Annotated in this window: 142 protein-coding genes, 3 tRNA genes and 1 pseudogene (1 of these 146 only partly in view); 38 read left to right on the forward strand and 108 right to left on the reverse strand. The window is 45.0% G+C overall.

Features of this window, described 5'->3' with window-relative positions; translation table 11 throughout:
• From JC525_RS01110 to JC525_RS01130, 5 genes are all read right to left on the reverse strand, one after another.
• Positions 1–23: transfer RNA gene (locus JC525_RS01110), tRNA-Arg, on the reverse strand (it extends 154 nt beyond the left edge of the window).
• A gap of 41 nt (positions 24–64) precedes the next feature.
• Positions 65–155, reverse strand: a tRNA-Ser gene (locus tag JC525_RS01115).
• Positions 156–493: 338 nt separating this feature from the next.
• On the reverse strand, positions 494–685 hold the full coding sequence (gene csrA, locus JC525_RS01120; protein WP_012517705.1) for a carbon storage regulator CsrA: 192 nt from the start codon (positions 683–685) through the stop codon (positions 494–496).
• 133 nt (positions 686–818) lie between these two features.
• The gene (alaS, locus tag JC525_RS01125; protein WP_198813480.1) at positions 819–3,416 is read right to left on the reverse strand and encodes an alanine--tRNA ligase; all 2,598 of its coding nucleotides are present in this window, start codon (positions 3,414–3,416) and stop codon (positions 819–821) included.
• A gap of 281 nt (positions 3,417–3,697) precedes the next feature.
• On the reverse strand, positions 3,698–4,156 hold the full coding sequence (locus tag JC525_RS01130; protein WP_198813494.1) for a regulatory protein RecX: 459 nt from the start codon (positions 4,154–4,156) through the stop codon (positions 3,698–3,700).
• Positions 4,157–4,273: 117 nt separating this feature from the next.
• Here JC525_RS01130 and JC525_RS01135 point away from each other — a divergent pair, with 117 nt between their 5' ends.
• Positions 4,274–5,539, forward strand: a complete 1,266-nt coding sequence (locus JC525_RS01135; RefSeq protein ID WP_198813497.1) for a GNAT family N-acetyltransferase — start codon at positions 4,274–4,276, stop codon at positions 5,537–5,539.
• On the forward strand, positions 5,529–7,604 hold the full coding sequence (locus tag JC525_RS01140; protein WP_198813500.1) for a M13 family metallopeptidase: 2,076 nt from the start codon (positions 5,529–5,531) through the stop codon (positions 7,602–7,604). The genes JC525_RS01135 and JC525_RS01140 overlap by 11 nt, the downstream gene beginning before the upstream one ends.
• A 213-nt stretch (positions 7,605–7,817) precedes the next feature.
• Here the strand turns inward: JC525_RS01140 and betI are convergent, their stop codons facing one another.
• The 4 genes from betI to JC525_RS01160 form a co-directional block, all read right to left on the reverse strand.
• Entirely contained in the window at positions 7,818–8,393 is a 576-nt protein-coding gene (gene betI / locus JC525_RS01145) for a transcriptional regulator BetI (protein WP_269822320.1), read from the reverse strand.
• A gap of 73 nt (positions 8,394–8,466) precedes the next feature.
• The gene (locus JC525_RS01150) at positions 8,467–10,899 is read right to left on the reverse strand and encodes a TonB-dependent receptor domain-containing protein (protein ID WP_198813513.1); all 2,433 of its coding nucleotides are present in this window, start codon (positions 10,897–10,899) and stop codon (positions 8,467–8,469) included.
• Between the two features lie 362 nt (positions 10,900–11,261).
• Positions 11,262–12,899 carry a SulP family inorganic anion transporter gene (locus JC525_RS01155; RefSeq protein ID WP_198813515.1) on the reverse strand — a complete coding sequence of 546 codons (1,638 nt, stop codon included), beginning with the start codon at positions 12,897–12,899 and terminating at the stop codon, positions 11,262–11,264.
• Between the two features lie 11 nt (positions 12,900–12,910).
• Positions 12,911–13,564 (reverse strand): carbonic anhydrase, encoded by a 654-nt coding sequence (locus JC525_RS01160; RefSeq protein ID WP_198813518.1) that lies wholly within the window; start codon positions 13,562–13,564, stop codon positions 12,911–12,913.
• A 158-nt stretch (positions 13,565–13,722) separates the two neighbouring features.
• On the opposite strand from JC525_RS01160, the gene JC525_RS01165 reads away from it, so the two are divergent.
• Both JC525_RS01165 and JC525_RS01170 read left to right on the forward strand, forming a co-directional pair.
• Positions 13,723–14,691, forward strand: coding sequence for a hydrogen peroxide-inducible genes activator (locus JC525_RS01165; protein WP_198813520.1), 969 nt, complete (start codon positions 13,723–13,725; stop codon positions 14,689–14,691).
• A gap of 16 nt (positions 14,692–14,707) precedes the next feature.
• A complete protein-coding gene (locus tag JC525_RS01170) occupies positions 14,708–15,598 on the forward strand; it encodes a LysR family transcriptional regulator (RefSeq protein WP_198813523.1) in 891 nt (296 codons plus the stop codon).
• Between the two features lie 158 nt (positions 15,599–15,756).
• Here JC525_RS01170 and ppnP read toward each other — a convergent pair whose 3' ends face one another.
• From ppnP to JC525_RS01350, 36 genes are all read right to left on the reverse strand, one after another.
• Positions 15,757–16,041: a pyrimidine/purine nucleoside phosphorylase gene (gene ppnP / locus JC525_RS01175; protein WP_198813527.1), complete on the reverse strand. Its 285-nt coding sequence runs from the start codon at positions 16,039–16,041 to the stop codon at positions 15,757–15,759.
• Between the two features lie 77 nt (positions 16,042–16,118).
• Positions 16,119–16,709 (reverse strand): DUF938 domain-containing protein, encoded by a 591-nt coding sequence (locus JC525_RS01180; RefSeq protein ID WP_198813530.1) that lies wholly within the window; start codon positions 16,707–16,709, stop codon positions 16,119–16,121.
• A gap of 26 nt (positions 16,710–16,735) precedes the next feature.
• Positions 16,736–19,360, reverse strand: a complete 2,625-nt coding sequence (gene metH / locus JC525_RS01185) for a methionine synthase (protein ID WP_198813538.1) — start codon at positions 19,358–19,360, stop codon at positions 16,736–16,738.
• Between the two features lie 9 nt (positions 19,361–19,369).
• A complete protein-coding gene (locus JC525_RS01190; protein ID WP_198813546.1) occupies positions 19,370–20,437 on the reverse strand; it encodes a homocysteine S-methyltransferase family protein in 1,068 nt (355 codons plus the stop codon).
• Between the two features lie 3 nt (positions 20,438–20,440).
• Entirely contained in the window at positions 20,441–21,379 is a 939-nt protein-coding gene (metA, locus tag JC525_RS01195; RefSeq protein ID WP_198813548.1) for a homoserine O-acetyltransferase MetA, read from the reverse strand.
• 114 nt (positions 21,380–21,493) lie between these two features.
• Positions 21,494–21,928: a DUF2802 domain-containing protein gene (locus JC525_RS01200; protein WP_198813550.1), complete on the reverse strand. Its 435-nt coding sequence runs from the start codon at positions 21,926–21,928 to the stop codon at positions 21,494–21,496.
• A gap of 57 nt (positions 21,929–21,985) precedes the next feature.
• Positions 21,986–22,477, reverse strand: coding sequence for a chemotaxis protein CheW (locus tag JC525_RS01205; protein WP_105930182.1), 492 nt, complete (start codon positions 22,475–22,477; stop codon positions 21,986–21,988).
• 17 nt (positions 22,478–22,494) lie between these two features.
• Positions 22,495–23,292, reverse strand: coding sequence for a chemotaxis protein CheW (locus JC525_RS01210; protein WP_198813552.1), 798 nt, complete (start codon positions 23,290–23,292; stop codon positions 22,495–22,497).
• Between the two features lie 6 nt (positions 23,293–23,298).
• Positions 23,299–24,063 (reverse strand): ParA family protein, encoded by a 765-nt coding sequence (locus JC525_RS01215; RefSeq protein WP_198813554.1) that lies wholly within the window; start codon positions 24,061–24,063, stop codon positions 23,299–23,301.
• Positions 24,064–24,090: 27 nt separating this feature from the next.
• Complete coding sequence (locus tag JC525_RS01220; protein ID WP_198813556.1) at positions 24,091–25,221, reverse strand: protein-glutamate methylesterase/protein-glutamine glutaminase; 1,131 nt, start codon at positions 25,219–25,221, stop codon at positions 24,091–24,093.
• Between the two features lie 28 nt (positions 25,222–25,249).
• Positions 25,250–27,484 (reverse strand): chemotaxis protein CheA, encoded by a 2,235-nt coding sequence (locus JC525_RS01225; RefSeq protein WP_198813559.1) that lies wholly within the window; start codon positions 27,482–27,484, stop codon positions 25,250–25,252.
• A gap of 12 nt (positions 27,485–27,496) precedes the next feature.
• On the reverse strand, positions 27,497–28,252 hold the full coding sequence (locus JC525_RS01230) for a protein phosphatase CheZ (protein ID WP_198813561.1): 756 nt from the start codon (positions 28,250–28,252) through the stop codon (positions 27,497–27,499).
• A 34-nt stretch (positions 28,253–28,286) separates the two neighbouring features.
• Positions 28,287–28,670 (reverse strand): chemotaxis response regulator CheY, encoded by a 384-nt coding sequence (gene cheY, locus JC525_RS01235; protein ID WP_025254383.1) that lies wholly within the window; start codon positions 28,668–28,670, stop codon positions 28,287–28,289.
• 36 nt (positions 28,671–28,706) lie between these two features.
• On the reverse strand, positions 28,707–29,438 hold the full coding sequence (locus tag JC525_RS01240) for an RNA polymerase sigma factor FliA (RefSeq protein WP_198813563.1): 732 nt from the start codon (positions 29,436–29,438) through the stop codon (positions 28,707–28,709).
• Entirely contained in the window at positions 29,435–30,301 is an 867-nt protein-coding gene (locus JC525_RS01245; RefSeq protein ID WP_198813565.1) for a MinD/ParA family protein, read from the reverse strand. The genes JC525_RS01240 and JC525_RS01245 overlap by 4 nt, the downstream gene beginning before the upstream one ends.
• A gap of 5 nt (positions 30,302–30,306) precedes the next feature.
• Positions 30,307–31,737, reverse strand: a complete 1,431-nt coding sequence (flhF, locus tag JC525_RS01250) for a flagellar biosynthesis protein FlhF (RefSeq protein ID WP_198813567.1) — start codon at positions 31,735–31,737, stop codon at positions 30,307–30,309.
• Between the two features lie 29 nt (positions 31,738–31,766).
• On the reverse strand, positions 31,767–33,866 hold the full coding sequence (flhA, locus tag JC525_RS01255) for a flagellar biosynthesis protein FlhA (protein WP_198813569.1): 2,100 nt from the start codon (positions 33,864–33,866) through the stop codon (positions 31,767–31,769).
• A gap of 163 nt (positions 33,867–34,029) precedes the next feature.
• Positions 34,030–35,154, reverse strand: a complete 1,125-nt coding sequence (gene flhB / locus JC525_RS01260) for a flagellar biosynthesis protein FlhB (protein ID WP_198813571.1) — start codon at positions 35,152–35,154, stop codon at positions 34,030–34,032.
• Positions 35,155–35,160: 6 nt separating this feature from the next.
• Entirely contained in the window at positions 35,161–35,940 is a 780-nt protein-coding gene (gene fliR, locus JC525_RS01265) for a flagellar biosynthetic protein FliR (protein WP_198813573.1), read from the reverse strand.
• A gap of 12 nt (positions 35,941–35,952) precedes the next feature.
• Positions 35,953–36,222 carry a flagellar biosynthesis protein FliQ gene (gene fliQ / locus JC525_RS01270; protein ID WP_198813575.1) on the reverse strand — a complete coding sequence of 90 codons (270 nt, stop codon included), beginning with the start codon at positions 36,220–36,222 and terminating at the stop codon, positions 35,953–35,955.
• Positions 36,223–36,230: 8 nt separating this feature from the next.
• A complete protein-coding gene (gene fliP / locus JC525_RS01275) occupies positions 36,231–36,986 on the reverse strand; it encodes a flagellar type III secretion system pore protein FliP (RefSeq protein WP_198813584.1) in 756 nt (251 codons plus the stop codon).
• A complete protein-coding gene (gene fliO / locus JC525_RS01280; protein ID WP_198813586.1) occupies positions 36,979–37,431 on the reverse strand; it encodes a flagellar biosynthetic protein FliO in 453 nt (150 codons plus the stop codon). Before fliO ends, fliP begins: the two co-directional genes overlap by 8 nt.
• Before the next feature lie 28 nt (positions 37,432–37,459).
• Positions 37,460–37,867 (reverse strand): flagellar motor switch protein FliN, encoded by a 408-nt coding sequence (gene fliN, locus JC525_RS01285; protein ID WP_014948639.1) that lies wholly within the window; start codon positions 37,865–37,867, stop codon positions 37,460–37,462.
• A 17-nt stretch (positions 37,868–37,884) separates the two neighbouring features.
• A complete protein-coding gene (gene fliM / locus JC525_RS01290) occupies positions 37,885–38,943 on the reverse strand; it encodes a flagellar motor switch protein FliM (protein ID WP_105930197.1) in 1,059 nt (352 codons plus the stop codon).
• Between the two features lie 27 nt (positions 38,944–38,970).
• Positions 38,971–39,507 carry a flagellar basal body-associated protein FliL gene (fliL, locus tag JC525_RS01295; RefSeq protein ID WP_198813588.1) on the reverse strand — a complete coding sequence of 179 codons (537 nt, stop codon included), beginning with the start codon at positions 39,505–39,507 and terminating at the stop codon, positions 38,971–38,973.
• A 287-nt stretch (positions 39,508–39,794) separates the two neighbouring features.
• The gene (locus JC525_RS01300; protein WP_198813590.1) at positions 39,795–42,152 is read right to left on the reverse strand and encodes a flagellar hook-length control protein FliK; all 2,358 of its coding nucleotides are present in this window, start codon (positions 42,150–42,152) and stop codon (positions 39,795–39,797) included.
• 348 nt (positions 42,153–42,500) lie between these two features.
• Entirely contained in the window at positions 42,501–42,947 is a 447-nt protein-coding gene (gene fliJ / locus JC525_RS01305) for a flagellar export protein FliJ (RefSeq protein ID WP_198813592.1), read from the reverse strand.
• Positions 42,948–43,019: 72 nt separating this feature from the next.
• A complete protein-coding gene (fliI, locus tag JC525_RS01310) occupies positions 43,020–44,354 on the reverse strand; it encodes a flagellar protein export ATPase FliI (RefSeq protein ID WP_198813594.1) in 1,335 nt (444 codons plus the stop codon).
• Positions 44,347–45,129 (reverse strand): flagellar assembly protein FliH, encoded by a 783-nt coding sequence (gene fliH, locus JC525_RS01315; protein ID WP_198813596.1) that lies wholly within the window; start codon positions 45,127–45,129, stop codon positions 44,347–44,349. Before fliH ends, fliI begins: the two co-directional genes overlap by 8 nt.
• 53 nt (positions 45,130–45,182) lie before the next feature.
• On the reverse strand, positions 45,183–46,223 hold the full coding sequence (gene fliG, locus JC525_RS01320; protein ID WP_105930202.1) for a flagellar motor switch protein FliG: 1,041 nt from the start codon (positions 46,221–46,223) through the stop codon (positions 45,183–45,185).
• 12 nt (positions 46,224–46,235) lie between these two features.
• Complete coding sequence (gene fliF / locus JC525_RS01325) at positions 46,236–47,930, reverse strand: flagellar basal-body MS-ring/collar protein FliF (protein ID WP_198813598.1); 1,695 nt, start codon at positions 47,928–47,930, stop codon at positions 46,236–46,238.
• 12 nt (positions 47,931–47,942) lie between these two features.
• A complete protein-coding gene (gene fliE, locus JC525_RS01330) occupies positions 47,943–48,281 on the reverse strand; it encodes a flagellar hook-basal body complex protein FliE (RefSeq protein ID WP_105930204.1) in 339 nt (112 codons plus the stop codon).
• A 241-nt stretch (positions 48,282–48,522) separates the two neighbouring features.
• On the reverse strand, positions 48,523–49,860 hold the full coding sequence (locus JC525_RS01335) for a sigma-54-dependent transcriptional regulator (RefSeq protein ID WP_198813600.1): 1,338 nt from the start codon (positions 49,858–49,860) through the stop codon (positions 48,523–48,525).
• A gap of 16 nt (positions 49,861–49,876) precedes the next feature.
• Positions 49,877–51,019 (reverse strand): sensor histidine kinase, encoded by a 1,143-nt coding sequence (locus tag JC525_RS01340; RefSeq protein WP_198813602.1) that lies wholly within the window; start codon positions 51,017–51,019, stop codon positions 49,877–49,879.
• A gap of 134 nt (positions 51,020–51,153) precedes the next feature.
• Entirely contained in the window at positions 51,154–52,617 is a 1,464-nt protein-coding gene (locus JC525_RS01345) for a sigma-54 dependent transcriptional regulator (RefSeq protein ID WP_198813604.1), read from the reverse strand.
• Between the two features lie 163 nt (positions 52,618–52,780).
• Positions 52,781–53,575 carry a flagellin gene (locus tag JC525_RS01350; protein WP_198813606.1) on the reverse strand — a complete coding sequence of 265 codons (795 nt, stop codon included), beginning with the start codon at positions 53,573–53,575 and terminating at the stop codon, positions 52,781–52,783.
• 174 nt (positions 53,576–53,749) lie between these two features.
• On the opposite strand from JC525_RS01350, the gene JC525_RS01355 reads away from it, so the two are divergent.
• The 9 genes from JC525_RS01355 (at position 53,750) to pseC (ending at position 61,996) form a co-directional block, all read left to right on the forward strand.
• Positions 53,750–54,205 carry an adenylyltransferase/cytidyltransferase family protein gene (locus tag JC525_RS01355; protein WP_198813608.1) on the forward strand — a complete coding sequence of 152 codons (456 nt, stop codon included), beginning with the start codon at positions 53,750–53,752 and terminating at the stop codon, positions 54,203–54,205.
• Between the two features lie 46 nt (positions 54,206–54,251).
• Positions 54,252–54,956 (forward strand): pseudaminic acid cytidylyltransferase, encoded by a 705-nt coding sequence (pseF, locus tag JC525_RS01360; RefSeq protein ID WP_198813610.1) that lies wholly within the window; start codon positions 54,252–54,254, stop codon positions 54,954–54,956.
• On the forward strand, positions 54,953–56,035 hold the full coding sequence (pseG, locus tag JC525_RS01365; protein WP_332874065.1) for a UDP-2,4-diacetamido-2,4,6-trideoxy-beta-L-altropyranose hydrolase: 1,083 nt from the start codon (positions 54,953–54,955) through the stop codon (positions 56,033–56,035). The genes pseF and pseG overlap by 4 nt, the downstream gene beginning before the upstream one ends.
• Positions 56,036–56,037: 2 nt before the next feature.
• Positions 56,038–57,087 (forward strand): pseudaminic acid synthase, encoded by a 1,050-nt coding sequence (gene pseI, locus JC525_RS01370; protein ID WP_198813612.1) that lies wholly within the window; start codon positions 56,038–56,040, stop codon positions 57,085–57,087.
• Between the two features lies 1 nt (position 57,088).
• Positions 57,089–57,997 carry a LicD family protein gene (locus JC525_RS01375; RefSeq protein WP_198813621.1) on the forward strand — a complete coding sequence of 303 codons (909 nt, stop codon included), beginning with the start codon at positions 57,089–57,091 and terminating at the stop codon, positions 57,995–57,997.
• Between the two features lie 27 nt (positions 57,998–58,024).
• Positions 58,025–58,975, forward strand: a complete 951-nt coding sequence (locus tag JC525_RS01380) for an ATP-grasp domain-containing protein (protein WP_198813624.1) — start codon at positions 58,025–58,027, stop codon at positions 58,973–58,975.
• Positions 58,972–59,628, forward strand: coding sequence for an HAD family hydrolase (locus tag JC525_RS01385; protein WP_198813626.1), 657 nt, complete (start codon positions 58,972–58,974; stop codon positions 59,626–59,628). The genes JC525_RS01380 and JC525_RS01385 overlap by 4 nt, the downstream gene beginning before the upstream one ends.
• Positions 59,629–59,837: 209 nt before the next feature.
• Complete coding sequence (gene pseB / locus JC525_RS01390; protein ID WP_198813640.1) at positions 59,838–60,836, forward strand: UDP-N-acetylglucosamine 4,6-dehydratase (inverting); 999 nt, start codon at positions 59,838–59,840, stop codon at positions 60,834–60,836.
• Entirely contained in the window at positions 60,836–61,996 is a 1,161-nt protein-coding gene (gene pseC / locus JC525_RS01395; RefSeq protein WP_198813649.1) for a UDP-4-amino-4,6-dideoxy-N-acetyl-beta-L-altrosamine transaminase, read from the forward strand. Before pseB ends, pseC begins: the two co-directional genes overlap by 1 nt.
• Before the next feature lie 68 nt (positions 61,997–62,064).
• On the opposite strand, the gene JC525_RS01400 is transcribed toward pseC, so the two are convergent.
• Together JC525_RS01400 and JC525_RS01405 are read right to left on the reverse strand one after the other, a co-directional pair.
• The gene (locus tag JC525_RS01400) at positions 62,065–63,009 is read right to left on the reverse strand and encodes a class I SAM-dependent methyltransferase (RefSeq protein ID WP_198813651.1); all 945 of its coding nucleotides are present in this window, start codon (positions 63,007–63,009) and stop codon (positions 62,065–62,067) included.
• A gap of 8 nt (positions 63,010–63,017) precedes the next feature.
• Positions 63,018–64,103, reverse strand: coding sequence for a glycosyltransferase family 8 protein (locus JC525_RS01405; RefSeq protein ID WP_198813653.1), 1,086 nt, complete (start codon positions 64,101–64,103; stop codon positions 63,018–63,020).
• A 310-nt stretch (positions 64,104–64,413) separates the two neighbouring features.
• On the opposite strand from JC525_RS01405, the gene JC525_RS01410 reads away from it, so the two are divergent.
• From JC525_RS01410 to JC525_RS01435, 6 genes are read left to right on the forward strand one after another with little or no spacing between them, the layout of a single operon-like run.
• Positions 64,414–64,896 (forward strand): hypothetical protein, encoded by a 483-nt coding sequence (locus JC525_RS01410; protein WP_198813654.1) that lies wholly within the window; start codon positions 64,414–64,416, stop codon positions 64,894–64,896.
• On the forward strand, positions 64,886–65,653 hold the full coding sequence (locus tag JC525_RS01415) for a hypothetical protein (RefSeq protein ID WP_198813656.1): 768 nt from the start codon (positions 64,886–64,888) through the stop codon (positions 65,651–65,653). The genes JC525_RS01410 and JC525_RS01415 overlap by 11 nt, the downstream gene beginning before the upstream one ends.
• Positions 65,646–66,185 carry an adenylyl-sulfate kinase gene (locus JC525_RS01420; RefSeq protein ID WP_198813657.1) on the forward strand — a complete coding sequence of 180 codons (540 nt, stop codon included), beginning with the start codon at positions 65,646–65,648 and terminating at the stop codon, positions 66,183–66,185. Before JC525_RS01415 ends, JC525_RS01420 begins: the two co-directional genes overlap by 8 nt.
• On the forward strand, positions 66,182–68,539 hold the full coding sequence (locus JC525_RS01425) for a PEP/pyruvate-binding domain-containing protein (protein ID WP_198813659.1): 2,358 nt from the start codon (positions 66,182–66,184) through the stop codon (positions 68,537–68,539). Before JC525_RS01420 ends, JC525_RS01425 begins: the two co-directional genes overlap by 4 nt.
• Positions 68,536–69,135 (forward strand): gamma-glutamyl-gamma-aminobutyrate hydrolase family protein, encoded by a 600-nt coding sequence (locus tag JC525_RS01430; protein WP_198813668.1) that lies wholly within the window; start codon positions 68,536–68,538, stop codon positions 69,133–69,135. The genes JC525_RS01425 and JC525_RS01430 overlap by 4 nt, the downstream gene beginning before the upstream one ends.
• The gene (locus JC525_RS01435) at positions 69,132–69,896 is read left to right on the forward strand and encodes a phosphocholine cytidylyltransferase family protein (RefSeq protein ID WP_198813670.1); all 765 of its coding nucleotides are present in this window, start codon (positions 69,132–69,134) and stop codon (positions 69,894–69,896) included. Before JC525_RS01430 ends, JC525_RS01435 begins: the two co-directional genes overlap by 4 nt.
• 134 nt (positions 69,897–70,030) lie before the next feature.
• Here the strand turns inward: JC525_RS01435 and JC525_RS01440 are convergent, their stop codons facing one another.
• The 18 genes from JC525_RS01440 to JC525_RS01525 form a co-directional block, all read right to left on the reverse strand.
• Positions 70,031–70,798, reverse strand: coding sequence for a cephalosporin hydroxylase family protein (locus tag JC525_RS01440; protein WP_198813679.1), 768 nt, complete (start codon positions 70,796–70,798; stop codon positions 70,031–70,033).
• Position 70,799: 1 nt separating this feature from the next.
• Positions 70,800–71,705 carry an NAD-dependent epimerase/dehydratase family protein gene (locus JC525_RS01445; RefSeq protein ID WP_198813681.1) on the reverse strand — a complete coding sequence of 302 codons (906 nt, stop codon included), beginning with the start codon at positions 71,703–71,705 and terminating at the stop codon, positions 70,800–70,802.
• Complete coding sequence (locus tag JC525_RS01450) at positions 71,702–72,925, reverse strand: methyltransferase domain-containing protein (RefSeq protein WP_198813683.1); 1,224 nt, start codon at positions 72,923–72,925, stop codon at positions 71,702–71,704. The genes JC525_RS01445 and JC525_RS01450 overlap by 4 nt, the downstream gene beginning before the upstream one ends.
• Positions 72,922–73,479: a dTDP-4-dehydrorhamnose 3,5-epimerase family protein gene (locus tag JC525_RS01455; protein WP_198813685.1), complete on the reverse strand. Its 558-nt coding sequence runs from the start codon at positions 73,477–73,479 to the stop codon at positions 72,922–72,924. Before JC525_RS01455 ends, JC525_RS01450 begins: the two co-directional genes overlap by 4 nt.
• Complete coding sequence (rfbG, locus tag JC525_RS01460; protein ID WP_233094806.1) at positions 73,470–74,561, reverse strand: CDP-glucose 4,6-dehydratase; 1,092 nt, start codon at positions 74,559–74,561, stop codon at positions 73,470–73,472. Before rfbG ends, JC525_RS01455 begins: the two co-directional genes overlap by 10 nt.
• Positions 74,546–75,313 (reverse strand): glucose-1-phosphate cytidylyltransferase, encoded by a 768-nt coding sequence (rfbF, locus tag JC525_RS01465; protein ID WP_198813696.1) that lies wholly within the window; start codon positions 75,311–75,313, stop codon positions 74,546–74,548. Before rfbF ends, rfbG begins: the two co-directional genes overlap by 16 nt.
• A 98-nt stretch (positions 75,314–75,411) precedes the next feature.
• Entirely contained in the window at positions 75,412–77,355 is a 1,944-nt protein-coding gene (locus tag JC525_RS01470; RefSeq protein ID WP_198813698.1) for a nucleoside-diphosphate sugar epimerase/dehydratase, read from the reverse strand.
• On the reverse strand, positions 77,355–78,641 hold the full coding sequence (locus JC525_RS01475) for a glycosyltransferase family A protein (RefSeq protein ID WP_198813700.1): 1,287 nt from the start codon (positions 78,639–78,641) through the stop codon (positions 77,355–77,357). The genes JC525_RS01470 and JC525_RS01475 overlap by 1 nt, the downstream gene beginning before the upstream one ends.
• 8 nt (positions 78,642–78,649) lie before the next feature.
• Positions 78,650–80,128 carry a glycosyltransferase family 2 protein gene (locus JC525_RS01480; protein WP_198813702.1) on the reverse strand — a complete coding sequence of 493 codons (1,479 nt, stop codon included), beginning with the start codon at positions 80,126–80,128 and terminating at the stop codon, positions 78,650–78,652.
• A gap of 99 nt (positions 80,129–80,227) precedes the next feature.
• Positions 80,228–81,412, reverse strand: coding sequence for a glycosyltransferase family 2 protein (locus JC525_RS01485; protein WP_198813704.1), 1,185 nt, complete (start codon positions 81,410–81,412; stop codon positions 80,228–80,230).
• Positions 81,409–84,942 carry a motility associated factor glycosyltransferase family protein gene (locus JC525_RS01490; protein WP_198813706.1) on the reverse strand — a complete coding sequence of 1,178 codons (3,534 nt, stop codon included), beginning with the start codon at positions 84,940–84,942 and terminating at the stop codon, positions 81,409–81,411. Before JC525_RS01490 ends, JC525_RS01485 begins: the two co-directional genes overlap by 4 nt.
• Positions 84,943–85,116: 174 nt before the next feature.
• The gene (locus JC525_RS01495; protein ID WP_159119407.1) at positions 85,117–85,434 is read right to left on the reverse strand and encodes a hypothetical protein; all 318 of its coding nucleotides are present in this window, start codon (positions 85,432–85,434) and stop codon (positions 85,117–85,119) included.
• Positions 85,431–85,859 carry a flagellar export chaperone FliS gene (fliS, locus tag JC525_RS01500; RefSeq protein ID WP_105930236.1) on the reverse strand — a complete coding sequence of 143 codons (429 nt, stop codon included), beginning with the start codon at positions 85,857–85,859 and terminating at the stop codon, positions 85,431–85,433. Before fliS ends, JC525_RS01495 begins: the two co-directional genes overlap by 4 nt.
• Before the next feature lie 22 nt (positions 85,860–85,881).
• Positions 85,882–87,312, reverse strand: coding sequence for a flagellar filament capping protein FliD (gene fliD, locus JC525_RS01505; protein ID WP_198813713.1), 1,431 nt, complete (start codon positions 87,310–87,312; stop codon positions 85,882–85,884).
• A gap of 13 nt (positions 87,313–87,325) precedes the next feature.
• On the reverse strand, positions 87,326–87,814 hold the full coding sequence (locus JC525_RS01510; RefSeq protein ID WP_198813715.1) for a flagellar protein FlaG: 489 nt from the start codon (positions 87,812–87,814) through the stop codon (positions 87,326–87,328).
• 95 nt (positions 87,815–87,909) lie between these two features.
• Positions 87,910–88,749: a flagellin N-terminal helical domain-containing protein gene (locus tag JC525_RS01515; RefSeq protein WP_105930239.1), complete on the reverse strand. Its 840-nt coding sequence runs from the start codon at positions 88,747–88,749 to the stop codon at positions 87,910–87,912.
• A 720-nt stretch (positions 88,750–89,469) separates the two neighbouring features.
• On the reverse strand, positions 89,470–90,315 hold the full coding sequence (locus JC525_RS01520) for a flagellin N-terminal helical domain-containing protein (RefSeq protein ID WP_198813717.1): 846 nt from the start codon (positions 90,313–90,315) through the stop codon (positions 89,470–89,472).
• Positions 90,316–91,103: 788 nt separating this feature from the next.
• Positions 91,104–91,955, reverse strand: coding sequence for a flagellin N-terminal helical domain-containing protein (locus JC525_RS01525; protein ID WP_105930241.1), 852 nt, complete (start codon positions 91,953–91,955; stop codon positions 91,104–91,106).
• A gap of 250 nt (positions 91,956–92,205) precedes the next feature.
• On the opposite strand from JC525_RS01525, the gene JC525_RS01530 reads away from it, so the two are divergent.
• Positions 92,206–93,171 carry a hypothetical protein gene (locus JC525_RS01530; RefSeq protein WP_233094807.1) on the forward strand — a complete coding sequence of 322 codons (966 nt, stop codon included), beginning with the start codon at positions 92,206–92,208 and terminating at the stop codon, positions 93,169–93,171.
• Positions 93,172–93,176: 5 nt separating this feature from the next.
• Here the strand turns inward: JC525_RS01530 and flgL are convergent, their stop codons facing one another.
• The 13 genes from flgL to JC525_RS01595 form a co-directional block, all read right to left on the reverse strand.
• On the reverse strand, positions 93,177–94,400 hold the full coding sequence (gene flgL / locus JC525_RS01535) for a flagellar hook-associated protein FlgL (RefSeq protein WP_159119403.1): 1,224 nt from the start codon (positions 94,398–94,400) through the stop codon (positions 93,177–93,179).
• A gap of 7 nt (positions 94,401–94,407) precedes the next feature.
• Entirely contained in the window at positions 94,408–96,450 is a 2,043-nt protein-coding gene (locus tag JC525_RS01540) for a FlgK family flagellar hook-associated protein (protein WP_198813719.1), read from the reverse strand.
• Between the two features lie 15 nt (positions 96,451–96,465).
• Positions 96,466–97,416 (reverse strand): flagellar assembly peptidoglycan hydrolase FlgJ, encoded by a 951-nt coding sequence (gene flgJ, locus JC525_RS01545; protein ID WP_198813727.1) that lies wholly within the window; start codon positions 97,414–97,416, stop codon positions 96,466–96,468.
• 23 nt (positions 97,417–97,439) lie between these two features.
• Positions 97,440–98,552, reverse strand: coding sequence for a flagellar basal body P-ring protein FlgI (locus JC525_RS01550; RefSeq protein WP_198813729.1), 1,113 nt, complete (start codon positions 98,550–98,552; stop codon positions 97,440–97,442).
• 21 nt (positions 98,553–98,573) lie between these two features.
• Positions 98,574–99,254, reverse strand: a complete 681-nt coding sequence (gene flgH / locus JC525_RS01555; protein WP_159119489.1) for a flagellar basal body L-ring protein FlgH — start codon at positions 99,252–99,254, stop codon at positions 98,574–98,576.
• Between the two features lie 11 nt (positions 99,255–99,265).
• On the reverse strand, positions 99,266–100,054 hold the full coding sequence (flgG, locus tag JC525_RS01560; RefSeq protein ID WP_105930247.1) for a flagellar basal-body rod protein FlgG: 789 nt from the start codon (positions 100,052–100,054) through the stop codon (positions 99,266–99,268).
• Positions 100,055–100,100: 46 nt separating this feature from the next.
• Positions 100,101–100,844, reverse strand: coding sequence for a flagellar basal body rod protein FlgF (locus JC525_RS01565; RefSeq protein WP_198813731.1), 744 nt, complete (start codon positions 100,842–100,844; stop codon positions 100,101–100,103).
• Between the two features lie 226 nt (positions 100,845–101,070).
• Entirely contained in the window at positions 101,071–102,402 is a 1,332-nt protein-coding gene (gene flgE / locus JC525_RS01570) for a flagellar hook protein FlgE (protein WP_198813733.1), read from the reverse strand.
• 13 nt (positions 102,403–102,415) lie between these two features.
• A complete protein-coding gene (locus JC525_RS01575) occupies positions 102,416–103,102 on the reverse strand; it encodes a flagellar hook assembly protein FlgD (protein ID WP_198813735.1) in 687 nt (228 codons plus the stop codon).
• 31 nt (positions 103,103–103,133) lie between these two features.
• Positions 103,134–103,556, reverse strand: coding sequence for a flagellar basal body rod protein FlgC (gene flgC, locus JC525_RS01580; protein ID WP_198813743.1), 423 nt, complete (start codon positions 103,554–103,556; stop codon positions 103,134–103,136).
• Positions 103,557–103,558: 2 nt separating this feature from the next.
• The gene (flgB, locus tag JC525_RS01585) at positions 103,559–103,993 is read right to left on the reverse strand and encodes a flagellar basal body rod protein FlgB (protein ID WP_198813745.1); all 435 of its coding nucleotides are present in this window, start codon (positions 103,991–103,993) and stop codon (positions 103,559–103,561) included.
• A 199-nt stretch (positions 103,994–104,192) separates the two neighbouring features.
• Positions 104,193–105,023 carry a CheR family methyltransferase gene (locus JC525_RS01590; RefSeq protein ID WP_198813747.1) on the reverse strand — a complete coding sequence of 277 codons (831 nt, stop codon included), beginning with the start codon at positions 105,021–105,023 and terminating at the stop codon, positions 104,193–104,195.
• A 15-nt stretch (positions 105,024–105,038) separates the two neighbouring features.
• Entirely contained in the window at positions 105,039–105,968 is a 930-nt protein-coding gene (locus JC525_RS01595) for a chemotaxis protein CheV (protein ID WP_198813761.1), read from the reverse strand.
• A 270-nt stretch (positions 105,969–106,238) separates the two neighbouring features.
• Here JC525_RS01595 and flgA point away from each other — a divergent pair, with 270 nt between their 5' ends.
• From flgA to flgN, 3 genes are all read left to right on the forward strand, one after another.
• Entirely contained in the window at positions 106,239–106,958 is a 720-nt protein-coding gene (flgA, locus tag JC525_RS01600) for a flagellar basal body P-ring formation chaperone FlgA (protein WP_233094808.1), read from the forward strand.
• A 102-nt stretch (positions 106,959–107,060) separates the two neighbouring features.
• Positions 107,061–107,390, forward strand: a complete 330-nt coding sequence (gene flgM / locus JC525_RS01605) for a flagellar biosynthesis anti-sigma factor FlgM (protein ID WP_198813770.1) — start codon at positions 107,061–107,063, stop codon at positions 107,388–107,390.
• Positions 107,391–107,419: 29 nt separating this feature from the next.
• The gene (gene flgN, locus JC525_RS01610; RefSeq protein ID WP_198813772.1) at positions 107,420–107,851 is read left to right on the forward strand and encodes a flagellar export chaperone FlgN; all 432 of its coding nucleotides are present in this window, start codon (positions 107,420–107,422) and stop codon (positions 107,849–107,851) included.
• Positions 107,852–107,983: 132 nt separating this feature from the next.
• Here the strand turns inward: flgN and JC525_RS01615 are convergent, their stop codons facing one another.
• Entirely contained in the window at positions 107,984–108,469 is a 486-nt protein-coding gene (locus JC525_RS01615; protein ID WP_198813774.1) for an LPP20 family lipoprotein, read from the reverse strand.
• 394 nt (positions 108,470–108,863) lie between these two features.
• Here JC525_RS01615 and JC525_RS01620 point away from each other — a divergent pair, with 394 nt between their 5' ends.
• The 3 genes from JC525_RS01620 to JC525_RS01630 all read left to right on the forward strand — a co-directional run bounded on the left by JC525_RS01620 (position 108,864) and on the right by JC525_RS01630 (position 112,821).
• Positions 108,864–110,045: a flagellar assembly protein T N-terminal domain-containing protein gene (locus tag JC525_RS01620; protein WP_198813776.1), complete on the forward strand. Its 1,182-nt coding sequence runs from the start codon at positions 108,864–108,866 to the stop codon at positions 110,043–110,045.
• Positions 110,046–110,229: 184 nt separating this feature from the next.
• Positions 110,230–110,880 (forward strand): transglutaminase-like cysteine peptidase, encoded by a 651-nt coding sequence (locus JC525_RS01625; RefSeq protein WP_233094809.1) that lies wholly within the window; start codon positions 110,230–110,232, stop codon positions 110,878–110,880.
• Positions 110,881–110,886: 6 nt separating this feature from the next.
• Positions 110,887–112,821, forward strand: coding sequence for a LapD/MoxY N-terminal periplasmic domain-containing protein (locus tag JC525_RS01630; protein WP_198813779.1), 1,935 nt, complete (start codon positions 110,887–110,889; stop codon positions 112,819–112,821).
• On the opposite strand, the gene JC525_RS01635 is transcribed toward JC525_RS01630, so the two are convergent.
• The 4 genes from JC525_RS01635 to JC525_RS01650 all read right to left on the reverse strand — a co-directional run bounded on the left by JC525_RS01635 (position 112,796) and on the right by JC525_RS01650 (position 118,879).
• Positions 112,796–113,392 (reverse strand): helix-turn-helix transcriptional regulator, encoded by a 597-nt coding sequence (locus JC525_RS01635; RefSeq protein ID WP_198813781.1) that lies wholly within the window; start codon positions 113,390–113,392, stop codon positions 112,796–112,798. The genes JC525_RS01630 and JC525_RS01635 overlap by 26 nt on opposite strands.
• Positions 113,393–114,760 (reverse strand): HlyD family type I secretion periplasmic adaptor subunit, encoded by a 1,368-nt coding sequence (locus tag JC525_RS01640; RefSeq protein ID WP_198813783.1) that lies wholly within the window; start codon positions 114,758–114,760, stop codon positions 113,393–113,395.
• On the reverse strand, positions 114,757–116,856 hold the full coding sequence (locus JC525_RS01645; RefSeq protein WP_198813909.1) for a type I secretion system permease/ATPase: 2,100 nt from the start codon (positions 116,854–116,856) through the stop codon (positions 114,757–114,759). The genes JC525_RS01640 and JC525_RS01645 overlap by 4 nt, the downstream gene beginning before the upstream one ends.
• A gap of 76 nt (positions 116,857–116,932) precedes the next feature.
• Positions 116,933–118,879, reverse strand: coding sequence for a TolC family outer membrane protein (locus JC525_RS01650; protein ID WP_198813785.1), 1,947 nt, complete (start codon positions 118,877–118,879; stop codon positions 116,933–116,935).
• 245 nt (positions 118,880–119,124) lie between these two features.
• Between JC525_RS01650 and JC525_RS01655 the strand changes: the two genes are divergently transcribed.
• The 4 genes from JC525_RS01655 to smrA all read left to right on the forward strand — a co-directional run bounded on the left by JC525_RS01655 (position 119,125) and on the right by smrA (position 137,464).
• Entirely contained in the window at positions 119,125–136,212 is a 17,088-nt protein-coding gene (locus JC525_RS01655; protein WP_198813793.1) for a BapA/Bap/LapF family large adhesin, read from the forward strand.
• Between the two features lie 172 nt (positions 136,213–136,384).
• A tRNA-Arg gene (locus JC525_RS01660) sits at positions 136,385–136,459 on the forward strand.
• A gap of 132 nt (positions 136,460–136,591) precedes the next feature.
• Positions 136,592–136,717: a hypothetical protein gene (locus tag JC525_RS20070; protein ID WP_269822321.1), complete on the forward strand. Its 126-nt coding sequence runs from the start codon at positions 136,592–136,594 to the stop codon at positions 136,715–136,717.
• A gap of 159 nt (positions 136,718–136,876) precedes the next feature.
• Positions 136,877–137,464 carry a DNA endonuclease SmrA gene (smrA, locus tag JC525_RS01665; protein WP_198813795.1) on the forward strand — a complete coding sequence of 196 codons (588 nt, stop codon included), beginning with the start codon at positions 136,877–136,879 and terminating at the stop codon, positions 137,462–137,464.
• A 185-nt stretch (positions 137,465–137,649) separates the two neighbouring features.
• Here the strand turns inward: smrA and JC525_RS01670 are convergent, their stop codons facing one another.
• Entirely contained in the window at positions 137,650–137,790 is a 141-nt protein-coding gene (locus JC525_RS01670) for a hypothetical protein (RefSeq protein WP_012517588.1), read from the reverse strand.
• A 256-nt stretch (positions 137,791–138,046) separates the two neighbouring features.
• Positions 138,047–141,934 (reverse strand): phosphoribosylformylglycinamidine synthase, encoded by a 3,888-nt coding sequence (gene purL, locus JC525_RS01675; RefSeq protein WP_198813797.1) that lies wholly within the window; start codon positions 141,932–141,934, stop codon positions 138,047–138,049.
• A gap of 176 nt (positions 141,935–142,110) precedes the next feature.
• On the opposite strand from purL, the gene mltF reads away from it, so the two are divergent.
• Positions 142,111–143,499, forward strand: coding sequence for a membrane-bound lytic murein transglycosylase MltF (gene mltF / locus JC525_RS01680; RefSeq protein WP_198813799.1), 1,389 nt, complete (start codon positions 142,111–142,113; stop codon positions 143,497–143,499).
• A 398-nt stretch (positions 143,500–143,897) separates the two neighbouring features.
• Here mltF and tadA read toward each other — a convergent pair whose 3' ends face one another.
• On the reverse strand, positions 143,898–144,443 hold the full coding sequence (gene tadA, locus JC525_RS01685; protein ID WP_442859510.1) for a tRNA adenosine(34) deaminase TadA: 546 nt from the start codon (positions 144,441–144,443) through the stop codon (positions 143,898–143,900).
• Between the two features lie 524 nt (positions 144,444–144,967).
• On the opposite strand from tadA, the gene JC525_RS01690 reads away from it, so the two are divergent.
• Positions 144,968–145,195, forward strand: coding sequence for a hypothetical protein (locus JC525_RS01690; protein WP_198813912.1), 228 nt, complete (start codon positions 144,968–144,970; stop codon positions 145,193–145,195).
• 48 nt (positions 145,196–145,243) lie between these two features.
• On the opposite strand, the gene JC525_RS01695 is transcribed toward JC525_RS01690, so the two are convergent.
• Positions 145,244–147,211, reverse strand: a complete 1,968-nt coding sequence (locus JC525_RS01695) for a cation:proton antiporter domain-containing protein (RefSeq protein WP_198813807.1) — start codon at positions 147,209–147,211, stop codon at positions 145,244–145,246.
• A gap of 354 nt (positions 147,212–147,565) precedes the next feature.
• On the opposite strand from JC525_RS01695, the gene JC525_RS01700 reads away from it, so the two are divergent.
• A complete protein-coding gene (locus JC525_RS01700) occupies positions 147,566–148,465 on the forward strand; it encodes a GGDEF domain-containing protein (RefSeq protein ID WP_198813809.1) in 900 nt (299 codons plus the stop codon).
• A gap of 210 nt (positions 148,466–148,675) precedes the next feature.
• Here the strand turns inward: JC525_RS01700 and tilS are convergent, their stop codons facing one another.
• The 17 genes from tilS to rpsB all read right to left on the reverse strand — a co-directional run bounded on the left by tilS (position 148,676) and on the right by rpsB (position 168,393).
• Positions 148,676–149,929 (reverse strand): tRNA lysidine(34) synthetase TilS, encoded by a 1,254-nt coding sequence (gene tilS, locus JC525_RS01705; protein WP_198813818.1) that lies wholly within the window; start codon positions 149,927–149,929, stop codon positions 148,676–148,678.
• A gap of 200 nt (positions 149,930–150,129) precedes the next feature.
• Positions 150,130–151,086 (reverse strand): acetyl-CoA carboxylase carboxyl transferase subunit alpha, encoded by a 957-nt coding sequence (gene accA, locus JC525_RS01710; RefSeq protein ID WP_198813820.1) that lies wholly within the window; start codon positions 151,084–151,086, stop codon positions 150,130–150,132.
• A gap of 68 nt (positions 151,087–151,154) precedes the next feature.
• Positions 151,155–154,619 (reverse strand): DNA polymerase III subunit alpha, encoded by a 3,465-nt coding sequence (gene dnaE, locus JC525_RS01715; protein WP_198813822.1) that lies wholly within the window; start codon positions 154,617–154,619, stop codon positions 151,155–151,157.
• Between the two features lie 4 nt (positions 154,620–154,623).
• Positions 154,624–155,196, reverse strand: coding sequence for a ribonuclease HII (gene rnhB, locus JC525_RS01720; protein ID WP_198813824.1), 573 nt, complete (start codon positions 155,194–155,196; stop codon positions 154,624–154,626).
• A complete protein-coding gene (gene lpxB / locus JC525_RS01725; protein WP_198813826.1) occupies positions 155,189–156,337 on the reverse strand; it encodes a lipid-A-disaccharide synthase in 1,149 nt (382 codons plus the stop codon). Before lpxB ends, rnhB begins: the two co-directional genes overlap by 8 nt.
• A 2-nt stretch (positions 156,338–156,339) precedes the next feature.
• Positions 156,340–157,110, reverse strand: a complete 771-nt coding sequence (lpxA, locus tag JC525_RS01730) for an acyl-ACP--UDP-N-acetylglucosamine O-acyltransferase (RefSeq protein WP_198813828.1) — start codon at positions 157,108–157,110, stop codon at positions 156,340–156,342.
• Between the two features lies 1 nt (position 157,111).
• Positions 157,112–157,561 (reverse strand): 3-hydroxyacyl-ACP dehydratase FabZ, encoded by a 450-nt coding sequence (gene fabZ / locus JC525_RS01735; RefSeq protein WP_105932351.1) that lies wholly within the window; start codon positions 157,559–157,561, stop codon positions 157,112–157,114.
• A gap of 192 nt (positions 157,562–157,753) precedes the next feature.
• A complete protein-coding gene (locus JC525_RS01740; protein ID WP_012517573.1) occupies positions 157,754–158,269 on the reverse strand; it encodes an OmpH family outer membrane protein in 516 nt (171 codons plus the stop codon).
• A 61-nt stretch (positions 158,270–158,330) separates the two neighbouring features.
• A complete protein-coding gene (bamA, locus tag JC525_RS01745; protein WP_198813830.1) occupies positions 158,331–160,808 on the reverse strand; it encodes an outer membrane protein assembly factor BamA in 2,478 nt (825 codons plus the stop codon).
• A gap of 58 nt (positions 160,809–160,866) precedes the next feature.
• Entirely contained in the window at positions 160,867–162,219 is a 1,353-nt protein-coding gene (gene rseP / locus JC525_RS01750; RefSeq protein ID WP_198813832.1) for a sigma E protease regulator RseP, read from the reverse strand.
• Positions 162,213–163,400 carry a 1-deoxy-D-xylulose-5-phosphate reductoisomerase gene (gene ispC, locus JC525_RS01755; protein WP_014975851.1) on the reverse strand — a complete coding sequence of 396 codons (1,188 nt, stop codon included), beginning with the start codon at positions 163,398–163,400 and terminating at the stop codon, positions 162,213–162,215. The genes rseP and ispC overlap by 7 nt, the downstream gene beginning before the upstream one ends.
• Positions 163,400–164,263 (reverse strand): phosphatidate cytidylyltransferase, encoded by an 864-nt coding sequence (locus tag JC525_RS01760; RefSeq protein WP_014948557.1) that lies wholly within the window; start codon positions 164,261–164,263, stop codon positions 163,400–163,402. The genes ispC and JC525_RS01760 overlap by 1 nt, the downstream gene beginning before the upstream one ends.
• Positions 164,264–164,317: 54 nt before the next feature.
• Positions 164,318–165,106: a polyprenyl diphosphate synthase gene (gene uppS, locus JC525_RS01765; protein ID WP_198813834.1), complete on the reverse strand. Its 789-nt coding sequence runs from the start codon at positions 165,104–165,106 to the stop codon at positions 164,318–164,320.
• 8 nt (positions 165,107–165,114) lie between these two features.
• On the reverse strand, positions 165,115–165,672 hold the full coding sequence (gene frr / locus JC525_RS01770; RefSeq protein WP_198813836.1) for a ribosome recycling factor: 558 nt from the start codon (positions 165,670–165,672) through the stop codon (positions 165,115–165,117).
• A gap of 23 nt (positions 165,673–165,695) precedes the next feature.
• Positions 165,696–166,433, reverse strand: a complete 738-nt coding sequence (pyrH, locus tag JC525_RS01775; RefSeq protein ID WP_014948554.1) for a UMP kinase — start codon at positions 166,431–166,433, stop codon at positions 165,696–165,698.
• Positions 166,434–166,667: 234 nt separating this feature from the next.
• Complete coding sequence (gene tsf / locus JC525_RS01780; protein WP_198813838.1) at positions 166,668–167,540, reverse strand: translation elongation factor Ts; 873 nt, start codon at positions 167,538–167,540, stop codon at positions 166,668–166,670.
• Between the two features lie 121 nt (positions 167,541–167,661).
• Positions 167,662–168,393, reverse strand: a complete 732-nt coding sequence (gene rpsB, locus JC525_RS01785) for a 30S ribosomal protein S2 (RefSeq protein WP_198813840.1) — start codon at positions 168,391–168,393, stop codon at positions 167,662–167,664.
• Positions 168,394–168,804: 411 nt separating this feature from the next.
• Between rpsB and map the strand changes: the two genes are divergently transcribed.
• The 3 genes from map (at position 168,805) to dapD (ending at position 173,325) form a co-directional block, all read left to right on the forward strand.
• Complete coding sequence (map, locus tag JC525_RS01790; protein ID WP_198813842.1) at positions 168,805–169,599, forward strand: type I methionyl aminopeptidase; 795 nt, start codon at positions 168,805–168,807, stop codon at positions 169,597–169,599.
• A gap of 253 nt (positions 169,600–169,852) precedes the next feature.
• On the forward strand, positions 169,853–172,504 hold the full coding sequence (gene glnD, locus JC525_RS01795; protein WP_198813844.1) for a [protein-PII] uridylyltransferase: 2,652 nt from the start codon (positions 169,853–169,855) through the stop codon (positions 172,502–172,504).
• Positions 172,501–173,325, forward strand: coding sequence for a 2,3,4,5-tetrahydropyridine-2,6-dicarboxylate N-succinyltransferase (gene dapD / locus JC525_RS01800; RefSeq protein WP_198813846.1), 825 nt, complete (start codon positions 172,501–172,503; stop codon positions 173,323–173,325). Before glnD ends, dapD begins: the two co-directional genes overlap by 4 nt.
• A 130-nt stretch (positions 173,326–173,455) precedes the next feature.
• Here the strand turns inward: dapD and JC525_RS01805 are convergent, their stop codons facing one another.
• The 3 genes from JC525_RS01805 to JC525_RS01815 form a co-directional block, all read right to left on the reverse strand.
• Positions 173,456–173,905 carry a flavodoxin gene (locus tag JC525_RS01805; RefSeq protein WP_198813848.1) on the reverse strand — a complete coding sequence of 150 codons (450 nt, stop codon included), beginning with the start codon at positions 173,903–173,905 and terminating at the stop codon, positions 173,456–173,458.
• A gap of 66 nt (positions 173,906–173,971) precedes the next feature.
• Complete coding sequence (gene truC / locus JC525_RS01810; protein ID WP_198813850.1) at positions 173,972–174,811, reverse strand: tRNA pseudouridine(65) synthase TruC; 840 nt, start codon at positions 174,809–174,811, stop codon at positions 173,972–173,974.
• Positions 174,804–175,148, reverse strand: a complete 345-nt coding sequence (locus JC525_RS01815) for a YqcC family protein (RefSeq protein WP_232362808.1) — start codon at positions 175,146–175,148, stop codon at positions 174,804–174,806. Before JC525_RS01815 ends, truC begins: the two co-directional genes overlap by 8 nt.
• Positions 175,149–175,353: 205 nt before the next feature.
• Here JC525_RS01815 and JC525_RS01820 point away from each other — a divergent pair, with 205 nt between their 5' ends.
• Together JC525_RS01820 and JC525_RS01825 are read left to right on the forward strand one after the other, a co-directional pair.
• On the forward strand, positions 175,354–176,403 hold the full coding sequence (locus JC525_RS01820; RefSeq protein WP_198813852.1) for a DUF3549 family protein: 1,050 nt from the start codon (positions 175,354–175,356) through the stop codon (positions 176,401–176,403).
• A complete protein-coding gene (locus JC525_RS01825; protein WP_198813854.1) occupies positions 176,404–176,706 on the forward strand; it encodes a DUF3301 domain-containing protein in 303 nt (100 codons plus the stop codon). It begins immediately after the preceding gene.
• 107 nt (positions 176,707–176,813) lie between these two features.
• Here the strand turns inward: JC525_RS01825 and JC525_RS01830 are convergent.
• Positions 176,814–176,990: pseudogene (locus tag JC525_RS01830) on the reverse strand (IS3 family transposase); the annotation flags it as partial.
• Positions 176,991–177,043: the final 53 nt, after the last annotated feature.

Raw genomic sequence — 177,043 nt, forward strand, 5'->3', positions numbered from 1 at the left:
CTATCCAGCTGAGCTACACACGCGCAAAAAATTGTTGTCGACCGTCACTACCAACGAATGATAATGGCGGAGAGGGAGGGATTCGAACCCTCGATACGCGTAATGCGTATGGTTCCTTAGCAGGGAACTGGTTTCAGCCACTCACCCACCTCTCCTTGACTGCGGGGTGCATTTTACGGATTCGTTGGCGTGAGTCAAACCTTTTTTATAAAGAAAGTGTTTGCTCGCTGTCATTTTAAACGATTCGAGCAAAAAACCAGTAATCTGTTCACAATACAAGCAATTAAATAAAATGCGCGTCGTTTTTTCTTCGGCCCTTCCCAAGCTTTGATGCTACAGGTCTTTAATATAGAATAGATTTATAGCCAAGAATAAGCGCCTGATACCCTTATTTGTAGTTTTTTACTCATGAAAAACTATCAACGCAATGATAGTTGAAAACAAAAAAGGCCAGCGTAATAGCTGACCTTTTCCGATGAAGCGTATAATGCAATTATTCGGCTGAACCTGGCTGACCGCCCTTTTCTGCTTGAATGCGCATGTATATTTCTTCACGGTGCACAGAAACTTCCTTTGGTGCGTTAACACCGATACGTACCTGATTCCCTTTTACGCCTAAAACAGTGACAGTTACATCATCACCAACCATAAGCGTTTCACCAACTCGACGAGTCAAAATAAGCATTCTCTTGCTCCTGTTCCTTAATACTGAACGTCATCCCTAAGATTTGCCAACCCATCAGCACGACCCGATGGAAGCGACAGTGATTCCATGTTTTCGCGTCACTTCAAAAACTCACCGTTATATACAGAAATAATTATAGCTTATCTTGTAACCAAGCGTTAACCGAATCTAATGCTTGCCCCAAGTTTTCAGGGTTGTCACCGCCAGCTTGTGCCATGTCAGGACGACCACCGCCTTTGCCACCGACCTGAGATGCAACAAAGTTAACCAATTCACCGGCCTTCACTTTATTGATTAGGTTCTTTGTAACGCCCGCAATCAAATTCACCTTTGATTCATTCGCTACACCTAATACTACGATCCCCTCACCGATTCGGTTCTTAATGTCGTCCATCATCGAGCGTAGTGACTTTGCCTCAACGCCTTCCAAATTCGCTATAAGCACTTTCACGCCATTTATTTCTACTGCATTACTAAGCATATCAGCACCTTGCTGACTCGCCAGTTTTTGTTTCGCAGAATTGAGCGCTTTTTCTAGTTCTTTAGTCTGATTTTGTAGAGAAACTACGCGATCGACTACATTTTGGCTATCCGTCTTGAGTAAAGAAGACAAAGAAGACAAGGTTGCTTGCTGAGCTTGAACTACCTCGAGAGCTTGCTCACCAGTAACCGCTTCGATGCGTCGAACGCCTGACGCGATACCTGCTTCACTGGTAATTTTAAACAGACCAATATCACCAGTACGTGAAACGTGAGTCCCGCCACAAAGCTCTACAGAGAAGGGCCCCATTGTGACAACGCGAACTTTTTCGTCGTACTTTTCTCCAAACAGCGCCATTGCACCTGAAGCTTTGGCTTCTTCTAAGTCCATAAGTTCAGTGGCTAGCGTGTGGTTTGCTCGTATTTCTTGGTTAACTCGTCGCTCAATCTCCACAAGCTGCTGTGCCGTTACCGCTTCAAAATGAGAGAAATCAAAACGCATTCGTGGTGCTTCAACCAATGAACCTTTCTGCGTTACGTGCTCACCTAGAATTTCACGCAATGCTGCATGAAGTAAGTGCGTGGCACTGTGGTTCTTTTTGATGGCCTCGCGGTTAGCGAGGTCTATAGCAGCTGTTGCCGTGTCGCCTTTAGTAACTTTTCCTTTCACCACGCCTTTATGTGCAAACGCATTGCCCATTTTCTGAGTGTCGGTTACAACAAACTCCCCGTTAGCTACGCGAAGTACGCCTTTATCGCCGGCTTGACCACCACTTTCTGCGTAGAACGGCGTGCTGTCTAATACCACTACACCTTCTTGACCATCTTCTAGCGTATCAACAAATGCATTGTCGGCAATAAGCTCAACAACATTTGCCTGACCTTCTACATCGGTGTACCCAGTAAATGACGTCATGTGATCGATAGCGAGTTTGCTATTGTAGTCTGCGCCAAAGTTGCTTGCCTGCTGTGCGCGTGCACGCTGGGCCTGCATGGCAGCTTCAAAGCCTTCTTCATCAATTTTGAGGTCGTGCTCGCGCGCCACATCATTTGTTAAGTCAGTAGGGAAGCCGTAGGTGTCGTAAAGCTTAAACACCACATCACCTGGCACAGTATCGCCCTCTAAGGTCTCTAGCGTATCGTTTAGAATAGCCATTCCGCGGGCTAGCGTTTTGCTAAACTGCTCTTCTTCAACGCGCAGCACTTTTTCAATAACAGGCAGCTGGTCAACAAGTTCTGGATACGCATCCCCCATTTCTTTAGCCAGTGACGAAACCAGCTTATAGAAGAAAATATCGTCTGCGCCAAGCTGATAACCATGACGAACCGCACGACGAATGATTCGGCGTAATACGTATCCGCGACCTTCATTAGATGGCATAACACCATCGCAAATTAAGAAGCTGCATGAACGAATATGGTCAGCGATAACACGAAGAGATTTGTTTTCAAGATCTTCAGTACCAACAATCGACGCTGCCGATTTGATTAGGTTTTGAAACAAATCAATCTCGTAGTTGCTGTGCACGTTCTGCAAAATAGCAGAAATACGCTCAAGGCCCATGCCCGTATCGATAGAAGGTTTGGGAAGCGGCTCCATGGTACCGTCAGTTTGCTTGTTGAACTGCATGAATACCAAGTTCCAAATTTCAATAAAACGATCGCCGTCTTCTTCAGGTGTTCCCGGAGGGCCGCCCCAAATGTGCGCGCCGTGGTCATAAAAAATTTCAGAGCAAGGACCGCATGGGCCAGTATCGCCCATAGACCAAAAGTTATCTGATGTGCTGATGCGAATAATCTTTTCTTTTGGCACGCCAATATGGTTTTCCCATAGATCGAAAGCTTCGTCATCTTCAGAGTAAACGGTAACTAGCAACTTCTCTTTTGGCAGGCCAATCTCTTTTGTTAAGAAATTCCATGCGAACTCAATCGCCTCTTTTTTGAAGTAATCGCCAAAGCTAAAGTTGCCTAACATTTCAAAAAATGTATGGTGACGAGCAGTGTAGCCTACGTTTTCAAGATCATTATGTTTACCACCAGCACGAACACAGCGCTGAGACGATACAGCACGGGTATAACTGCGCTTTTCTGCGCCTAAGAAGCAGTCTTTAAACTGGTTCATGCCCGCGTTGGTAAAAAGAAGTGTGGGATCATCTGCCGGTACCAGTGACGAGCTTGCCACCGCTTGGTGACCATGGCTTTTAAAATAATCGATAAACTTGTTACGTAAGTCAGCAGTTGATAATGTCATTGAAAACCTAACTTCCTTTATTCTATTAACGACGAGTGCGATTTGCCTGTTTTACTGAGCGTTATAATCAGGGCGTTTGCCATTACGCAATGTGCAATGCCGCATTACAATTCTCTGAATAAATTAAAATGCACACAAATTTGCGCAACAATACCACGGAAAGCGCGTTTTTGTTAAGTGGAACAAGAACAAGATAGGAACAAAACTCACTTATTCTCGACATACAAAATAGACATTATTCTGTTAAATGGCGAAAGGCTGGTATCTGGAAAGGTTGAGCGCTAGTCGTGGTCGTTTGCGCTTACAGCGTAGTCTATATGCTCTTGATAAAAACCTCGGTATTGCAGGAATTGTTTTTGCTTTTGTCTTAACACAAATTCAGCTTCGTAAAACCCGCCAAACTTCTTTTCTTTGACCTTTTTCGCGCTTTCAAACCAATCAGCGTCAATCTCTTGCATTGCTTCATAAGCGGTACTTTCATCTATGCAGTACTGCTGTAAATCTAGCTTGATAGCCCGTGGCCCTTTTCCTTTTAGATAGAGCGCGCGAGCCCGACTTTCAGCGAAGCGCACGTCACTCTGGATATCCGCACTTCTAAACTCTTCTAAAATCGGGATAAATGCATCGCTCTCTATGCCTTTTTGCTTAAGCTTCCGTACTATCTCACTAAAGCTATGCTCTCGTCGTGCTAGCATGCGAGTAATCGCTTCGGTAATGATCTTTCGGTCAAATTCTGACATTTTTGTAAACTAACTATCCTGTATAAAACGTAGAAATCACGTTATTTTAACGCTAAGTATTCGTTATTATCGACTATTGCAGCATCAACATATCAATTTCTACAAAATGTAAATTGCATGACAGCACAAAACTATCGCATAAGAATAATAAATTCAGTTGAAAAGCTTCCTAAAGCGCGCTGGCAGCAACTTGCGCGGGGTGCAGGCCCGTTTCTTTCCTATGAATTCTTACACGCGCTAGAAAACAGCGAGTCTTGTACTAACGAGTCCGGCTGGCAGCCATGCCATATTGTTCTATCCGAAGGCCAACACGAAAACGTTGATGCCATCATACCTGGGTATTTGAAAACGCACAGCTACGGCGAATACGTATTTGATCATGCGTGGGCTAATGCTTATGTGCAACATGGTTTGGACTACTATCCTAAATGGATATCCGCCATACCATTTACTCCGGTGACGGGCCCCCGCTTGTTAAGCGATGGTCAATTTAGCTTAACCCCTGCGCTTATAAACGAGTTCGAGCAAGCCCTCGCTGACCATGCCAAGAGAGAGTTCGATGAAAATCTGTCTTCATTTCACTGGCTTTTCCCAGACAATGCAACGTCTACACAACTAACACAGTCTTCTGAAATGCTGCCACATTACCTCACGCGATACACAGTGCAATTTCAGTGGCATAACTATGGATATGATGATTTTGATGCATTTCTTAGCGCGCTTACGTCGCGTAAAAGAAAGGATATCAAGAAAAGTCGACGAAGGCTCAGCGAACAAGGGGTTCGCTTTACGCATCACACCGGCGATGAGATTACCCCTGAAACCCTTCAGTTTTTTACAAAGTGTTACAAAGCAACCTATTTAAAACGAAGCGGTCACGTGGGATATTTAAACGACGCCTTCTTTGAGCAGCTTGTCGAAAATATAAGCGATAAAATGCTTATTGTTACTGCAATTGAAAATGATGTCGCTGTAGCCAGTGCCCTCTTCTTTTATGATGAAACGGGATTGTATGGCAGATATTGGGGAGCGCTGAAAGAGATAGACGGCCTTCACTTTGCCTGCTGCTATTTTGAAGGCATTGAAATTGCCATTACAAAAAAGCTACCGCTTTTTAATCCCGGTACCCAGGGTGAACACAAAATACTAAGAGGCTTCGAGCCTATGTACTGCCGTTCGCATCACAAATTACGTCATGCGTCGTTTCACAGTGCTGTAGCAGACTTTTTACAGCGAGAAACACCGCATATAGCAAACTATTTTAATCAGGCACGGAATGCTTTACCGTTTAACAAGGAGTTTGTGCCTACTTTAAAAACAACGAGTGTCAATTTACCTAACGACGACACCTACAATCAAAACGAGAAAAACGATGAAATATAAACTTTTAGCCGTAGCAATTGCTGCATCATTAGGCCTTGCAGGCTGTGGACAGCCTGAACAGGCGCAAGAACAAACTAGTAGCGTTGAAGCGCCTGAAATGAAAGGTGAAGCAGAGCTTGGTTCCTTTGGCGTCGATTTAACGGCACGCAATGAAGCAGTAAAACCTGGCGACGACTTCTTTATGTACGCAAGTGGTACATGGTACGACAATTATGAGTTACCAGCCGATAAAACGCGTTATGGTGCTTTTACCGGTCTTGCCGAGCGTAGTGAAGAGCAAGTTAAAAACATCATTGATGGGCTTATGGAAAAATCTTCGCTGAACGCAGAAGAAAAACTTGTTCACGACTTTTTCGTTGCTTATATGGATACTGATTCCATTAACGAAAAAGGGATCGAGCCAATTAAAGACGTACTTACGTCCATCGACAGCATCGAAAACAAAACAGACCTAACCAAAGCATTCGGTAACAGCTGGTTAGTAGGTTCAAACACGCCAATTGGTGGCGGTATGTGGTACAACCGCCTTGACCCGAACGAATACCAATTAAGTGTTGGTGTAGGTGGTTTAGGTCTTCCAGATCGCGACTACTACCTCAGCGATAGCGAACGTTTCGTTAAAATCCGTGAAGCCTATGTAGCGCACATCGAACAGATGCTTAATTTTGCAGGTGAAGAAAACGCAGCAGAAAAGGCAGCAAATATTCTGGCCCTTGAAACACAAATTGCAGAAATTCAGTGGCCGCGGGAAAAACGCCGTGACCGCGATTTAACCCTAAATCAGATTGAGCGCAGCAAATTGTCTGACGAGTACCCGGGTTTTGATTGGGATACCTATTTTGCACAAACTGGTTATAAGGTGCCTGAACTAAATATTACACAGCCTGAGCCAGTAAAAGACGTTATTAAGATTATTAACGAAGCTGACTTAGCCGATTGGAAGTCGTACTTGAAGTATCACACGATTTCAAACAATGCGGACTTCCTCTCTGAGGACATCTACTTAGCTAACTTTGACTTCTTTGGTCGTACATTGAGCGGTCAGCAAGAACCTCGTCCTCGCTGGAAGCGTGCAGTTAGTCAAATGTCAGGTACTGAGTCACTCGGTTTTGCCATTGGTAAGATTTACGTAAATGAATACTTCCCAGAAAGTTCTAAAGAACAAATGGCAGAATTGGTTGAGAACTTGCGTACAGCGCTGGGTGAGCGTATAGAAAACCTAGATTGGATGAGCGAAGAAACCAAGGTAAATGCAAAAGAAAAGCTAATGGCATTCAACCCTAAAATTGGTTACCCAGACGAATGGCAGTCTTTCGATGGCGTCACAATTAGTGATAAAGACCTTGTGAGCAATGTTCGTAACTTACGCACATTCTTCCAAGACCAGTCGGTAGAACGCGAGCTAGAGAAGACCGACCGCAACCGCTGGGGCATGACGCCACAACGTGTTAATGCGTACTACAATAGCTCGTTCAATGAAATTGTATTCCCAGCAGCTATCTTGCAACCGCCATTCTTTGACCCGAATGCCGACGCTGCTGTTAACTATGGTGCAATCGGCGCGGTAATTGGACACGAGATGGGCCATGGTTTTGACGACCAAGGTTCGAAATCTGATGCGAATGGCATTCAGCGCAACTGGTGGACAGACGCTGACCGTGCCGCATTTGAAGAAAAAGCAGATATGCTTGCCGAGCAATACAGTCAGTATGAGCCTATCGAAGGTAACTTCGTTAACGGTCGTAACAGCCTAGGTGAAAATATTGGTGACGTTGGTGGTCTAGCAATGGCTTACCATGCCTACAAACTTAGCCTTAACGGCAAGGAGGCACCAGTAATTGATGGTCTAACCGGCGATCAACGCTTCTTCCTAGCGTGGGCCCAAGTATGGAAAGAAAAACGCACTGAAGAAAGCATGCTCAACCAGCTACGCGCAGGTACACACGCGCCTGGTCGTTACCGTGCTCAGGCGCCAAGAAACCACGATGCGTGGTATGAAGCGTTTGACGTGAAACCAGGTGATGCGCTGTATCTTGCGCCAGAAGAGCGCGTAAGAATTTGGTAATGGATTAACTTATCCATTTTGGGGACCGTAGCGCCGGATAGCGACACACATCCGGCGTTTACCCAGCGGCGTTTACTGGTCCGGACACAAATGCTCGGCAGGAAATGCTAAGCATGTAAAAAGGGCGGTACGAAAGATTTCGTACCGCCCTTTTTTAAATTTATTATCAGCGTTGACTCGCCCTTTGAACGCCTTGCCTCAACGCATGCCGATCTACTTCCCATATTGCGCTATAACGTCACGGACATATTGCTTACAGCGCGTTACAGCCTCTGAGAAATCGCCATTACCTACGCTTCCCATAGAATAACGTAGCCAGTAGCCGTCTATGAGTGCCGCGGTAGAAGCGGCTATATCCTTAACCTGCTCTGAGCGGATCAGTTCGCGATAGCTATAAGCAAGATTTCGCTCTAGACGCTTATGATTTATGCACTGCAAACGATGCAGTCCTTCATTGTGTAGTGACAGCGCCCAAAAGTTGAACCATGTATTAGTTGCTGAACTTGCGCCTTGCGTTTGCGAGAAGTTATTTTCTATGATGAAGTCAATGCGTTTAAGCGGGTCGTCGATACGTTTAGTAATTTTTAACGCGTCGAGCAGATGGCGCATAGTCGCTTCAATTAACCCTTGTTTATCACCAAAGTAGTGACTAATAATTCCTGATGAAAGCCCTGCTCTTTTGCTAATTAAGCTTATGGTGGTGCCGTGATAACCGACTTCAGCCATTACTTCCAATGTTGCTTCAATTAACTGCTTCTTTCGAACTGGCTCCATTCCCACTTTGGGCATGCTACAACTCCAAACCTAAAATCAAATAAACACTCTGCGGCAGTACTTAGCTGCCGCAGATATGATATCACGATTAAAAGGTTAAGCGTGCGTTCACTGCTACAGCGCGAGGCGCACCAATCCAAAAAGCACCAGGGGCAATAGTAGATGCGTAATCTTCATCAAACAAGTTGTTTACTGTAAGGCGAACTTCAAGTTCTTCTATACCTGGGCCAATGTTTTCTATAAATCCACCTACATAGAAGTCACTCACTATGTAGTCGTCAACTTCTGCAGCATTATAGATATCAAGATAACGGCCATCCACGTACTTAGTTGATAGGCCAGCAAAATAATTGTCACGGGCCCAGTCGAAGCTCACTACTGCCATGGTATCCGGCGTGCCGATAACCGTATTACCCTCAATCGCCACCAACGACATTTCAGGGTTATTGGGGTCAGCGATGGCGGCTTGAGCATCAGCTAGCGTATCGTACTGCGTACCCGAACTTCCTACCGTCGCCACATATTCAGACTCGCTTAGCGTAATCGAGGTAAACAAAGAAAGTTCTTCGGTGAGCGTTATATCTGCTGAAATCTCAACACCACTTGATTCAATACCACCTACGTTTTTGTATCCACCGGCAGCCGCTTCAAGAAAGTCTATTCCCTCTGACGTTTCGTTACTGGTAAATTGAATACGGTCGTTAAACTCAATATTGTAGTAAGTCACGCTGGCATTGAAGCCCGGTGATGCGTAGCGGAAACCAACATCGATGTTATCGGCCGTCTCTGGTTTGATAAAACGAAGATCAGTGTCATTTCGCTCAAGTTGAGCATCTTTGATAGCCGCAAAGTTTTCGCCATAGCCAGCAAAGACTTCTAAGCCCTCAATAGGTAACGGTGCAACAATACCGGCTGAAAACAGCGTATCTGAATCAGTATTCACGGCTAAGTCATTGGCTGAGTCGAAGTTGTCAGTTTTCTCAATATCGACGTTAAACTTCTTAGCACCCGCGCGAATTCGGGCAAAGCCTAAATCAAGTTCATCTTCCACGTAGTACATTAAGGTATCAACTGGGAAAGTTCTGTCGTACTGCACCCAGTAAGGCACGTTGTCATAATCGACACTAATGGAAGAGTTCGTAACTTTATGCCAGTCACGAGACTCATCACGATCATAGTCTTCCCACCAAACACCAAAGCGTAACGTATTGTCAAAATTGCCGACCTTAGTGTACCAAACGGCATCAGCGTTTAGGCCTATACGCTGTTTGGCATAATGTGTATGGCGGTATGACCCCACAGGAATTGCACCTTGTTCATGACAACCCGGGTCATACTCTGGCCCAGCCCCTCCGTAAGGGAAAGTTAACGAGCTTTGACAACCTTCGATTGGGCTAAGCTGGTTGCCTTGTCTATCGACAAAGTAAATTTGTCCTAGCTCTTGACCACCGAATACCGTATTGCCTACAACAAGTTCTGAATGTCCTTGCGCGCCATCATCGGTAATATCAACAATGTATGGTGGAACCCATTCGCCGCGTCCTTCATTGTCGTGATAGTAAGCGTTTGTCATAAAATCTACTTGGCCAATTGTGAATTCAGCTTGTAGGTAGGCGAAAAGATTTTCGCGTAATGTAGACCAGCCTCGACGATAAGCCTGATCCTGATAAGGTACGCCAGTCCACTCATCTGTTAACTGGTCCCAATCCGGGTTTTGCGCATACTGTGCTAACCCATAAATACGCTGGTAATTGTCTTCATGAGTATCGTCGTAAGAGAGATAACCGGTAAGAGACACATCGTTAATGGTAGAGATAAACTTCATTGCCAAATGGTCACGTGTATTCTCTGCCGCCTGCTGCATAAAGTCAGAGCTTTCTTGGCTTGAAAGGCTTATCCACGCATAGGTATCTTTAAAGATTTCGCCTGTTTCATAGCGGACATAATATTTTGATGCATCAAACTCACCCGCAGTCACACTCGCTACAAAACCTTGCTCCATAGACGGGTCAATGGTAGTAAAATTAAGCGTGCCGCCTAAGGCCTCATGTGAACGTGAGGCAATATCTGCGGTACCTTGGGATACTTCAACGCCTTTGACGTTTTCAGTATCAATATAGCGGTTTGCTTTCGCACCACCGCCGTAATTTGAATTACCATTGGCAATTCCATCTACCGTCATACCAATTTGTTGTTCATTGAGGTTTACCTGAAAACCACGAATAACGATAGATGTAGACCAATCATCAGCACCAAAGGTGTCGCCTTCGTTAATCAGAACACCAGGTAGATTATCCACCGCGGCTAGCACGCTACTAAGATTAGCTTGCTGCTTAAACATATCTTCGCTTGTTGCGTTATTTGCGTATGAAACGCTTCGTCCAACAACGGTAATTTCTTCTATGCGTTCTTCTTCTGCGCGTTCAGCTTCTTCTGCCATGGCAGAAGACGGTGCACTTAGGGCAGCCATTGATGAAAGTGCAGCAAGCACGGCTAAAGAGAGTTTATTGTGTGATTTCATGTGTTTCCCAAAGTAGTGTGTATTATTTGTGCACTACTTTAGGTAGGGATTGTTACAGTTGCGTTAAGTTTAATTGAACAATCAATTAATAAAATAAGAATGAATTAGTCCGGCCGGAAAATAAGATTATGCTAAAACATACCTATAAAAATAAGCTAGCGTTGGAGTGTGATTATATCAGTTAACTTTCTTAGTCCGTTTCTAGTTTTCTAGCACCGGCATATGAGAGTGGACAATTATCTGTGCGGACTAATAGTATTAGAAGAAGTGTTTAAAAGTTGGAGTGGCCTCAATTTTGGCATAAAAAAGCCCTCACGAAAGAGGGCTAAAAAGGGAAAAACGTGTACTTCTCTTGTCTTACTTTACGACTGCGATGCGGCTTGAAAACTGGTGTTTTTGCTTTCAGTCCCGGCTACTTGCTTTTTTGCGTAAAGCAGAGCGTCGTGTAAAGTTTCGAAATTAGGGATACCGGGATGCGCTTCGTTAACGCCTTCAAGTACCTTGTTCACTGCTGCATTTGCACCGCAAATTACCAGCTGGCGTCCTGCTGCGAGGGCGTCAGACGTTACTGTGTCTACGGCCATTGCAGCGGATACGTCCATAAGCGGCACTCGAGAGAAGTCTAGAATGGTTACCTTAGAACCTGCCTTAACGCGCTCTCTCACATGGTGACCTAAATCTGCGGCGGCACCGAAGCTTAGTGGACCGCCAAAGCTAAAGATTGAAACCTTGTCTTTGAGTGACTCCAGCAGTTCATTCTCTTTAGGGTCGTTAAGCGACTCAGGAATTTTCTTAAGCTCTTCAATTTGTAGCTGAGCAATTTGCTTAACGTAGGCAAGAGCAGCAAATACCACGCCTACACCAACCGCGGTGATAAGGTCTACAAACACCGTTAGCGCAAGAACCATGATCATTAAGCCGAAGTCCCAACGCGGTCCTTTGTGTGCGCGTTTCAGGTAGCTCCAATCAATAATATCAAGACCAACTTTAACCAGAATACCTGCAAGAACAGCGTGAGGTATTTGCGCCGCTAGCGGGCTAAGGCCGAGCACTATTGCAAGCAGCACTAGCGCGTGAACCATACCGGAAACATTGTATTTACCGCCGCTGCGGATGTTTACAACCGTACGCATAGTTGCACCTGCACCTGCGATACCGCCGATAAGGCCTGCGAAGGTATTACCAATACCCTGACCGATGAGCTCTTTGTTACTGTCGTGACGAGTCCGCGTCATGTTGTCAGCGACAAGTGAGGTTAGCAGGCTATCAATTGCACCGAGCACCGCAAGGATAAAGGCTGCTTCTAAAATAAGTAGCGCTTTACTTTGTTCAAAAACCGGAAGATGCAGGCTTGGTAAACCAGTAGGGATATCGCCTAGCACGGGTACTGAAAGTGCCAGGCTTACTAGCGTACCAATAATTAGCGCGGCAAGTGCGCCAGGTACAAACTTACCTAATTGTGGAGGCCACTTATAGGCAATAACGAGAGTACCAAGTCCAAGTGCCAAGGTAGCAAAGTTGATATCTGCAAGCGCAGTCGGTAGATACGACAGCGCACCAATTGTACCGCCAGGAGGCTCGTGGCCTAACAAGCGACCAATTTGCAAAATAATAATAATTGCCCCAATGCCCGACATAAAGCCTGATATTACCGGATAAGGCACCAACCTAATGTACTGGCCGACCCCTAAAAAACCAAAAATAATTTGGAATATACCGGCTAAAATGACGGCCGTGAATATAAGGCTAGCGTCGCCAGAAAGGCTTGCAAACAAACCAGCAAGAACAACCACCATAGGCCCGGTAGGGCCTGAAATTTGAGCTGGTGTACCGCCGAAAAGCGCCGCAAAGAAACCGACAGCGATAGCACCGTAAAGACCCGCCATTGGGCCTAAACCTGACGCTACACCTAAGGCAAGCGCCAGTGGTAAAGCAACAATACCGGCAGTCAAACCGCCGGTAAAATCACCTCGTAAATTAGAAAAATTAATTTTTACCATACTAAAGAGCCTTATTCCGCGCGCGCTAGTTGCGCTTCTGCTGTAGACTCGTCCATTACATCAAACTCACCAGATTCAGTGTTGTAGTAGAGCACTTCACCTGAGCCAATGTTATAAACCCAGCCGTGCAGCTTAACCTGACCTGTGGCAATTTTGGCAGCAACAGCAGGGTGTGTACGAAGGTGCTGAATTTGCTGAACCACATTCTCTTTAGTCACGGCTTCAAGGTCGTCAATAGAAAGCTCTGAGTGCCCACAGCGCTCTTTGACTACTTCAGTCGCCACACGGCAATGGCCTAGCCATTCTTTAACATGAGGCAGAGAATCGAGGCCTGCAGGATTAATTGCACCTTTCATTGCACCGCAATCAGTGTGACCGCAAACGACAATATGAGAAACGCCCAACGCCGCAACGGCAAATTCGATAGAGGCAGTCATGCCGCCCGTCTGATTACTGTGAGGAGGCACGATATTGCCCGCATTACGACAGATAAAGAGTTCACCTGGGTCAGTCTGGGTAACAAGGTTAGGGTCAATGCGAGAATCTGAGCACGTAATAAAAAGAACTTCAGGATTTTGGCCGTTTGCAAGTTTTTGAAACTTTGCTTTTTTGTTCGGATAAACTTCCTTCTGGAATTTAGCAACACCTGAGATAACGTGATCCATATATAGCTCCCAATTTTTTAATAATTGTAATGATTATGTAATTACGTCAGTTTCACTTGATAGATTAATAGTTTAATATACCAACTCGCGATAGCTAATTACTATCACCACATGTTAAGTGGTACCTATAAGCTTACTAAAAGAAGATACTTCCCACCATGCAATTTAACGGAAAGACACCGTCAATAAATCAAATCCGCTACTTTGTGGCAGTGGCTAAATACCTAAGTTTCAGGCAGGCCGCCGGGATACTCGGAATAAGTCAGCCTACTTTGACTAGTCAGATCAGTGCGCTAGAAAGCCTGTTAGGCTTAACATTATTTGAGCGCTCACGCACGGGGACACTTTTATCGCCCCAAGGTAAAGCGCTGCTCGATGCCGCAGAGGAAGTCTTACAATCGTCTCAGCGTTTCAGTGAAATCGCCCGAGATCTCTCTGAGGGAGAAGTCGTGACATATCGTTTAGGCATCCCTCCCACTCTCGGGCCCTACTTACTCCCCTTCGTACTTCCTGATTTACATAAGAGAAAGCCAGGTCTACGTTTTTATGTGCGAGAAGGCGCCCCTAACGCGCTTCAACATGGTTTATTACGTGGTGAGTATGATCTCATTCTCTCTCCACTTTCGGGTGAAAACTCACAGTTAATTACCCAGCCACTTTTTAATGAGCCCTTGAAGTTTGTTACGCCTTCTGATCACAAGTTGGCGGGAAAAGCCTTTGTGAAGCCAGAAGATATAGCCGGGGAAAAAGTACTGACGCTTGAGGATAGGCATCATTTTCATCATCAAGTGCAGCGCATATGCGATGAAATTGGCGCAGACTTACAACGCGACTATGAGGGCACCAGTCTGGATACGCTGCGTCAGATGGTGGTGATGGGCATGGGAGTGGCATTCCTGCCTGGACTCTATATCCACTCTGAGTTGCACAAACCCGAAGCACTGCATGTATGTGAGATTGCGAATATGCCAATTGAACGTCAGCATTCTCTGGCGTGGAGAAACACGGCGCCAGGTAGAAAAACCTTCAGAGAAATTTCAATTCTTATCAAGGAAATAATAGAAACGCGTCTCTCTGATGCGGTAGCTATCGTCAGTACGGCGTCAGGTTCTGTTCAAAAACCCTAAACCACATGTGAGCGTTATGATTGATAGGCAACATTTGCGAATAGTACGAGCGATTGATGCAGAAGGTTCGATGACTGAGGCGGCGAAGTCGCTTTTTCTCACGCAGTCTGCATTAAGTCATGCAATGAAAAAGCTGGAAGCGCACTTCGATGTTCCTCTGTGGAAAAAAGAGGGAAGAAGACTTACGCTAACCCAAGCAGGGCAAAGCGTATTGGGCTTGGCCCATCGCGTGTTACCCCAGTTTGAGCACACCGAAGCCCAACTGCGGAGATTTGCCGACGGGAAACAGGGTATATTGCGCATTGGCATGGAGTGCTACCCTTGCTTTGAGTGGCTATTAAAAGTCGTCGCTCCTTTTTTAAAGGCTTTCCCTGATGTGGACGTCGATGTTCGCAGAGCGTTCTCTTTCGGTGGACTTCAAGCATTACACGGTTACGATATAGATATTCTGCTTACCCCAGATCCACTCTCACTTGAAACGATCACTTACACCCCTGTGTTTGAATATGAACAAGTATTAGTAATGGATAAGCACCACCCTTTGATAGAGAGACCCTTTATAACACCGAAAGATTTAAGCAACGAAACCCTAATAACCTACCCTGTAGAGCTAAGTCGACTTGACGTGTTTACTCATTTTCTTACGCCTGCCAACTGTACAGTGAAGCAGCATAAAACCATTGAAACCACTGAGATCATCTTACAAATGGTAGCTGCCGGGCGCGGTGTTACTGCGCTACCTAAATGGTTGATTGATGAATCAAAAGAAAGCGAACTTCTGGCTTGTCGCTCGCTTGGCGAGCAAGGTGTATATAAAACGCTGTATTTAGGCCATAGAAAAGCCCAAGATGTTTTAGGTTTTGTCGATGATTTCATTGCCCTATCGCAAACCCACAAACCCATATAAATAGTTTGCTCATCGACTAGACGGTAGAGTAAGAATAAAGAAGGCCTCTTTGCTTTTGATTTGCTTTTGATTTGCTTTTGATCATTAACAACTAAGTCACGATAGCGAAATCAATTTTTGAAAAAGCCTTCAAAACTCTTGTTATTTAATAATAAGGCCTAGCTGTAAAAGCAAAGATAAGCAGTAGGCGTTGATACTTTTACATCGAAAGATTCATCAGCGGGTACATTGAAGCTGGTGCCAGCAGCAAACGCCTGCCACTCATCGCTACCCGGTAGCTTAACAACTAACTCACCTTCTACGACTTTCATTAGCTCTTTTTGAGACGTAGAAAAGGTATACTCTCCTGGTGCCATCACCCCTGACGTGCACGGGCCGTTTGCAGACTCAAATCCAATCGAGCTTACTTTGTTATCGAAATAATGGTTTACTTTAAAGCTCATAGTTACTCCTTTGATTTGGAGGCGGTTAATGGTTACTGACGTAGTTTTCGCAACCTGTAACAACCCCTTTTAGTTACTTAGCGTTTGTGCCAAATAAGCATGTGGTTATTGGCGGGCATATTGATAACATCTTTTAAGCTTAATTCACCTGCCCAAGCGGTAAGCTCATTGATATCACGGTAACCGCCACAGCCTCTTTCTAAAAGCGAGGTATGGAATGCTTGATTACTTTCAGATGTGAATTCACCACCATGAGTAAAAGGGCCATACTGGCAGAAAACGCCCCCTTCGGGTAAGTGCGCTGCCACTGACTCCATTAGCAATTTTGCCTCTTCTTTTTGCATGATATGGGCTGTATTGGCTGTGAACACGCCATCTACGTCAAGATTAGGGAAGCTGTCTTGCCCAACCGTGAAGGAAATCGGTGACCTAACATTGTCAATGTTCACATCACTTAACCACGCAGAGATACCGTCATGATATTGAGGTTGATCGCTTGTATGCCAAATTAGATGTGGCAAGTGCTCGGCCAAAAACACCGCGTGTTGGCCCGTACCACTACCAATCTCCAGTACCTGCTTGCAGTTTGCAAATGCCCGCTCAAGCACGCTTAAAATAGCGCGCTTGTTATTCTCACAGGCCTGACTGAATGGCTTTTCGTATTGCATATTGTCTATCTGCCTTTTAGATACCATTAGTCACTTAGGTTAGGGCCCAACCATTTCTCGGCTTCTTCCAACGTCCAGCCCTTACGCTTAGCGTAATCTTCTACTTGGTCAGCCTGAATTTTAGCTACGGCGAAATATTTAGCCTCAGGGTGTGCAAAATACCACCCCGATACCGATGCGCCCGGCCACATAGCGTAGCTCTCGGTCAGCTTCATCCCAGTGTGCTGCTCTGCAGATAACAAATCCCAAATCAGCTGCTTTTCGGTATGCTCAGGGCAAGCCGCATAGCCTGGCGCCGGTCGAATACCCTGATACTTTTCGCGAATAAGCTCTTCATTACTTAATGATTCATCAGCAGCATAGCCCCAGTAATGCTTGCGCACTTGTTCATGGAGATATTCGGCAAAGGCTTCTGCGAGTCTGTCGGCCACAGCTTTAACCATAATGCCGTTGTAGTCGTCGCCGGCTTTGATGAAGCTATCTGCCAGCTCATCTTCGCCAATACCGCCTGTTACCGCGAATGCGCCTATGTAATCCTCGATACCGCTAAATTTATCGGCGACAAAATCAGCCAAACAATAGTTAGCAAATTTGTCTTTTAATGTTTGTTGGCGAAGGTGATGGGCTATACCTTGAACTTCACTTCTCGACTCATCGCTGTAAATTTCAATATCGTCATTAACGCGGTTAGCAGGAAATAAACCGATAACGCCTTTCGCCATAAGGGTGTTGTCAGCAATAATCTTATCTAACATGGCGTTAGCGTCATTGTATAGCGACTTAGCCTCATCCCCCACCACTTCATCTTCAAGGATCCGTGGGTATTTCCCAGCCAAAGACCAGGTTAGAAAGAAAGGGGTCCAGTCGATATACTTGCGAAGCGTAGCTAAATCAGCAGTGACCGGAGTAACCCCTAAGTTCGCGGGCTTAACTGGTAAGGTAGTAAAGTCAGGCTTAAAGGCGTTTTCTCTGGCCTGTGCTAGCGTCACTGGCTTACTACGAGGCTTTTTACGTGCATGTTGTTCGCGCACGGTATCGTACTCTTTAGCAAGTTCTTGCGCGTAGATATCACGAGACGCTTTGTTAAGTAAGCGCTGACATACGCCAACAGCCCTGCTTGCATTAGGCACATACGCAACAGGTGAATGGTAGTTCTGTTCAATTTTTACCGCTGTGTGCGCTTTCGATGTGGTAGCACCGCCAATAAGTAATGGAATTTCGAAACCTTGACGCTCCATTTCTTTAGCAACGTGAACCATCTCGTCAAGAGAAGGTGTGATAAGCCCAGATAAACCAATCATGTCTACGTTTTCATCTTTGGCCGTTTGCAAAATTGTTGCCGCTGGCACCATGACGCCCAAGTCAATCACTTCGAAGTTGTTACACTGAAGTACCACCCCCACAATGTTCTTACCAATATCGTGAACGTCGCCTTTTACCGTGGCTAAAAGAATTTTACCGTTACTCTTCGAATCGTCAGACTTTTCTTCTTCAATAAACGGCTGTAAGTGTGCCACCGCCTTTTTCATTACGCGGGCCGACTTCACCACCTGAGGGAGAAACATTTTTCCTTCACCGAACAAATCACCCACCACGTTCATGCCGTCCATTAACGGCCCTTCAATAACGTGTAGCGGGCGTTCGGCCTGCTGACGAGCTTCTTCTGTGTCTTCGATGATGTAGTCGGTGATGCCCTTCACAAGGGCATGTTCTAAGCGCTTATTCACGTCTTGTTCGCGCCAGCTTAAATCTTCTTTTGCTGCCGCTTTACCGTCACCTTGATAGTTAGGAGCAATGTCTAACAAACGCTCGGTAGCATCGCTTCTGCGATTCAGGATAACGTCTTCAACGGCTTCGCGAAGTTCAGCTGGAATTTCGTCATACACCTCTAGCTGACCAGCATTTACGATAGCCATGTCCATACCCGCACGAATGGCGTGATACAAAAATACTGAGTGCATCGCCTCTCGGACGGGGTTGTTTCCCCTGAACGAGAAAGAGATATTAGAGAGCCCGCCAGAAATATGGGAGTGCGGGCAGGTCTTACGTATTTCCCGGGTTGCTTCGATAAAGTCAACTGCGTAGTTATCGTGCTCTTCGATGCCCGTCGCTACAGCAAAAATGTTGGGGTCGAAAATAATATCTTCTGGTGGAAAGCCTATTTCTTCTGTTAGCAGTTTGTAGCTGCGCTGACATATTTCTACTTTGCGAGCTTGTGTGTCCGCCTGCCCTTTCTCATCAAACGCCATAACCACGGTTGCGGCGCCGTAGCGTTTGATCAACTTTGCTTGATTTAAGAAAAGCGCTTCACCTTCTTTTAAGCTAATTGAATTAACAATCGCTTTACCCTGTACGCACTTAAGACCGGCTTCTATTACTTCCCATTTAGACGAATCAATCATAATGGGCACGCGACTGATATCCGGCTCTGAGGCAATAAGATTCATGAAGGTAATCATGGCTTGCTTGGAATCAAGCATGGCCTCATCCATGTTGATATCGATGATTTGCGCGCCGTTTTCTACTTGTTGTCTTGCGACATCAAGCGCGGCTTCATAATCACCATCAAGGATAAGACGTTTGAAGCGAGCCGAACCCGTTACATTGGTTCGCTCACCTATATTAATAAATGTGGAAAATTCTGCGCTCATAATGCCCTCCTAGTGTACAAACGGCTCTAGGCCTGACAAACGCATTTTAGGTTCAAACTGAGGCACTTTTCGCGGTGCAATGCCTTCAACAGCATTGGCAATATCGCGAATATGTTCAGGCGTGCTACCGCAGCAGCCCCCCACAATATTGACAAGTCCCGATTGGGCCCACTCTTTGATATGTTCCGCCATTTCTGGACCTTCCATATCGTATTCTCCAAATTCATTGGGCAAACCCGCATTGGGGTGGGCAGAAATAAGGCACTCGCTAATCGCGGCGACTTCATCGACATATTGTCGCAAAAGGTCTGGACCTAAAGCGCAGTTTAAACCGAAAGAGAAAGGGCTGATGTGCCGCATTGAGTAATAAAACGCCTCAGCGGTTTGCCCTGAAAGCGTGCGCCCTGAGGCATCGGTAATTGTACCCGATACCATAACAGGCAGAGACCTACCCAGTTTTTCGAATACAGACTCCACGGCAAACGCCGCCGCCTTAGCATTTAGCGTGTCGAAAATAGTCTCTAGCATGATCAAATCTACACCACCTTCGATAAGTGCTTCGGTCGACTCGCTATAGGCTTCAACTAACTCGTCAAAGGTCACGTTTCGTTTACCGGGATCGTTCACATCTGGCGATATTGACGCAGTGCGGTTTGTTGGCCCTAGCACTCCCGCTACAAATCGCGGTTTATTCGGCGTTTTTGCCGTGAACTCGTCGGCTGCTTTACGCGCTAACTTTGCCGCGGCCAGATTAATATCACGAGAATGCGCCTGCATGTCGTAATCAGCCATAGCAATGGTAGTAGCGTTAAACGTGTTGGTTTCGATAATGTCTGCGCCGGCGTCAAAGTAATCGCAGTGAATCTGGTAGATAATATCAGGCTGGGTAATCACCAGCATATCGTTATTACCTTTTACGTCGCAGTGCCAATCTGCGAACTGAGTTCCGCGATAATCGGCTTCTTCTAATTTGTGGCGCTGAATCATGGTACCCATTGCACCATCAAGTATAAGGATACGTTGTTTGGCGGCTTCTGTAAGCGTTGCCTGCGCGCTTGAATTTGTTCTTTGGCTCACGTGCTACCTCTTTGGCTGTGACTTTTCAGCAAGCTGACTTAAATCGTAAGGAGTGGTCTGATAGACATAGTAATTCAGCCAGTTTGTAAACAACAGGCTACCGTGTGAGCGCCACTGTACAATAGGAGACTTGGCTGGATCATCTCCTTCAAAATAATTTTTTGGAATTGCAGGGGTTTGCCCTGCTGATAGATCTCTAAAGTATTCGTCTTTTAGTGTATCAGGATCATACTCTGGATGACCGGTTACGAATACCATTCGCTTATCATCAGAAGCGACAATATACGCACCAACATCATCTGACTCTGCCACTACGTTTAGACCGTCTACACTGTTGTACTGCGACGTATGAATATGCCCATAGCGAGAATGAGGGGCGTAGAATGTTGAATCAAAGCCTCTTAATAACTCGTTATTAGGATCATTAACGTTATGCTTAAACACGCCAGAAAATTTCTCATCCCGTATTTCTCGGGTAACGCCATAAAAGTGATACATCGCAGCGTGAGCAGCCCAACAAAGGTATAGTGTTGAGTTAACATGACGTTGTGCCCACTCCAATATTGTGGTCATGGTGTCCCAATACTTCACTTCTTCATAATCAATGAGCGCAAGGGGCGCTCCGGTAACAATAAGACCATCGTATTTTTTGTTCGCTACGTCAGAGAAGTCGTGATAAAACGCGTCCATGTGCGACTGCGGTGTGTTTTTTGGTGCTTGATTGTCTATACGAATAAGATCCACATTGATTTGAAGCGGTGTGTTTGAGAGCAAACGAAGTAGCTGTACTTCTGTTTCAATCTTATTCGGCATTAAATTGAGGATACCCACCTCAAGTGGGCGAATATCCTGATTAGCCGCCCGGTCCATGTCCATGGTAAAAATGTTTTCACCTAATAGTACATTCTGTGCGGGTAACTGCTCAGGAATACGAATTGGCATAGGGGGCTCCAGTGATAAATTACAATACCCGTATTGTGTCTATAACTGGGAATATGTCAACATCTTTACGTCTAGACGTCTAAACGTTCTATGCGAGGGTATCTATCGTTATTATTAATTACTTTGTTTATGCACCATGACCAACATTTCCGCTTCTGCTCTTGGTATGTCACAGGCTTCAATAATTTCGTCAATGCTCGCCCCCTGTTTTACAAGCTCTGCCGCCCGCTGGTAAAGGCGCAAGGAAGGGTCTTGTAATTTAAGCTCGCGAAGCTCATTTTCTATACTCACCTGCTTTTCATCTAATTCTTTAAGATGTCGAGTGATGACTAACGTTCTTGCCTGCGCTTCAGCTTGCTGATTATTAGCGTTGTTTGCCAACGCTTCTACTCGGGCGAGCGCTTCAATATGTTCAGCTTGGCTAGTTTCTATAGAAGTACGAAGCTTACGAATGTGCGAGTACAACAAACCCACCGTCACGGCAAGTACAACCATTAACACAATTAAGACTAGTTCTAACAAGGTAGGTGCAGCAAGCTGCCAATCCATGGACGTAACCCTTGGGGAAATGCAGGCAGTATTAAATAATACTGCCCAGTCATTTATTTAGATATTGCTAAGCTCATCCCACTCTTCATCGCTTAGCAATTTATTAAGGTCAACAAGAATAAGCAACTCGCCATCGCGGTTACTAACGCCCTGAATAAACTTGGCGCTTTCCTCTGTGCCCACGTTAGGTGCACTGTCAATCTCTGAAGACTTCAAGTAAACCACCTCGGCCACGCTATCAACCAAAATTCCAACGACTTGCTCGTCAGACTCAATAATTACAATACGTGTGTTGTCTGTTATCTCTGTTGGCGGCAAACCAAATCGTGCACGGGTATCAATCACAGTTACCACGTTACCACGCAGGTTGATAATACCTAGTACATAATCAGGCGCACCGGGAACCGGGGCTATTTCGGTATAACGCAATACCTCTTGGACTTGCATTACGTTGATACCGTATGTTTCATCACCTAGGCGATACGTAACCCATTGAAGGACTTCGTCATTGCTGTCGGTGGCATTACTACTTGTTCTTTCGTCGGTCATGAACCTGGCTCCCAATACTATGGCGTCTGGTCGTTACTGCTTAAGCCTTTGTTAAGCATAGATATTAATTCTTCAACGTCAATTAACGCGCACATTTTTTCTTTAACCATCCCCGCTAACCAGGGACGCTTACCTGTGGACTCGCGCCATTTAACATCATCTGTAGTCAAATTGACCGTATTAACAAGCTTTTCACTTGCCAACCCCCACAAACTTTCTCCTAACATTATAAGATATCGGTAGTTGAGCGATTGTGCGAGGTTTTCATCATATTTTTCTGGCATTACCCACTTTGCTGAATCAACTACATTAAGTTTAGACTCTCTGTGTAGCATTACACCCATAAACCAATCAGGTTTTCCGAAAAGTGGCCCTATTTTTTCTATTTGGTGAATTCCACCCAGGGTAGTCAACGGAACCGCTAGCGTTAAACCCGCCACTTCAAAGAATAGCGCTTGAAAACGAAAACCGAGAGTATCCTTTAGTGGTACTTTTGATTTAACGGCTGCATCTAAGGCTCTTTCTTCCAAAGTCTCAGTATGAGTTACCGTCTCTCGATTTTTATCTTCAACATTCTCAAGCGTCGACGTCTCTAAAATCGACGTGACTTTTTCCGCGATAGCTTCTTCGGCATGTTGCGCTATATCCTGCTTTTCAACACTTATCAGCGTTGATTCGGTGATTTGTTGAGACGCTTGCTCAAGCAACTTAGCCGTGCGCGCAGTAACATCTTCCGGTGTTTCTGGCTCTTTGAGAAGGCTATCTAAGTAGGCCTCCATCACTTCTTCACGGGCAAAGGGTGATTGCTTGCTCATTTTTTATTACTTCTCCAACACGGTTAACAGCTTCGCATAAGCGGACACACCACGGGTTTTAGGATAGGCAGATGAAATAGGCAATTGCACTAAACTGGCGTCTCTGAAGTGAGTATCTACGGGTATTACACCTTCCCACACGCGCTCACCATAGTCGCTTAATAACTTTTTGCGAGATGCTAATGCAGCGTTCGTACGCTTATCAAACATAGTTGGAATGATCACTGTATCAAAGGTTTTATTTAATGAACGCCCCATGATCTCCATGGTGCGGATCATTCTATCTAGGCCCTTAAGTGCTAAATATTCCGTTTGCGTGGGCACTATTACTTTATTGCACGCTGCCAGCGCATTAACCATGAGTACCCCAAGAACGGGCGGGCAATCTATAATTGCCACATCAAATTCATCAGCGATTTTGGCAAGGGCTTTTTTTAACACTAGCCCCATTCCCTGTTCGCTGCCCATCGTTCTATCAAGGGTGGCTAACGCCATTGTGGCAGGCAGCACATACAGGTTGTCTAACTTCGTTGGACTTAGACAATCCATAACCTTATCGGCAGTAAGTGAATTAGACTGAATAAAAATATCGTAAACTGAATGACTAGTCGCTTCAGCGTCAATACCGAAATAATAACTTAGAGAGGCATGAGGGTCGGTATCGATCATAAGCACACGTTTACCCTGCTCTGCAAGCAAACCACCAAGGCTCACTGTCGTGGTCGTTTTTCCCACTCCGCCTTTTTGATTTGCTACAGTCCACACTTTCATGATTTTTTTCCGTTGGTGTCTAAAACGCTAGCGCATCTCGGTTAGAACGCAACTACCTATATCGTCAATGTTAATATTTTTGCTCGATATATTAGCAACAGCCACTGCCTGCGGCATGCCATACACAACACAAGAGTCTTGATCCTGCGCCCAAATGGTCGCCCCCTTGTCTTTCAACAAACGACACCCTTCCCGACCGTCAGCCCCCATACCTGTCAAGATAATGCCCAAAACGTCGCCACCAAACGTTTTCGCCAGCGAGCCGAACGTGAGGTCGACGCTAGGTTTATAATTTACCTTTTCGTTCGCACCGGCATCGGTTATCACGATGCTTTTATTCAGGCCGATGTTTTCTATCAGCATCTGCTTGCCACCTGGCGCAAGATAAGCATGACCAGGTTTTAATATGTCGCCATGCTCAGCTTCTTTTACGCTTATGTTACAGTTAGAATTCAACCGTTGCGCGAACGCTGTAGTAAACGTACCTGGCATGTGTTGAACAAGCAAAATAGGGTAAGCAAAATCTGCCGGTAAAGGCGCAAGCACTTTTTGAAGTGCAACTGGCCCGCCAGTCGAAGCGCCAATGGCTAAACACTTGTAGCGTTTACCCGATGCTCTGACCGACGATACGGTTGGTTGCTTTGCTGCATCTTTATGCCCGGACAATAATCCAGAGGTTTTAAAGAAAGCCTGCTTAGGTGCATTATCCGGAAGCTGTCTCGTTTCTGTTGCTCTAAATAACGGACGTCTAAGACCAACGCCTCGCCGCGCTATCAACCTAACTTTAGTGCATAATAAATGAGAAGCTTCTTTTCTATCTTGCGCAATGTCTTCGAATTTCTTAGGCAAGAAATCGAGCGCACCTGCTTCAAGAGCATCAAGCGTAGCTTGAGCGCCATGGTAGGTTAAGGACGAGAACATGAGAATGGGCGTAGGCTTTTTATCCATAATAGCCTTCACAGCAGAAATACCATCCATTACCGGCATCTCGACATCCATTGTTATTACGTCCGGCTTAAGCGCTTCTGCTTTTTCCAGTGCATCGCGCCCATTTCGCGCTTCCCCAACAACTTCAAGCTCTCTATCGCTGTCGAGTATTTCTCTTACCCGACGACGATAAAATGTCGAGTCGTCCACCACAAGGACTTTAAAGACCATGGATTACTATTCCTATTAATTCATCGCCTTACTTAATGGGTTTACGCGCATACCGTTTTAGAAGGCTCGGAACATCTAAAATAAGTGCAATTCCACCGTCTGAAGTAATGGTTGCTCCCGCCATGCCAGGTGTACCCTGTAACAAAGCGTCAAGCGGTTTTATTACCACCTCTTCTTGACCTATTAGCGCGTCTACTACGAATCCGACTTGCTGTGTACCTATTTGTACAACAACCACGTGACCTTTGTCTCTTTCAATATTTTTAGGGCCACGAATCAACCATTCGCCGAGGAAGAACAACGGAATTGCTTTCGAACGAACTATCATTGTTAGTTGGCCATCGACCGTGTTGGTCTTCTTGATGTCCATGTTTATTATTTCGTTCACCGCACCTAATGGTAACGCAAAGGTTTGTTTTCCTACAACAATCATTAGTGTAGGAAGAATGGCTAATGTCAAAGGTACTTTGATATCAAGCCGCGTGCCTTTACCTAGCTGCGAATCGATATTTACCGTACCGTTAAGCTGATTAATTTTTGTCTTAACCACATCCATGCCCACACCGCGACCAGAAATATCACTGATTTCTGTCTTAGTAGAGAAACCTGGAGCAAAAATTAGGTTAAATGCTTCAACATCAGACATTCGTGCCGCTGCGTCCGCATCTAACACGCCACGACTTATCGCTATCTCCTTAAGCTTCTCGGGGTCCATGCCCTTACCGTCGTCTTCAATCGTAAGAAGAATGTGGTCACCTTCTTGAGACGCTGCCAGTTGAACAGTTCCCATTCTTGGCTTGCCAGCTGCGGCGCGATCATCCGGCATTTCAATGCCGTGGTCTACCGAGTTTCTCACCAAATGCACCAGCGGATCGGCCAGCGCTTCAACCAAGTTTTTATCTAAATCAGTTTCTTCACCTACAAGCTCAAGCGTTATTTCTTTCTTTAAGCTTCTTGCAAGGTCTCGCACAACGCGAGGGAAGCGGCCAAATACCTTTTTGATTGGCTGCATGCGCGTTTTCATCACCGCACCCTGCAAGTCGCCAGTGACGACGTCTAGGTTAGCGATCGCTTTCGACATGCTTTCATCGTTGCTATTAATACCTAGGCTTAGCAAGCGGTTTCGAACCAGAACAAGCTCCCCTACCATATTCATGATCTGGTCAAGGCGTTTGGTATCAACCCGCACCGTTGTTTCAGCTTGAGGCCCAGAAGCAGCCGCCTTCTTATCATCCTTTTTAGGCGGAGCACTGGCCGCTTTTGTTGACGCGCTTGGGGCAGAGGGTGCTGGTGTACTTGGCGCAGGATTTGGTTTTGGTGCTGACTGTTTCGCTTTTTGAACAGCTTCCGTCGCTGCTTTGTCGACAGGCGGCTCTACCGGCTTAGGCGCTTCACCTAACTTAGTAGGGCCTTGACCTGACCCGTGTAACTGATCAAGAAGTGCTTCAAATTCGTCGTCAGTAATTTCTTCATCACTGCTTGCGCTTGTCGGTGCTGATGCAACCTGCGCTTTTGGCTCAGCAGCTGGCGCTTCGCTGGCGCTGAATTGGCCTTTGCCATGTAAATCGTCTAACAGCGCTTCAAATTCTTCATCGGTAATATCGTCGCTATCGCTTGCTGACGTCGCTGGCTTTGATGCTGACGTCGGAGGCGTTGCAGCCGTTGCTGATGGCGACCGGCCCGGTGCTGAAGAACCGTGCAGTTCATCGAGAAGCGCTTCAAATTCATCTTCGGTGATTTCGTCAATTCCACCACCACTGTCGCTACTGCTAGGCGCTTGTGCTGTAGGTTCTTCTATTACTAGCTCTAACTCATCTGCAACGGTTTCTTGTACAGGGGCGCTTGAAGAGTCAAATATGTTTTCGTCTGGCGTTTCAGGGCGACTCAGTTTATGAAGTGTATCAACTAACTGCGCGTCTGCAGGTTGCAGGGGCTCCTGAGCCTTTACTCGTTCGAACATTTCTACAACCACATCGGTGGCCTGCAGAATGATATCCATAAGTTCAGGGGTTAAGGTTCTTTGCCCGTTTCGCATCACATCGAATACGTTCTCTGCACCGTGACAAATTTCAACGAGTTCTGTGAGAGAAAGGAAACCTGCGCCTCCTTTTACTGTATGGTACCCTCGGAAAATTGCGTTTAGTAAATCCGCATCTTCCGGGTTGTTTTCAAGATCAACGAGCTGTTCTTGTAATTGTTCAAGAATCTCTCCAGCTTCAACCAGAAAGTCCTGTAATATATCCTCGTCAACATCAAACGACATGCGCCCGCTCCCCTAAAAACCTAAGCTAGACAAAAGATCATCTACGTCATCTTGGCCTGAAACGACATCATCTCGTTTTTCGGCGTCAATAATTGGGCCTTCTGCCTCTACACCATCTATCTTATCGGCCTTAACACGAGATGGTTTAGTATGTTCTTCTCCATCGCGCTCGCCAAACATGGTAAGCATGTTGACTAAGCTGTCTTCCACCTCTTTTACAAGGTCAATGACGCGACGGATAACCTGCCCCGTTAAGTCCTGATATCCTTGCGCCATCAGTACTTCGGTAAGCAGTTTTGTAAGTTTAGCTGACTGGAGCGAACCGTCTTCTAATAATTCGTCTAAGTCGGCACATAATGCTTTGAATTCACCCAACTCAATTTGGCGATTCATTAACTTCTTCCATTCTGGCATTACTTTATCAATACGCATTGAAAGCATTTCTGCTATTGGCATGCTCGCTTCAACGGCATCCATAGTAGTATTAGCTGCTTTCTCAGTTTCTTCAATAACGTAAGTCAGGCGGGACTGAGCATCCGGAATATCGTCGGTTGCTAAGTTTTTAATGCGATCGTCAATTTGAAAGTTGTTTAACGCGTCATGAAGTTGACGCGTCAGTTTTCCCACTTCAGCAAACAGCTCAACGTTTTCTTTCATTGATGCTGCTTCAAGTAGGGCATTGGCTGAAGCGTTATCACCTTCTTCAAGATAAGTAACGAGTTGCTTGGCTTCTTCCAACGAAATTGGAACGTTTACATTCGTTGTCATCCAGTAAACCTCATTTATCTGGTGAGCGTCTGGATCAACCTAAACGTTCGAAAATTTTGTCTAATTTTTCTTTAAGTGTTGCAGCTGTGAACGGTTTAACTACGTACCCGTTCACACCGGCCTGTGCTGCGGCAACGATTTGTTCTTTTTTGGCTTCAGCAGTTACCATTAGAACAGGCAAATGTTTGAGCTTGTCGTCTGCTCGAATTGCGCGAAGCAAGTCGATACCTTGCATGCCGGGCATGTTCCAGTCAGTAACAACGAAATCAAAATCACCTTGTTGCAACATAGGCAGTGCTGTGCTTCCGTCATCCGCTTCTTGGATGTTGGCAAAACCTAAGTCTTTAAGAAGGTTTTTGATGATACGTCTCATGGTAGAAAAATCATCAACCACAAGAATTTTCATACTTTTGTCCAAAATAGCCTCCAATGAGGGGTTAATTGTTATTAATTTCTATTCTTCGTCAGCCTGCCACGACTTCATTCGTGATTTGAGTTTTAACATGGCCTGACTGTGAATTTGACTGACTCTTGACTCACTTACGTCAAGAACCTCACCAATTTCTCGTAAATTCAATTCTTCATCATAGTATAAAGAAAGCACAATCGCTTCCCGTTCAGGTAGCGTTGTAATTGCTTGAGCAAGTGCTTTTTGAAAAGCGCCCTGCATCAAGTCTTCCAGCGGCGCATCACTGCCTCTGCTTTGCTCAGTAGTGATTACGTCCTCCGACACGCCCAAGTCTTCTATACCAACGAGCTTTCCGGCATTCACTTCATTGAGCATTTGATGATAATCCTGCAAGCTTACATTAAGCTTTTCAGCAATATCAGCATCTCTTGCATCTCTTCCGGTCTCACCTTCTACTTGAGATATGGCTTCCGAAATTGCGCGTCCGTTACGGTGGACTGAACGAGGGGTCCAGTCTCCTTTGCGTATTTCATCGAGCATTGCACCGCGAATACGAATCCCCGCAAAGGTTTCAAAACTCGCCCCCTTAGAGCCGTCGAAGTTCCGTGCAGCTTCTAACAGGCCAATCATGCCTGATTGGATAAGGTCATCAACAAGAACACTTGCAGGCAATCTTGCCATCAAGTGATGCGCTATACGCTTAACCAATGGCGCATGTCTTTCGACTAACTGCGACTTATCGGTTTGTTGTTGATAAGCGGCTGCCTTGCTATTCAACGCTGATTTCCTACTGCTTTTTCTGCAACAAGTTGTTCAATAAAAAATTCTAAGTGTCCGCCTGGTTGAGCGGGAATGGGCCATGACATTGCTCTACTTGCCAGCTGTGTTATCGCCACTGCGGCTGGAGAGCCTGGAAAGGCATCCACGATAGCCGTTTGTTTTCTTACGGCTTTGCGAATATTTTCGTCAAATGGAACCGTTGCCACTAATTCTAGTGCAACATCCAAAAAACGCCCTGTGACTTTACTTAATTTACTAAATAATTCTTGGCCTTCACGCACATCGCGAACCATATTAGCCACCACCTTGAAGCGAAAAACACCGTGCTCACGATTCAATATCTTTATTAAGGCGTAGGCATCCGTTAGGGATGTAGGCTCATCGCACACCACCACCACGATGTCTTGAGAAGCTTTTGAGAAGCTCAACACCATGTCTGAAATTCCCGCTGCCGTGTCGACAATTAACACATCTATAGGCGTTCTTAACTCGCTAAAAGCGCGAATCAAACCTGCGTGTTGAGTTGGCGATAACTCTGCCATCGACTGCGTGCCAGAGGTAGCTGGAGCGATTTTTATACCGTGCGGCCCAGTTACAAGAACATCGTCAAGGGTACATTCACCTGAAAGCACATGAGATAAGTTTTTCTCTACGCGAAGTCCTAGCATAACATCAACGTTTGCCAGACCGAGGTCCGCGTCAAGTACCATGACTCGCTTACCCTGCTTCGCCATAGCGATAGCGGTATTGAGAGTAATATTTGTTTTACCTACGCCACCTTTGCCTCCGGTGACGGCGATAACCTTGATTAACCGTGATTGCTTCATTTTTCTTAAGCTACTCGCTTGATCGTCAATCATACTGCTTATGCTGTTTTAATTGCGTTGTTAACACTAGTATGATTCAAACCGTACTTTTTATAAAGCTTTGCAGCAGCGGAAACTAAAGATTTCGCTTCTGCAATCTTAATGTCTTCAGGCACTTTCTGACCATCGGTGACATAACTAACCGGTAGTTGGTACTCAACCGCAGCGCTCAATACCTCTCCCAAAGAGTAGCATTCATCTAACTTCGTGAAAATACAGCCACTTAATTCAATATCATCATACGCTTGGATAATTCTTTGAAGCGCCGGATATTGAGTATTGGCTTGCGCAACCAAATATTTTTTCACTTTAGGCATTTGACCATTGTCAAATTGCTTAATCTGTTTAATTAATCGACTGTCTCGCTGACTAAACCCTGCCGTATCGATTAATACTAGTCGCTTATGGCGAAGTTGGAATAATAAATCAGCTAACTCTTCACTAGTCTGCGCCTTTCTCACTGTACAGCCAATGATTTTTCCGTATGTCGCTAGCTGCTCATAGGCAGCAATTCTATACGTATCTATGGTGATCATAGCGACGGACTCTGCACCATACTTCTGCGCATAACGGGCAGCTAATTTGGCAACCGTTGTTGTTTTACCGGTTCCAGTAGGACCAACCAATGCAACCGCGCCCTGTGAGCTAAGTATATCGTTCCCCGTCACATTTATGCGATTAGCCAATAGGTTAAGAAGATATACCCACGCGTCACGCTCATTATAGTGTGCGGGTGTGTAATTAATTAACTGGTTAGCAAGTGCACTGCTCAGCCCCATGTCAACTAAACGCGTGGTCAGGTATTGATGAACCGGTTTTTGACGCTTGTTTTTGGCTTCCATAAGGTCAGCAACTTGGTATTGCAGGACGTCGCGTAGTGACGCAAGTTCTTCTTTTATCTGCGCAAGTTCTGCCGATTGTGTCAACGGCGCTTCGCCAATGCTTGACGCTTGATGATCAGGAAAGGGTAAGTCGTGAGTACGGTGACTAGCGGTGTGTTGGCTCTCCACATCATCGATAAATGCATCTGAAAAATCCAAATGTGACGCTATCTCGTTGGCGTGCTTAGCATTAGCTGACATAGGTTGAGGACGTCGCTGGGTGTGGTTTTCAGCAGCGCTAGATGAAGGCCCTTGATTGGCTGTCGCAGCTGCAGCCCCATGCTGCTTTTCTAATAACGCTTTTAAGCTGTCAGGGCCGTCATCGCCAATAATTTCACTTAAGCTAGGCATGGCTTTTTGACCTGGCGCTTTTGACGCTGATTTCGACGCTGTGAGTTTCGCTTCCGGCTCTTTATCGTAAGCTGCAACAAGCTCGATACCATCAGCCACTTTGCGGTTTGACATGATAACTGCATCACTGCCCAACTCTGCTTTAACTTGGCTTAACGCCTCACGCATATCTTTGCCGAAGAAACGTCTTATTTTCATTGCAACCTCTCCAATCACCCAGCGTCAGATTATTGACCGACCGAACTGACTATTTTTATTTGTTTGTCATCAGGAACTTCTTGATACGACAGCACATGAAGCCCAACAACCGAATATTTTAAGAAGCGAGAGAGCACCGGTCTCAGCATACCAGATGTTAGAAGCACAGCAGGCTCACCTTCTAACTCTTGTTGCTGACTGGCTTGTTGCAATGATTTTTGCAACTTATCTGCCAGACCTGGTTCAATACCAGCGCCATCTTCGCCACCTGCTTGAAGTGACTGGTGCAACATCTGTTCCAACTCTGGCGCCAAGGTTATGACAGGTATTTCTTTCGCCCCTTGAGTGATCTCTTGGACAATAAGTCGTTTCAGCGCAATACGCACCGCAGATACCAATACATCAGGGTCTTGGCTACGCGTACCATACTCACTCAGCGTTTGAACAATAGTTCGCATATCGCGAATAGGTACTCCCTCAAATAACAAAGTTTGGAGCACTTTCACCACTGTACTTAGCGGCAGGATATCCGGCACTAAACCTTCAACTAATTTAGGATGATGTTTGGCCAGCATATCGAGAAGCTGCTGTGCTTCCTCGTGACCAAGTAATTGATAAGCATTATTGGTCAGTAGCTGACTTAAATGGGTCGCTACCACGGTAGCGGCATCTACAACCGTATAACCTAATGTTTGCGCATGCTCTCGTTTATTCGGTTTGATCCATACTGCGTCTAGACCGAATGCAGGGTCCTTCGTTGCTCGCCCTTCTAATTTACCAAATACCTGCCCTGGGTTAATGGCAAGCTCTTCGTCGTGACTAATAACCGAATCACCAATAGTGACGCCTAACATGGCAATGGTGTATGTATTGGGCTCTAAATCTAAGTTATCGCGAATATGGACAGGAGGAATAAGAAAACCAAGCTCTTGAGACAGCTTTTTACGTACACCCTTAATACGCGTCAATAACTCACCACCTTGCGATTTATCAACAAGTGGAATAAGACGATAACCTACCTCTAATCCAATGGTATCGACTTGTTGCACATCGTCCCAGCCCAGTTCTTTGACTTCGGGGGTAAGCGTTTCGTTCTTTGCTACATTATCCGGTACTGAAGGTGCAGCAGCCTTTTTCCGAGCTTGAACGGTTTGAAAATAAGCAAAGCCCGCAATTAGGAAAGAAAAACCAAGAAACGCAATGTGAGGCATTCCTGGGATGATCCCCATGACAAATAGCACGCCTGAAGCTATATATAACGCCTGATTATTCCCTAACTGACCGCGTATTTCTTTACCCATCTCCTGAGACTCATTTTCGCGAGTAACGATAATTGCGGTGGCCACAGAAAGGAGTAATGATGGGATTTGAGCAACGAGCCCGTCACCAATGGTTAAAATAGTGTAGATTTCTATGGCATCTCCAAAAGAAAGGCCGTGTTGGATCATGCCTATAAAGAGCCCGCCAACAATGTTGATAAGCATTATAAAAAGCCCGGCAACCGCGTCGCCTTTCACAAACTTTGACGCACCGTCCATCGACCCGTAGAAATCCGCCTCTGCAGTAATTTCTTCACGGCGCTGGCGAGCCTGGTCTTGGTCTATATATCCTGCATTTAGGTCCGCATCGATAGCCATCTGCTTACCCGGCATAGCATCTAAGGTAAAGCGCGCACTTACTTCTGAAATGCGCCCTGCTCCCGCAGTGACTACTTTGAAGTTGATGATAAGTAAAATAGCGAAGACAACAATACCGACAGCGTAGTTGCCGCCGATAACCACAGCACCAAAGGCTTCAATTACCTTACCCGCAGCATCTCCACCTTCATGACCATAAAGCAATACAACCCGAGTTGATGCAACGTTCAAAGCAAGGCGAAGTACTGTTGCAATCAGCAAAACAAGAGGAAAAATCCCAAAATCTACAGGTTTTTTTGTGAGTACCGCTACCAGTATGATGACCAGAGACAGCGCAATATTAAAACTAAAAAGCACGTCTAATAAAAACGGCGGCATGGGTAAAATAACCATTCCCATGATTGCCAAAAGGACGATGGGCGCGCCTAGACCACTGGTAAAATTTTGCAGCTGATTTTTATCGAATCGCTGAAGATAACCGGATAACTGCATGGTTTGGTGTCTCTCTATCAGAAAATTGACGCTTTATGTAAATCTGAAAGGGAGTTTTCAACTAACGTGCCAGCTTTGTTAGTAAGGCAGTAAAGGTGCCACTCAACGGCTAAAAATAGCGCTGTCGCTATTATGGGTGAAGTAGTTCGGACAATAACGGTGACTATCGACGATATTCAGGCGGAATGGGTAAATCTCGCTTGAGCGGTTTGGGCCGTTTGCCTTTTCCTGCACTGTGCGCCCTCAATTGATACACATGAGCTAGTACCTGCGCTACCGCCATAAATAAGGCGTTGGGAATTTCATCATCCACTTCTGTTGAATAGAATATCGCGCGGGCTAACATAGGCGAAGGAATTAACGGTACATTGTTAGCGGTTGCGATTTTTCTAATATGCATCGCTAGTTCATCCGCACCTTTAGCCACAACCACAGGCGCTCTTAAACCCTTTTCATCATATTTTATGGCGACAGAGAAATGGGTGGGGTTAGTAACAACCACGTCAGCGTGCGGCACTTCCTGCATCATTCGCTTAGTTGCCGCTTGATATTGTAATCGACGAATACGCCCCTTCACCATAGGGTCACCTTCTGCGTTCTTTCTTTCGTCTTTGACCTCTTGTTTAGTCATCTTCATTTCTTTGTTGTGCTTATACATCTGATAAGGCACATCAATAAGCGCAATGGGGATCATGCCGCAAACTAAGATAAGAAATGCCCATTTGAGCATGTCAAGAGCATGAAAGATGTTGCCAGGATAGAGTTCCATATCTAGGTGCAGTGCTTCATCTTCGAAGAACAATAGCGCGCCAATGGCCATGCCGATGATAACCACAACCTTGGCAATAGATTTCAATAGTTCTACCAAGCCATTGGTGCCAAACATGCGCTTAAACCCTTGAATAGGGCTCATTTTTGAACCTTTAGGCGCTGCGCCCTCCCACGTGAAATTATAGCCACCCAGGGCAATAGAGCCGTAAATGCCTGCAATCATCGCAACAACCATGTAAAGCAATACCGCAGGGCCTACCGCAGAAAACGCCTCACCCCAAGCGCCAAACATATGAGTGACATCATAGGTTTCGTCGCGAGAAAGAATAAACATGCGCTGGGTAAGCTTAAAAACAGATTCGGCAATCCAGCCTCCAACGAATAGAAACATGACGGCGCTGGCTATCAGCACCAGCGTGGTGGATAACTCACGGGAACGAGCCAGTTGCCCTTTTTTTCGGGCATCTTCGAGTTTTTTCCCCGTGGGGTCTTCTGTTTTTTCGCTTGAATCTGCCATTTTTACCTACGGACAAATATTCAATAGTTCACACATAAACTGTTCGGCTCTAAACCATTGAGTTTCAAAGTGTGCAGTAAAGTTGTCTAGCGTTATCCAGATAATTAGCAGTCCCATTACCTGAGCAATGGAAAAACCAATGCTGAAAATGTTTAGCTGCGGTGCAGCTTTTGTCATTACACCAAAGGCCAAATTTACAATTAGCAGTGACACGATAGGCGCTAATGAGAGTGTAACAGCCGATATAAACATCCAGCCTCCCCAGTGCGCGATATCGCGGAACTGTTCACCTGTCCACCACGCCTCGCCGATAGGGAATGCCTGAAAGCTCATTACGATCATTTGGATCATAGACAGGTGGCCGTCTAGCGTCCAAAACAAGAGCGTAGCAAGTATCAGATAAAATTGCCCCACCGCAGGTACGTTAATACCGTTGACTGGGTCGACAATGGACGCAAAGCCCAATCCCGTCTGCATGGCAATGATCTGCCCTGCCAGCACGAAGGTGTTGAGCACCATCATAGATATAAAACCGATAGCGATGCCTATCAACAATTGCTGAATAACAATTAAAAAAGTGCCCACATCAACCAGGTTTTCTATCGGTGACGGGGGAACCACAGGCATGATAATCAGTGTGAGCATAATGCCTAACAAGGCTCTCACTTGGGGCGGAATAGACTTAGCACTCAATCCAATCATAGCCACGAATAACCCGCTAATGCGCATAAAGGGCAGCAGCATGTCAGCCAAAAATTGATTGATGGTGGCGAGTTCGACTTCCACTGTATTGACCTTCTATCCCACAACTTGCGGTATCATATCGGCCATTCTAAAAGTAAAGTCCATAAGCTGCTGTACCAGCCAATTGCCTCCCCAACTAAGCGCTAAAAGTGTAACAAGCAAACGAGGTAAGAAGCTCATGGTTTGTTCATTGATACTGGTTGCAGCCTGAAACACTGCTACCACTAGGCCAACAATCAAGCTTGGAACAATAACGGCGCATACCAAAACGATAACCATAAACATGGCTTCTCGCAGTATTTCTACAAAGACTTCTGGTGACATAAGCCCTCCTAGACGCCCATACCGAAACTGGTTGCCAACGTACCGAAAATAAGATTCCAGCCGTCCACAAGCACGAAGAGCATGAGTTTAAATGGCAGGGAAACAATCATTGGCGACAGCATCATCATACCCATCGCCATCAGGATAGAAGCCACAACCAAGTCGATGATGAGAAACGGAATAAACAACATAAAACCAATCTGAAAGGCGGTTTTAAGTTCGCTGGTCACAAACGCTGGAATAAGGATAGTGAGCGGTACTTCGTCGGTGTCGGCATACTTCCCTTCATCGCCTGCAATGCGCACAAAGGTCTCTAAATCTTTCACTCGTGTTTGCGAGAGCATGAAAGCACGCATAGGCCCTTTAGCTTGCTCGAGTGCGTCTAAACTAGTGAGCTGTTCGCTGAGGTAAGGCTGTAGCGCCCGTTCATTAACCTCTTCAAATACTGGCGCCATGATAAACATGGAAAGAAACAAACTCACGCCGATTAAAATTTGGTTTGACGGCGACTGTTGTAATCCAATCGCTTGGCGCAATATCGATAAAACGACGATGATACGCGTGAATGATGTCATCATCATTATGAACGCTGGAATTAAACTTAACGCTGTCATGATAAACAGCGCTTGGAGTGTCATTGAATAATCTTGCGTACCGTCTTGATTGGTTGTGACGGTAACCGCTGAAATACCTTGTTGCGCGAACACCGGCTCTGCAAACATAAGCAGTGGTAGCGCAAAGACAAGCCAAGTAAGCTTACGCATCTTTCGCCCCTTCCTTCGCATCATTCTTTTCTATATTAGGGTTAAGTTTTCCCGCCATCGCCTCAACTAACTTTTGTTTGAAAGCATCTGCGCCGTTTTGCTTTTCGCCACTTGTTCTGCCCAAGCCTTTAACAGATATGTCTAGGTTTTTATCAAGCTTGCTCAAGTGGGAAATGTTATGGCTGGTTATGCCGATAAGGTGCTGCTCATCACCCACCTGTATCACCATTATTTTTTCTTTTGTACCTACAACCATACTAGCTGCCACTTTCATTTGATTGCTACCCATGGCAGTGACATTAAACCGACGCATAACATAAGCCAGCGCGAAAATGACACCAACAACAACTAACAAAGAAAGAAAAATTGACAGTACTGATGTGGGGTTGGTAATGGATTGTGTCGACTGCGCGAAAGCTAGCTGACTAAATAGAAGGGGCAGCATTGCGCAACCCCTTATTTTATAAGAAGTTTTATCTAAGCTTCTTGATTCTCTCAATTTGACTAATAACATCCGTTAATCGAATACCGAATTTGTCGTTGACCACTACTACTTCACCATGAGCAATCAACGTGCCATTAACTAATACATCTAGTGGCTCACCGGCAACACGATCCAGCTCCACCACAGAACCCTGGTTCAACTGTAGCAGATTTCGGATACTTATTTGACTACGACCGACTTCCATCGAAATAGTCACAGGAATATCGAGAATGGTATCTAACTTTTTCTTTTCTTCTTGCGTGATTGGCGCGTCGTCAGTTAGCTCGTCAAGCTCGGCCACCTGCACATCTTCATTATCGCCAGCTTCTTGTTCCGCTTCAGATTCGGCTTGCTCGGCCATCGCCGCAGCCCAATCGTCCATACCGTCTTCACTCATGGGAACTCCCCTTTACCTTACAGGTCTTCTTCGAGTACTTGCAGTTCTGCGTCATTATCAATAATGCGCCCACCGCGGGTTAATAACTGTAGCTCAGACTTCACTGAAGTCGGTCTTGCAATCTTTTCTACGATTTTCAGCGCTAAATTATCTCTGCTTCGACCTAACTTAGCTCTGAATGTGGGTAGATCTTCAATTAATACTGTGATGGTTTCTGGCATTTCCACAGGGATAATATCCCCAGGTTTAAACTCCATCACGTCGCGAAGGGGCACATCAACATCCAGCATATGGGTAGTGAGCGCCACCTTAACATCCATAATTTCGTCGCGAAGGGCTTTACTCCATCGCAAGTCCGTATCTTCCTTGTCGCTTTGAACACCCGCATCAAGCAGTTCGCGAATGGGCTCTAACATTGAGTATGGCAACGATACATGGAAGTCTCCACCACCGCCGTCTAACTCAATGTGGAATGAGCTGATCACTACCACCTCAGTTGGACTCACAATGTTTGCCATCGCAGGGTTCACTTCTGAGTCTAGGTACTCAAACGACACGTCCATAACCGGCGCCCATGCCTCTTTATAATCTTCGAAGATTATTTTCAGCAGCATCTGAATAATTCGACGCTCTGTAGGCGTAAACTCTCGACCTTCAATTTTTGCATGGTATCGACCATCGCCGCCAAAGAAGTTGTCCACCAAAATGAAAACCAAACGGGCTTCCATAGTGATAAGCCCTGTGCCTTTGAGAGGGCGGAAACGCACCATATTCAAGCTGGTCGGAACAAATAACGTATGAATGTATTCGCCGAACTTAATCATTTGAATACCGTTAATCGATACTTCGGCGGAACGACGCATCATATTAAACAGGCTTACCCGCATGTGGCGCGCAAAGCGTTCATTCACAATTTCAAGCGTAGGCATGCGCCCACGCACAATTCTGTCTTGTGAGGAGAAGTCGTACTCGAGCGTAGACGCATCAGAGTCGCTATCGCCGACCTCATCCTCATCTACATCATCTACCCCGTGTAACAGGGCATCGATTTCATCTTGAGATAATAAATCACTCACCGTCTTCTACCTTACAAAGTCATTGCATTACTGCATGACAAAACCAGTAAACAATACGCGTTCGACAACATCGTTACCCGTAATGTCTTTCATTGCTTTTTGCACTTCACTTACTGCCTGCTCGCGAAGCTCAATTTTCCCTGCTTCTGTTACCAGGTCATCCGCATTCGAAGTGCTAAAAGCCTGCAACAACGTACCCTCTATGAGAGGAATGTGCGTTTTTGCCAGTTCCTCATTGTCAGAACCGCGCACTAAAAGCTGTACTTTTATTTGAACCAATCTGTCTCTGCCAGAACCGGGTACGTTAAAAACGAAAGGTCGCGGCATGGCCACGTACAATGCGGTTCCCATTTCGGCATTTCCTGCTGCTGGCGCACTCGCTGCTTGTGCGGCAGCAGCATCAGCTTCGGCTAATTGCTCTGCGGCTGGCTCATCACCACCTGCAAACAATAAGAAATAGGCAGCAGCCCCACCTCCAACAAGAACGACGGCTATGATGATAATCAGCATCATCTTGCCTTTCTTTTTACCGCCTTCTTCTACTTGTAACTCTTCATCAGCCATGTGCAACTCATCAGTAATTCTAGGAAAAAACGTATTATCAAGGTTCCGCCAAAAATGGCAATGCCATTATGAGTGAATGCCTTCGTCTATCAAACTCTGCCCGCAATACTTGGCGTACAACATTGAGTCAACGGCCCTTTTATCTTTAAACAAGAATGCTTGGCAACGAAATCCTTTTATCTCGATAGATTCAAATAAATGCATCCACCGGCGGTACGGTCAAACATAGCAGCACTGGTATATTCCCACCATTCAACCTATTGCTAAAAATGCCTAGGTTTAGCTACTTAGGCATAAAAATCGATACCGCCTTTTGCTGCCCGAGTAACTGACTGCTCAATCACGCGTCCATTCTCGATCTCATCTAACTCGTCATTACCGTTACGATTTCCGTCGCTACGTCTATCATTCCGGTTATCTGCAAGTTGCTGGCCATTTTCGTTACCAGACGAATTATCTTTTCTCACCTGGGCGTCACCCAACTCTATGCCCTGCTCAGAGAGCATATCCCGGAGCTTAGGCATCGCCTCAGCTAATGCCTCCTTTGCCTGCTGTGACTGAACGATAAAACTGACGCTCGCCGCGTCACCCGACACATTTACACGAACCTGCATACTGCCAAGCTCAGGTGGGTCTAAACGGATTTCAGCCATGGTATTTCTGGCGTTAACCATCCAGCGGATTTTTTCATTAAGCTGCTGCTGACCTTCAGGCTTATGAATATTGACGGCTTTATCAAAACCCTCAAACTGCTGCTGAGATTTTGACGCTTCAGCTCTAAGCTGGTTGTTCTCATGCATAACAGTGTCAGTTTGCCCAAGCATGCTGGCAAAAGCCTGTTGAGCGCTTGCTTGGGTTTGGTTCATTAGATTAAGAAATTGAGTGGCTTGGCTATCCACTCGAGCCGTCATTGAAGCGATTACATCGTTACTTACTGCAGCCTCTTTCGCTGCATCGGCTATGATAGCTGACAAATCAATGCCAGGCTCTCTGCCTTGCTGCACTTGCTGCTGAAATTCGTTAATGCCAGCGATAATGTTTGCCTTCACACTCTGTTGTTGTGAACCACTTGGCATGCCCGCCACTACGCGTTCAGCAAATGCTTCCGTTGCTTTCTGGGCGCTTTGTGGCGATAGTTCACTGATAGCGGTTAGCAGGTCTTTTGGCATTGCCTCAAAAAGTTCGCCATTGGCTAATTGCCCTTGAGCACCAATCCCGTTAGCGTTGAGACCCACGTCAGATGACCTTGCATTATTGGCGTTCGTCGCGTTAGCACTAACTCCTTCAGTTTTTACTGACACCGTTGCCGCTGTCAATTCAGCGAGCAGAGCTTCCGCTTGTGAAGAGGCCTCCTCTGAAGACATTTCCTGCATTTCTTTAAGTTCATCAGAAAGCAGGCTTAACACGAGGGATTCGTCGGCCAACGCTTTGCCGTCAGCGATCATACTGCTAGCGTTTTCCGACTGTCCATTAGGTCCATTAGGTCCATTAGGTCCATTAGGTCCATTAGGTCCATTAGGTCCATTAGCGACTTTAGCCTCTTCACTACGGTTTTGTTCAACAACTTCAGTGCTTTCGTTTTGCATTAGCTTTGCAATAAGCGATGAAAGTTCGTTTTCACTCTCAGCAGTCGCTTCTGATTTAGCATTAATTTCTGAGAGAACGTTCGCAAGCTCAGCGTTAGCTTCAGTATCTCCCCCTCTATGTTTACTTTCAGCATCAGCATCAAGCAAAAGCGACGTTAAAGCGCTAAGCGTTTGTTTTGCTTCAGTCGTAAGAGATTCAATAGAGATTTCACCATCACTGCTGCCGTTGTTAAGCTGAGATAGTAAATGTGCCATTATTGAAGGGGCATCGCTGATATTAACATCATCAGGAAGTTTCCAAAGTTTGCCGCTTTCTTTCACAGAAAGGACATTCACTGCCTCATCAACTGCTGCAGAGATTTCATTGTTGGATTTAGTATTCGATGCATTTTCGGATTGCTCGCTATTGCCAAAACGGTTGGCTACTGTCTCTACATAGGCAACCCAGTCTGGCTCTCCTTCTTCTTTGTTAGGTTTCCCATCTGGTGTGCCAGGAGTAGTGATAACACCCGCTTCGGCGTCTTTTTTACCACCTTCCCCAACAATAAACTGCGCATCGATTACGCTTATTTGCTCTACGCTACCTTGAGTGCCATCAACTGCTAGATATCCATTTTCTTCATCATCGGTGGTGCGCTGCGCTTTTGCTGACTCTGTGTCTACTGCAATCTCACTTGAACCTACTGGAGCGTTTACTTGTTTTGTCACTGCCTCTGAGTCGGCAGGTATGTCCGTAACATTCTTTTCAACGGGAAGGTCGGTGTGACCTGCATCACGATCTTTACCATTTTTCATCATTTCAATAGATGCTTGAGAGGCCGCGGAGGTGCCGCCTGAACGGCTTGCCACCCGAGATTGGGAGCCCATGGACTCTTTCTCATTTAGAACAAAGTCTGGTTTGCTCGATTTTGCATCTTGATAGAGTCGATTGAACGCCTCGTTATTACTGCTATTGGCGTCTTGTTGCATACCAATCTCAGTTCTCACCGCCTTTGCGGTGTCAGAAGCAGCAAAAGGCAATGCGGCAATGTCTGTTTTTTGTGCGGCAACTTGTTGCATAATGTCCTACCGTCCTACACTTAATTCGACTTCATCAAAGAAGGCATTAATTTCATGTGATTTCATCGTATCAATTGTTATAGTCTCTACAACAAACCAGAATCACAAAACTCCCAACACTCATCTATTTTACAAACACTTAATTTGCTAATAGCGACACATCAACCCTTCCATAGCGCATTATTTATCATAATAATTTCTAGGCACATTGTTCGTTCGCGGTACATGTCACATTTTTCTACTACAAAAAAATCAGAGGCCTAAGACGCTTCGTATATGAGCTCGTTGGATCATTCTTAAAGGGTTCTGCAAGGGGCGAGCCAAACTTACTTAAAGGGAGACTATTTTTTAGAAAGGAGACCGTTTGGCACGAAAAAAGCGCTGAGCGGCAAACTCATCCATCATGGCCTGTTCGGCTTTGGCTTCTTTTTTCTGTTCAGCAATTTTTTTCTTATCTAATAATAGCGTGACAGCTTTAACCTTTTGCTGCTGCTTTAACCACATTTGCTTACGCTGGTCTGCGGCCATTTGCGCACGAGCAATCACTTGCATTTGCTGCTCACACGCTTTATCCAATTTCCCAACAAAAGATAAATGCTGCTGATAATACGTGGCGGTAACACCTGCCTGACCGGTTTGTTGAATACCTTTGACATAGTCGATGCGGTATTGCTCAAGACTGGTTAACTTTTGCTTTTGCAGATTAACGTTTTGCTGAGCCTGTTTAAAATAACGGGCTTCTCTCTGTTCTTTCTCTCGTTCAAATTCAGCTAAACGCTCTAATTGTTTAGACATTGTAGAGCCCATCAGTTAGGGATTCTGAGCACATGCGCATCGCTCGTCGAGCGTGTCTTACTGTAATGCTCATCACCCTTGCCCCAATCCTTTAGCAAGAGCAGCCATGCCTTCTAAGCTTTCGTCGTAAGGTATTACTTGCTTCATTCCTTGCTGCAATAACGCATTAATTGCAGGTTCTGCACGAATAGCTAAATCAATACGCGGGTCTGAGCCTTTAGCGTACGCGCCTATCGCTATGAGATCCTGATTTTGCTTGTAGTTGGAATAAACTTGTCGAATTCGACGAGCCATTAGCTGATGCTCTTCACTGACCACCATCGGCATAACACGACTGATAGACGCTTCAATATCGATAGCAGGATAGTGTCCACTATCGGCAAGCGTGCGAGACAAGACCACATGGCCATCTAAGATTGCCCTTGCTGCATCGGCAATGGGATCTTGCAAATCATCACCTTCGGTCAAAACAGTGTAGAAAGCCGTTATCGAACCCTGTCGCTCGCTGCCATTGCCCGCCCTTTCAACTAAAGCAGGAAGTCGAGCAAACACTGAAGGCGGGTATCCTTTGGTCGCTGGTGGCTCACCGACCGCGAGTGCAATCTCACGCTGGGCCATGGCATAGCGCGTAAGCGAGTCGATAAGTAGCAGTACGTTCATGCCCTTATCACGGAAATACTCAGCAATCGTCACCGCGGTTTCGCAACCTTTTAATCGCATTAACGGCGACGTGTCGGCGGGTGCAGCGACCACCACCGCACGCTTGCGCTCTTCTTCGGTAAGTATTTCGTGAATAAATTCTTTTACTTCTCGACCACGTTCACCAACAAGACCAACGACCACCACATCGGCTTCACAGCCTCGGGTCATCATGCCTAACAGCACACTTTTACCCACGCCACTGCCAGCGAAAAGCCCCATGCGCTGACCAACACCAACCGTATTCAATGCATTTATTGCGCGCACACCAACGTCCATAGGGGTATTAATTGGGCGACGAATGAGAGGGTTCATTGGAGGACGTGTGGTTGGCGCTCTGGCCTCAGCATCAATTTCGCCAAGCCCGTCGAGAGGCTGGCCATTACCGTCTACGACTCGCCCTAATAAGCCCATTCCTACTGGCAAGCCGCTTTGGCGATTTAACGGCATGACGCGACTTCCAGGCACAATGCCCCGGACAGCTTCAGTCGGCATAAGATAGGTAATATCATCACCAAAGCCAACGACTTCAGCCTCTATCTCACCCTCAATGGTTTGAACCAAACACTGACTTCCCACTGGCAACTGACAGCCAACGGCCTCAAGCGTCAAGCCAATACCTCTTACGAGCTTACCGGCAGCAACTACAGGCGGTGAGGTAACCTGCTTGGTTAACGATTCAAAATGATTGTGCCAAGGGCTAGTCATCGGACAGCCCTTGGTTTAATAAAAATTTATCTATGACATCGCGGCAGCGACGTTCGATTGACACATCAACGGCATTTTGAGTGGTAGTGATGTCACATCCACCGCGCTCCATAGCTGGCGCTTCAACAAGGCTCCAGCCTTTATTAGCCACTTCTTCATCGCCAAAATGGGACTTAACCAGCTCAATGTCTTCAGGGTTCATGTGAATCTGATAGCTGGCTTGATTGATAGGCAAGGCTTTGATTCCCTCACTCAACGCTTGAAGAATGACTTGTTGATTGGTACTGACTTCTGTCTTTATTACAGCTTTAGCAAGGGTAACCGCTAGTTTAACGAGCTGGTCCCGTGTGGTGTCGTTAGCCTGAGAAAGCGGTTCATGCAATTTTTCAGCGAGCATTTGCCACACTTCTGCCTGCGTAGCCATTTGCTGACGCCCCTCGTCTAATCCCTGCTCTAGCCCCTCTGCATATCCTTGCTCTTTTCCTTCTGATAAACCAGCTTCAAGCCCTTCGCTCTTGCCTTCTTTAAAGCCATTTTCTTTGCCTTGCTGATATCCTTCATCATAAGCAGCTTGTCTGATAGCTTCGATTTCTTCAGCAGTAGGAGGTTTTATTTCCTCCTCGATTTCTGGAGGCTCGTATTTCCAATCTGAACGTTTGTTAAGTGCGTTAGTGGGCTCGTTTTCCCTTGTTGAAGCAGGATCTTCAACAAAGGGTAAATCCCATTTTTTGGCCTCGTTAATCTCATTTTCGCTGAAACTTTTGTTACCGGTCATATGTTTACCTAGACGAGATGGCTCAGGGTGTTAGAAGCTATTCCAGTAGTTAACTACAGGAACTCTTCACCACCGCCGCCACCAAGCATAATTTCACCTGAGTCAGAAAGTCGACGGGCAACAGAGAGAATTTCTTTTTGTGCCGTTTCAACTTCACTAATGCGCACTGGGCCAAGCGCTTCCAAATCATCAGCAAGCATTTCAGCGGCGCGTTTAGACATGTTCCGCATAATTTTATCTTTAAGCTCTTCGTCGGCGCCTTTAATTGCCTTAAGCAGCGCGTCTTGCTGAACTTCTCGCAGAATGGCTTGAATACCTTTGTCGTCGACATCGACCAAGTTGTCGAATACGAACATAAGGTCTTGAATTTGCTGACTCATCTCTTCGTCTTGCTCGCGGATAGCATCCATGAGCTGACCTTCTATCGCCGTATCGAGATAGTTCATGATGTTCGCCGCTGACTTCAAGCCGCCCATTTTGGCTGCTTGCGTTCCGGCTTGACCTGCAAACTGCTTCTCCATGATCTCGTTGAGCTCTTGTAGCGCCGCTGGCTGAACTTCTTCGAGGTTAGCAATACGCATCAAGAGGTCCAATCTAACTTTTTCTGGGAACTGCGCCAAAATTTCCGCGCTCTGCTCCGGCTCTAAGTACGACAATACGATAGTTTGAATCTGCGGGTGCTCGTTGCGAATTATGCTGGCCACCTGCTTAGAGTCCATCCACTTAAGTGAATCTAGACCTTTAGCGCCGCTACCCATGAGGATTTGGTCGATTAGATTCGCTGCTTTATCTTCACCTAAAGCTGCAGTAAGCGCTCGCTTCACAAAGTCTTGGCTCTGGAAGCCTATCGTGCTGTAATTCTGAATTTCTTCAATAAAGTGTTTGTGAACTGACGTAATTTTGGTTTGTGTCATGTCGTCCACTTTGGCCATTTCAGCACCCAGTTTTTGAACCTGTTTAGGCTCTAAGTGCTTTAAAATTTGTGCCGCGTCTTCTTCAGATAGGCTCAGCAGTAAGATAGCCGCTTTTTCGACACCTTCTAATTTACTGACGTCATACGACGGCTCTGAAACATTGGCAAGTTCTTCAGCCATAATCTTATCTCACTACTCGTCTTGCATTAACCAGCCCTTCACTACTTGGGCTGATAATTCAGGTTCATTAGCCACTAGGGCGCGCACTGCTTTAAGTACATCTTCATCTTTATGGAGGTCTGGTAACATTAACGAGCCGTCAGGCGCGAAGCCAACCTGCCCCTCATCGAAGTCTGACGTTAGCATGCTAATAGTGTCATCGCCTAAATCAAGACCTTCATCAGCATCAAACTCATCGGCCTCGTTAGACTCGTCAGGATTGATTAGACGACGCAGCATTGGGCGTATTACAAAGATGATAAGCACTATTATAACCAAGCCACCAACAACTAGCTTAAGAATGGGTAGAAATCCTGGCTGCTCCCAAAGAGGTAAATCCTCAATTTCCCCTGCGTCCATGCGAGTAAACGGAACACTGACCACTTCTAGCGAATCACCGCGGGTGACGTCGAATCCAATACCACCTTGCAACAGCCTGCGAATGTTCAGAAGCTCTTCCTGTTTACGCGGCGTTGGTGTCATAGCGCCGTCTTCACCAGCGACTTGAGTATAGTCGACGGCTACAGACACACTAAGTCTTCTAATAACGCCCGTTTGCTTTTTCGTATGGCTAATGGTGGTATCAAGCTCGTAATTACGGGTTGACTCTTTTGCGGTACGACCCGGCATGGTTTGCTGATTACCACCGCCAGCGTTCTCGGGAATATTAGAATCGAGAGGAGGTTGGTTTGATAGCGCGCCTGGTATGCCGCCAACGCCGCCACCTACGCTATTCTCTTCCATTATCATTTCGCTTCGAACAGCGGGAAGGTCTGGATTATAGCTACGCTGTGTTTGTTCAATGGCGGTAAAGTCCATTGCAACATCGGCTTGAGCGGTATAATTACCAATACCAAGAACAGGGATTAATATTGCATCAATTTTTTCTAAGTATTCTTGCTCGCGCTGGCGCTCAATTTCATACTCTTTTCGAGCACGTGAGCTTAATGAGTCTTGTGAACCAGAGTTAAGCAAACGGCCATTACTGTCTGTGACCGTTACTTTCGATGGCTCCATGTTTTGCACGGCAGACGCCACGATATCAACAACAGCGTCCACTTCTTCACCCGCAATAACGGCACCGCGCTTTGCCGTTAAAACAACCGTGGCCGACGCTTTCTTTTCTCTGCGCGCAAATACATTTTCTTTTGGCATCGCCAAGAGAACACGTGCTTTTTGAATACTGGCGATATCTTCGATAGTAGCGGCAATTTGTTGTTCTCGCGCGTGCTTCAGACGCTCCATTTCAACGCGTTGACTGACTCCAAATCCCATGTCCTGCATGATGATATCGGTACCAGCATCAGATGTTTTTGTTAACCCTTGGCGGGTCATACCCAAACGAATATTTTGAAATTCATCGCTTTTTACGTAAACAATGTTTCCTTCAAGCTTGTATTCGATTTGGTTTGCGTCCATGTAATCCAGAGTTTCGATAAGCTCCTGGGTTTCCATTTTCGCAAGGGGGCGATAATCTGGCTCTTGAGACCAAATAAGAATAAAAATAGCAATGGCCACACAGATAACGAGTACAACGACCAATGCCATTTGACGCATCATGTCAGCACTGCCTAACGTATCCATAAAGCCAGATTTATTTTCCGGCTCGTTGTCTACCGTTTGATTTTGATCAGGAACCGTTAGGTTTGTACCTGTTGCTTCAGCCATAACCTACTCCACCTATACCGGCATGTTCATTATTGTTTTATAGGCTTCAAGTACTTTATTACGTACTTGAACGGTCGCTTCAAAGGCAATGCCTGACTTTTCTTTCGTTAGCATTACCTGCGCTAAGCTAAGGCTAGGGTCCCCCATTTCAAAGCGTTGTTGTACGTCTTTGGACTCTAGCTGCATACTGTTCACGCCATCTACCGCATTTTTAAGCATGGTCGAGAAATCACTTGCAGAGCTATTGATCTCAGTAAGCGACTGCTGCTGTTGAGGCTCATTAACTTGAAGACGAGTTTGCCCAATCATGTTTTGCATTTCTTGATACAAACTATTGGCTTTAACGTCCATACCTACTCCTAGTGTTTCTTTGAAAACCGCCTAAACGATGGCGAAATACATTATATAAAAGCGATTTTGCAAGGGCCTTGCCAACTTTTAAAACCCATTAAAATCATAAAGATAGACAACGACAATGGAGGGAAGCCAAATTAATGACGTTATTTCAAGGCGCGGGAACAAAAAACCGCCGCCTTCTATACAACAGAGGCGACGGTACAATATTTAATCGAGGGTTATTAAGATATTCAAACTAAGCGGGTACTTCAATACCGTCTTCGCGCATGCGAGCAAGCTTATAACGGAGGGTTCGGGGGCTGATGCCTAACTTTTCAGCCACGTCTTTTCGCTTACCATTACACGATACAAGTGTATCGAGAATAATTTGATGTTCTTGATAACGAAGTTCCGAACCCAGCCTGTTGTCTTCGGCGTGTTCTTGAACAGCTTCAATGGGTGTGGATACATCCTCATCAATCATAAGGTCTGCGGCATCTATTTCCTTATCTTCACACAGGATCAGCGCGCGCTGAACAACGTTTTCAAGTTCCCGCACATTTCCCGGCCATGCATAGTGAGATAGTTTATTACGTGCTGAAGCACTTAAACGTATTGTGCCTAAGCCCTGTAAGCTGGCGTGACGCTGGACTAGGTGTTCAGCAAGGGGAACAATGTCACCCGGACGCTCACACAATGGTCGCCATTCAATCGGAAATACATTCAAGCGGTAGTATAAGTCCTCTCTGAACTCTCCCGCATCCACCGCCTTTCTTAAGTCTCTGTTGCTCGTGGCAATGACACGCACATTGAGTTTTACGGTTTTGCGGCCACCTAGTCGCTCAACTTCACGCTCTTGTAATACACGAAGGAGTTTAGCTTGCAGCGCCAAATCCATTTCGGTAATTTCATCAAGCAACAGCGTACCGTCTTGGGCTTGCTCAAACTTACCGGGGCACGCTTGAATAGCTCCGGTAAACGCGCCTTTTTCATAGCCAAACAGTGTAGCCTCAAGCATGTTTTCAGGAATTGCTGCACAGTTAATGGCAACAAAAGGCGCATCATTTCGCGGCGACTGATCATGAATATAGCGAGATAACACTTCTTTTCCAGAACCACTAGGCCCCATTACCATCACAGTAGCGTCTGACTTTGCCACCTTACGGGAAAGCTCTAACAGCTTGAGACTTGAAGGGTCAGCTACAATCGGCGTGCGCGATATTATTTTTTGCGCAGGTGCATATCGCCCTACCAAATTAAGAAGCACTTCTGGCGCAAAGGGCTTAGATAAGTAATCGGTCGCACCGTCTCTCATAGCCTGAACAGCATCGTCGATAGTGGCGTATGCAGTCATTAGCAACACAGGCATGTTAGGATATTTCGCTTTAATGTTTTTCAAAAGCGTAAGTCCGCTCATATCGCCCATTTGAATATCGCTCACCACCAAATCGACAGCGTGTGATGACAGCAGTAAAAGCGCCTGCTCTGCACAGTCAGCCTCTACCACGTTATAATTGCCAAGCAACAGCGTATCCAGGAGTGCCTCGCGTAAACCTGCGTCATCTTCAACAATTAAAATAGTAGTTTTAGACATGATTTTCTCCTATGACTTACGCAACGTGAGTCAACGAATTTGACGATTGGGAATGGACTTTACAAGGTAGAGAAATACTAAAGCAGGCACCGCCCTGAGGCATGTCTAAAACACTAAGTGTACCGTTATGTGCATTCACCACCGATTTTACGACCGCCAAGCCCAAACCCGTACCGTGTGTTTTGGTTGTAAAAAACGGCTCAAATATTTTGTGTTTTAGCGAGTCAGGGACGCCAGGTCCCTTATCAACAATAGCGATATTTAAGCGTTCATTATTCATCGTTGCATTGACAACGATTCGCTCGCCTTTGCCAGTGACCTGACTGGCATTATGAATAAGATTTAACACCGCGCCTTGAAGTGCAGTGAGATTTCCCGTTAACGTCGTTTCTTGATCAAATCCAGAAAAGACGAGGGATTGCTGTGCTTGCGTTATCATTGATTGAGCGCTTCCTTCAACTGACGCTAAAAGGTCGCTCAAACTAATATTAGTGACCACCTGCTCTTCCCCCGATTTTGCGAAAAGCAGCATGTCGTTAACCTGACTCTCTAACTCTTTAAGTCGATCGCTCAGTTTATTTGCGAATTGTGTTTGCGCCTCTTCCCCTAAGCCTTTACGAGTAAGATTTGAAGCGTAAAGCATGGCAGCAGAAAGTGGAGTGCGTATTTGATGCGCCAGCGACGCAACCATTTTTCCAAGAGAAGATAAGCGCTGCATATGACTGACTCTCGCTTGTAGCTGTCGCGTTTCCGTCAAATCAGTAATTACGATAAGCTGCCCTGGTTCATTTTCAAGCGGCGTGATGGATAGCTTTACACGACGTCCATCGACCAATGAAACTTCATGGCCATCATCGGCTCTCGGTTTGAAAGAACGTGTAATAATACGACGCCACACTTCCTCTTCTAGCGGCTCACCCAAAAGGGCCTTCGCCTGTTCGTTCGCCTGTCGAACCACGCCTTTGCCATCGAGAACAATTACGCCAGCCGGCATTACTTGAAGTAAATGCTCTAACCTGCTCGCTTGCAAACGCAATGAATCAATATCATCATAACTTGAGCTACAACCCTCGGCACGTGGCATCGCCGCCTCGACACTATCTAGTGCATAAGCTGACGTTGTGTAATCAGTAGAATGTGTGGTGCTGTCAAAAGCCATATAACCCTCGTCAAATTGCAGACGTTGTTCACTATGGCTTAGAGAAAGCAGGAGGCGTGCCAACTGCGAATTGATATATATTTCAGGTATATACGAGGATTTTTAGGGGAAAGCGTAACGTCAATTACCTGACATTACGCATCTTCGGTGCGTTGAATATCGTACTTCCGCATTTTTTCAACAAGGGTTGTTCGCCGCATTCCAAGTTTGTCGGCAGCTCGCGCTACTACCCACTCTTGGTTGTCTAGGGCTTGCCGTATAAGGTTCACTTCAAGCTCAGAAAGATACTCTTTGAGATTAACACCTTCTTCAGGTAATTCAGAAGAAACCAGGCTATTAAAACTTTGATTAATTGACTGGTTGATATCCTCTTCAGGCTCTTGTGCAGCCGCTTCAGCAAACAACTCGTTAAATGCCTCACGCTCAAGAATCTCTTCGGGGTAATCAGGTTCGTAAGCTTGTACATCACCATACTGATATTTTTCAGGCAAATCAGCGATGTCTACAATTTGTCCGGGGTAAAGAATCGTTAGTCGCTCTACTAAATTCGATAGCTCTCTAACGTTACCTGCCCAGTCATGCTCCATAAGAGACGCAATGGCTTGCTCAGTAAAACGCACGGACTCAACGCCATCGCCCTGAATACGACTGTTCAACTCTTGTAGCAATAGGGGAATATCGTCTTTTCGTTGCCTTAAGGCTGGGCTATCAATTGGGAAAACATTGAGGCGATAGTACAAGTCCTCGCGAAACTTATCTTCACTGATCATGGTTTCCAAATTGCGGTGGGTCGCCGCGATTATGCGAACGTTGCACTGCAGAGGCTTGTTTCCCCCTACCCGCTCGTACGTGCGCTCTTGAAGAACACGCAGCAATTTCACCTGCATTTGAAGCGGCATATCGCCAATTTCGTCAAGAAATAGCGTACCACCTTCCGCTAATTCGAAGCGCCCTTTTCGCGCGCTGATCGCGCCTGTGAAGGCCCCTTTCTCATGACCAAACAATTCACTTTCTAACAATTCACCAGGAATGGCACCACAGTTAACAGGTATGAAAGGACCGTCTTTACGCTCTGATAAAAAGTGTACGTTACGGGCAACGACTTCCTTACCCGTACCAGATTCACCTAGGATCAATACTGTGGCATCAGTAGGGGCAACTTGCTCTACTAAGCGGCGAACAATTTGAATTTGCTCGCTTTTGCCGATAAGGCTTCTAAACAATCGCGTTTTTGTACCCGCGGTGCGAGACAAGCTGGGTTTACGTCTAGAATATTCTTGGCAGCGATGAATAGCCTGAGTTAAAACGGGGTACGTTAATGGGGTTGCTATAACGCTAACTAAATTATGAGCCGCTGTCGCTTGACTGTTATTTTCGACCAGTGCAACAAAAGGTATGTGTGGAAACTTCTCAACCAAGTTGCTCACGATGGTTGAAGAGACATGTTCAATAAGAACAGCGTCAGCACCGCTATCTAGCAAATAGCGTTCACATTCACTAAAGCCTCGTGATTGACACGACTCTCCCATGAAGGTAACGATAGTTTCTAAGTTTTGAATAAGTTCCTGGTTGTCACTAACCAGCAAAATGTTCTTCATCAATTCCCCGAGGACGCTTTGTTATTATTTACAGTTTAGCGCATTTCTAAATTGTAACGACAAAAGATCGGAGCGCAACCGCTGATTTGGGAAATGTATCAATAAAAAAAGCAGGTTACCCTGCTTCTTTCGATTAATAATGGTGAATTTCGTTAAAAACTACCTAACTTAGTAAAGACAAAACTTGTCCTTCTTGCTGATTAGCCTGCGCTTGAACGGTAAGAGCAGCTTGCCCTAAAACATCGTTAGATGCGCGCTCTGATGCCGCTTGAGCAAAATCTAAGTCTTGGATTCGGCTTCTTGCCTCGGCAGTGTTGATGCTCGACTGAGTAAGAGAACGCGCCGCACTCTCGAAACGGTTTTGGGTAGCACCTAAATCGCCACGCGCGCCGCCCAATGTTTCGATCGCTACATCAGTTGCACCTAGTGCATCCTCAATACTTGTTCCTGCCGTTATGTCGATCGCGAGTACATCACTTAACTCTGCAGCAATATCTCGCGTATTCACGCTTATTGATTGTCCAGCACTTGACCCTGATTGAAAGTCAAGTGAACCGTTTTCAGATAATAACGGTTTGCCAGCGAAGTTGGTCTGCTCAATGGTTTGCGAAATGTTTTCTTGCAGCTGCGTTATTTCAGATTGAATAGCACGACGATCGCCGCTGCTTAAAACCCCACTCCCCGACTGTAAGGTAAGCTCACGAATACGGTTAACGTCGTCATTTATGCTTCCAAGGCCGCCTTCTGCGACTTGCGCTACTGAAATTCCGTCGTAAACGTTATTAATAGCCTGGCGGTTACCTTCTACTTCTGAAGTTAACCGGTCGATGATTTGCTGGGCTGAAGCATCATCTAGCGCGTTATTAACTTTCTTGCCGCTGGCAAGCTTCTCCATCAAAGACTCTTGTCGCTCTTGCACTTGACTGAGAATAGAAGACGTTGAGCTATTAACTTGCATGATACTTTCCTAAGTTTTATAACCCCTATAGTTTAGCAGAACACTGAATAAAATATAGTCAACCATTTGTATAATGATTAATACCTCTGACGTATAAATTATACGCTCATGTAACTGTTTGACTTGCCGATAAGTTTAGCGTGTACAATTCATTTATTTTCAGAGAATAATATTATGACAACTGTGGTGACCTACGGCACCTTCGACTTATTCCATATAGGGCATGTACGACTTTTAAAGCGATTACATAGCCTGGGTGATAGGCTTTTAGTTGGATTATCCTCTGACGAATTCAATACAGTGAAAGGTAAAAACGTTGTCATACCATATGAAGACAGAAAGGAAATTTTGCTTTCCTGCCGTTATGTCGATGACGTATTTGAGGAGAGTTGTTGGGAACAGAAACGCGAAGATTTAAAAAGAGAAAACGCTGATATCTTTGCAATGGGTGATGACTGGATTGGAAAGTTCGATGATCTGCAAGATATAGTTAAAGTTGTGTATCTACCACGCACACAAGATGTTTCTACTACTGAACTTAAAACCGTTATCAGTGAAATTCAAAATGAAAAAATTCGCGAAGTGCAGAGTTTAACTGAGCATTTAAATGCGTTGATACAGCGGCTTTGAGTTCGTTATCAGATTCGAGCTAGCCTTTTTTGAACGGAACAAGTAAATGAACGTAGCTATAATCCCCGCAAGGGGCGGAAGCAAACGCATTCCTAAAAAAAATATAAAACCGTTTTGCGGTAAACCTATGGTTGCCCATGCAATAGAAAACGTGTTGGCAAGCCCTTATGTAGACAAGGTAGTGGTTTCAACAGATGATGAATCTATTGCAAACGTAGCAAGAGATTATGGTGCAGAGGTGCCATTCATGAGACCTGCAGAATTGGCAGATGATTACACAGGCACTAGTCCCGTGGTTCGCCATGCACTTAGCACCCTGTTAGAAAAAGGCTGGGAAATCGATTATTGCGCCTGTGTTTATGCAACATCACCTCTTCTAACCACGTCGTTAATTAATTCTTGCTATGAAATGCTAATGAACGCTGACAATACAGACTACGTCTTTACAGCGGCAAGATTCTCATTTCCAATTCAACGGGCGATATTACAAACCGAAAATGGAGGCGTAAAACCTTTTGACGAGTTTGGCATTACTCAGCGCTCACAGGATTTACCACCAGCCTTCCATGATGCAGGACAGTTGTATTGGGGCCATCACAAAACCTGGCTTGATACTAGCAAACGTATTTTCGGTGGCAACTCTAAAATGGTAGTAATGCCAGACCACTTAGTGCAAGACATTGATACACCTGAAGATTGGGTTAGAGCTGAACTGCTTTACAAGCTTTTACAGAGCGAAAGCGTAAAGTGAGGATTGTTTTTAGGGTCGATGGCACGGCACAAATAGGGCTGGGCCACGTTATGCGCTGCTTAACCTTGGCCACACAATTACTTCCCATACATAACGTAACATTTCTGTCTTGCGCGCTGCCTTCAACTCTACAACAACAGATACAGCGCGCTGGAATTACAACATTGGCCACGCCATCTCTTCATAAAGGCGAACGGGACGGTAATGCTTCGGCGGTGTTAAATGAAGCAGAACAAGCCTCTCATGCAGCTCACTGTATAGCGCTTCTTGATGATATGAACGATGACACTATCGACTTACTGATAGTTGATCACTATCAGTTATCAGCTTCGTTTAATAAAGTAATGCGTAGTCGCTGCAAACATATCGTTGTCATTGACGATTTAGCAAACCGTCAACACGACTGTGACGTGATTTTAGACCAAAACCTCTTTGAGGACTTTGAATTCCGATACGATCAGCTTGTCCCTCCTCATTGCCAAAAACTCTTAGGACCTGAGTTCGCTATTTTGAGAAATGAGTTTTACCGCTCACCACCAATGCCTAGAAATGACAATCATATTCTGGTCTGCTTTGGCGGCAGCGACCCTGGGAATTTAACAGAGCGCGTTGTTGATGTTTTGATTGAATTAAAGTCTTTAACTTTTTCAGCCGATATTGTTGTCGGAGCGGCTTATTCCGGCGTTAGTACGCTTAAAGCAAAAGTTGAACGCCTACCTAACGCGAAGCTTCACGTCGCTTGCGGTCACATATCCGAGCTTATGAAAGCCGCCAATACAGTGATTGGCGCTGGAGGTTCGATGCACTGGGAGCGCGCGGCATCGGGGGTAGCGGGCATAATTATCACATTGGCTGATAATCAAGTTGAAACGACGCGGTGCTTGCACGAACGGCATTGCTGTTTGTGGCTAGGAGCATGTGACGAGGTCACAAACGAAGATATTAGCAAGGCCGTTGAATTTGCGATAAATTCGCCGCAAGAAATGCGTAAACTAGCAAACAACGCGGTATCTTTGGTGAGCGCAAACAAAAATCCATCTTTTGTAATGGATACTATATTGAACATTGTTACGAGGTAGTCATGAAACCAATCACAATCGGTGATATTCAAATTGGTCCGGGTCTCGCTCCCTTTATCATCGCAGAAATGTCTGGAAATCATGGACAATCACTAGAAAAAGCCTACCTACTTATTGATGCAGCTGCAGAAGCTGGGGCACACGCCATAAAATTGCAAACCTACACGCCAGACACGATTACTTTGGATTGTCACGAAGGCGAGTTTTTTATTGAAGACCCGAATAGTCTATGGAAAGGAAACTCTTTGTATAACCTTTACAAAGAGGCGATGACGCCTTGGGAATGGCACGAAGAGCTATTCGACTATGCCAGAGAGAAAGGCCTATTGGCATTTAGCACGCCCTTCGATTTAACCGCTGTCGACTTCCTAGAAACATTGAATCCACCTTGTTACAAAGTAGCGTCTTTTGAAAATACTGACCACGCTATCCTAGCGGCTGTAGCAAAAACAGGGAAACCCGTTATCGTCTCTACAGGCATGGCTAGCCAAGCAGAAATCGCAGAGTCTGTTGAAGTACTCCGTTCCAATGGGTGTGATGACATCATATTGCTTAAGTGCACCAGTAATTACCCAGCAAACCCTGTAGACGCCAACTTAAAGACAATTCCTCATTTGAGCGAACTTTTCGACTGTCACGTTGGACTTTCCGATCATACTCCGGGGGTGGGAGTAGCGGTCGCTGCGGTGGCTCTTGGCGCTACGGTAATTGAAAAGCATTTTGTTTTAGACAGAAGCGGCGGAGAGGTTGACGCGGAATTCTCTCTTGAACCTCATGAAATAAAGCTGCTTGTTGAGGAAACGGCGCGAGCAGCGGTAGCAATTGGCAAGGTGAGTTATGGCGCCACCGAGCGAGAAAAGGCCTCGTTGGTGCACCGACGCTCTTTATACATTGCCAAGGATATGAAAGCAGGCGACACATTAAATGCGGAGAATTTACGCTCTGTTCGCCCAGGGCTTGGACTGCCTCCAAAATACCTTCCCCTTTTGCTTGGAAAGCAAATAAAGAGCGACGCGCCAAAAGGTACCCCCATGAGTTGGGAGCTACTTTGAGATGAGAGCCATTCTGTTCGGTGCTAGTAAGGCCGGAGAAAACTACGTTTCCAATCACCCAGATATAGAAGTCGTGGCATTTACGGATAACGATAGTGCGAAGCACGGAACTCGTTTTATGGGTTATCCCATCATTGCACCAACAGATATTAATACTCACAATGTCGACAACATAATTATCACTAGTCAGTGGGTTGATCAAATCTATTCCCAGCTTACCGAGGAAATGGGTATTGATAAGTCGAACATCATTGTGCCGAGTAAGCAGTCGGTAAAAGCTGCCCTGCCCTTTGAAGACAGTGAAACGCTAGCTTTTGCCCAGTCCATAATGCGTACGCTAAATCAGCACTTCGTTTCCCACAACATTTCAGCGTGTCTAGATTCTGGGACTTTGTTGGGTGCCGTAAGAAATAAAGGGCTTATTCCTTGGGATGACGATATAGACTTAGCTGTCGATAAAGAGAATTACGAAAGGTTGCAGGCATCGCTACCTGAGCTTTATAAATTATTAAACACAAACTATGACGTAAAATGGAATATCGTCATTATCACGGTCAACAACATAGACTGTTGCATCAACCTAGAGTTTAGTAATTTATCACACACCCAATTAGTTCCTTTTGATATAAGTATACAGCGCAGAGAGTCGATAAATGGTTTATCTGAACTCTTGTCCTCGGGCGGGCTGTTTTTTGCTCCTGCTAAACATTTTGATAGCTATGAACCAATCGCGTTTTTAGGTGAAACTTTTCTTGCTCCATTCGATGCAGAAGGCTTTCTCACATTTATGTATGGACATTGGCAAACGCCCAAAAAGACGACGCAAATTACGGAATACGAAAATAGAAGAGCATCCATGTCAGGACCTAGAACAAGTATAAGCGTGCAAAAACGCACGTTTTCTCAATGAGCGTTTGAGCAATGGTGTCAAATTAACGTGAACGTATTACTTTCAAGCGCTAGCAATAAAGTTCCACTATTAAAAGCGCTTCAATGCGCAGTTAAGCGTATCGATAATAAAGGCATAGTCACGGCGGGAGATTTAAGTAGCCAAGTACTCACACGACACTTTTGCGATGTATTTTGGCAAATGCCACCCACAACACAAGAAAACGCAGATGAGATTATTGCCCAGCTCAAGCATCGAAGAATTACTCATATTCTCCCAAGTAGAGACGGCGAACTGCTTTTTTGGGCAAGGCTAAAAAAGGACTTAAAAAGCGCTAACATTCAAGTACTTGTTTCTGATGAAACTGCAATTGAGCTTTGTTTAGATAAATTAAGATTCGGCCAATGCAGTATTCCTTTTATCATCCCTTCATTTGAAAGCATCGAAGAGGTGAAAACGGTTATTCAGGACGCACAGCCATCGCATTACGTGGTCAAAGAACGTTTTGGTGCGGGTAGTAAAGCGGTTGGTCTTAATCTAAACGAAAACGACGCCGTGCAGCACGCCAAAGGTCTATCCTCCCCTATTTTTCAATTATACAAAGCAGGTCAAGAAATTAGCGTAGACGCTTGGCTAACAAAAGATCATTTGGTTAAAGCGGCCGTGTGCCGTGTGCGAGACTTAGTTGTTAATGGTGAATCCCAAATTACTTATACTTTACCGAATTGCCCTTTTACAGCACAGGTGACACAGACACTTTCCAACCTAGCCCTCTCTGGCCCCGTTGTATTACAGGGCATCATAATTGATAGAGCGCTTCACATCATTGAATGTAATTCACGATTTGGAGGCGCTTCAACTTTAGGTATCAAGGCAGGTGTTGATAGTCTTTATTGGAGCTTGTGCGAGAGTATAGGTGAAGATATCGACTCGTTGCCCGTGGACCTCGCATCCCATAAAATTACGCAGATCAGAGCTGCTACCGACTATTACCTATGATTTATATCTTCGACCTAGATGATACCCTTTATGATGAGCGCCAATATGTAGAGTCTGGTCTTGCAGCCGTTGCCTCATTTGTGGAAAAAAACTGGAATGTTGATAAGCGACGTGGCTTTCAAGAATTAGTTACTCTACTTGATCGAAATGGTCGTGGTCGAATTTTCAATGATTATCTAGCTCACCATGGTATAGCAGTCAATAAGAGAAATGTACGTGCCTGTGTTTCAGCATATCGCTTACACCAGCCCACTTTGACTTTGCCCGACAATCACCTAACGTTGCTAGAAAGTTTGCCCAAGCCACTTTACCTCGTAACCGACGGAAATAAAGTGGTACAAAGTAAGAAAGTGGAAGCACTCAACATAGCGCACTACTTTAAGCGCGTATTTGTCACTCACCGCTTTGGAGTGAAACATGCTAAACCTTCTACTTACTGTTTTGAAAAAATCAGACAAGCAGAACAGTGTCAGTGGCACGAAATGGTTTACATTGGTGACAATCCAGCGAAAGACTTCGTTAATTTAAATAAACTTGGAATGCCGACTGTTCGGGTGCTAACTGGTGTTCACAAAAAAGCACCTGCCAAACCAGGATTCGATGCACAGTTCACCATACAAAACCTAGATGAACTCCCTGCCCTCGGGCTTTGAAACGTGTTAGGCGGCATCTCAACATATTTAGTAAAAAAATCAGTGCTTAACCTACCTGCCAATAAACAACACGTTCTACCTAAATACTAAGAAAACTACACCTTTAGGACTAATCCCACTCACCTAAGCGCATAGATTCTAAAGCTTTATGGCAAAAATGCCGACACATGATATATTGTGTTCATAACCATAAAAACAGCGGGCAAGCTATGTTCGATGGAAAATCGATTCTCATAACAGGTGGAACGGGTTCATTTGGCCATAAGTACACTGAGACTCTGTTAGCGAGATACAAACCAAAGCGCTTAATAATCTACTCACGCGACGAACTCAAACAGTTCGAAATGCAGCAAAAATTTCACGCGCCTTGCATGCGATATTTTATTGGCGATGTTCGTGACAGAGAACGTCTTAATCGCGCCATGCAAGGTGTTGACTTTGTTATACATGCTGCGGCCATGAAACAAGTTCCCGCCGCTGAATATAACCCGACTGAATGTATTCGTACTAATATTGATGGTGCCGAAAATGTAATCAACGCTGCCATTGATAATAATGTTGAAAAAGTTATTGCGCTGTCTACAGACAAAGCCGCCAACCCGGTTAATTTATACGGTGCTACCAAATTAGCTTCAGATAAATTGTTCGTTGCAGCCAATAATATTGTTGGTACAGGTACGTCGCGCTTTTCCGTTGTTCGGTACGGCAATGTTGTGGGTTCTCGTGGTTCTGTTGTACCCTTTTTCAATAAGTTGATAGCGGAAAACAGCGATCATATCCCTGTTACGCACAAAGACATGACCCGTTTCTGGATCACGCTTCAACAGGGCGTCGACTTTGTTCTTAAAAACTTTGAGCGCATGTTGGGTGGTGAGATTTTCGTACCTAAAATTCCATCTATTCGAATTACTGACCTCGCAACTGCAATGGCACCGGATATTCCAATCAAATATGTAGGGATTCGTCCAGGTGAAAAGCTTCATGAAATGATGTGCCCTGGCGACATGTCTCTGCATACATTTGAATTCAATGATCACTTTGTTATTGCCCCAGCTATTAAGTTTTTCCACCGAAGCAATAACTTTACTAGCAATGCACTTAGCGAACAGGGGAAACTTGTAGACTCGGGTTTCGAGTACGTTTCAGACACTAACGAACATTTCCTGAGTATTGAGGAGATACAGAAGTTCAATGAGGAAGCACAATAGTGATTCCTTATGGGCGACAGCATCTTGATGAAGAAGATGTAAAAGCCGTTGTCGAAACCTTGACATCAAGCTGGTTAACACAAGGGCCTGCAGTTCCTAAATTTGAAGCCGCTCTTGCTGATTACTGTGGCGCCGAATTTGGCGTTGCCGTGAATAGCGCAACTTCGGCTCTTCATATTGCCTGTTTAGCGTTAGGTGTTGGCAAGGATGACCTTGTTTGGACGTCACCTAATTCATTCGTAGCATCTTCTAATTGCGCATTGTATTGCGGTGCTTCGGTTGATTTTGTCGATATTGACCTGCAAACAGGCAATATGTGTATGAAAGCGTTAAAGCAGAAGCTTGAGCATGCCCAAAACATCAATACACTGCCTAAGGTGGTTATTCCGGTTCACTTTGCTGGACAACCATGCGATATGGAGAGCCTCCACGTATTGGCAAAGCAGTTTGGCTTTTATGTTATCGAAGATGCATCACACGCCATTGGTGCTAAATATAAAGGCGCATTCATAGGCAGCGGGCAGTATGCTGATATTTGCGTTTTTAGCTTTCACCCAGTGAAGATAATTACCACTATGGAAGGCGGTATGGCCCTCACAAATAATAGTGAATGGGCAGAGAAAATGCGCATGCTGCGCAGCCATGGCATAACAAACAATCCAGAAATGATGACAGAAGAAAGTCATGGACCTTGGTACTACCAACAAATTTCGTTAGGCTTTAATTATCGTATGACGGATGTAGAGGCCGCGTTAGGACTAAGCCAGCTGGATAAACTTGAAGTATTTCTGGATAAAAGAAACGCACTAGCAGCACACTACGATAGATTATTTAGCGAATGTGAAACCATAACACCGTTGAAGCAAAACGCTGATGGCTATTCCAGCTATCACCTTTATGTGGTTCGCATAGATTCGTTTACTGATAAACAGCATGCCGACCTTGTGACAAATTTACGTGAACAAGGTATTTTTGCGCACGTGCATTATATTCCTATTCATATGCAGCCCTATTACAAGAACTTAGGCTTTAAACTTGGCGACTTTCCAAATGCGGAGACTTACTATCAGCAAGCGGTGACATTACCGCTTTTTCCGGAGTTAACATTTGAACAGGCTGAATTTGTTGTGAACATACTTGCTGAAGAGATAAAGCGCTAATTTAAAATCCGGTGTTCAGTCTTGTTTCATGTCAGACTGTGTGGGCCGTATTGATTGCAGCAAACATACTAGCATTTCCTTATTACCGAAATACAATCTAACGCTTTTATCCCCCAATCCATAATCTGCTGCTCTTCAACAATAAAGCCACTTTTTCTACAAATATGACGCATGTCTTCTGCGTTGAACTCGCTACGACAATGAGGATTTTTTCTCCAATTTTTGTCTGCTTTGAAATCTTCATGTTCTCTAGCGTTTGAATGGTGTAGCACAGCGTAACCACCGATAGACAGGATGCGGGAAAACTCACTTAATATATAATCAACGCTCTTGTAATCGAAATGCACCATCGCATCCCAGCTGTAAATAAAACTCACGCTGCCACTGTCTGCCGGGATTTTTTCAGGCTTACTTATGCGGCATTCCACATTTTCTTTCTCGTCAAACCTTGAGGCACAATGGCTGATTGCTTCTTGACTTGTGTCTACACAAATAAGTGACTCACAGTTACCGCTTAACAAGTCAGCAATTCGGCCTTTACCGCAAGCAAAATCCATTACTTGGGATAAATTGAAATGATATTTTTGCATCAAGGGCTCAAGATAGGTCTGAAACTGTACCTCATTATGCTCTTCTGCATCTTTATAATACTCGTTCCAATCAAAAGTATGGGGCTCATATTGCCCCTCTTCCATTACATGGTTAGCATTAAGTTTAACAACTCTGTTTGCGTTGACGCCCAGTTTTTTTAAGTGAAGCTCTATCTCATCGGCAAATTTTAAAGACGCTACAATAATTGGGTACGCTGGCAGACGAATCAGTTCGTGTTCTGGAACGAATGAAATTGCTCCCACTTGCTTTGCTGACGTTATTTTTTTGTCAGTAACGTAAATGGTGCTAACGAACCTCGTAACTTCTAATTGCTTTAAAAACGACTGACCAATATCACCAGCACCGTAAATTATCACGCCCTCGCTTTTTGGAACATTACCGAATGGAAAAAGATAAAACATATAAATCCCTATATAACAGTTAACGCTTTATGGCGTAGTGAGTTCGTAATGTCTTGCTTGTGAGGAAGCGTAGCAACCACTATCGCTTCGACCTGATCAGTCATCAACTTTTCTGGAGAAACAATGGAAAAGGAAAAGCACTTTCCGGTTAAGTGAGTATCAACAACTTGTTTGATAATAATGTGAGGGAGCTTTTGTTCTAGCGCTTTAATAATTCTTCTTCCTCGCGCTCCAGCTCCCCAAATGGCAATTTGAGCACTGGTAGTAAACGTTTCTTTCAGTTTTTCGAGAATGGCATTGTCTTCACTATCAAGAAACAATGACAGAGTCTTGTTCTCAAAAGGTACATTTTCAAAAAATCTTCTATATTGCTCTGTGTAGGGGTGTGCTGAAGAAAGATGCCACGGTTTTTCTTGACCAGTAAAATGCACCACAATGGGCGATGTAACGTCTGAATGCATCAATGTATAAGTCTGCGTGTTAAACTTTGCGTCTAAATACTGTGCCTGTTCATCAAGCACCTTATTTAAGACATCTTGGTCATTGTATTCCCATTGCTTTCTTGAACTATGTACACGGCTCAGATGTTGAAACGTATCGTTTTCTCGCCACCTAGCTAGATCAATAAGCATTACGCCAGCATTGAAATAAGTTTTTGAGGAAAGCGCTATCTTTTCAGGCCTGTTTTGAGACATTAAAGAATGATCCTCAACAACACCAACCGTTTTGCCGTCAAGCGACTCATCCCAAAGAGATTTTATGTCACCTGTAACGAGAATATCAGCATCGAGATATATGACCCTGTCCAGCTTTGGCAATATTTCAGCAAGTGCATAACGAATGAAAGTAATACCATTTAAGCGCCCTTGGTAACGTTCACTAAGTTTACCCTGCGTTATGCTTGCCTCGTAAGCAATAAAATTAATCGTCACCTTCTCAGTTTCTAGCATTCTTAGACGTTGTTTGACCTGTGAGGATAAATTGCCAACAACATTAAGCGATATGCATGAGTCGGTATTTGTTATGAGACTGGCAAGGCTCACCGCTAAAAAAGGCGCAAAATTGTCATCGATACAAAAAGCGACGTTTATCATTTTTAATGACCTCTAAATTAGCAGTGACAAGAAGGTGTACATCAAATTTGTAATTTAAATGTCTAACTACTTGTAAGTATAAACATTTGTTTTTATGAAAAAACAAAGAAACAGCGGTAAGCGGTGCACAAAAGTGCAGTACTCTCTTCATTAGCATATATTAAACACATAAACTCTTATCGCATATATTTGTATCGGCTCATTGAGACATAACTATAGAAACCATTTCGTTAAGGGTTAATATAGATTTGCCGATAAAGAAATTAGAACATTGGTAAAAAGCGCTCAATATGCGCTATATACGAGTAATATGACACTTCAAACTTCAAATAGACACGAGCAAGACATACCTTCGGTCTCAAACGAGCACTCATTGGTTGCATATCAAGCTAAAATAAAAGGCGTGATGCAGAAAATTGAAGGTGATAACTGTTCCATAAGAAACGTACTGGAACAACACTTGAGTGCTCAACAAATCCATTGGCTCCTGGGTGAACAAGCTACCCGAAGACTAGAAAAGCGTTTTGTACTTCGTGGCGACTTAGCAGTAAAAGGAGAGCCGCTTATGGGCAACCTAGCTGCAGACCAAACTATTGTCGTCGGTACCTTTCTACTTGAAGTGCTGAACAGTGAATACGAGAAAAACCAAGATTTAAATTCGCTCAATAGCGCAGTAAGACTTGCTGATTACTTACTCTCTTATCCTATTGTACACATCACAAATAAAGCGCCACTGAGAAAAGTGCTTGGCGACTTGTTGAATATTCTAGAGGCATTATCTGATGAGCAGTAATACTGACATTGGGTTCATTTCAATGCCTGGAGCTAGAGCCCTAGCTTACATGGACGTATTTTCTGAACTAAAGAAATTTCCATCATGTATTTTGAAACTGAGTAACCCACACCTGAATAAATCGTTAACGACATTAAAAGGTATTTCTCAGTCTTACATTTCGATGAAAAATTATGAAGAGACATTGTCGAAGCAAGCAAGTATTCCGTTATACTCAGTCAACACCAGTGATATCAATGACGATGACGTTTTAGCGATCATAAGAGAAACAGGAATAAAAACGTGGATTTTTAGCGGCGGCGGTATCGTAAAACCCCACTTTTTTAAAGCAGGAATCCGCTTTTTACATATACATCCAGGTCAACTACCCGAAGTTCGAGGGAGCACTTGCTTCTATTACTCACTGTTATGCGACAATACGTTAGCAGCAACAGCATTTTTTTTAACCGAAGAAATTGACGCTGGTGAGCCTATTGTTTGCCAGCATTTTCATATCAACTTACCAAATGAGATCCTCAACGCAACTTATATGGATTATGTCATCGACCCGTGGGTCAGAGCACAAACACTAAAGCGTGTTTGGCAATCTTGGCCCAATATATCCGGTATTCAAAAAAACAGCAGTAAGAATAAAAGCAAAGCACCTAGTCCTCGAGCTTGTTATGTCATGCATCCACTGTTAAGAATGATGACGATAAACAAAGTGATCAATCGCTTCGACCCTCTTAGCCCAAAAGGATTGTTCATAAATGAGTAATACAACAGCAGGCCACATAATTTGGCTGACAGGTCTTTCCGGCGCAGGAAAGTCGACCATAGCAGAAAAGCTTATTGAATTATTCAAAGCGCAAAACGTTATACCTGTGGTCCTTGATGGCGATCAAGTTAGAGCCGCCATTCAAGATCCACATTGGCATTTTGACGAAGCTAGCAGACTGCGCGGTTCTTACATCTATGCGCGTCTTGCATCGCTTTTCGCTTCTCAAGGTCACCTGGTTATTGTGCCAACTATTAGTATGTTCGAAGAAGTAAGGCAGTGGAATAGACTGAATAATGCGGGATATTTCGAGGTGTATTTAAAAACAAGCCATGATGTGAGGCAAAAGCGCGACCCAAAACAGCTTTATGCGTCACACAATCAAGGAAAAAACGCAGAAATGCCAGGGTTGGATTTGAACGTCGAACTTCCCACGTCTCCTGATCTCGCAATTGTTAATGATGGCGACATTACTACTGCAGATAATGTAGCAAGACAAATATTTGAGGCTTTCGGCGAGCAATGCTTATGAATTACTCAGACAATGTAGTTACGCTTTCACGAAGTGAGCTTTCGTTAGCTTTATCTAAGGCAGAAGTGCTCAATAGTCTATATGGCAGGCTAAAAAGCGCATCAGTACTTCCACTTACTTTTTTTACGTTTGCAGAATGGAAACGCGATAGTGATAAACCTATTGAAAAGGCTAAGCAATTAGGTGCAGAGCTAATTGTTCGCTCGAGCTGTTTGCGTGAAGACACCGACGATGGTAGTCAAGCTGGTAAATACACTTCATTACTTAATGTAAAGAACACCACTGAAGCTTTGAGTCACGCAATAAAAGAAGTGTTCGCCTCGTACGGCGATGCACAAGAGAATGACCAAGTATTTATTCAACCCATGCTCGATAAACCTGACTTTGTTGGTGTTGCCTTTAATAGAGAACCAAATAGTAATGGAAAATACTATGCTATTAGTGCTGATACTACCGGTGATACACAATCGGTTACCTCAGGCGCAGACTCAACTATACAGAATTGGTTCATACGCCACGATGCAAAACCTGAGGAAAAATGGTTAGTTCAAGTCATAGCACTATTTGAGGAACTGCACACGTTGTTTGGTGCATGCCCTCTGGATATAGAATTTGCCATCAAGAAAAATAAGGTTTTTCTATTGCAGGTACGGCCCCTTTTGTTAGCGCAACAGCAAGAGAGCCAAGAGTTAAAAAGTAATGAAAAACAATACGAATTAGAGCTTTCTTGTATTGAGAAAAAGCTTAAACGTATGTCTACCCGCCACCCTTATCTGTGTGGCGAGCAAACGCTGTTTGGTGTTATGCCAGATTGGAACCCCGCAGAAATAATTGGCGTAAAACCTAAACCACTCGCCCTCTCTCTTTATAAGGAATTAGTTACAGACCGTGTATGGGCGCAACAGCGGTATAACTATGGTTACAGAAATGTGTATAACCACCCTCTTCTTTTAGTGTTAGGGGGTACGCCTTTCGTTGATATCAGAGCGAGTTTTAACTCATTTATCCCTAACACCTTAGCAGACCCATTAGCTGAAAAGCTCGTTAATCATTACCTTAATACGTTAAAAGCGTCACCGCACCTCCACGACAAAGTCGAGTTCAGCATTGTTTTGTCCTGTTTCAATTTCGGACTAGAAAGCCAGCTTGAAGAACTTAAAAAGTGTGGATTTAGTGAATGTGAGTGCGATGAAATACAAAGAGCGTTAGTTACGCTTACCGATAATGTAATTACCGATAAAAACAGCGTTTTTCATCAAGATATTAAGAAAATAGATGAACTTGAAAAAAGGCAGGCTCAAATAATGCAGTCTGACTTGAATAAAATAGACAAAATATATTGGTTAATTGAAGACTGTAAAAACTATGGCACGCTTCCATTTGCGGGACTTGCTAGAGCCGGTTTTATTGCCATTCAGCTCCTAAAGTCAATGTGCGAAAGCAAATTAATAACCCAATGCGATTACGATAGCTTCTTACACAGCGTAAAAACCGTTAGTTCTGCATTGCTCGATGATAGCAAAACAATGCAGCGTGACTTACTCATTAAAAAATACGGGCATTTACGACCTGGAACATATGACATTACCTCTAAACGTTATGACGAAGAGCCTGGCAGTTATTTTTCGACAACAGAAGGTTTCAGTGACAAATTAAATAAGTTCGCATTGTCATTAGAACAGCTAAATAGCATTAATGAGGCGCTATCGCGTAGCAACCTCTCTTGCGACGCCGTTACATTGTTCAACTTTATAAAAAACGCTATTGAAGCGCGTGAATACGGAAAATTTGTTTTCTCTCGAAGTTTAAGTCAAACACTGGTACTTATTGAGCAGCTAGGCAGTCAGGTGGGCTTTAGCCGTGACGACTTAGCATTCGCGGACATCAAAGAAATTTTGCGATTACAGTCAACGAGTCACAGCGCTACGGCAACATTAGCTAGCACAATTACTCTCGGCAAGGAGTATTATGAGATGTGCCAGAAGATAAAATTGCCGGCGCTAATTCGACGCCCCTCTGACGCCCAGTTTTATCAAGTGCTTGCCGAAGAACCCAACTTCGTTACCTCTGGCTGCATCACGGCTCCAGTATGTACCAATGTCGATCCAAATTCCGTAGCGGGAAAAATTGTTTTTATTGAGGCTGCTGACCCTGGATTCGACTGGTTGTTTTCTTATGACATAGCAGGCTTAGTTACACAGTTTGGCGGATTAAATTCACATATGGCTATTCGAGCACAAGAACTCAATGTGCCTGCGGTTATAGGTGCTGGAGAGTGGTGGTTTAAAAAGTGGAAAAATGCAGAAATGCTAAAAATTGACTGTCAATGTCAAAAGGTGCATATCGTTTCATGAACATAATTTTTGTTACTCAGCGTGTAGACATACTACACGATAGAAATGAAACGCGAGACAGCCTAGATCAGAAGTGGGTATTGTTGCTAATGCAATGCGGACTGCTCCCAATTCTGATTCCCAATAATGTTCAAGCAGCAGAAGCACTTTATAAGACAATATCACCATCAGGGCTGCTCCTCACTGGCGGCAACTCATTGGTAACATATGGAGGGGACGCACCGCTGAGAGATGCTACTGAAAAGCGCCTCTTGGACATATTCATTACAGAGCAAAAACCTGTGTTAGGTGTGTGTCGTGGTATGCAAGTTATTCAAGATAAATACGGACAAGCACTAACGCCAGTAACCGGACATATTGCTCAAAAGCACCAAATAGAGCACAAAGGCATTTTACGCACCGTGAATAGTTATCACGAGCTGGGTACACGTAATAACAACACTTTATTTAGCATAGAAGCACAATCTCAAGATGGGGTGATCAAAGCGATATCACATCCGAACGCCCCTGTCGTCGGCATTATGTGGCACCCAGAAAGAGAAGAGGAATTCTGTGAGCACGACATCAAATTTATAAAAGAGTTTTTTAGCCAATGAAAGCAGTCATTCTGGTAGCTGGGCTCGGCAGTCGCCTTCGCCCGTACACAAACGCACTTCCAAAAGCACTGGTTCCTGTAAACGGAACTCCTTTGCTTGATTATCAGCTTTCTTCATTAAGAAAGCGGGGCATCAATAATATTAGCTTAGTGACAGGTTATCTTCCCGATGCATTTGAGCAATATCAATTACCTTGCTTTTACAACGAACAGTACGCAAACAGTAATATGGTTTATTCATTAATGCGTGCACGTTTACTCTTTGACGGCAAAGAAGACCTATTAATTTGTTACGGCGACATCGTATATAACCAAGATATCCTTACTCGAATTTTAGATACACAAGGCTCACTGGTTGTTTCGGCAGACTTAGATTGGCTTTCCTTATGGCAGCTTAGGATGGAAGACCCCTTCTGTGATGCTGAGTCCTTTGTCATGGAGAAAGGTAGTCATAGAATTGTTTCTTTAGGTCAAAGCATTAAAACTGAAGAAGATGCGCAAGCCCAATATATAGGTTTGTTAAAGGTATCTGCAGCATTTCAAAATGAATGGCTTAATACATTTGACCGAATGCCAGCATCAAAGTCTCAAAATTTGTATATGACTGACTTTATTCAGTCGTTAATAGATAATGGCCATAATGTTACCGCATCTCTTCATAGCGGTGGTTGGTTGGAAGTAGACAGTGTTGAAGATAAGGCCTGCTACGAATCATCAAAAAAAGTAAAAGCGTTGTTAGATAGCATCAAATCTGGCGATTGATCGCTATTGTGCTTAAACATAACGAAGATACTGCTATGGCAATGTAAGACCGATTAAAGACAAAACCGTCTTGTTGCACTCCCTTAATTTCGTTTAATAAAAAGGGAGTGAACTGCCGCTTTTAGGCATTGACACTACTTAACACGTTTAAGCCACGCTCCCGGCCAGTGCGTTATATTTTCAGTAAGCTCACTTTCATTAAACGGCCATTCAGGCTGAATAATTTCAAAGCGGCCATCTGTTTTCACGAAGTCAGCCGCTGCGCGAGTTGGATTATCCGTACCCCAGTTTGATTCTCCTCTTGGCACGTCGCTTAAATCCTGCATTACGCCATCTGTCGCAACAATGTAAGACCCAACAGGAACAAGGTCGGCATAGGCTTCAAGCTCATCGAATACGTGTTGATAGGTATGATTAGAGTCAAGTATGACCAAGACTGTCTCATTCTCTTTAACCATGCTCTTAACGTCTGACACTATCTTTTCGTCGGTAGAGCTACCTTCGACAAGCTCTATCCGATGAAACAGAGGATGGGCTTCTATTGCTGCCCTATTATGAGGGCGAATTTCAATATCGATCCCAATTACACGTCCTTTATCCATAGCCTGCATTAAACTTGCGTAGAACACCAACGAGCCACCGTGTGCTACACCTGTTTCTATAATTACATCAGGCTGAAGCTGATAAATAACTTCCTGCATCCGTATCATGTCTTCTGGAAGTTGAATTACAGGACGACCAAACCAACTAAAGGTATAAACATACTTTTGGTTCCACCCTACTTTTACCCAATATTTCGAGAGCGTCTCAAATGCTTCTTTCGAATAAAGCGGCAACGTTTTGGTTGCATCACCATCTTGCGTACTTAGTGTCTTTTCATCTGTATCGATCGTGATTTTCATTTTATATTCCTGCTGCAGGTGATTTATGTGCAGTAACCATTTGCTTTAGCCCAGAGGCTAGATCGTATTGAGGTTGCCAACCTATTTCCTTTAGAAGACCGTTACGGCCTACAATCGGCAAATTAAGAGTGTTTTCATTAGCTATACCTTTAATTTCAGATGCATCAAAACCGGTAAGCTCTTGTAACATATTTAAAATATCAACAACAGAATGCCCTGTTTCGTTACACACGTTAAACGTTCCATTATGAGTGGTGGTCAATAAGCACAGCATGGCTTGTGCTATATCATCAATATAAATGAAATCACGTTTATCTAGTGCGTTTACCGAAAATACAGGTTCAGAGCCTTCTAAACAGCGCATTAAAGAGGGTATGAGTTTGGCACTAGGCATACCTGGACCATAAGCGAAAAAAATTCTCGCCCATCGAAAGCCAATATCATGTTTGTTAGCCCACACGCCTGCAATATTATTTAGTGAAAGCTTTGCACTTCCATATAAGGTGTTGGGAGTGCCTTCATTATGAACTTCGCTCAACATTTCTTTTGAGTTTCCATATTCGGCACAGCTTCCTGTACCTACAATGACATCTCCACCCGCTGCATGAAAAGCCCTGAAAAGCGTTAGTGAATAAGCCACCCAGTCGATGTTCTCTGGCGCTTCCCAGAAGTGATTAGGCTTTACAAACCACGCCAAATGCAGCAGATGTGTGCACTCTACGCTTTTTAGTACCTTGGTTAAGCTCGCTATATTTTGGCTCGACAAATCAACCGAGATAAAGTTTTTCTCAGCAACGGTTTCTGGGCAAGAACGGCCAATAGCGACGAACGGAATACGTTGTTGAGTAAGCGTTTTTATAACCGCTCTCCCAATAAAGCCACTTGCGCCTGTGACCAATACTTTCATATAACGCTCAATTCAGGTATTGCTGTTAGGAACTTGCATGTTTCCGGCACTAATGGTTTCACAACATTTTTAATTTCATGGGCGATATTCCACGGCAGAATCAACACATAATCTGGAGAATACTGCTCAAGTCTACTAGGCGGGAGAATAGGAATGTGACTAGCTGGCATAAACTTCCCCTGCTTTGAATCAGCAGCGTCAAAAACTACCGGAAGATCTGACACATCAATGCCCGCGTAATTAAGCAATGTGTTTCCCTTCGCCGCTGCGCCATATGCAACAATCGTTTTATGACTTGCCTTTGCTTTCTTCAAAAACGCTTTTAAGTCTTGTGAAATTTTATCCACTGAATACGCAAAATTCTGATAGGTCTCTTGAAGACACATACCGTAACTTTGTTCTTCTTCAAGAACGTTGGCCACATTTCGGCTTACTTTTTGAATTTCGCCACTATGCTGAGCCCATACTCTTAAGCTACCTCCATGCGTCGATAACTTCTCTACATTGAAAATCTCTAACCCCACTGATGCTAAAATATTGCGAACAGCGGTGAGAGAAAGGTAAGAAAAGTGCTCATGATATATGGTGTCAAATTGCTTGTATTTAATAAGATTTAATAAGTGTGGAAACTCCAAACTCACTACCCCAGTCTTAGCTAGCATAGCTGCAATACCACTGACAAAATCGTTAATATCAGGCACATGGGCAAGAACGTTGTTCCCAATGATGGCATTCGCCTTTGGATAATCCACCAACAAACGATGAGCTTGTTCTAACCCGAAAAAGCACTCTTGAATATCGACGCCTTTACTTTTTGCTATTTCTGCCGCAACAGAAGTAGGTTCGATACCCAAGCAAGGAATGCCTTTTCTTACAACATGCTGAAGAAGGTAGCCATCGTTTGCAGCAAGCTCGACCACAAAACTTTCGGCGTTTAGGCCGTGACTTTCCACGAGTTCATCAACGAACTGTTTTGCATGCTCAACCCATGTAGATGATGTGGAAGACAGATAGGCATAATCATCAGTGAAAAGTTCATCCGCCCGGGTGAAATCTTCTGTTTGAACCAGCCAACACTTATCACAAACTAAAACTTTCAATGGGAATGAAGCTTCTTTCTCAAAGTCGGACTCACAACTAAGATACGCATTTGATGGCGGCATTACGCCTAAGTCGACAAATGAAAGCGATAGTGAATGGTTACAGTGACGACACTTCACAATGACAATCCCTTAAAATGTTCAGGCAATTTAGGCAGCCCCTTATCTCTAACCGATATTTCTGTTATCGGCAATGGCCATTGAATGTTTAACTTGGGATCGTTTGGATGAACCCCACCTTCATAGTCAGGTAAGTAATCAGCAGTATGAAGATAAAGGAGTTGAGAGTCGTGCTCAAGGACTTGAAAACCATGTGCGCACCCTGGAGGAATAATTAATGCGTTGTTTTTAGCGGCACATAGTGCCACTGATATCTGCTGCATGAATGTGTCTGATGTTTTGCGCAAATCAACCACGACATCAAGAACTCGACCCCGAATACAACGCACGATCTTGTATTCTCTTTGTGGTCCTAATTGATAATGTAGACCCCTAACTGTTCCTCTTAAAAAGTTCTCGGAATGATTTATTTGTCGAAACGAGAGGTTTTCAATATGGGGGCAAAGTTGTTCAGCACAAAACCAGCGACTAAAACTACCTCGCTCATCACCAAGCCGTGGGCTTAGAACCTCTACTACGCCGTTAATTGGCTTTTCATCGCACTCTAATCGCACGCCCAGACAACTCCTTTTCTGTGCGCATCTTGCTGATATTGCTTCAATTGCTCTTCAGACGAAACATGGCCATTAGCATAATAGTTTTGATACCATCTTGCGGTATGTTGAGCGGTATCACTGAAATCCCAAACAGGCTGCCAGTACAGTTGTGATTGTGCTTTTTCACAGTTCAACCTAAGCAATGTTGCCTCGTGCAAAGGTTTACCTTGAGTCATATTCCATGTCAGCTCAGGCCAAAACGACTTCATGGTGGTCAAAATATTTTCAACACTGTAATTATCTTGAAGCCGCGGACCGAAATTCCACGCGCCCTGCACACTTCTATCATCTTCCAACATCTTTTGTGCCAAACACAAATATCCAGAGAGTGAGTCAAGCACATGTTGCCAAGGCCTTACCGCATGTGGATATCGGATATCAAGGGGAGAGCCGTTTATCATTGATTTAACGATGTCAGGAATTAATCGGTCTTTGGCCCAATCTCCACCACCAATCACGTTACCCGCTCTACAGCTGGCAATAATTGGAGAACTATCTGTGAAAAAGCTTTTGCGAAAGCTTTCTACGACCAATTCACACGCAGCTTTCGATGAGCTGTAAGGGTCGCTCGCCCCTAACGGCTCACTTTCATTAAATGGTACGCCATTTTCTGGATTGTCATAAACTTTATCGGTAGTAATTACCACAATGCCAAACAAACTACTCAAACCGCGTGATGCATTGAGTAAGTTAACCGTTCCCATTACATTCGTGGCCCACGTCTGCACTGGTTCGCTATAGGAGACTCTGACGAGGGGCTGTGCCGCTAAATGAAATATGAGATGCGGTGATATTCTTTCTATTACGCTTCTTAACCTATTTTCGTCTCTGACATCTGCACTTACATGGTCGGCTTGCAGTTCAAGCAACTCCCAATGAGAAGGCGTGGTATCGGGCTCCAAAGAATACCCAGTTACTTTTGCACCTAACGCCTCTAGCCATAGCGTAAGCCAACTTCCCTTAAAACCAGTAGCACCGGTAATTAAAACACGCTTACCCGCGAAGCAATTTTTGAACATGATGTTTACCACAGTTTCCATGGCGGATTAGGCTGTTTCCACATAGACTCTAACTGGTTTTTATCTCTTAACGTATCCATGGCCTGCCAAAAACCATGGTGCCGATAGGCATTTAACTGTCCGTTCGTCGCTAATTCCATAAGGGGGTTATCTTCGAAGCTGTCTTCATCTGACGTTAAGTAATTAAATACTTGTGGCTCAAGTACGAAAAAGCCACCGTTTATCCAAGCGCCATCACCAGCCGGTTTTTCTTTGAATCGATTAACCACATCACCTCGAATATCAAGAGCGCCATATCTTCCAGGTGGCTGAATTGCCGTAACGGTAGCCGTTTTCCCCGATGCTCTGTGTGCACTGATTGCTTGAGCTATGTTTATATCCGCTACACCGTCACCGTAGGTAAAACAGAAAGTCTCATCATCAAGATATTCTCGTACGCGAAGCAATCGACCGCCGGTCATGCTCGACTCCCCCGTATCCACTAAAGTGACACGCCAAGGTTCTGCGTGCTTTTCATGTACTTCCATATTGTTCGAACGCATATCGAAAGTGACATCAGAAGAGTGAAGGAAATAGTTAGCGAAATACTCTTTAATGACGTAACCTTTGTAGCCAAGACAAATAACAAAGTCATTAATTCCATAATGAGAGTATATTTTCATTATGTGCCACAGTATTGGCTTTCCACCAATTTCTATCATGGGCTTCGGGCGTAGGTGTGACTCTTCACTAATTCGAGTACCTAAACCACCTGCCAAGATTACTGCTTTCATAATTAAGCCTTTGTGTATTTTGGTAATTTGTCATTTCTATGACACTGAAGTATATACAAAAATAAAGCAAGCATCAGGCCTATATTGACTCTCATACGCTAAAAAATTTTATACATTCGCTCTGTCGAGATACCTAATTGGCATAAGCTTAAATAGATTTCTTCAGCAAAAGCCAATGAACAAATAATAATAGGAACATCTAATTGAAGTAGCTCATTTGGTTGACTAATAATGTACTCTTCGAACTTACACCCATGTCGTGAAGGTGAAGAGTCGACAACGCCCACAATGTCATATGTTCCATCTACTCTTTGCTGCACTATAAATTGACGCGCTAGCTCACCAGAACCATACAATATGGCATTTGAGGAAGTACAAAGCTGTTGCCCATTATGACAAGATCTCACCGAGAGTTTTTGAGCGTACTGTGAAGGAATCGTCCGGGTCGCATTTTTTCCGAACTGTTGAATAAGCGCTTTTTCAGTTTCTAGTAGCGGCGTTTCTAGACAGCTACACAACTGCTCGATCATTCCCAAAATATAAGTGCCCTGTCGAGTCATCCAACTAGCTAGTTTTTCGCTATTGGCATCGTTAAGCTCTGCAATACTTAAAACAACGTTGAGTGCCTTACGCAAATATAAAAGCGCCAAACCAGGGTTTACATCAAATTCTTTCTCTGTTCTCCTTGATAGAGAGTCAGCGGCTATAAATGCGTAGTCTATTTTTTCGGGGTATTTTTTTAAGGCAGCGAGCGCAAGCTTATTAAATGGCTGATACGACCTTTGATACTGCTCTAGACACTTGTCGACGGACTCTATAAGGTCCAGCGTATATTCCTGCCATTCAGGTAACGCAATGCCCTTCAGGATATAGTGAAGGTTGTCAACCAGGTAACCTACTGAGTTACCTGGATTACAGATGACGGAATTTTGATATTGCGTCGTAGCTTCATCCTTAGCCCCCTTAATTATTGCACTCAGTCTTTCCTTCAATTCACCTAAGCTAAAAATAGCCTTTTCTTTAGCAGACTTTCCGCCGTCGGGTTTGAAAACCAACATAGGATTTCCGGTAACAAGAGGGTAGAGGTGTGATTCATATTGCCTGTGGCAGACCATTGCCACACCTCTACTGTAGTCGCCAATATAAGAAGGCGATTGGCTGAAGGTAAAACGCGGATTGTCACGGAAACGTAGAACGATAGACGCAATTTTTGGATGAGAAAAATCTTCTGGAAAAGGTCTGAAAATAATCTCGTGCTCTGGAAAATGAGATAACAGAAAAGTGACGGTCGATGCTATTTGATCAACGACCCAAGTCGCCTCTAAAGCAAGGTTGGAGAGATGGTAAATAATCGCCGTGTTTTTTTTGCTGCACTGCCTGTAAACCTGATAAAACTTATCGAACTTTATTGAGCCAAAAGGAATGATTGTTAAAGCATCACTGCTTGCCTGTCGCAGCGCTCTTGGAAAGTAACCTGAGAACGCTTGCTTGTTAACACACGTGACAGGCTGGGCTGCCAGAATGTAATCAAACTCAAGACATCCACCGTATTCGTTTAGCGTTTTTGACAACTTCACATCAATACCGTGCTGACACCCGATTCGCTTAACATTTGTAGGCCAATTAAAGCTAAGTTCGAAATTCGACTCTTGTATAAAAACAATATCTAGTCCATCTAGCTGTTGAAAATCTTTCTCGCGGCACAATAGAAACGGAACATCAAGCCAGTTACTCTCTATGAGCCATTGTGGATTTGTTTTAGCCTCTTCAATATCCATAATCGCAAGAACTTCAATTTGTGCATACTCTTTAAGCGAACAGAATAATTCAAACATGTGATTCATTGCAGCATTGCGCTGAACCCAAAAGCCGCATTTAGTCTTATTTTTACAGCGATATAAGTGTTGCTTGTAATAGCAGAGCAAATCTGAAGGTGCGGTTTTATCATCCGCTGACTTTTTCGAACCAATCTTTGTTAGAAGTCCTGCTACGATTTCATCAATTAAGTGGTGATGATCGGCAGCATGCGTTTTATCCGACATCATAATCCAAGTAGTTCTAATGAAAGATTGGTGTATCTTATGTAGAAGTCCATTGCATCATCTAGATGCTGAGGACTGGTGGCCACCGGCTTTCGTGGCAAGGCAAGTTGCTTGTCCCAGTGATAGCGAGCAAGCTCCTCCGGACTTATATCAGGTATATATATGTCGCTTTTTGTAAGCCCTGAATGATAAATCTCTCGAGGGCTTGGCTGACGGACTTTCTCATTTTCTGCAATAATGCTATCCGTTATAACTTTCTCTTCGTCTGTAAGTAATGCGTAAAAGTTATCCAAAATCTTTTTAAAATTTGCAGGGTCTTCATCTCCCCAATCAGTAACTTGATCATACTCGATTATTGCCCAGCCCAGTGCTGCGGGAATGTTGAGTTTTACTTTGCTCAAATTGCCTGTCGAATACATTGCTTTAATGCGCGCGTAATCTGATGCAATAAATATGTTATGTCCAAGCCAGAAGCCGGGTACGACAAGCTGCGATATGTACTGCAAGAAGTCAGGCGTTGTTTCTTCTAGAAATCGCTTTGCCGCAGGAAGAGAGACTTTAGTTCTCTCACCATTTGAAATATTTTCTCCCGAGACTACCATCATAAGACTACGCCCAACATCTACGCATTTGTTGCTAAAATTTAGCGCACAAACCATAGAAGTGAAATCAGGACTCATTGGCACAAATATGCGTCCGTAGTGTCGCTTTATTTTGCTCACAATTTTTCGGTTAACTGCACCAGAATAAAGTTTACCAAAACTAATTTTTTCCTGTGTGGAACGACCAAACAAAGGCTCGATAAAGTCAAATCGTCGCTTTAACTCTTCAAGTGCACTATAAACTGATGGCATCACTGGTTTTATCAGAGGATGATAGGTGCCCCGCTGACCTTCACCATCTGACATCGCAAAATGTTCATACTGCCAAGATAAAATATCAGGGGTATAGAATTCATGAGCTAATTCCTGCAAAACCCCAGTTGCTCGTGGATGAAAAAGAAATTTTTCATTGATAACAGTGATGTACTGACCTTGTGCTTTTTCAATCGCAAAATCCCAATTATCAGGCATTGATAAAGGTTCAGTCGGTCTAAAATATTTAAATTTTTTATCTTTGAGAAATGGAGCAACAACGTCTTTACAGGGCTTACTAATGCTATTATCAGAGACAATGACTTCATAATTATCAGTTTGCTGCGCATATAGATATTCAAGGCACTTTTTAAGCAGCTGAGGCCTATCTCTAGTGGGTAATACATAGCTCAGAAAAGGCCTGTCATTCATAATCTTTCCTACTTTTTCAACTTGATAACATGACTCACAGAGGAGGGTAGTTGTGCTGCAATTTCATCAACAAAACTCAATGAGGCAATGACTACCACTGCATTGTCTTTAAAAAGACACTTATCTAGGGTGACCACTTCACACCCCATTATCTCCTTGATAAATAACGCATTTCTATCTATTACCAATTCGACACTTATTGATGGCTCAAGCTTTTTTAAAAACTTTAAAACGTTGCGTCCCAATTCCCCGCCACCGTAGATGTAAACAGGATTTTCTCGATAAGGATATAACTCCCACCCCAGCATTGCGATTTCATCAGACGAAGATTTCTGCATATGCTGCGTTGACGTTACAAACTCAGAGAGAGCCACTAAAGGTTCGGGGAGAACACTTTCATATAAGGCAAATAGCTGCTGTCGACTCTCATACCGCAACATCTTTTTACTTAAGCTAAATGGTGTATTTCGATACCATAAAAGCGGTAAGGGTATGTTGACGATATTTTTGCCTGTAAATGAAAGCTTCAAGATGAGTTGCCAATCCTCCTCTCCTGCAAACTCTCCACACTGAAAACCCTTGGCTTGTTCAAAAGCAACTTTGCGGTACAGTGCGCTAATGCCTCCTACACAGTTGTATAACAACGCTGATGACCAGTCTTTGGCATCATGGAATTGAATTAGCATGCCTTTTTCGTTTGCGAAATCAGGGATACCGTCGCCATCAAAAAAACAAAAAGCAACGGTAACAACATCAGCATTTTCTCTTGATAGCGTGTCGCAGCAGAGGCGAAGTGCGTCTGGTGCGAGAATGTCATCATCATCAAGAAAAAATATATAGTCGCGGTTTGTATTTGCAGCGCCTTTATTTCTTGCGTTGGAGGCACCAAGGGGAGTTTTACTATCAATGATTTTAATATGTAGATTAGAAAATCGCGGGTCTTTCACCAAATCTGCTAACTGTTCCCTTTCTAGTTGGCTACTCGCATCATTCACAATAACAACTTCAAGTCCGGTACCTTGCTGCGCTACAGACAAAAGAGTTAAAGGTAAATAATCTATGCGATTATGGAAGGGGATGATAACCGAAACATCATCTATATTTATTTGCGAACGTTCATTTTTCAGCTGCGTTCTTTTTCTTTCTTGATGCTTTTCAAGATAACTTAGCAGCAAACCATTTTTGTCGATAAACCGTTTTGCGTTAGCATAATCCTGCTGAACTGAATGACAACCAAACCAGCGAATATTCCAGTACATACAGCGTTCAACGGTTTGATGCAAAACATTAGCAAAGTACCCAAGTCCAGCGTAACGAGAGAAATATATTGTATCGAAAGATGGATTCTTATAGAGCCATAACGCTATCTCAGAAGGTGCCTTGAGGCTACTATCCCTGTGAGTGAACTGGCCCTGTTCTATAACTAAGAACTCGATATTATCAACTTTTTTAGAGGGTGCCCAAACCAGTCCTTCATCATCAAACAAAATGACTTGCGCGTTCTCTAATGAGCTCACCAAAGACTCAACCTGTTCAAGCTCCTGTTTCCATCCAACTATAAGAATGCTTTTGTTCATCAGTCTTCTCTATACTCGTAACACCAATCCTTCGAAGCCACAGTTTTCAAGTATCGCTTGCATTGACTGTTGATAGCTTAAAGAGCAAATAACAACGGCACTCGCAGCATTGAAACTATTGAGATTTAAAGGCAAAACTTCTATTCCCTTAAATATTTGTCCAGCTTTAAAGGTATCTATGACGATGGGCTTAACATTCATTGTAAGTGATGTTTCGACAGCACGCTCGGCTATATCATTAGCGCCAAATATATACAGTTCTGTAATTAAAGAGTTGTCCAGAGCAGCAATCTGACTGCACAAATACTCAATCCTCTTGAATTTATGCCTGTTCGAAAAAATAAAGTTCAATGAAGAATTAATATTGCTTTGGGCACCTTTATTTAAACCCACAGCACTCCTCAATGATTTCAATAGCGTAAACTTTTCTCTTAACTCTTTCGCATAACTTTTCTTATTGTGCCAACGCGTTGTTTGAACATGTTTTCTAAATTTATTCAGAGGGATACAAGTGAAAGCAATGTCATGCGACAACAGTATTCTATTGTAAAGCGCCCAATCTGCGCAGTATTTGAAGTCGCATTCACGGAGGTTCTTTTTCAAAACTGAAGCGTTAAACAATACCGCACTTACGTTAGGTATTACATTGCGATAAGCCATGTAGTCTGTAACAAAGTCTCTTCCCTTCATGAAGAAGTCTTGCTTCCACAGCCCATCGTCAGAATAGTGATGAGAGGAGTAGTCATACCTAGCGATAATTTGACTACTTTCATCAATTATTTCGCTGTCGCAGTAAGCCATGCCGACTGAGGGATTGTCCTTTAAAATAGAAAGAAGTGTGGTAATCAATTCTGGCTCAGCTTCGTCATCGCTCTCGGCTATCCAAATAAAATCGCCTTTAGCTAATGAAACCCCTTTTATCCATTGTTTTATAGGTAATCCTGAATTTGAATTGTTGACGTACAAGCCAACAACTTTCTCACAGGCTGAAGCAAATGCGGTAAGCACTTCCTCGCTTTTATCAGGACTACCATCATCTAGCAATATAATTTCAATATTACTATGCGTTTGGTTGATGATAGTGCTGAGTCTTTTCTCAAGGTACTTTTCGTGCCTGTAGTTCGGTACAATCACAGATACCAATGGCGTGCTGTTCATTGTTGCTATTTCAGCGGCCTTGTCAGAAAAATTCATCGCTCACTTCCAAAGCCCCACCACATAATATTATTTTCAATTTGTTGATGTGCTTCACGTTTGCTCACCCCTTCAAAAAACATCGACTCAACCTTTGGCTTGCCAACACATACAACACCTCTATTACCCAATTTATCGACTATGTAGTCATTATATTGAGCGTTATCCTTTGGAATCATAATGTAATTTGGATAATCGATATAGCTGACATGATCTGGGAACATACTTAACACATGTTCTGCATAATCCCTTAAACCATCTGAAACTTCTTTACTTTCACCCACAAAATAAAGCTTTGGCAGAATGACTAGTGCAATCTTTTTCTGAATCCAAGCCTTTACAGTCCAAGATGCTTTATTAATTGAATGATAGAAAACAGTTTCACCATTAAGGTACGCATCAACGTCATATTTAAAGTCAAACACTGGATGATGATATAAAATCGTATTTTGTTTACAGAAGAAATCTGCTAACGCTTTCTGGGATGTATCTTTATCAATTTGTACAACGACATGTGCCCCAGACATACTTTCTTTCGTAGGGTAATTTTTTTCGTCACAGAGTAATGCGGTCTCATTATTGTTAGTGTTGGGCTCGAACCACTGTTTGTCTATTTCAGAAACCGCATCTAAATATTGTTTTATGAATTTATTATCGTTCTCACTCAAATTAGATCGTGCGGTAAATTGTTGGCTTTGTTCTTTTATAAAAATAGCCTCACGCTCTGGCACAAAACTAGAGACGTGATCGAATATGTGATTCCCTTGCAGGATCGCACCTCGAATCATTTCTAGTGTTTCAAGCCATGCTTCCCTTAGCATATTGAGACGTGACACTTTTTCGTATTCTGATTCATCCGAATAAAGCAACTTACTGAATGCAGAATTAGCAAAATTTACCGTACCGTAAAGATAATAGAAAAGAAGTGACCTTCCCTCTTGATATGACGAAAACAACTTCTTTTTAAGTTTTTCTGTGTAGTGCTCTGCATCGTCCGACACTTCAAAAGCATCTTGCGTCATCGCTACAAACTCATTCAATTGTTTTTCTAAGGTTGACTGGTCGTAAAAACTATCGTACTCGTGTAAAAAATCGCGTTCTTCCGACAAAGGTTGAAATGCTTCAGCCTTAACTTTTCTCAACACCTCCTCTTTTTCATAGGCAGATGTCACTAACAGGATGTCGTCTACAGGTAATGGTTTCGCGCCAACAATAAGCGCACCGTCACTTGTGTTAAAACAATCTACTTTAGTTTTTGCAAGCGTGCGCTCAATAATGGCTTTGGAAACTTTAAATTCATACTTGGTAAACACACTTTTCTTGAAATTTCCTGGCACCACGATGTTGGTATTATGCCGTTCTTTATAACTATATTTTTCCTTTCCATGATTGTCATAATAGCCAGACTGCTTTGAATGATGTTTATCTTGTTCTGCAAAACCTAAATCGACTCCGAACAAGTAAAGCTGCTGAAATCCCATCAATGTAAACAGGTTTATAGCAAAATTGGATACCGTAGGATAAGCAAACTGAAGTTCTTCGTAGTTTTTTTCACCGAGTAACTTTAGTGAAGAAACCGTAGAAGATTCACCTTCTTTAAATGCGATATAGGTATTTCTAAACAACTTACATGTATCTGGATGAATTCCATTACATGACAACAAGTCCACTTGCTTTAAATAAGCAAAGTCGTTAATCCGGCAGCTCCAATCAAAAGTAGAACGATTTTGTTCGATTTCTGCATGGAAATCTGGAACTATGCCATTTTTATACAACGGCATAAGCGCTGTACCACACGAGACCACGATAGCTTTGTCTTTAAAAGACTTGATAGCATCGATTGTGCTATCTAGTGACGGGCCATTTCCTACGATGAAGACTGCAATATCCTTGTCTGCTAGTGATAGTTTTTTTGCAGGATCCTTTAAAAGAAGTGGATACTTTCTACCTATGGTTTCTTTTGTATGCGCAATGCCGTAGCGAGCATGATCAAAGTTTTCACCCATGGCAATAACAACTTGCAACTGCTCACGCAGCTGACTAATGGTATGAACCATCTTGGTGTTATGATAGGTTTGATAAAAGTATGTATTAGCAAGAATGTAGGGACCAACAGAATAAAACTGATTCAGCAAATCTCTAAATAGATTTGAGCCATCATCTCCAACATTAATGTATAGACGTCCGCCTTTCTGGTCGATGCGCTCAAGAATACTTGCCCAGTCTATTAAATAAAGCGATGCATAGAATAGGTCGCGACTAGGCTCACAGACGAAGAGCTTTTCAACATCGTTGTTCTCAAACAACGTTTCTAACTGAGGTCCAATACCAAATAGAATTAGCGACTTTATCTGCTCGGGTAGCTTACTTGTTTTATCTCCTGCGTCTTTTAGAAGTTTCTCTGCCTTTTTAACAAACTGAAAGTGTTGATAATGCTTCAGCTTAACCCCGTTATACCCCAATATTAAGCCATCTTTATTCGGATACTCTTTGAAGTTTTCGAAATTTATACTGGCATCTTCAAATGGTGAATCACTGTACCAATTAGCTAGAGATACTTTGCTAAATATGTTTACTGCACCGCGCGCGTCCTGCATTGGAACCCAATAATTAGGTGTGTAGCATTCAAATTCATTGGCAATATTCGGGACGTAGCGTTTAAAAGCTTCTACATTGAGAGTAAAACGCTCCTCTTTGCTCGCCTCATCAAGTCGCTCCATTGAAACAGGTTTGTTCCAATGCGGCAGGAGACTTTCCTCAGACTTTCTTAGCTGTTTGCTGATACCATCTTTTTGAAAGTTCTCCCAACTAGAAGTAAGTAATGCATTTTCGAGAAGGTTGAACGTATTGTGATTATAATGCCGATAAAAATAAAAACCTGAAATTGGAAAATGCGTTTTCAGTTCCTCTATGTCATTAGACATAGATATACCACTATTTTTTAATTGAAAATAAAGTGCAGTGCCTTTCGACTTGGCCGTTTCTAGTATGACTTTCCAATTTGACGTATAGAGTGAAGCAAAAAAATATTGCTCTTCCGGCTCATAAATAACAAGGTGTTTGATGTTATGGTTTTCAACCAAGGTTCGAATATGAAAGCCTAAGCCCACTCCCATAACAACGAGTAAATTAATATCTTTTGTTAAAGGGGGTTGCGATAAGTACCTGTCATAAATAGGTAAGTAATGTTCATCGTTGGAGTTATAGCTTACATTTCTGTCTAGATCGCAATAGGTACAGTGAAGTAATTTTTCAACATACTGAGCTTGAACTTCCTTCTCGGGTGACAAATCGTAGAATGTACGACCGTTGCTGTAATTGACAATATTAAGTTCGCCATTCCGATTAGTAAAAATGGAAATATCTAGCGTTGCAGCTTGCACAATTTTATCGACTATATTAGGTACATACGCCTTGAATGCCCCGAAATTTCGCCGATAATTTTGTGTAACTCGTTCAGCGAGTTTCTTTTCTAGCTCGCTTTGTTTCTTTTCATCTGGGTCTAAGTGGATTCTAATATCTTTTAGCATTTTTCGACTCCAGCGCCTTAATCAAAGAGCTCTGCCAATTATACGATTTCTAAAATTTTAGTTTTATTTAAGAACGAGACATAATTTTGACGCAACAAGAGGAGTTTACAGGAGGCTCAAGTATAAAAGCTATGTCAAATGAATAAACCAATGCTGTCTAAAGCAAAAATACTTCTATTTGTATTTTTTGACTGCAGCCTTACCTCTAACAAATTGAATAATCTCTTCTTTTGAAGATTCAAGCAATTTAAAGGCCAACTCCTCGAGGAGGCGATTGACGATCAATTCTTTTTCAGAAAATTGCCGCTTTTCGCTAACAGAAAGTGAGTTTAAGTGGTCTTTTATTAGGCAATCTCGCTCTGCTAACAATGTTCTCAGCATAGCGTAATCAGAGGGTTTTTCTTGGTCCAACAGTAACTGCGCCGCAATGCTTTCGTTTAAGTTTTGCAGCGCTGTTGGCGTTAAAGAGTGGTTAAGGTCTTGTAGTTTCACACAGCTTGTCGTTTCTGACGCTGGGCTTCGTAAGCTTCCTGTTTCGCCTCTTCAGGAATTTGTACCCATGCATCTCGAATAGGTGTTAATAGGCTAGACACTTCATCTAACATATTCAAGTCGTTGTTAAAATGTGCATCGTTCAAGCGCTCAATCATATAGTTATATAGCGCAAACATATTCTCTGCGACTTCACCGCCTACTTCCAAATCAAGAGTGTCACGCAGATGCATTATGATCGCATTCGCTTTTGAAATGAAATCGGCTTTGGCTACCAATTCTTTGCGTTCCATGGCCCCTTTAGCGTATGCAATCCTGTCCAATGCGCCTTGAAGAAGCATAAGTGTAAGTTTATGCGGATCGGCATTAGCAATATCTTGCTTAAGGTTACCTTTGCGATACGCATTTATACCTTTAAGTGACATAAAAACTCCAAATTTATGTTATTTATAGCGACGCTAAAAGCGCGGAACCAGTTTGGTTTAATTGCGCAACGGTTTGGTCGAGGTTTAAATATTTATCTCGAAGGATTTCTTCATAATTCAACATACGCAGTTCGAGAGTCTCACGCTCATCAAATAAATCATCCCGATCATCCTTGGCCGCGCGCTCTCTTAAGCTAATTAGTCCACTAAATGAGGTATATTCTTTAGAGAAGTCATAAAGTCGAGTCGCGATGCCTTCGTCAGGATCTGTAAACAATTTTGCTATTTCATCAAAGTTATCTTCTAAAGCATCTTCTAGTCTGTCTTCGCCAGAACCCAATCCAAAATCAGTTGTGCCGACTTCGAGCTTTCCGTCATCATTAAATTCAATACCGATCTGGAAGAGCCCACCTAATGAGGAAGAACTTACGCTATCGCCAACGATAGAAGCTAATCCGCTTTGTATACCGCGCAGTAGTGAATCTCCTGCTAATGCGCCATCGTCTTCAAGCTCAGATTCACCATAGCGCGTCAGGGTTTTTATTTCATCAATCAGAGAATTGTAGTTATCGACAAAATCTCTAATTTTTTTATCTAAACCTTCTTTGTCATAACCAATATTCAGTTTAGTAGCTAAGAAATCGCCTGCAGCATCTTTAGGTGAGACTTCATTTACTTCAAATGAAACGTTTTGAATCGTGTTTTCAAATTCATTGGAGCTACTCTGAACTTCGATACCGTCAATATAAGCAACTGCATTTTTAGCACTCTGAATATTTACGGCACTGATATTATTTGTGCCTCCTGCCGTTGACAATCTATCTAACTCTGCAGCGCCAGTGTCATTGGTAATAACGAGATCGTTCCCATCGCCGGTTTCGTTCGACGAAAATACTAAACGAGGCCCTGCACCGGTTCCTGTATCAATGATGTTTGCGGTTACACCAAAGTTGTTATCAGAGTTGTTTATTTTTTCGCGTAATGCGGTGAGTGACATCCCAGCGGTAACGTCTACGGTAAAGCTTTTGCTTCCGCCCACGTCAAACGTTAATGAGCCTGTTCCTGAGGTAAGTACGGGATCGCTGCTTGACGTAAATGCACCTGCGTCTGTTGTAATTCGACTGCCAGACGCTAGCTGCTCTACAACAATTTCGTAACTCCCGCGAAGCGCTGAGTTAGAAGCCTCGGCAGAAAGAACATCATTGTCTTCTGAAGGATTAGAAATGGTGGGCTCACGACCATTGATGCCGTTGTCGCTTCTTAATTCGTCAACAGCGTCCTTAAAGTCAGAGAGCTTAGACTTTATTTTACCAAGGCCAGATATTTCAGCCTCGATACGCTCTTCTTTTGCGTTCAAACGCTCCTCTTTAGGTTGGCGTTCTGCGCTAAGAAGTTGCTGTACAAGATCATCAAGGGCTAAACCCGATCCTACACCTAGAGACTGAATTGTCATACTTTACCTCAAACTAAACTTGATTGTTGATAAACACTCCCACACTGTCCCCAACATCCTGTTGTAACTCTTGGATCCGATCGGCAAGCTTTAACACTTCTTCTGAAGGTATTTGCCTTATAACATCACCAGATTTTGAATCCTTAACTGTCACCACCGAACGATTAGTATCTTCGTCAATAGTAAACGCTAAATCCCGATTCTGAACCTTTAAGAATGATTCAACTTTCGCAACAGCATCATCTAACTCAATACCATTGCGCTCTTCTTCACTTTTATCGGCCTGCGTTTGAGAACCTTGAGAAAGAATTTGCTGCCTTTCTGTATTATTCGATTCACCAATTGCCAATCGCGTATTGCCTCGACGCGTATCGCTAGATGTAGCCGGTTCACTACTTTCAAGAACAGAAGTGTTATTCTGAATATCTGCTTCAACAACTTCAGAATTCTTAGGAGCTAGTGATGCAAACACTTGGCCAATTTGGGTATTTTGAATTTCCACGTAATACCTCCCGACTGAAACAACAAAACGGGCCCTTGCTTAAAAAGCAAGCACCCGCTACATCTCAACTAAGGTCGCTATTTTAATAGTATAGCTTATCCGAGCAAAGACAGCGCAGTTTGTGGACGCTGATTTGCCTGGCTTAGTACAGAAACAGATGCCTGCTGAATAATCTGGTTTCGCGTTAACTCTGCTGTTTCCGCAGCAAAATCTGTGTCTCGAATTTGTGAACGAGCCGAAGATAAGTTTTCACTAATATTACTTAGGTTGCGGATAGTTGACTGAAAACGGTTCTGAAGTGCACCTAAGTCAGCACGAACCGCACCAATACCAGAGATAGCAGCGTCAACATCACTAAGTAAGGCTGATGCACCGCCCGCTGTAGCAACGCTGTTTGTAGTGATGCCAAGACCTGTAGCACTGAATCCGCTAATGGAACCTAGATTTGTTGATGACAAATTTACCGAAATTGTTTGGCCAGCGTTAGCGCCAACAAGAAACTTTGCTGAAAAATTACCATCTAATATATTTACGTTACCAAACTGTGTATCGGTGGCGATACGTGAAATTTCTGTACGTAAAGCAGACACTTCTTTTTGTAGTGCCAGACGATCAGCAGAGCTGTTAATACCGTTCTGTGATTGTACAGCAAGAGTACGTATACGCTGTAGGCTTGTGGTAACTTCGCTAAGCGCACCTTCTGCTGTTTGCGACAAAGAGATAGCGTCGTTAGCATTTCGCACGGCCTGGTTAAGACCTTGTACCTGCGATGTGAGACGATCAGAAATTTGTAGACCTGCAGCGTCATCCGATGCACTGTTAATGCGGAATCCCGATGAAAGTCTTTCGAACGACGTATTCAAGCGATCGTTCACGTCAAAAAGCTGACGCTGCGCGTTGATCGATGAAACATTGGTATTTACAAATAAAGACATAGATTACCTCCTAGGGATTCGATGGCAAAACTGCTATGATCAAATCCTTCCAGTTCATATTAGCTGGGTCACTACTCCCGCTAACACCTCAATATAAAAGTAAATTAAATTACCCCTCAACAATAGGTATCGGCCAAGGCTTTAGGTTCTTTAGCTTTTTTTTTATTTTTTTAAAAAAAAACTAGACCCAGTAATCTACAGCAATGATTTATAAGCAAAAAATAAATTTTTATCGAAGATTTAATTCTAATTTAACGCAGTATAAATCGTACTAACTGGGTCCTTTCAAGGAAGGAGAAAGAGTAGTCGTTCTTAAACAAAGTAGATTAAAGGGAACAATTTTGGTGGTAAGTGATAAGTTGGAGACAGAGATAATCTTATAATTTTTAAGTTGGCACTTAATATGCTTTAAATAATATGAACTCGCGGCGTTGCTCTACCGCAGTTTGAAATTGGTGGGATGTTTCGGTAAAAATAAAAAAAGGCCGAGACAATTTAATCTCGGCCAATTTGCTCACGTTAGGAGATTGAGCAAATTCAGTTTCTGTCGGCTGGCAGGGTTTAGTAGGATAAACTGGCCTCTCAACCAACACTTCTGCACTCTCAGTCCTGTTAGTCGGCGCTTTCTCAAAGGAGCGGCCTAAATGGCCGCTAACCTTTCTTCAGGGGATGGCCTCTCAACTCCTTCCCAAATAAGCGCCTAATAACTAACTTTGGTAATTAGCCAAGTAGGGATAATGCAGCCTGTGGGCGCTGGTTCGCCTGGGCAAGAATTGTGGTACTTGCCTGCTGTAATATCTGGTTGCGGCTTAACTCTGCCGTTTCAGTGGCAAAGTCAGCATCTTTGATACGCGATCTTGCCGCAGACACGTTTTCAGAAATGTTACTCAAGTTACGAATAGTTGACTGAAAACGGTTCTGTAAGGCACCTAAATCAGCGCGTAGGCCGCCAATTGCCGATACTGCTTTGTCTACCGCGGTTAACAAACGTGATGCACCAGCTTCGGTTAACACGTCGTCAGCGATAATTCCTAGGCCTGTCGCACTGAAACCATTGACACCCGCTCGACCCAGTGCCTGTGAAGACAAGTTTACTGAGATAGTCTGCCCCGCGTTGGCGCCAACAAGGAATTTGGCAGAAAAGTCACCTTTTAAGATATCCACGCCTGCGAATTGCGTTGTCGTTGAAATGCGCGATATTTCCGTGCGAAGTGCAGATACTTCTTTTTGAAGCGCGACACGGTCCGCTGAGCTATTGATACCGTTCTGTGATTGAATCGCTAAGGTGCGAATGCGTTGAAGCGCCGTTGTAGTCTCAGACATCGCTCCTTCAGCCGTTTGTGCAAGCGATATACCATCGTTTGCATTTCGTACCGCTTGGTTCAGACCTTGAATCTGAGATGTCATACGGTCGGTAATTTGAAGACCAGCAGCGTCGTCAGCAGCGCTATTGATTCGAAAACCAGATGATAGACGTTCAAAAGCAGTGCTTAAGTTATTGCCAGTTGTGAATAATTGACGTTGTGCATTTAACGATGACACATTGGTATTAACAAATAGACTCATGGGTCTCTCCTAACAGTTTCGAGATTGCGCTATTGTTTTTATTATTTGCGCCATAGTTTTAAAAATGGCATAGCCTGTGCTTTATTCAAGTGTCAGAGTAATCTGACGTTTTACCGGCACACTACCGATAAAACTTGCTATACAGAGAAGTTACTTCTCTTTGCTGGCTGGTGAGTTTGATGTTCCAGACCTCAAACCTCTCACTACCTCCTGGCTTCACTCTCGCCAGTCAGCAGTTCCTCGCCTAACAAGCCTTCTTATTTATCGTCACTCAAACAAATTTTCTTTAGAGATTTTTAAAAATTTGTTCAAACAAAGATAAAGCACTGTTTTTCCTAACTTTAAAACCAATTTAAAAAAAGTTATCTACCCATCAAAAGCTAAATATTGATAATGTAAACCACTATTTTATTGGCTCAGGAAGTATAAAACCTCTTATACCTCCCTTTGTAATAGTTATCGTCACTTGGGGAAAATTACTTTAGTGTTTTTTAAAATATTTTGGAGGTTTTTTGGTTTTCGGATAAAAATTATTTATTATCAGCCACATAGGATCGGAGAAGCTTATAACGGAAGTAGTATCGAGGCGAGATAGGGTATATGTCTGACGAATAAACACTAGGGTAGTTAAAAATTAAAACATGCCTATGGTTAATCTCCTTTTTACCGTGTGACTACGTAAGTTATCTTAATCGAGAAAAAATAAAGCCGATACCTTATCGGTATCGGCTTTATGAATCGCTTTGTGGACTAGAGCACTACCTCCTGGCTCCACTCTCGATATAGTATTAACCAAGCAACGATAATGCTGCCTGCGGACGCTGATTAGCCTGCGACAATACAGTTGTGCTTGCCTGCTGAATAATCTGGTTACGCGTTAGGTTTGCCGTTTCAGTAGCAAAATCCGTATCTTTGATCTGAGAGCGCGCAGCAGAAACATTTTCTGAGATGTTGCTCAAGTTACGAATTGTAGACTGGAAACGGTTTTGTAGCGCACCTAGGTCTGCGCGTAAACCACCAATTGCAGATATGGCGCTGTCTACTTTTGCTAAAAGACCAGAAGCGTTTTCGCTCGTAAGAACGTCAACACCTGTTCCTGTGATATTCAATCCCGTCGCACTAAAGCCATTAACTCCAGCACGTGTTAGCGTTGGGCTAGAAAGGTTTACAGAAATAGTCTGACCTGCGTTGGCGCCTACAAGGAATTTAGCAGAGAAATCGCCTGATAGAATGTTTACACCAGCAAACTGTGTTGTTGTAGAGATACGCGAAATCTCAGTACGTAGTGCTGACACCTCTTTTTGCAGTGCTACACGGTCAGCTGAGCTGTTAATACCGTTTTGCGACTGAATAGAAAGCGTACGTATACGTTGTAGCGCTGTTGTTGTTTCAGATAGTGCACCCTCTGCAGTTTGCGACAGTGAAATCGCATCGTTTGCATTACGTACAGCTTGGTTAAGTCCTTGAATTTGTGAAGTCATTCGATCGGTAATCTGTAGACCTGCAGCATCATCAGCAGCGCTGTTGATACGGAAGCCTGAAGAAAGGCGTTCAAAAGACGTGCTCAAAGAATTACTAACATCAAATAGCTGACGCTGGGCATTCAATGAGGATACATTGGTATTAACGAACATAGACATAAAGTCTCTCCTACACTCTCAGTCCAGCGTGCGCTGGCTGTCGGCATTGCCGACGTTTTGTTTTAGTAGTCATCAAGACCTGAGGGGTAATTGATGAACTGGCTCTCTCAGAATCTGTATCGACAGAATGTAGATTCCCTTTAGGAAAAATTACGATTTTTGCCGATATGCGGTAATATGTTGCCGCCAAGAACCCGCAAATGCATTTGTAACCATTGGATTTTTAAGGAAGATTTTAGGTGGAAAAAAGTTGAATCTAGTTAATTTGATGCGTATTTCTAAGCCTGCCGCCCACAGTGCATTCACCGATTTAATTAAAAATCCTTTTGACGAAGGCGGTCAAACATTACTGTGTTGTTATCGTCAAGCAACTAATCACGTCAGTGCCGATGGTTTTCTCGTTATTCTGACAGTAGAAAAAAAGACTTTTCGCGTTCTCAGGAAAATGACAATCAGAGAAAACAATGCAGATTTAAGAGATCCTAAATTTTCTTTCGATGGGACACGGCTTATCCTAACTACTTACGCAAAAACATACTTAGCTACTGGAAAAATGGTCACTAAAATGCTGACTTACTTTTCAACTACAGGACAATCTTGGTCAGGCAAAAATAGTTTTGGTAAAAGCGGTTGGTGGTTGTGGAACCATGAATGGTTTGGTTCTGAAGCCTACGGATTTGCTTACAATCGGCCCTCAAACACATTATCTCTTTATAAGGGCGACCCCACTCGCACAATGCGGCCCCATAAAGAGGATGTTTTTAACCTAAAAAAGCAAGGCAAAGGCTACCCTAATGAAAGCACAATCTTGTTTGATGACGACGGCAACGCCTCGGTATTTTTAAGAAGAGATGCCGATACTTTCAGTGCACAATTTGGCACATCGAAGCCCCCCTTTACTAAATGGAAATGGCACGATTTGGGAATTTACATAGGCGGTCCTGCGGCTGTAGCAATAAGTAGAAATCGATTTATTGTCGCTGGAAGACACGTCAAATGGGAAACTAGAGAGTTCTCTACGAAAATATGGCTGTTCAACAGTGACTCGAAAAAACTTGAAGAACTACATACGTTGCCAAGCAGTAAAGATACGAGTTATCCAGGTTTAGTAGTAGAAAACGACCGCCTGTATGTTTCCTACTACTCTTGTCATGTAGACAATGAAGCCCGAGTCTATATGGCGTGTTTATCCGGTGTCACTGAATTAACACATTAGAATTATTAGACAAAATCAAATAACGACAAGTTAGCCACTTTAGGAAAAGTAGCTAGCGCAGCACTTAATGCCGTTTCTTGCTTCGCAAATTCAGTAGATGCTTCGGCGTAATCCACATCCTGAATTGACGAACGCTGCGCTTTCGCGGCAATTTCCATATCTAGGTTACTTTCGTAAGTACTCTCGGCTATATTTAACCGGCTACCAATCGAAGCACGCTCTAAAGAAAGCTTTTCAAGCCCGTTATCTAAACCTACTAATGCATCGGCTATCGATTCTTGAAGCGCTGAATTATCTATTGTGGAATCCATCAAAATCGTTTGAATTTCGTGAATAGACTGGGCCATGCTTTTTTTCTCAGGTGCATTAAAAGATAAGTCGATACTATCGCCAGGCGCGGCCGTCGCATCAAACTCCATTCCCTTTATAGTGAAAGGCTGACCAGAGATATAGGAAACTGAGTCGACAACCGTACCGGTTCCTTGATTAACAAGTTCAGCCTGCCCTGACGCTAAAAAATTAATGCGATAATCGTTGTTTGCAGCATTTACCGGGTCATAGTTTTTGTCAAAAAAAGTGTCGAATGTTCCCTGCTGTTTAACCGATGCAGTGTTCACTGTAGCGCCAATAGTACTATCAACCGAGAATTTAAAGCGTGATAGCACGTTTTCAAACACTTCGTAACCATTACTAGTTGATTGAATCTTCGAACTATTTGATAGCTGAACGAAACTTACTCCAGGATCGCCTGCGAACGTAATGGCGTTGCCACCTGCAGCTGGGTTGTATTCAAACGCCTGGTTACCTGATTGGAAGCCAGCGTATAAATAGTTCCCATCAGCATCTTGCGTGTTCATAAGATCAAAGACTTCGAGCTTAATTTGTTCTAATTCAGCACCTATGGCGCGCTTATCAGGGTCAGATAGAATGCCGTTACCAGACTGAACGATAAGGGTGCGGGCGCGATTGATTGAGTCGGTAATATTGGTGAGCACCGCCTCTTGCTGCTCAAGTGAACCAGTAACCAAATCATTGTTACGCTGGAACTGGGTGAGTTCGTCAATTTCTTCAGTTAAGCGAAGCACTTTTGCCGCACCAACAGGGTCGTCGCTAGGCGTAATGATGCGTTTACCTGAGGCAAGTTGCTCTTGTGTCTTCGCCAAATCGCCCTGATTTTGCATAATCGAACGCATGTTTTGGTCATAAATTTGATTCGTTGATATACGCATAAATCACCTACCTTGCTGACTGCAAAATGGTATTGAATAGTTCTTGGGCCGTAGACAAAATACGTGCTGCAGCTGCGTAGCTCTGCTGGTATTTTATCAAGTTTGCCGCTTCTTCATCTAAGCTTACGCCCGAAACAGACTCGAACCAATTTTGAGATTGCACTTTCATCGCTTCTGCTGAGGCCAGTGAAACACGGGCCATTGAAGCGTCTTCGCCAATTCGCCCGACCATAGACGCATACGCATCCTGAAAGGTCCGCGGCCTATTCGTCGCTTCGCTACTCACCTGTACTTTGTTTTCATTCTGGATAGCGGCTAAATTAAGCGCATTGCTATTGTCATTAAAGCCATCTGTATTATAGCTAATTGAAAAACTATCCCCTGCTTTAGGCACACCATCTAAACTCAGATCAAACCCTGGGTCAGGACTTATGCCTGCTTGACTGATAAGATTATTTAAATTTGTTGTGCCAGTGACGGTAGCGAGTACCGTTCCACTTCCATCCAAAACGTTATAAGTATCAGCCGCTGTAAAACTGATTTGAGCAGGCGCAGAATTTAAAAGGCCTCCCGCTCCATCAAAGGCAGACGTTCCAACTTCTGTGTTAGACACGGAAACATCAATAACGTTTGCACTACCTAAGTTTGCGCTATCAGCACCCGCCCTCACGGGATTAGCAAAGGCTAAATCCTCAGGGCGGTTTGTTGCGAAGCTTATCTTTGATGCCACGTCTTTAGTCGGCTGAATTAGAAACTCATTGCCAACGGTATAAGGGTCGCTTCCTGAAAAGTCGATTTCAATGCCACCGGGTAGTTCATTAAAGCCCGGTGATACGGCAAAGTTTGAAAAAATAATGTCATTGCCAGAACCGTCTTTTTTCGGTGTGCCATCAGGGTTTAAAAACGTAATCTCTATTTCGCTGGGTACCCCAGCTGCAACCGCCGTTACTTCAATTTTATAATCGGCATCAGTTAATTCAGCACCTTTGCCTTCTGTAATCTGTGCAGTAACAACGTAGTCGCCGTTGGTATCTTGATACGCCAACCCTCTAAAAGACGGAATATCGAAAATATTTCCGCCTATCTGGCCATCTAAATCCATGCCTAGCTTGTTCTGCGTATTCATCGCGTCCGCAAAGGCTATAGACAGTTGGCCCACGTCACGCATAGTCGGACCTAAAACTTCATTTCGATATTTAAACAACCCACCTAATGCACCACCTAGGTCTGCTTCGGAGACTGATATTGATGTATCTTGTTTTGCATTACTATTAAACTGTGTATTCAGCTCTATTTCTTTGAACGCAGCATCAGCACTTGAACTGAATTGAACCAAATTGAATTCACCATTCTCTAGGACTAGGGACTCTCCCGACAACAAGTTAATTTTAATTCCACCAGATTGGTCATTTATATCAGATACATTTATCGCGATTATTTCCGACAATTCATTAATTGCTCTATCTCGTTCGTTGAGTAAAGCAGTAGGCTCATTTTTACGGTCATTCCCAAATGCTGTTACAATATCTTCGTTTAACTCACCAATGTTCGAAATCAGAGAATTTGCTCTATTTGCAAGAGTGTCAAATTCTAGATTAAGTTCTTCTTCCTTTTCTAACATGTAGTCAGATAGCGTTCGCATTCTCTGATAAAGAGACTCACTTTTACTAAAAACTTGCTCTCTTGAGGCCAAATTGGTCGGGTCATCTGCTGCAGTTTGAATAGACGAAAAAAGTTCACTTAGCCCGCTTGAGATAGAGTTGGCCTCACTAGCCAACAAGTTATCCATAAATGCAGTATGTTCGGAAAAGCTCTCTAATTCTGCGACCGAAGTGATGTCTCTCCTTAGCTGATTTTGGGCAAATATGTTCAATAATCGTTCAGTACTCCCAATCTTTACGCCATAACTTGCAGAGTCTAATAGCTCGGTGCGCTCTCTCACATATCCGTCTGTATTAACGTTCGCAATATTTTTGCTTGTCGTTTGTAAAAGTTTACTACTTGCGTTTACGCCACCAGTCGCTAATGTAAAAAGGTCAACAGAACTCATTAGTAATCTCCAAAACTATGGCATCAACGTGCGAAGACGATCGCTGTTATACACAGCCATTATCTTGCTCGCGTATTCAGGGTCAGTAGCGTAGCCCGCTTCTTGAAGCGCGCTTGTGTATTTGACGGCATCAGACGCGTTGTCAACAGCCCGACTATATCGAGGCTGCGTTGTAATAAATCGGCCATAATCTTCCATCGCCTCTTCTACCGATGAGTAAGATCTAAATGCCGCTTTTTGCTTTTGCGGAAGTCCATTGTTAAATTCCAGTGTATCCACCACCGCTTGTTCACCTTGCCAAGCTTTATTGGCCTTTATGCCAAAGAGGTTATGTGAACTGCTGCCGTCTGCCTTGTGAATAACAAATTTACCCCAGCCCGTTTCCACTGCAGCCTGAGACACAATAGCTTTGGGATCCATGCCATACTTTTCTGCTATTTTTTCGGCTATCGGCATAAGGCTTTCTACAAATTGTTCAGGTGTCTCGAACATGGCGTCTTTTTGCGCTGACTTGCTCTTTATTGATTCAGAGTGAAGGGCTGCGTCTTGAGCTTGCGTGACGTTTTGTACGCGGTTTCTATTTAATGAAGATAAATTACCATCGCTTCTAATCACGCTCGCGGGCGTATAACTATCTTCTGTCTGCCCTAACTGTTTTACGATAACGTCTGCAAGTCCTAAGCCACCGCCTGATGTTAAGTCTGTGGCGAGCTGCTGATCGTGCATGTCTCGATAAAATTTAACTTGCTGTGAGTTAAACGGACTGTTTTCGTCAGCAAGGGCATCTTGCGCTTTACGCATAGATTTCAACATCATTTGCACAAATATTGCCTCAAACTGCTGGGCAGCTTCTTGCAATACCGTTTCATCGCCTGACGCAATGGCTTCGCGCATTTTGTTTATGCTGCCCATGTCATGGACGTTTCGAGCCATATCAAGCTGAGTTTTTGTGCTGAGTGATTCCATCGTATTTATTCCACTTACACCCGTTAAATAATGATAAGTTCGCCACGTAAAGCACCTGCCTGACGCAATGCTTCAAGGATTGCCATCAAGTCACCAGGTGCTGCGCCAACTTCGTTTACGGCGCGCACGAGTTGGTCAAGCGTTACGCCTGGCTCGAACTTAAACATGCGGCTGTCAGCTAAATCGACATCCACAATAGACTGGGTGGTGACGGCCGTTTGCCCATCAGCAAAGGCATTAGGCTGTGAAACCTGCTGGTTCTCCGAAATCGTTACCGTAAGCCCTCCGTGAGTAATAGCGGCCGGCAACAAACGTACGTCACTACCAATTACAATTGTGCCGGTGCGGCTGTTAATCACAACTCTTGCCGGTGCGTCCGCTGGAGTGAACTCAAAGTTTTCGAGGGTGGCCAAGAAGCCTACTCGCTGACCAACATCGCGCGGCGCGGTAACGCGAACTGAAGCCGCATCAATCGGTTTAGCAATGATGTAGCCATTTTCAGGCTGCGCGCCCAATCTTTCATTAATGGTGTCGGCTAGCGCTTTTGCCGTTGAAAAGTCAGGATAATGAAGGTTGAGGGTTAGCGTATCACCATTGGCGAAACCGTTGGGAACCGAGCGCTCTACCATGGCCCCGTTTGGAATTCTGCCTACAGTTGGGGTATTGACTACAATCCTAGAGCCGTCGCCGCCTTGTGCACCAAATCCGCTAACAACTAGGCTACCTTGCGCCACTGCATAAACTTCACCATCTACACCGCGAAGAAACGTCTGCAGCAGCGTTCCTCCCTGAAGACTAGCCGCCTCACCTACTGAAGAAACCGTAATATCTATGGTCTGGCCAGGCTTGGCAAAAGCTGGAAGTTCTGCGTGAACCGCAACCGCTGCTACGTTTCTAATTTTAGGTTTGGTATTAGCGTCAAGACTGATACCGAAGTTGCGCAACATGGTACGAAAGCTTTGCTCTGTAAACGGGCTTTGCTCCCCCGTTCCTGGCAATCCAACGACTAAGCCGTAACCTACTAATTGGTTGCTACGCACACCCTGAATGCTCGCTAAGTCTTTTATGCGCTGCGCCCCTACTTGAGATGATAAAAGCAGTGAGAAAACGGCCAATAAAACTGATAATAAACGCATGTTTACTCTCCTACCCTAAACCTAAAGAGGCCACCAAGCCGAATCAAAGAACTTGGTTAACCATCCCTTTTCTTGTGCTCGGGCAAAACTTCCTGTGCCCGAATATTGAATGCGCGCGTTCGCGACCTTGGTTGACACAATTTCATTTTCGGGGCTGATGTCGGCTGGACGAATAATGCCGGTCAAACGTATATATTCGTCACCCTGATTTAGTGTTAGCCACTTTTCACCGCGAATAACTAAGTTGCTATTGGGAAGCACATCAACCACGGTTACCGAAATAGCGCCATTTAAGCTATTGCTTTGGTTCGCCGTTGCGTCTCCGCTAAAATCGCGAGACGAACTTATTCCGAGCTGAATCGATTCGCCGCCGATATTGATTGCTTGACCCGCTAGCCCGGTAATAGGGTTGAGGTTTACATTTGAGTCTTTAGCTGTGCTTGTGTCAGCAGATTTGCTGGCTTGCGTATTCTCGCTTAACGTAACGGTAATAATATCGCCTACTCTTCTGGCCGTAACATCCGAATAAAGATTGTTTGCCAACTGTGAGCGAAACAGCGAACCGTCTTCAACCACCGTTTCACGAGGGTAATCTGGGATCACTGGCGCAAACGACGGGTCGTTTGCCTGAACAGGTGGTTCACTTGTGCTGGCGCAGCCACCAATAATGAGCAGAGCAACAGATAAACCTAGAATACGCATGATACTACCCATTAAAGTTGCTGAATAACTTGACCAAGCATCTGGTCCACCGACGAGATAACTTTTGAGTTCATCTCATACAAACGCTGACTTTCGATTAGGTTAACCAACTCTTCGGTTACGTTTACGTTAGAGGTCTCCAGCGTGCCTTGAGAGATATATCCCAGTCCTTGAAGACCTGGAATGCCCTGAATCGGCGCTCCGCTAGAGGCCGTCTCTACAAACAGGTTTTGTCCTGTGGGCTGCAAACCCGTAGGGTTAACAAAATCTGAAATATTGAGCTGCCCCAACACCTGCGGTTCAGCTTGCCCACGAATACTTACGCTAATTTCACCATCTTGCGAAATCGTAATTTGCTGAGCATCTTCTGGGATAGCGACTTCAGGCTGAAGTAAAAAGCCCGCGCCAGAGGTCACAATTTGCCCCTGGTCATTTAACGAGAACTGACCGTTTCTTGTATAGGCAATGGTGCCGTCGGGCTGAAGTATTTCAAAATACCCTCGACCTTGGATTGACATATCAAGGGCATTTTCAGTAGTTAACAGGTTACCCTGGGTATGCGCTTTTTGCGTAGCGACAACTTTAGAACCTGAACCTAGCATTAAGCCTGAAGGTAATTCGGTATCGGCAGACGAGCGGCCGCCCGGTTGATTGATGTTTTGATAAAGCAAATCTTCAAATACCGCGCGATCTTTCTTAAAGCCCACGGTTGATGCGTTTGCAAGGTTGTTCGACACCACTGCCACGTCAGTTTGTGCGGCATCTAAGCCGGTTTTACTAATCCACAATGCTGGATGCATGTTAACCTCCGACGTTGCTCAAGGGGCAACGATAATAAAAATTCTATTACAAGATGCGCAGCAATTGATTACCGCGAGTATCAAGCTCTTCAGCCTGCTTCATTACTTTTACTTGAAGTTCGTAATGACGTTGCAGACTTATCATGTCTACCATTTCTTCAACTGCGTTCACGTTCGAGCCCTCGAGCATGCCAGACATCACTTTGACGTTGGCGCTAGCTGGCGCAATTGAGCCGTCTTCCATGCGAAATAAGCCGTCGTTACCACGTTCCATATCCGCATAGTTAGGGCTAACTAACTTAAGGCGGCCCACATCTTCGATAACGTTCGCTGGTGCGCCTAACTGTCTCATCGACAGCGTTCCGTCTGAAGCAATGTTTAGGTTGTCTAAAGGAACGGGTAAGAAGATAGGCCCGTTATCACCAAGCACTACGCGATCGTGAATGTCTGTCAAAATTCCGTCGTCGCCCAGTTTGAAATTGCCGTCTCTTGAATAAGCTTCTTGACCGTTTTCATCTTGAACCGCAAACCAGCCATCCCCCTGAATTGCCACATCCAAATCGCGGTCAGTCTTAATCATTGGGCCCGACTCATAATTATTTGAGGGACTTTCTGTCATAGAAAAAACACGGGTCGGCAATCCTTCGCCATACGCGGGCATCGAGCGAGCCTGCTCTAACTGTGCTCTGAAACCAGTAGTTTGTGCATTGGCTAAGTTGTTGGCTCGAATACCTGTCCCCAACAAATCTTGGGATGCGCCGCTTGCTGCAATGTAGAGAAGTTTGTCCATGACTGACTTTTGACTCTGATTAAACCTTAAACAATATTTTGCAAAGGCAGTGCCAATCTGTTGATATTTACTACTATTGGAATAGATGGAAGGTACTGAATTGAAATATATAGAAAAATAAAAAGGTCGCAATGATGCGACCTGTCATTTCGCGGTGTATTTCAGGCGCATTTACACGCCTGAATATTGCCGCTTTATTGCCTCAAATTCTGAAGCTTGCCGTTAACTATCGAATGTTAAGGATAGTCTGGTTCAGTGAGTTATTTACTTCAAGGGCTCGCGAGTTCGCCTGGAAGTTACGTTGAGCAATGATCATGTCAATTAGCTCTGTAGTCAGGTTAACGTTAGCTTGCTCTAGCGCCGACGAGTTGATCTCACCAAACGTGCCGGTCGTTGCTTCACCCGCTAGTGCTTCACCTGAGGCTATACTCTCCTTCCACTTTGTGTTACTCACTTGGGTAAGCCCTTGATCGTTTGCAAATCTAACAAGCGCTACTCTTGAAATAGGTTCTGAAGTTCCGTTAGAGAAACTGGCTCGTATTAAACCATCAGAGTCTATATCTATCCCGGTCAATCGACCTACAGCCAAACCGTCTTGCTCCAATGATGTAACTTCAAAGCCTGATGCAAATTGAGTTGGCTCATTGATAGTCTGCTGTGCAGTATCCAAGTTAAAGTCGATTATAATCTGCTGGTCAGGATCTGAACCGTTTGTAATTGCGTTCTGAGGTGTACCGCTCCCTGTTGTTGTGGACCCCAAGGGCTCAGTTCTAATCACAGTAGGAACTTGATTCACGAAGTCTCCCGAAGAATCAAAAGTCAACGTCGCACTGTCCAAACCACTTTCAAACTGAACTTGTGTGCCATCTACGGAAGCGAACACCCGCCAATCATTCGGGTTTGCCGTAGTGTCAGTATCATCACGTACAAAATAGTAGGTCATCACATGACTCTCACCGAGAGAGTCGTAAATAGTCACCGATGTTGCGGCATTGTATGTCTCTTGATTCTCAGGATCAAAGTTTGCAACTGTTTTGTATTCACCATTCGCTGGCAAATTCATTTTTATGTCAACTTCGGAGGTTTGACGTGGAGACCCCGATGAATCGGGAACTCTAGTCGGTATTGTTGTACTTAGCGCCGTCGATGAACTTGTACCATCAGGGTTAACCGGAAACCCCATTAGATTATCCCCACTACTGTTTACAATAAAATTATCATCGTTTAATTTAAATTGTCCGGCACGCGTGTAGGTAAAATCGTTAGAAGAAAGATCTGATGACATAGCAAAATAACCTGTTCCGGTAATAGCTAGGTCTAGCGCACTGTTAGTAAACTGCAAACTACCTTGGTGAAATTGCTGCGCTACTTCTTGAGTGAGAACACCATCTCCTACTTTTGTTCTGCTTCCTGACAAAAGAGAAGCTGCGTATACATCACCAAATTCGGCTCGTGACTCTTTAAATCCAACCGTATTAACATTCGCGATATTATTGGCCGTTACGTCCAGATCTTTTTGTGCCGCCGCTACACCACTTAAAGCTATATTAAAAGACATTTCTTCTCTCCTACTAACTACCTATTTGGATAACGTCATCAAGGCTGATACTGACATTACCGTCCAAATTTAAAATGATACCTTGACCGCTACTTGCCAAGCTTACGCTACCTATATGCCGATTTACTGCTGTTGATAATTGAACGCCTTCGCCACCGACTTCACCAGTAACGGTAATTCCAAAGTTACCCGCCTTTACCGGGTCTCCATTTTTATCTAAGCCATCCCATTCAAACTGCACATTTCCAGCTGTTTGAGTTCCCGCATCAATAGTTTTTACGACTTCACCCAACTCATTCTGAATGGTAATGGTCATGTTCTGAACTGTTTCTTCGTTGATTACTACTCCAGAGATTCCATCACCCTCATTCGCCATAAATGCTACGTTACCTTGCACTAAGACATCTTGCCCTATCAGACTAGATGCTTGGAGCGCCTGATTCGAGGTCATAGAAGCGGCAAACGACTCAAATTTTTCATTAAGTTGAGATATGCCATCAGCCATGGTGAACGACGTCATTTGCGCCACCATTTGGTCGTTGTCTACCGGCGCAGTGGGATCTTGATTGGCAAGCTGCTCTGTCAGCATCGAGAAAAAGTCCTCTTGAGTAAGCTGCTGCTCGGTGCCATCGGCAATTTTGACGGTCTCTTCCTGCCAATACATGTCAGTATTTAAGCCGGTGTTGTTTATGGTATTCACTGATTATTCCTCACAAAATTCAAGGGGCTAATTATTGCCCTTGACCAAGCTGCAATACGCGACGGAAAATGCGTTTTGTTGTGTCAGCTACCTGAACATTCGTTTCATAGGCTTTGGATGCGGACATCATATTTGCCATCTCTTCAACGATATTCACGTTCGGCTTGTAGATATAGCCGTTCTCATCTGCCATTGGATTGTTCGGTGCGTATTCCACTTGAAGCGGTGCATCGCTTTCCACGATACCTTTCACCTGAACCCCAGTACCTTTTGACTGATCGCGCATTGCATCTTGTAACGCTGTAGCAAAAACGGGGTGACGTGCTCGGTAAGTTTCGTCATAGCTGCTGCTAACCGAGTTTGCGTTGGCAATATTACTGGCCGTGGTATTTAAGCGTACGTTTTCAGCTTCCATACCCGTACTCGAAATTTGCATTACGTTAAATAAACTCATGACTATTGACCTCCTGAGCTGAGCGCTTTTTTCATACCTTTAATTTTTCCATTCAAAAATTCCAGGCTGGCTTGGTAGCGCAATCCATTGTCTAAAAATCGGTTTCTTTCCGCCTGCACTTCTACCGTGTTGCCGTCTCCGGTGTCTGGCTGAGTTGGCACGCGGTATTGCATGTCAAAGTTTGCCGCTACTGACGAAGGATTGCCGCTTAGGTGGCGATCGTTTGTCCGCACTAAGCCCGAGGAAGCACGGCTAGTTGAGTGGCTTGATGCCTCTTGCATTGCAGACTGCATCGCTTTATTAAAGTCGATGTCCCGCGCCTTATATCCCGGCGTATTTGCATTTGCTAGATTCCCTGAAATCACTTCCATACGCTCTGTGCGTATCCTGAGTGCTGACGCGTGAAAGCCAACCAGTTTATCTAGGTTAATAGCCATACCATGACCTCTGACTTACTTAAAAACATTTCGTGGTGACAAGATAAGAAAAATACGGCTTAGCCTATTTTCGTCTAATTGTCGTTTGTAAGAATAGTTAGCAAGGCAAATGCCATAATGATTATTTGACGGGGGCGTTGGGAATAGAGGTTCGAATTTATCCAAAAAAAATGCTGAATAATCAAACCTCTAAATTAGATTATTTTTTTTGATAGTAGAGGCCAGGGTGGCACTTAACCATACTATAGGTATCACTAGCAGCGCTGATTGACTCAGAAGCGCCAAGGAAAAGTACGCCTTCAGGCTGCAGTTGTCCGGCAATTTGTTGCAGTATGCGCTGCTTCACGTCAGCCGAGAAGTAAATCAATACATTACGGCAGAAAACAATATCAAAACGGCCTAGTGCAGCATAGCTTGTAAGCAGATTTAGACTTTTAAAAGTCACCATGCGACGAACTTCAGGTTTAACCTGCATCATGCCGTTGTCGCCTTGTTGGAAAAACGTTTGTCTCCGCTGAGGCGATAAACCTCTGGCAAGAGATAGTTCGTCGTAAAGTCCAAGTTCGCACTTTTGCAGCATTTCCGACGATAAATCCGTAGCAACAATTTCAACACCGGCCCTCAATGCCCCCGGTCGCTGTCGTTGATATTCAAGAACAGACATGGCAATAGAATACGGCTCTTGTCCTGAGGAACATGCGGCACTCCATATCCGAATCTTCTGGTTTTTTGTCGAAAGTGTGGGAAATAAATTATTTACGAGAAGATCAAAAGGATAATTATCGCGAAACCACAAGGTTTCGTTGGTAGTCATTGCATCAATTACACTTTGAAGCAAGGCTCTATCAAACCCGCGTACCACGACATCAATCAGGTCATCGGCTGATTCATAATTATGCTTGTAAAGTAGCGAGGCTAGTCTGCTGCGAACAAGGTACTGTTTATTTTCACCCAGCACTATTCCACATTGCTTCTCTAAAAACTCCCTGAACTTCAAGTAGCTTGCTGGCGAAACGTCTTTATTAGCCAATACCCTATTGCTCCGTTATTCGCATTCTGTCATAAGCCATTTCTGTACCGCAGTAGCAAGTTCATCAGGATGGAATTTAGCGATGAAGTCATCGGCGCCCACCTTCTGAACCATTGCTTGGTTAAATACGCCACTCAATGAAGTGTGAAGAACAACGTGCAGCTTTTGTAATTCAGGCGTATTTTTTATTTCAGCCGTCAAGGTATAACCATCCATTTCCGGCATTTCAATATCGGAAACTAGAACACCAACGCGGTTGGTTACGTCGCCATATTCCGCTGCGATTTCCTTCAATCTGTTTAATGCTTCCAGACCATTTTTAGCAAGCTCTATCTCAAGACCTAGAGATGTGAGGGCCTTCCTAACCTGATTTCTTGCAACTGACGAGTCATCGGCAATAAAGATAATTTTATTTTCTTGGCCTTCGGTTGTTAACCCCTCGGCCACCTCAGCACTTACTTCTGCGTTAAGAGGTGAGATTTCGTTAAGAATTTTTTCTACATCGAGAATTTCAATAAGCTCGTTCTCAACTTCTGTCACTGCCGTCAGGTAACTGGCGCGGCCAGTACCTTGAGGAGGAGGCATGATTGCGTCCCAGTTAGTATTGATAATACGTTCAACAGCCCCCACTAAAAAGCCTTGTACAGAGCGGTTGTATTCGGCAATAACGATAAACGCATTAGAAAGATCTTCTATTCTACGGCCTTTGGTCGCCATACTTAAATCGATAACCGAAATGGTTTGACCACGGATGTGGGCCACCCCACGAACCAACGGGTTAAGCTTTGGAATTGCCGTTAAAGGAGGACACTGAAGTACCTCTCGCACTTTAAACACGTTTATACCAAAGCGCTGACGGCCATTAAGTCTAAACAGCAGCAATTCTAATCGATTCTGCCCAACAAGCTGAGTGCGTTGGTTTACTGAATCTAAAATACCCGACATAGGTCACCTCTAAAAATACTGGGCATGATCATTGCCTCTGATAGTAAAGATAGACAATATCACTAAATTTTTGCAGGTCAAACGACAGAAAAATGACGCTAGGTGCCATTTTAGTCTGTTACGCAATCTCAACTTTCGTTGAGTTTTCTTACCTGCTCTGAGTTCAGCGCCTATTGAACGATAATGTGCGCTTTACGATTAAATCCACTGAGTCGCTGGACTGATTTTACTAAGCATAGTCAAAAACTCGCAAACTGAACACGAAAAGTCATGATGAAACTGATAAACAAAAAAAACGACCAGATGCTTACTCACTTGCTTTGGTTTTTGTTGCTTGGAGCATTTTCAACACACTGCCTAGCAGCGCTGACGAATCATGAAAAAGTTGAAGAAGGCGCCAGGCAATATTTGCTGTCTCAGCTTACTGATGACGCGCAGGATACTAACATTGATGTCGATGTTGTGAAGATAGACGATCGGATAAATATTCCCGATTGTCCAACCGGCTTCCACTATAACGCTTCACAAGAAGCGCTGAGTCAGTCCTATATTTCAGTTCGAGTGAGTTGCAAAAATAATGAGTGGTATTTATTTACCAGTAGTCAGGTTACTCGTACAAAAGAAATTGTTGTTACTCAAGGTGCAATAAGCCCGGGAACGGTGCTCACATCGTCTAATTTAGCGCTAGCTAAAGTCGACATAAGACGACTGCGCCATACTGCATTTACAGATTTAGACGGCCTTATCGGTGCGAGAATGAAGCGACGGGTGACCGACGGACAAGCCATTCAGTCAAATATGCTATGCTTTGTGTGTAAAGGCGATAGAATAACGATTACTGCTGAAGTTGCTGGAATGGAAGTTAAGACTGCCGGTATTGCTCAACAAGACGGTGTCGTGGGCGATAATATCAAGGTTTTAAATGCCAGCAGCAACAGGTCCGTAATTGCAAGAGTCGCAAGCCCTGAAGAAGTCGTGATACACTTGTAAAGTATCCAGTTAATTTCTACTTTTTTGTGCATAATTACACTAAAGAAATATGCCGAAAGGCCGATAACTAAACTGAGGCAAAAAAGGTAGTGAGGACTTAAAATGGCAATTAACAATATAAACAATGGGTTACCAAAAACACCTATTGATAACGGGAAGGTTGCGCAGCAAAACCAGACGCAACAATCTCAGCAGCAAGCGTCGACGCAAAGTGCGCAGACCGCCCCTGCTCCACGTCAGGATTCTGTTTCCCTGACTCAATCTGCACAGCAACTTAGTCAGGTGCAAAAGAAAGGTTCTGAAGCACCAGTGAATCAAGAAAAAGTTGATCGTCTCAAAAAAGCAATTCAAAGCGGCGATTATAAAATTAATCCAGAAGTGCTGGCGAATAAAATAGCTAAGCTAGAGTCTGAGATTTTTGGCACTAAGTGATTGCGCTCAGCAAACAATAGAGAAAATGTGTGACAGAACATAGTAGCGAAGTAACACAAGCGATGACCAAGCAAGTAGAGCAACTCTCTACGCTTGCTGCTCTGCTTGAAAAAGAGCTTCAGTTAATCAGCTCTCGCGACGCAGAGTCTCTCATGAATTTGCTTGACGAAAAGACACAGCTTCTATCTGACATTCAAACGCTTGATGGAAAAATTGAGCATATTATTCGCGATAAAGGATCGCTGTCAGACAATGACGAGCTGTTTTTAGAGCAAGCGAACCGTCTTCTTGACGACTGTAAATATCGAACGCAAATCAATCAAAAAGCCGTTGAGCAAGGACAGCTTCGCCTCACACATTTACGCAATTTGATGATGGAAGTTCGCGCGAAAGAATCGCTCACCTACGACAAGAAAGGCAAACCGAAAGGTGGTACGTTAGGTTCTGGCATCAGCGCCTAGGCCTAGCGCTTTCAAATACATTACGCGCTTCGTTATAAAAGACTGCTATCAAAGCGGCGCGGCGCGGCGCGGCGCGGAATACAACAACATACCTGCGTTTTTTACACAACACCTTGTTTATTAAATTCCCCGTTAGTAATACTTAACGTCTTTTACTCTTCTTGGTTTAGCCGTAGACAGATAAATGTCGTAAACTTGCTGCATGTCGAGAGACAGTTCAGTTACATAGGTGTCTTCCCCTACAGGGTATGCCTTGACAACTTCTGCGCCTCTAATAATTCCCTCAACAGAGGAACGCAAATTTTCGCTGTCTACGATAAGACCAGACACAGACTGACTTCCTTCAATTTTTTGACCATAAACCTGCTCAGTAAGCTCTCGGTATGCATCTAATTTTGACGCTTTCATGGCCATAATAAGTTTCATGCTGTCACTTTCACCTTGCTGGGACGAAATCGGCGCGTACCCGACAGCCGTCAAAACAGGGTAAGAATCTGGCTCAACGGTTTCCCATTCAACATGCTTATCGACGATGCCACAACCACCGGTGCCAAGTGCAAAACCGAGAATAGCAGCTTGAATAAAGACTTTAGATTTTTTCAATTTACGCAAATACATACGCTTAAACCTCACCTTGCATCACTAACACATTAATGATGACCCGTATTTTATTTAGCAAAAACTAGTAACCCTGCAACCTTTCGCTAAGAGCGTTGATCGGGCTCAGCCTAACCTATGAGTAACCGTTAATTAACGAGCAGGTAGTCAATGCGTTTGCACTCGCGGCTACAGTGCCCCCATACACTATTTAACGTGATTCCTTAATCAACATAGTTGGCTACCTAACTGGCAGCCGTACTCACAAAAGAACTAGCAAAATACGCGCCTGTTTTAATGTACAGAGTAATAGCGCTAGTACTTGGCACTTTTCTCGCATAGTTTTATTGCATAGCTATCAAATAACACATGGTTTTAACCATGCGCATGAGCTTATTAACAATAGAGGTGTGCGGTGCAACACATTAGCAAAACGACTCTGGCAAAAATTTTCAATATCGCTGTGGCGCTTGTTTGCCTTATCGCCTTTTTTATTGGGCAAGCGCATGCCGTGTGGTATGAGGCTACCGGACAGGCTGTGGTCGTAAATGGTAATAAAGACGCAGCCAAACAAGCGGCAACGCAAGAAGCACTTAAACAAGCAATGCTTTTCGCTGGGGCATCAGTACAAAGCGTTGCAAACCTTGCGAACGGCCTACTCAAGAACGAAGAAATGACGATACGATCTACCGGTGAAGTTGAGCAGCTTGAACTCGTTGATGAAATCTTTAACGGTGATGTGGTGACCGTTAGAATAAGAGCCGATATTTTTCCAAAGGGTAAGGTCTGCTCCGCTCAGCATGATGAAAAGCATTTTGCAACGACGCATTTTAGAATAAGAAATAGGGCTCAGCTAACGCAAGGCAACATGCCTCATTTCGACAAAGCGTTTACGCAACGCCTTGCAAACGCTATGCAAACACAAACTGAAAATTTAAGAATTTCATATGTTGCCCCTCATACTGCTAAATTCGACAGCCGTTATACTGACCAAAACATACGCACGCTAGCGGCTCAAAGTAATACCCAATTCGTCATCATTGGCGTCATCAACGATTTAAGCATGAGTGAGGAGAAAGGTTCTTCTCTATTCTCACCCTGGCGCAGCAGTTCCCCGCGCCGCGTCTTTTCAATGACTCTGCAAGTATACGATGGAATTAATGGCGGACTTCTTTTTACCTCATCTTACCAAGGGGAAGAGGAATGGACATTTGATAGATTTGAAGATATCGATGAGTTCTCATCTACCTTTTGGCAATCACGATATGGACAGGCAGTGGACAGTGTCATTAGCGAAGCGATAGAGGATATAAAACAATCTACCGCTTGCCAGCCAATCACCGGCAGAGTGATTAGCGTGGTAAACAATCGTATTTCAATTTCTTTGGGCCGAGATAATGGTATTTCTGAAAAAGATGAGATGTACCTTTATCAAGCAAAAGAAGTCATAGATAACCGTGGCAGAGAGTATCTTCAATATTCGCTTTACCCCGGAACCTTCACTGTGGAGAGTGCGTTTAGCAATTCATCAGTGGTTTTTTCCGACACAGGAGTAACTGCAAACATTCAAAGTAATGATTTTGTGGTCAAAAAATAGTGTTAGTCACTCTCTTTTCAATTGCTCAATGAGGAGATTGGTTTTTTATTAGCCTCATGGTATATCTATAACAAAGTATAATTTTACATACTTAATCTTTAGGCTCAGGGAGATACCTTGACTTAGACTTTCGTATGATTCACTTTGCATAACTATGACTTTCCACCTATTCGTTTCGAGTTGTTTGGCATTTATCGCTTTGCTGCAGGCAACTCAGCAGATAAAAAGCCATTTTATCATTGAGTTTCCTAGACTTGAGCGGGAAGTAACCGAGAAATTTGGTGCAGATAAAGCCCTTCATGTTGGTGCACTCGAAGATACTCTCAACCTTCTTGAAAATAAAAGCATTCACGAGCAACTTCTAGGCGTAAATGCTTTTTTCGACGAACATATCCAGTACGCAACTGACGATATTGTATTTAAAGAAAAAGACTACTGGGCTACGCCATCTGAACTTTTTGGTCATTCACGGGGAGATTGTGAGGACTATGCCATTGCAAAATATATAGCTCTGCTACACTTAGGCATTGATAGTGCTAAACTTCGGTTAATTTACGTAAAAGCGAAGATTGGTAGAAGTCGAGTAACACAAGCACACATGGTTTTAGGATACTATGACTCCCCTTCATCGGATCCTTTGGTGCTAGACAGTTTAGTGTCTAACGTTTTACCCGGTTCTCAGCGAACAGACTTAATACCCGTATTTAGTTTTAATGACTCAGGTATTTGGCAACCCGGTCAAAAAACACAAGTTTCATCGTCAACCAGCAGACTGTCTCGGTGGCGAGATGTTATTGAGCGTATGAAAAAAGAGGGGATTAGCAGAAGGTCTTAAATATTTATGTCAATAACAAGAGAATTATGGCTAGCCATTGTAGTCGTTGTCCTTGTTGCCATTGCGGGTAGCGTGTCTATTCATGCTTTTACCACGAAGCAATATGTAGAAGAACAGCTTTATTCAAAAAACGTGGATAATGCCAGCATGCTTGCGCTCACTTTGAGCGGCCTTGATAAAGACTCCGTTTCTTTAGATCTTTTCATAATGTCTCAATTTGATATTGGCCACTATGCTTCGATAGTTCTACAAAAGGCGGATGGCGAAATTGTGTCAGCTCACCGTAATAAAGAACAAATAAACGAAGATACGCCTAAATGGTTCGCAAAGAATTTTTCACCTGATGTGAAACTGGGAATTGCGCAAGTTAGCGAAGGCTGGGGGCAATATGGCACGGTTTACGTTGAGACTGATACGAGTTTCGCTATTGCATCAATGTGGCGCGCTACCCAACGACTGATTATTGGTTTGTCTCTTCTGGGTCTAATTACCGGTATTATAGGCGGTTGGGCACTCCGTTTTATTATACGCCCACTGAACGGCGTGGTTGGTCAAGCTGAGTCATTCCAAAAAATGCGATTTATCCAGCTCCCCGAGCCGCGTACTTTAGAACTAAAACGGGTAGTTCGCGCAATGAATTTTTTAGCGGCGAATTCTAAGAAAATCATGGAAGAAGAGAATACTCGGCTTGATATCCTGCGCTATAAAACGCAATTTGATGATGAGTCAGGCGTAGCAAACAGAGACTATTTTATTTCAATTCTAAAAGGTCAACTCGCTTTCCGTGATACAGAGGGCGTTAACTGCTTGTTCTTCATGAGGTTCACCGAAGGCAATGGCTTTCTTCGCTCTCCAGCCAATATTCGCAAAAAGAGAATTCGCGATTTCATAGAAGAAATCAATGATAGCCTTTCGCTTCATCACGACTTTTTTAGCGATAGTCGAGTTGCAAGGATGCAAAAAAACGAGTTTGCCATCCTTCTCACCGAAGCTCACAATACTGGGGAGATATCTAATGCTCTCCACGGTGCTTGCTTAAGTGCATTTTGCCATGAAGGCGACCCAAAAGTATTCCAATCAGTAACAAAGCTGCGCCCTGATGATAGCTTTTCTGACGCGTTAATGAGAGCCGACGCAATGCTTGACGAAGCAGAGACAACGAACAGGGCTGAACCTTTTATAGAGGCCATACTTAAACAAGAGAGCAGCTTAGTTGATGAGAGAAGATGGGAACATGATTTAAAACAGGCTATTAAAAGCCAGGATGTTGAAACCTTTAACTACCCCGTTCTTGATGTGAACCGAAACCTTGTTCATTACCAATGCTGGGCAGGCGTTAATATAGAAGGCGAGCTACGAAAAAATGGCTACTATGCTCATTGGGCTCGGTATCTAGGGCTATTACCTCAATTAGAGTTAACGACTATCATTCACCTAATGGATACCATTAAATATTCCGAAGCAACATCAAAGTTTGCGTTCCTCTGCTCTGAGCAATTGTTAGTTGACTCTGCGCTTTTATCGCAACTTTACACTCAATTGGACGCGGATAAAAAGGTCGCAACGCAAATGTGCTTCGAGGTTCGAGAATCTACCGCAACCCGCTTCCCAACAGAATTTAGAGCGTTTTGTAACGCCCTTAAAGCCAGAGAATGCCAGGTTGGCCTTAAGCGTGTTGGCGAGTCTTTCTCACAATTATTGAACGTGCAAGAGCTGGGTTTAGATTATGTGAAAATTGATTCTGCTTTTATGGCTGACATCGACTTTAACCCCGCCAATCACGCATTTATCAGAGGCTTCTGCTCGTTAGCTCACACCTTTGGTATTGATGTATACGCTGATGGCGTTAAACGTGCTGATCACCAAGATCTATTTATCGAGTTAGGTATTGACGGGGTGGTTTCTCATATTGAGGTTATAGAGCATCTTTTAGATGACTAAACTCGCCAAGTCTGAGTAATAGACCGATTCGATCTTTTGCCTCAAATTTGTGTAACAGCGTACCAACATATTCCTTAACGGTGCGCTCGGTAATTCCATGCCCTCTCGCTATCTCTTTGTTACTCAAGCCCTCTAAGATACCACTTAACACATCTTTTTCTCTGTTGGTTAGCCCCTGTAGCGAGGGGATAACACGCCCGGTTTGTCTATTAGCGGCTACATTTGATATCGACACAGCGAGCAGCTCACTCGGTAACCAGATGCCCCCCGCTTCAAGAACGCGTGTCACCGAAGCCAGTAAAGACTGCGTCGCTAGCGCATGACAATATGCTCTAGTGCCCAACATTAATGCCGTTTGCATTTCTACCCGATCATACTTGTAAGTGAGTAAGGCTATATTGTCGACTTTCTGCTTAGCGCCAATGAGCTGTTGCCGCCAGTTCTCATTGCTTGCCAATATCCATATACAATCAGTTTGATCACACGTTAGTTGATCAACCCGCCTATAGCTGGTCCACGAATACTGGGTTAGCGCCCCTTGCAAATCTTTCTCGGCAATGAAATGCCTCATTCAACGCTCCCGCAGCGCAGAGGCTGTCACATTGAACAGAGGGGATAAGATATAGTTAAGGACCGTTTTCTTTCCCGTCAGTATATCTACCTGTACGATCATTCCAGGCAGTATTTCTAACGCCTCATTCGCGATGCTTTTCTTCGTCTCAAGCCTCACTAGGTAATAAGTTTCGTCTTTTTCGTTAGTGATGGCATCGGCACTGATGTGTTGAACTTCAGCAGACATACCACCATAAATAGTAAAGTCATAAGCACTAAACTTTAAGATAGCCTGCTGCCCTTCTCGTATAAACGCAATGTCTTTAGGCGAGACTTTTGCTTCAACAATAAGTTGATCATCTTGAGGAACGAGTTCCACTACCGCGCTGCCTGGTGTAATTACCCCGCCAACGGTATTGATGAGCAACCGCTGCACCGTACCATTGATTGGCGATCTCAGTGCAGCTTGTGATACCACATCTTCTAAACTGGTTTGAGACTGCTGCAATGTAGCCATTTCAGCGGTGGCGTCGGTCAATGCTTGGTTCCATCTATTAACCAATTTAAGGCGCGCTTCTTCCTTCTTAATAATTTCCTCTTCGATGGCGTTTAGTCCACGTTCAATCGCTACCTTGGACTTGGCGATGTTTCCTTCTAGTTCTACTATCTGACGTTCTAAGCGAAGGATTTCAATCTCCGACACAGCACCTGATGCAAGTAATGGCTTGGTCACAGCGAGCTCTTTTTTTGAGAGGGATAACACGTTTTGATACTGTGAAAGATTAGCTCGCTCTTCTTCCACATCTTGACGGCGTTGCATAATACGAGAATCGGATCCTGCAGCGACTTCATCAAGCTCAGCCAAATTAGAATTGTAGAGCTTTCGCTCGTTATCAACGACAGTTGGTGCCCGTTCGCGAAGCTCTCGATTAAACCGCAACACGTTGCCTTGGGTGAGCGCCGACAAGCGCTGCACTTTCGCAGCCAGCGCCGCAAACTGGGTTGTGTTTTCTTCAAGGCTTGACATAAAGCGGGTAGGATCCACCTTCAATAGCACTTGGCCAACTTTAACCGCTTGTCCTTCTCGTACTAAAATTTCCTGTACGATACCACCGTCATAAGATTGAAGTACCTGTAGTTGCTGCGACGGTATGACTTTCCCATCGCCTTTTGCCACTTCATCAATCTCTGCAAAATACGACCATATCACCAAAAGTAACAAAACTAGCGTCACCAGATACAAGAGCCCACGGGCTTTCACAGGGGTTTGCATTATCCGTGACCATTCGGCTTCCAATACCCAATCCTGACCCGGAGGTGGCGCTAGCCAACCTCGCATTAATCGCTGCAACCAGTCTTTTTTGTCACCGCCACTATTAGAAATCATGGCGCCCTCTTAAGCTTTTGACTTGGCTGTTTAAATTGAACAAGTACGTCTTCTTTTTTACCGTCAGCGATGACTTTTCCGTTCTCGATAACAATCACGCGCTCAACAAGATCTAGCAAGGTTGTTCGATGGGTATTGATGATGAGTGTTTTGCCCGCTGAGGCAGCTTTGATGGTTTCCTTCATCTGCGCTTCGTTTGTTGAGTCCATGGCTGAGGTAGGTTCATCCATGATATATATCGCAGGGTCTCGCACTATGGCTCTGGCCATCGCTACTGCTTGTCGCTGACCTCCTGAGAGTAAGCTACCCCGCTCACCCACGTTTTGCTCTACCCCATTGGCATTACCGTTAACAAGCTTGGCCAAACCACACTGGGTCAGTACCTCCCAAAAGTCACTTTCATCGATACGTAAATCTTCAGACATAATATTGTCTTTCAATGAACCGTAGAAAAGGCTGACGTCTTGCGGCACATAACCTATTTGTTTACGAAGTAGCGTGGGGTCGTATTGCTGAAGGTCGACGCCGTCCATGAGTAACTGACCCGATTCAGGACGGTAAAAGCCCATAAGCAGTTTATTCAGCGTTGATTTTCCGCATCCATTTTTGCCCAAAATCGCTACGTGCTCTCCTTGTTTAATCGAAAAGTTTACATCTTTGAGTGCAAGTACGGTTTCATCCGGATATTTAAAGCATAGCTGACACGCATCTATATTCCCCTTGAGCACAATACTACTTTTTATCTGCTTATTACTGCCTGACTCACTCGGCAACGACATGATGTCGTCAAGGGCATTTTTTGCCGTCTCTGCGTGATGATATTGTGCCAATAGAGCCGCAGCCTGGGAGACCGGCCCCATGGCGCGGCTAGACAATAGGTAGGCAGCAATTAATCCACCTTGTGTGATCAAACCTTCAATGATCAGATATACACCAGTTAGAATGATTACAACGCCAACTGACTGCTGAACCCAAAGTGCCGCATTGTTTACCGACATTGAAACCAGACGCAGCTTGGCATTAACTTTGGCAAGAAAGATAGTTTGCTTTTCCCACGCACTTTGGTTTCGGCTCTGGTAACCAAACGCTTTTATATCCTCTAAAGAAGTCACGCTTTCGGTAACGAGGGAGCTTTTTCGAGAGCTAATCTCCATCGACTCCTCTGAGAGGGAGCGCATTACGCGCTGTGCTTTCATGGCGTATAGGAAAAGCGCGGTGGCGCCAATAAGAATAGGAATGATCAAATAAAAATCGATCATAGCTATGATAACGACAAACAAGAGCCCGAAGGGTAAATCAACCAATGCCACTAGAGTTACAGAACCGAAAAACTGCCGAATACTCTCAAACGATTGCAGGCTGTTTATAAAGGAACCGCTTTTTGCTGGTCTGCTAGCCAAATGTATAGACAGGACTTTTTCCATAATTTTTGCAGATAGCGTGACATCCAGTCGGCTCGCTGCCAGCTCGACAAAATACTGCCGTAACATGCGCAATAAAAAATCTGCTGCGAGAACCAAAAGCACGCCGATAGCCAGCGCCCACAAAGTCTCTAGTGCCGCGTTTGGCACCACCCTGTCGTACACATTCATCACAAAAAGAGGCAGGGCAATGGAAAGCAGGCTAATAAAAACAGAGGCTAATAGTACATCCCTATACAGCCCTTTTGCTGATTTGATAGACGACCACAGCCAGTGCCCTACCGATGATTTGTCAATTTGAGCATTGGTCTCATGCGCATGCATTTCGGGTCGAGCAAATATTATGTACCCAGTATAACGGGCAGCGAGTTCACCTCTGGGAACCTCAACCACGGCGTCATCTAATTCTGGATACGAAACTCTTGCGTGGGAATGATTAATACCGTGAAGCACGCAGGCCTGCTTTTCATTTAATACTAAAACAGCGGGTAGTAGTGCGGTATTAATGTGGTCTAAATCCCGTTTAACTGTTCTGCTGGCCAGCCCCGCTCGCTTTGCCGCACGTTCAAACCCTGTGGGCGATAGTTCACCGTGATCTAGAGGCAGCCCACTAAGCAGGCTGACTCTAGATACATCCAGGTGGTGCGCATGACAGATGGTAATTAAGCAATCCATCAATACGCCTCCTTGCTGTTCCAGATAGGATATGTCGTCTACGACCTTCTTTTCCTTCATATAGGCCTACATATCACTATTCGTTAGAAGGAAGCTGGATAATAGCTGCTTCAATTCTGCGATTACGAGCGTTCGCCGCGTCTGATTCTTCATCAACCAGCGGACGACTCTCTCCGTATCCAACCGCAGTAATTCTTCTAGCTTCTATATTTGCGTTCGTCATCAGCAGCGACGCTACAGCTTTTGCTCTTCGTTCAGACAAGCGTTGGTTGTAGGCTGCATCCCCATCTAAAGAGGCATGGCCGTGAATTATCACTCCTGAGCTTGAGTCGTTGTTTAGCGCTTCGATAACGTCTTGAAGCGAGTTCTCATATTCAGGCAAAACCTCGGTAGAATTAGACGCAAACTCAATATTGATCTTAAATGAATTAATTATCTTTGCATTATCGAGAGTAAAATCTGCAGCGCTTGATTCTGACCCTGTTTCAGGCTCTTTGGCTTCACAACCAAAGTCATCGACCATGGCACCTGGCGTAGAATCGGTGCAGTCGTCCCACAAATCCACAATGCCGTCGCCATCTGTGTCGCGCTTAAGAATATTAAGTTCATCTTCAAAGTTTGTACGAACGGCTGGACAAACGTAGTTAGGGTCGTAGCTTATTCTCTCTTCGGCTTTGTTCAGTACATCAGGCACGCCATCTTTCGTAATTCCTAATGTTTGTGCCAAGCTACCCGAGGCCGCAAGCAGTCTTACACGCGCCTTTTCTAAGGTGTATTGTGCTTCTAAATACGCGCGACTAGATTCGTAGTACTCGTTTTCAGAATCGAGTAAGTCTAATAGAGAACGTTCACCAATGGTAAACTGATCCATGTATGCAGACTTTACTCTGTCCGAAGACAGACGGTGGGCATTCAGAGAGGGTAGCTGCTCAGTAATATTAATAATGTCGTTATAAGCAATTTGTACCGTTTGTCTCATATCGATACAGGCTTTGTCCCGCAGATCTTTTGCTAAGTCTACCTGCGATAATGCTTGTCGAATCGCTGCGCGGTCCGAGCCACCGTTATACAAATTATAAGAAAAGTTAACGCCTACACTGGCTTCAGTAATGGTGTTATTTAGCGCAGCTTGGTCTCGCGTTTGTGCGCCGTAACTAGCGGTTAAATTAACTTGTGGATGATACAGACTTTTCGCACTGTCCACGGCGTAACGCTGGGCATCAATGTTGTAAATAGCAGCATTGAATTGGGGGTTGGTGCCGTAGGCGCTGGTGAGTAAGGTTTGAATATCTGTAACACTTGCATCAACAAAAGCAGAGTTTAATGTTACCGGCTGCAAGTTATTCACAGGCTTCTCGCCCACCAACCGTAAAAACCGCGCGGTAACATCATGCAAATTAGACAGCTCGGTAAGCACATTAGACTCAGCAAGAGAAAGACGACCACTGATTTGCTCTAAGTCAGCTCTACGACCCACACCTGCTTCAACACTCTCTTCAATTTGTTTAAACACGTCAACATGGGTTATCAGGTTTTCTTCTGCAAGTTTCAAAAGCTCTCGGAATAGCTGAACATCCATATAAGCGAGGGCGGTATCTAACGACTTCTGCTCAATTTCGTTCATTAGTTCGAAAAAGCGGACAACTTGCGCTTGCTTGAACCGCTTTACTTCGCTGCTTGTTAAAAAGCCGTCGTATAACATTTGGGTAAGCGTAATTTGCGCAGTATGGCCCATGTATTCGCGATCTAAACCGTAATTTCTATCGCTATACGCACTCGATGCCAATACATCTACTTGAGGGCGAAATCCGCCTCGCGCGATATCAACATCTGACATCGCTACTTGAAGTTGTCGCCAGCTGGCTTGCACTTCTGGGTTTTCATTAACCACCTTGCGAACATAGTCTTCCAAATTGACTGACGAAGCATTAGTTCCATAGCTCTGCGCGACGGAAGTATTAGCAAGAACAGCGCCAACTGCACCAATTACAATCTTGGTAAGCACTGAATCTATCAACTTCATAAGGAAATCTCATCAAATAAGAACCGGCGCCATTTGCTTGGTTTCTTACTTATAAAAGTAGACGCTGTGCGTAATTCTGCAAACCTAGCATCCAATTAATAGACTAATTATTAACAAATTAGGGGTAACTACCTAGGCTTTATACCAAAGGATATGTACCACCCGTACTACGGTCCGGTAACGAGATAGAAAAGCCCTGCTACGCTTTATACATATCGTCAAAAATAATAAATTGAGAGAAGATCATGGCTGAAGTAACCGTTGTAGAAGTAAATGGCGAAGCATCTTTAGTGCGTGGTGATACGGGTGAACTTGTCAACGTCACTGTAGGTATGACGGTGGCCGAAGGTAACGTATTAAACGTATCTCCTGATGGATTTGTTACCGTAAGTGTAGATGGAGAATTTCGAACACTTCCAGCCGGACAAAGTGTTACTTTCCCGCTGCATTTAGATTTCACTGAAAAAAATTCCGACGATGAATTCGCCGTTTTTGACGAAAGTGTTGATGAACTTGCAGCATTACTTGATGGCGTAGAAAATATTGAAGGAAACGCTCAAGAGGGAGATGCCGATTTCCTTGATGTGCTTGCTGGTGAAGGCGATATTTTAGAATCGTTGGAAGCGACAGCCGCAGGTCTTGACGGAGGCGCAGGTTCCGATGGCGGTAGTAATTTTGTTCGCGTTGATCGCATAAATGAAGAAGTCGACCCAGTGGGTTTTCAGTTCGATCAAAGTGGAAATGGCAACAACGATGTTATGCCCGTCGATTTTTCTGGCACTGGTGAACAAGCACAAGATATTTCACTTACGCTAGATGCGATTGGCTTAACAAGCGACACCACACCAACACTATCAGGCATTACTTCAGCAATTCCAGGAAGTACAGTCACACTAACCGTTACCGACAGTGCGGGAAACACTCAGGTTGTTACTGCTATTGTGCAAGATGACGGTACATTCAGCGTGGACGTACCAAATGCGTTGGCTGACGGTGAATTCACGGTAGATGCCACTGTGTTAGAACCTACTGGTAATACTGCAGATAGTTTTACCAACGGTGAAATTGATGCTACCGCTCCAACAATCACCATTAATGCGCCGAGCTCTGACAACGACACCACGCCAACCCTTTCCGGTACCACCGATGCCACACCTGGCAGTACAGTTACGCTAACCATTACCGATAGCGCGGGCAACACGCAAAGCGTGACTGCTATTGTGCAGGCCGATGGAACCTATAGCGCAGACGTACCAGCTGAATTAGCCGAAGGGGAGTTTACCGTTAACGCTAGTGTTACTGATGAGGCTGGCAATACCGCAACCGCTGACACAACAGGCGAGATTGATACCACTCCGCCTTCGATCACTATCGACGCGCCAGCTTTGGATAACGACACCACGCCTACCCTTTCAGGTACCACCGATGCCACACCTGGCAGTACAGTTACGCTAAACATTACCGATAGCGCGGGCAACACGCAAACGGTTACCGCCATTGTGCAGGCCGATGGAACCTATAGTGTAGATGTGCCCGAAGAACTGGCCGAAGGCGAGTTCACCGTTAATGCCAGCGTGACCGACGAGGCGGGCAATACCGCCACCGCCGATACCACAGGTGAAATTGATACCACAGCACCGTCGATCACTATCAACGAGCCAGCTTTGGATAACGACACCACGCCAACCCTTTCAGGTACCACCGATGCCACACCGGGCAGTACAGTAACGCTCACCATTACCGACAGCGCAGGTAACACGCAAACGGTTACCGCTATTGTGCAGGCCGATGGAACCTATAGTATAGATGTGCCCGAAGAACTGGCCGAAGGCGAGTTTACCGTTAATGCCAGCGTGACCGACGAGGCGGGCAATACCGCAACCGCTGACACTATCGGCGTGATTGATACCACTGCCCCGTCGATCACTATCGACACCATAGCGACAGGTAACGACACCACGCAAACCCTTTCAGGTACCACTGATGCCACACCGGGAAACACAGTTACGTTAACCATTACCGATAGCGCGGGCAACACGCAAACTGTAACTGCCACTGTGCAAGCAGACGGCACCTATAGCGTTGATGTACCCGCTGAATTAGCCGAAGGTGAATTTACCGTTAACGCCAGCGTGACTGATGAGGCTGGCAATACAGCAACCACAGACACCACGGGCGTGATTGATACCACTGCACCTTCGATCACTATCGACACCATCGCGACAGGTAACGACACTACGCCTACTCTTTCAGGTACCACCGATGCCACACCGGGCAGTACGGTTACGCTAACCATTACCGATAGCGCGGGCAATACGCAAACGGTTACCGCCATTGTGCAGGCCGATGGAACCTATAGTGTAGATGTGCCCGAAGAACTGGCCGAAGGCGAGTTAACCGTTAATGCCAGCGTGACCGACGAGGCGGGCAATACCGAAACCGCTGACACCACGGGCGTGATTGATACCACTGCACCTTCGATCACTATCGACACCATCGCGACAGGTAACGACACTACGCCTACTCTTTCCGGTACCACCGATGCCGCCCCTGGCAGTACAGTAACGTTGACCATTACCGATAGTGCAGGCGTTACTCAAACCGTGACTGCCATTGTGCAAGCAGACGGCACCTATAGCGTTGACGTACCTGCTGAACTAGCTGAAGGTGAATTTACGGTTAACGCCAGCGTGACTGATGAAGCAGGCAATACGGCCAATGCTGACGCTCAGGTCGCAATTGACGTGACGGCGCCAAACATCTCATTAAACGACCCAGGAATAAATGGCGATGCTACACCCACACTTTCGGGGTTAACGGATGCCGTGCCCGGAAGCACGATAGCCCTTACCGTTACCGATAGTGCAGGTGTTACTCAAACCTTCACTACCACCGTACTAGCCGATGGTACCTTTACCGTTGAAGTTCCAAATGCGGTGGCAGAGGGTACATACAGCGTAACTGCCGAGGTGACAGATGGTGCGGGTAACACAGCACAAGCAACAGCAAGCGGCGATTACGATTCTACGAGTCCTTCGACGACTGTAAATCAACCTGCGCCAACGAACGATACTACGCCAAACGTTTCTGGTGAAACCGATGCCCCTCCAGGCAGTGAAGTCGTCATTGTTGTTACAGATAGCGAGGGTAACGAACAAACAATCGTTACTACAGTGGGCGCTGACGGCACATTCAACGAAGATGTGCCTGCGGAGCTTAGCGAAGGTGAGTACACGGTAGATGTTACTGTAACGACACCGGCAGGTAATAGCTCTACCACCACAGCTACAGGAGAAATAGACACTACCGCACCAGCGCTTTCTCTAGACCCACAAACTGACGGCAGCGACACCACGCCAACAATTTCAGGTTCTACCGATTTACCACCTGGTTCAACAGTAACCATTGCAGTGACCGACAGCGCTGGCAACACACAAACTATCGATGCCATCGTTGATGAAAACGGTGCTTTTAGCGTAGACGTACAAACGCCGCTTACTGAGGGTGAATATACCGTAGAGGCCAGTGCAACAGACGAGGCAGGCAATACAACGACTGTCACTGAAAATGGCGGCAACATTGATACGCAAGCCCCCACCATTTCACTAGAGCCACTTGGCACAGGTAACGACACGACACCTTCAATTAGCGGTTCTACGAACTTGGAAGCAGGCAGCACGGTTACACTTACCGTTACCGATAGTGCTGGAAACAGCCAAACCTTTACTGCCACAGTAGACGCGAACGGCGAATTTAGCGCTGACGTTCCTGCTGAGCTCGCTGACGGCGACTACAATGTCGAAGCAACAGCCACCGATGCTGCGGGAAATAGTGCTTCAACGTCACAAACTGGCACAGTGGACAGCAATGCGCCAAGCTTAACCCTTGACCCACTGGGTGATGACAACGGCACCACGCCTACTATCTCAGGTACTACCGATTTACCCGCTGGCAGCACTGTCACACTGTCTGTTACCGATGCGCTTGGCAATACTCAAACATTTACGGCAACGGTAGACGGTTCTGGTAATTTCAGTGTCGATGTGCCCAATCCATTAGCGGAAGGTGAATATAGCGTAACGGCTACAGCAACTGACGGCGATGGCAATACGACAACAGTAACCGACAATGGCGGCGTTGTAGATACCACCGCGCCTACGCTTACCCTAGAAAACCCTGGCAGCACGGGTGACACCACACCTACGCTTTCAGGCACCACTGACCTTCCTGAAGGAAGCACGGTTACGCTTGTCGTAACAGACAGCGCGGGCAACACCCAAACTATCAACACCTTGGTCGATGCAAATGGTAGCTTCAGCGTAGATGTCCCAAACGCACTAGCTGACGGCGACTTTACTGTTACTGCCACTGCAACCGACAGTGCAGGCAATACCGCGAATGCCAATACAACAGGTAGTGTAGATAGCGAAGCGCCGCTATTAACCCTTGATACACAAGGCGCTACTAGCGATGTTACCCCTACTATCACAGGTACTACCGACGTGGCACCTGGCACACTGGTTACGATTACTGTGGTAGATGCCAATGGTAACTCGCAAAGCTTCCAAGCAGCCGTGCAAGCAGACGGAACATTCAGTGCCGATGTGCCTAACGCATTGGCCGAGGGAGACTTTACCGTTTCGGCAACAGTAAGCGATGCGCAAGGCAACACCGCGACGGCGAACGAAACAAATGGAAGTATTGATACACAAGCGCCAATTGTTACCGTTAATCCGTTAGATTCAGGTAATGACACTACGCCGGTTATTTCGGGTAATACAGATTTACCTGAAGGCGCTGTTGTTGTGATCACCGTAACTGACAGCAATGGCGACACGCAAACCATTAACGCATTGGTTGATGCAGACGGCAACTTTGCAACAGAGGTATTGTCTCCACTGCCTGAAGGAGATTACAGCGTCGAAGTTACTGCAACAGATGATGCAGGTAATTCAACAACCGCAACTGAGGACGGTGGCAATATTGACACCACCGCCCCTGTACTTACGCTAAATCCGCAGGGCACAGGCAACGATGAAACGCCTAACATATCGGGCAGCACTGATTTAGCACCGGGAAGCACGGTAACGTTAACCGTCACAGATAGCGCAGGCAATACACAAACCTTTGACGCCATTGTGGACGCAAATGGTGACTTCAGCGCGGATGTTCCAAACGCTATACCAGACGGCAGCTACACGGTAACAGCAAGTGCCTCAGACGATGCAGGTAATACAACCACCACCTCTGATACAGGTACGTTAAATACGAGCGCCCCTGCGCTGACACTAGATGCGCAAGTTACGGTTAGCGATACTACACCAACCATTTCGGGTACGACTGACCTACCCGCGGGTTCAACCGTGACGCTTTTTGTCACTGACAGTGTAGGCAACACCCAAACCTTTACTGCACTTGTTGATGCGAGCGGTAACTTTAGTGCTGATGTCCCCGCGCCTCTTGCCGAAGGTGATTACTCAGTAACCGCTACCGCTACAGACAGCAACGGAAATAGTGCATCTGTCACCGACAATAACGGTATCGTCGATACCGTCGCCCCCGTTATTTCACTAGATGCGCTGGGTTCAAATAACGATACTACGCCTACCATTTCAGGCACTACGGACTTAGCAGCAGGTGAGAGCGTAACACTGTCGATCACCGACAACGCTGGCAATACACAAACTGTGACCGCAACGGTTGATGCGAACGGCAACTTTACTGTTGATGTGCCAGCTGCGCTCGCAGAAGGTGACTATACGGTTACCGCAACGGCCACCGACGATGCTGGCAACAGTGCGTCAGCCAATGCAACAGGCACCATAGACACCACAGCGCCTACCCTAACCTTAGACCCTCAAGGGTTAGGCAACGACACAACGCCAACCATTTCGGGAAGTACAGATTTAGCCGAAGGTAGCGTGGTCTCCTTGGTTATCACAGATAGTGCAGGTAACATTCAAACGGTTACAGCAACAGTTGATGCTGCAGGAAACTTTACGGTTGATGTACCCGCGGCACTTGCTGAAGGCTCTTACAGTGTTGAAGCTACTGCCACTGATGAAGCAGGCAACAGCACGTCGGTTCTTGATAATTCAGGCGTTATCGACATCACGCCACCTGAGCTAAACCTTGACGAATTAACGCCAGAGAATAACGCTACGCCAACTATTTCTGGCACCACAAACCTTCCAGCTGGCGCCATTGTTACATTAACGGTGGTCGACAGTGCGGGTAATACGCAAACCTTTGCCGCTACGGTACAAACCAACGGCAGTTTTTCAGCCAACGTACCTTCACCACTAGCTGAAGGTGACTATACGGTTACCGCAACCGCTCAAGACGCGGCAGGTAACCAAGGTTCTGATTCTGAAACGGGTGGCAGCGTAGATACCACAGCGCCCGTTATCACCCTAGATCCGCTTGGTACAGGTAACGATAACACGCCTACCATTAGCGGAAATACCGACCTAGCCGCAGGAAGCACAGTAACTATCACAGTAACTGACAGTGTTGGCACTGTGCAGACGTTTACTGCAACTGTTGATGGTAATGGCGACTTCAGTGCAGATGTGCCTAATCCTATGGCTGACGGAAACTTCGACGTTACTGCAACGGCGACTGATGCTGCAGGCAATACCGCTACAGATACAGTGAGTGGCGACATAAACTCTGCCGCGCCCACCCTATCCCTAGACCCCCTTGTGTCGGGCAACGACACAACGCCGACTATTTCAGGTGAAACCGATTTAGCGCCAGGTAGCAATGTCACGCTAACCGTGACCGACAGTGCTGGAAACACACAAACATTCAGTGCCATAGTGCAAGGCGATGGAAGCTTTACGGCTGATGTTCCTGCAAGCTTACCTGAAGGTGACTATTCTGTTACTGCGACCGCCACAGACGGCGCTGGCAACAGTGCATCGGTAACCGAAAATGGCGGTAACATCGATATTACAGCCCCATCGATAACCATCGATACACAAGGGCTTGGCAATGATGCAACGCCGTCTATCTCTGGCACCACAGACCTCAATGCTGGCGACACAGTTAGCATAAGCGTGACAGACAACGCTGGTAATACCCAAACATTCACAGCAACTGTTCAAAACGATGGTACTTACAGTGCTGATGTTCCTGCTGATTTAGCTGAAGGCAGTTTCAGCGTAATCGTCACGGCAACTGACGATGCGGGTAATTCAGCAACCGCAATAGATAACAACGGCGTCATAGATACAGCAGCCCCCACCGTAACGTTAGACGCACAAGGCCTAAGTAACGACGCTACACCGACTATTTCGGGAACCACCAACTTGGCTGCGGGCAACACTGTAAGCATAAGCGTGACTGACAGCCAGGGCGATACGCAAACCTTCACTGCCATAGTTCAAGCTAATGGTAGCTTTAGCGCTGATGTGCCCCTTGACCTAGCAGAAGGCGATTACACAGTAGAAGTGACGGCGACTGATGATGCAGGTAATCAAAACACAGCAATTGACAACAACGGTACTGTCGACACCATCCCACCTGTTATCAACTTAGATCCAGTGGCCAGCGGCAATGACGCAACGCCAATATTAAGCGGGACTACCGACCTGCCAGAGGGAGCAACTATTATATTGGTTGTCACCGATGCAGGCGGTAATGTACAGAACCTTACCGCTACGGTAAACGCGGATGGCACTTTCTCAGTTGAAGTACCCAGCGCGCTTGTTGATGGCGATTACGATGTAACAGCAAGTGCGAGCGATGCTGCGGGCAATAACACGACAGTAACGGATAGCGGCAATATTAATGCAAGCGCCCCGAACATTACGCTAGATGCCCTTGGCCAGACAAACGACGCTACGCCTCTTATTTCGGGCACAACTAACGCGCCAGTTGGTGCCATTGTCAGCTTAACAGTGACAGATAGTGCTGGAGCAGTTCAAACCTTTACTGCAACAGTACAAGGAGATGGCACCTTCAGCGCAAGCGTACCGTCAGACTTGACCGAGGGTAGTTATACCGTCGAAGCAGAGGTGACTGACGGTGCCGGAAATACAGGCTCTGACTCTGAAACTGGCGGTGTAGTAGATACCACATCACCTGCTATTGATGTGGCAGAGCAAGGTGTTGGCAATGATTCAACACCAACCATTAGCGGAACGACAGACCAGCCAGCCGGAAGCACGGTTTCAATTACCGTCACCGATAACGCTGGCAATATACAAACCTTATCAGCAACCGTACAAAGCGACGGCTCTTTTACCGTAGACGTACCCGCCACTTTGGCTGAGGGTAACTACACAGTTCAGGCAACGGTCGTTGATGAAGCTGGCAATACAGCGTCCGACGCTGAAACCGGCGTAATCGACACAATTTCACCTGTTATTACGCTGGACGAGCCAGGTACAGTTAGCGACTCAACCCCAACCATAAGCGGTACTGTAGATTTACCGCAAGGTTCTACAGTGCAAATAACTGTTATTGATAGTGTGGGTAATACCCAGGTGTTTTCTGCATTAGTTGCCGCGGGTGGCGTATTCTCTGCCGACGTACCAGCGGCGATGGCTGAAGGAAACTTCACTGTTTCAGCAACCGCCACTGATACAGCAGGCAACAGTACAACCGATAACGAGGCAGGCGTAGTTGATACGCTTGCACCTACATTGACTATTGATGTTGCCGATACCACTAACGACGCGACGCCACTCATTACCGGTACAACCGATGAACCTGCAGGCTCAGTGGTCACTATTTTGGTAACGGATAGTGCTGGTGCGGCCCAGACCTTAAGTGCAGTTGTACAAGCCGATGGGTCTTTCTCTATATCCCCGGGTACAGATTTAGCGGAAGGCGACTTCATGGTAAGCGCTACCATCAGTGATGAAGCAGGTAATACAGCGACAGCGAGTGATGCCGGCAGCATAGACACTACAGCACCATCACTAACCTTAACGCCACTTGAGGAAGGCAATGACACAACGCCTACCCTATCTGGTAGCACAAATCTTGCGCAGGGCAGTGAAGTTACGCTTGTGGTAACTGACAGCGCAGGAAATGTTCAAACCCTCACAGCTACAGTTGATGTAAATGGAAACTTTACAGTGGATGTGCCTGCGCCTTTAGCTGAAGGTGCATACAGTGTTGAAGCCACGGCGAGTGACGAAGCGGGTAATAGCACTACCGTCGTAGACAACACGGGTATTATTGATACAACAGCCCCTACTCTATCGTTAGATACACTGGCCTCAGATAGCGACACAACGCCTACAATATCAGGGAATACTGACCTGCCTGCAGGCGCGACAGTAACGATTACGGTTACGGATAACGCAGGTGTAAGCCAAACCTTCGATGCAACCGTTCAGGGAGACGGCAGTTTCTCGGCCGATGTGCCAAGCCCCATGGCTGAAGGAGGGTATACCGTCACCGCCGTGGCCCAAGACCCAGCAGGCAATGAGACTACTGCCACTGAAACAAACGGTAGCGTAGACACTACCGCGCCGACTATTAACTTAGACGCACAAGGCACAGGTAACGATACTACGCCAACGATCACCGGTAGTACCGATTTAAGCCCAGGTAGTTCAGTGACCATAACCGTCACCGACAGCGCAGGCGCAGAACAGACATTTACGGCTATTGTCGATAGCAATGGTAATTTCAGCGCCGACGTGCCCAATGCAATGGCAGACGGAAACTTCGATGTTACTGCTACCGCCACTGATGCTGCTGGAAATTCAGCGTCTGATACTACCAGCGGAATTATCAATACAGCCGTGCCAAACTTAACCTTGGACTCGCTTGGTACAGGAAACGACACAACACCGACCATTTCCGGTACTACAGATATTGCGCCAGGCAGCACCGTATCCATCAGCGTTACCGATAGTGCAGGAAACACCCAAACATTTGGCGCCATTGTTCAAGCTAATGGCACCTTCTCTGTAGATGTGCCAGCGGCCTTATCTGAAGGTAATTATTCAGTCACCGCAAGTGCAACAGATGGCGCGGGCAATACGGCAACCGCAAACGAAAATGGCGGCATTGTCGATACTACTGCGCCTGCTGCGCCTACTGTTGATGCAGGCAATGGTACCGAAATTACCGGTACAGCCGAAGCAGGAGCCATCGTAAACGTAGACGTTGACGGTGATGGCACACCTGATTTCACAGTGATTGCTGATGGCGATGGTAACTGGTCAGTAACACCCACTACACCGCTAGCCGATGGCGTAGTTGTAACGGCAACTGCTACCGACGAAGCTGGCAATACGAGTAGCCCAGCGTCTGATACCGTAGACGCTGTTGCGCCAATTGTTGCCTTTAACGACCTAACGACTAACGACAACACGCCTGCACTTACCGGCTCGGTAGACGATCCAACCGCCATCGTGGTCGTTACCATTAACGGTACAGACTATACCGCTACAAACAATGGTGATGGCAGCTGGACGCTGGCTGACGATGCAGTGGCTGCACTTGCAGATGGTAGCTATACCGCTACCGTTGCTGCAACCGACCCTGACGGTAATGTCAGCACAAACACGGGCACAGTGGTGATTGATACTACAGCACCAGCGGCACCTACCGTGGAAGCGGGTAACGGCACTGAAATTACCGGCACTGCTGAAGCAGGGGCAACCGTAAATGTGGACGTGGATGGCGACGGCACCCCAGACTTCACCGTCATCGCTGATGGTGACGGTAATTGGAGCATTACGCCTGATACACCGCTTGCCGATGGCGTAATTGTGACCGTAACGGCAACCGATGAAGCTGGTAATATCAGTGTACCAGCGTCAGATACTGTAGATGCTGTTGCGCCAGTCGTTGCAATCAATGACTTAACCACTAATGACGCTACACCAGAGCTAACCGGAACGGTTGACGACCCAAGCGCTATCATAGTAATAACTATTGATGGAGTGGACTACACCGCCACCAATAACGGTGATGGTAGCTGGACACTGGCTGACGATATCGTTGCCGCGCTGGCTGAAGGTAGCTATACCGCTACGGTTACTGCCAATGATGCCGATGGTAATGCAGGAACTAACTCTGGTACTGTGGTGATTGATACTACACCACCTGCAGTCCCTACTGTGGATGCGGGCAACGGCACAGAAATTACCGGTACCGCTGAAGCAGGTGCAACCGTAAATGTGGACGTGGATGGCGACGGCACGCCCGATTTCACCGTTGTCGCTGATGGCGACGGCAATTGGAGTATTACGCCAGATACACCATTGGCAGATGGCGTTGTAGTTTCAGCAACAGCCACAGATGATGCTGGCAATACCAGCGCACCTGCGTCTGATACGGTTGACGCTATAGCACCGGTAGTGGCAATTAATGATTTGACCACCAACGACACAACACCTGCACTGACAGGCACAGTGGACGATAATACCGCTACGGTAGTCGTTACCATTGACGGGAATGACTACACCGCCACCAATAACGGTGATGGTAGCTGGACACTGGCTGACGATGCAGTGGCGGCACTTGCAGATGGTAGCTATACCGCTACCGTTACTGCCACTGATGCCGATGGCAATGTGGGTTCAAATTCAGGAACGGTAGTGATTGATACTACACCACCTGCCATACCTACTGTGGATGCGGGCAACGGCACAGAAATTACCGGTACCGCTGAAGCAGGCGCAACCGTAAATGTGGACGTGGATGGCGACGGCACGCCTGATTTCACCGTTATCGCTGATGGCGACGGCAATTGGAGCGTTACGCCAGATACGCCGCTTGCTGATGGCGTTGTAGTAATTGCAACAGCCACAGATGCGGCGGGCAACATTAGTAACCCAGCCTCAGACACGGTTGACGCTGTGGCCCCGGTAGTGACAATTAACGATTTGACAACCAACGACACAACACCTGCACTGACAGGCACAGTGGACGATGATACCGCTATAGTAGTCGTCACCATCAACGGGATAAATTACACCGCCACCAACAATGAAAATGGCACTTGGACGCTGGCTGACGATGCAGTGGCGGCACTTGCAGAAGGTAGCTATACCGCAACGGTTACTGCAACCGACCCAGAAGGTAATGTAGGTACAAATACTGGCACAGTGGTAATTGATACTACAGCACCAGCGGCACCTACCGTGGAAGCGGGCAACGGCACTGAAATTACCGGCACAGCCGAAGCGGGCGCAACGGTAAATGTGGATGTAAATGGAGACGGCACGCCTGATTTCACCGTTGTCGCTGATGGCGATGGCAATTGGAGTATTACGCCAGATACACCATTGGCAGATGGCGTTGTAGTTTCAGCAACAGCCACAGATGATGCTGGCAATACCAGCGCACCTGCGTCTGATACGGTTGACGCTATAGCACCGGTAGTGGCAATTAATGATTTGACCACCAACGACACAACACCTGCACTGACAGGCACAGTTAACGATAATACCGCTACGGTAGTCGTTACCATTGACGGGAATGACTACACCGCCACTAATAATGGTAACGGCACGTGGACGCTGGCTGACGACGCAGTAGCCGCACTCGCTGAAGGCAGTTATACCGCAACGGTTACGGCAACCGACCCTGACGGTAACGTCAGCACAAACACGGGCACAGTCGTGATTGATACCACTGCACCTACGGTAGCCATTAACGATCTTACTACTAACGACACCACCCCGGAACTTACCGGTACAGTGAACGACCCGAACGCGGTTGTAGTGGTGACTATTGACGGGAATGACTACACCGCTACCAATAATGGTAACGGTACATGGACATTAGCTGACAATATTGTCGCATTACTCGCTGAAGGTAATTATACGGCAACGGTTACCGCTACGGACGCTGTGGGTAATTCTGACTCAGCTACAGGTTCGATTGTTATCGATACCAGTATTGATGAAAACAATAATGGCCAGACGGTAACGTTCGATAGTATTTCAAACGACTCTGGCGTGGCTGGAGACTTTATAACTAGCGATAGCACGCTTATCTTTAATGGAACGGTGGACCTTGGTGACAACACTACCCTAACCGTTACCGTTGATGGAACATCCTATACCTTTGGCACGGACCCTGAGCTTTCTATTGATGGCAGCGGCAACTGGAGCCTGGATTTAACTAGCACACCGCTACCAGCAGGCACCTATGCCGTAGTGGCAACCGTCACTGATGAAGCAGGAAATACTGCGAGTACCGCTAGCCAAAATGTCGTTGTTCAAGCGCTTGATGCCATAAATGATGGCAACGCCGTTGATATGGGTGAGCCTGTGGTGACGGTGAACCCGCCAGAGACCACCAGCAACGTAGATGTTATCGGCTTGGCTGAGTCTACAGGCGGTGTCGATGCAAGTGCTTCCTTTACCGTTTCCCCTAACCATGTGGGTGAAGTATTAGTAGAGGTTGACCAAATAGCACTGGTTGCTGTTGCCGATGCCTACATTGTTGAGGTATATGATGAAAATGGACAGCTAGTCTATCGAGGTGTTAGTGCAAATTCGCAACTCGCCGACGTCGGTGGACTAGACATTTTTGATGTTACCGGCGACGAGACCATTTCATTCTCGTTAGCAGGCCTTGATGCTGGCAACTACAGTGTGGTGGTCCGCAATGATGAGAACTTACTTGAAGACTTGTTAGACAACGACAATAGTAACGATGTTGACCTTGATGAACTCGGTACAGCTGGCGTTGTACTTGGGCCCGACAATCAAGCAGTAGTTCTTGATACTATTGAAACCACGTTAAATACCGGCGTTTTAGGTATTCCTCTTGGTACGGTTGGCACGCAAGTAAGGGGAGTATTAGAAACACTTCTGGATACGACTACAGTAATTGGCGCAGGTCAGCTTGTTAATTTACTTACCGCGCCTCTTGATGCAATTGGTTTAACCGGCTTCCTTGATGACATTTTAAGCGTCATTGCCGATGCATTGCTCAGCAATACGCTAACCCTATTGCAAGACACCGACATCACAACCACGTTAACAGAATACACCTACACAGGTGATTTAGTGGCCCAAGGCAACCTAATCGACGGTGATATTAGTGGTGTAGGCGCAGACACTATTTTAGATGGTGCTCAAGTTACTGTTGTTACTAATTCGGCCGGTGATAGCGTCAATGTGCCTGCAACAGGTACTATAACCATCCAAGGTCAATATGGTGTATTAGAAATAGCTGCAGACGGTACGTACACCTATACCGCCGACGGCGACCGCAGCGCCATTGGGCAAGATGAAGTGTTTAACTACACCCTATCAGATGGTGAAACTTCCGATATTGCGGCACTTACTATCACCATTTCTGGCAGTGACTTCCCGCCAGTAGTAGCCCAAACCGATAACAATGATATGGAGCTAGGCGCACAAACCGCCATTGTGAACGCCCCGGTTACCGATAGTGACTTCCAAGTCATTGGCTTAGCCGAAGGTTCACCAGCCGCAGGCTCCCCTACCGCTAGTACAACATTTACTGTCAGAGCCGACTACTTCGGAGAAGTGGTTGTAGAGGTTAGCCAAACTGCGCTAGTTGCAGTGGCCAATGGTTATCGAGTTGATATTGTTGATGCAGATGGCAATGTAGTTGCCTCAGCGACAGCACCAGACAGCCCTCTTGTTGGTGACGCTTTAGGGTTAAATGTCTTGGGCTTGATAGGTGATGACACCTTGGTGGCAAAGTTCTCTGGGCTCCCTGCTGGAGACTATGCCGTTGTTGTTCGTAACAGTCAAAGCTCCCTCGAAAACTTGTTTGACCAAAATGGAGACGGCTCGATTACACTTGCTGAACTAGGCGATGGAGGGGTTGTTCTTGGAGAGGAAAACCAAGAGGTAGTGCTAGATGCAATTGAAACTGCGCTAAATGGGGAAACAGGTTTAGGGGTTATACCTTTAGGAACTCTAGTAAGAGAAGTTATTCTTGAGCCAATCCTAGCTACCACAGATACGATTGGAGCTGGCGACTTGGTCGGTACTATTAACTCAGCTCTTACAACACTAGGAGTAGCACAGTTGTCTGATGCTCTCATTGACGAGATTGCCGCAATCTTGCTTAGCAATACGATATCCTTGCTAGAACAAACGGATGTGACAACAACGCTAACGGAATACCAGTTTGAAGGTAGCACGACAACGTCAGGGAATGTTATTGATGCGGCCAACACAGGCGATGTAGCCGATAGCATTGCCGAGGGCGGCGTAGTGACGCAAGTTACCCATACCAATGGAGAGTCAGTGATCGTATTAGGTACAGGGCTCTCTGGCATTACCATTGAAGGTGATTATGGCGATTTAACTATATTTGAAGACGGTAGCTACACCTATGTAGCCAACGGCGTGCGCGACGGCTTGGGTAGTACAGATAGCTTCAGCTATACCATATCGGATGGAACGAATACGTCTACCGCAAACTTAAACTTTAATCTATCAGGACAAGGGGTATCTGCAGACTCGGCTCGTGCTGAACTCATTTATGATTTTGATAGTAGCACTGGTTATGCTGAAGCTGGGGCGCTTGAATACACTTGGCTGATTGGCGTTCTTGGTATTGTTATTCCTACCACTGTAGATACCCAAAGCAACACGTTTACAGTGGCAACGGATACCACTATGGATCTTAACTTAACAGTGGATGGAGGCGATCTATTATCATTAGGCTCAGGTCTTGACCTATTCATTGAACGAAATAACAACGGCACGTGGGAAGTGGTAGAGACATTTTCCAGCGATCAGTTGATCGGCTTATTAGGCCTCGATGGTAATGGTGTATTTACTTCCTATGGTCTAACGGAAGGTGAGTACCGAGTGACAATGGACGTGGATACAGGCTTAGCCAGTGCGCTTGGCGGCGTCAGTGTCGATTTAAGCTCTACCGTACATTTCCTAGATCAATTTGTGGTTGACGATGTACAAACCGCCACCGGCAATCTGTTCGAAAACGATATACTGTTTGGCCCAACATACGACGTGAGCGTATCTGCTGATGGAACTAACTTCCAAGACGCTACAGGGGGCATAACGTTAATCGGCGAGTATGGTACGCTGCAGATTGACGAAACGGGGGCATACACTTATACCCCAGACAACTCCTTAGCTGTATTTGGCGGCACCTTAACGGATGCCTTTACTTATCGTATCACTTATCCAGACGGTACTGTCGAGCAAGCACAATTTAATGTATTTGTGACGGCATCCGGTGAAGGTGTCCCTGAGGTGGTGACAGGCAGTTTATCTGAGTCTGTAAGCGCGTCAGATAGCAGCGGCACCGTTGTTACTGACGAGCCAACAGCACCTGACGTAATTAACCTGACAGGGCAAACGCTTCAAACCGTTGATCTGAATGCTGAAACTCAACTGGTAACGCCAGAAAACGAGCCGACTGCGCCCCTTATGAGCACGGAGCCTGTTGAGAGCGTTGGACCGATTGAAAGTACGCCAGACATCATTACACTTCCTGAAGAAGAAGTGAGCACACTTGGCACCAATATGGGCGATGGCTTCGGTGGAGGAGATACTATCGACTTGACAAGACAAACACTTCAAACCGTTGATCTGAACCCTGAAACTCAACTATTAACGTCAGAAAACGAGCCGACTGCGCCCCTCATGAACACTTTGCCTGTCGAGAGTATTGAACCTGTTGAGAGTGCACCAGACATCATTACACTTCCTGAAGAAGGTGTGAGCACGCTTGGTACTAATGTAAGCAATGGCTTTGGCGGAGCAGATGCTATCGACTTGACAAGACAAACGCTTCAAACCGTTGATCTAAATGCTGAAACTCAACTGGTAACGCCAGAAAACGAGCCGACTGCGCCCCTTATGAGCACTTTGCCTCTCGAGAGCATTGAACCTATTGAGACTACGCCAGACATCATTACGCTACCTGAAGAAGAGGCGAGCTCGCTTGGAACAAATGTCGGCGACGGCTTTGGTGGAGGAGACACTATTGACTTGTCTGGCACTAAGCTTGATACGGTTGATATTGGCGGCCCTTTACCCGCCGAGCCTGACGAGGGAACAAGCCCGCTTTCACCTGAGGCTTCGACGCCTGAAAGCACTCTGCCTGATGACACCATCACGCTTCCAGAAGAAGGCAATATAGTCTCTGGGGGTCCGGTGACAGAGGTAACTGTTGATGTCATCGATATTGATCTTCCCCCAGAAGAGTTGATTCTGCCGTCAACAGAGCCTACTTCTGTCGATTCAAATAGTGAGGGCGCATCTCCTGATGCTGATGGCGAACTTATAGGCGATACGTCTAAAGAAGGTTGTGGTGATGTTACAACTATTTCTCCAACGGAGTCTGAAGTGCTAAAAGCAGCTATAGAAAAACTTCCACCAACGGATATCTAGTTTGGTCATGAAGTTAGCATTAAGCCCTCGTATTTAACGGGGGCTTTTTTTGTGTGCCTAGTATCACAAGATATTTATAAGGTGCAGCTTTATAAAACACTACACCTTGTTGATTAATCAAAGGGTTTCGTATTTCCTGGAACTACGTATAATAAAGCGTCCTACGCATTAGGTCCCCATAGTTTAATGGATAAAACAAGGCCCTCCTAAGGCTTAGATGTTGGTTCGATTCCAGCTGGGGACGCCATTTTGACTGGCTTAAACCCAAAATTAAGTAAACCTTCCTATACATTTCACTCCTCTATCATCATGTTTATTTTTTCTACTTCGGTTGTAATTTAATCGAATTAAGCAATACTCTTCTAAACAGGAGCGCACAATGACTTTCGATTCGTCCCCCCAAGAAGAAACTGGCGATGATGCTGAAACACCTATAGATTCGGCATTTACGGAAGAGGAATGGTTTGCCATAGAGGCACTATCTGAGCCCGGTGCAATCTACTAACCGGTGAAATTTCAAAATTAATCCCCACTTTTATAGCCGTTGCCGATTTTAAGCGTCGTCTATCTGCGCGTTTAGCTTTCCAATAAGTACACTTCGCATAGACCATCAGGCAAAAGATAACGTATAAATAATGATGTAATAGTTAATACGGGGAATAGTATGAGCCAATTTGAACACGACGATATCGATTCGTTTTTTGCAGAGATGCAAGATGTAAAACCTATTGCATCAGATGATAAGGCTTTATTACATGACCCTGAAAAGGCGCTCGCCGAAAAACAAAAAAGAGCAGCTATAAAGTTAAGTGTTCGCGAAAAACTTGCTAACCCTCTAAGCATGGAAGGTGTAAAGCCAGTACCACCTGATGACTTTATACATTTCCAGCAGCCAGGCATACAAGATGGCGTATTTAAAAAGCTCCGCCTTGGCAAATATCCGTTAGAAACCAATGTCACATTATCAGGAAAAACCCTAGAGCAAAGCCGCGACCTGATTTATAGCACCATTAAATCAAGTCACGAACGTGGGGTTCGTGCCCTGCTTATAAAGCATGGTACTGGAGAAAATAGTAAGCCATTTCCAGCATTAAAGAAAAGCTATGTTAACCATTGGCTACGTGAACTTGATGAAGTGATTGCCTATCATACAGCGCAACCCATGCACGGCGGGTTTGGTGCCACTTATGTGTTACTGAAAAAACATCCTCAGCAAAAGCTGATTAATAGAGAGAAAAATAAGAAAGGATAACAGCGTAAGCTTTCTAAATTGAGGGCTGCAGGGCTTATGAAATAACGCTCTGTAGCGCCTTCAAAAGTGCTTATTGGCTTAGCGCCTTTTCTTAACCGATGTTATTTAGTCGCCTTTTCTTGCACGCCAATGATTAACGCCCGTGTCAAGCAACTTGATACGGGCGTTAGAATTTTTCTTTCAGACTACTTAACTGAAGACAGCACACTTAGCGTTGTTGGAGCTTCAGCGGACTTCGCAGATGTGCTAAAAACAGCAGTTACGAACATCAGTACTACAGCTACAGCCACTCCGGTTAAGCCAAACCCTTTTGAGGAACGATTCATTGGTCGTCTCTTATTATTTAAACCAGCTCGCAAATGCAAATACTGGTACAACCCTAACTCAACTCCTGTAACCTAATTGCATTCCCTGCGTGCACTACAATAGATCAGTGACACCTTGATGACAAGGGCAAAAATCAGATTTTTGACACTTTGACAAAGGTTTGACGCCTATTTAAGGTATGCGCATTTATTAAACAGTATTTTTATAGAAAATAAACAGGGGTTTCCCCCTGTTTATTAAAAAACACACTGTTAACTAGCCGACAAATTTACGGGCGTTTCTGAAGATACGCATCCACGCACCGTCTTCGTGCCACTCATCTGGACGCCAAGAGTTTGCCACCGCTCTAAATACGCGTTCAGGATGCGGCATCATAATAGTGCTACGCCCATCTTCAGACGTTAAACCCGTGATCCCTTGTGGTGAACCATTGGGGTTTGCCGGGTATTGCATGGTTGGCTTGCCATAGTTATCTACGTAACGCATCGCCACCTGCGCGCCAACTTGTGATAGCGCATTGTCATTAGCAAATTCAGCCTGACCTTCGCCGTGCGACACAGCAATAGGCATACGCGAACCGGCCATGCCATCAAGCAGCACAGACTTAGACTCCATTACTTCAACCATTGCAACACGGGCTTCAAATCGCGCCGACATGTTAGTCACGAAATGCGGCCAGTGTTCTGTGCCAGGGATCAATGATTTAAGATTCGATAGCATCTGACAGCCGTTACATACACCTAAGCTAAAGGTGTCGTTGCGGGTAAAAAAGCCTTCAAACTGATCGCGCGCTATGCTGTTGAACAATATCGATTTCGCCCAACCTTCACCTGCACCTAATACGTCACCGTAAGAGAAGCCGCCACAAGCTGCAAGACCGGCAAACTGTTCAAGGGTAATGCGCCCCGCCAATACGTCACTCATGTGCACATCGATAGCGTCGAAGCCTGCTCGAGTAAATGCAGCCGCCATTTCAAGGTGCGAGTTAACGCCCTGCTCTCTTAAAATAGCCACTTTTGGCTTAACGCCTTTGGCTATATAGGGCGCAGCTACGTCTTCGTTAACATCGTAAGACAGTGCTGCATGTAAACCAGGGTCTGCAGCATCTTGCTTCGCCGCATGTTCTTGCTCTGCACACTCAGGGTTGTCACGAAGCTTTTGCATTTCAAACGTAGTTTTTGCCCATGTAGTACGCATGGATACACGGCTATCAGCAAGTACAGCAACGCCATCACGGCTAAACTCAATGATATCCGTGCTATTAAGCGTACCGATATCATGAGTCAATTCAGTTAAGCCAAATTCAGTCAATACTGCATTAACTGCTTCCTGGTCGCTTTCAAGCACTTGGATTACGCCACCTAGTTCTTCATTGAACAATACGGCAATGTCGTTTCCAACTAGGCTATCAAGGTTAATGCTTACACCTGTTTTACCAGCAAAGGCCATTTCAGCAACGGTGGTAAATAGGCCGCCGTCTGAACGGTCGTGGTAAGCCTGCACCAACCCCTTTTCGATAAGGGCCTGCATGGCATCGAAGAAGCCTTTAAGGCGCGTAGCAGATACTACATCGGCCGGGCTATCACCAAGCTGTGTATAGACTTGTGCTAAACAACTCGCGCCCAAGCGATTTTTACCTTCGCCTAAGTCAAGCAGTAACAAACGGCTCGCGCCTTTGTCTGTACGAAGCTGAGGCGTCACCGTTTTACGAATATCTTTGACAGCACCGAAAGCAGAAATAACTAAAGATAGCGGTGAAGTTACCGACTTATCTTCTCCATTTTCATTCCATGCGGTCTTCATCGACATCGAGTCTTTACCAACAGGAATCGTCAGCCCAAGCTCTGGGCATAGTTCTTCACCCACCGCTTTTACGGCTTCATAAAGACCGGCATCTTCACCAGGGTGCCCGGCAGCTGCCATCCAGTTTGCAGACAGTTTAATGCGTTTGATATCACCGATGTTTGCCGCCGCAATGTTAGTTAGCGCTTCACCTACCGCTAAGCGTGCAGACGCACCGTGTGACAAAAGCGCCACAGGCGTACGTTCGCCCATTGACATTGCTTCACCGTGGTAGGTGTCAAACGCTGTTGCGGTGACCGCCACATCAGCCACTGGTACCTGCCATGGACCTACCATTTGGTCGCGACTTACAAGGCCTGTTACCGAGCGATCGCCAATGGTAATAAGGAAAGTTTTCTCTGCCACAGTAGGCAAAGATAAAATGCGATTTGCTGCATCACTTAAAGTAATGCCTGCCTCGTCAAGCGCTGGCGAGCTTGCCTTGGATGAGCTTACATCGCGGTGCATTTTAGGCGGCTTGCCTAAAAGTACATCTAGCGGCATATCGATGGGTTTATTATCAAACTGGCGGTCGTTCAGGTTTAAGTGCTGCTCGGCAGTGGCTTCACCGACCACAGCAAAAGGCGCGCGCTCACGAGCACAAATCGCTTCAAAAACTGGCAGATTTTCAGGCGCGACAGATAAAACATAACGCTCTTGGGATTCATTACACCACAGTTCTAGTGGCGTCATGCCAGGCTCATCAGACAGCACTTTTCTTAGCTCAAAGTTACCGCCTCGGCCACCGTCATTAACCAGTTCAGGCAGTGCGTTTGAAAGGCCGCCCGCCCCCACATCGTGGATAAACTGAATAGGGTTGTTGTCCCCTAGCTGCCAGCATGCATCAATCACTTCCTGACAGCGACGCTCCATTTCTGGGTTATCTCGCTGTACAGAGGCAAAGTCTAAATCTTCGTTCGACTGACCAGAGGCCATTGAAGACGCAGCACCGCCACCAAGACCAATATTCATCGCGGGGCCGCCTAGCACAATAAGCTTAGCGCCTACCGTGATTTCGCCTTTTTCAATATGCTCGCGACGAATGTTACCTAAACCACCCGCTAGCATGATGGGCTTGTGATAGCCGCGTACTTCTACGCCATTGAAGCTATTGACTTCTTGCTCATAGGTTCGGAAGTAACCTAGTAAGGCTGGGCGGCCAAATTCGTTGTTAAACGCAGCACCACCCAGTGGGCCTTCAAGCATAATATCAAGGGCACTAACAATGCGCTGTGGCTTGCCATATTCTGCTTCCCACGGCTGCTCAGCACCAGGTATGCGTAAGTTAGATACGGTAAAACCAACCAAACCCGCTTTAGGTTTTGAACCACGACCTGTGGCGCCCTCATCACGAATTTCACCGCCAGAGCCTGTTGCTGCACCAGGGAAAGGTGAAATTGCCGTTGGGTGGTTGTGGGTTTCTACCTTCATCAAAATATCGATATTTTCATGATGGTATTCGTACTGATGTGACTGGGGGTTCGGGAAGAAGCGCCCTGCTTCCCATCCTTCCATAACCGCCGCGTTGTCTTTGTAGGCTGAATACACGTGATCAGGCAACAACTCGTAGGTGTTTTTGATCATTTTAAACAGCGACTTCTCTTGATCTTCGCCGTCAATGGTCCAGCTAGCGTTAAAAATCTTGTGGCGACAATGTTCTGAGTTTGCTTGCGCAAACATATAAAGTTCAACATCAGTCGGGTTTCTGCCTAGCTTCGTAAAGCTTTCAAATAGGTAGTCAATCTCATCATCAGCTAATGCAAGGCCTAACGACAGGTTTGCACTAATCAGCGCATCTTTGCCTTCGCCTAAAACATCAACACTGGTGAAGGTATTGGCTTCAGTGTGAGCAAACAACACCGCCGCATCGTCAGTATTAGTGAAAACTGACTCCGTCATTCTGTCGTGCAGAAAGCTAGCAACAAGTGCAAAATCTTCATCACCCATTGTAGCGTCGGTCTCGATATAAAACGCACAGCCGCGTTCTATTCGGTTGATATTTTTTAGACTACAGTTATGAGCGATGTCGGTGGCTTTAGAAGACCAGGGAGAAATGGTACCGGGGCGAGGAGTGATGAGGAAGAAGGTTCCAGAAGGTGTTTGTGCTTGCCTCGCGGGGCCGTAAGTGAGCAGCTTTTCGAGTATTTCTATCTGCTGCTTAGACAAGTCACCTTTGGAATCGACTAGGTGAACATATTCGCTATAAAGGTTTTTTACCCTAACGCCGGATTGACCCAGCTTTGCAATCAGTTTAGTTTGGTTAAACTCTGATAGTGCAGGAGCGCCTCGAAGGACCAACATATTGATTTACCTGGTTTGTTAGAAACAACGACCACCAATGCGACGCGTTGCCTCTTGGATTGATGAGTATTTCGGCGCGGATTATAAAGTAATAATGAGCAGTAAGTAACCTCATAACGCGCTTACGTGAACTTTTTTTTAAACTTAGACGGTTTAATGACAACAAGTAAAGGTCTATGCAGTCACCTGACTATAAAAAACGATTAAAACTACAATTAATTATTGTTTTATCTATTGCTGTGATGAGCTGCGGCGTCCCTTCAGTACCCACTGCGCTTTCATCACTATTAGAAAGAGAGTCTATTCGGGTAGGCACAGTTTACGGGGCAGGCACGTTTTATAATGGCGCAGAGGGTCCCCAAGGATTTGAGTATGAGTTACTGGCAGGTTTCGCTGATTACTTAGGCGTTACCTTAGATTTGTACCCGTTTTATAGTTACGAAGTCATGCTGGAGCAGCTTGAAGAGGGAAACCTAGATATTGTAGCGACAGGTGATGCGGTCACTGATTCACTGAAGGAACGCTTCGCTTACGGGCCTGCCTACCAACATATCGAACAGGAACTCGTCTTTCAGGCGGGCACGAACAAACCTAGAGATCTTTCTGATTTGGACGCCCCCATCGTTGCAGTGTCAGGGAGTAGCCAGGCTCATCTCTTGGCAGATATTTTCGCGGAACTGAACGAAACCGGTGAAGTTATAAAAACTAATGTAGTGACCACTGAGGACTCAGACTCTGAAGAACTACTCCAACAAGTTGCTAATGGTGACATCGCTTATACTGTGGCCGACAGCAATCGGTTAGCACTTCAGCGCAGGCGCTATCCCAATTTAGCAGTAGCGAAAACGCTTAATGAGAAGATGCCAATGGCATGGGCTTTACCCCAGCATCAAGATGATTCGGTTAAAGCTGCATTAATCGAATATTTTGGCACCGTGCATCAGTCTGGCTGGTTCACAGTATTGGAAGATAAATACTTCGGCCATATTCGGCAGTTTGATTATGTAGACAGTCGCGCATTTAATTATGCTGCAGAAACCTCGCTAGCCCAGTATAAACCGCTATTTCAAAAATATGCTGGGGAGCTCGACTGGCGACTGCTCGCGGCGATGAGTTATCAAGAAAGCCACTGGGACAGTGAGGCTATCTCTCGGACGGGAGTGCGTGGATTAATGATGTTAACCTTAGACACGGCGAGCGATTGGAACGTGGATGATAGAACCGATCCTGAGCAAAGTATTCGCGGTGGTTCACGTTATTTCGCCAGCTTACTTAATAGGATCCCAGCGCGTATAAGCGACCCCGATAGAACCTGGATGGCTATGGCATCGTACAACATCGGCATGGGACACTTAGAAGACGCGCGAGTACTTACTGAAAGACAAGGTGGAAATCCTGATCTATGGGTAGACGTAAAACGTCGTTTGCCGCAGCTTAGACAAAAGAAATACTATCGAACAACCCGCTATGGCTACGCTAGAGGCGACGAAGCGTTGCAGTATGTTGAGAATATCCGTCGCTATTACGACAGCTTAGTCTGGCTGGACGAACAAGGAAAAATTTAACGCCATTCATTATCGCCTCTCTTGAAAACTGTCATTTCGATGTCATCTTTATTCACTACCCTAAGAAAGAGCTAGCCAATGCTAGCTCACTTTCTCAAAAGACAATATTCGATAAACATATGCAATGTGAGAAGGACAATAGGTTGTTCTGCGGCGAGAGAAAGGAGAATAAATGAAAAGAAGTCGTTTTATGAAAAAAGGAATAAAATTGAAAAATAACAATAGACGTAGACTTATGCTTAAACGTTGCCATCAAAAAGTACTTCAACGTCGCAAGCTTTTTGTTACCAGTGACATGTTCACTCAGTTAACTCGCACGCCAAGCTAATGCATTGGGCAGCTCAATGCGCTGCCCTCAGAGCGCTTCTATTTATGCGTTCAGAAAGGTCCACGTTGAATTAATCAGACTCACCACTCTCTATAAGTTTTTTGGCTTTTTTAGCGGCCTTTATTTCCTTCCTGCGCTTACGAAAGAAATCTGATAATTTGTTCGCACAGTCGTCAGCTAATATCCCCGACACTATCTCAACCTGATGGTTTAGTGCTGGGTGTTGCAGTAAATTCATGACAGATCCCGCGGCACCGGTTTTCGCATCTTTAGCACCAAACACCACCCGCTTAACACGCGCGTGAACCAACATTCCAGCGCACATCGAACAGGGTTCTAGAGTGACATATAAGGTTGCATCGATAAGGCGATAGTTTTGAACCCGCAAGGCGGCCTCTTTCACAGCAAGAAGCTCAGCATGAGCAGAAGGGTCGTTATCTGTTATGGGCGTATTATATCCTTCTCCGATAAGCTCACCGTTTAATACCACACAGGCCCCCACAGGCACCTCGCCTATCGATTCAGCTTTGTCTGCAAGCATCAAGGCGTGTTTCATCCAATGCTTATGTTGCTCAATGTCTTCACTCGTCAACGTTTCGCCAACGTCTTTAAGCAGCGGTTTGATGTGAATTCCGTCATCGTGTTCACATAAATTGCCGTCATGCTTTTGTGGTTCATCATCAGTTGCTGAATACCCTTCTTTGCTCTGTCGTTTTAAGTCGCGTGATACATCTTGCTGATGCGCATCAGCTTGCTCCTGTCCTTGCATGAGGCTTGCTGACAGAGAGTTACTATTTTGGTCATTCATTCGTCAAATTTGCTATTTAAGTTGGTGAAATTTGTTAATCTTTATTTTCTACCTGCCGAGTAAAAAACCTAACACGTTAAAAAGTAATGACTTTTGTCACTTGGCAATGTACTTGCAAACTCTCATTATAACACTGCTGAAGTGAAGGAATTAACTGGTTACATTTTTTACCAAAAATGTTGAAAAATAACCGTTATATTGCCAAAAGCCTAGCAGGATTTTTTCAATAAGTAGTTAGATCGAATTAACTAGATATACAGGTGAATTAGACAACTGAACATATTTTCACCTACACTGTTTTAAAGCCATTTGTGAGGGATACCACCGTGAATATGACCGCGATTGCAATAGTAGCTATTTGTGCTTGGGCACTTGTCAGTATTGTTGATAGTGCAAAAGACAAAAGTAGAAAAAAGCTAAACACTAAAGAAGTGGAAGCATACAAAAAAGAAATTGCTGAATTGAAAGAGCGCGTATCTGTGTTGGAGAAGATTGTGACCGACGAACGCTACGACTTAAAAAAGCAGTTTGCGGACTTAGAAAAAGACCGCGTCGCATAGGTCACCTCAAACTCGTCTCCCCGCCAGCGCGCTAATGTAAACCGCGCGCTAGCTACCTTCTAATAACTTGCGCTCTGCCCGCTCTACCCGTCGAGGTTTACCTGCAATAACGAGTACATCGTGGGCCTGTAAGATGGCGTCCTTATCAGGGTCTTTTACTTCGTTGCCGTCTCGCCTCAACCCTTTGATTACCACCCGCATTTTAGAGAAATCTATATCTTTTATTGCTTTTCCGATACACGATGCGTGTTCAGACAGCACCACCGCGTGAATAAATTCTAGTTTATCTTCTGTGCCATAAGTGATTTCAGTGGTTTCTCCTGGATAAAAGCCATGCATATGATCGTAACGGCCTTTCCTTTCCGCTCGAACTCGCTTTAAAATACGTGACATGGGCACGCCGGCATAATGCAGTACTTGAGAAACTAACATTAAACTCCCTTCCTGAAGTTCCGGAACCACTTGATTGGCGCCGGCGTTATACAAACTATCGAGCTGGTAATCTCGCTTCGTTCTCACCATCACATCTGTCGTCTCGGTAATACTTCGTGTTTGGGTAATAACTTGCTTCGCTTTATCAATTTGATCAAAGGTAACCAATACGAGTTTGGCACTTTCTATATTGGCATTAAGCAAAATGTCTTTTTGACTAGCGTCACCGAAAATAACGGGTTCCCCTGCGTTTCGACTCTCGTGCACCCTCACAGGATCCATATCAATGGCGACAAAGTGAATACCTTCCATTTTCAGCATTCTCGCCACCGATTGCCCTACTCGACCAAAACCACATATAACCACATGGTTAGTGAGTTGAGCGCCCGCACTGTGACTAATATTATCGTCAAAAGATAAGTCGTTATTAACAATGCGTTTAGCAATGGTGACACTATTGTTCATTAGCCAAGGTGTTAGTGCCATACTGATGACGCCTATACTCACGATGAGAGATGATTGTTCTGATGTGAGTACACCATGTGTAGTGGCGAGTGCCGCAATAACAAAGCTAAACTCTCCGATCTGACATAGCTTAACGCCTGCTGACCATCCATCTATAGCGTCTGTTTTAACCAGTAAAGAAGCGACTCTCACGAGTACCACTTTGGTGATCATAAGTGCAAATACACCGAAAACAATGTCAAACAAACTGTCCCATAGTACAGTGAGTTCTAACTGCATTCCGACTGTCACAAAGAACAGCCCCATTAATATGTCTCTAAAAGGGCGTATATCAGCTTCAAGCTGATATTTATATTGGCTCTCTCCGAGCATCATGCCGGCCAGAAATGCGCCCAATGCCATAGATAACCCAAAGTAATAGGTTAGCCCACCTGCCAACAAAGCAATGAGAATAGTGGTCAGAACAAACAGCTCGTCTGTTCTGGTTTTCGCTATTTCTCTAAATACCCAAGGAAGTAACCACTTACCTACAGACATCAAAAATGCAATAACGAAAACGCCTTTGAGTAACGCTTCACCTAGGGCAAGCGCAATGCTCACTTCACCGGTTTGCGCTAAAAGAGGAATGGCAATTAAGAACGGAACAACCGCTAAATCTTGAAAGAGTAAAATACTGACAGCCAGCTGCGTGCGCCGGTTATTGAGGATCCCCATTTCGGTGGCTTGTTTAATAACAATCGCCGTAGAGCTAAGAGCGAGAGTGCCGCCTATAATAATTGAGGCACTCACTGAAATACCGAAGAACAAAGGCACACAGGTAAATACAGCGGTAGTGAAGACCATTTGCCCTAAACCTACCCCAAATACTAAAGAGCGCATGGCGAGTAATTTAGGTAAGGAGAATTCTAGCCCCAAGGAAAAAAGCAGAAAAACGATCCCTACTTCAGCCAAGAGATGCATTTCCTCTGGGTGCGCGAAAACCGAAAAGATCTGCGGCCCAGCCAAGATACCAGCAAAAAGGTAAGCCAGAATAGGAGGAAGGTGAACACGTTTAAATAGAGCGACGGCGCATACCGATATAAACATCAGTATCACAACATTTAAAAAACTTGTTCCCACATTACCTCCGAAACTTTAATGAATATGCTATGCAATAGCGCAACAGATTTTTGCGGTTTACTGTCGAGCACCTACCGTATACCCAATGATAAATCTAACCGTATTTGCTTATTATTGTGAGCCCTAAAAGCACCATGTAAGAGTAGTATCCTCACATTTAAAATAGAAAATCAAACCACCTTCCCTTATTGGCACTTGTTTTGCAAAAACCTTTAGTACAAATGCAGATTCGGCAAGTTTTGCCATTGTGACCGCCATAAAACCTTTCAAAAATTGAAAGCTAGGCCACAGAAACGTCAGGGCTTTGACACTTGTTTCTTTGCATATCAACGCACTTTGTATAGGGGCACTACTGTGGATTTCTCTACGTCAGTCTACGATAGCACACAACATAGCAACTTTTATCCTGCTGAAAGCACGGGTAACTCACTATCATTTAGTGAACTATCAGGCTTCGTGACACAGCTGCTTTCTACGCTTGAGTTACAAGAGTTAGGTGGCGTTTACTTTCAGCAGCTAAACACGTTATTGCCGGTTGTCGGGTTTAGCTTATCTGATTTTGACTCCCGTTGGGTTTATGGCAATGCGAAAATATCGTCGACGCTAATTGATTTACCTCTGCAAGGTGCTCACACAATCAATGGCAAACAAGCCCATGTGTACTATTACATTAGTTCACCATTATCATTATCGCAACGGGAAGCGCTTTTCCAACTCCATGATTTATTTGGAAAACAGGTAAAACATTCGCTGGATCTTTCGCGAGTCCAGCAAATGGCGACCAAAGATATATTAACGGGTTTAGGTAATCGAGCGGGTTTTGAGCAATCTATGACAAGACAGCTTGGCTGGGCGCAACGACATGATGAACCCTTTGCGCTTTTAGTTATAGATTTAGACAACTTCAAGTACGTCAACGACAACTTCGGGCACGGCGAGGGTGACAAAGTTCTGGCGCACGTCGCCTCGCACCTTTCAAAAATGCTGCGAGACGAGGATGAGGCATTCCGCTATGGCGGCGACGAATTCTGTTGCTTGCTAGATTGTCAGACACAGCTCCAGCTTGCCTGCGCTGCACAGCGTATTCAATCGAGCATAAACAGCTCTAGCTATTTGGCAGGTTTGGAAGTATCGACGAGTTTAGGCGGTGCTATATACAGAGACGGCGACACAATGAGCAGCATTTTCGACCGCGCAGACAACGCCTTGTATCGCGTCAAAAATTCAGGCAAAAATAGCTATCAAGCGGCATAGACGTTTTAGCCTTTTAAAAAGAGGCAAAATATAGCCGCCTTTTCTTCTACTTCTGAGCACCACTTGAGATTGATCACTATAATTCAGTATGTAGGTTTACTTAATATCGCACTGCACGGTCATGAGATTTGACCAAAATACCTGCCTAGAAGCGCTATTTTTGAAAACCGTTCATTAGCCAACGCCGTTTCACGTATTGAGCAACAAAACTTAATCTGATTTGAAAGACACATGGATACGCGGTTCCCTTGGTTGCAAGTAAACACATTCCCTATTAACAATTAAGGCTATAGGTTGGCTATTTAGGTAAATAACTGGCGCGCCATTTCGCTCCCATCGCGGAATACGCCACACCTTTAACCATTCCTTTAATGGTTTAGATACGCTAGCGTGCTCAGGCTTGATGCGAAGGTTACGCGCATTGGTTTGAAACGTAACCTTGTCGTCCTCTTTGTTCTGGGTTAAAGAAACGGTTATCGCCCCATTGAGCCAGGGAAGATGATTGTCAGTATTGAGGTTTAACGTGCCACTTGCGTCAGGTTCATGTGTTGTATTTGCTACCCAGTATAGGTCTTTGTCAAACCGAATCACCCTTCCCCACTTGAAGTTTACTTCAGGTGTTGCATCATGCTTCGCCTTTAACATCGATAGTACTTGGTCGGTTTGTGCTTTAGACGGTGAAAGCTGCCGTTGTGCATTAAACCACGCCCTTATCACCATGGCTTGCCAAGGCGGTGATAAAGAAGCAAGTTTTTGCCCGTCTAGCCTTAACGCCGTGCGTTTACACTCCTCATAATATGACTGTGCCGAGTCAACCACAAGCGCGCTTTGCTCTGCACAAAGCGTTGCACTGCGACCCACCGTTTTAGTTAACTGGGGCCAGCGGTTTAGTAAATGTGGAATAATCTCGTTTCGCAAAAAATTTCTATCAAAGCTATTTTGCTGGTTTGATTCATCCTCAACCCACTGCAGCATTTCTTCCTCTGCATAGGTAACAATATCAGCTTTCTCTAAAGCCAACATGGGGCGCATAATCAAGGTTTTGCCGCGGTACTGCATCTCTCCCATACCCGCTAATCCCTGTGGGCCAGCGCCTCGTTTGAGCTGCAACAGTACGGTTTCAAGCTGATCTTCTGCGTGCTGACCTAACAGCAAAACGCCACCTATTTGCTCGCAAACTTCAAGCAGTGCGTTGTACCTAACTTTCCGCGCTTCCGCTTCAAGGCTTTTTCGCGAACCGGTATTTACCTCTACGCGATATAGGTGAAATTGCACATCTTCGAGGCGACATTGCAATTCACAATGGCCTGCCCAGTTGTCGGCGTTTTCACTCAAACCATGATGTACATGAACCGCGTGGATAGGCGCATCAAACTGTTCGCGATACGCGATTACGGCTTGCAAAAGAACAGAAGAATCAACACCTCCACTATAAGCGACAACGAGAGGGGTCTGCAAAGACATGTCAGCTTCGCATAGAAGGTGCTCTAAACGATTTACGACATGTTCGCTTACTGAAGAAACTTGGCGGGACACTTATCGGTATGCCTCTTAATTTTACTTGTCTAATAAAGCCAAGGGGTTGGTTACCTTCGGTAAACAACCCCTTGATATCAATAACTATAGGCGACTCTGCGCTATTCAGGGCAGAGGCTACATGCAGCCTAGCAGTAACCGAATGACATTAAGCGCGCGTAACGCTCTTCCATTAACTTGGTTTTATCCAGCTCTTTAAGCTGACTAAGCTGTTGTTTAATAACGGCTTTCAAATTAGCTGCCATACCGTTGTGATCGCGATGCGCGCCACCTAATGGCTCTTCAACAATGCTGTTAATTAGTCCAAGCTCTTTGATTTGTGGTGCACTTACGCCCATCGCTTCAGCGGCCAAAGGTGCTTTCTCTGCACTTTTCCACAGAATAGACGCACAGCCTTCAGGAGAAATAACCGAGTACGTAGAATATTGAAGCATGTTTACCCGATCGCCCACACCAATCGCTAGTGCACCGCCCGAGCCGCCTTCGCCGATAACAGTACAAACGATTGGAACCGTAAGCTCTGCCATTTCAAACAAGTTTTTCGCAATAGCTTCACTTTGACCACGCTCTTCAGCGCCTACGCCTGGGTAGGCACCTGGAGTGTCGATAAAAGTGATGATAGGCATGTTAAAGCGTTCAGCCATTTTCATAAGGCGCAATGCCTTGCGATAACCTTCCGGTTTAGGCATACCAAAGTTACGCTTAATTTTTTCATTGGTATCACGACCTTTTTGATGACCAATAATCATCACCGGTTGGTCGTCTAACATCGCAGGGCCGCCCACAATCGCTTTGTCATCAGCAAACGCACGGTCGCCAGCAAGCTCGTCGAATTCGGTAAAAATACGCGGAATATAATCAAGGGTGTACGGACGCATGGGGTGACGTGCCAGTTGCGAAACCTGCCACGCGCCAAGGTCTGAAAAGATCTTCTTCGTCAGTTCCGCACTTTTACCGCGAAGCTTATTAATTTCTTCTTCAATACCAACGTCAAACTCGCCACCTTGATTTACCAACCTAAGCTCTTCAATTTTTGCTTCTAATTCGGCTATTGGCTGTTCAAAGTCCAAAAACTGTATACTCATTTCATGTCCTATTCGTGCTACGCTCGCCTATGCAAACGCGAGATGTCCAATCTAACGAACTCTAACCCTTAATGGTAGAGAATTGATACGGCTTTGTCTCCCAAACATTGTTTGAGGTCGTGTAAAAGTTGGTCTTCAGGGGTAACGTACCACCTTGCACCACACGCTAACGTTACTTCAGCGTCTGGATGGGTTACCGCTAACTGAACGGGACAACTTCCACCGTTAAATGCCTGCAGGATAGATTGCATCTGACTCATTTTCTTCGGTTCAAGCAACTGGGTGTCAATATTCAGTGCCAGTGCTCTCGCGTTTTTCTCTCGTGCTTGAACAATGTCCATCACATCACGGGCGGTGATTGTATTGCCCCCAGAGAAATCATCAAAGCTGACCTGTCCCTTTATTAGCAATATTCTGTCAGTTTCTAACACACTTTCGAACTGTTCGTACATGTCTGGGAAGAAACGTACATCTATTCTGGCACTCTTATCATCCAGTGTCACTATTGCCCAGCGACGCCCTCGTTTGTTTGTCATAACACGAACGCCAAGCACTAAGCCCACCGCGCTAGCCATCTGATCTTTATTAGTCGGTTTTAGGTCAACTAAACGACCATCGGTGTAATAACGTAATTCTTCCGCATACTGATTGATGGGGTGGCCCGTCAAGTAGAGCCCTAAGGTATCTTTTTCACCTTCTAGCCACACTTTTTCTGGCCATTCTGGTACATCAGCAAAGGCCTGCTGTACTTCTTCTGGCTCGGTGGTTAATAGACCAAACATGTCTGACTGGCCAAACGACTCGGCTTTGGCGTGCTGTCCCGCTGCGGCAAGGGCATCAGGTAGCGAAGCCATTAAGGTAGCGCGATGCGGACCTAGGTTATCCATGGCGCCAGCCAGCACTAACTTTTCTAACACCCGTTTATTAACGCGTTTGATATCGACTTTTGCACAAAAATCAAAAAGATCTTTAAATGCACCTTGGGTTTCGCGCGCTTCGATAATGGCTTCAATAGGACCTTCACCTACACCTTTGATCGCGCCGATACCATAAACAATGCGCCCTTTACCATCGACGGTAAATTTATATTTGCCCGCATTCAAATCTGGCGGCAGTATTTCAATACCCATGCGCTCGCATTCATCCACTAGCGTCACGATTTTATCGGTGTTATCCATATCCGCCGACATTACCGCAGCCATAAATTCAGCCGGATAATGCACTTTTAGCCAAAGGGTCTGGTAAGACACCAACGCGTATGCAGCAGAGTGAGACTTGTTAAACCCGTAACCTGCGAACTTCTCTACCAGGTCGAATATCTTCATCGCCAAATCAGGGTCTATATTATTGCCCTTAGCCCCTTCAGCGAACGTCCCGCGCTGCTTAGCCATTTCCTCTGGCTTTTTCTTACCCATGGCGCGACGAAGCAAGTCAGCGCCGCCTAACGAATAGCCCGCCATTTCCTGCGCAATCTGCATTACTTGTTCTTGGTATAAGATAATGCCGTAGGTAGGTTCTAGAATTTCTTGAAGGCACTCGTGCTGATATTCGGCATCTGGGTATGAAATTTCCTCTCGCCCGTGCTTGCGGTCGATAAAGTTATCTACCATACCTGATTGTAATGGCCCAGGACGGAACAGGGCTACCAATGCGATGATATCTTCGAAGCAGTCCGGCTTAAGGCGCTTAATCAGCTCTTTCATGCCTCGAGATTCAAGCTGGAAAACCGCAGTGGTTTCGGCGTTTTGAAGGGTTCTAAAGCTCTTTGCATCTTCAAGGGGAATAGCGCTGATATCTACCTCAACGTTTTTGCCCTCTTTGATCATATCTATTGCCCACTGAATAATCGTCAGCGTACGAAGACCCAAGAAGTCGAATTTAACAAGTCCTGCTGTTTCAACGTCGTTTTTGTCGAATTGGGTTACCGGGTTTTTACCTTCGTCATCACAATACAAAGGTGCAAAATCTGTGATGGTCGTTGGTGCAATAACGACACCACCAGCATGTTTACCCGCGTTACGGGTTACACCTTCAAGGATACGGGCCATATCAATGAGGTCTTTCACGTCCTCATCGCTTTCATAGACTTCGGGGAGCTGCGGCTCGGCTTTAAACGCTTTTTCTAGCGTCATACCAGGGTCTGGCGGTATAAGTTTTGAAATTCTGTCTACAAAACCATATGGGTGACCCAATACTCGACCCACATCACGTACTACCGCTTTGGCTGCCATAGTACCAAAGGTAATAATCTGAGATACCGCCTGGCGACCGTAGAGCTCGGCTACGTGGTCGATTACCTCGTCTCGTCTGTCCATGCAGAAGTCGACATCGAAGTCGGGCATGGATACACGCTCTGGGTTCAAGAAACGTTCGAACAGCAAGTCGAATTCAAGAGGATCCAGGTCGGTAATTTTAAGGGCATACGCCACCAATGAACCTGCACCCGAACCCCGCCCTGGCCCTACCGGAATACCGTTATCCTTACTCCACTGAATAAACTCCATAACGATAAGGAAGTAGCCTGGGAAGCCCATTTGGTTGATAACTTCCAGCTCTATGCGAAGTCTGTCATCGTACTCTGGGCGCTTGGCGTTGCGCTCTTCTTCATCAGGAAAAAGAAATACTAACCGTTCTTCAAGCCCTTCTTCAGATACCTTCACCAAGAAGTCTTCGGTGGTCATCCCGCCGGTTGGAAACTGTGGTAAGAAGTACTCGTTTAAGCGAACCGTCACGTTACAGCGTTTAGCAATTTCAACGGTATTTTCAATGGCTTCTGGAATATCACTAAATAGCTCAACCATTTCTTCACTCGTGCGAAGATACTGCTGGTCGCTATATCGCTTAGGGCGGCGATTATCATCTAACGTATAACCGTCATGAATACATACACGAATTTCGTGCGCCTCGAACCCCTCACGGTCAATGAAGCACACCTCGTTGGTGGCAACCACGGGCAAACCGCGCTGCTCGGCAAGCTCTACCGCACGGTGCAAATAATCTTCTTCACCCTGCCTACCTGTTCTAATAAGTTCTAAATAAAAGCGGTCCGGAAAGTGAGTTTGATAAAAATCGACAGCGCTGTCTAAAAGCTTGGGATTGTTCTTCGTTAAACCTACGCCCACATCGCCGTGCTGAGCACCAGAGAGAATAATAACCCCTTCGCTGTGCTCAATAAGCCACGCTTGATCAATCACTGCGCGATGAGCCAAATGCCCGCGAAGATACGCTTTAGATATAAGAACCGTAATATTCTTATACCCTTCGTTGTTCATCGCCAATAAGGTGAGTCTGAACGGTTCATCGCCAAAGGATTCATTAGTTACCCAGAAGTCGGTACCTATTATCGGCTTAATACCCAGATTATGTGCTTCGGAGTAAAACTTGACCAAGCCACACATATTCATTTGGTCGGTTATCGCCACCGCTGGCATCTCAAGTTCGGCAACTTTCCCTAATATAGGCTTAACTTTATTTAAGCCGTCCATCATCGAGTAATCGCTGTGAACACGTAAATGAATAAATGGCGATGACATGATGTTATTTCTCTTCAAGTAACGCTTTAACGGGCTTAAAGCTTTTACGATAGCAATCTAAAATGCCATATTCAGCAATGGCTTCAAAGTGTGCTTTGGTGGGGTAACCCTTATGCCCAGCAAAATTATACTGCGGGTAAGCTTCATGGAGCGAGATCATGTCGTTATCGCGTTCTACCTTCGCAATAATAGATGCTGCTGAAATTTCTGCGTGCAGGCTATCTCCCTTCACCACAGCTTCAGACTCAAAATTCCAAGCGGGTACACGGTTACCATCCACACGCACGAAATCCGGCTTTACAGGCAGGCCTTCTACCGCGCGTATCATAGCAAGCATGGTAGCGTGCAATATATTAAGCTTGTCTATTTCTTCGGGGCTCGCTCTACCGATACTCCAATACAACGCTTTTTCACGAATTTCTTGAGCGAGCACTAGCCGTTTTTTCTCGCTAAGCTTTTTAGAGTCAGTGAGTCCTTCGATAGGGTTTTCTGGATCGAGAATAACCGCAGCAGTGACCACATCACCTACCAGTGGTCCGCGCCCTACTTCATCAACGCCGGCAATTAACTTATGCAAACAATTCCTCCACGACAGCTTTTGCTGCTGTTTTATCAGCATTGCATTTTAGCGTATGGTGGAGGTCGGTGAAACGGGCAATGAGGGCTGAATTGTCACTTTCGAAAAAGTTGAGTAGCTGGTTGCTCATATTCTCTGCATTTACCTCTTCTTGAAGTAGCTCGGGAATAATCGCTTCGTCTGCCAATAGGTTGGGTAAGGTGAAAAACGGCGCTTTATATAAACGCTGCATTATTTTGTAAGTGAGCGGTGCAAGTAAATAAGCGGCTACCATTGGGCGCTTACACAACATAGCCTCTAACGTAGCCGTACCTGAAGCAAGCAAAATTACATCGCTTGCTATCATGGCATCCCGAGAAGTACCTTGGGTTACCTGAATAGGTAAACGCGCTTCTGCGTTGTCGGCTTCAAGCAATAATGCTTTTATTTGTGCAAGACGATGCTCGTTTGCAGCGGGGATAAGAAACTGAATATCACTGCGCTTGGCATGGATACTCTCTATGGTTTCAAGAAAAACCGGAAGCAGCGTGTCCACTTCGCCGCGACGGGAACCGGGAAGCACGGCTAAAACTGGTGCAGCATCGTTTATACCCAGTGTCTTTCTAGCTGCCTGCTGGTCTGGCTCTATCGCAATAGCATCAGCCATAGTGTGCCCAACAAACGTGTAAGGAACGTTATATTTATCGTAGACCTTTTGCTCGAATGGGAACAAGCCTAAAACGCGATTAGCAGCCTTGGCAATCTTGTGAATTCTCTTTTCACGCCATGCCCACACGGTTGGACTCACGTAGTGGATAGTGTTAATCCCCCGCGCTTTAAGGGCTTTTTCTACTCTTAAATTAAAATCCGGGGCATCAATCCCCACAAAAACATCTGGAGGGTTTTGCTCAAAGTGAGCAAGAAGCTGTTTCTTTACCTTCAAGATGGCCGGTAAATGGGAAAGGACTTCAACAAGCCCCATGACTGACAAGGTTTCCATGTCGAAAAGACTATGGAAACCTGCATCTATCATGTTTGGACCGCCAATACCTTCAATGATGGCATCGGGATATTGGCGTTTTAGTTCTGCAACCATTCCAGCGGCAAGCACATCACCAGAGGGCTCTCCGGCAACCATGCCGATACGAATTGGCGTAGACATAATTAGCGAATGATGCCTCGCTTAGCGTCTTGTAAAAACTTGACCATTAACGCCACACCATCAAATTTATCAGCAGGCTCGGCAAGCTTTTCAATCGCTTCATCAATGGTATTTCCCTCGCGATAAATAGCTTTATAAGCACGCTTTATCTCTAGCATCTCTTCTTTTGAAAAGCCTCGGCGTTTTAAGCCTTCAGAGTTTATCCCTTGAGGAACGTTCTTTTGGCCACTTACCATCACGAAAGGAGGAACATCTCTAAGGATGATACCGCCAGCGCCTAAGAAAGCGTGAGCACCAATTTTGCAAAACTGGTGTATACCTGTAGCGCCGCCAACAATAACAAAGTCGTCGATGTGAACGTGCCCTGCCACCGCTACATTATTCGCGATAATGATATCATCACCTAAAACGCAGTCATGCGCTATATGTGCGTTAGCCATAAACAAACTGCGAGAACCGATAATGGTAATGCTGTTATCTTGGATGGTCCCTCTGTGAACAGTAACCCCTTCACGAAATTCGTTGTCATCACCGATCACAAGTTCTGTAGGCTCACCCGCGTACTTTTTATCTTGGCAGTCTTCGCCGATTGAAGAAAACTGATAAAACTTGTTGTTTTTACCGATACGCGTTGGGCCGCGTACCACCACATGTGATTTCAGAATACACCCATCACCAATGGTGACGTTATCGTCAACCACGCAAAAGGGACCAATGGTGACGTTCTCACCAATCGTTGCACTGTCTGAAATTACCGCAGTAGGATGGATCACGTTACGCTATCTCTCTCATCGCACACATAAACTCTGCACAGCAAGCAATGTCGCCATCGACACTTGCAGTACCTTTAAATTTCCAAATCCCTCTGCGCTCTTTAACTAGAGCAACGTCAAACTCAAGCTTATCCCCAGGGACAACAGGACGCTTGAAGCGCGCGTTGTCGATTCCCGCATACAAGTATAACTTATCATTATTCCCCATGGTCTTAAATCCTAAAACACCAGCAGCTTGAGCCATGGCTTCTAAGATAAGAACGCCCGGGAATATAGGCTGCCCAGGGAAGTGCCCAGTGAAACAAGGCTCATTAATGGTAATATTTTTATAAGCCTTTACAGACTCACCCAGAACATAGTCTGTTACACGATCAACAAGTAAAAATGGATACCTGTGTGGAAGTAATTCCAAAATTTCTTGAATTTCGATGGTATTGAGTGAATTGGCCAAAAACTTTCTCCTGTATACAAGCATGACCCATGACTATTTCATACCAATGCGGATGATTGATTGGTATTTGGTCAAACTCGCCGTAAAAACTAAAACGGCGGCAACCATACGCTGTTAAGCGCAAAAAACAAATCAGACCAACACCTTTTGGGCGTTGGCCTGATCAATTTCTCAACGGTTTAGAACGGTTGATTAGTTAGTTTTGCTAACCTGCTGAAGAACTTGCTCAGATAAGTCGTGTTCTTCTTTTGCAAATGCAACTGCACCTGCATTAAGTACTAGGTCGTAACCTTGCTTAGCGGCTACAGAATCAATAGCCTGTTTGATTAGGCCAAGTAGCTTGTTACGCTCTTCGTTGCTGCGGCGTTGGATATTTTGCTGTAGAGGCTGGCCTTTTTTAGAGAGCTCTTCACGAACTGACAAGATTTTTTGTTCAAGTTCTTTCTTCTCAGTATCGCTCATTGTCGCCGCATCGCGTTGAAGACGCTCCGCGTAGAACTGGCCGTCGCGCTGAAGTTGGTTCACCTCTTCAAGCTGATCTTTAAACTCAGCTTGGATGGCGTTCTGTATTTCAGCCGCTTGAGGCATTGCTTGAAAAATACCTTGAACGTCTACTACAGCGACTTTCTGTTCAGCCATCACAGACGTACTTACTAAAGCGCTACCCAACATTGCTCCTGCAACGATATGTTTAACCAACTGTTTCAAAGGGAACTCCTTTTGTAAATCTTGTTATAGAGCGCGATTATTACGCGCTCGCTTTAATGTTTTAGAAAGTTTGACCGATGTTGAAAGTGAAGAATCTTGCATCGTCACCGTCACGTTGCTGTATCGCTTTCGAGAAGCTGAATACCATCGGGCCCATTGGAGATATCCACTGAACCGATATACCTGCCGAGCTACGATACAGACTCCAGTCAGAATAGTCCAATAGCTCGCCTCTTTGTGATGCGGCCACTTGAAACTGACTGTAATAGTCATAATCGAACTCAGTATCCCATACGTTACCCACATCCACAAACAAACTTGTGCGGACAGAGTTATCCATATCTTCTTCTACAAATGGCGTCGGAACAATCAGTTCGATTCCACCAAGTGCCATGGCGTTACCACCTAGACTTCGTGTAGACCAAGATAACTGTGCATCGGCTGGATCGCCAGGGAAAGCTTCACCGTCGGGGCCTACGATACTACCCGCGTTGCCAAGAAATACCCCTCTTGGACCGACGGTATTGTTCTCGAATCCACGCAGTGAATCTGCACCACCTGCCGTAAAGTTCTCTGTGAACGGCAGTATTTGCTCGTTACCATTAATATCGCCGTAACCGTTACCATAACCTAAACGCACGCGCGCCAAGAATGACCAACGCTGGTTGCGCGATAATGGGAAGTACCACTTGCCATCAAATACCGTTTTAAAGTAGTTAACGTCTGAGTTAGGCGTGGTAATACTAACAGAGGCTCGTTGTGAAGAGCCCGCCGTAGGGAAAAGACCGCGGTTTAGCGTGCTTCGACTCCAGCTTACGCTAGCTAAGTAACTGTCGTATTTAATCGCAGCATCAGGATCTTCGCCATTGGTAAACTGGTTGTAGAACTGCTCAGTCTGCTCATAATAACCACGGTTAAACAACTCAACATTACTATAAGTCAAACCAAAGTTTATACGGTTAAATTCGTTAATAGGGTAGCCTACGTTCGCGCCGATAGACCACCGTTTCGAGTTATATTGAATAACGTTGAAGTCAGAACCGTCAAATTCACTGTACCCCAAACTTCCACCCAAACTAATGCCGTCGATAGTGAAGTAAGGGTCGTTGTAAGTGATTTGGGCACTTCGCTGATATGACACTGTGCTTAGGTTTAGACCAATGCGCTTACCCGTACCCAAGAAGTTATCTTGTTGAATACCTGCTTGTAAGCTTAGTTTTGTTCTATCGCCGTAGCCGATACCGGCATTGAACGAGCCAGAGGGCTGCTCCTTAACGCTGAAATTAACATCAACTTTGTCTTCAGAGCCCGGAATGCGAACCGTTTCAAACTCGACCTCTTCCATATAGGTAAGACGGGAAAGCTGATTCTTAGAAGACTCAAGCAAGTTGTTAGATAACCATGTGCCTTCCATTTGACTCACGTTTTGACGCAACACGCTATCTGCTGTTACTACGTTACCGTTAAATTTGATGCGGTTCACGTAAATACGCTTACCTGGGTCAACTGACAAGGTCAATTTCACCGTTTTGTCTTCATCATTGATTTCAGGAACGGTGGTCACTGTTGGGTAAGCATAACCAAATCGCCCCAAGTACTTACTGATAAACTCTTCTGTATAAGTAACTTCTGCTTGGTTATAAAGTTCGCCAGTCGTTAAGGGGAGCACCCGTTCGATATATTCTTCGTGACCTAGCACATCACCCACAATCTCTACTTCAGAGATTGTGTATTGCTCACCCTCTGACACATTCATCGCGATGTAAATACCAGATTTTTCTGGCGTCATTGATACTTGAGTAGAGTCAACGTTAAAGCGAAGATAACCGCGATTTAGATAATGGTTACGAAGCGTTTCCATATCCCCCTGCAACGTTTGCTGTTGGTAGCGCGTTTCAGATAAGAAATCCCACCATGGCGTGTCATATTGCAGTTCAAAGGCTTCCATCAGCTCTTCGTCAGAGAATATTTCGTTACCAACGATATTGATTTGTTCGATTTCAGCGGCATCGCCTTCTTCAAACAATAACTTCAAATCCACACGATTACGCGGTAGAGGCGTTATGATGGCCGTCACATCAGCGTTATATTTACCAATGCTGTAAAAGAAATCTTTTAAGCCGTTCTCAATAGAGGTCAATACTGTCTTATCAAGCGGCTCACCGATACGAACGCCATTACCGTCCAAACTTTCCTGAAGCTGCTCATCTTTAATATCATCGTTGCCTTCAAAAATGATATTACTGATAGTAGGACGCTCTGCAACACGCACAACAAGCGTATTACCATCGCGAAGAATTTCAACGTTTTCGAAGTGAGTTGAAGAGTACAACGAGCGAATAAGCTGCGTTACCCTAAATGTATTAAGCTCGTCGCCAACTTGAACGGGCAAGTAGGTTAAGGCTGCACCTAGTGCAACACGTTGCAAACCTTCAACGCGAATGTCTTCTACGACAAATTCACTGTCTTGCGCCGCAGCATTGGCAAAGCTAGCACTGGAAAGAATGGCTCCGGCTGCTACTAACTGTTTTAACTTCATCTATTTTTCTTTTCCTGGCCGCGTTTTGTATTAGCTGTTTTGTACTTCCTGATTTCCATCAGGTTATGCGAGCGATATCGTTAAAAATTGCGATACCCATTATCATAAACAGAAGCACGCCACCTATTCTGTAACCCCATTCCTGCACGGCTTCAGGCACAGGTTTGCCTGTAATCCACTCCACGATAAAAAACATGAGGTGACCACCGTCAAGCATGGGCAAGGGTAATAAATTTATAATGCCTAAATTCACGCTTATTAAGGCAAGAAAACTCAAGAAGTACGCAAGTCCATACCCAGCACTTGTTCCCGCACCTTGAGCAATTGAGATAGGTCCACTTAAATTCTTCACCGACACGTCGCCAGTAATGAGTTTCCCTATCATTTCGACACTCAGTGTCATAAGACGCCACGTTTTATCTAACGCCTTCCCAATAGCCTCTATAATGCCATATTGATGGGTAAACACATACCCCTCAGGCCAAGGCTCGAACGTTGGGCTAACACCTAGATAACCACTTTGCCCTTGTGGTGTATCGCGGCGCGCTATCGTGGCATTTAACGTAAGTGGTTGTCCATCCCTTTCTATATCAAGCAATATTTGCTCTCCAGGACTTTCAACAATCACTTCCACTAATCGTTCCCACGACGGCAGCTTGTTACCGTTTAGTGCTAATAACTTATCACCAGGCTGTAATCCAGCCTCTTGTGCTGCACTTCCGTCACCGACAAACCCAACTGTCAACGTTGCATCTGGCCGGTAAGGGGTTAGCCCTAAGCTGCTTAAAGGAGACTCGCGATCTGGGTCAAAGTTCCAAGACTTCAGTGTAAATGTCAGTTCTTTTTCGACATTTGATGAATTTTTCACCGTTACATTGGCATTTTCCGCGCCGATATTAGACACAATCTCAAGATTAACGGCTTCCCAATCTGGTGTGCTTCTATCACCTACTTTGATGATTTCATCACCAGGCTGTACCCCAGCGATTGCTGCAATACTGTCTGTTTCAATACTTTTTACAACTGGCTTTACCGTATCTAAACCAACCAAATACATTAACCATAGCGAGAAAAAGGCAAATATAAAGTTAACCCCAGGGCCAGCAGCAATAACCGCCATGCGCTGTAATACGGGTTTATTGTTAAACGCTTTGTCTTCTAACTCAGGCGGTACGTCATCAATGCGTCCATCGAGCATGCGCACGTATCCACCTAATGGGATCATAGCGATGACATACTCTGTGCCTGATTTACTTGTTTTACGCCATATAGGCTTTCCAAAACCAATTGAGAAGCGCTCTACCTGCACACCGCATTTACGAGCCACATAAAAGTGCCCCCATTCATGTACAGCAACCAAAATACCTAAGGCTACAATGAATGCACCAAGGCTCCATAAAAATGCTAGCACTGGAATTTACCTCGAATAATCTCGTTAGCTTTTGCTCTTGCAAGGCTGTCTTGCTCTAGTATTTGCTGAATAGAATTCACCGACACATTGGGCATAGCATTAAGCGTGGCGTCATTTACTTTAGCAATATCACAAAACTGAATCTTGCCTTCTAAAAAGGCTTCGACAGCCACTTCATTTGACGCATTCACTCGCGTTGTTGCACATTGCCCTTCTTTACACGCATCAATAGCCAGCTTCAAATTCGGATAACGCTCAAAACAAGGGGTTTGAAAACTGAAATTGCCAATGTCAGAAAAGTCGAGCGGCGTCACGCCCGCTTCGATTCGCTCAGGATGCGCCAAACCATAAGCAATAGGGGTACGCATGTCAGGATTGCCCATTTGTGCGATCACGGAGCCATCAACATATTGCACCATAGAATGAATAATACTTTGCGGGTGAATAACCACATCAATATCATCTGCACCAGCACCGAACAACCAACAAGCTTCAATGAACTCGAGCCCCTTGTTCATCATAGTTGCAGAGTCGATTGTAATTTTTCTGCCCATCGACCAGTTAGGGTGTGTACTGGCTTCATCGATTGTAATTGACGAGAAGCTATCAAGCGGTCTTTCTCTAAACGGACCACCAGAACCCGTTAAGAGAATTTTACGAATGCCGGATGCAGCAAAGTTACCATATTCATAATCGTGCGGTAGGCACTGGAATATGGCGTTGTGCTCGCTGTCGATAGGAAGAATTTCAGCGCCGCTTTGGTTCGCAGCCTCGATAAATAAAGCACCCGACATGACTAACGCTTCTTTATTGGCAAGCAAAACCCGTTTACCCGCCTTTACTGCTGCCAGTGTGGGTAAAAGCCCTGCTGCACCCACAATGGCTGCCATTACAGCATCAACTTCAGGCGCGCTGGATACTTCTTCCAGCGCCTTAGCACCAGCGAGAATTTCTGCATCCACACCGTACTGGGATGCTAACTCACAGGCTAGTTTGTAGTTAGCGTCATCAGCAATTACCACATAGCGCGGCGCGCATTTCTGGGCCTGCTCCATAAGCAATTCAAGCTGTGAGTTGCCAGTAATAGCAAATACGCGATATTTGTCTGGGTGGCGGTTTATTACGTCGAGTGTATTACAACCAATGGAGCCTGTGGCCCCTAACACTGTTACTGTTTGCATTACGCCATCCAGGTTACATAGCAGAACGCAAAAACAGGGAATGCCGCGGTTAAGCTGTCGATTCTATCGAGTACACCACCGTGTCCAGGGAGAATTTTGCCGCTGTCTTTAATGCCCGCACAACGCTTAAGCATGCTTTCGTTTAAATCGCCAAGGGCGGAAACAGCCACCGTAATACCGCCAATAGCAAGGTGAAGCCAAATACGCGAAGGCTCTACCTGATAGTGAAGGGCCGCAAAAGCGATAATAGCGAATGAAGCTGCAATACCGCCTAACAAGCCTTCTAAACTTTTACCTGGCGATACGTTAGGGCGTAGCTTATGGCGTCCGAATTTTACGCCAACAAAGAATGCACCTATATCTGCAGCCCAAACAATCCCCAGCACATAGAAGATGAGTGAAGCACCATAGAAAGGATCAACATCGTGCAAGCTCGTACGAAGCGCAACAACCGCTACCCATGTAGGTATAAGCGTAAGCGCGCCAAATAGGGTTCTAACGCTGCGACTGTCTTTCCAGAACTTGGAATATTTGGGATAGGCTAGCACCATAAATAAAGACGCTATCCACCATAATACGGCAACCGTTAATATGGCACGGTATAAACCATGTAATTGGCCTTGATACCAAATCGTGCTGGCATCAACAATAAGAGACAAGGCTATACATATGGCAAAGGCACCTGCCATATAAATGAGCTTTTTAGGACGTTCACATACGCCTGACATATTCGCCCATTCATAAGCGCCAATGCCGACAACACCAGCAATGGCTATTTCAAACCAAAAAATAGGAAGAAAGAGAATAGCGTAAAGCGCCAGTGGCGCGAGGATTAATGCAGTTATTATTCGTTGTTTTAGCATAATTTGCCCTTGGCTATCGTTACCAGGGCAAGCCTGATAATTGCCTGTATGGTGTTAACCATCGGCTGTAACTACTTGTTCGCCCGTTAGGCCGAAACGACGTTGGCGAACATTGAAATCGTCTACGGCTAATTGAAAAACGTCTTCATTGAAGTCGGGCCATAGAACATCAGTGAAATACAATTCAGCATACGCACACTGCCATAGCAAAAAATTACTTATACGATGCTCGCCACCGGTGCGAATAAGAAGGTCTAACTCAGGAAGGTTAGCGGTTGAAATGTGCGCATTGAATGCGTCTTCGTCGATGTTTTCAACGTCAATCTCACCACTTTTCACTTGCGTAGCAAGCTTTTTAGCAGCATTAACGATATCCCATCTACCGCCGTAGTTTGCAGCGATATTTAAAACTAAGTCTTTATTATCTTTGGTCATCGCTTCGGCTTTTCGAATCTTTTCGACCAGCTTGGCATCAAATGCCTCCACGTCGCCGATGACCTGCAGACGAACACCATTCTTGTGTAGTCGTTTTGCTTCACTATTAAGGACAAGATTAAACAAGTCCATTAAAACACTGACCTCTTCCTCTGGCCTTTTCCAGTTTTCACTTGAAAACGCAAATAGAGTGAGAGATTCAATGCTGTTTTGACGCGCAAAGCGCACGACAGAACGAACCGACTCTACCCCGGCTTTATGTCCAAAGGTACGAATTTTCCCTTTCTTTTGCGCCCATCGACCGTTGCCATCCATAATAATAGCAACGTGCTTAGGGCCAGTAGTTGTATTTACTACTGGCACCTCAGCTTTCGTCGATTTGGCTGCGCTTAAACGCTTTCCAATCATAATGCTTACTATACTTCCATTAATTCTTTTTCTTTGTCAGCAAGCATGCTGTCAACTTTTTTAATGAAATCGTTAGTAATAGATTGGATATTCTCTTCCGCTGCACGGCTCTCATCCTCACTGATCTCTTTTTCTTTAAGAAGATCTTTAACATCGCCATTAGCGTCACGACGAATGTTACGGATAGCGACGCGACCACCTTCCGCTTCGTTGCGAACAACGCGAATAAGGTCTTTACGACGCTCTTCTGTAAGTGGAGGAAGTGGAATACGAATTGAACCACCCGCACTCATTGGATTAAGGCCTAAGTCAGACTGCATGATCGCTTTTTCAACGGCTTGAATGGCGCTTTTGTCGAATACAGTAAGCGCTAATGTGCGGCTGTCTTCAGCCACAACGTTTGCCACTTGCTTTAACGGCGTATCTACACCGTAATAAGGTACCATGATGCCGTCTAAAAGGCTTGGATGCGCACGCCCTGTGCGAATTTTGCTGAATTGGCTTTTAAGCGCAACTAGGCTTTTCTCCATGCGCTCTTGCGCATCTAATTCAATTTCATCAATCATGATTTGTATCCTATTGTTCTTAATTAATCGTTGTCAGCGTGGCGAATTACAGTACCTTCTTTCTCGCCCATCACCACGCGTTTTAGGCAACCTGGCTTATTCATGTTGAATACGCGAATAGGTAGACTGTGATCGCGCGCTAATGTAAACGCTGACAAGTCCATCACTTTAAGTTCTTTTTCTAGTACTTCTTGATAAGTCAGCTCTTCATAGAGCGTAGCTTCCGGATTTTTCACCGGGTCGTCGCTATATACTCCATCGACTTTTGTCGCTTTTAATACCGCATCCGCTTCAATTTCGATACCGCGCAAGCAAGCCGCTGAGTCGGTCGTAAAAAATGGGTTACCTGTGCCGGCAGAAAAGATGACAACCCGGCCTGACTTGAGGAGGCTGATGGCTTCTGCCCAGTTGTACGCATCACATACACCGTTAAGCGGGATGGCAGACATCATGCGAGCGTTGACGAACGCACGGTGTAGCGCATCGCGCATGGCAAGACCATTCATTACAGTGGCCAACATACCCATGTGATCACCAACAACGCGGTTCATACCCGCTTTTGCTAGCCCCTCACCGCGGAAAAGGTTACCACCACCGATAACGAGACCAACTTGAACACCAAGTTCAACCAGCTCTTTGATTTCTTGTGCCATTCTGTCAAGCACTTTAGGGTCTATGCCAAAGCCTTCCGCCCCCATTAGGGCTTCACCACTAAGCTTTAACAAAATGCGTCGGTATGCTGATTTTGGTGTGATACTCATAGTTTGAATTGTCCTCGTAAACCCGTTTTGTCCTATGCCTTTCGTCGCATTATACGCAAAAAGCATAGGACAAAGCGCTTTCGTTTTTTGGGCAGGCGCTTACTTGTCTCGCCTAGCTTCACACTTACGCAATGCAATGGCAAGACGAAAGAGGTTCAGCTATAAAAAAGCACCTCCTAGGAGGTGCTTTGTAGTTTATCTAACTATTGCTTGATGCAAAAGATAAACACTCAATTATTTCTTAGCAGCAGCCATTTGAGCAGCTACTTCAGCAGCGAAGTCTTCAGTCTTCTTCTCGATACCTTCACCTACTTCGAAACGTACGAAGTTGATAACGTCTGCGCTGTTGTTCTTAAGAAGCTCAGCAACAGAGATTGAAGGATCTTTAACGAAAGGCTGACCAGTCAGACTCACTTCGCCAGTGAACTTCTTCATGCGGCCTGCAACCATCTTCTCAGCGATATCAGCTGGCTTACCAGACTGGATAGCGATTTCGATTTGGATTTCTTTCTCTTTCTCAACAACTTCAGCCGGAACATTCTCTGGCTTAACGAACTGCGGGCTAGCAGCAGCAACGTGCATTGCAACGTCTTTCGCTAGTTCTTCAGAACCGCCAGTTAGGATAGAAATCACACCAATACGGCCGCCGTGTATATAAGCGCCTAGTGTATCGCCTTCAACGTTGATAACGCGACGAGGAGAGATGTTTTCGCCGATTTTAGCAACAAGTGCGTCACGCGCTTCGCTAACTTTAACGCCATTCATGTCCGCGTCATTAAGCGCTTCGATGTCGTTGATGTTGTTCGCAGCTGCTACTTCTAAAAGCGCGTTACCGAACTTAAGGAAACCTTCGTCACGTGCTACGAAGTCAGTTTCGCAGTTTAGTTCAAGCATGGTCGCGCGACCACCTTCAACTTTAGTAAGGATAACACCTTCAGCCGCGATACGACCTGCTTTTTTCGCCGCTTTCGCTTGACCTGATTTACGCATGTTTTCAATGGCTAACTCAATGTCACCATCCGTTTCAACCAGGGCTTTTTTACAATCCAGCATACCTGCGCCAGTACGTTCGCGCAGTTCTTTAACTAGTGCTGCAGTCACTGCCATTTTTCAATTCCTCAGCATTTAATATAAATTCGTTAGGTAAAAGGGGCGATATCGCCCCTCTCAATACGTTTCGTATTGTAGTACTGCCATATTATCTAGATATGACAGTAAGCAATCAGAATTACTCTGCCGCTTCTACGAAGTCGTCTTGCTCAGCTTGTACTTCAAGGTTGCTTTCGCGACCTGAGTTGATAGCGTTTGCAGCAGCATCCAAGTAAAGTTGGATAGCGCGGATAGCATCGTCGTTACCAGGGATGATGTAATCAACACCGTCTGGGTTAGAGTTAGTATCAACAACACCAACAACAGGAATACCTAAGTTACGCGCTTCTGTTACAGCGATGTGCTCGTGATCTGCGTCGATAACAAAGATTGCGTCTGGAAGACCGCCCATGTCTTTGATACCGCCAAGGCTGTTTTCAAGCTTGTCCATTTCGCGCTGAAGCATAAGTGCTTCTTTCTTAGTTAGCTTCTCAAACGTACCGTCTTGGCTTTGTTGCTCAAGTTCTTTAAGACGCTTGATTGACTGACGCACTGTTTTCCAGTTAGTCAGCATACCACCTAACCAACGCTTATTTACGTAGTACTGGTCGCACTTAAGCGCAGCATCTTTAACTGCTTCGCCAGCGGCGCGCTTAGTACCAACGAAAAGAACTTTACCTTTCTTCGACGCAACACCTGAAAGGTAGTTAAGTGCGTTGTTGAAAAGTGGAACCGTTTTTTCAAGGTTGATGATATGAACTTTATTACGTGCACCGAAGATGAAAGGCTTCATCTTTGGGTTCCAGTAACGAGTTTGGTGACCGAAATGCACACCGGCTTTCAGCATGTCACGCATAGAAACATTAGCCATTTTATTTTCCTCTTGGGGTTAGGCCTCCATATACCCCTTGTATCGATTCAGCCCAACCTAAATTGAACTGAACACCCCGATACGAAGTGTCGGTATATGTGTGTTTTAATAAAATAAATTTACCCTCTAAAACGGTGCTGAATGCGTGTGGCAAAATGAGCTTTCCGTCAGGGCGCGCGCTTTATATCACAATCTAACCTTCGCCTCAAGTTTTGAGGGCAAAAAGACGGGGGTTGATATGATTTGGTAGTGGTGAGTAAAGCGCCTTGGGCACACTTCCTCATTCATTAGCGTTGCATAAATATAGTCACGTAATTTCAGCACCTTACTAAGAATGACCTGAATGGTGTTATACTGCGTAAAAAAGCAAATTCTTCATCAATACTAGTTTCAAACGATTTGAGAGGCGCTGTGACAGCTATTATCAAAACCCCCGAAGAAATCGAGAAAATGCGCGTAGCCGGTAAACTGGCTGCCGAGGTTCTCACAATGATAGGGCCTTATGTTAAGAAAGGCGTGACTACTGACGAATTAAATACTATCTGCCACGATTACATCGTAAACGAGCAGAAGGCAGTGCCGGCACCACTAAATTACGGCCACCCGCCGTTTCCAAAGTCAATTTGCACATCGGTAAATCATTGTATCTGCCACGGCATACCTTCTGACAAAAAACTGAAAGACGGCGATATCGTTAATATCGACGTTACCGTTATTAAAGACGGCTATCATGGCGATACATCAAAAATGTTTGTAGTAGGTAAGCCCTCAATTCTTGCCGAGCGCCTTATTCGTGTAACTCAAGAATGCTTATACAAAGCCATCGAACAAGTGAAGCCGGGAATGCGTCTTGGTGATATCGGTCATATTTGTCAAACCCACGCCGAAGCGCATAACTATTCAATTGTTCGCGAATACTGTGGCCACGGTATTGGCGCAAGTTTCCACGAAGAGCCCCAGATTGTTCATTACGGTAAACCAGGCACGGGTGATGTATTGGAGCCGGGTATGTGCTTTACCATCGAACCTATGGTAAATGCGGGCAAACGCTATTCAAAAGTGCTGCCAGATCAATGGACCGTTGTCACTAAAGATAGAAGTTTAAGTGCTCAATGGGAACATACGCTGCTTGTAACAGAGACCGGCGTTGAAGTTCTGACACTTCGAGAAGAAGAGGCATTGGACAGGGTTATTTCGCATAACTAAGTTAAGCCATAGCCTAAGGTAGTTATTTTTTGCGGCATCGACTTATCGTTGCCGCTTTCTCAAACAAATCCAAGGTGCTGGTCACCTTAACAACCTCCTACTCCTCTTTCTTGCCACGCTACACACCTATAACAAAAAACCATAAATATTCACAATTCAACCTAACTTATGCAGTAATTTGCTACTGCGAATTGTTACAAATTCATGCTATTGTTCGTAGCGTTTAAAAAGAAGTCTAATTCGAAGGTGCATTTTGACGCTGCAATCACTGATAAAGAATCTCGACACCATAAACTCTGTGGATGATATTCCGGCAATAAAGTCTTGCGTGGAAGCCAGTTATGCATGGATATCCGAATCCTTCGACATAACGCCTGTTAACCAATTAGTTACTGGACGTGCACAGTTTGTCGATGCGCTTCTTTGTCACCTTTGGCAACTTTATGGTCTTGACACCGTAGACGAACTTTCACTTTGCGCGGTAGGCGGGTACGGCCGAGGTCATTTACAGCCCTACTCTGACATTGATTTACTTATTGTCAGTAAAAAGAAATTGAAGCCTGAAATTCAAGAGAAGATTGGCCAGTTCATTACTCTATTGTGGGACATCAAACTTGACGTAGGCCAATCCGTTCGCACAATCAAAGAAACGGTAAAGTTAGCTAAAGACGATATTACTATTGCAACCAACTTAGTTGAGAGCCGCTTGCTTTGCGGCAGTGAAACCACATTTGAAAAATTGTGGGACGAGGTTAATGGTAGAAACTCATGGTCTAGTAAAGCGTTTTTCTCCGCCAAGTATGATGAACAGAAGAAACGTCATGCAAAGTTCAACGGCACCGCTTACAACCTTGAACCCAATATCAAAGAAAACCCGGGATGTTTGCGCGATATTCAGTCAATTGGCTGGGTAGCGAAAAAGCACTTTAAAGAGTATGACGGCTGGAATTTGGTGGGTCACGGCTACTTTACCGAGCAAGAGCACAGTGAGTTAATTGCCTGTCGTATGCATCTTTGGAAAATGCGCTGCGCACTTCATTTGATTGCTGGTAGAAGCGAAAACCGATTACTTTTCGATTACCAACCCGACGTCGCCAAAATGATGGGGTACGGAGAAGAAGGTAAGCAGTCGGTTGAAAAAATGATGCGCGACTTTTTCCGCACGGTGGCCCGTGTCTCCGAGCTTAACCAAATGCTTCTTCAACGCTTTAAATACGATATGCTAAATCAAAGCGTTCAAAAAAGCGTTGTGATAAATGACGATTTCGAGCTTCTCGACAATATGATTTCGCCAAGGCATGAAAGCGTATTTTCATCACCTGAAGCAATCTTGGATTTTTTGGATTTGGTGGCCAACACTCCTGAAGTGAGAGGCCTTAGCTCCATCTGTATTCGTCAGCTGCGAAATGCTCACCGTGCTTTTGAGGCTGAATACTATGTAGAGCGACCGCTGTGTCGTGAAAAGTTCATGCGTTTAATGAAGCAGCCTGAATTTTTCGATTTTGCGTGGGACATCATGCACCAGTACGGTATTTTGCAGGCTTATTTACCTGAATGGGATACGATTGTAGGCATGATGCAGTTTGACCTGTTCCACGCCTACACGGTAGACGAGCATACCCACAGACTCGTTAAGCATGTAAATTATTTTTTCTCAAAAGAGAACAATGATTTTCCGCGCTGTGGCAGAATTTGCAGAAACCTAGATAAGCCTGAAGTGCTTTATATTGCCGCTATTTTCCACGATATCGCAAAAGGCCGAAATGGCGACCATTCGACATTAGGTGCGCAAGATGTCGCGAAATTTTGTAAGCAGCATAACGTACCCAGTGACGACGCTGAAATGATCGCATGGTTAGTTGAAAACCATTTGCTCATGTCCGTGGTAGCCCAACGTCGCGACATTTACGATCCTGATGTTATTAGTGAATTTGCAAGTGCGGTACGAAGCCACAATCACCTAAACTTGCTTTACACACTTACCCTTGCTGATATCCGAGCAACTAACGACAATCTATGGAACGACTGGAAGGCCTCGCTACTTCGCGAACTTTACCTAATGACACAGAAGGCGTTAGACAATGGCTTACAGTGTCAGGTAACGCTTAACGAACGCGTTGCAACGCATAAGCATCAAGCGAGACAAATTTTACAGGAGCGAGCTATCGATCCTATTTCCATTGATGCATTATGGGCACGCCTTGATGACGACTATTTTGTTCGCTTTAAACCCACGCAAATTGCGTGGCACACCGATGAGATCATAAAGGCGCAAGATGATTGGCTTTCGCCTGAACACGATGGGCTACTTGTTAAAGCAAACGATAACAGCGCAAAAGGTGGCACTGAGGTGTTTGTTTACGGCAAAGACAGAAAAGCTTTATTCGCTCAAGTCGCGTCTGTTCTCGATAGTCGGAACTGTTCAATTCATGACGCCCACGTCACAGTAACACGTGATGGCTATGTATTTGACAGCATGCTTATCCTTGAAAACGATGGAAGCCGGATAAGTTCCGAGTCTCGCATTTCGTCTATTGAAAATGCTATTTCTGCCCAATTAGAAAAACCGGGGCGCTCGCACGAAAACAGGCGCAAATTACCCCGACAAATGAAGCAATTAGACGTACCCACTAAGGTTCGTTTTTTCAGTATCAACGATGAAGCCACACTTATTGAGTTAGAAGCCTTGGACGCTCCGGGCATTTTAGCTAAAATTGGGCATGCATTCGTTGATACTAATATGACGTTAAAGCTTGCAAAAATTGCCACCATAGGCGAGCGAGCTGAAGATATTTTTATCGTCAGCAATGACGCTGGCAAAGCATTAACCCAAGAACAACAGGTAAACCTTAAAAAGCGGATCCTGTTTAAACTCGACCAACTTGAAGATATCACAATACCATGAATGAATTGAAAGCCATTATTGAAGACGCCTTCGAAAATCGCGACAACATTAGCCCTTCATCTGCTCCTGATGAAGTAAGAGATGCAGTAGCACAAGCTATCGACCTCCTTAACAGCGGTAAAGGCCGTGTTGCGGAGAAGATTGCTGGCGAATGGGTAGTACATCAATGGCTTAAAAAAGCTGTTTTACTTTTCTTCCGCCTTCACAACAACGATGTGATTGAAGGCGCCGAAAGTAAGTTTTATGACAAAGTACCGCTTAAGTATACAAACTATACTGCTGAACAGTTTGCGGCTGACGGCGCGCGTATTGTTCCACCAGCAGCGGTACGTACGGGTACATTCGTAGGCAAGAACGTGGTTGTTATGCCTTCTTACGTAAACATTGGTGCGTTCGTTGACGAAGGTACTATGGTTGATACATGGGCGACAGTAGGCTCGTGCGCGCAAATTGGTAAGAATGTTCACCTTTCTGGTGGCGTGGGCATTGGTGGCGTATTAGAACCGCTTCAGGCTAACCCCACCATTATTGAAGATAACTGCTTTATCGGCGCGCGTTCTGAAATCGTAGAAGGCGTGATTGTTGAAGAAGGTTCTGTTATCTCAATGGGCGTTTACATCGGTCAGAGCACTCGTATTTATGACCGCGAAACCGGTGAAGTTCACTATGGCCGTGTACCAGCAGGTTCAGTAGTCGTGGCGGGTAACCTGCCAAGCGCAGATGGTAAATACAGCCTTTACGCCGCTATCATCGTGAAGAAAGTAGATGCGAAGACCCGCGCGAAAGTAGGTATCAACGCGCTACTTCGCGGCGTAGAATAAGCAGTATTTCTGGCTTATCGCTAACGGCTCGGGTTAATTTCAATTAGCCGAGCCACATGCTGAAAGACTCACAAATTAAAAGAGGCGCTTATGCGCCTCTTTCTTTTCGTAATCAGAACATTTCTAAGACTTAAGCCAACAGCTTATCTTTAATGGTGTTTACCCACTCTACTACGTCTTTTTCGGGCTCTAGGGTTTCAATCGCGTCAACCTCTAACATGTCGGCAACTGCGTTACCTTGTAGCTCGATCAGTAACGCATGAAACTGTTTACCTGCACCACAGAAACTATCGCCATAGCTGCTATCGCCTAGCGCTGCTACCGCGAATGGCTTGCCGGTTAGCATAGGCGATTCGTCTTTCAGATCTGAAAACACAGACTCAAGGTTTGGTGGTACATCGCCCTGCCCTGTTGTAGAGGTAATGATCAAAAGTGCGTCAGCATCAGTAAAATCTGCAACCGACGGGTCGCTTTCTAGTGAGCAATCCACGCCCTGTTCAGCTAAGTTCTCTTCCACCTGCTCAGCTACGTGTTGCGCATTGCCGTAAACTGTACCCGCAATAATTTTCAATGTTGCCATTTTTACCTCTTAAACCAATGATCGTCGCCTTTGTCGACAGGCGGAAATTCTTACTATTTTATCAACCTAAACGCAAAACGGCGCTAATTTTTCGAGCCATAGTCGCATTTCACTGTGCATCTGTGAATTAATTGATACCCACTTTCCAGTGACAGGATGAGAAAAGCCCATTTGAGTACAACTTAAGGCCAAATTGTTAAAATTAAAGTGCTGCTTGGCGAATTTGTTTTGTTTGCCGTCCCCGTGGGTCGTGTCGCCGATAATGGGGTGACGAATATGAACCATGTGCCGACGAAGCTGATGTTTACGACCGGTACTAGGAGAAAGCTTAACTAGCGAATATCGTGCACTTTGGTATTTGCCCACAGGCTCAGGCACTTCGAATTTTGCCACTGACTGATACATAGTTGATGCTGGTTGTGGCGGCTGCTGCGGGCGCTTATGCTTGTCTGCAATTTTGTCGTAGCGGTATTTTAGGGCGTAATCGATATACCCTGTGTGATGCACAAAACCGCGAACTATAGCGTGATACGTTTTTACTACCTGCTTGTCCATCATCTGCTGTCCAAGCTTTGCTGCAATTTCTGAGCTAAAGCTAAACACCAGCACACCTGAAGTGGGTCGGTCTAAACGATGAGCAGGATAGACGTGCTGGCCTATTTGGTCTCTAAGTGTCTGTACTGCGAACACCGTTTCATGTCTATCAATCGGGCTTCTGTGTACTAGTAGGCCAGGCGGCTTCTCAATCGCGATGATATGTTCATCTTGGTACAGCACAGGTAAATGAAGAGCATTGACAATATCTTCCTCACCAACGCTTGCCTTTTCTATTATTTGCTCATCTGAATGCACAGTTAATTGGCCTTTTAAATCGTTCTGCATAGTGCGTTGTGTTTGCTCACCCAATGTCTCCATTGGCAATATTATCAATAACTTGAAGCTGGGACAGAGTGCGCTGATGCGCCGATGACAGATATATTTCTGCTGCGGGCGCAATTTGCATGGGTGGTAAAGGCATTTCCTGTTTCAACAAAATGCGCATTTTGGGAATAAAAATAAAAGCCAACCAACTCTCAAACGCTAAACAGTCGACCGCAAAAGGAACTGCACTTTCCGTGGCATTTTTAAGTTCTTGCTCAGCAGGCATTTTCTTAGGCCAAACACCTTCTTGTTCCATAGCAGTTTCTAACTGCTCCAATGCCCTACCTAGTGCATTGTGACAGGCACTACTCACTTTACTCACAGCAACTCCGCAAAAAAACTTCTATTTCGAAGCGCGCAGTATATCAGGGGCTAAAGATCTACATAAGTCCGCGTGTCTTATCGTTGAAATTCACCTGCTGTGATACCATTATCCGTCTTTGTTGGCGGTATCTCATCGACGTGCCCCTTTAAATAGATGTGACAGCCTGGCAAATTTTGATTAAAGCAGTATTTTGGAACGAGTTATGAGCGCTAACAGTATTAATTCTATCAGCGAGTTTTTGTTACATGCAGGCACTGAATACCAGGTTTTTGATTTAGGTCGTCGCCTTGAACCCACAGATAGTCAGACTTTTCTAGAAATAGAAAACGGCAGTGCTTACGCGCCCTACCCTCGTCAGCAGCATGCGTGGTTCGGCATCGTCTTTTGGAATAAAAATGCCTCTACGCAACACTATATTTGGTTTGTGAAACTGCCGCTTGATGAGCAAGGCTTAGTGGTGGCCGCTGCAAGGAATCACTTTCTAGAGATTATTGTTGAGGCATTAGGTCAGTCGGTTGCTGAAGATACTGAAAACGCACAAACACTGCCTGACAATCCTTATTCGTTTGTTCCCAATCAATCGCAGCTTGCTCAATTTAACGCACTAGTTAAACGCACCCTAAGCCAACCTTTAAGTGAAGAAGTACATAGCGTTGAGGCCTATATCCAAGCGCCGCAGCTTGTTGACTGGCAGCACATCTCAATGCAAAGCGTCGCGGATTTTGTACATCGCTTTAGCGCACACCCCAAACGAGGTACTTTAGAAAGTGCGATTAGACACAACATATCGCTTTACTCAACTGTATTCCTTAATACTTTTATGGAAATGAGTGAAAGCGTTACTCTTTCTGAAGATTTGTTAGCCGTGTTTTTAAGCGAAATAGACAAAAGTGCTGATATCAATTTAGCGGCGCTGAGGGGAACCTCCGAAGGAACCTTTAATTCTGAGATAAATAGTAAACTGCTTGATTTGTTAAAACATGAGAAATCACAAAGACTGGATATTCTTAGCGTTATTGCCGCACGCCACTTCGAACAAATGGAACCGTTACTCCTAAGTGCCTTCTTAGAACAAACGGCAAAAATCGATGAGAAAGAAGGTCATCAAGGCGCTTTATTTGCAGGTTTTTTCTCAGATTTAGTACAAATCCCGAAATTACGCAGACAAGTGCTTACGCTTTTGCATTCCAATACGAACTCAATCGTTCTCAAAAACGCGTTTCAACAACTGTTTGCACAAGCGAGAAAGTAAATGACGTTACTTGAGTTGGTGGTATGGATGGTTATCGGGTTTACGGGCTATCAGTTTTGGCGTATTCGCGCCATTTCCGAACAAACAAACACGTATTTAAAGCAGTATTGCGATAAACACAACTTACAATTGTTGAGTGTAGCAAGAGCCAAAACACGATTTTCATTCAAATATGGAAAGCCAGACTGGCACAGTTTGTTCAACTTCGAATTTTCGAGTAACGGCGAAGATAGGTACACCGGCGAAGTTGAGCTGATTGGCGTAAAGGTTGTACGAACCGAATTACCGCCTTATAAGGTATAGGCATACCGCCAATTTCCTTCTACTTGCGTTAAGTGCATAGCGCCCATCATTTCTATGTAAAGACTGACATAAAAGCATTGACCCGTCCTAAGATAGGTTGACAGTTTTTAGGCCAGCTCCAGTAGCTGGCCTTTTTGATTGTGCACCTGATTAGGAGTTTTCATATCCAAACTAAGGTGCGGTCTCATTTCGTTGTAAATCTTAATTGATTCGGTAACGAGTATATTTAATTCCTCTATCGTTTTACATCGATAGATTAAGAACTCTTGCTTGAGTATACCGTGACGTGGTCAAGCAAATTCACACAACCCAGTTAAGCAGCTTTTTCTAAGTCCGC

Origin of the sequence: Alteromonas sp. IB21, from assembly GCF_016405965.1 — a bacterium.
Lineage (GTDB): Bacteria > Pseudomonadota > Gammaproteobacteria > Enterobacterales > Alteromonadaceae > Alteromonas.

Excerpts from the sequence above, each read along its gene's own strand:
- purL (WP_198813797.1), bottom strand. The coding sequence starts at position 141,934 with ATGTTGGTCCTTCGAGGCGCTCCTGCACTATCAGAGTTTAACCAAACT.
- JC525_RS01640 (WP_198813783.1), bottom strand. The coding sequence starts at position 114,760 with ATGATTTCTAATAGTGGCGGTGACAAAAAAGACTGGTTGCAGCGATTA.
- fliN (WP_014948639.1), bottom strand. The coding sequence starts at position 37,867 with ATGAGTGAAGACGGTATGGACGATTGGGCTGCGGCGATGGCCGAGCAA.
- JC525_RS01150 (WP_198813513.1), bottom strand. The coding sequence starts at position 10,899 with ATGAAATCACACAATAAACTCTCTTTAGCCGTGCTTGCTGCACTTTCA.
- bamA (WP_198813830.1), bottom strand. The coding sequence starts at position 160,808 with ATGAAGTTAAAACAGTTAGTAGCAGCCGGAGCCATTCTTTCCAGTGCT.
- JC525_RS01170 (WP_198813523.1), top strand. The coding sequence starts at position 14,708 with ATGATTGATAGGCAACATTTGCGAATAGTACGAGCGATTGATGCAGAA.
- JC525_RS01475 (WP_198813700.1), bottom strand. The coding sequence starts at position 78,641 with ATGAATGACAGGCCTTTTCTGAGCTATGTATTACCCACTAGAGATAGG.
- JC525_RS01470 (WP_198813698.1), bottom strand. The coding sequence starts at position 77,355 with ATGTCGGATAAAACGCATGCTGCCGATCATCACCACTTAATTGATGAA.
- JC525_RS01160 (WP_198813518.1), bottom strand. The coding sequence starts at position 13,564 with ATGGATCACGTTATCTCAGGTGTTGCTAAATTCCAGAAGGAAGTTTAT.
- JC525_RS01130 (WP_198813494.1), bottom strand. The coding sequence starts at position 4,156 with ATGTCAGAATTTGACCGAAAGATCATTACCGAAGCGATTACTCGCATG.
- JC525_RS01595 (WP_198813761.1), bottom strand. The coding sequence starts at position 105,968 with ATGTCGGGTATTTTAGATTCAGTAAACCAACGCACTCAGCTTGTTGGG.
- JC525_RS01630 (WP_198813779.1), top strand. The coding sequence starts at position 110,887 with ATGTCAATAACAAGAGAATTATGGCTAGCCATTGTAGTCGTTGTCCTT.
- JC525_RS01410 (WP_198813654.1), top strand. The coding sequence starts at position 64,414 with ATGACACTTCAAACTTCAAATAGACACGAGCAAGACATACCTTCGGTC.
- JC525_RS01805 (WP_198813848.1), bottom strand. The coding sequence starts at position 173,905 with ATGGCAACATTGAAAATTATTGCGGGTACAGTTTACGGCAATGCGCAA.
- JC525_RS01690 (WP_198813912.1), top strand. The coding sequence starts at position 144,968 with ATGACCGCGATTGCAATAGTAGCTATTTGTGCTTGGGCACTTGTCAGT.
- JC525_RS01405 (WP_198813653.1), bottom strand. The coding sequence starts at position 64,103 with ATGATAAACGTCGCTTTTTGTATCGATGACAATTTTGCGCCTTTTTTA.
- JC525_RS01135 (WP_198813497.1), top strand. The coding sequence starts at position 4,274 with ATGACAGCACAAAACTATCGCATAAGAATAATAAATTCAGTTGAAAAG.
- fliG (WP_105930202.1), bottom strand. The coding sequence starts at position 46,223 with ATGGCTGAAGAACTTGCCAATGTTTCAGAGCCGTCGTATGACGTCAGT.
- JC525_RS01345 (WP_198813604.1), bottom strand. The coding sequence starts at position 52,617 with ATGAAGAACATTTTGCTGGTTAGTGACAACCAGGAACTTATTCAAAAC.
- JC525_RS01375 (WP_198813621.1), top strand. The coding sequence starts at position 57,089 with ATGAGAGCCATTCTGTTCGGTGCTAGTAAGGCCGGAGAAAACTACGTT.
- JC525_RS01385 (WP_198813626.1), top strand. The coding sequence starts at position 58,972 with ATGATTTATATCTTCGACCTAGATGATACCCTTTATGATGAGCGCCAA.
- JC525_RS01155 (WP_198813515.1), bottom strand. The coding sequence starts at position 12,899 with ATGGTAAAAATTAATTTTTCTAATTTACGAGGTGATTTTACCGGCGGT.
- tsf (WP_198813838.1), bottom strand. The coding sequence starts at position 167,540 with ATGGCAGTGACTGCAGCACTAGTTAAAGAACTGCGCGAACGTACTGGC.
- flgM (WP_198813770.1), top strand. The coding sequence starts at position 107,061 with ATGGCAATTAACAATATAAACAATGGGTTACCAAAAACACCTATTGAT.
- JC525_RS01440 (WP_198813679.1), bottom strand. The coding sequence starts at position 70,798 with ATGAAAATCACGATCGATACAGATGAAAAGACACTAAGTACGCAAGAT.
- JC525_RS01635 (WP_198813781.1), bottom strand. The coding sequence starts at position 113,392 with ATGAGGCATTTCATTGCCGAGAAAGATTTGCAAGGGGCGCTAACCCAG.
- JC525_RS01760 (WP_014948557.1), bottom strand. The coding sequence starts at position 164,263 with ATGCTAAAACAACGAATAATAACTGCATTAATCCTCGCGCCACTGGCG.
- fliD (WP_198813713.1), bottom strand. The coding sequence starts at position 87,312 with ATGACAATTCAGTCTCTAGGTGTAGGATCGGGTTTAGCCCTTGATGAT.
- rpsB (WP_198813840.1), bottom strand. The coding sequence starts at position 168,393 with ATGGCTAATGTTTCTATGCGTGACATGCTGAAAGCCGGTGTGCATTTC.
- JC525_RS01650 (WP_198813785.1), bottom strand. The coding sequence starts at position 118,879 with ATGAAGTTGATAGATTCAGTGCTTACCAAGATTGTAATTGGTGCAGTT.
- fliH (WP_198813596.1), bottom strand. The coding sequence starts at position 45,129 with ATGACCGGTAACAAAAGTTTCAGCGAAAATGAGATTAACGAGGCCAAA.
- flgA (WP_233094808.1), top strand. The coding sequence starts at position 106,239 with ATGATGAAACTGATAAACAAAAAAAACGACCAGATGCTTACTCACTTG.
- flgC (WP_198813743.1), bottom strand. The coding sequence starts at position 103,556 with ATGAGTTTATTTAACGTAATGCAAATTTCGAGTACGGGTATGGAAGCT.
- JC525_RS01230 (WP_198813561.1), bottom strand. The coding sequence starts at position 28,252 with ATGACAACGAATGTAAACGTTCCAATTTCGTTGGAAGAAGCCAAGCAA.
- fliS (WP_105930236.1), bottom strand. The coding sequence starts at position 85,859 with ATGTCACTTAAAGGTATAAATGCGTATCGCAAAGGTAACCTTAAGCAA.
- flhF (WP_198813567.1), bottom strand. The coding sequence starts at position 31,737 with ATGAAAATAAGACGTTTCTTCGGCAAAGATATGCGTGAGGCGTTAAGC.
- JC525_RS01180 (WP_198813530.1), bottom strand. The coding sequence starts at position 16,709 with ATGCAATACGAAAAGCCATTCAGTCAGGCCTGTGAGAATAACAAGCGC.
- pseI (WP_198813612.1), top strand. The coding sequence starts at position 56,038 with ATGAAACCAATCACAATCGGTGATATTCAAATTGGTCCGGGTCTCGCT.
- JC525_RS01515 (WP_105930239.1), bottom strand. The coding sequence starts at position 88,749 with ATGTCTTTATTTGTAAATACCAATGTTTCATCGATCAACGCGCAGCGT.
- pseF (WP_198813610.1), top strand. The coding sequence starts at position 54,252 with ATGAACGTAGCTATAATCCCCGCAAGGGGCGGAAGCAAACGCATTCCT.
- JC525_RS01205 (WP_105930182.1), bottom strand. The coding sequence starts at position 22,477 with ATGACCGACGAAAGAACAAGTAGTAATGCCACCGACAGCAATGACGAA.
- fliO (WP_198813586.1), bottom strand. The coding sequence starts at position 37,431 with ATGCTGCCCCTTCTATTTAGTCAGCTAGCTTTCGCGCAGTCGACACAA.
- lpxB (WP_198813826.1), bottom strand. The coding sequence starts at position 156,337 with ATGTCTACGCCAATTCGTATCGGCATGGTTGCCGGAGAGCCCTCTGGT.
- fliQ (WP_198813575.1), bottom strand. The coding sequence starts at position 36,222 with ATGTCACCAGAAGTCTTTGTAGAAATACTGCGAGAAGCCATGTTTATG.
- tilS (WP_198813818.1), bottom strand. The coding sequence starts at position 149,929 with ATGTCTTTGCAGACCCCTCTCGTTGTCGCTTATAGTGGAGGTGTTGAT.
- JC525_RS01200 (WP_198813550.1), bottom strand. The coding sequence starts at position 21,928 with ATGGATTGGCAGCTTGCTGCACCTACCTTGTTAGAACTAGTCTTAATT.
- JC525_RS01225 (WP_198813559.1), bottom strand. The coding sequence starts at position 27,484 with ATGTCGTTTGATGTTGACGAGGATATATTACAGGACTTTCTGGTTGAA.
- flgL (WP_159119403.1), bottom strand. The coding sequence starts at position 94,400 with ATGCGTATATCAACGAATCAAATTTATGACCAAAACATGCGTTCGATT.
- flgG (WP_105930247.1), bottom strand. The coding sequence starts at position 100,054 with ATGCATCCAGCATTGTGGATTAGTAAAACCGGCTTAGATGCCGCACAA.
- flhB (WP_198813571.1), bottom strand. The coding sequence starts at position 35,154 with ATGGCAGATTCAAGCGAAAAAACAGAAGACCCCACGGGGAAAAAACTC.
- JC525_RS01400 (WP_198813651.1), bottom strand. The coding sequence starts at position 63,009 with ATGTTTTATCTTTTTCCATTCGGTAATGTTCCAAAAAGCGAGGGCGTG.
- JC525_RS01300 (WP_198813590.1), bottom strand. The coding sequence starts at position 42,152 with ATGCAACAAGTTGCCGCACAAAAAACAGACATTGCCGCATTGCCTTTT.
- accA (WP_198813820.1), bottom strand. The coding sequence starts at position 151,086 with ATGAGTATACAGTTTTTGGACTTTGAACAGCCAATAGCCGAATTAGAA.
- JC525_RS01820 (WP_198813852.1), top strand. The coding sequence starts at position 175,354 with ATGAGCGCTAACAGTATTAATTCTATCAGCGAGTTTTTGTTACATGCA.
- JC525_RS01140 (WP_198813500.1), top strand. The coding sequence starts at position 5,529 with ATGAAATATAAACTTTTAGCCGTAGCAATTGCTGCATCATTAGGCCTT.
- JC525_RS01540 (WP_198813719.1), bottom strand. The coding sequence starts at position 96,450 with ATGAGTTCTGTTGACCTTTTTACATTAGCGACTGGTGGCGTAAACGCA.
- JC525_RS01435 (WP_198813670.1), top strand. The coding sequence starts at position 69,132 with ATGAAAGCAGTCATTCTGGTAGCTGGGCTCGGCAGTCGCCTTCGCCCG.
- mltF (WP_198813799.1), top strand. The coding sequence starts at position 142,111 with ATGCAGTCACCTGACTATAAAAAACGATTAAAACTACAATTAATTATT.
- dnaE (WP_198813822.1), bottom strand. The coding sequence starts at position 154,619 with ATGTCATCGCCATTTATTCATTTACGTGTTCACAGCGATTACTCGATG.
- flgH (WP_159119489.1), bottom strand. The coding sequence starts at position 99,254 with ATGCGTATTCTAGGTTTATCTGTTGCTCTGCTCATTATTGGTGGCTGC.
- pyrH (WP_014948554.1), bottom strand. The coding sequence starts at position 166,433 with ATGAGTATCACACCAAAATCAGCATACCGACGCATTTTGTTAAAGCTT.
- fliJ (WP_198813592.1), bottom strand. The coding sequence starts at position 42,947 with ATGTCTAAACAATTAGAGCGTTTAGCTGAATTTGAACGAGAGAAAGAA.
- uppS (WP_198813834.1), bottom strand. The coding sequence starts at position 165,106 with ATGATTGGAAAGCGTTTAAGCGCAGCCAAATCGACGAAAGCTGAGGTG.
- flhA (WP_198813569.1), bottom strand. The coding sequence starts at position 33,866 with ATGCAGTTATCCGGTTATCTTCAGCGATTCGATAAAAATCAGCTGCAA.
- JC525_RS01420 (WP_198813657.1), top strand. The coding sequence starts at position 65,646 with ATGAGTAATACAACAGCAGGCCACATAATTTGGCTGACAGGTCTTTCC.
- JC525_RS20070 (WP_269822321.1), top strand. The coding sequence starts at position 136,592 with ATGACTTTCGATTCGTCCCCCCAAGAAGAAACTGGCGATGATGCTGAA.
- fliE (WP_105930204.1), bottom strand. The coding sequence starts at position 48,281 with ATGGACGTTAAAGCCAATAGTTTGTATCAAGAAATGCAAAACATGATT.
- JC525_RS01670 (WP_012517588.1), bottom strand. The coding sequence starts at position 137,790 with ATGAATCGTTCCTCAAAAGGGTTTGGCTTAACCGGAGTGGCTGTAGCT.
- JC525_RS01485 (WP_198813704.1), bottom strand. The coding sequence starts at position 81,412 with ATGAATTTTTCTGACAAGGCCGCTGAAATAGCAACAATGAACAGCACG.
- alaS (WP_198813480.1), bottom strand. The coding sequence starts at position 3,416 with ATGACATTATCAACTGCTGACTTACGTAACAAGTTTATCGATTATTTT.
- fliF (WP_198813598.1), bottom strand. The coding sequence starts at position 47,930 with ATGGCTGAAGCAACAGGTACAAACCTAACGGTTCCTGATCAAAATCAA.
- JC525_RS01490 (WP_198813706.1), bottom strand. The coding sequence starts at position 84,942 with ATGCTAAAAGATATTAGAATCCACTTAGACCCAGATGAAAAGAAACAA.
- smrA (WP_198813795.1), top strand. The coding sequence starts at position 136,877 with ATGAGCCAATTTGAACACGACGATATCGATTCGTTTTTTGCAGAGATG.
- JC525_RS01445 (WP_198813681.1), bottom strand. The coding sequence starts at position 71,705 with ATGAAAGTATTGGTCACAGGCGCAAGTGGCTTTATTGGGAGAGCGGTT.
- dapD (WP_198813846.1), top strand. The coding sequence starts at position 172,501 with ATGAATGAATTGAAAGCCATTATTGAAGACGCCTTCGAAAATCGCGAC.
- JC525_RS01165 (WP_198813520.1), top strand. The coding sequence starts at position 13,723 with ATGCAATTTAACGGAAAGACACCGTCAATAAATCAAATCCGCTACTTT.
- flgB (WP_198813745.1), bottom strand. The coding sequence starts at position 103,993 with ATGGCTATTAACCTAGATAAACTGGTTGGCTTTCACGCGTCAGCACTC.
- JC525_RS01245 (WP_198813565.1), bottom strand. The coding sequence starts at position 30,301 with ATGATTGACGATCAAGCGAGTAGCTTAAGAAAAATGAAGCAATCACGG.
- JC525_RS01655 (WP_198813793.1), top strand. The coding sequence starts at position 119,125 with ATGGCTGAAGTAACCGTTGTAGAAGTAAATGGCGAAGCATCTTTAGTG.
- fliI (WP_198813594.1), bottom strand. The coding sequence starts at position 44,354 with ATGACTAGCCCTTGGCACAATCATTTTGAATCGTTAACCAAGCAGGTT.
- JC525_RS01645 (WP_198813909.1), bottom strand. The coding sequence starts at position 116,856 with ATGGATTGCTTAATTACCATCTGTCATGCGCACCACCTGGATGTATCT.
- flgE (WP_198813733.1), bottom strand. The coding sequence starts at position 102,402 with ATGTCTTTTAATATAGCTTTAAGTGGTGTAGCGGCGGCACAAAAAGAT.
- JC525_RS01210 (WP_198813552.1), bottom strand. The coding sequence starts at position 23,292 with ATGAGCAAGCAATCACCCTTTGCCCGTGAAGAAGTGATGGAGGCCTAC.
- JC525_RS01430 (WP_198813668.1), top strand. The coding sequence starts at position 68,536 with ATGAACATAATTTTTGTTACTCAGCGTGTAGACATACTACACGATAGA.
- metA (WP_198813548.1), bottom strand. The coding sequence starts at position 21,379 with ATGCCAATTCGTATTCCTGAGCAGTTACCCGCACAGAATGTACTATTA.
- JC525_RS01565 (WP_198813731.1), bottom strand. The coding sequence starts at position 100,844 with ATGGACAAACTTCTCTACATTGCAGCAAGCGGCGCATCCCAAGATTTG.
- csrA (WP_012517705.1), bottom strand. The coding sequence starts at position 685 with ATGCTTATTTTGACTCGTCGAGTTGGTGAAACGCTTATGGTTGGTGAT.
- JC525_RS01415 (WP_198813656.1), top strand. The coding sequence starts at position 64,886 with ATGAGCAGTAATACTGACATTGGGTTCATTTCAATGCCTGGAGCTAGA.
- JC525_RS01350 (WP_198813606.1), bottom strand. The coding sequence starts at position 53,575 with ATGCAAGTTAATAGCTCAACGTCTTCTATTCTCAGTCAAGTGCAAGAG.
- JC525_RS01340 (WP_198813602.1), bottom strand. The coding sequence starts at position 51,019 with ATGGCTTTTGACAGCACCACACATTCTACTGATTACACAACGTCAGCT.
- pseB (WP_198813640.1), top strand. The coding sequence starts at position 59,838 with ATGTTCGATGGAAAATCGATTCTCATAACAGGTGGAACGGGTTCATTT.
- JC525_RS01520 (WP_198813717.1), bottom strand. The coding sequence starts at position 90,315 with ATGAGTCTATTTGTTAATACCAATGTGTCATCGTTAAATGCACAACGT.
- frr (WP_198813836.1), bottom strand. The coding sequence starts at position 165,672 with ATGATTGATGAAATTGAATTAGATGCGCAAGAGCGCATGGAGAAAAGC.
- ppnP (WP_198813527.1), bottom strand. The coding sequence starts at position 16,041 with ATGAGCTTTAAAGTAAACCATTATTTCGATAACAAAGTAAGCTCGATT.
- JC525_RS01615 (WP_198813774.1), bottom strand. The coding sequence starts at position 108,469 with ATGTATTTGCGTAAATTGAAAAAATCTAAAGTCTTTATTCAAGCTGCT.
- rfbG (WP_233094806.1), bottom strand. The coding sequence starts at position 74,561 with ATGGAAACTGTGGTAAACATCATGTTCAAAAATTGCTTCGCGGGTAAG.
- ispC (WP_014975851.1), bottom strand. The coding sequence starts at position 163,400 with ATGCAAACAGTAACAGTGTTAGGGGCCACAGGCTCCATTGGTTGTAAT.
- betI (WP_269822320.1), bottom strand. The coding sequence starts at position 8,393 with ATGCCCAAAGTGGGAATGGAGCCAGTTCGAAAGAAGCAGTTAATTGAA.
- JC525_RS01425 (WP_198813659.1), top strand. The coding sequence starts at position 66,182 with ATGAATTACTCAGACAATGTAGTTACGCTTTCACGAAGTGAGCTTTCG.
- flgJ (WP_198813727.1), bottom strand. The coding sequence starts at position 97,416 with ATGGAATCACTCAGCACAAAAACTCAGCTTGATATGGCTCGAAACGTC.
- JC525_RS01215 (WP_198813554.1), bottom strand. The coding sequence starts at position 24,063 with ATGAAAGTGTGGACTGTAGCAAATCAAAAAGGCGGAGTGGGAAAAACG.
- JC525_RS01525 (WP_105930241.1), bottom strand. The coding sequence starts at position 91,955 with ATGTCTATGTTCGTTAATACCAATGTATCCTCATTGAATGCCCAGCGT.
- JC525_RS01825 (WP_198813854.1), top strand. The coding sequence starts at position 176,404 with ATGACGTTACTTGAGTTGGTGGTATGGATGGTTATCGGGTTTACGGGC.
- JC525_RS01220 (WP_198813556.1), bottom strand. The coding sequence starts at position 25,221 with ATGGTCTTTAAAGTCCTTGTGGTGGACGACTCGACATTTTATCGTCGT.
- JC525_RS01335 (WP_198813600.1), bottom strand. The coding sequence starts at position 49,860 with ATGTCTAAAACTACTATTTTAATTGTTGAAGATGACGCAGGTTTACGC.
- JC525_RS01550 (WP_198813729.1), bottom strand. The coding sequence starts at position 98,552 with ATGCGTTTATTATCAGTTTTATTGGCCGTTTTCTCACTGCTTTTATCA.
- fliL (WP_198813588.1), bottom strand. The coding sequence starts at position 39,507 with ATGGCTGATGAAGAGTTACAAGTAGAAGAAGGCGGTAAAAAGAAAGGC.
- fliP (WP_198813584.1), bottom strand. The coding sequence starts at position 36,986 with ATGCGTAAGCTTACTTGGCTTGTCTTTGCGCTACCACTGCTTATGTTT.
- rfbF (WP_198813696.1), bottom strand. The coding sequence starts at position 75,313 with ATGAAAGCAGTAATCTTGGCAGGTGGTTTAGGTACTCGAATTAGTGAA.
- JC525_RS01355 (WP_198813608.1), top strand. The coding sequence starts at position 53,750 with ATGACAACTGTGGTGACCTACGGCACCTTCGACTTATTCCATATAGGG.
- metH (WP_198813538.1), bottom strand. The coding sequence starts at position 19,360 with ATGAGCGCAGAATTTTCCACATTTATTAATATAGGTGAGCGAACCAAT.